Source organism: Streptomyces sp. NPDC017225, from assembly GCF_044331465.1.
Classification (GTDB): domain Bacteria; phylum Actinomycetota; class Actinomycetes; order Streptomycetales; family Streptomycetaceae; genus Streptomyces.
Window position 1 is genome coordinate 1 of the sequence record NZ_JBIRNE010000001.1, and the last position, 230,686, is coordinate 230,686.

163 protein-coding genes, 3 tRNA genes and 3 pseudogenes are annotated in these 230,686 nt (G+C 72.2%); 97 read left to right on the top strand and 72 right to left on the bottom strand.

The features are described 5' to 3' along the window. On the bottom strand, positions 1 to 10,162 hold a 10,162-nt coding region (locus tag ACH4NX_RS00005), incomplete at its 3' end, for a type I polyketide synthase (protein WP_398153344.1). A gap of 242 nt (positions 10,163 to 10,404) precedes the next feature. Further along, complete coding sequence (locus tag ACH4NX_RS00010) at positions 10,405 to 13,257, bottom strand: ATP-binding protein (protein WP_398127180.1); 2,853 nt, start codon at positions 13,255 to 13,257, stop codon at positions 10,405 to 10,407. Positions 13,258 to 14,273: 1,016 nt separating this feature from the next. Here ACH4NX_RS00010 and ACH4NX_RS00015 point away from each other — a divergent pair. Next, positions 14,274 to 14,621, top strand: a complete 348-nt coding sequence (locus ACH4NX_RS00015) for a hypothetical protein (protein ID WP_351398572.1) — start codon at positions 14,274 to 14,276, stop codon at positions 14,619 to 14,621. A 327-nt stretch (positions 14,622 to 14,948) separates the two neighbouring features. On the opposite strand, the gene ACH4NX_RS00020 is transcribed toward ACH4NX_RS00015, so the two are convergent. Next, on the bottom strand, positions 14,949 to 16,046 hold the full coding sequence (locus ACH4NX_RS00020; RefSeq protein WP_351398573.1) for a VWA domain-containing protein: 1,098 nt from the start codon (positions 16,044 to 16,046) through the stop codon (positions 14,949 to 14,951). A 441-nt stretch (positions 16,047 to 16,487) separates the two neighbouring features. Between ACH4NX_RS00020 and ACH4NX_RS00025 the strand changes: the two genes are divergently transcribed. Next, positions 16,488 to 17,696, top strand: a complete 1,209-nt coding sequence (locus ACH4NX_RS00025; RefSeq protein WP_398127181.1) for an oxygenase MpaB family protein — start codon at positions 16,488 to 16,490, stop codon at positions 17,694 to 17,696. Between the two features lie 131 nt (positions 17,697 to 17,827). Here ACH4NX_RS00025 and ACH4NX_RS00030 read toward each other — a convergent pair whose 3' ends face one another. The 4 genes from ACH4NX_RS00030 to ACH4NX_RS00045 form a co-directional block, all read right to left on the bottom strand. Further along, positions 17,828 to 18,991, bottom strand: a complete 1,164-nt coding sequence (locus tag ACH4NX_RS00030; RefSeq protein WP_351398577.1) for a TetR family transcriptional regulator — start codon at positions 18,989 to 18,991, stop codon at positions 17,828 to 17,830. A 275-nt stretch (positions 18,992 to 19,266) separates the two neighbouring features. Further along, the gene (locus ACH4NX_RS00035) at positions 19,267 to 20,358 is read right to left on the bottom strand and encodes an NAD(P)-dependent alcohol dehydrogenase (RefSeq protein WP_398127182.1); all 1,092 of its coding nucleotides are present in this window, start codon (positions 20,356 to 20,358) and stop codon (positions 19,267 to 19,269) included. Next, a complete protein-coding gene (locus ACH4NX_RS00040) occupies positions 20,355 to 20,861 on the bottom strand; it encodes a DUF4334 domain-containing protein (RefSeq protein ID WP_398127183.1) in 507 nt (168 codons plus the stop codon). Before ACH4NX_RS00040 ends, ACH4NX_RS00035 begins: the two co-directional genes overlap by 4 nt. Positions 20,862 to 20,951: 90 nt before the next feature. Then, the gene (locus tag ACH4NX_RS00045; protein WP_398127184.1) at positions 20,952 to 21,686 is read right to left on the bottom strand and encodes a TetR/AcrR family transcriptional regulator; all 735 of its coding nucleotides are present in this window, start codon (positions 21,684 to 21,686) and stop codon (positions 20,952 to 20,954) included. 260 nt (positions 21,687 to 21,946) lie between these two features. Here ACH4NX_RS00045 and ACH4NX_RS00050 point away from each other — a divergent pair, with 260 nt between their 5' ends. From ACH4NX_RS00050 to ACH4NX_RS00075, 6 genes are all read left to right on the top strand, one after another. After that, positions 21,947 to 23,101 carry a CaiB/BaiF CoA transferase family protein gene (locus ACH4NX_RS00050; RefSeq protein ID WP_398127185.1) on the top strand — a complete coding sequence of 385 codons (1,155 nt, stop codon included), beginning with the start codon at positions 21,947 to 21,949 and terminating at the stop codon, positions 23,099 to 23,101. Then, positions 23,101 to 24,126 carry an LLM class F420-dependent oxidoreductase gene (locus ACH4NX_RS00055; RefSeq protein ID WP_398127186.1) on the top strand — a complete coding sequence of 342 codons (1,026 nt, stop codon included), beginning with the start codon at positions 23,101 to 23,103 and terminating at the stop codon, positions 24,124 to 24,126. Before ACH4NX_RS00050 ends, ACH4NX_RS00055 begins: the two co-directional genes overlap by 1 nt. After that, the gene (locus ACH4NX_RS00060) at positions 24,123 to 25,271 is read left to right on the top strand and encodes an acyl-CoA dehydrogenase family protein (protein WP_398127187.1); all 1,149 of its coding nucleotides are present in this window, start codon (positions 24,123 to 24,125) and stop codon (positions 25,269 to 25,271) included. The genes ACH4NX_RS00055 and ACH4NX_RS00060 overlap by 4 nt, the downstream gene beginning before the upstream one ends. 72 nt (positions 25,272 to 25,343) lie before the next feature. After that, the gene (locus ACH4NX_RS00065; RefSeq protein WP_398127188.1) at positions 25,344 to 26,558 is read left to right on the top strand and encodes an acetyl-CoA C-acetyltransferase; all 1,215 of its coding nucleotides are present in this window, start codon (positions 25,344 to 25,346) and stop codon (positions 26,556 to 26,558) included. 49 nt (positions 26,559 to 26,607) lie between these two features. Further along, entirely contained in the window at positions 26,608 to 28,806 is a 2,199-nt protein-coding gene (locus ACH4NX_RS00070) for a 3-hydroxyacyl-CoA dehydrogenase NAD-binding domain-containing protein (protein ID WP_398127189.1), read from the top strand. A 138-nt stretch (positions 28,807 to 28,944) separates the two neighbouring features. Then, on the top strand, positions 28,945 to 30,777 hold the full coding sequence (locus ACH4NX_RS00075; RefSeq protein ID WP_398127190.1) for an AMP-dependent synthetase/ligase: 1,833 nt from the start codon (positions 28,945 to 28,947) through the stop codon (positions 30,775 to 30,777). A gap of 78 nt (positions 30,778 to 30,855) precedes the next feature. Here ACH4NX_RS00075 and ACH4NX_RS00080 read toward each other — a convergent pair whose 3' ends face one another. Beyond that, positions 30,856 to 31,995 carry an acyl-CoA dehydrogenase family protein gene (locus ACH4NX_RS00080; protein ID WP_351398592.1) on the bottom strand — a complete coding sequence of 380 codons (1,140 nt, stop codon included), beginning with the start codon at positions 31,993 to 31,995 and terminating at the stop codon, positions 30,856 to 30,858. A 162-nt stretch (positions 31,996 to 32,157) separates the two neighbouring features. Here ACH4NX_RS00080 and ACH4NX_RS00085 point away from each other — a divergent pair, with 162 nt between their 5' ends. Continuing rightward, on the top strand, positions 32,158 to 32,784 hold the full coding sequence (locus ACH4NX_RS00085) for a TetR/AcrR family transcriptional regulator (protein WP_351398594.1): 627 nt from the start codon (positions 32,158 to 32,160) through the stop codon (positions 32,782 to 32,784). Positions 32,785 to 32,810: 26 nt separating this feature from the next. Here ACH4NX_RS00085 and ACH4NX_RS00090 read toward each other — a convergent pair whose 3' ends face one another. After that, positions 32,811 to 34,316, bottom strand: a complete 1,506-nt coding sequence (locus ACH4NX_RS00090; RefSeq protein WP_351398596.1) for an aldehyde dehydrogenase family protein — start codon at positions 34,314 to 34,316, stop codon at positions 32,811 to 32,813. A 485-nt stretch (positions 34,317 to 34,801) separates the two neighbouring features. On the opposite strand from ACH4NX_RS00090, the gene ACH4NX_RS00095 reads away from it, so the two are divergent. From ACH4NX_RS00095 to mnhG, 18 genes are all read left to right on the top strand, one after another. Next, positions 34,802 to 36,685 (top strand): ATP-binding protein, encoded by a 1,884-nt coding sequence (locus tag ACH4NX_RS00095; RefSeq protein ID WP_398127191.1) that lies wholly within the window; start codon positions 34,802 to 34,804, stop codon positions 36,683 to 36,685. A 95-nt stretch (positions 36,686 to 36,780) separates the two neighbouring features. Next, the gene (locus tag ACH4NX_RS00100; protein WP_398127192.1) at positions 36,781 to 37,215 is read left to right on the top strand and encodes a roadblock/LC7 domain-containing protein; all 435 of its coding nucleotides are present in this window, start codon (positions 36,781 to 36,783) and stop codon (positions 37,213 to 37,215) included. A gap of 2 nt (positions 37,216 to 37,217) precedes the next feature. After that, positions 37,218 to 37,592: a DUF742 domain-containing protein gene (locus tag ACH4NX_RS00105; protein ID WP_351398602.1), complete on the top strand. Its 375-nt coding sequence runs from the start codon at positions 37,218 to 37,220 to the stop codon at positions 37,590 to 37,592. Further along, positions 37,570 to 38,220, top strand: coding sequence for a GTP-binding protein (locus ACH4NX_RS00110; RefSeq protein ID WP_398127193.1), 651 nt, complete (start codon positions 37,570 to 37,572; stop codon positions 38,218 to 38,220). Before ACH4NX_RS00105 ends, ACH4NX_RS00110 begins: the two co-directional genes overlap by 23 nt. Before the next feature lie 80 nt (positions 38,221 to 38,300). Beyond that, a complete protein-coding gene (locus tag ACH4NX_RS00115; protein WP_351398606.1) occupies positions 38,301 to 38,876 on the top strand; it encodes a GAF domain-containing protein in 576 nt (191 codons plus the stop codon). A 184-nt stretch (positions 38,877 to 39,060) separates the two neighbouring features. Next, the gene (gene tdh, locus ACH4NX_RS00120) at positions 39,061 to 40,089 is read left to right on the top strand and encodes an L-threonine 3-dehydrogenase (protein WP_351398608.1); all 1,029 of its coding nucleotides are present in this window, start codon (positions 39,061 to 39,063) and stop codon (positions 40,087 to 40,089) included. 28 nt (positions 40,090 to 40,117) lie between these two features. After that, positions 40,118 to 41,311 (top strand): glycine C-acetyltransferase, encoded by a 1,194-nt coding sequence (locus ACH4NX_RS00125; RefSeq protein ID WP_398127194.1) that lies wholly within the window; start codon positions 40,118 to 40,120, stop codon positions 41,309 to 41,311. An 84-nt stretch (positions 41,312 to 41,395) separates the two neighbouring features. Then, entirely contained in the window at positions 41,396 to 42,298 is a 903-nt protein-coding gene (locus ACH4NX_RS00130) for a LysR substrate-binding domain-containing protein (protein WP_351398612.1), read from the top strand. Positions 42,299 to 42,344: 46 nt separating this feature from the next. After that, positions 42,345 to 42,923 (top strand): helix-turn-helix domain-containing protein, encoded by a 579-nt coding sequence (locus ACH4NX_RS00135; RefSeq protein WP_398127195.1) that lies wholly within the window; start codon positions 42,345 to 42,347, stop codon positions 42,921 to 42,923. Continuing rightward, the gene (locus ACH4NX_RS00140) at positions 42,920 to 43,453 is read left to right on the top strand and encodes a GNAT family N-acetyltransferase (RefSeq protein ID WP_351398616.1); all 534 of its coding nucleotides are present in this window, start codon (positions 42,920 to 42,922) and stop codon (positions 43,451 to 43,453) included. Before ACH4NX_RS00135 ends, ACH4NX_RS00140 begins: the two co-directional genes overlap by 4 nt. 30 nt (positions 43,454 to 43,483) lie before the next feature. After that, positions 43,484 to 43,843, top strand: a complete 360-nt coding sequence (locus ACH4NX_RS00145; protein WP_351398618.1) for an MmcQ/YjbR family DNA-binding protein — start codon at positions 43,484 to 43,486, stop codon at positions 43,841 to 43,843. A gap of 273 nt (positions 43,844 to 44,116) precedes the next feature. After that, positions 44,117 to 44,190 (top strand) — tRNA-Pro (locus ACH4NX_RS00150). Positions 44,191 to 44,397: 207 nt separating this feature from the next. Beyond that, complete coding sequence (locus tag ACH4NX_RS00155) at positions 44,398 to 47,313, top strand: Na+/H+ antiporter subunit A (RefSeq protein ID WP_398127491.1); 2,916 nt, start codon at positions 44,398 to 44,400, stop codon at positions 47,311 to 47,313. Then, complete coding sequence (locus ACH4NX_RS00160) at positions 47,310 to 48,071, top strand: Na(+)/H(+) antiporter subunit C (protein ID WP_351398620.1); 762 nt, start codon at positions 47,310 to 47,312, stop codon at positions 48,069 to 48,071. The genes ACH4NX_RS00155 and ACH4NX_RS00160 overlap by 4 nt, the downstream gene beginning before the upstream one ends. Then, positions 48,068 to 49,711, top strand: a complete 1,644-nt coding sequence (locus ACH4NX_RS00165; RefSeq protein WP_398127196.1) for a Na+/H+ antiporter subunit D — start codon at positions 48,068 to 48,070, stop codon at positions 49,709 to 49,711. Before ACH4NX_RS00160 ends, ACH4NX_RS00165 begins: the two co-directional genes overlap by 4 nt. Further along, positions 49,708 to 50,307 (top strand): Na+/H+ antiporter subunit E, encoded by a 600-nt coding sequence (locus ACH4NX_RS00170; RefSeq protein ID WP_351398624.1) that lies wholly within the window; start codon positions 49,708 to 49,710, stop codon positions 50,305 to 50,307. Before ACH4NX_RS00165 ends, ACH4NX_RS00170 begins: the two co-directional genes overlap by 4 nt. Continuing rightward, the gene (locus tag ACH4NX_RS00175) at positions 50,304 to 50,621 is read left to right on the top strand and encodes a monovalent cation/H+ antiporter complex subunit F (RefSeq protein ID WP_351398626.1); all 318 of its coding nucleotides are present in this window, start codon (positions 50,304 to 50,306) and stop codon (positions 50,619 to 50,621) included. The genes ACH4NX_RS00170 and ACH4NX_RS00175 overlap by 4 nt, the downstream gene beginning before the upstream one ends. After that, entirely contained in the window at positions 50,618 to 50,983 is a 366-nt protein-coding gene (gene mnhG / locus ACH4NX_RS00180; RefSeq protein ID WP_351398628.1) for a monovalent cation/H(+) antiporter subunit G, read from the top strand. The genes ACH4NX_RS00175 and mnhG overlap by 4 nt, the downstream gene beginning before the upstream one ends. Positions 50,984 to 51,005: 22 nt before the next feature. Here the strand turns inward: mnhG and ACH4NX_RS00185 are convergent, their stop codons facing one another. The 6 genes from ACH4NX_RS00185 to ACH4NX_RS00210 form a co-directional block, all read right to left on the bottom strand. Further along, on the bottom strand, positions 51,006 to 51,533 hold the full coding sequence (locus ACH4NX_RS00185) for an NUDIX hydrolase family protein (RefSeq protein ID WP_351398740.1): 528 nt from the start codon (positions 51,531 to 51,533) through the stop codon (positions 51,006 to 51,008). Positions 51,534 to 51,792: 259 nt separating this feature from the next. Next, positions 51,793 to 52,698, bottom strand: a complete 906-nt coding sequence (locus tag ACH4NX_RS00190) for a hypothetical protein (RefSeq protein ID WP_398127197.1) — start codon at positions 52,696 to 52,698, stop codon at positions 51,793 to 51,795. A 109-nt stretch (positions 52,699 to 52,807) separates the two neighbouring features. After that, a complete protein-coding gene (locus tag ACH4NX_RS00195; RefSeq protein WP_398127198.1) occupies positions 52,808 to 53,458 on the bottom strand; it encodes an endonuclease in 651 nt (216 codons plus the stop codon). A gap of 2 nt (positions 53,459 to 53,460) precedes the next feature. After that, positions 53,461 to 53,793 (bottom strand): DUF3140 domain-containing protein, encoded by a 333-nt coding sequence (locus ACH4NX_RS00200; protein WP_398127199.1) that lies wholly within the window; start codon positions 53,791 to 53,793, stop codon positions 53,461 to 53,463. Continuing rightward, positions 53,739 to 54,059, bottom strand: a complete 321-nt coding sequence (locus tag ACH4NX_RS00205; protein WP_351398636.1) for a WhiB family transcriptional regulator — start codon at positions 54,057 to 54,059, stop codon at positions 53,739 to 53,741. The genes ACH4NX_RS00200 and ACH4NX_RS00205 overlap by 55 nt, the downstream gene beginning before the upstream one ends. A gap of 95 nt (positions 54,060 to 54,154) precedes the next feature. Further along, complete coding sequence (locus ACH4NX_RS00210; RefSeq protein ID WP_351398638.1) at positions 54,155 to 54,964, bottom strand: lysophospholipase; 810 nt, start codon at positions 54,962 to 54,964, stop codon at positions 54,155 to 54,157. A 139-nt stretch (positions 54,965 to 55,103) separates the two neighbouring features. On the opposite strand from ACH4NX_RS00210, the gene ACH4NX_RS00215 reads away from it, so the two are divergent. From ACH4NX_RS00215 to ACH4NX_RS00230, 4 genes are all read left to right on the top strand, one after another. Further along, complete coding sequence (locus ACH4NX_RS00215) at positions 55,104 to 56,291, top strand: thiolase family protein (protein WP_398127200.1); 1,188 nt, start codon at positions 55,104 to 55,106, stop codon at positions 56,289 to 56,291. A gap of 58 nt (positions 56,292 to 56,349) precedes the next feature. Then, entirely contained in the window at positions 56,350 to 57,861 is a 1,512-nt protein-coding gene (locus ACH4NX_RS00220; protein ID WP_398127201.1) for a long-chain fatty acid--CoA ligase, read from the top strand. Positions 57,862 to 57,942: 81 nt separating this feature from the next. After that, complete coding sequence (locus ACH4NX_RS00225; protein ID WP_398127202.1) at positions 57,943 to 58,755, top strand: sulfite exporter TauE/SafE family protein; 813 nt, start codon at positions 57,943 to 57,945, stop codon at positions 58,753 to 58,755. Between the two features lie 20 nt (positions 58,756 to 58,775). Next, positions 58,776 to 59,579 (top strand): cobalt-precorrin-6A reductase, encoded by an 804-nt coding sequence (locus tag ACH4NX_RS00230; RefSeq protein ID WP_398127203.1) that lies wholly within the window; start codon positions 58,776 to 58,778, stop codon positions 59,577 to 59,579. Here the strand turns inward: ACH4NX_RS00230 and ACH4NX_RS00235 are convergent. From ACH4NX_RS00235 to ACH4NX_RS00245, 3 genes are all read right to left on the bottom strand, one after another. Then, on the bottom strand, positions 59,566 to 61,638 hold the full coding sequence (locus tag ACH4NX_RS00235; protein WP_398127204.1) for an MDR family MFS transporter: 2,073 nt from the start codon (positions 61,636 to 61,638) through the stop codon (positions 59,566 to 59,568). The genes ACH4NX_RS00230 and ACH4NX_RS00235 overlap by 14 nt on opposite strands. A gap of 74 nt (positions 61,639 to 61,712) precedes the next feature. Then, positions 61,713 to 62,486 carry a precorrin-6A synthase (deacetylating) gene (gene cobF / locus ACH4NX_RS00240; protein WP_351398649.1) on the bottom strand — a complete coding sequence of 258 codons (774 nt, stop codon included), beginning with the start codon at positions 62,484 to 62,486 and terminating at the stop codon, positions 61,713 to 61,715. A gap of 48 nt (positions 62,487 to 62,534) precedes the next feature. Continuing rightward, a complete protein-coding gene (locus ACH4NX_RS00245) occupies positions 62,535 to 63,074 on the bottom strand; it encodes a DUF309 domain-containing protein (RefSeq protein WP_351398651.1) in 540 nt (179 codons plus the stop codon). Between the two features lie 100 nt (positions 63,075 to 63,174). Here ACH4NX_RS00245 and ACH4NX_RS00250 point away from each other — a divergent pair. Together ACH4NX_RS00250 and ACH4NX_RS00255 are read left to right on the top strand one after the other, a co-directional pair. Next, positions 63,175 to 63,248 (top strand) — tRNA-Pro (locus ACH4NX_RS00250). 173 nt (positions 63,249 to 63,421) lie between these two features. Continuing rightward, on the top strand, positions 63,422 to 64,378 hold the full coding sequence (locus ACH4NX_RS00255) for an adenosine kinase (RefSeq protein WP_398127205.1): 957 nt from the start codon (positions 63,422 to 63,424) through the stop codon (positions 64,376 to 64,378). 79 nt (positions 64,379 to 64,457) lie between these two features. Here the strand turns inward: ACH4NX_RS00255 and ACH4NX_RS00260 are convergent. Then, positions 64,458 to 64,884, bottom strand: a pseudogene (locus ACH4NX_RS00260) (ankyrin repeat domain-containing protein). A 339-nt stretch (positions 64,885 to 65,223) separates the two neighbouring features. Here ACH4NX_RS00260 and ACH4NX_RS00265 point away from each other — a divergent pair. Next, on the top strand, positions 65,224 to 65,925 hold the full coding sequence (locus tag ACH4NX_RS00265) for an NUDIX domain-containing protein (protein ID WP_351398655.1): 702 nt from the start codon (positions 65,224 to 65,226) through the stop codon (positions 65,923 to 65,925). Positions 65,926 to 66,030: 105 nt separating this feature from the next. On the opposite strand, the gene ACH4NX_RS00270 is transcribed toward ACH4NX_RS00265, so the two are convergent. From ACH4NX_RS00270 to iolC, 5 genes are all read right to left on the bottom strand, one after another. Continuing rightward, complete coding sequence (locus ACH4NX_RS00270; protein WP_351398656.1) at positions 66,031 to 66,816, bottom strand: GntR family transcriptional regulator; 786 nt, start codon at positions 66,814 to 66,816, stop codon at positions 66,031 to 66,033. A gap of 32 nt (positions 66,817 to 66,848) precedes the next feature. Continuing rightward, a complete protein-coding gene (iolD, locus tag ACH4NX_RS00275; protein WP_351398658.1) occupies positions 66,849 to 68,753 on the bottom strand; it encodes a 3D-(3,5/4)-trihydroxycyclohexane-1,2-dione acylhydrolase (decyclizing) in 1,905 nt (634 codons plus the stop codon). Continuing rightward, positions 68,750 to 69,667, bottom strand: coding sequence for a 5-deoxy-glucuronate isomerase (gene iolB / locus ACH4NX_RS00280; protein WP_398127492.1), 918 nt, complete (start codon positions 69,665 to 69,667; stop codon positions 68,750 to 68,752). The genes iolD and iolB overlap by 4 nt, the downstream gene beginning before the upstream one ends. 71 nt (positions 69,668 to 69,738) lie before the next feature. Then, a complete protein-coding gene (locus ACH4NX_RS00285) occupies positions 69,739 to 70,626 on the bottom strand; it encodes a deoxyribose-phosphate aldolase (protein ID WP_398127206.1) in 888 nt (295 codons plus the stop codon). A gap of 13 nt (positions 70,627 to 70,639) precedes the next feature. Next, complete coding sequence (gene iolC, locus ACH4NX_RS00290; protein ID WP_351398664.1) at positions 70,640 to 71,602, bottom strand: 5-dehydro-2-deoxygluconokinase; 963 nt, start codon at positions 71,600 to 71,602, stop codon at positions 70,640 to 70,642. 235 nt (positions 71,603 to 71,837) lie between these two features. Between iolC and ACH4NX_RS00295 the strand changes: the two genes are divergently transcribed. The 5 genes from ACH4NX_RS00295 to ACH4NX_RS00315 all read left to right on the top strand — a co-directional run bounded on the left by ACH4NX_RS00295 (position 71,838) and on the right by ACH4NX_RS00315 (position 76,408). Then, entirely contained in the window at positions 71,838 to 72,860 is a 1,023-nt protein-coding gene (locus ACH4NX_RS00295; RefSeq protein ID WP_351398666.1) for a sugar ABC transporter substrate-binding protein, read from the top strand. Next, positions 72,860 to 73,936 carry an ABC transporter permease gene (locus ACH4NX_RS00300; protein ID WP_351398668.1) on the top strand — a complete coding sequence of 359 codons (1,077 nt, stop codon included), beginning with the start codon at positions 72,860 to 72,862 and terminating at the stop codon, positions 73,934 to 73,936. The genes ACH4NX_RS00295 and ACH4NX_RS00300 overlap by 1 nt, the downstream gene beginning before the upstream one ends. Before the next feature lie 6 nt (positions 73,937 to 73,942). Continuing rightward, positions 73,943 to 74,977 (top strand): ATP-binding cassette domain-containing protein, encoded by a 1,035-nt coding sequence (locus ACH4NX_RS00305; protein WP_398127207.1) that lies wholly within the window; start codon positions 73,943 to 73,945, stop codon positions 74,975 to 74,977. Position 74,978: 1 nt separating this feature from the next. Beyond that, positions 74,979 to 75,881, top strand: coding sequence for a sugar phosphate isomerase/epimerase (locus tag ACH4NX_RS00310; RefSeq protein WP_351398672.1), 903 nt, complete (start codon positions 74,979 to 74,981; stop codon positions 75,879 to 75,881). Positions 75,882 to 75,994: 113 nt separating this feature from the next. After that, positions 75,995 to 76,408, top strand: a complete 414-nt coding sequence (locus tag ACH4NX_RS00315; RefSeq protein ID WP_351398674.1) for a VOC family protein — start codon at positions 75,995 to 75,997, stop codon at positions 76,406 to 76,408. A 72-nt stretch (positions 76,409 to 76,480) separates the two neighbouring features. Here ACH4NX_RS00315 and ACH4NX_RS00320 read toward each other — a convergent pair whose 3' ends face one another. Further along, positions 76,481 to 77,485 (bottom strand): Gfo/Idh/MocA family oxidoreductase, encoded by a 1,005-nt coding sequence (locus ACH4NX_RS00320; RefSeq protein ID WP_398127208.1) that lies wholly within the window; start codon positions 77,483 to 77,485, stop codon positions 76,481 to 76,483. A 208-nt stretch (positions 77,486 to 77,693) separates the two neighbouring features. Next, entirely contained in the window at positions 77,694 to 78,857 is a 1,164-nt protein-coding gene (locus ACH4NX_RS00325) for a Gfo/Idh/MocA family oxidoreductase (protein ID WP_351398677.1), read from the bottom strand. 227 nt (positions 78,858 to 79,084) lie between these two features. On the opposite strand from ACH4NX_RS00325, the gene ACH4NX_RS00330 reads away from it, so the two are divergent. Beyond that, the gene (locus tag ACH4NX_RS00330; protein ID WP_351398679.1) at positions 79,085 to 79,579 is read left to right on the top strand and encodes a GNAT family N-acetyltransferase; all 495 of its coding nucleotides are present in this window, start codon (positions 79,085 to 79,087) and stop codon (positions 79,577 to 79,579) included. A 25-nt stretch (positions 79,580 to 79,604) separates the two neighbouring features. Here ACH4NX_RS00330 and ACH4NX_RS00335 read toward each other — a convergent pair whose 3' ends face one another. Then, positions 79,605 to 80,582: a bile acid:sodium symporter family protein gene (locus tag ACH4NX_RS00335; protein ID WP_398127209.1), complete on the bottom strand. Its 978-nt coding sequence runs from the start codon at positions 80,580 to 80,582 to the stop codon at positions 79,605 to 79,607. 203 nt (positions 80,583 to 80,785) lie between these two features. Here ACH4NX_RS00335 and ACH4NX_RS00340 point away from each other — a divergent pair. After that, positions 80,786 to 80,859 (top strand) — tRNA-Pro (locus ACH4NX_RS00340). A gap of 370 nt (positions 80,860 to 81,229) precedes the next feature. On the opposite strand, the gene ACH4NX_RS00345 is transcribed toward ACH4NX_RS00340, so the two are convergent. Continuing rightward, positions 81,230 to 82,309, bottom strand: a complete 1,080-nt coding sequence (locus tag ACH4NX_RS00345) for a hypothetical protein (RefSeq protein ID WP_351398683.1) — start codon at positions 82,307 to 82,309, stop codon at positions 81,230 to 81,232. A gap of 71 nt (positions 82,310 to 82,380) precedes the next feature. On the opposite strand from ACH4NX_RS00345, the gene ACH4NX_RS00350 reads away from it, so the two are divergent. Beyond that, positions 82,381 to 84,201, top strand: a complete 1,821-nt coding sequence (locus ACH4NX_RS00350; protein ID WP_398127210.1) for a LuxR C-terminal-related transcriptional regulator — start codon at positions 82,381 to 82,383, stop codon at positions 84,199 to 84,201. A gap of 22 nt (positions 84,202 to 84,223) precedes the next feature. On the opposite strand, the gene ACH4NX_RS00355 is transcribed toward ACH4NX_RS00350, so the two are convergent. After that, positions 84,224 to 87,310, bottom strand: a complete 3,087-nt coding sequence (locus tag ACH4NX_RS00355; protein ID WP_398127493.1) for a CHAT domain-containing protein — start codon at positions 87,308 to 87,310, stop codon at positions 84,224 to 84,226. A 194-nt stretch (positions 87,311 to 87,504) separates the two neighbouring features. On the opposite strand from ACH4NX_RS00355, the gene ACH4NX_RS00360 reads away from it, so the two are divergent. Genes ACH4NX_RS00360 through ACH4NX_RS00370 form a run of 3 tightly spaced genes read left to right on the top strand, consistent with a single transcriptional unit; the run spans position 87,505 to position 90,076 of the window. After that, the gene (locus ACH4NX_RS00360; protein WP_398127211.1) at positions 87,505 to 88,938 is read left to right on the top strand and encodes a S8/S53 family peptidase; all 1,434 of its coding nucleotides are present in this window, start codon (positions 87,505 to 87,507) and stop codon (positions 88,936 to 88,938) included. Between the two features lie 8 nt (positions 88,939 to 88,946). Next, a complete protein-coding gene (locus tag ACH4NX_RS00365) occupies positions 88,947 to 89,585 on the top strand; it encodes a sigma-70 family RNA polymerase sigma factor (protein ID WP_351398692.1) in 639 nt (212 codons plus the stop codon). Beyond that, positions 89,582 to 90,076 carry a hypothetical protein gene (locus tag ACH4NX_RS00370; RefSeq protein ID WP_351398694.1) on the top strand — a complete coding sequence of 165 codons (495 nt, stop codon included), beginning with the start codon at positions 89,582 to 89,584 and terminating at the stop codon, positions 90,074 to 90,076. Before ACH4NX_RS00365 ends, ACH4NX_RS00370 begins: the two co-directional genes overlap by 4 nt. Positions 90,077 to 90,088: 12 nt before the next feature. On the opposite strand, the gene ACH4NX_RS00375 is transcribed toward ACH4NX_RS00370, so the two are convergent. The 5 genes from ACH4NX_RS00375 to ACH4NX_RS00395 form a co-directional block, all read right to left on the bottom strand. Then, a complete protein-coding gene (locus ACH4NX_RS00375; RefSeq protein ID WP_351398695.1) occupies positions 90,089 to 91,327 on the bottom strand; it encodes a cytochrome P450 in 1,239 nt (412 codons plus the stop codon). Between the two features lie 104 nt (positions 91,328 to 91,431). After that, positions 91,432 to 92,229 (bottom strand): N-formylglutamate amidohydrolase, encoded by a 798-nt coding sequence (locus tag ACH4NX_RS00380; protein ID WP_398127212.1) that lies wholly within the window; start codon positions 92,227 to 92,229, stop codon positions 91,432 to 91,434. Positions 92,230 to 92,326: 97 nt separating this feature from the next. Next, positions 92,327 to 94,546: an NADP-dependent isocitrate dehydrogenase gene (locus ACH4NX_RS00385; protein ID WP_398127213.1), complete on the bottom strand. Its 2,220-nt coding sequence runs from the start codon at positions 94,544 to 94,546 to the stop codon at positions 92,327 to 92,329. A gap of 195 nt (positions 94,547 to 94,741) precedes the next feature. Beyond that, positions 94,742 to 95,803, bottom strand: coding sequence for a mechanosensitive ion channel family protein (locus ACH4NX_RS00390; RefSeq protein ID WP_398127494.1), 1,062 nt, complete (start codon positions 95,801 to 95,803; stop codon positions 94,742 to 94,744). Between the two features lie 241 nt (positions 95,804 to 96,044). Further along, positions 96,045 to 96,944 carry a YbhN family protein gene (locus tag ACH4NX_RS00395; RefSeq protein WP_398127495.1) on the bottom strand — a complete coding sequence of 300 codons (900 nt, stop codon included), beginning with the start codon at positions 96,942 to 96,944 and terminating at the stop codon, positions 96,045 to 96,047. Positions 96,945 to 97,175: 231 nt separating this feature from the next. On the opposite strand from ACH4NX_RS00395, the gene ACH4NX_RS00400 reads away from it, so the two are divergent. Continuing rightward, complete coding sequence (locus ACH4NX_RS00400) at positions 97,176 to 99,104, top strand: ABC transporter ATP-binding protein (protein WP_398127496.1); 1,929 nt, start codon at positions 97,176 to 97,178, stop codon at positions 99,102 to 99,104. A 50-nt stretch (positions 99,105 to 99,154) separates the two neighbouring features. Here the strand turns inward: ACH4NX_RS00400 and ACH4NX_RS00405 are convergent, their stop codons facing one another. From ACH4NX_RS00405 to dgoD, 13 genes are all read right to left on the bottom strand, one after another. Continuing rightward, entirely contained in the window at positions 99,155 to 100,942 is a 1,788-nt protein-coding gene (locus ACH4NX_RS00405) for a SpoIIE family protein phosphatase (protein ID WP_398127214.1), read from the bottom strand. A 95-nt stretch (positions 100,943 to 101,037) separates the two neighbouring features. After that, a complete protein-coding gene (locus ACH4NX_RS00410) occupies positions 101,038 to 102,654 on the bottom strand; it encodes a glycoside hydrolase family 13 protein (protein WP_351398706.1) in 1,617 nt (538 codons plus the stop codon). 130 nt (positions 102,655 to 102,784) lie between these two features. Beyond that, entirely contained in the window at positions 102,785 to 103,660 is an 876-nt protein-coding gene (locus ACH4NX_RS00415; RefSeq protein ID WP_398127215.1) for a carbohydrate ABC transporter permease, read from the bottom strand. A 21-nt stretch (positions 103,661 to 103,681) separates the two neighbouring features. Further along, positions 103,682 to 104,641 (bottom strand): sugar ABC transporter permease, encoded by a 960-nt coding sequence (locus ACH4NX_RS00420; protein WP_351398710.1) that lies wholly within the window; start codon positions 104,639 to 104,641, stop codon positions 103,682 to 103,684. Positions 104,642 to 104,707: 66 nt separating this feature from the next. After that, on the bottom strand, positions 104,708 to 106,123 hold the full coding sequence (locus ACH4NX_RS00425) for an extracellular solute-binding protein (protein ID WP_398127216.1): 1,416 nt from the start codon (positions 106,121 to 106,123) through the stop codon (positions 104,708 to 104,710). A 151-nt stretch (positions 106,124 to 106,274) separates the two neighbouring features. Next, positions 106,275 to 107,288: a LacI family DNA-binding transcriptional regulator gene (locus tag ACH4NX_RS00430; RefSeq protein WP_398127217.1), complete on the bottom strand. Its 1,014-nt coding sequence runs from the start codon at positions 107,286 to 107,288 to the stop codon at positions 106,275 to 106,277. Between the two features lie 86 nt (positions 107,289 to 107,374). After that, on the bottom strand, positions 107,375 to 111,664 hold the full coding sequence (locus ACH4NX_RS00435; protein WP_398127218.1) for a discoidin domain-containing protein: 4,290 nt from the start codon (positions 111,662 to 111,664) through the stop codon (positions 107,375 to 107,377). A gap of 332 nt (positions 111,665 to 111,996) precedes the next feature. After that, positions 111,997 to 113,007 carry a LacI family DNA-binding transcriptional regulator gene (locus tag ACH4NX_RS00440; protein ID WP_398127219.1) on the bottom strand — a complete coding sequence of 337 codons (1,011 nt, stop codon included), beginning with the start codon at positions 113,005 to 113,007 and terminating at the stop codon, positions 111,997 to 111,999. A gap of 87 nt (positions 113,008 to 113,094) precedes the next feature. Then, the gene (locus ACH4NX_RS00445; RefSeq protein WP_398127220.1) at positions 113,095 to 114,069 is read right to left on the bottom strand and encodes an endonuclease/exonuclease/phosphatase family protein; all 975 of its coding nucleotides are present in this window, start codon (positions 114,067 to 114,069) and stop codon (positions 113,095 to 113,097) included. A 232-nt stretch (positions 114,070 to 114,301) separates the two neighbouring features. Next, positions 114,302 to 115,021: a FadR/GntR family transcriptional regulator gene (locus ACH4NX_RS00450; RefSeq protein ID WP_398127221.1), complete on the bottom strand. Its 720-nt coding sequence runs from the start codon at positions 115,019 to 115,021 to the stop codon at positions 114,302 to 114,304. Between the two features lie 173 nt (positions 115,022 to 115,194). Further along, complete coding sequence (locus ACH4NX_RS00455) at positions 115,195 to 116,190, bottom strand: sugar kinase (protein WP_398127222.1); 996 nt, start codon at positions 116,188 to 116,190, stop codon at positions 115,195 to 115,197. Next, positions 116,187 to 116,831, bottom strand: a complete 645-nt coding sequence (locus ACH4NX_RS00460) for a bifunctional 4-hydroxy-2-oxoglutarate aldolase/2-dehydro-3-deoxy-phosphogluconate aldolase (protein WP_398127223.1) — start codon at positions 116,829 to 116,831, stop codon at positions 116,187 to 116,189. The genes ACH4NX_RS00455 and ACH4NX_RS00460 overlap by 4 nt, the downstream gene beginning before the upstream one ends. A 101-nt stretch (positions 116,832 to 116,932) precedes the next feature. Beyond that, positions 116,933 to 118,078, bottom strand: coding sequence for a galactonate dehydratase (gene dgoD, locus ACH4NX_RS00465; RefSeq protein ID WP_398127224.1), 1,146 nt, complete (start codon positions 118,076 to 118,078; stop codon positions 116,933 to 116,935). A gap of 561 nt (positions 118,079 to 118,639) precedes the next feature. Between dgoD and ACH4NX_RS00470 the strand changes: the two genes are divergently transcribed. After that, positions 118,640 to 120,361 carry a carbohydrate-binding module family 20 domain-containing protein gene (locus tag ACH4NX_RS00470; protein WP_398127225.1) on the top strand — a complete coding sequence of 574 codons (1,722 nt, stop codon included), beginning with the start codon at positions 118,640 to 118,642 and terminating at the stop codon, positions 120,359 to 120,361. Positions 120,362 to 120,482: 121 nt separating this feature from the next. Here ACH4NX_RS00470 and ACH4NX_RS00475 read toward each other — a convergent pair whose 3' ends face one another. Next, entirely contained in the window at positions 120,483 to 121,826 is a 1,344-nt protein-coding gene (locus ACH4NX_RS00475) for an MFS transporter (protein WP_398127497.1), read from the bottom strand. 411 nt (positions 121,827 to 122,237) lie between these two features. Between ACH4NX_RS00475 and ACH4NX_RS00480 the strand changes: the two genes are divergently transcribed. The 5 genes from ACH4NX_RS00480 to ACH4NX_RS00500 all read left to right on the top strand — a co-directional run bounded on the left by ACH4NX_RS00480 (position 122,238) and on the right by ACH4NX_RS00500 (position 127,112). Then, the gene (locus ACH4NX_RS00480; RefSeq protein ID WP_351398730.1) at positions 122,238 to 123,404 is read left to right on the top strand and encodes an FAD-dependent oxidoreductase; all 1,167 of its coding nucleotides are present in this window, start codon (positions 122,238 to 122,240) and stop codon (positions 123,402 to 123,404) included. Further along, entirely contained in the window at positions 123,401 to 123,664 is a 264-nt protein-coding gene (locus tag ACH4NX_RS00485) for a (2Fe-2S)-binding protein (protein WP_351398732.1), read from the top strand. Before ACH4NX_RS00480 ends, ACH4NX_RS00485 begins: the two co-directional genes overlap by 4 nt. After that, positions 123,648 to 125,111 (top strand): NAD(P)/FAD-dependent oxidoreductase, encoded by a 1,464-nt coding sequence (locus ACH4NX_RS00490; RefSeq protein WP_398127226.1) that lies wholly within the window; start codon positions 123,648 to 123,650, stop codon positions 125,109 to 125,111. Before ACH4NX_RS00485 ends, ACH4NX_RS00490 begins: the two co-directional genes overlap by 17 nt. Positions 125,112 to 125,211: 100 nt before the next feature. Next, on the top strand, positions 125,212 to 126,108 hold the full coding sequence (locus ACH4NX_RS00495; RefSeq protein ID WP_351401083.1) for a dihydrodipicolinate synthase family protein: 897 nt from the start codon (positions 125,212 to 125,214) through the stop codon (positions 126,106 to 126,108). Between the two features lie 2 nt (positions 126,109 to 126,110). Then, on the top strand, positions 126,111 to 127,112 hold the full coding sequence (locus tag ACH4NX_RS00500; protein WP_351401085.1) for a proline racemase family protein: 1,002 nt from the start codon (positions 126,111 to 126,113) through the stop codon (positions 127,110 to 127,112). A gap of 43 nt (positions 127,113 to 127,155) precedes the next feature. Here ACH4NX_RS00500 and ACH4NX_RS00505 read toward each other — a convergent pair whose 3' ends face one another. The 4 genes from ACH4NX_RS00505 to ACH4NX_RS00520 all read right to left on the bottom strand — a co-directional run bounded on the left by ACH4NX_RS00505 (position 127,156) and on the right by ACH4NX_RS00520 (position 133,078). Beyond that, positions 127,156 to 129,747, bottom strand: a complete 2,592-nt coding sequence (locus ACH4NX_RS00505) for a collagenase (protein WP_398127227.1) — start codon at positions 129,745 to 129,747, stop codon at positions 127,156 to 127,158. A gap of 434 nt (positions 129,748 to 130,181) precedes the next feature. Further along, positions 130,182 to 130,925: a GntR family transcriptional regulator gene (locus ACH4NX_RS00510; protein ID WP_398127228.1), complete on the bottom strand. Its 744-nt coding sequence runs from the start codon at positions 130,923 to 130,925 to the stop codon at positions 130,182 to 130,184. A 106-nt stretch (positions 130,926 to 131,031) separates the two neighbouring features. Then, on the bottom strand, positions 131,032 to 132,477 hold the full coding sequence (locus ACH4NX_RS00515) for an aminopeptidase P family protein (protein WP_398127229.1): 1,446 nt from the start codon (positions 132,475 to 132,477) through the stop codon (positions 131,032 to 131,034). A 70-nt stretch (positions 132,478 to 132,547) separates the two neighbouring features. Next, positions 132,548 to 133,078 carry an ATP-binding protein gene (locus ACH4NX_RS00520; protein ID WP_351401094.1) on the bottom strand — a complete coding sequence of 177 codons (531 nt, stop codon included), beginning with the start codon at positions 133,076 to 133,078 and terminating at the stop codon, positions 132,548 to 132,550. Positions 133,079 to 133,413: 335 nt separating this feature from the next. Between ACH4NX_RS00520 and ACH4NX_RS00525 the strand changes: the two genes are divergently transcribed. After that, complete coding sequence (locus ACH4NX_RS00525) at positions 133,414 to 134,427, top strand: LysR family transcriptional regulator (protein ID WP_351401096.1); 1,014 nt, start codon at positions 133,414 to 133,416, stop codon at positions 134,425 to 134,427. A 151-nt stretch (positions 134,428 to 134,578) separates the two neighbouring features. Then, the gene (locus ACH4NX_RS00530; RefSeq protein WP_351401099.1) at positions 134,579 to 136,474 is read left to right on the top strand and encodes an NAD-binding lipoprotein; all 1,896 of its coding nucleotides are present in this window, start codon (positions 134,579 to 134,581) and stop codon (positions 136,472 to 136,474) included. On the opposite strand, the gene ACH4NX_RS00535 is transcribed toward ACH4NX_RS00530, so the two are convergent. Further along, positions 136,458 to 136,697 (bottom strand): hypothetical protein, encoded by a 240-nt coding sequence (locus ACH4NX_RS00535; protein ID WP_398127507.1) that lies wholly within the window; start codon positions 136,695 to 136,697, stop codon positions 136,458 to 136,460. The genes ACH4NX_RS00530 and ACH4NX_RS00535 overlap by 17 nt on opposite strands. Here ACH4NX_RS00535 and ACH4NX_RS00540 point away from each other — a divergent pair. Beyond that, positions 136,614 to 137,063, top strand: a pseudogene (locus ACH4NX_RS00540) (hypothetical protein); the annotation flags it as partial. The gene ACH4NX_RS00535 and the pseudogene ACH4NX_RS00540 overlap by 84 nt on opposite strands. 245 nt (positions 137,064 to 137,308) lie before the next feature. Further along, positions 137,309 to 137,809 carry a hypothetical protein gene (locus ACH4NX_RS00545; RefSeq protein WP_351401101.1) on the top strand — a complete coding sequence of 167 codons (501 nt, stop codon included), beginning with the start codon at positions 137,309 to 137,311 and terminating at the stop codon, positions 137,807 to 137,809. Positions 137,810 to 137,861: 52 nt separating this feature from the next. On the opposite strand, the gene ACH4NX_RS00550 is transcribed toward ACH4NX_RS00545, so the two are convergent. Both ACH4NX_RS00550 and ACH4NX_RS00555 read right to left on the bottom strand, forming a co-directional pair. Beyond that, positions 137,862 to 138,857: a helix-turn-helix domain-containing protein gene (locus tag ACH4NX_RS00550; RefSeq protein ID WP_398127230.1), complete on the bottom strand. Its 996-nt coding sequence runs from the start codon at positions 138,855 to 138,857 to the stop codon at positions 137,862 to 137,864. Positions 138,858 to 139,054: 197 nt separating this feature from the next. Next, on the bottom strand, positions 139,055 to 140,089 hold the full coding sequence (locus ACH4NX_RS00555; RefSeq protein WP_351401105.1) for a ketoacyl-ACP synthase III: 1,035 nt from the start codon (positions 140,087 to 140,089) through the stop codon (positions 139,055 to 139,057). 728 nt (positions 140,090 to 140,817) lie between these two features. On the opposite strand from ACH4NX_RS00555, the gene ACH4NX_RS00560 reads away from it, so the two are divergent. Both ACH4NX_RS00560 and ACH4NX_RS00565 read left to right on the top strand, forming a co-directional pair. Beyond that, a complete protein-coding gene (locus tag ACH4NX_RS00560; RefSeq protein WP_351401119.1) occupies positions 140,818 to 141,990 on the top strand; it encodes a type III PLP-dependent enzyme in 1,173 nt (390 codons plus the stop codon). Further along, a complete protein-coding gene (locus ACH4NX_RS00565) occupies positions 141,987 to 142,544 on the top strand; it encodes a GNAT family N-acetyltransferase (RefSeq protein WP_398127231.1) in 558 nt (185 codons plus the stop codon). The genes ACH4NX_RS00560 and ACH4NX_RS00565 overlap by 4 nt, the downstream gene beginning before the upstream one ends. A gap of 57 nt (positions 142,545 to 142,601) precedes the next feature. Here ACH4NX_RS00565 and ACH4NX_RS00570 read toward each other — a convergent pair whose 3' ends face one another. Continuing rightward, positions 142,602 to 143,957, bottom strand: coding sequence for a glutamine synthetase family protein (locus ACH4NX_RS00570; RefSeq protein ID WP_351401110.1), 1,356 nt, complete (start codon positions 143,955 to 143,957; stop codon positions 142,602 to 142,604). A gap of 405 nt (positions 143,958 to 144,362) precedes the next feature. Between ACH4NX_RS00570 and ACH4NX_RS00575 the strand changes: the two genes are divergently transcribed. From ACH4NX_RS00575 to ACH4NX_RS00605, 7 genes are all read left to right on the top strand, one after another. Next, positions 144,363 to 144,704 carry a DUF5132 domain-containing protein gene (locus tag ACH4NX_RS00575; RefSeq protein WP_351401112.1) on the top strand — a complete coding sequence of 114 codons (342 nt, stop codon included), beginning with the start codon at positions 144,363 to 144,365 and terminating at the stop codon, positions 144,702 to 144,704. A gap of 202 nt (positions 144,705 to 144,906) precedes the next feature. Further along, complete coding sequence (locus ACH4NX_RS00580; protein WP_398127232.1) at positions 144,907 to 147,201, top strand: ATP-binding cassette domain-containing protein; 2,295 nt, start codon at positions 144,907 to 144,909, stop codon at positions 147,199 to 147,201. 98 nt (positions 147,202 to 147,299) lie between these two features. Further along, the gene (locus tag ACH4NX_RS00585) at positions 147,300 to 171,239 is read left to right on the top strand and encodes a non-ribosomal peptide synthase/polyketide synthase (RefSeq protein WP_398127233.1); all 23,940 of its coding nucleotides are present in this window, start codon (positions 147,300 to 147,302) and stop codon (positions 171,237 to 171,239) included. A 3-nt stretch (positions 171,240 to 171,242) separates the two neighbouring features. Then, entirely contained in the window at positions 171,243 to 171,458 is a 216-nt protein-coding gene (locus ACH4NX_RS00590) for an MbtH family protein (protein ID WP_351394539.1), read from the top strand. 11 nt (positions 171,459 to 171,469) lie between these two features. After that, a complete protein-coding gene (locus ACH4NX_RS00595; protein WP_398127234.1) occupies positions 171,470 to 172,729 on the top strand; it encodes a cytochrome P450 in 1,260 nt (419 codons plus the stop codon). A 48-nt stretch (positions 172,730 to 172,777) separates the two neighbouring features. Next, positions 172,778 to 173,521, top strand: a complete 744-nt coding sequence (locus ACH4NX_RS00600) for an SRPBCC family protein (protein WP_351394542.1) — start codon at positions 172,778 to 172,780, stop codon at positions 173,519 to 173,521. 42 nt (positions 173,522 to 173,563) lie between these two features. Beyond that, the gene (locus ACH4NX_RS00605) at positions 173,564 to 173,752 is read left to right on the top strand and encodes a hypothetical protein (RefSeq protein WP_398127235.1); all 189 of its coding nucleotides are present in this window, start codon (positions 173,564 to 173,566) and stop codon (positions 173,750 to 173,752) included. Positions 173,753 to 173,780: 28 nt separating this feature from the next. Here the strand turns inward: ACH4NX_RS00605 and ACH4NX_RS00610 are convergent, their stop codons facing one another. The 4 genes from ACH4NX_RS00610 to ACH4NX_RS00625 all read right to left on the bottom strand — a co-directional run bounded on the left by ACH4NX_RS00610 (position 173,781) and on the right by ACH4NX_RS00625 (position 179,324). Beyond that, on the bottom strand, positions 173,781 to 174,842 hold the full coding sequence (locus tag ACH4NX_RS00610; RefSeq protein WP_398127236.1) for an oligopeptide/dipeptide ABC transporter ATP-binding protein: 1,062 nt from the start codon (positions 174,840 to 174,842) through the stop codon (positions 173,781 to 173,783). After that, positions 174,839 to 176,698 (bottom strand): dipeptide/oligopeptide/nickel ABC transporter permease/ATP-binding protein, encoded by a 1,860-nt coding sequence (locus tag ACH4NX_RS00615; protein ID WP_398127237.1) that lies wholly within the window; start codon positions 176,696 to 176,698, stop codon positions 174,839 to 174,841. Before ACH4NX_RS00615 ends, ACH4NX_RS00610 begins: the two co-directional genes overlap by 4 nt. Before the next feature lie 103 nt (positions 176,699 to 176,801). After that, complete coding sequence (locus tag ACH4NX_RS00620) at positions 176,802 to 177,788, bottom strand: ABC transporter permease (RefSeq protein WP_351394550.1); 987 nt, start codon at positions 177,786 to 177,788, stop codon at positions 176,802 to 176,804. Positions 177,789 to 177,833: 45 nt separating this feature from the next. Next, positions 177,834 to 179,324 carry an ABC transporter substrate-binding protein gene (locus ACH4NX_RS00625; RefSeq protein ID WP_398127238.1) on the bottom strand — a complete coding sequence of 497 codons (1,491 nt, stop codon included), beginning with the start codon at positions 179,322 to 179,324 and terminating at the stop codon, positions 177,834 to 177,836. Between the two features lie 460 nt (positions 179,325 to 179,784). Between ACH4NX_RS00625 and ACH4NX_RS00630 the strand changes: the two genes are divergently transcribed. The 16 genes from ACH4NX_RS00630 to ACH4NX_RS00705 all read left to right on the top strand — a co-directional run bounded on the left by ACH4NX_RS00630 (position 179,785) and on the right by ACH4NX_RS00705 (position 195,461). Then, positions 179,785 to 180,114, top strand: coding sequence for a DUF5132 domain-containing protein (locus tag ACH4NX_RS00630; protein ID WP_351394553.1), 330 nt, complete (start codon positions 179,785 to 179,787; stop codon positions 180,112 to 180,114). Positions 180,115 to 180,372: 258 nt separating this feature from the next. Further along, positions 180,373 to 181,140, top strand: a complete 768-nt coding sequence (locus tag ACH4NX_RS00635; protein ID WP_351394555.1) for an alpha/beta fold hydrolase — start codon at positions 180,373 to 180,375, stop codon at positions 181,138 to 181,140. A gap of 1,177 nt (positions 181,141 to 182,317) precedes the next feature. Then, complete coding sequence (locus ACH4NX_RS00640) at positions 182,318 to 182,680, top strand: hypothetical protein (protein ID WP_398127239.1); 363 nt, start codon at positions 182,318 to 182,320, stop codon at positions 182,678 to 182,680. Continuing rightward, entirely contained in the window at positions 182,677 to 183,336 is a 660-nt protein-coding gene (locus ACH4NX_RS00645) for a nucleotidyl transferase AbiEii/AbiGii toxin family protein (protein WP_398127240.1), read from the top strand. The genes ACH4NX_RS00640 and ACH4NX_RS00645 overlap by 4 nt, the downstream gene beginning before the upstream one ends. 576 nt (positions 183,337 to 183,912) lie before the next feature. After that, a complete protein-coding gene (locus tag ACH4NX_RS00650) occupies positions 183,913 to 184,569 on the top strand; it encodes a Crp/Fnr family transcriptional regulator (protein ID WP_398127241.1) in 657 nt (218 codons plus the stop codon). A gap of 150 nt (positions 184,570 to 184,719) precedes the next feature. Continuing rightward, positions 184,720 to 185,646 (top strand): hypothetical protein, encoded by a 927-nt coding sequence (locus ACH4NX_RS00655; protein WP_398127242.1) that lies wholly within the window; start codon positions 184,720 to 184,722, stop codon positions 185,644 to 185,646. Next, a complete protein-coding gene (locus ACH4NX_RS00660; RefSeq protein WP_398127243.1) occupies positions 185,643 to 187,799 on the top strand; it encodes a hypothetical protein in 2,157 nt (718 codons plus the stop codon). Before ACH4NX_RS00655 ends, ACH4NX_RS00660 begins: the two co-directional genes overlap by 4 nt. A 21-nt stretch (positions 187,800 to 187,820) precedes the next feature. After that, positions 187,821 to 188,705 carry a hypothetical protein gene (locus ACH4NX_RS00665; protein WP_398127244.1) on the top strand — a complete coding sequence of 295 codons (885 nt, stop codon included), beginning with the start codon at positions 187,821 to 187,823 and terminating at the stop codon, positions 188,703 to 188,705. Positions 188,706 to 188,960: 255 nt separating this feature from the next. Continuing rightward, positions 188,961 to 189,206, top strand: coding sequence for an S-type pyocin domain-containing protein (locus ACH4NX_RS00670; RefSeq protein ID WP_398127245.1), 246 nt, complete (start codon positions 188,961 to 188,963; stop codon positions 189,204 to 189,206). Continuing rightward, the gene (locus tag ACH4NX_RS00675) at positions 189,196 to 191,235 is read left to right on the top strand and encodes a hypothetical protein (protein ID WP_398127246.1); all 2,040 of its coding nucleotides are present in this window, start codon (positions 189,196 to 189,198) and stop codon (positions 191,233 to 191,235) included. The genes ACH4NX_RS00670 and ACH4NX_RS00675 overlap by 11 nt, the downstream gene beginning before the upstream one ends. 12 nt (positions 191,236 to 191,247) lie before the next feature. Next, the gene (locus ACH4NX_RS00680) at positions 191,248 to 191,976 is read left to right on the top strand and encodes a hypothetical protein (RefSeq protein WP_398127247.1); all 729 of its coding nucleotides are present in this window, start codon (positions 191,248 to 191,250) and stop codon (positions 191,974 to 191,976) included. Further along, positions 191,973 to 192,245: a DNA-binding protein gene (locus ACH4NX_RS00685; protein ID WP_398127248.1), complete on the top strand. Its 273-nt coding sequence runs from the start codon at positions 191,973 to 191,975 to the stop codon at positions 192,243 to 192,245. Before ACH4NX_RS00680 ends, ACH4NX_RS00685 begins: the two co-directional genes overlap by 4 nt. Positions 192,246 to 192,315: 70 nt before the next feature. Further along, complete coding sequence (locus ACH4NX_RS00690) at positions 192,316 to 193,368, top strand: hypothetical protein (protein ID WP_398127249.1); 1,053 nt, start codon at positions 192,316 to 192,318, stop codon at positions 193,366 to 193,368. A gap of 640 nt (positions 193,369 to 194,008) precedes the next feature. Beyond that, a complete protein-coding gene (gene panD, locus ACH4NX_RS00695) occupies positions 194,009 to 194,428 on the top strand; it encodes an aspartate 1-decarboxylase (protein WP_398127250.1) in 420 nt (139 codons plus the stop codon). A 34-nt stretch (positions 194,429 to 194,462) separates the two neighbouring features. Further along, positions 194,463 to 194,807, top strand: coding sequence for a GNAT family N-acetyltransferase (locus ACH4NX_RS00700; protein ID WP_351394558.1), 345 nt, complete (start codon positions 194,463 to 194,465; stop codon positions 194,805 to 194,807). A gap of 15 nt (positions 194,808 to 194,822) precedes the next feature. Next, positions 194,823 to 195,461 carry an aspartate/glutamate racemase family protein gene (locus tag ACH4NX_RS00705; RefSeq protein WP_398127251.1) on the top strand — a complete coding sequence of 213 codons (639 nt, stop codon included), beginning with the start codon at positions 194,823 to 194,825 and terminating at the stop codon, positions 195,459 to 195,461. Positions 195,462 to 195,939: 478 nt separating this feature from the next. On the opposite strand, the gene gndA is transcribed toward ACH4NX_RS00705, so the two are convergent. Further along, positions 195,940 to 197,379, bottom strand: a complete 1,440-nt coding sequence (gene gndA / locus ACH4NX_RS00710) for an NADP-dependent phosphogluconate dehydrogenase (RefSeq protein WP_351394560.1) — start codon at positions 197,377 to 197,379, stop codon at positions 195,940 to 195,942. A gap of 309 nt (positions 197,380 to 197,688) precedes the next feature. Between gndA and ACH4NX_RS00715 the strand changes: the two genes are divergently transcribed. Continuing rightward, positions 197,689 to 199,035, top strand: a complete 1,347-nt coding sequence (locus tag ACH4NX_RS00715) for a transglycosylase family protein (protein WP_398127252.1) — start codon at positions 197,689 to 197,691, stop codon at positions 199,033 to 199,035. Here the strand turns inward: ACH4NX_RS00715 and ACH4NX_RS00720 are convergent. Further along, a complete protein-coding gene (locus ACH4NX_RS00720) occupies positions 199,025 to 200,287 on the bottom strand; it encodes a DMT family transporter (RefSeq protein ID WP_398127253.1) in 1,263 nt (420 codons plus the stop codon). The two genes, ACH4NX_RS00715 and ACH4NX_RS00720, sit on opposite strands and share 11 nt — an antisense overlap. A gap of 209 nt (positions 200,288 to 200,496) precedes the next feature. On the opposite strand from ACH4NX_RS00720, the gene ACH4NX_RS00725 reads away from it, so the two are divergent. The 6 genes from ACH4NX_RS00725 to ACH4NX_RS00750 all read left to right on the top strand — a co-directional run bounded on the left by ACH4NX_RS00725 (position 200,497) and on the right by ACH4NX_RS00750 (position 210,329). Continuing rightward, a complete protein-coding gene (locus tag ACH4NX_RS00725) occupies positions 200,497 to 201,378 on the top strand; it encodes a (2Fe-2S)-binding protein (RefSeq protein ID WP_398127254.1) in 882 nt (293 codons plus the stop codon). Between the two features lie 180 nt (positions 201,379 to 201,558). Beyond that, on the top strand, positions 201,559 to 202,770 hold the full coding sequence (gene glgA, locus ACH4NX_RS00730) for a glycogen synthase (RefSeq protein WP_351394572.1): 1,212 nt from the start codon (positions 201,559 to 201,561) through the stop codon (positions 202,768 to 202,770). Between the two features lie 51 nt (positions 202,771 to 202,821). Further along, positions 202,822 to 204,042, top strand: a complete 1,221-nt coding sequence (gene glgC / locus ACH4NX_RS00735) for a glucose-1-phosphate adenylyltransferase (protein ID WP_351394575.1) — start codon at positions 202,822 to 202,824, stop codon at positions 204,040 to 204,042. Between the two features lie 278 nt (positions 204,043 to 204,320). Next, positions 204,321 to 206,933, top strand: a complete 2,613-nt coding sequence (locus ACH4NX_RS00740) for a PA14 domain-containing protein (RefSeq protein WP_398127255.1) — start codon at positions 204,321 to 204,323, stop codon at positions 206,931 to 206,933. A 386-nt stretch (positions 206,934 to 207,319) separates the two neighbouring features. Continuing rightward, positions 207,320 to 208,681 carry a wax ester/triacylglycerol synthase family O-acyltransferase gene (locus ACH4NX_RS00745; RefSeq protein ID WP_351394581.1) on the top strand — a complete coding sequence of 454 codons (1,362 nt, stop codon included), beginning with the start codon at positions 207,320 to 207,322 and terminating at the stop codon, positions 208,679 to 208,681. 103 nt (positions 208,682 to 208,784) lie between these two features. Continuing rightward, a complete protein-coding gene (locus ACH4NX_RS00750; protein WP_398127256.1) occupies positions 208,785 to 210,329 on the top strand; it encodes an SDR family NAD(P)-dependent oxidoreductase in 1,545 nt (514 codons plus the stop codon). Between the two features lie 86 nt (positions 210,330 to 210,415). On the opposite strand, the gene ACH4NX_RS00755 is transcribed toward ACH4NX_RS00750, so the two are convergent. Further along, positions 210,416 to 210,859 carry a hypothetical protein gene (locus tag ACH4NX_RS00755; protein WP_398127257.1) on the bottom strand — a complete coding sequence of 148 codons (444 nt, stop codon included), beginning with the start codon at positions 210,857 to 210,859 and terminating at the stop codon, positions 210,416 to 210,418. Positions 210,860 to 211,333: 474 nt separating this feature from the next. Between ACH4NX_RS00755 and ACH4NX_RS00760 the strand changes: the two genes are divergently transcribed. Together ACH4NX_RS00760 and ACH4NX_RS00765 are read left to right on the top strand one after the other, a co-directional pair. Next, positions 211,334 to 211,510, top strand: a complete 177-nt coding sequence (locus tag ACH4NX_RS00760; protein WP_279562029.1) for a hypothetical protein — start codon at positions 211,334 to 211,336, stop codon at positions 211,508 to 211,510. Between the two features lie 56 nt (positions 211,511 to 211,566). Next, the gene (locus tag ACH4NX_RS00765) at positions 211,567 to 212,049 is read left to right on the top strand and encodes a GNAT family N-acetyltransferase (RefSeq protein ID WP_398127258.1); all 483 of its coding nucleotides are present in this window, start codon (positions 211,567 to 211,569) and stop codon (positions 212,047 to 212,049) included. 7 nt (positions 212,050 to 212,056) lie between these two features. Here the strand turns inward: ACH4NX_RS00765 and ACH4NX_RS00770 are convergent, their stop codons facing one another. Next, positions 212,057 to 213,412, bottom strand: a complete 1,356-nt coding sequence (locus ACH4NX_RS00770) for an amidase (protein ID WP_351394593.1) — start codon at positions 213,410 to 213,412, stop codon at positions 212,057 to 212,059. A gap of 367 nt (positions 213,413 to 213,779) precedes the next feature. Here ACH4NX_RS00770 and ACH4NX_RS00775 point away from each other — a divergent pair, with 367 nt between their 5' ends. Further along, complete coding sequence (locus ACH4NX_RS00775) at positions 213,780 to 216,803, top strand: alpha-mannosidase (RefSeq protein WP_398127259.1); 3,024 nt, start codon at positions 213,780 to 213,782, stop codon at positions 216,801 to 216,803. Between the two features lie 51 nt (positions 216,804 to 216,854). On the opposite strand, the gene ACH4NX_RS00780 is transcribed toward ACH4NX_RS00775, so the two are convergent. Further along, the gene (locus tag ACH4NX_RS00780; RefSeq protein WP_351394599.1) at positions 216,855 to 218,276 is read right to left on the bottom strand and encodes a lipase maturation factor family protein; all 1,422 of its coding nucleotides are present in this window, start codon (positions 218,274 to 218,276) and stop codon (positions 216,855 to 216,857) included. Between the two features lie 124 nt (positions 218,277 to 218,400). On the opposite strand from ACH4NX_RS00780, the gene ACH4NX_RS00785 reads away from it, so the two are divergent. Beyond that, positions 218,401 to 220,491 carry a SpoIIE family protein phosphatase gene (locus tag ACH4NX_RS00785; RefSeq protein ID WP_351394601.1) on the top strand — a complete coding sequence of 697 codons (2,091 nt, stop codon included), beginning with the start codon at positions 218,401 to 218,403 and terminating at the stop codon, positions 220,489 to 220,491. Positions 220,492 to 220,550: 59 nt separating this feature from the next. Further along, positions 220,551 to 221,414, top strand: coding sequence for a DNA-formamidopyrimidine glycosylase family protein (locus tag ACH4NX_RS00790; protein ID WP_351394604.1), 864 nt, complete (start codon positions 220,551 to 220,553; stop codon positions 221,412 to 221,414). A gap of 36 nt (positions 221,415 to 221,450) precedes the next feature. On the opposite strand, the gene ACH4NX_RS00795 is transcribed toward ACH4NX_RS00790, so the two are convergent. From ACH4NX_RS00795 to ACH4NX_RS00805, 3 genes are all read right to left on the bottom strand, one after another. Further along, positions 221,451 to 222,101 carry a zf-HC2 domain-containing protein gene (locus ACH4NX_RS00795; protein ID WP_398127260.1) on the bottom strand — a complete coding sequence of 217 codons (651 nt, stop codon included), beginning with the start codon at positions 222,099 to 222,101 and terminating at the stop codon, positions 221,451 to 221,453. A gap of 191 nt (positions 222,102 to 222,292) precedes the next feature. Beyond that, positions 222,293 to 222,808 carry a hypothetical protein gene (locus tag ACH4NX_RS00800; protein ID WP_351394610.1) on the bottom strand — a complete coding sequence of 172 codons (516 nt, stop codon included), beginning with the start codon at positions 222,806 to 222,808 and terminating at the stop codon, positions 222,293 to 222,295. Positions 222,809 to 222,949: 141 nt separating this feature from the next. After that, positions 222,950 to 223,504: a sigma-70 family RNA polymerase sigma factor gene (locus ACH4NX_RS00805; RefSeq protein WP_279562020.1), complete on the bottom strand. Its 555-nt coding sequence runs from the start codon at positions 223,502 to 223,504 to the stop codon at positions 222,950 to 222,952. A 254-nt stretch (positions 223,505 to 223,758) separates the two neighbouring features. On the opposite strand from ACH4NX_RS00805, the gene ACH4NX_RS00810 reads away from it, so the two are divergent. Further along, positions 223,759 to 224,913: a CapA family protein gene (locus tag ACH4NX_RS00810; protein WP_351394613.1), complete on the top strand. Its 1,155-nt coding sequence runs from the start codon at positions 223,759 to 223,761 to the stop codon at positions 224,911 to 224,913. Between the two features lie 123 nt (positions 224,914 to 225,036). On the opposite strand, the gene ACH4NX_RS00815 is transcribed toward ACH4NX_RS00810, so the two are convergent. Beyond that, complete coding sequence (locus ACH4NX_RS00815; protein WP_398127261.1) at positions 225,037 to 225,510, bottom strand: MarR family winged helix-turn-helix transcriptional regulator; 474 nt, start codon at positions 225,508 to 225,510, stop codon at positions 225,037 to 225,039. A gap of 58 nt (positions 225,511 to 225,568) precedes the next feature. On the opposite strand from ACH4NX_RS00815, the gene ACH4NX_RS00820 reads away from it, so the two are divergent. Beyond that, on the top strand, positions 225,569 to 226,387 hold the full coding sequence (locus ACH4NX_RS00820) for an alpha/beta fold hydrolase (protein WP_398127262.1): 819 nt from the start codon (positions 225,569 to 225,571) through the stop codon (positions 226,385 to 226,387). On the opposite strand, the pseudogene ACH4NX_RS00825 reads toward ACH4NX_RS00820, so the two are convergent. Continuing rightward, a pseudogene (locus ACH4NX_RS00825) lies at positions 226,321 to 227,620 on the bottom strand (APC family permease). The gene ACH4NX_RS00820 and the pseudogene ACH4NX_RS00825 overlap by 67 nt on opposite strands. A gap of 101 nt (positions 227,621 to 227,721) precedes the next feature. After that, positions 227,722 to 228,183: a universal stress protein gene (locus tag ACH4NX_RS00830; protein WP_351394622.1), complete on the bottom strand. Its 462-nt coding sequence runs from the start codon at positions 228,181 to 228,183 to the stop codon at positions 227,722 to 227,724. 110 nt (positions 228,184 to 228,293) lie between these two features. Between ACH4NX_RS00830 and ACH4NX_RS00835 the strand changes: the two genes are divergently transcribed. Then, positions 228,294 to 229,130, top strand: coding sequence for a polysaccharide deacetylase family protein (locus tag ACH4NX_RS00835; RefSeq protein WP_351394625.1), 837 nt, complete (start codon positions 228,294 to 228,296; stop codon positions 229,128 to 229,130). A 36-nt stretch (positions 229,131 to 229,166) separates the two neighbouring features. On the opposite strand, the gene ACH4NX_RS00840 is transcribed toward ACH4NX_RS00835, so the two are convergent. Continuing rightward, complete coding sequence (locus ACH4NX_RS00840; protein ID WP_351394628.1) at positions 229,167 to 229,835, bottom strand: class F sortase; 669 nt, start codon at positions 229,833 to 229,835, stop codon at positions 229,167 to 229,169. Between the two features lie 342 nt (positions 229,836 to 230,177). Here ACH4NX_RS00840 and ACH4NX_RS00845 point away from each other — a divergent pair, with 342 nt between their 5' ends. Next, entirely contained in the window at positions 230,178 to 230,672 is a 495-nt protein-coding gene (locus ACH4NX_RS00845; RefSeq protein WP_351394631.1) for a hypothetical protein, read from the top strand. Positions 230,673 to 230,686: the final 14 nt, after the last annotated feature.

A 230,686-nucleotide genomic window follows, 5' to 3' on the forward strand; every position in this document is an offset into this window, starting at 1 on the left:
GGGTGGGGTCGTTGCCGAAGACGACGTCCTTGACGTTGTGTTCGGCGTCGAGGTGGTGGTCCAGGGTGGCGCAGACCTCGTCGAACGCCTCGCGGTAGACGGTGTGGGTGTCGTACAGGCCGCGTCCCATGCCCGCGCGCTGCGAACCCTGACCGGTGAACAGGAACGCCGTCCTGCCGGGAAGGGGCGTACCACGGACCACGGCCGGGGACGGACCGTCGACGACCAGGGCGTCGAGGGCACGAGCGAAGGCCTCATGCTCGTCCGCGATGACCACGGCCCGGTGCGGGAAGAGGGTGCGGGTGGTGGCGAGGGCGTGCGCGACCCGGTCCGGACGCAGCTGGGGGTCGCGCGCGAGAAGGTGGTGCAGCTGCTGTGCCTGGGCGCGCAGGGCCTGTTCGGTTTTGGCGGACAGGATCCAGGGGACGACGGTCCCCTCCGGGAGATCTGGTGCCTGGTCGGTCTGCGCGCTCGCCGGTGCGGGTGGGGCTTCGAGGATGATGTGGGCGTTGGTGCCGCTGATGCCGAAGGAGGAGACGGCGGCGCGGCGGGGGTGGTCGGTCTCGGGCCAGGGCCGGGCTTCGGTGAGCAGTCGTACGTTGCCGGTCTCCCAGTCGATGTGGGGGCTGGGCTCGTCGACGTGGAGCGTCTTGGGCAGAGTGCCGTGGCGCATGGCCTGGATCATCTTGATGACCCCGCCGATGCCGGCTGCGGCCTGGGCGTGACCGATGTTGGACTTGAAGGAACCGAGCCACAGCGGCTGCTCGGGCAGGCGGCCCTGTCCGTAGGTGGCGAGCAGGGCCTGGGCCTCGATGGGGTCGCCCAGGGTGGTGCCGGTGCCGTGGGCCTCGACGGCGTCGACCTGGTCGGGCGTGAGGCGGGCGTTGGCGAGCGCGGTGTTGATGACGCGTTGTTGGGAGGGGCCGTTGGGTGCGGTCAGGCCGTTGCTCGCGCCGTCCTGGTTGACGGCGGAGCCGCGGATGACGGCGAGGACGGTGTGTCCCTTGGCCTGCGCGTCGGAGAGCCGTTCGAGCAGGAGCATGCCGGCGCCCTCTGCCCAGATCGTGCCGTCGGCGCCGGCCGCGAAGGACTTGCACCGCCCGTCCGGGGCCAGGCCGCGCTGCCGGCTGAACTCCATGAACATGCCGGGGTTGGCCATCACGGTGGCACCGCCCGCGAGCGCCATGGCGGACTCGCCGTTGCGCAGCGACTGGCAGGCCAGATGGAGCGCCACGAGCGACGACGAGCAGGCCGTGTCGACCGTGACCGCCGGACCCTCGAAACCGAACGTGTAGGAGAGGCGCCCGGAGGCCACGCTCGCCGTGGTACCCGTCAGCAGGAGGCCGTCGACCGGCTCGCTGCCCCGGTGGACCAGGGAGCCGTACTCCTGGGTGACCACGCCGGCGAAGACGCCGGTCGCGGTGCCGCGCAGGGCTTCGGGCTGGATGCCCGCGTACTCGAACGCCTCCCAGGCCGTCTCCAGGAGGAGCCGCTGCTGGGGGTCGAGCGCGAGGGCCTCGCGGGGGCTGATGCCGAAGAACTCGGCGTCGAAGCGGTCGGCGTCGTACAGGAAGCCGCCCTCACGGGCGTAGGTCTTCCCGCGGACCTCGGGGTCCGGGTCGTAGATGTCGTCGAGGTCCCAGCCGCGGTTCGTGGGGAACGTCCCGATGGCGTCCACTCCCTCGACGACCAACCGCCACAGCTCCTCCGGCGAACCGGCGTCGCCGGGGAAGCGGCAGCCCATGCCCACGACGGCGATCGGCTCGTCGGCGGCGGGAGCGGTGCCCCCGTCCTCGGCGGCCCGGGCGGACTCCGTGGTCCCGGTCTCGGCGCCGGACGTGCCGAGGGCGGTCAGGAGCGCCTCGTCGTCGACCAGTTCGTCCCTGAGGTAGGTGATCAGTGCGGCGGGCGTGGGGTAGTCGAACAGCATGGTGGACGGCAGGTGCAGGCTCAGCGTCTCGCTCAGCGCGAGGAGCAGCTCCATGCCGGCCAGCGAGTCGAAGCCCAGCTCCTTGAAGGGCTGCTCCGGGGCGATCACCGGTGGAGAGCTGTGGCCGAGGACGATGGCGGCGTGCTTGCCGAGCACGTCCAGGAGCAGGTCGCGCTGCTCGGCCTCGGGCAGGCCGGCGAGTCGCCGGCCCAGCGAGGAGTCGTCCTGGACGGTGTCGTTCTCGCGCTCGGCGGGTGGCGCCTGGGCGGGAATCAGGTCCGCCAGCAGCGGGGACAGCCGGACCGAAGCCCGCTGTCCGCGTGCGCCGGCGACGTCGATCCCGGCGGGCACGAGCGCCGCCCGCTTCGTCCCGAGGGCCGCGTCGAAGAGCGCGAGCGCGCGTGCGACGGGCATGGGAGCCAGCCCCCCGCGGCTCATACGGGCCAGGTCCTGCTCGTCCAGGGTGTCGGCCATGCCGCTCTGCCACAGGCCCCAGGCGAGGGACTTGGCGGGCAGCCCCGCCGCGCGCCGCTGCTGGGCGAGTGCGTCGAGGAAGGCGTTGGCGGCGGCGTAGTTGGCCTGGCCGGGAGAGCCGAGGACGCCGACCACCGAAGAGAACAGCACGAACGCGTCCAGGTCCATGTCCCGGGTCAGCCGGTGCAGGTTCCAGGCACCGTCCACCTTCGGACGGAGCACCGTGTCCAGCCGGTCCCGGTCGAGCTCAGTGACCACTCCGTCGTCCAGGACACCCGCGCAGTGCACGACCGCGCCGAGCGGATGCTCCTTCGGCAGGCCCGCGAGCAGGGCCTCCAGCGACCGCCGGTCGGCGACGTCGCAGGCGGCGACGGTGACCTCGGCACCGAGGCCGGTCAGCTCCTCGACGAGTGTGCCCGCCGCGTCGGGACCGCTCCTGCTGGTCAGCAGCAGCCGGCGGACACCGTGCCGGGTGATCAGGTGACGCGCGAGGAGGGCGCCGAGGGCGCCGGTGCCACCGGTGACGAGTACCGTCCGACGCGCGTCGAATGCCGTGACGGGCAGGGGGCCGACGGTGACGGGGGCGAGCCGGGGGACCAGCAACCGGCCCTTGCGAACCGCGAGTTGGGGCACCCCGGTGGCCAGGGCCGCCGCGAGGACCTCGGTGGAGGCCGATGAGCCGTCGAAGTCGACGAGGGCGAACCGGTCCGGGTGCTCGGACTGCGCCGAGCGGATCAGGCCCCACACCGACGCGGTGGCCGGATCGGCGTCAAAACCGTCGCCTCCCGCGTCCGCGTCGGTCGACACCGCGCCTTCGGTGAGGACCACCAGGCGGGAGGTGCTCGCCCCGTCGGCCAGCGTTTCGTGGAGCAGTTCCAGGACGTGGTGCGTCGCGGCGTGGGCCGCCTCGGCCGGGTCGTCGCCGTGCTCGGCGGTGACCCGGGCGACGACCGTCTCAGGCCGGGCGGTACCGGCGCGCAGCGCCGCGCGCAGGGCCGTCACGTCCGGGTACGCCTGTGCCGCGGAGCCGATCGCCGCCAGTGCCGCGGCGACCACCGGGTCCCCGCTGTCCCCGAGCAGGGCCCACTTCTTGCCTTCACCGGGTGTGGCGGCGCCCGACGGGGTGGGCACCGTGTGCCACACGACCTCGTGAAGCGCGCCGTCGCGGTCGGACCGGGCGGCCTCGAACTGCTCGGAGCGGACCGGACGCAGGACGAGGGAGTCGGCGGTCAGGACCGGCGCGCCGGACGGGTCCGTGACCTTCAGCGAGACGGTCTCCGGTGCCGGACGCGCGATGCGGACGCGCAGGGCGTGCGCACCCGTCGCGTGGAGGGTCACGCTGCTCCAGGCGAAGGGCACATGGATCATGCCGTCCGTCTGGTCGGTCGTGACCAGCAGGAACGGGTGCAGCGCGGAGTCGAGCAGCCCGGGGTGGACACCGTAGCGCTCCGGGCCGGTACCCGAGGGCAGGGAGACCTCGGCGTACAGCGTGTCGCCGTCCTGCCAGGCGGCCCGCAGGCCCCGGAAGACCGGGCCGTAGCCGAGCCCGGCGTCGGCGATCCGCCGGTAGAAGCCGTCGATGTCGAGGCGTTCGGCGGAGGCCGGCGGCCAGGGCGCGTCCGCGGCCGGATCGGCCGACGGGGCGGCGGTGGCCGCGGGGGCTTCGGTGAGAGCGCCGGTGGCGTGGCAGGTCCAGTCGGAACCGTACGGGGCGTCCTCGGGCCGGGAATGCACAGTGAAGGCCCGCCGCCCCGCGTCGTCCGTCGGCCGGACGAGGACGCGGAGCTGCAGGGCACCGCGCTCAGGAAGGGCCAGGAAGACGTGGTGGGTGAGCTCCTCGACGCGGTCGCAGCCCGCACGGGCCGCGGCGTGCAGCAACATGTCCACGAACGCCACACCCGGCATGACCGGCGTGCCGAAGACGGCGTGGTCGGCCGCCCAGGCAGGTGCGGAGGCGTTCACGCGGCCGGTCAGGAGCAGTCCGCCCGGGTCGGGCAGCTCGGCCGCGGTGGTCAGCAGCGGGTGTCCCGTGGCGGTCAGTCCCGCGGACGCCACGTCGCCCGTGGCGGTGGCGGTGAACCAGTGACGTTCCCGCTGGAAGGGATAGGTGGGGAGGTCGGGCAGTGTCCGAGGCGCACCGAGATGCGCGGTCAGGTCGGCGGCCGGCGCTCCCGCGGTGTGGACGCGCGCCACGGCCTTCAGCAGGGTGACGGGTTCGGGGTGCCCGTTCCTCAGGACGGCGGTGACGGTGGCGTCACCACTGGTGTTCTCGGACACGAGCGCGGTCAGGACCGGGTCGGGGCCGAGTTCGAGGTAGTGGCGGACGCCGTTGGTGTGGAGGGTGTTGATGCCGTCGGCGAAGCGGACTGTTGCGCGGACGTGCTGGACCCAGTAGGCGGGGGTGGTGATGTGGTCGGGTTCGGCGATGTGGCCGGTGAGGTTGGAGACGATGGGGATGGTGGGGGAGTGGTAGGTGAGTGTTTCGGCGACGTGGCGGAAGTCGTCGAGCATGGGGTCCATGCGGGGTGAGTGGAAGGCGTGGGAGACGGTGAGGCGGCGGGTTTTGACGCCGCGTTCGGCGAGGGTGGCGGCGATGTCGGTGGTGGCCTGTTCGTCTCCGGAGATGACCAGGGAGGTGGGGCCGTTGGCTGCCGCGATGGTGACCTGGTGTTCGTGGCCTTGGAGCAGTGGGCGGATGTCGTCCTCGGTGGCGCGTACGGCGATCATGGTGCCGTCGGTGGGCAGGGCCTGCATGAGGGTGCCGCGGGCGGCGACCAGGCGGCAGGCGTCGTCGAGGGAGAGGATTCCTGCCGCGTGGGCGGCGGTGATCTCGCCGATGGAGTGGCCGGTGAGGTGGTCGGGGGTGATGCCGAAGGAGGTGACGAGGTGGTGGAGGGCTGTTTCGAGGGCGAAGAGTCCTGCCTGGGTGTAGCGGGTCTGGTTGAGGAGGGTGGGGTCGTTGCCGAAGACGACGTCCTTGACGTTGTGTTCGGCGTCGAGGTGGTGGTCCAGGGTGGCGCAGACCTCGTCGAACGCCTCGCGGAAGACGGTGTGGGTGTCGTACAGGCCGCGTCCCATGCCCACGCGCTGCGAACCCTGACCGGTGAACAGGAACGCGGTCGCCCCTTCGCGCGCGACTCCCGTCACCACCGTGCGCGACGTCTTCTGCCTGCTCAGCGCACGAAGGCCGGAGATCAGCTCGTCGCGCCCACTGCCGAGGACCACGGCCCGCTGCCCGAAGCGCGCGCGGGTGGCCACGAGGGCACGGCTGATGTGGGCGGGGTGGAGGTGGAAGTGTTCGGTGACGTGATCCAGGAGCCGTTCCGCCTGCTCACGGAGCGCCTGTTCGGTTTTGGCGGACAGGATCCAGGGGACGACGGTCCCCTCCGGGAGATCTGGTGCCTGGTCGGTCTGCGCGCTCGCCGGTGCGGGTGGGGCTTCGAGGATGATGTGGGCGTTGGTGCCGCTGATGCCGAAGGAGGAGACGGCGGCGCGGCGGGGGTGGTCGGTCTCGGGCCAGGGCCGGGCTTCGGTGAGCAGTCGTACGTTGCCGGTCTCCCAGTCGATGTGGGGGCTGGGCTCGTCGACGTGGAGCGTCTTGGGCAGGGTGCCGTGGCGCATGGCCTGGATCATCTTGATGACCCCGCCGAGGCCGGCGGCGGCCTGGGCGTGACCGATGTTGGACTTGAGCGAGCCCAGCCACAGGGGTTCTTCGCGGTTTTGTCCGTAGGTGGCGAGCAGGGCCTGGGCCTCGATGGGGTCGCCGAGTGAGGTGCCGGTGCCGTGGCCCTCGACGGCGTCGACCTGGTCGGGGGTGAGGCCGGCCCCGGCGAGCGCGGTGTTGATGACGCGTTGTTGGGAGGGGCCGTTGGGTGCGGTCAGGCCGTTGCTCGCGCCGTCCTGGTTGACGGCGGAGCCGCGGATGACGGCCAGGACGGTGTGTCCCTTGGCCTGCGCGTCGGAGAGCCGTTCGAGCAGGACCATGCCGGCGCCCTCCGCCCAGGCGGTGCCGTCGGCGCCCGCCGCGAAGGACTTGCACCGCCCGTCCGGGGCCAGGCCGCGCTGTTGCCCGAACTCCACGAACATGCCCGCGGTCGCCATGACCGTGACGCCGCCCGCCAGGGCCAGCGCGCAGTCCCCGGCCCGCAGGGACTGCACCGCCTGGTGCATCGCGACGAGCGACGAGGAGCATGCCGTGTCGATCGTCACCGCCGGACCCTCGAGACCGAAGGTGTAGGCGAGACGCCCCGAGGTGACACTCGCGGTGTTGCCGGTGAGCAGATAGCCCCCCAGCCCGTCGTCGCCCTCGTGCAGCCGCGGACCGTACTCCTGCGACATGGCGCCCACGAACACGCCGGTGCTGCTGCCGTGCAGCTCACCCGGGTCGATTCCGGCGCGTTCGAACGCCTCCCAGGTGACCTGCAGGAGGACCCGCTGCTGCGGGTCCATCGCGGTGGCCTCGCGCGGACTGATGCCGAAGAACTCCGCGTCGAACTCGGCGGCCTCGTGGAGGAACCCGCCCTGCCGCGTGTAGGTCCTGCCGCGGACACCGGGCTCGGGATCGTACAGGCCGTCCAGGTCCCAGCCCCGGTCGGTGGGGAACCCCGAGATCGCGTCCACACCGTCGTCGACCAGCCGCCACAGGTCCTCGGGTGAGCCGGCACCGCCAGGGAAGCGGCAGGCCATGCCGACGATCACGATCGGGTCGTCGGCGTCCACCGCCGAAGCCACCGCCGGGACCACAGTCGGCGACGTGACGTCGCCCAGAGCCAGTTCGCACAGCCGCCGGGCGAGCCGGGACGGGCTCGGGTGGTCGAAGACGAGGGTCTCCGGCAGCGCCAGCCCGGTGGCCTGCGCGAGACTCTGGCGGAGCTGGACCGCCATCGTGGAGTCCAGGCCCAGCTCACGGAACGCCCGGTCGACGTCGACCGTGTCCGTGCTCAGGTGACCGAGCACGATGGCCGTACGCAGCCGCACCAGCTTCAGCGCCTCACGGTCGCGCTCGTCCTGCGGCAGACCGGCCAGCCGGTCCGACCACGCCGGACCCGCCCCTGCGGCCTCCTCGCTCTCTTCCACCTGGTGGGGGACGGCGGTCCGCGTGGTGGACTCGAAGGCGGCCGAGACCTCCGGCCAGTAGCGCTTGTGCTGGAAGGCGTAGGTGGGCAGCCCGACGCGGCGAGGCGTGCGTCCCGCGAAGACGGCGGACCAGTCCATGGCAAGGCCGCGCACGTGAAGCTCCGCCAGGGAGGTGAGCAGCGGCGGCCAAGGCGCCTCGTTGCGTCGCAGTGACCCCACGACCACCGCGTCCGGCAGCGTCTCCCGCAACCCGAGGGTCAGGACGGGATGCGGGCTCGACTCCACGAAGGTGCCGAAGCCGTCCTCCGCCATGGTCCGGAGCGTCGCCTCGAAGAGGACGGGCTGACGGAGGTTGGTGTACCAGTACCCGGCGTCGAGCCCGGCCGTGTCGATGGCGCTCGCGGTGACCGTCGAGTAGAACTCGAGGTCGCACGAACGCGGTGTCACCTCGGCGAGCTGCTCCAGCAACTGCTCCCGGAGGGCTTCCATGTGCGGCGAGTGCGAGGCGAAGTCCACGGCGGGCACGGCCTTCGCGCGGACTCCGTCCGCCTCGCAACGGGCCAGCAGCCCGGCTACGGCGTCGGGAGCCCCGGCCACGACCGTGGTGCCGGGCCCGTTGACCGCCGCGATGCTCAGCTCGCCGTCGAAGGGGGCGATGTACTCGGTAACGCGCTCGGCCGGCAGCGGTACCGACGCCAGGGCTCCGGTGCCGGCCAGTGTCATGATCGTCCGGCTGCGCAGCGCCACGATCCTGGCGGCGTCCTCCAGGTCGAGGGCGCCCGCGATGTGTGCTGCGGCGACCTCGCCCTGCGAGTGCCCGACCACCGCGTCCGGCCGCACGCCCAGCGACTCCCACACCCGGGCGAGCGAGACCATCACCGCGAAGAGCACGGGCTGGACGACATCCGCGCGGTCCAGGGCGGGCGTCCCGGGCTCGGAGCCGAGCGTGTCCACCAGCGACCAGTCGACGTACGGGGCGAGAGCGTGGTGGCACGCCTCGATCGAGGCGCGGAAGACCGGCGAGGTGCGGAGCAGCTCACGTGCCATGCCCTCCCATTGCGAGCCCTGCCCCGGGAAGACCAGCGCGACCTTGCCGTGGTCGCCGGTGCTGCCGGTGACGAGCCCCGGGATCTCGGCGCCGGTGCGCAACGCCTCCAGCTGTGCGTCGTAGTCGGGGCCGAGGGCGACGGCGCGATGCCCGAAGTGCGTGCGGGTGCCGGCCAGCGACGAGCCGATGTCGAACGCGTCACCGTCCGTCGTCCCCCGCGCCAGCAGCCGGCCCGCCTGGGCGCGCAGGGCCGCTTCCGTACGTCCGGACACCGGCCACGGAGCCAGCGGGACCTCCGGTTCGCCGGACCGCGGTGCGTCCCCCTCGGGCGCGGTCCGCCCGGGCACCTCGCCGAGTACGACGTGGCAGTTCGTCCCGCCCACGCCGAAGGAACTGACTCCGGCCAGCAGCGGCGCGTCCGGCCACGGGCCGCGCGCGGTCTGCACACGCAGGTTCAGCGCCTCGGGGTCGATGTCCGGGTTGGGCGTCTCGTAGTTGAGGCTCGCCGGGATCTCCCGGTGCCGGATGCTCAGCGCCGTCTTGATCAGCCCGACGATTCCCGCCGCGCCCTCCAGGTGCCCGACGTTGGTCTTGGCGGAGCCGACAAGGACGGGTGAGTCCGCGGGACGCGCGCTGCCGTACGCGGCGCCCACGCCGGCCGCCTCCAGCGGGTCGCCCGTCGGGGTGCCCGTCCCGTGCAGTTCCACGTAGCGCACCTGGCCCGGGTCCACGCCCGCGTCCTCGCAGGCCTTCCGCAGCACCGTCGCCTGGGCCTCGGCGCTGGGCACGGTGAGGCCGTCCGTGGCACCGTCGTTGTTGACCGCGCTGCCGAGGATGACCCCGTACACCGTGTCCCCGTCGCGCACCGCGTGCGCCAGCGGCTTCAGCACGACGACTCCGCCGCCCTCCCCGCGCACGTATCCGTTGGCACGGCTGTCGAAGGTGAAGCAGCGTCCGTCCGGGGACAGACCGCCGAACCGTCCGGCGATCTCGGCGCTCTCCGGCGCGAAGTTGAGCGCCACACCGCCGGCCAGCGCCAGGGTGCACTCGCCCCTGCGCAGGCTGTCCACCGCCAGGTGCACCGCGACCAGCGACGACGACTGTGCCGAGTCCACCGTCAGGCTCGGGCCGTTGAGGCCCAGCGCGTAGGACACCCGGTTGGCGATGACACCGCGGTTCAGGCCCGGCAGCGAGTGCTGTGTGATCGCGCCACCGCGCTGTGCCAGCGTCGCGTAGTCACCGGCGATCGCCCCGACGATGACGCCCGTCGCGGTGGAGCGCAGCGTCTCCGGGACGACGCCCGCGTCCTCCAGTGCCTCCCAGGCCAGTTCGGCGAACAGCCGCTGCTGCGGGTCGATCGCCACGGCCTCGCGCGGTGAGATGCCGAAGAACTCGGCGTCGAACCCGTCCACCCGGTCGAGGAACCCGCCCCGGCGCAGTCCGGCACGGTGCCGCTCCGGTGCGTCCGGCAGCACCTCGTCCGGGTCCCAGCGGTCCGGCGGTACCTCGGTGATCGCGCTGCGGCCCGCGCGCAACAGCTCCCAGAAGGCGCCGGCGTCCGGTGCCTGGGGGAGGCGGCACGACAGGCCGGTGATGGCGATGGCATCAGTACCGTGCACAAGATCACTCGTCATGGTGGCGAGCGCCTCCCTCATCATGCGCTCCGAAAACGCCGGGCTGGCGTTCGTCCTGAGAGATCGATGATCGGCCGCGCCGAGCACCCCCAGCTACCCGTAGAGCCCCCTAGGCCCCCTGCACCGGGCCGTGACGTGCCGCACGGTTCCGACTCCGCTCACCGCGCGAACGAGCACGGGCACCGCATGCGAAGTCCGCCTGACCCGTCGGGTACGGGTCAGGCGGACGACGGGCCGGCGGGTCAGGCGGACTTGTAGCTGACGGTGTGGGTCGCCTGCAGGAGCTGCTCGCGGTTCCTGATGCCCATCTTGCGGTAGACGCGGGTCAGGTGCTGTTCCACAGTGCTGACGGTGATGAACAGCTTCTCGGCGATCTCGCGGTTGGCGTAGCCCTGGGTGGCGAGGCCGGCGACGCGCCGCTCGGACTCGCTGAGCCCGTCGAAGCCGGCCTGGCCCGCTTGGCCGCTGCCCCGTGGACCCACGCCTTCTCGTGTGCTGACGCTCTGGGGCGTGGACGTCGGCAGCAGAGACTGGCACAGGGATTCCGCCTGGCAGGCCTTGGCGAGCCGCCAGGCCTGCCGCGCGGTCGGCCGTGTCCGATGGTCACCCAGCCGCTGGTAGACGCGGCTCAGGTCGGCCAGGACCGCGGCGGCCTCGTACCGTGCGCCACACGCCTCCAGCAGCCGGAACGCGTCCCGCAGAACGGGGGGTTGCTTCGCGTTCGCCTGTGTCAGGGCCAGCGCGTGCAGGGCCATCCCGCGGGACCGCGTGAGTCCGGTGTCCGGTCTCGCGAGCTGTTCCTCGACGAGCCGGGCCGCCCGGTCCTTCTCGCCCAGCCGCAGCCATGCGTCGGCCTCACCCAGCCGCCAGGGCACGAGGGCCGGTGTGTCCAGGTTCCAGCGTCGCATCAGCCGGCCGCACTCCTGGAAGTCGGTGAGCGCCAGGTACGGGTTGCCGGTCGCGAGGTGGTGTCTGCCCCGCGCGTACAGGTAGTGCAGTCCCGCGCGGGTGAGGAACAGCGCGGGCGGCGGCTCGGACGTCAGGTACTTGGCCGCGGCTCCATGGTCGCCTTTGGTGGTGTGGGCTTCTATGAGTATGGCCACCGCCAGCGCACTGCTGATGTTCCACTTCGGCCCGGACAACCGGTCGTAGGCCGCCTCCGCCCGGCGCACGGCGTCGGCCAGCCGTCCGCGCCGCAGCGAGATGAGCGCGCCGACGCATTCGCCCTGAGCCCGCCAGCCGGGGGCGTCGGAGTTCCCCGCGTCGGCGGCGACAGCCTCGTACCACTTGTCGGCGGCGTCGATCCGGTCCGCGTAGCACAGGGCCAGCAGCGCTTTCGGCAGGCCGCTCAGCTGCGAGGTCGGCCGGCTCCGGGTGCCTTGGAACACCTGGTCGGCCAGGGCTATGGCGTACTCGTCGGCCCCCCGTTCCAGAACGAGCGCGAGGGAGTGCCTGGCGCGCAGCTCGGAGTGGGACGTCGCCGGGGCGCCGGCGGCCACCAGCGGACGGCTCAACCGTTCGAGTACTCCGGGGACCTCCGAGGCCATCAGCATCCGGGTGCTGTGCAGCGCGGTCGCCGACTGCTCGCCGCTGGCGTTGAGGTGGTCGACGACTTCCACGGCTTCGTCGAAACTGAGATGGAACAGCATGCCCTCGGCGATCCACCAAGCGTCGTCACCCGTCAGTTTCCCTTCGAGTATCGGGTCCTTGAGGCCGAGGAAGTGCAGGGCGGAGTCGGCGGGACTGAGTTGCCACTGGCCGTAGGCGTACTGCGACCTCACCGAGAGGCGCTGTGTCTCGATCGAGGAGCATTCGCGGGCCAGCTCCAGGTACCGGATGGCCTGCGGCAGCGCACCCTCCTCCAGGGCCTGGCCGGCGGCCGCACGCAGGACGGGCAGCACCCACTCCTCGTACAGCGGGCCGACGCCGATCAGGTGTACGGCGACCGCTTGTGGCGGTGCCCCGTTGTCGTACAGCAGGCGGGCGGCGCGATACCGCAGGTGCGTCACCTTGTCGTGGGGCATCTCGCCGAGGATCGCCTGCCGCACGTCCGCCTGCCGTAGCCGGGACCCGCTCAACGCGCCGATGCCGGAGAACAGCTGAGTGTATCGTTTCAGTAACTCTGTGTCGATGCCGCTCAGCTTGCTCAGCAGGACGGGGGTGGCCGCATCGTCCAGCAGCGCGAGGCACTGGGCGAGCCGGACCGCCCGCGGTCCGAGCCGGTGCAGGTAGGCGAGGACCGCCTGGTGGAAGACGGGGCCCAACGGCAGCTCCTCCTCGCGGATCGGCCGGGGGACGGCGCTGTCGCCCTCGCTGGACGTCGGCTCCGCGGCGGAACCGAAGGTGGCGCGCAGCCGGTGTTCCTCGATGAGTGCCTGGGCGAGCAAGGGATTTCCGCCACTCAACTCGTGGATCTCGACGATCGCACGGTCCAGGGGGAGGGAAGGGAGCCGGCTCGCGGCCAGTTCCCGGATGTCCTGGAGCGAGAACGGTTCCAGGTGGAAGTGGCGCGCGTTCGTCCGGTACAGCAGGTCGTGCAGGACGGGAGACGGTTGACTGTCGACGGAGACACCGTGCGTGAACACCAGCGCCAGTGGCAGCTGGCTCAGGCGCTGAGTCAGGTAGCGCAGGCAGGAGAGGGTGGCCGGGTCGGTGTGCTGGATGTCGTCCACTGCGATCAGGACAGGGCGCTGGGACGCGAGTTCGGTGATGATCCGGTGTGTCTGCCGTGCGACGGTGAGGGGGTCGTCCTGGGCCTCGGGCAGGGTGGGAGCGGTGGTTGTGCCTGCGGGCCTGTCGGGACGGGCCGTGCCTGCGTCCCCGGTGTACGGAACCTCGACGGCGGAGGAGTGGGCCTTGATCGAATGCGTGAGCTGGGTGAGCGCGTTGTAGGGGACATGGCGCTCATTGGGCGAACTCACCACGCTGAGCACCATGGTGCCCGCGGAGGCGGCCCGTTCCGTCAGGGCGTCGAGCAGTGTCGTCTTGCCCGTTGCGCTCGAACCGCTGATGGTGGCGATGGCACCGCTGCCGTGCGAGGTCTGGATCAGTAGATCGTCGAGCTGTACGAGTATCTTGATGCGCTCCTGCGTCACTGCTTGGCACACCCCCGTGATCCTGAGTATGGAGCCAGCCCGTCTCCAGCGTTGCCGGAAACGGAAGTGCTGCAAGTTTGAGACATTCATTCGGGTTATGTCTAGCTGCGAAGTATTCGGGCGTGGCGTGAGAGGGGTACGCGGTGTCTCACGCGACCTTTTTACTGGACTGAACCGTGTTTTTGCTGGTGGGCGGTCATAAATGACCCAGAGAGTGGGCCAGGTCACGTTGCCGAATCCCTCCCGGGAAAAGAGACTGCAGGAGGCGTTCCGTTGCCTCCTTGACGCCATGAAGGGGAATGTTACTTTCCGGTTGGCGCGGTCCTTTCCTCGGTCGACCGGACTGTCCGTGCGGTTGCATTAGTGGTCGTTTCCCTCCGTGGGGAAAGCGTGGCCCCTCGGCAGGGTGACGGATGTGTTTGCCGAAGGTTTTACCGCTGTACGAGGTCCGCGCAGATCGCATTTCGCGAGGGTGCTCAAGTGATGCGCTTTGCAGCAGCGTTCACCGCCCGACGCGGCCGAGGCGCCGGCCGTCTCCGTGCGTCGAGGGGAGGGCTGCCGGAGGAAACCAGAACACCGCTCACTGTTCACCAAGAGTTCGCCAAGTGCGTGTACGCTCACCGCACCGTCACGGCGAGCGCCTTCCTCCGAGAAGTGGGCGAAGACCGTGTCCGTGTGAGTCCGGGCGTCGACGTCGTCGGCGACTACGAGGGCGGGGTGGTTGCCGCGAGGCCGAGTACGGGGCTCGGATGCCGGCGCCGGAGAGGCCGAGGCTGAGCTGTCCAGCGGGTTCCCGGACCAGGAGGCCCCGTCGGAGAATGCCCGGCCATCGGCCGACGTACGAGCAGGGCGTGGCGGTGGACCGTCGATGGTGCGGCGGACCGCTGGTTCGGCCGACCGGCGATCCCCCGCCGTGTTGCGCCGCTCCGCAGGGCCGTCGGCGCCCTGCGGCAACAAGGAACCAGGAGACACCTTGTCGGGGTGGGAGTCGTCGCTCGTGCCGCAGTCCAAGCGGCTTGACCGAGCCGAGTCCGCATCGCCGCGGGCTCCGACTGGAGAAGCCGCCGGAGCGGCTCTTCCAGCAGGCGCACTTCCGCGTCCGGCGCAACGCCGGCGCAGGACGCGTCCACCTTGGTTCGGACACCAGGAGAAAGGCCCGGTCACGTCCGATCAGCGATCTCCCGGAGTCGGGTCTTTACCTGCTCGGCGGTGACGCGGTGCGTACTGACGTTTCCATTACCGGGGCCGGCGTCGCCGCCTCGCTGGTGCCCCCTGAACTGCTGCGGGAGATCGGAGCGAGGGTCTTCGTATACACAGTGAATAAGGACGGCGAGCGCTGGCGGATCGCCGTGGCGTATCGCTGAAAGCTCCCGCCGCACCCACGGTGCTACGGGACCTTTCAGCGATACGGTTTCCGTTCGAAGCAGTCTTCCGGGGCGCTCGCGCCCCTATTTCCGTGATGCGGTCATTGCAGGGTGTGACCGTTGTCCTGAACCCGGAAGGCCTGGCGCGCGCCGGGCGGAGAGCCGGGGCGCGAGGGTCTTGGCTGAACGGCGAGCGTGGCGCAGACAAGGACGAGGGTTTTCGCCGGACATCCGAATGAGCCCCGAGGAGGGCGTACGCGCCCGCCTCGACCTCCGGGGGAGGCCGGCCGGGTGGTGCCCTGCGGCGGGCCCGCCGCCAGAACTCGGCTACAGGAGAACGAGCAGCTTGGTGCCGGTGACCAGTTTCCGGTTGACCGAGGTGGACTGGACGAACACGGTGTACGCCGCGTTGCTTCCGGGGGTCACCGTGACCTCCGTCTCCGGCAGGCCCAGGAGCTGCCGGGCGGCGGGGCCGGTGAACACCTTGCCGGTCGTCCGACCGGTGGCGGGGTCCTTCTCCGCGACGGCGATCTTCTTGTTGGCCTGGATCTTCTCGCGCTTGGAGAGCTCGTAGAAGGCGCAGCCGGTCTTGTACGGGTGTCCGGCGCTGGTGACGAAGTCGCGGATCGACGTCTGCTGGTCCACGGGGATCAGCACGTACTTGCCGGCGTCGAGGGCCTGGAGGCTGGACTTCACGTCGGCCGTGCTGAGGTCCTGACCCATCGAGAAGAGGTTCCTGGTTCCGCGCACGCCCTGCTCGCGGTCCCGCAGGAACCTCGTGGCGGCCATCTTGACGGCGCCGATCGCCTCTTCGACGCCCTGGGCCGAGTCGGCGTCCCAGATCGAGATGTTGCCGGTCGGGAAGCCGTACTGCTGAGCGGTGCGCTTGGCCAGGGAGTTGGGCACCATGATGGCCGAGGTCCAGTGCTCCGGCAGGCCGTTCAGCTTGTCCGCGATCCTGCCTCGCCAGGTGTCCAGGACGGCGCGGCCGTCGGGCAGGTGGTCGTGGCGCGAGCCTGTCCGGTCCGCGCCGGAGGCGTTCTCCTCCCCGTCGGTGACGACGACCTGGAGGAAGCTGTGCTCGCCGTACTCCTCCCATATGTGGCCGAGGTCGTCGAGTGCCTTCACCGACGCCTGGATGAGCGCGGTGGCGCCGTTCTCCACGGTGTACAGGCCCCGCATGGACGGCAGGTGCTTCACGTCCATGTCCCACACCAGGTTCTCGACCAGGTGGTCGAAGGCGTAGAGGCTGATCCGGGTCTCATGGCCGAGTCTGTCCGACTCCTCCTCCAGCCCCTTCACGAATTCGTCCACCACCCGGATGAGCTGCTCCGAGTGCCCTCGCATCGAGCCGGACTTGTCGATGACGAGAGCGACGTGGTTCACGAAGTGCTTCTTGAGCCGGTCCTTTACCGTTGTGCTCATCGCGTCAATCCCCTTCTGTTCGTTCCCCGTGGGACCGCGGCGGTGCCCTGCGGAGACCCGGCTTCCTGGTGAAGTCGTGTCGGTTGGCGTCTCAGCCTGTCCAAGTCGTCGAGCGTCGGCGTGGGCCGGTGACGAAGGTCGCCACGAGAGTCACGGAACGCCCTCATCCGGCGGCGGACGTCGCGGTCACGGGTCGCGCAACCCGACGTGGACTCCGGTCCGTTCGGATGATGGTTTCACTCTACGGAGCACCACTGACAACGCGTGCCGACGTCACTCAAGGACCTTCGGTCATGCCCATTGCCGACGCTGACACGGGTCGCTATGTTAACGAGGAATCACATCGCTCTGCATGACTCGAAGCGTGGTGGTCGCTCAACTGGCATGTCGGGAGAATGACGCAGAGCGCCCTCCGGCCTCAGGGAAGAAGCAGGTAAGTCAATGGAGAATCTCAGCAGGCGAGGAGTCCTGTCGCTCGGTGTCGCGCTCGGGCTCGTGAGCGTGGCGGACAGCGCCAAGGCATGGGCGTGGCCGGCGGTGGACTCGGTGGCCGGTACCGGCACGGGTGCCGACCCGGAGTACGTCTGGGACAGCGCGACGGACCCTCTGATGGCCGCGCTGCTCAAGAACGGCCAGGTTCCGTCGATCAACAGCGCGATGGAAGGGTGGGTGAACAACGGCGACCCGCTGCCCAGCGGCTTCCCGGCCGAACTCACCGCGCACCTGCGACAGGTCAACAGGCTGCCCTCCTGGGCCGACCGCGCCAAGCTGACCCGCGCGGCGGACTTCAACCGGCGCAGGGACACCTACCTGTTCATGCTGTACGGCCTCGGCAGCGGAATCATGAGCACCGTGATCCCGCGCGAGGCCAGAAGCGTCTACTGGTCGGCGGGCGGCGCCGACATGCAGGACCGCGCGGCCAAGACGTTCACCTTCGGCTACGACCTGTCCGAGCTGAGGGCCTTCGAGCCGACCGGGCAGTTCATCGTCACCGCCAACAAGACCCGGCTGGTGCATGCCGCGGTGCGCCACCTGCTGCCGCAGTTGCGGGAGTGGAAGTCGGGCGCGGACCAGGACATCCCGATCAGCGCCGCCGACATCCTGGTCACCTTCCACAGCCTGGGAACCTACGTACACAGCAAGCTGATCGAGTGGAAGATCCCGTTCCCGGCCGAGGACCAGGAGGCGTTCCTGCACTCCTGGCAGGTCGCGCTCCACCTGCTCGGTGTGCCGGACGAGTACATCCCCAAGACCTGGGCGGCCGCGCAGGCGCAGTCGAAGCAGGTGCTCACCCCGATCCTCGCCCCCACGACCGAGGGCATCAAGCTGGCCGAGGAACTGCTCAGTCTGACCGCGCAGGTCGATCTCGGCGTCACCCGCGGGTTCCAGAACGAGTTCGTGCGCTACGTCCTCAGCGACGAGGTCGGCGACTGGCTGGGTCTGCGACGCGACTACGCGGCGGCGGCCCTGGTCCGCACCGCGTGGCCGGCGTACATCAAGTTCCGCGAGGGGCTGTCGCCCATCATGCCCGGCACCTTCTACATGGTGGACCAGTTCGTGCGCGCTCTGGCCATGCTGTTCCTCAACAAGGGCTCCTCCGGGACCACCACGCCCATCACGATCCCCACCGGGAACAGGCCGACCGGCTGAGCCACCCGTCCCCTTCCACAGGTGCCCGTCCCGCGGCAGAGGCGTCGGGGGACGGGCACCCTGGTGTCCTCGCCCCCGAGGCGTCGCGCGGTGCGGCGGTGGACCGTCGGGTGCCCGCCTCCCACGCCCGTTCAAAGGCCCAGGGCACCCACCATCAGAGCGGTCACGGCGTCACGGTGGTCGTGGCCGTCCCGCCACCGCACTCCGCGTCCGGCCTCGACCACCACGCCGAATCCCGCGTGCACCAGCACCCGGGCCTGACGCGGGTCCAGCTCCGGGCGTGCCAGCCGCAGCTGCTGCTCCCAGACGGCGATGTGTTCACGCTGGGCGAGGACCAGGGGCCGCCGCAGGTCCGCCGGCAAACCGGCCAACTCGGCCTCGGCAACGCTGTTGAGCGCGGTGTACTCGAAGCTGTAGGCCACGTACGTCGCCGCCAGCGCGACGACGGACTCGCGCGGGCCGGCCGCCTCGTGAAGACTCTGCTCCACCCACTGGCCCAGCAGGCCCGCCGCCTGGAGGCACGCCGCCGCCAGGATGTCGACCTTGCCGGGATAGTGGCGGTAGAGCGCGGACGGGGCCAGTCCCACCGCCCGCGCGATCTGTCCGTTCGTGACATTGGCGAAGCCGTCCCGGGCGAACAGCGGAATGGCGGCCGCGAGGATCTCCGCGCGCCGGGTGCGCGGCACCGGCTGGGCGGGCGGCTCGACCGGTCGTGCGCCGTCGTGGACCGTGCCGGGGTCCGTGGCGGCCACGCGCAGCGCGGCTGCCGACAGCAGGTTCTCGGCCCGGCGCCCGGCGATCGAGGTGTGATGCATCGTGATGGAGCCGATCGCACCGAGGGCCGCCACGGCCCGCAGCCGCTCGTCGGGCAGGGGGTACTCACGCCGCACCGCCTCGTCGACCCGCCCGACGAGGTGCCTGAACTTCGCCCGGAGACGCCGTCGGTCCTCACGATTGAGGAACCGGGCCTCCCACCGGTACACGCCCCCCGACGCGCGGTGCGCGACGGTGACCCGGGTGACGGCCGTGAGCACATCCGTCAGGGGGGCCTCGGGCGGCACCTCGTCGAGCGCGGCGACCAGTCCGTCGGCCATGACGTCGGCGCACTCGGCGAAGAGCGCGTACTTGTTCGGGAAGTGGCGGTACAGGGCGGCCGCGGTGATACCCACACCGGCGGCGATCTCCTCCATGGACGCCCTGTGGTAGCCGCGCTCGCTGAAGACCCGGCCTGCCGCCTCGACGATGAGCTGCCTGCGGTTGCGCGGCCGAGTGGCCGTGGTCGGATCGGCGGTCACGGCCGGAGGGGCGGATGTGGAGGCGGGACCATGCGGATCAGTCAATCACACGCGGCCGACAGGGCTCGGGCTTTCCCGGCGGGGACCGCGCGGGACGTGCATCCCGCATCACTTCCCGCCGCGACGGGTGCGGCTGCCGGCACTGGCGCGACCGCCGGGACCCGTGCGCCACCGCTGGGTACCACCGGCACGCTGCCTGTACCCGGCCCCCCGCGTACACCCGGCTCGACGCGTACGGTCCGGTACGGCCCCGGTCCGGTCCGGTGCGTGCCGGTTCAGGTGAAGGTGAGGACCGGCTTGACCGCGCTCCTGTCCCGCATGGCGGCCACGGCGGCGTCGATCTCCTCGAACGGAAACGTGGTGATCAGCCGGTCCACCGGGAAGAGGCCGCGCCGGTGCAGGTCGATCAGCTCGGGGATGAAGCGGCCGGGGTCGGAGTCGCCCTCCATCACCCCGTGCACGCGGACCCCCTTGGTCATCAGGCGCATCATGTCGAAGGTCACCTCGCCGCCGAGGCCGAGGAAGGCCAGTTCGCCACGCGGGCGCAGCGCCGCGACGGCACGGTGGAGCATCTCCGGCCGGCCCGTGGTGTCCACGACGTGATGAGCCCCGCCACCGGTGAGGTCGCGCAGCGCCTCCACCAGGTCGTCACCCGGCGGCAGGGCCGCCCGGGCCCCGAGTTCGACGGCCAGTGCCCGCCGGGAGGCGACCGGGTCGACGGCCAGGACCGGGTCGCAGCCCACGGCCACCGCCGCCATCAGCGCGCTCAGCCCGACCCCGCCGGCCCCGATGACCACGAGTGAGGTACCCGGCTCGGGGCGCAGCCGGTTGAGTACGGTCCCCGCGCCCGTCTGCCCGCCGCAGCCCAGTGGCGCGGTGACCGTGTCCGGCAGGCCGGCAGGGACCCTGACCACTCCGCGTTCGTGGACGACGGCATGGGTGGCGAAGCTCGACTGACCGAAGAAGCCGCCGTGCAGAGGGGCTCCGTCGAGACGGAGCGTGGTGGTGCCGTCGCCGCGTCCGCCGGAGAGGTTCAGGCCCCGTGCCGAGTCGCAGTACGCCGGATGGCCCGCCACGCACTGAGGGCACGCACCGCAGCTGGCGAAGGTGAGGCAGACGGGGTCTCCCGGCACGAGGCCGGTCACCTCCGTGCCCACCGCCTCGACCCGGCCGGCGCCCTCGTGGCCGAAGACCATCGGGGTGAGCTGCCGGGGCCAGGTGGCCTGGATCCCCAGGTCCGTGTGGCACACCCCGACCGCCGTCATCCTGACCAGCACCTCACGCGGCCGGGGGTCCTCCAGCTCCACGTCCCGCAGGGCGAACGGTGCGCCCGGCTCCCGGGTGACCGCGGCGCGGACGCGCCTCACGCGTCTTCTCCGGCCCGCCGGCCTTCGGGGGCGGCCCCGGCGCGCTCCAGGAAGAAGTAGTAGAAGGGCCCGTCGGCGGGGACGCCCTTGGCGTTCATGATGCCCATGAGGGTGGTGTCGTCCACCCGCTTGAAATGGTCGAGGACGGGCCGGCCGTCGTAGACCATCGTGGCCGTCGGCTCGCCGCGGAACTCGACGGTCCACAGGCTGGCCTCGCCCTTGCCGAGCTCGAGGTCGGAGTACAGCTCGCCCTCCGCGTTCCGGCAGATCAGCGGCTTGGCGTCGTGCACGGAGGTGAACGTCTTGCCGTACCACCCGGCCTTCGCCAGCTCGCCGTTGAGCGGGTGGCCGGTGTCGAACTCGCCGCCCTTCCACTCGCCGAGGATCTCCTCGGGCCGTACGGTGTCCAACTGGGTCCAGACGAGGTCCAGTTCGGTGGCCTCGACCGGGCCTTGCGTCTCACGGAGTGCCTGGAAGCGGGCGCGGGCCTCGAGCGGGTGCATACGGTGTCCTCTCGTCGATGCTGTGAAAGCGGTGGAGGCGGTGGGCGGGCGTGGCGGCCGGAGGGAGCGCGAACCCCTCGCCCGTCCGGGTCACCGGGAGGGGCGCGGGGCCGGGCCCCGGGAGGTGGACCGCGCGGACGACGGGTGCCGCAGGGGGGTCCGTCGCGGGAACGGGAGCGTCGCTTCGCCGGTGACCGCGCCGGGGTGCCCCACGGTGCAAAGGCTCAGCAGGACGTGGCGTTCGGCGACCTCTTCCGCGGTGAGCGGGCCGTCGGGACGGAACCAGTTGGCGACGCCCTGGCACATGATGAGGACCGAGCGGACCGCGTCGGCCGGTATCGGCGTGGTGAACACGCCCTCGGCACGGCCCGCTTCGACCGTGTCCAGCAGCATGTGCTGGAGATAGTCGCGCAGGGCCACGTAACGGACCCGGTTCCCGGGCTCCAGGCTGCGGATCTCGGTGTCCAGGAAGGCCAGGGACCTGCGGTGGGCCATGTAGAGCACGATCGACTCGACCATGCCGCAGAACCTCGCCAGCGGAGCGGGTCCGGCCTCCGCGGCCGCCGCCCGGCAGCGGTCCAGGACGTCCTTGATGGACGTCTCCAGCAGGGTGGCGAGCAGCGCCTGCTTGTTCTCGTAGTGGTAGTACAGCGCGGGCACGGTGACGCCGACCCGGCCGGCGATGTTCCGGACCGAGGTGCCGTGGTAGCCCTGCTCGTTGAAGGCCTCCATGGCGTGCACCAGGATCGGGTGCAGGTCAAGCGGCCCGTAGGCGCGCCAGTGCTGCGCTGGTGCCGTGGTGTCCTGGCTCGGCTCGGTGCTCAACGACTCTCCTCGGAACATGCGTCGACGGGCGACATCGTACGGCCGTGAGTCCGGATCGCTCCCTCTCCGGTGCTTAGCGATCGATCAGTGAATGCGGCGGCCGGGTATCCGGCTCCGTCTCCCTTCCCCGGCAAGTATCGCCAAAACTCTTGGTGTTGAAGCGTTGACCGATCGAGTTCGCGCTTCTACGTTCTTAGCGAACGCTCAGTAAGGTCCCGGTCGCGTGGCGGCGAGCCCGCCGCGCCCCGAGAGAGGAACCCATGAGCCACCACCCCCCTGACCCCCAGGACCGCGGCAGCGCCGGGCCGCTGGACGGCGTACGCGTTCTCGAACTGGCGGGCATCGGCCCCGGCCCGTTCGCCGCGATGCTGCTCGGGGACCTGGGCGCCGACGTGGTGCGCGTGGACCGCCCCGGGCCCGCGCCGCTCGGCGGCGACCCCGCCCACGACGTGACCAACCGCAACAAGCGCTCGGTCCTGGTCGACCTCAAGTCGCCCGAAGGGCCGGGAACCGTCCGGGCCCTGGCGGCGCGCGCCGAGATTCTCGTGGAGGGATACCGGCCGGGCGTCGCCGAGCGGCTCGGGGTCGGCCCCGAGGAGTGCATGGCCGTCAACCCCGCCCTGGTGTACGGCCGGATGACCGGCTGGGGCCAGCAGGGGCCGCTCGCGCCCCTGGCCGGTCATGACATCGGCTACATCGCCACGGCCGGCGCCCTGGCCATGATCGGCGCGCCGGACGGGCCGCCCGCCGTCCCCGCCAACCTGCTCGGCGACTACGCCGGCGGCTCGCTCTACCTGGCCACCGGCGTCCTGGCCGCGCTGCTCACCGCCCGTGCCACCGGCCGCGGCCAGGTGGTGGACGCGGCGATCGTCGACGGCACGGCCCACCTCACCTCGCTCTTCTGGGGCATGCTCGCCCAGGGCACCTGGCGGGACGCCCGCGGACACAACCTGCTCGACGGCGGCTGCCCGTACTACGGCGTCTACGAGACCGCCGACGGCGGCTGGATGGCGGTCGGCGCCCTGGAGCCGCAGTTCTACACGGCCTTCGTCTCCCTGCTGGGTCTGGACGGCGACGACCTGCCGGACCGCGCCGACCCGCGCGGCTGGCCGGAGCTGCGGGCCCGGTTCACCGCCCGGTTCAAGACCGCGACCCGCGAGGAGTGGACGGCCGTCTTCGAGGGCACCGACGCCTGTGTCGCCCCCGTCCTCTCGCTGCGCGAGGCGGCCGGCCACCCGCACCTGACCGGGCGCGGCACCTACACCGAGGCGCACGGCATCACCCAGCCCGCTCCCGCGCCCCGCTTCTCCGCCACTCCCGGCACCCTCCGGCTGCCTCCCGCCCTCCCCGGCGCGCACACCGCCGACGTGGCCCGCGACTGGGACATGCCCGAACTGCTGAAGGACCGCCGCTGATGGAACTCTCCTCCCCTCTGACGTACACGGGCGACCCGCGTGACGCCGCCGACCGGGCCGCCGCCCTGGAGGCCGCGGGACTCGACGCCGTCTGGGTGTCCGAGGCCTACGGCTTCGACTCCCCGACGATCATGGGATACCTGGCCGCGAAGACCGAGCGGATGCGGATCGGCTCGGCCATCCTGAACGTCTACTCGCGCACCCCCGCGCTCATCGCGCAGACCGCGGCCGGACTCGACGCCCTCACCGGCGGACGTGCCCTCCTCGGCGTCGGCGCCTCCGGTCCGCAGGTCGTCGAGGGCTGGCACGGCCGCCGCTACGACCGTCCACTGGGCCGGACCCGCGAGGTGATCGAGCTGTCGCGGCGGATCTGGCGGCGCGAGGTGATCGAGCACCACGGCATCACCAGCCTGCCGCTGCCGCCCGAGAAGGGCGGCACCCTCGGCAAGCCCCTGAAGCTGCTCACCCACCCGGTCCGCGACACCATCCCCGTCTACGTCGCGGCGCTCGGCCCGGCCAACGTCCGGATGACCGCCCAACTGGCCGACGGCTGGCTGCCGTTCCTCTACTCGCCGGAACACGCCGCCAAGGTGTGGGGCCCGTCCCTCGCCGAGGGCGCGGCCGTGCGCGACCCCGCGCTCGGGCCGCTGTCGGTCGTGGCCGGAGGCCTGCTCGCCATCGGCGACGACGCCGAGGCGGCCCGCGACCGGATGCGCCCCACCGTCGCCCTGTACGTCGGCGGCATGGGCGCCCCGGGCCGCAACTTCTACCACGACCTGCTGTGCGCCTACGGCTACGAATCGGCCGCCGCCGCCATCCAGGAGCACTACCTCGCGGGCCGCAGGAAGGACGCGGAGACCGCCGTGCCCGCCGAACTGCTGGAACAGATATGCCTGGCCGGCCCGGAGGGCCACGTCCGCGACCGCGTCGAGGCCTTCCGTGAGGCGGGCGTGACGATGCTCGACGTCACACCCGTGGGCCCCGATCCCGCCCGGCTGATCGAGCGCGTGAGGAGTTGGCTGTGACCTTGGAACGAGACCTGTACGGACCGGACCACGAGGCCTTCCGCGAGACCGTGCGGAGCTTCCTCGCCAAGGAGGTGGCCCCGCACCACGAACGGTGGGAACGCGACGGCGTCGTCGACCGCGAGGTGTGGTGCTCGGCGGGCCGCCAGGGCCTGCTGGGCCTGGCCGTCGGCGAGGAGTACGGCGGCGGTGGGACCGAGGACTTCCGCTACAGCGCCGTGCTGATCGAGGAGTTCGCCCGCGCCGGCGCCTCCGGACTGGCCCTGAGCCTGCACAACGACATCGTCGGCCCCTACCTGACCCGGCTCGCCACCGAGGAACAGAAGCGGCGCTGGCTGCCCGGGTTCGTCTCCGGCGACATCATCACCGCCATCGCCATGACGGAACCCGGCGCCGGCTCCGACCTGCGGGGCATCCGCACCACCGCCACCGACCAGGGCGACCACTACCTGCTCAACGGCTCGAAGACCTTCATCTCCAACGGCATCCTCGCCGACCTCGTCGTCGTGGTGGCCCGCACCACGCCCGAGGGCGGCAGCTCCGGGCAGAGCCTGCTCGTCGTCGAGCGCGGCGCGGACGGCTTCGAACGCGGCCGCAACCTCGACAAGATCGGCCAGAAGGCCCAGGACACCGCCGAGCTGTTCTTCAACGACGTTCGGGTCCCCAAGGAGAACCTGCTGGGGGAGGAGAACCGCGCCTTCACCTACCTGATGGGCAACCTCGCCCAGGAGCGGCTGGCCATCGCGGTCGGCGCCGCCGCCGCGGCCGAGGAGATCCTCGACGTCACCATGCGGTACGTGAAGGAGCGCGAGGCGTTCGGGCGGCCGCTGGCGAGGCTCCAGCACATCCGTTTCGAGATCGCCGAGATGGCCACCGAGGCAGCGGTCACCCGGACCTTCCTGGACCGCTGTGTCACCGAGCACAGTCAGGGCCGGCTCGACGCCGTGCACGCCTCGATGGCCAAGTGGTGGGCCACCGAACTGCAGAAGCGGATCGTCGACCGCTGCCTCCAACTCCACGGCGGCTACGGCTACATGAGCGAGTACCGGGTGGCGCGGGCGTTCCTCGACGGACGTATCCAGACCATCTACGGCGGCACCACCGAGATCATGAAGGACATCATCGGCCGCTCCCTCCTCGGTTGAGCCCGCGCCGACCGCCCACACCGAACCCGTGCCGCGTGAGCGGCTTCTCGTGAACCCACGGAAGGCACCAAGGTGAGCACCGAAGCGTACGTGTACGACGCGATCCGCACCCCGCGCGGACGCGGCAAGGCGAACGGCGCCCTGCACGGCACCAAGCCGATCGACCTGGTCGTCGGTCTGATCCACGAGACCCTCCACCGTTTCCCGGACCTCGACCCGGCGGCGATCGACGACATCGTGCTGGGCGTCGTGGGCCCCCTCGGTGACCAGGGAGCCGACATCGCCCGCACCGCGGCCATCGCCGCCGGGCTGCCGGACACCGTGGCGGGCGTCCAGGAGAACCGCTTCTGCGCCTCGGGGCTGGAAGCCGTCAACATGGCTGCCGTGAAGGTCCGTTCGGGCTGGGAGGACCTGGTGCTGGCGGGCGGCGTGGAGTCCATGTCCCGCGTCCCGATGGGCAGCGACGGCGGAGCCTGGGCCCTGGACCCGCGCACAAACCACGACACCGGCTTCGTCCCGCAGGGCATCGGCGCCGACCTGATCGCCACCCTGGAGGGCTTCACCCGCCACGACGTGGACTCCTACGCCGCCCAGTCCCAGGAACGGGCCGCCGCCGCCTGGAAGGACGGCCGTTTCGACCGGTCCGTCGTCCCCGTCCTGGACCGTAACGGACTGCTCGTCCTCGACCGCGACGAGCACATGCGGCCCGGTACCACGGCCGAGAGCCTGGCCGGTCTCGAGCCCTCCTTCGCGCAGCCCGGCGAGCCGGCCGGCTTCGACGCCGTCGCGCTGCAGAAGTACCACTGGGTGGAGAAGATCGACCACGTCCACCACGCGGGCAACTCCTCCGGCATCGTCGACGGCGCCGCGCTGGTCGCCATAGGCAGCGGGGCGGCCGGCGAGCGGCACGGCCTGACCCCGCGCGCCAGGATCGTCTCCGCCTCCGTGTCCGGCGCGGACCCCACCATCATGCTGACCGGCCCCGCCCCCGCATCCCGCAAGGCGCTCGCCAAGGCCGGGCTGACCGTCGACGACATCGACCTGGTCGAGATCAACGAGGCGTTCGCCGCGGTCGTCCTGCGGTACGTCAAGGACATGGGCCTGTCCCTGGACAAGGTCAACGTCAACGGCGGCGCCATCGCCATGGGCCATCCGCTGGGGGCCACCGGCGCCATGATCCTGGGCACCCTCGTGGACGAGCTGGAGCGCCGTGATCTGCGGTTCGGGCTGGCGACCCTGTGCGTCGGCGGCGGAATGGGCATCGCCACCGTCGTCGAACGCCTCTGATCCCGCCCCCCACCTCAGCAGCCCGCCGCCGACACGGGAGACCTCGGCCATGGACACCACCGCACGCCCCTCGACGATCCGCTGGGAAGAGTCCGAGGACCACGTCGTCACCCTCCTACTGGACGATCCGAGCCAGTCCGCCAACACCATGAACGCCGCGTTCATCGACTCGCTGGACGCCGTCGCGGCGCGGCTCGCGCGACGCCGCGACGACATCCGGGGCGTCATCGTCGCCTCCGCCAAGAAGAGCTTCTTCGCCGGCGGCGACCTGCGCGACCTGATCTCCGTCACCCCCGGGACCGCGCAGGAGTCCTTCGAGGCCGGCATGCGGGTCAAACGCTCGCTGCGCGTCCTGGAGACCCTGGGCAAGCCGGTCGTCGCCGCGATCAACGGCGCGGCCCTGGGCGGCGGTTACGAGATCGCCCTGGCCTGCCACCACCGTGTGGTACTGGACACCCCGGCCGCCCGCGTCGGGCTTCCCGAAGTCACCCTGGGCCTGCTGCCCGGAGGCGGGGGAGTGACCCGCACGGTGCGGATGTTCGGGGTCGCCGACGCCCTGCGGAAGGTCCTCCTGGAAGGCACCCAGTACGGTCCGGCCCGCGCCCTGGAAGCCGGCCTGGTCGACGAGATCGCCGCCGACCGGGCCGAACTGCTCGCCAGAGCACGTGCGTTCGTGGACGCCAACCCGGTGTCGGCCCAGCCCTGGGACAGGCCCGGCTACCGCATCCCCGGCGGCACACCCTCGAACCCGAAGCTCGCCGCCCAGCTCCCGGCCTTCCCCGCGTTGCTGAAGAAGCAGACGGGCGGCGCCCCCTGCCCCGCACCACGCAACATCCTCGCGGCGGCCGTGGAGAGCGTCCAGGTCGACCTGGACACGGCCTTCGTCGTGGAAGCCCGCTACCTGACGGAACTCGTCACCGGGCAGATCACCAAGAACATGATCCAGGCGTTCTTCTTCGACCTCCAGGCGGTCAACTCGGGTGTCAGCCGCCCCGAGGGTGCCGAGCCGCGGACGGTCCGCAAGGTGGCTGTGCTGGGCGCCGGGATGATGGGTGCGGGTATCGCGTACTCGTGTGCTCGTGCGGGCATCGACGTCGTCCTGAAGGATGTCGCGCTGGAGTCGGCCGTCAAGGGCAAGGGCTATTCCGAGAAGCTGTGTGCCAAGGCGGTGGCCAAGGGCGGTACGACGCGGGAGAAGGCGGACGCGTTGCTGGCGCGGATCACGCCGACGGCCGAGGTGGGCGACCTGGCGGGTTGTGACGCGGTCATCGAGGCGGTCTTCGAGGACACCGCGCTCAAGCACAAGGTGTTCCAGGACATCCAGGCCGTCGTCGCCCCCGACGCGCTGCTGTGCTCCAACACCTCCACGCTTCCCATCACCGCGCTGGCCGAGGGCGTCGAGCGGCAGGCGGACTTCATCGGGCTCCACTTCTTCTCGCCCGTCGACAGGATGCCACTGGTCGAGATCATCAAGGGTGAGCGGACGGGCGACGAGGCGCTGGCGCGCGCCTTCGATCTGGTCCGGCAGATCAACAAGACGCCGATCGTCGTCAACGACTCGCGCGGCTTCTTCACCTCCCGGGTCATCGGCCACTTCATCAACGAGGGCGTGGCCATGGTCGGCGAGGGCGTCGAGCCCGCCTCCGTCGAGCAGGCGGCGGCCCAGGCGGGCTACCCGGCCAGGGTCCTCAGCCTGATGGACGAGCTGACGCTCACGCTGCCCCGGAAGATCCGTGAGGAGACCAGGCGGGCGGTGGAGGAGGCGGGCGGTACCTGGACCGCGCATCCGGCGGACGTCGTCGTGGACCGCATGGTCGACGAGTTCGGGCGCCCGGGGCGCAGTGGCGGCGCCGGGTTCTACGAGTACGGGGACGACGGCAGGCGGGCGGGGCTGTGGCCGGGACTGCGCGAGCACTTCACGGACCCCGCGAAGCAGCCGGCCGAGCCGGCCGAGTTGGTGGAGCGGATGCTCTTCGTGGAAGCGCTGGACTCGGTGCGCTGCCTGGAGGAGGGCGTGCTGACGTCCGTCGCCGACGCGAACATCGGCTCGATCCTCGGTATCGGTTTCCCGGGCTGGACCGGCGGCGTCCTGCAGTACATCAACGGCTACGAGGGGGGTCTGCCCGGCTTCGTGGCCCGCGCGCGGGAGCTCGCCGACCGCTACGGCGAGCGCTTCACCCCGCCCGGCCTGCTGGTGGAGAAGGCGGACAAGGGGGAGGTCTTCACCGACGACCGATCCCTCTCCTGATCCCCCGGCGGTCCCTCGCGTCTTTATCGCGCGTTTCCGTCGCGCACTTGCGCCGCGCACCTCCCGGCACGCCTGCCGGGGCGCCCCCACCGCCCCGGTCTCCCCGGACGTTCCCATCCGACCCGCAAGGAGGCCCCGATGACATCAGCGCCCCGTACCACCGGCCAACTGCCCGACGCCCCGGCCGACCGCACGCTGCCGCAGCTGCTGGCCCGCAACGCCCACGAGTATCCCGGGCTCCCCGGCCTCTCCTGGCAGCGGGCGGACGGGGAGGGTGACTGGACGACGCTCACCTGGGCGGAGATCCACGAGCACACCGAGCGCCTGGCCGCCGGGTACGCGGCGCTCGGCGTCGGCCGCGGCGACCACGTGCTGATGATGATGGCCAACCGGCCCGAACACTGGCTGTCCGACCTGGCCCTCGTCCGTCTCGGTGCCGTTCCGGTGAGCGTCTACGGCACCGCGGCGCCCGAGCAGTTCACCCACATCGCCCGCAACTGCCGAGCCCGGGTCGCCGTGGTGGAGGGTGCGGCACAGGTGGAGGTGTGGGAGCCGCTGCTGACCGACGCCGACACCCCGCTGGCCCGGCTGGTGGTGGCCGAGGCAGGCGCCGAGCGCGACCACCGCTCGTACGCCGCCCTGCTCCGGGAGCCGGCACCGGAGGGCTTCGCCAAGGAGCTGGACGCCGCGAGCCCCGAGGACCCGCTGACCGTCGTCTACACCTCCGGCACCACCGGGGAACCCAAGGGCGTCGTTCTCACCCACCGCCAGGTCATGGCCAACGCCCTTGCGCTGGACGCCGTGGTGGAACTGCCGCCGCACGTCGAGCACATCTGCTACCTGCCGTTCGCCCATATCGCCGAACGGATGCTGGGCATCTACCTGCCCTGCCACCGGGCCTCGCACGTCCACCTCTGCGCCGACCCCGCGGGTGTGGGCACGGTCGTGCGCAAGGTGCGCCCCGCGCAGTTCTTCGGCGTGCCGCGGATCTGGGAGAAGCTGTGCGCCGCCGTGCGGGCCGTCCTCTCCCTGATGCCGGCCGAGCAGCGGGAGGTCATCGACGCGGCGTCCGCGGTGGCCCGCGAGCACGTCGGGTACCGCGAGCGGGGGGAGACTCCGCCCGCCGAGCTGGAGGAGCGCTACGCCCGTGCCCGCAAGGAGGTCCTGCTGCCGCTGCTGGCCGCGGGCGGACTGGACCGGGTGACCTGGGCGGCCAGCGCGTCGGCGCCCATGCCGGTCGACGTGGTGGACTTCTGGGCCGGTTTCGGCATCGTGATCATGGATGCCTGGGGGCTGACCGAGACCACCGGCGTGGCCACCACCAACAGCCCGCGGACCGGTTTCCGGATCGGCTCGGTGGGACGCCCCGTGGAGTCCGTGGAGGTCCGGCTCGCCGCGGACGGCGAGATCGAGGTGCGAGGCGAGTCGGTGTTCTCCGGCTACCTCCAGCCGGACGGATCGGTGCGTTCGGCCCTGGACGACGACGGCTGGCTGGCCACCGGCGACATCGGCCGGACGGACGAGGACGGCTATCTCTGGCTCACCGACCGGAAGAAGGAGATGATCATCACTTCGACCGGCAAGAACGTCTCGCCGGCCCTGGTGGAGAACGCGCTCAAGCAGCATCCCCTGATCGGCCAGGCACTGGTGCACGGCGACCGGCGCTCCTACCTCGTCGCCCTGCTGGTGCTCGACGCGGAGGCCGCCCCCGCCTGGGCCGCGGCCCGGGGCGTCGAGGCGGACGGCACGGTCGCCGGGCTGGTGCGGCACCCGGCCGTGCGGGCCGAGGTGGAGCGCGCGGTGGCCGCCGCCAACTCCCGGCTCAACCACACCGAGCAGGTCAAGCGGTACGAACTGCTCTCCGAGGAGTGGGGCCCGGCGACCGGCGAGCTGACACCCTCGCTGAAGATGCGGCGCCGGGTCATCGGGGACAAGTACGCCGACGCGCTGGCCGGGCTCTACCGGGACTGAGACGGGCCCGCGCTTCGCGCGCGGGGAAAGCGGCCGCCCCTCCGACCGGGGAGGGGCGGCCGACTCGCGTGGGCCGCATCAGAGACCGTAGGACTTGCCGATCACGTCCCGCTGGATCTCGCTGGTCCCGCCGTAGACCGTGGAGACGACCGCGGCCCGCAGGTGGCGCTCCATGTCGAACTCGGTGGTGTAGCCGTAGCCGCCCATCATCTGCATGCCCTCCAGGGCGGCCCTCTTGGCGATCTCGGTGGCCTTCAGCTTGGCCATGGACGCCTCCCGCGGGAACAGCTTGTCCGGCTGCGCGTCGCAGTCCAGGGCCACCTCGCGCACCAGCAGCCGGGTGCACTCGATCTCGGTGGCGAGGTCGGCCACCCGGTGCCGCAGTGCCTGGAAGGAGCCGACGGGCCGCCCGAACTGCTCACGTTCGCGGACGTAGGCGAGGGCGTCGTCGAAGATCCGGCGCGCCAGGCCCAGCATGTTCGAGGCCAGGAAGAGCCGCTCGTAGTTCAGTCCGGCCATCAACTGCCGCCAGCCGTCGTTCACCTCGCCCACCACCGCGTCGGCGGGCAGCCGGACGCCGGTGAGGAACACGTCGTTCACCTCCCGGCCGCCCATGGTCTCGATGCCCCGCACCTCCACGCCAGGCGCGTCGGCGGGCAGGTGGAACATGGTCAGCCCGCCGTGCTTGTCCTCACCGGTGCGGGCCACCAGCAGAATGCTCTTCGCGCAGTGCGCGTTGGAGATCCAGGTCTTCTGCCCCTCGATCACCCAACTGCCGTCCGCCGCCCGCGTGGCCCGGCAGCGCAGCGCGCCGACGTCCGAACCGGCCCCCGGCTCCGACATGGCGATGGACAGGACGTCGCCGCCCACGGCGCCCGGCAGCACGTCGTGCCGCTGTTGTTCGGTGCCGAACCGTTCGTATGCCTTCGCGGCGATGACGGTGGTGATGAAACCGCCGGCCGGGACCATCCCGTAGGAGGTCTCCTCCAGGAACAGGCAGGCGTCGGCCAGCCCGCCGCCGGAACCACCGTGCTCCTCGGGCAGGCACACCCCGAGCCAGCCCAGGTCGGCGAGCCTGCCGTACAGCCCCGGATGGTGCGCCTCGCGACCGCCCGCGGTCAGCGCGTCCCGCTGCTCCCGGGTGCCGCACTCGCGCTTGGCGAAATCTCTGACGGCCGCGACGAACGCGGACTGCTCTGCGGTGAGGCGACTGCCCATCAGGTCCTCCAGGGGTCTGGACGCCGGACTCCGGCTCGGCCGGGTACGCCGGCTCCGGTGGGGTCGGGCGAGTAAGCGATGCCACGAAGATCGATGTTACAAAGATATGGTAGTTGTTTCAGAGTCTCTTGGGGAAGTGTGCCAGGTATCGTGAACGACGTCATGAAGACCGACGCGAACGATTCGCTGCCCGCCCGGCCATCCGCCCGGCCGGAGACGGACGACCCGACGGCACGGCGCATCCTCGACGCCGCGCTGGAGCAGTTCACCGTCTTCGGCCTGCGCCGCTCCTCCGTGGACGACGTCGCCAAACGGGCCGGCGTCTCCCGGGTCACCGTCTACCGGCGCTTCCAGAACAAGGACAAGCTGGTCGAGCAGACCCTGCTGCGCGAGAACAGCCGGTTCTTCCAGCGGCTGGACGCGGCGGTGGCCTCGTTGCCGACCATGGAGGAACGGGTCGTCGAGGGGTTCGTGGTCGCCCTGCGCCACACCCGAGCGCATCCGCTCTTCGGGGGCCTGCTGCGCCTGGAGCCCGAGGTGGTGCTGCCCTATCTGACCGTGCACGGCGGCTCCTCGCTCTCCGCCACCGTCGAGTACCTGACGGCTCATCTGCGCCGTGCGCAGCAGGACGAGGGCCGCCGTGACGAGGACCCGCGGCCGGTCGCCGAGCTCATGGTGCGGGTGGCCGTCTCCTTCCTGCTCAACCCGGCCAGCTGCATCGAGATGGAGGACGAGGACCAGGCCCGGGCCTTCGCCCGCCGCTACCTGGCCCCCCTGCTGAACGCCTGACCGGCCGGCGGGGCCCTCGCGCCGGTTCAGTGCCGCAGGTGCAGTGTCCGGGCCAGCCGCACCGCGCGCTCCCGGGCGGCGGCCGGTACCTCGAAGGAGGTCAGCGCGACCGGCGGGGTGAAGCGCTGCACGGTCGTCGACTGTACGGAGGTGAAGGCCCGCAGCCCCTCCTCGCCGTGTATCCGCCCGAAGCCGGAGTCCCGCGAACCGCCGAACGGCAGCGCCGGCACGGCCGCGAAGCCCAGCACCGAGTTCACCGACACCGCCCCCGCGCGCAGTCGCGCCGCGATCGCGGCCCCGGCACGCCGGTCGTGGCAGAACACCGCGGCTCCCAGCGCGTACCGGGAGTCGTTGGCGCGGGCCACCGCCTCGTCCACGTCGGCCACCGCGTTGACGGCGACGACCGGTCCGAACGTCTCCTCCGTCATGGCGGCCGAGTCCTCCGGGACGTCGGCGAGGACGACGGGCGCGACGTACGGCGCCCGGACCGACTCGGGCCCGCCCAGCAGGGCCCGCGCGCCCGACGACACCGCCGCGGTCACATGCCGCTCGACGGTCCCGATCTGGCTCGCCAGGGTCATCGGCCCGTAGGCCGCGTCGCTCCCGGCACCCGGACGCAGTTCACCGGCGCGCTTCACCACCCGTTCGCACAGCGCCGCGTGGACCTCGCGCACGGCGTAGACGCGCTCCACACCCGCGCAGGTCTGTCCGGCGTTGCTCAGCGCGCCCCACACGATCGCGTCGGCGGCGGCGTCCAGGTCCGCGTCCGCGGTGACGATCACGGCGTCCTTCCCGCCGCACTCGGCGAGGAACGGCGTCAGCGTCTCGGCGCACACCGCCATCACCTTGCGCGCCGTCCCGGGCGATCCGGTGAAAGCCAGCTTGTCGACCCCGGAGCGGGCCAGTGCCTCCCCGGTGGCCGCGGCACCGGTGACGGTGGTGAGCAGCCCGGCGTGTGCGGGCACGGCCGCGTCGAACAGCTCGGCGAGCAGGACACCGGTGCCCGGGGTCAGCTCGGACGGCTTGAGGACCACGGCGTTCCCGGCCGCCAGGGCGTATCCGACGGAGCCCATCGGGGTGTAGCAGGGGTAGTTCCACGGGCCGATCACGCCCACCACCCCCAGTGGCCGGTGCACCAGCGAGGCCCGCTGGTGGACGGTGAACAGCCCGGTGCGCACCCGCCGTCGGCGCAGCGCGCGGTCGGCGTGGCGGGCGGCCCAGGCCAGGTGCTCCAGCGTGAGGACGACCTCCAGCGCGGCGTCTTCGGCCGGCTTGCCGGTCTCCTCGGAGACGGTCCGGGCGACGGTGTGCAGATCGGCGGCGAGGGCCCGCTTCCAGCGCAGCAGATGGTCACGGCGCCGGCCCGCGGGCAACGCGGCCCACTCCGCCTGGACCCTGCGGGCACCGGCCACGGCACGGGCGATCTGCTCGGGACCGTCCACCGGGTGCTCGGCGAGCGGCTCGCCGGTCGCCGGGGAACGGGTGGTGAACGTCGCGGTGCGCGGTGCGGCGTCCGGGGCGGTCTCGGTCATCGGGTCCCCTGCGAGTCGAAGATACAAAAACTATTTACTTGTTTCACGACCGCGTCAAGACTCCCGTCGCTCCGGACGGACGGGGAGGGTGCCGCGCGCCGCGGCGGCTCTTTCGCGCCCGCCCGGGGGTGCGGCGCGGGGGACGTCACGCACGGTGACCGATTCTGATCGGATCCGACCGGGCCATGGTTCTTCTGGAACGGAAGTTTCGCCGGGTTATCGGGCTGTCGTACGAAGGCTCATACCAGAGCGGGACGTTGTCCGAGGGACTTTGGCAACTGCCCCTCGCACAGGATGCGTAGACGACTACTGTCAGTGTCCGTTGGGCGACGCGGGACCGGTTCAGAACCGCCGGGCCGTTCGGCCGACACCGCGATGACGCGTGCCCGCGTGGCGTCACGTGTCCGCGTGGCATCCGCCACCACGCGCGAGCACCAGGGCCCGATCCGGGCCCTACGGACCAACGGACCAGTACGAGGACCCCGATGTCTCACCTCCGCGCCCCGGCCGCGCGAGCAGACCGCCGCGAGGGCGGGCGGCACGGCCGGCCGGCCTCCCGGACCGCCCCCGCGCTGCCCGAGACCCACATACGGCCCCAACTCCTGCGTCTCGCCGTGCTGCCGCCCGTCGCGGTCGCCCTCAGCGCCTGCGCGGTCGTCCTGTTCACCATCCGCTCCACCGGCGCGCGGCCCGGCCTCGTGCTGTGGGTCGTGCTCGCCGGCGCGGTCTCGGTCACCCTCGCGGCGGTCGTCATCGCCGCCGTCGCCGCCGACCGCGCCGCGCGCTCCGTACACGACCGCGTCGGCGCACTGCGGCGCAGCACCGCGCGCGGAGAGGGTGATCTGCGCGCCGTGGTCGAGGCGTTGCGCCGCGGCGAGAACCCGGCTCCGCGCAAGCCGCGCGGCGGACCGCCGGACGACGCCGACGACTTCGAACTGCTCGCCGCCGACCTGTCCCGCGCCCACGACGGCGCCGTCACCGCCGTCGTCCGGGCCGCCCAGCTCTCCAGCCAGGCGGGCAGCGAACAGAAACTGGAGGTCTTCGTCAACCTCGCCCGGCGCCTGCAGTCCCTGGTGCACCGGGAGATCTCCATCCTGGACGAGCTGGAGAACGAGATCGAGGACCCCGACCTCCTCAAGGGCCTCTTCCACGTCGACCACCTCGCCACCCGCATCCGCCGGCACGCGGAGAACCTCGCCGTGCTCGGCGGCGCCGTCTCCCGCCGCCAGTGGAGCAACCCCGTCGACATGACGGAGGTGCTCCGCTCGGCCATCGCCGAGGTCGAGCAGTACTCGCGGGTCCGGCTGGTACCGCCGATCGACGGCACCCTGCGCGGCCACGCCGTCGCCGACGTCATCCACCTGCTGGCCGAACTCGTCGAGAACGCCACCCTGTTCTCCGCCCCGCAGACCCAGGTGCTGATGCGCGCCAACCTCGTCACCTCGGGCCTCGCCGTCGAGGTCGAGGACCGCGGACTCGGCATGCCCGTCGGTGAGCAGAGCCGGATGAACGCCCTGCTCGCCGACCCCGACCAGGTCAACGTCGCCCGCCTGCTCGCGGACGGCCGCATCGGGCTGTACGTCGTCTCCCAGCTCGCCAAGCGACACGGCATCACCGTCCGCCTGCAGGGCAACATCTACGGCGGTGTCCAGGCCGTACTGGTCATCCCGCAGGCCCTGTTGGGTGCGGAGCCGGGCGCCCTCCCCGAAGGCGCGGCGGGGGCGGCGGAGGTCACCGCGACCGAGCCGGTGCCCGTACCGCCGTCCGGACAGCAGCCGAGGCCCACGGCCACGGTGGTGCCGGCGGCCCCCGCCGCGCCGGCACCCGCGCCGGTTCCCGTCTCGGCAACTCCCGCCTCCGTCCCTCCGGTCTCCGTCCCTCCCGCCTCCACGACGCCCGCGCCGGTCGTGGTCCGCAGGGCCGACAGCGACGGACCCGCGCCGCTGCCCGTGCGCGGCACCCACCGGGACCGGCCCACCCCGGCCGCCGCCGTGCCCGGTGTCCGGCCCGAGGACCGGGACGCTCTCGCCGAGCACGCGACCGCCCCGCCCGTCCCGCGCCACAGCGCGGTGCGCGGCACCATGGGCAAGCCCCAACTGCCCCGCCGCCGCGCCCAGGAGCACATCGCCCCCCAGCTGCGCGGCGGCCCCGCACCGCGCCAGGAGTCCGAGCAGTACGCCGGCCACGACCCCGGACTGATGGCGGCCTTCCAACGTGGCATCGGCCTCGCGGAGGCCCAGCAGCACAGGGAGTCGACACACATGGAGCCGGCCTACACAGTGCCGACCCAAGGGGCGCCGGCCCATACGGCGCCGGCCCACATGGTGGAACCGCACATGGAGCCGACCCACAGGGATCCGTCCGGATGACCACCCCCGCGACCACTCCCACCCCCACCTCCTCCACCCCCACCACCACGACCAGCGCTCCCGCAGATCTTCGTACCCCAAGGAGTCGATCCACCATGGCGAGCGACGCGCCGACCGGCCATGTATCCGACCTCGACTGGCTGATGAGCGGCCTCGTGCAGCGCGTGCCGCACACGTCCAGCGCGGTGCTCCTGTCCTGCGACGGACTGGTGAAGTCCGTGCACGGGCTCGACGCCGACAGCGCCGACCACATGGCGGCCCTGGCCTCCGGCCTCTACTCCCTCGGTCGCAGCGCCGGCGTCCGCTTCGGCGACGGCGGCGACGTACGGCAGGTCGTCGTCGAGCTCGACTCGACCCTGCTGTTCGTCACCACCGCCGGTTCCGGCACCTGCCTCGCCGTGCTGGCCGGCCGCGAGGCCGACGCGGCCGTACTCGGCTACGAGATGGCGATGCTGGTCAAGAGCGTCCGCCCGTATCTGGTCACCGCACCCCGGCAGTACGCCGTCGAACCCCCGGCGATGAGGCCTTGAGGGTGGCCGCGGCCGGCGACGGGCCCTGGCTCGACGACGCGGCCGGACGGCTGGTGCGCCCTTTCACCGTGAGCAACGGCCGTACCCGGCCCACCGTCGCGCTCGACCTGATGTCCCAGGTGATGGCCACGGGGGCGACCCCCCTCGGCTACCTCGGTCCCGAGCACGCGCAGGCACTCGACCTGTGCCGGGCGCCTCTCCCGGTCGCCGAGCTCGCCGCTCGCCTGAGGCTTCCGGTGGCAGTCACCAAGGTGCTGCTGTCGGACCTCGTGGACTGCGGCGCGCTGACCACCAAACCCCCCGCCTCGTTCCACCACGACCCCACGGACCGGGCCCTTCTGGAGGCAGTGCTCGATGGACTACGACGACAGCTCTGACTACGGCCACGGCCACGGACCCGTCCCGGGCCCCGGCCACGACACCACCGACCCCTTCCCCACCGCGCTCAAGATCCTCGTGGCGGGCGGGTTCGGAGTGGGCAAGACGACCTTCGTCGGCGCGGTCAGCGAGATCGCACCGCTGAGCACGGAGGAACTGCTCACCACCGTCAGTGCCGCGACCGACAACCTCGACGGAATCGAGAACAAACTCGAAACAACCGTGGCCATGGACTTCGGCCGCCTCACCCTCGACCCGCAACACGTGCTGTACCTGTTCGGAACGCCCGGCCAGGAACGCTTCTGGTTCATGTGGGACGAGCTGTGCGAGGGCGCGCTCGGCGCCGTGATCATCGCCGACACCCGCCGCCTCGAGGAGTCCTTCGCCGCCGTCGACTTCTTCGAGGAGCGCGGACTCGGCTTCGTCGTCGCGATCAACGAGTTCGACGGCTCGTACCGCTACGACCCCGAGGAGGTGCGCGCCGCCATGGACCTCCATCCCGAGGTGCCCATCGTGCGCTGCGACGCCCGTATCTCCAGTTCCGGCGTACAGACCCTGCTGACCCTCGTACGCCACCTCATCGCCCACACACCGGCCCCCACGACGGGGTACGGCGCCCACCGGTGATGCCAGCATGCCCAGGTGATCCCCACCCACACCGCCACGGAGCCGCACATGACGTACGCCCACAGCGACGGAGCCCGCCCATGAGCTACGACCCGCCGCGCCCGGTCGGACGTCTGCTGCTCACCCCCGAGGACCGGGAGGCCCCCGCCCGGGTGCGCCGACTGCGCAGGCTCGGTCTGGCGCAACGCCCGGACCCCGCCCTCGACGCCTTCGCGGGCCATCTCGCCCGACTCGCCGAGTCGTCGTACGCGATGGTCAACTTCCTGGTCGAGGGCGGGCAGTTCTTCGCGGGCCTGTGGGTGCCCGAGACCCCGCCCGCGACGCGCGGGGACGGCACCTGCCCGGTGTTCGGCCGCGTCCAGCCCCGGGACCACGGCTTCTGCCCGCACGTGGTGGTCCGGCGCAAGGCGCTGGTCCTGGAGGACGTGCGCGACTACCCGCGCTTCGCCGGCAACCCGGTCGTCGACGAGTTCGGCATCCGCTCCTACCTCGGCGCCCCGCTCATCGACAGCACGGGGACGGTCCTGGGCACGGTGTCCGCGGCCGACGTACGGCCCCGGACGTGGGGGACGGCGGGCCTGGCGACGATCAAGTCGGCCGCCACCGACCTCGTACGGCGCATCGAACGCAGCGCGGAGGACGGGCTGCCCCTGTGAGCCGCGGGCCGGCCGCCGCGTTCCGGGCGGCGTGAAGGAAAGCTGCGGCCGGGCTTAAGAAAGGCTCGATGGACCAGGGGCGGTGTCGTACGGCAGATTGCTGTGCGATTCCCCTGCCCACCCCGGAAGCGGGCTGCTTCGGCATGCCCGGCGCCGGGACCCCTCACCGTCAGGAGCCGTCGCGTTGAAGGCGCTGGTCAAGGAGAAGGCGGAGCCCGGACTGTGGCTCGCCGACGTCCCCGAGCCCGTCATCGGACCCGGTGACGTCCTCATCAAGGTGCTGCGCACCGGCATCTGCGGCACCGACCTGCACATTCGCGCCTGGGACGGCTGGGCCCAGCAGGCCATCCGCACCCCGCTCGTCGTCGGGCACGAGTTCGTCGGCGAGGTCGTCGACACCGGGCGGGACGTCACCGACATCAAGGCCGGCGACCGGGTCAGCGGCGAAGGGCACCTGGTCTGCGGCAAGTGCCGCAACTGCCAGGCCGGACGCCGCCACCTGTGCCGCGCCACGGTCGGCCTCGGCGTCGGCCGGGACGGCGCGTTCGCCGAGTACGTCGCCCTGCCCGCCGCCAACGTCTGGGTGCACCGCGTCCCCGTCGACCTCGACGTCGCCGCGATCTTCGACCCGTTCGGCAACGCCGTGCACACCGCCCTGTCCTTCCCGCTGGTCGGCGAGGACGTCCTCATCACCGGCGCCGGACCGATCGGCCTGATGGCCGCCGCCGTGGCCCGGCACGCCGGTGCGCGCAACGTCGTGATCACCGACGTGAGCGAGGAACGCCTGGACCTTGCCCTCAAGGTCGGCGTGAGCCTCGCCCTCAACGTGTCGAAGGCGACCATCTCCGACGGGCAGCGCGAGCTGGGCCTGCGCGAGGGCTTCGACATCGGGCTGGAGATGTCCGGCCGTCCCGAGGCCATGCGCGACATGATCGCCAACATGACGCACGGCGGCCGGATCGCGATGCTCGGCCTGCCCGCCGAGGAGTTCCCGGTCGACTGGGCCCGGATCGTCACCTCGATGATCACGGTGAAGGGCATCTACGGCCGCGAGATGTTCGAGACCTGGTACGCCATGTCGGTGCTGCTGGAAGGCGGTCTCGACCTCGCCCCCGTGATCACCGGCCGCTACTCCCACCACGACTTCGAAGCCGCCTTCGCCGACGCCGCGAGCGGCAAGGGCGGCAAGGTCATCCTCGACTGGACCGCGTAAGTCATCCGCCTCTTCCAGGAGCTTTGAAATGTTCGACTCCGTGCGCGACGACCTGCGCGCCACCCTCGACGAGATCCGCGCCGCCGGCCTGCACAAGCCCGAGCGAGTGATCGGCACCCCGCAGTCCGCGACCGTGAGCGTCACCGCCGGCGGCCGTCCCGGCGAGGTCCTCAACTTCTGCGCCAACAACTACCTCGGCCTCGCCGACCACCCCGAGGTCGTCGCCGCCGCCCACGAGGCGCTGGACCGCTGGGGCTACGGCATGGCCTCCGTACGCTTCATCTGCGGCACCCAGGAGGTCCACAAGGAACTGGAGGCCCGGCTCTCCGCGTTCCTCGGCCAGGAGGACACGATCCTCTACTCCTCCTGCTTCGACGCCAACGGAGGCGTCTTCGAGACCCTCCTCGGCCCCGAGGACGCGGTGATATCCGACGCCCTCAACCACGCCTCGATCATCGACGGCATCCGGCTCAGCAAGGCCCAGCGCTTCCGCTACGCCAACCGCGACCTGGCCGACCTGGAGGCTCAGCTCAAGGCCGCCGGTGACGCCCGCCGCAAGCTGATCGTCACCGACGGCGTCTTCTCCATGGACGGCTACGTCGCCCCGCTCGCCGAGATCTGCGACCTCGCCGACCGCTACGGTGCCATGGTCATGGTCGACGACTCGCACGCCGTCGGCTTCGTCGGCCCCGGCGGACGCGGCACCCCCGAGCTGCACGGCGTCATGGACCGCGTCGACATCATCACCGGCACCCTCGGCAAGGCGCTGGGCGGCGCGTCCGGCGGCTACGTCGCCGCCCGCGCCGAGATCGTCGCCCTGCTGCGCCAGCGCTCGAGGCCGTACCTCTTCTCCAACACCCTCGCCCCGGTGATCGCCGCCGCCTCCCTCAAGGTCCTCGACCTGCTGGAGTCGGCCGACGACCTGCGCGTACGGCTCGCCGACAACACCGCCCTGTTCCGCCGCCGGATGACCGAGGAGGGCTTCGACATCCTCCCCGGCGACCACGCCATCGCGCCGGTGATGATCGGCGACGCGTCGAGGGCGGGCCGTCTGGCCGAGCTGCTGCTGGAGCGCGGGGTGTACGTGATCGGCTTCTCCTACCCGGTCGTGCCCCAGGGCCAGGCCCGCATCCGCGTCCAGCTGTCCGCCGCGCACTCGACCGAGGACGTGAACCGCGCGGTGGACGCGTTCGTGGCGGCGCGCGCGGAACTGGACGCCTGAGCTGGGCCCGGACGCCCTGACGCGGGTCTGACCCGCGGCCACGCGGCGGGTGTGGCGGGTGCGGCGGGTGAGAGAATCGATCCCGTGATCGAAGCGCGGCGGCTGCACATCCTCCGAGCGGTGGCGGACCACCGCACCGTGACGGCGGCTGCCGCCGCGCTGTACCTCACTCCGTCGGCGGTCTCCCAGCAGCTGGCCGCCCTGGAGCAGGAGACCGGCCACCGCCTGGTCGAGCGCGGCGCCAAGGGCGTACGGCTGACCCCGGCCGGCGAGATCCTGCTCAGCCACACCAACGCCGTCCTCGCCCAGCTGGAACGCGCGGAGGCGGAACTCGCCGCGTACAGCTCGGGCGCGGCCGGCACCGTCACGGTCGCCTCCTTCGCGACCGGTATCGCCCTGGTCGTCGCGCCCGCCCTGGCCCGCCTCGCCGAGTCGGCGCCCGGCATCAGCGTCCGCGTCCAGGACGCCGAGGGCGACGCCAGCCTGCCGATGGTGCTGGACCGGCAGGTCGACGTGGCCGTCGCCGTCGAGTACCGGGGGGCGCCGCCCGCCGACGACCCGCGTCTGACCCACGTCCCGCTGTACGCCGAGCCCTTCGACGCGGTCGTCCCGGTCTCCCATCGCCTCGCCGACGCCGACGAGGTGCCCCTCGCGGAGCTGGCCAAGGACCCGTGGATCGGCCCCTACCCGGGCAACCCGTGCCACGAGGTGGTGGTCCTGGCCTGCGAGCACGCCGGTTTCCAGCCCCGCCTGGAACACTCCTCGGACGACTTCCGCGCGGTGGTGTCCCTCGCCGCGGCGGACGCCGGCGTGGCGCTCGTCCCGCGTTCGGCGCTGCTCGGCACGGACCTCACGGGCGTGGTCGTCCGTCCGGTCGACGGGGTCGCGCCCACCCGCCGCGTCTTCGCGGCCGTACGCCGGGGCACCGAGGAGCACCCGCTGATCCGCCCGGTGCTGGACGCGCTCGACGACGCGGCCCGGACGTGAGACTTCCGTAACCCGGCCGTCTCACATTCGGGCTAACGTCCCGGATATGAGAGAAACGGATGACGCTCCCGATCCCGTGGACGTACGGCTCGCCGCCCGGCTGGCCGAACTGCGGGCGGAACACGGCTGGTCACTGGGGGAGCTGGCGGAACGCACCGGGGTGAGCCGCTCCACGCTGTCCCGCGCCGAACGGGCGGAGACCAGCCCCACCGCCTCCCTCCTGAACCGCCTGTGCGCGGTCTACGGACGGACCATGTCCCGGCTGCTCAGCGAGGTCGAGGCGGAACCGGCGCTGCTGGTACGCGCCGCCGAGCAGCAGCTGTGGGAGGACCGGTCCGCCGGGTTCGTGCGCCGCTCGGTGTCCCCGCCGCACGCCGGCCTGCGCGGCGAACTCGTCGAGGGACGGCTCACCGCCGGCGCCGACATCGCCTACGACCGGCCTCCCGTCCCCGGCCTGGAACAGCACATCTGGGTCCTGGAAGGAGCCCTGGAGGTGACGGCACAGGACGTCGCGCACCGTCTCGGCACCGGGGACTGCCTGCGGATGCGGGTGTGGGGGCCCACGAGGTTCCGCTGCGCCGGGCCCCAGGACGCGCGCTACGCGCTGGCGGTGGTGCTGCCGTGACCGTGAGCCGCGTCGACGAGTGCCGGCTGACCGGACTCCTGGAAGAGCTGGCCGACCTGCTGACCGAGACCGTCGAGGCCGGCGCGTCGGTCGGCTTCCTCGCGCCGCTCGGCCGAGCGGAGGCCGTCGCCTGGTGGCGGGGGCGGGCCGCCGCCGTGGCCGACGGGCGGCTCGCCGTCTGGGTGGCGTGCGAGGGGGAGAGGGTGGCCGGGACCGTGAGCCTCGCCCTGCCGGACAAGCCCAACAGCCGCCACCGCGCCGAGCTGGTCAAACTCATGGTGTCCCGCACGGCCCGCGGCCGGGGCCTGGGCCGCAGGCTCCTGACCACCGCCGAGGAGGCAGCCGTGGCGGCCGGCATCACCCTGCTCCACCTGGACACCGAGACCGGCAGTCCCGCCGAACACCTCTACCGCTCCGCCGGCTGGACCCGGGCCGGGACGATCCCCGACTACGCGGCGGACCCGGGCGGGGAACTGCGGCCGACGACGCTCTACTTCAAGCAGGTCGGCGCCCTGACCGCAGCCGGGTGATTGTCAGTGGCGGCGGTTACGGTGCCTGACATGCCGGACGCAGAAGACGTACGCCGTATCGCCCTGTCCCTGCCGGACACGACGGAGAAGACCGCCTGGAACATGCCCACGTTCAGGGTCGCGGGAAAGATGTTCGCCACGCTGCCCGAGGACGAGACCTCCATCGCGGTGCGCTGCCCCAAGGAGGAGCGCGACGAGCTGGCGCTGGCCGAGCCGGAGAAGTTCTGGATCGCCGGCCACGAGGCCCAGTTCGCGTGGGTGCGGGCCCGCCTGGAGGCCCTCGACGGCGAGGACGAGCTGCGCGACATCCTCGCCGACTCCTGGCGCCAGGCGGCACCCACCCGGCTGCTGGAGGCCCACCCCCGGCTGGGTCTGCCGGCCGGGGGCTGAAAACCCTTCGGGCGTCGTCGGTGCCCCGTGGCCGATCCGGAGTCGTGCGTGGCAGCCGGGGCCGGCATGTCCTTCCGCCTCGGCCGTCGGCGCCGGCCACGTACTGCTCGTCGCCCCGACGACGGCGTCGCGGGCCGGCCCGAGAGGTCCCGCGCGCAGAAGTGCTGACCGGAGGAGCACACCCCCCCGGAAAGCGGTGCGCGACCACGGGCCCGAGTGCGGTATGGTTTTCCTGCGCGTTCGGCCAGGGGAAACCCCAGGTCAGACGGGCAACGGGACGTGGCGCAGCTTGGTAGCGCACTTGACTGGGGGTCAAGGGGTCGCAGGTTCAAATCCTGTCGTCCCGACTGGAGACAGTCGCGGATCGAGGGGCGGTTCCGGAGCAATCCGGGACCGCCCCTCGATCAGTTGGTCGCGGGAGCCGGGTGGACCCGGGGCCGGTCCGGTGGCGTCGCGGACGCTGCGGCGTGCCTGGGCGCTCAGGCGAGATGCCCGATATATCACTGTCGGGTGCCCTGTCCTCCCGCCGCCCCCGTGCCCTCGCGCGGACCCGCATGACCGCCCTCGTCCTCGCTCACTTCGCGCTCGCGCTGTTCGCCGCGCCGTTGGTGAGGTGGTGGGGCACCCGCGCCTTCCTCGTGCTGGCCGTGCCGCCCGCGGCGGCGACCGCCTGGGCGGCCACCCGGTGGAGCACGACGGCCGCGGGCGGCGCCGACACCGTCGAGTGGGCCTGGCTGCCCGCCTACCACGTGGACTGGGCGCTGCGGCTGGACGCCCTCGCCGAACTCATGGTGCTGCTCGCCGCGGGAGTGGGCACCGTCGTCCTGGTCTACTGCGCCTCGTACTTCGACGACCGGTCGCGGCAGCTGGGCAGGTTCGCCGGGAACCTCCTCGCCTTCGCCGGGGCGATGCTCGGTCTGGTCCTCGCCGACGACCTGATCCTGCTCTACATCTTCTGGGAACTGACGACCGTCTTCTCCTACCTGCTGATCGGCCAGACCAGCGACCACAAACGCAACCGGCGCAGCGCCCTGCAGGCCCTGACGGTCACCACGCTCGGCGGACTGACCATGCTCGTCGGCTTCCTGCTCCTGGGTCACCAGGCGGGCACCTACCGGATCTCGGCGATCCTCGCCGACCCGCCGCCCGCGTCGGCGGCGCTGTCCACGGCGATCGTGCTGATCCTCGTCGGCGCCCTCTCCAAGTCCGCGATCTGGCCGTTCAGCCTGTGGCTGCCCAACGCGATGGCCGCCCCCACCCCGGTCAGCGCCTACCTGCACGCCGCCGCGATGGTCAAGGCCGGCGTCTACCTCATCGCCCGGCTCGCCCCCGCCTTCGCGGAGGTCACACCCTGGCGGCCGCTGCTGCTCGTCCTGGGCTCCGCGACGATGCTGCTGGGCGGCTGGCGGGCCCTGCGCCTGCACGACCTCAAACTGGTCCTCGCCCACGGCACCATCAGCCAGCTCGGCTTCCTCACCGTCCTCACCGGCGCGGGCCGCCACGACACCGGCCTCGCCGCCACCGCCATGATCCTCGGCCACGCCCTCTTCAAGGCCCCGCTCTTCCTGGTCACCGGGATCATCGACCACGCCACCGGTACCCGCGACCTGCGCAGACTCTCCGGGCTCGGGCGCCGGCTGCCCGCCGTGTGCGCGGTCGCCGTCATCGCCGGACTGTCCATGGCGGCCGTACCGCCGCTGCTCGGCTTCACCGCCAAGGAGGCCGCCTTCCAGGCCCTCCTGGACGGGGACACCGCCGACCGCTGGGCGCTCGCCGCGACCGTCGTCGGCTCGGCCCTGACCACCGCCTACACGCTGCGCTACCTGTGGGGCGCCTTCGCCCGCAAGCCCGGCGTCCCCGACACCGGCGCGCACGCCGTCCCGCCGGCCTTCCTCGCCCCGCCCGCCGTGCTGGCCCTGGCCTGCCTGGTGCTCGGACCCGGCGTGTCCTGGCTCCAGGGCCTCCTCGGCACCTACGCCGGGCGGTTCCCCGTACCCGGCCACCCGTACCACCTGGCGCTGTGGCACGGGGCGGGCCTCGCCCTCGGACTGTCCTGCGCGGCCTGGGTGGGCGGGGTCCTGCTGTTCCTCGCCGCGGGCCCCGTGTCGCGGACCGGACACGCCCTCGCCTGGCGCTCCGCCGACCGGGTCTTCGGACGGCTCCTGCTCGCCCTGGAGCGCACCGCCCTGCAGTGCACCGGATTCGTGCAGCGCGGCTCGCTGTCGGTGTACCTCGTGACGACCATGAGCGTGGTCCTGGCCGGGCAGATCGCCGTCCTCCTCGCGGACGAACCCTGGACCTCGGTACCCGCCCCGCGGCTGTGGGACCACCCGGCCCAGGCCGGTGTCGCGCTGCTGACCTGTGCCGCCGCCCTGCTGTGCCTGGGGGTGCGGCGCCGGATGAAGGCCGTGGTGCTCGCCGGCCTCACCGGGTACGGCACCGCGCTGCTCTTCGTCGCGCAGGGCGCCCCCGACCTCGCCCTGACCCAGTTCTGCGTGGAGACCGTCTCGATGATCGTCTTCGTGCTCGTGCTGCGCCGGATGCCGGTGTACTTCGAGGAGAACTACAGCCGCCGGCGACGCGTCCTGCGGATGCCGGTGGCGCTCGCGGGCGGGGCCGCCGTCGCCGTCGTCGTCTGGATCATGGCGGGACACCGCCGGGCCGACAGCGCCGGGGCGGCGATGGTGGAGGAGACCGCGCACCACGGCCTGAAGGACGTCGTCGCGACGATCCTCGTCGACCTGCGGGCCTGGGACACGATGGGGGAGTCCGCGGTGCTCGCCGCCGCCGCGATCGGCGTCACCAGCCTCATCTACCTGCACCGCCGCACCGACGCCGCCGAGCAACCCGTACTGCCGCTGCCGGGGGACCACCCGCAGGCCGGCCTGAGCACCGCGTGGCGGGCGAGCCCGTACGAATCGGCGGGCCTGCCCAGCGGCGACGAGGGGGCGCCGGAACGGACCTGGCTCGCGGCCAGTTCCACCCTCGCCCCCGAGCGGCGCTCCCTCGTCCTGGAAGTGGTCGCGAGCCTCATCTTCCACCCCATCCTCGTCCTCTCCGTCTACCTGCTGATGTGCGCGGAGAACCTGCCGGGCGGCGGCTTCGTCGCCGGCCTCACCGCCGGCGTGGCCTTCATCGCCCGCTATCTCGCGGGCGGGCGGCACGAACTCGCCGACGCCGTGCCCGCCAAGCCGGGCCTGTTCACCGGCCTCGGCCTGTTCCTGTCCACCGGGGTCGCGCTGGGCGGCCTCGCCGAGGGCACCGTGCTGCACGGCTGGACCTGGCACGGCCACCTGCCCGTCTGGGGCGACGCCCACCTGTCCACCGCCGTCCTCTTCGACTGCGGCGTCTACCTCCTCGTACTCGGCGTGGTCCTGGACATCGTGCGGGCCCTCGGCGCCCGCATCGACCGGCAGATCGAGCGGGCCGCCGCCCAGGGCGCCGCACGCTCGGAAGCGGGCCCCGCATGACCGTGAGCCTCGCCCTCCTGGTCGCCGCCGCCGTCCTGACCGCCGTCGGCGGCACCCTGTTGCTGACCCGGTCCCTGACCCGGATCCTGCTCGGCGCGGTCGTCCTCGGCAACGGCGTCAACCTGCTGGTCCTCGCCTCGACGGGCAGCGCGGGCGCCGCGCCGCTGCTCTACCCGCACGTCATCCGCAACCGGGTCACCGACCCGCTGCCCCAGGCCATCGCCCTCACCGCGATCGTCATCACCCTCGCCACCACCGCGTTCCTGCTCGCCATGGCCTACCGCAGCCACCAGGTCACCGGCTCCGACGAGATCAGCGACGACACCGAGGACCGGCTGGTCGCCCTGCGCGCCGAGTTCCTCGACCGGCGCGGCGAACTACGGGACCGCTACCGCGAGCTGCGCGCCGAGCAGGGCACCACGTCCGAGCAGCGCGCCCGCTACCGCGCCGCACGCAGAAGGCTGCGCCGGCGGGTCCGCGAGGAACGCGCCTACCAGGCCCGCGCCAACGACGTCTCCGGGAACATCTGGAACGACATCCTCGGCGCCGACCCCGAGGACTACCGGGAGGGACGGGAGCTGGGCTCCACCGACGCGGCCGGCCGGCCCGGACCGGCGCCGGCCCGCGTGGCCGGGCCGTCCAACGACCCCGAGGAGACCGGCCGCGAGCCCGACTCCCACCCCGGCGAGGACTCCGGTCACCCGCCGCCCGACCAGCCCGACGACCCCGAGGGCGCCGGCACGGAAGGAACCAGGTGAACGCGCTCGTCCCCCTCCCCGTCCTGCTGCCCCTGTGCGTCACGGGGCTGAAGCTGGCCATCGGTCCACGGCTCCAGCGGTTCCAGCGTTTCATCAGCCTGGCCGTGCTCGGCGCGGTCCTGGTGCTCTCCGTGCTCCTCATGGTGGCCGCCGACCGCCACGGCCCGCTCAGCGTGCACCTCGGCGACTTCGCGCCGCCGATCGGCATCACCCTCGTCGCCGACCGGCTCGCGGGCCTGATGCTCACCGTGTCCAGCGCCGTCACCCTGCTCGTCCACGTGTACTCGCTGGGCCAGGGCATGGCCGACCGCGACGACCAGGCACCGGTCGGCGTCTTCCACCCCGCCTACCTCATCCTCGTGGCGGGCGTCTCCTGCACCTTCCTGGCCGGAGACCTCGTCAACCTCTACGTCGGCTTCGAGATCATGCTCGTCGCCAGCTTCGTCCTGCTCACCATCGGCGGCACCGCGACCCGCATCCGGGCCGGGTCGACGTACGTGATCATCTCGTTGTTCTCCTCGGTGCTCTTCCTCGTCGCCATCGCCATGACCTACTCGGTCGCGGGGACCGTCAACTTCGCCCAGCTCGCGGTGCGACTGCAGGAGATCCCGCTCGGGGCGCGCACCCTCCTGGAGGCCATGCTGCTGACGGTCTTCGCGATCAAGGCGGCGGTGTTCCCGCTCGCGGCCTGGCTGCCCGACTCCTACCCGACCGCGCCCGCACCGGTCACCGCGGTCTTCGCCGGCCTGCTGACCAAGGTCGGCATCTACTCGATGCTGCGCACCCAGACCCTGCTCTTCCCCGGCCACCGCCTCGGCGACCTGCTGATGCTCGCCGCGCTCGCCTCCATGGTCATCGGCATCCTCGGCGCGGTCGCCCAGACCGACCTCAAGAGGGTGCTCTCCTTCACCCTCATCAGCCACATCGGCTACATGGTCTTCGGTATCGCGCTCGCCGGACGCGGCTCGATCAGCGGGGCGATCGTCTACGTGGCCCATCACATCACCGTGCAGACGACCCTCTTCCTCGTCGCCGGGCTCATCGAGCGGCGCGACGGCACCACGGAACTCACCCGCCTCGGCGGCCTGGCGAAGACCGCGCCACTGCTCGCCGTGCTGTTCTTCGTGCCCGCCATGAACCTCGCCGGCATTCCGCCGCTCTCCGGGTTCATCGGCAAGCTCGGACTGATGCGGGCGGGCGTCGACAACGGCGGCGGCTGGGCCTGGGCGCTGGTCGCCGGGTCCGCCGCCACCAGCCTGCTCACCCTCTACGTCATGGCGAAGGTCTGGAACCTCGCGTTCTGGCGCGACGCCCCTCCCGGGGCCGAGGACGAGGGCAGGGTGCTGGAATCCGCCGAGGACGAGCCGGGCGACGACGAGGGCGACGAGGACGAGAGGGCGACCGGCTCCGGGGGCGGCCTGCCGGTACCCGCGGGGGCCGTGGTCTCCGCCGGCTTCCTGGGGCAGGCCATCACCACCACCAGGCGGCTGCCCTGGCCGATGCTGGTGGCGACCGGCGCCGCCGTCGCCCTCGGCCTGCTCTACACCGTGCTCGGCGGCCCCCTCACCACCTTCACCGAGGCCGCCGCCGTCGAACTCCTCGCCCGTACCCCCTACATCGAGGCGGTGCTCGGCCGATGAGCGACCTCTTCCGCGACCGTTCCCCGTACAGCTGGTCCTTCCGCGTCGGCGGCGGCAGGCGCATCCTCGACCTGCCGCTCATCGCCTGGCTCACGGTCATCTGGATCCTGCTGTGGGGCACCCCGTCCTGGGCCAACCTCGTCAACGGCGTCATCGTCGCGGTCTGCCTGTGCCTCGCCTTCCCGCTGCCCGCCGTCGACCTCGGTCTGCGGCTGCGCCCGCTGGGCATCCTGCGGCTCGCGGCCTACCTGCTGTACGACATGTTCTCCTCCAGCGTCGAGGTCACCCGGCAGATCTTCGCCAAGGGCCCCTACCACGCCGCGGTCGTCGCCGTACCGCTGCGGGTACGCAGCGACCTCATGCTCACGGCCACCGCCGTCGCCGTGTCCAACGTCCCCGGCGGCTCGGTGATCGAGGTACGCCGGTCGACGGCCACCGTGTTCCTGCACGTCCTCGACGCCGGCAACCCCGGCGAGATCGAGAGCGCACAGCGGTCGGTGTGGCGCATGGAGGGACTCGTAGCCCGGGCCTTCGGCACCGCCGAGGACATCGCCCACGCCGCCCGGCCCGTACCGGAAGGGGACCCCTGGCCGTGACCGTCCTGCACGCCGTCGAAGAGGCCATGCTGGTCGCCTCGCTCGTGATGATCCTGGTCGCCGGGGCCCTGCTGCTGTACCGCATCTGGTACGGCCCCTCGATGCTGGACCGCGCCGTCGCCCTGGACGTGGCGGCGGCGCTCATCATCGCCGGCATCGCCGTCAAGGCCGCCCACGACGGCGACTCCTTCTACTTCCCCGTGATGCTGGTGCTCGCCTTCCTCGGCTTCACGGGCTCGGTGGGCATCGCCCGGTTCATCGCCGTACGCGACCGGCCCCCGGTGCGGGCGGACGGCAAGGAGGACCACCGGTGAGCGCCTGGGCCGAGGCCGCCGACCTGGCCGGGGTGGTACTGCTGTTCCTCGGCTGCCTGCAGTGCCTGCTCGGTGTGATCGGGATGCTTCGCTTCCCCGACGTCCTCTCCCGGAGTCACGCCGCCACCAAACCGCAGACCCTTGGGATCCTTCTCGTCCTCGTCGGGGTGGCGCTGCGGCTGCGCCACGGCATCGACCTGGGCACCCTGGCGCTCATCGTCTTCTTCCAGTTCCTCACCAGCCCGGTCGCCTCCCACCTGGTGGCCCGATCCGCCTACCGCACCGGCCAGACGGGGTCCCGGGGCCTGCTCCGGGACGACCTGGACCCGCAGTTGAGCGACGGGGAGCGGCAAGGGGAGTAACTCGAGCAGCCCCGGGCGGTGTTCAGACCACGCAGCCCACGTGCGCCAGTGCCTGCTTCAGCAACACCCCGTGCCCGCCGGGCATCTCGCCGCGGACCGCCTCGGACAGCGCCTCCTGCGGGCTGAACCAGACCAGGTCGAGCGCGTCCTGCCGCGGCCGGCAGTCACCGGCCACCGGGACGACGTAGGCGAGGGAGACCGCGTGCTGACGGGGGTCGTGGTACGGCGTGACGCCGTGCGTCGGGAAGTACTCGGCCACCGTGAACGGCTGGAGCGAGGTCGGCACCCGGGGCAGCGCCACCGGGCCGAGGTCCTTCTCCAGGTGACGCAGCAGGGCGTCCCGGACCCGCTCGTGGTGCAGCACCCGTCCGGAGACCAGCGTCCGGCTGACCGTCCCGTCGGGCCCGATACGCAGGAGCAGGCCGACGCTGGTGACTTCGCCACTGTCGTCGACGCGCACGGGCACGGCCTCGACGTACAGGATCGGCATGCGGGCGCGTGCCATCTCGAGGTCGTCGGTCGACAGCCAGCCGGGCGTGGTTTCGGTCATGTCAGACATCGCTTGATCATACTTTCAGCCGTTCCCGCTCTCCGGGCGGCGCTCCGGGAGTGTGACCGGTCCCACGCCGCTCAGCCTTCGCACCGGTCCGCCGGGCAGCCGGCTGACCGGGCGCTGTCCGTCACGCACCATTGTGCCGTCCGGTGATCACGGTGTCCGGGTTTCGGCCGAGGTGGGCGCACGGCGATGCCCCGCGCCGCGCCGGGGGACGCGTCACGGGGCGTGCTGCCGGGGTCCGCCCGGCGGGAGGTCAGTCCAGGTTGGTGGGCTGCGGAGAAGGGGTCCCGCCGTTCAGGACGGTCTTCAGCCGCTCGGTTCCCTGGCGCGCCCCCTGTTCCACGGACGAGATCTCGTCGCCGTCCAGGCCGCCGCCCGTGACGGTGAGGGCGGAGGTGCCGACGCGTACGGCGGCGATGTCCAGGGTGAGCGTGGCCGGGTTGTCGGCGGCGGTGCCCCGCACGGTCACGTGCAGACCCTCACGGGCGTCGCCCACGTCGGGTACCGAGGACTCGGTCACCTGGACCGTGCGTTTCTCGCCGTTGTCGTCGGTGGCGGTGAACTCGTCGCACTTCCGCGGCAGGGAGTCCAGCCACTTCAGGCGGTCGTCCAGCCCGGCGCGGTCGTAGCCGGCGACCTGCTCCAGCAGGCGGGAGTCCCCCTGCTCGAAACCGGTGAGCGCCGACGGGCCCGACGGCTCGCCCAGCAGGTCGTCGCGGTAGAGCGAGTCGAGCAGTTTCTGGCAGTCGGCGGCGTCGGTTTTCGCGGTGAGGAAGTCGGACACGTCGACCTCGCCGACGAGCAGCCGGTCGCGCCACTTGTCCGCGTCCCGGACCTGGTTCCAGTCGTCCTCCAGGTCGGCCTCGGTGAGCAGGGCGGCCTTCGCGCCGGACTCGGTGAGGGCGGAGGCGGAGGCGCTGGGTGAGCCGGTGGGGGAGCCCGTCGCGGAGCCGGTGGGCGAACCCGTCGGGGAGCCGGTGGCAGAACCCGTGGGCGCCCTCTTCGCCGCCTCCTGCTCGGCGGCCCGGGCCTGTGCGGCGGTGTCCGGGGCCGCCCCCGACCCGCCGCCGTCGTCCGAGCAGGCCGCTGTGGTCAGCAGCGCGCCCGCCGCCAGGGCGGAGGCCAGCAGACGGACGGGGTGGGGCGGACGACGGCTCATCGCTGATGCCTCCTGGGACGTGACACGGTGTCCTCAGCGCATCACCGGCACCGTGGTCCCACCAGCGCTCAGGGCTGTCCGGGTGACCGGCCACCGCGGCCGGGAAGGCTCACCCGGCGCGGTCGAGAGTGTCCCGCGCGACCTCCGTGTCCACCGACGCGCGCACCAGCGCCGCCGCGACAACGGCCGGTTCCGTCGTTCCGGCGAGGTCGAGAAGCCGGTCGGGGTCGCCCGGCAGGCCGAGCCGCTCCGCGCCCTTGAGGGCCTTGCGGTCCAGGTAGGGAGCCGCCTCGGGCCAGACGCGCTGGGCCTCGCGCAGGAAGATGTCCGCGCCGGTCGGACCCACCCCGGGGAACTCCTGGAGCAGCCGCCGGGCTTCGGGCACCTCGCCGTTCGCCTCCTTCCGCAGTCGGCGCAGATCCCCGCCCCATCGCCCCGTCAGCAGTTCGGCGGCGTCGCCGAGCTGGGTGGCGGTGCGCTCGTCGTAGCGCCGGTAGCCGCCCCGGCCGAGCGCGTCCACCCGCTCCTGCCAGTCGGCGGCGGCCATGCGGCGCGGATCGCGCAGCCCGGCCTCGTACAGGGCACGGGCGGTGGCCACGGCGACCGAGCCGCGGATGCGGGCACTGAGCAGATGGGCGAGGACGAGCAGCCGGTACAGCGGCTGCGGGGTGTCCTTCAGCCGGATGCCCGCCTCCTCGGCGTACGTCCGCCCGTGCGCGCCGACGAGTTCTCGTACGACACGCCGCTGGTCACGGCTCACGGCTATGGCTTCAACGGGTCGTGACCGACCGTCATCAGCCGGTGCCTGAGCCGGGTGTCGTCGGACTGGGGCTCGTTCTCCAGGTCGGTCTGCGACGTCACGGTGTCCACGACCTCGCGCATCGCCCGGAGGTCGTCCTCCGTCAGGTCCGTGCGCCGTTTCTGCAGGATCGCCAGGACGTGCTGACCGAGCGGCGACCCGGCGTCGTCGGGCAGTGGTTCGGTGAGTTCGCCGGAGTCGCGTACCCGGAGCCAGTCCGCGAGCTCCGCGGAGGTCATGTTCACGACGCGGTGGAAGTCCTCCCAGAGCGCGTCGAGTTCGAGGGCGTCGGCCATGGGGTGCCCCTCTTTTCGTCGTGCGTGTGTGCGTACTGCGCGGTCGTACGGAGCAGGGCGACGCGCTCCTCCTCGCAGGTGCCCGCCCACACGCCCGACGTCCGCCCCAGGTCGAGGGCGAACGCCAGGCACTGGGCACGCACCGGGCACCGGGCGCAGACGCGTCTGGCGGCCTCGGTGTCCCGCAGGGCCGGTCCGGCCGTGCCCACCGGGAAGAACAGTTCGGGGTCCTCATCCACGCAGGCGGCGCGGCGCAACCACTCCATGGGGCGCGGGTGCCCAAGGGGGCGTCGGGGCAAACGCCCCGCCTCGGGTGCCTCGGCGAACCCCGGCGCGCCTCGGGGTCAGGAGCCCCGGCCGCTCAGCGCGCGAGCACTCCGTCCAGGAAGCGCGTGACGTCGGCGAACACCTCCGCCCGGTTGGTCTCGTTGAAGATCTCGTGCCGGGCGCCCGGGTAGATCCGCTCGGTCAGGTCGCCGCCGCTGAGCCGCTCGACGCCGGGGCGGCTGCCGGGCAGCGGTACCAGCCGGTCGTCGTCGCCGTGCGCCCACAGCAGCGGGAGCCGGCCGACGTCGCCTTCCTCGGCCACGGTGTCCAGCGCCCGTACGAACGCCTGGGCCGTCGGCCGCTTCATCGGGCCGTGCCACACCAGCGGGTCCGTCGCGTACGCCGCGCCGACCGCGGGGTCCCGGGAGAGCGAGGACGGGCTGATCGGGGTGTCGGGGATCTCCTGGAGGGCGAGCAGCGTGCGCGGCAGCTCCCAGTCGCCGATGACCGGCCCGGACAGCACCAGGGCGGTCAGTTCGCCGGGGTGGCGCTGGGCGTAGCGGGAGGCGATCAGGCCGCCCATGGAGTGCCCGATCATGACGACGGGCAGGTCCGGGTGGGCGGCCCGGGCCCGCTCGGCCATGGTGTGCACGTCGGTGACCACGTGCTCGAAGTCCTCGATCAGCACCCGTTCGCCGTCCGACCGCCCGTGCCCGGCGTGGTCGACGCCGTGGACGGCCGCGCCGTGCCCGGTCAGGACGCCGGCCACCTCCTCGTAGCGGCCGATGTGCTCGCCGTAGCCGTGTACCAGCAGTGCCACGTACGCGGGCCGCTCGGCCGGCCACTCGCGGGCGGTGAGCCGTCCCCGCGTTCCGGTCAGGACGTGCTCGCGGGCCTCGGTCATGTCTCCTCCAGCTGCGTCGGCGAAGGTCACCGGAGGATCTTCCCAGGGAGCCGCCCGGAGGTCTATAGTCCAAAACTAGCAGTGCTAATTAAGTGTTCGCTCGCCGCCCGGCGACCGAGTGACGGTCAGGAGTCCCCTCGTGCGTCCCGTCCACTTCGCGGCCGCCCGCCGCACCCCGATCGGCAAGCTGCGCGGCGCCCTGTCCACCGTGCGGCCCGACGACCTCGCCGCCGCCGTGATCCGGGGCCTGGTCGCCGACGTGCCCGCGCTCGACCCGGCCCGCGTCGACGACGTCTACTGGGGCGCCGCCAACCAGGCCGGCGAGGACAACCGCAACGTCGCCCGCATGGCCGCCCTGCTCGCGGGCCTGCCCGAGTCCGTGCCCGGCGCCACGGTGAACCGGCTGTGCGCCTCCGGCCTGGAGGCCGTCACCACCGCCGCCCGCACCATCGCCGCAGGCGAGGCCGACATCGTGCTCGCCGGCGGCTCGGAGTCGATGAGCCGCGCCCCCTTCGTCCTGCCCCGCCCCGACGAGGCGCTGCCGCACCGCATCGAGACCGCGGACACCCGGCTCGGCTGGCGCCTGGTCAACCCGGCGATGAAGGACCTGCACGGCCTGCTCGCCATGGGCGAGACGGCGGAGGAGGTCGCCGCGCGGTACGGCGTCCCGCGCGAACGCCAGGACGAGTTCGCCCTGCGCAGCCACCGCCTGGCCGCCGAGGCCCGGAAGAACGGCCACTTCGACGACGAACTGCTCCCCGTCGCGCGCCCCGACGGCGTGGTCGTCGACACCGACGAGTGCGTCCGCGAGGACACCTCCGTCGAGAAGCTCGCACGCCTGAAGCCGGTCTTCCGCCCCGGCGGCACGGTCACCGCGGGCAACGCCTCCCCGATGAACGACGGCGCCGCCGGCCTCCTCCTGGTCAGCGAGGAGGCCCTGAACGACCTGGGCCTGGAGTCCCTCGGCCGCTACGTCGCCGGCGGCTCGGCCGGCGTCCACCCGGACGTCATGGGCATCGGCCCGGTCCCCGCCACCCGCAAGGTCCTCGCCCGCGCCGGATGGAGCGCCGACGACCTCGCGGAGGCCGAGTTCAACGAGGCGTTCGCGGCCCAGGCCCTCGCCTGCGTGGACCAGCTGGGCATCGACCCCGACCTGGTCAACCCCAGCGGCGGCGCCATCGCGCTGGGCCACCCGCTCGGCTGCTCCGGCGCCCGCATCCTCACCACCCTGCTCCACCGCATGCGCCGCACGGGCGCGGCCCGCGGGCTCGCCACGATGTGCGTCGGCGTGGGGCAGGGCAGCGCGGTGCTCGTCGAACGGCACTGACCGCACGCTCGTCACCCACCCCTCCGCAGAGCCGCAGCAAGGAAACGGAGCAACACCCATGGCAACCCTCTCCGTCGCCGCCATCCTCGCCGAGAACGCCCGGCGCCGCCCGGACAAGGAGGCACTGGTCGAGGGCGACCTGCGGCTGACCTTCGCCGAGGTGTGGCAGCGGGCCAGGGCCCAGGCCGGCGCCCTCACCGGTCTGGGCGTCCGGCCGGGGGACCGGGTCGCGCTGATGGCGCCGAACACGGCCGACTTCCCCGTGGCCTACTACGCGATCGCCGCGACCGGTGGTGTCGTCGTACCGGTCCACCTGCTGCTCTCACCGGCGGAGGTCGAGCACGTCCTGCGCGACAGCGGCGCCACCCTGCTGCTGTGCCACCCGGCCCAGGCGGAGACCGGGGCGGCCGCCGCACGGGAGGCGGGCGTACGGGTGATCGCCCTCGGCGACGAGCTCGACAAGCTGGCCGCCGACGCCGAGCCGCTGCCCTCGTACGTCACCCGCGACGCGGACGACCCGGCCGTCGTCTTCTACACCAGCGGCACCACCGGTGTGCCGAAGGGCGCCCTGCTCAGCCACTTCAACCTGGTGATGAACGCGACCGTCAACGCCTTCGACGCCAACGACATCCGGCCCGACGACGTCGCGCTCGGCGCCCTGCCGCTGTTCCACGCCTTCGGCCAGACCGTCTCCCTGAACTCCACCTGGCGCGCCGGCGCGACCCTGGTCCTGCTGCCGCGCTTCGACGCGGCGCGCGCGATCGAGCTGATGGTGAAGGAGGGGGTCAACACCTTCCACGGGGTGCCCACCATGTTCGTCGCCCTCGCCGCCGCGGCCGCGAGCGCCGGCGCCCTGCCCGGCCTGCGGGTGTGCGTCTCCGGTGGAGCCTCGCTGCCCGTCGCCGTGCTGGAGCGGTTCGAGGAGGCCTTCGGCGCGACGGTCTACGAGGGATACGGGCTCTCCGAGACCTCCCCGGCGGCGGCCGTGAACCAGCCGGTGTTCGGCGCGAAGCCCGGCACGATCGGCCACCCCCTGTGGGGCGTGGACGTGGAGATCGCCCGCGCCGAGGCCGAGGACGGCATCGAACTGCTGCCGCCCGGCGAGCTGGGCGAGGTCGTCGTACGCGGCCACAACGTCTTCTCCGGCTACCTCGGCCGCCCCGAGGCCACCGCCGAGGCGCTCGTCGACGGCTGGTTCCGCACCGGGGACCTCGGCACCAAGGACGACGAGGGGTTCCTCAGGATCGTCGACCGGAAGAAGGACATCATCATCCGGGGCGGCTACAACGTCTATCCGCGGGAGGTCGAGGAGGTGCTGATGCGCCACCCCGGCGTCGCGCAGGTCGCCGTCATCGGCCTCCCGGACGAACTGCACGGCGAGGAGGTGTGCGCCGTCGTCGTCCCCGCTGCGGACGCGACGCCGGACGCCGCCGAGGTCACCGAGTGGTCCAAGCAGCACCTGGGCAAGTACAAGTACCCGCGCCGGGTGGAGTTCGCGGACGCGCTGCCGCTGGGCCCGAGCATGAAGGTGCTGAAGCGGGAGCTGCGGGTGCGGTACGCGGAGGGCTGAGGCGGGCCGGCGGGCTAAGGGGCCATTTGGCGAGACGGTGCTTACGGCGCCGGTCGGGTGCGCATAGCATCGGTGCCCGCAATGGACACCATGACGCTCTGGCACCTCACCGGCTGGGAATTCGCCGCGCTCGCCTTCGCCGCCCTCCTCGTCGGCTTCTCCAAGACCGCCGTGAGCGGGGCCAACACGGTCAGCCTCGCGATCTTCGCGGCGGTCCTGCCCGCCCGCGCCTCCACCGGCATCCTGCTGCCGGTCCTGATCGCCGGTGACATCCTGGCCGTCCTCACCTACCGTCGCCACGCGCACTGGCCCACGCTGTGGCGGCTGTTCCCGGCGGTGGGGGCCGGCGTGGTCGCGGGCACCGTCTTCCTGGTGTGGGCGAACGACGCGGTCGTGCGGACCTCGATCGGCGCGATCCTGCTGCTCATGGCCGGGGTGACGGTGTGGCGCCGGCGGCAGGCCGACGCGGTGGCCGGAGGGCGGGACGAGCGGTCGGCCGAGCGGCGGACCGGGCAGCCGGACGGGATCACCTCGCGGCCCGGCCGCGTGAAGGCCCGCTCGTACGGTGTCCTCGGCGGCTTCACCACGATGGTCGCCAACGCGGGCGGCCCGGTGATGTCGATGTACCTGCTCTCCGCGGGCTTCAGGAAACTCGGTTTCCTGGGCACGTCGGCCTTCTTCTTCCTGATCGTCAACGTCTCCAAGCTGCCCTTCAGCGCCGGCCTCGGCCTGATCGACGGCCGCTCCCTGCTCCTCGACGCCGCACTCGTGCTCTTCGTGGTGCCCGGTGCGTTCATCGGCAAATGGGCTGTGAACCGGATCAACCAACGTCTGTTCGAGCGGCTGGTGATCGCGGCGACGGTGATCGGGGGCCTCCAGCTCCTCCTGTCCTGACGGTGCGTAGCCTCTACGGCATGTCCCGCCCGACCTCGTCCCTTCCGTCCCCGCCGCCTCCGCCCCCGCACGTGCTGATCCTCGGCGGCACCACCGAGGCACGCCGGCTGGCCGCCGATCTGGCGGCGCGCCCCGGCGTCCGCGTCACCACCTCCCTCGCGGGACGCGTCACCCGGCCGGGGTCCCTCGCCGGGGAGGCGCGGACCGGCGGCTTCGGCGGACCGGAAGGGCTGGCCGGCTGGCTGCGCGAGCAGCACGTGGACGCCCTCGTGGACGCGACCCATCCCTTCGCCGCGACGATCACGGCGAACGCGGTCGATGCCGCGGCGGCCACCGGCACCCCGGCGGTGCTCCTGCGCCGCCCCGGCTGGCAGGCCGGCCCCGGCGACCGCTGGTATCCGGCCGACTCCCTCACCGAGGCGGCCGACCGGCTCCCGGGCCTCGGCCGCCGCGTGTTCCTGACCACCGGCCGCCTGGGACTGGCGGCCTTCGCGCACCTGTCCGGCCTCCACTTCGTCGCCCGCTCGGTGGAGCCTCCCGAGCCGCCCCTCCCACCGGACACCCGCGTCCTGCTGGCCCGGGGCCCGTTCACGGTGGCCGACGAGACGGCCCTTTTGCGCGACCACCGCATCGACGTGCTGGTGACCAAGGACAGCGGGGGAGCGGCCACCGCGGCCAAACTGACGGCGGCCCGGGAGCTGACCCTGCCCGTGCTGGTCGTCCGCCGGCCCCCGCTGCCGCGGGGCGCGGACGTGGTGTCCGACGTGCCGGCGGTGCTGGAGCGGCTGGGCCGACTGGAGCGGCTCGGCCTCAGTGGGCCGTGACCGGCTGCCGCACGCGGTTCGGCAGGCCGCTGCTCAGGTCCTCGACCAGCAGACGTTTGGCGATCGAGTCGACCGCGGCGCGCAGGTCCGCGTCCGAGGGGCGGCCGATGTCCTGCTCCACCCGGTCCTCCAGCCACGCGGCCCAGGCCCGGCCGATGATCAGTGCCTCGCGGGCGCCCGCCTCCGTGTGGGAGAGCACGGTGCCGTGCCGGGTCAGGAAACCCTCCTCGACCATGCGGTCGAAGACCGGCAGCAGCACCTCCGGCGGCACCCGGCGGCGGGCGGCGATCAGGCCGAGTCCGGCGTGCCCGACCAGCCGCGTGAACAGCTCGACCTGCATGACGGCCCAGGCACCGGCGACATCGAGGCGGGTGTCGCTGTCCACGATGATCCGGCGCGCGGTGTCCAGCCGCGTACTGCCGATGATCTTCCCCACGGTGGCCTCCAGCGCCCGTCTGCTGTCGGCGTCCTGCGGTGAGGCGAAACCCTCACCCATGTCGGTGGAGCCCGCGCGGGCGCTGTCGCGCAGCTGGACCTGCTTGAGGAACAGGGCGACGAGGAAGCCGAGCGCCGCGACCGGCACCGTCCACAGGAACACGGTCTGGATGGTGTCCGCGTAGGCGCCGACGATCGGCGCCGACGCGTCCGGTGGCAGCCGGTGCACGCCCTCCGGACTGGTCGCCGCCCCGTTGATCACCGCCGGGTCCGCGGCGCCGGTCGCCGCGGCGGCCGAGACGCCGTCCCGCAGGTTCGGGCCGAGCGCGTTGGCGTAGATGGTGCCGAAGACGGCGGTGCCGAAGGAGCTGCCCAGGGTGCGGAAGAAGGTGACGCCGGAGGTCGCGGTGCCGAGGTCGGCGTAGTCGACGGTGTTCTGCACGGCGATGATCAGCACCTGCATGGACAGGCCGATGCCCGTGCCCAGCACGAACATGTACAGCGACTCCAGCCAGGCGCCCGTGGAGGCGTCCATGAGCGACATCAGGTACAGGCCGACGCCCATCACCAGGGTGCCCACGATCGGGAACAGCCGGTACCGCCCCGTCCTGCTGACCACGCTCCCGCTGAAGACCGAGGCGATCAGCAGCCCGGCCACCATCGGCAGCGTCCGGACCCCCGAGACGGTGGCCGAGTCGCCGTCGACGTACTGCAGATAGGTCGGCAGATACGTCAGCGCGCCGAGCATCGCGAAACCGACGATGAAGCTGAGGACCGAGCAGACCGTGAACACCGGGTTGGAGAACAGCCGCATGGGCAGCATCGGTTCGGCCGCCCGGCTCTCCGCCCAGCAGAACAGCCCGAGCGCGATCAGTCCGCCCGCGAACAGGCCGATGATCACGGCCGAGCTCCACGCGTACTGGTTGCCGCCCCAGCTCGTCGCCAGGATCAGCGCGCTCGCGCCGACCGCGACCAGTGCGATGCCCAGGTAGTCGATGACGGGCCGGGCGGCCGACTTCACCACCGGGATGGTGCGGGCGGCGGCGATGACGACGACGATCGCGATGGGCACGTTGACGTAGAAGGCCCAGCGCCAGGACAGGTGGTCGGTGAACAGCCCGCCCAGCAGCGGTCCGACGACCGTCGCCACCCCGAACACCGCGCCGATGGCGCCCTGGTACTTGCCGCGCTCCCGCAGTGGGATGACGTCCGCGATCAGCGCCATCGACGTGACCATCAGACCGCCCGCGCCGATGCCCTGCATCGCCCGCCAGACGATGAGCAGCGGCATGGTCGTGGCGAGCCCGCACAGGAACGAGCCCGTGATGAACACGATCGCCGAGACCTGGAAGACCACCTTGCGGCCGAACATGTCGCCGAACTTGCCGACCAGCACCGTCGCCACGGTCTCCGCGAGCAGGTACGAGGTCACCACCCACGACATGTGCTCGCCGCCACCGAGGTCCGACACGATCGTGGGCAGCGCGGTGCCGACGATCGTCTGGTCCAGGGCCGCCAGCAGCATTCCGAGCATGATCGTGACGAAGACGACGTTGCGGCGGCGCTTGTCCAGCACGGGGGGCTGGTCGGTGGCGGTCCGTGGCGTTTCCTCGGCGACTGTCACACGGTCACGATCACACCGGTGCACCGGCCACGCATGCGGGGACGGTCCGCCCGGGTGGGCAGCGGCCGGGCCGGCTAGCCGTCGCCGGGGTTGCGCCGCAGCAGATACGTGTCCATGATCCAGCCCTTGCGCTCGCGCGCCTCGGCGCGCAGCCGCTCGATGCGGGGCGCGGCCTCGGCGATCGGGCCGGAGGCGAGGATCTCGTCCGGGGTGCCTATGTAGGCGCCCCAGTAGATGTCGATGTCCTGATCCGCGTACTGCCGGAAGACCTGGTGGGCGTCGAGCATCACCACGACGTCGTCCACGCCCTGGGGGAAGCCCTCCGCGAGCCGCCGCCCGGTGGTGATCTGCACCGGCCGCGCCACCCGGTTCAGCCCGGTCCGGTGCCGGGCGACCAGCGAGGAGACGCTGCTGATGCCGGGCACGACGTCGTACTCGAAGGCCACCGCGCCGCGCTCCAGGATCTCCTCCAGGATGCCCAGCGTGCTGTCGTACAGCGCGGGGTCGCCCCACACCAGGAACGCGCCGCTCTCGTCCTCGCCCAGCTCCTCGGCGATCAGCCGCTCGTAGATGCCGGCACGGGCACTGCGCCAGTCCCCGACGGCGGGGGAGTACGCCGTGCCGCCCGCGCTCCGGTCCCGCTCGGGGTCGCGCGCCTCGACGATCCGGTACGTCCCCTCCGGTATGTGCGTCTCCAGCATGTCCCGGCGCAGCCGTACCAGGTCGGCCTTCACCTCGCCCTTGTCCAGGACGAAGAACACGTCCGTGCTCCGCAGCGCCCGCACCGCCTGCAGGGTGAGCTGGTCGGGGTCGCCCGCGCCGATACCGATCACATGAATTGTCCGCACGCCACGAGTCTGCCGTACGCCACTGACAACGCCCCGGCCGGGCCCGGCTCAGCCCCGCAGTTGGGGCGCCCGCACGGCCGCGTCCACGGGTGCGCCGCCCTCCACCTCCCGCGCCAGCTCCCGGGCCCACCCGGCGACGCCGCCCAGGTCCATCCCGTACGGCCGCCCCCGCCCGGACGCGGAAGCGGCCCACTCCGTCACCGCCCGCGCTCCGCGCCGCAGCAGCCTCGCCCCGCCGGTGACGTTGCCGCGGGCCGCGTGCGTGAGCCCCACGGCCAGCTGGGCGAGCCCCCGCCACAGCTCCCGCTCCTCCTCGGGGCCCGACTTCCAGGCGTCCTCGAACACCTCGTGCGCGTGGAACGGCCGCCCCGCGTCCAGTAGCCGCTGGGCCTCGGCGACCGTCTGCCCGGGCGCCCGTACGACGCCCTCCGGCTGACGGGGGACGCCGTCCGCGCCGTACGGCAGCGGGCGGCCGAGCCCGTCCCGCGGCCGGGCGTTACGGGCCCGCCCCTCGTCGTCGCGGTCCCGCGCGTCCACGGGCCGGTTCGAGGCGGTGCTGTCCTTGGGGCTGTCGGCAGGGCTGTCCATGGGACCGATTGTCCCTCCCCCGTACCTGCTTGGGCGCGGCCCGGGGGGTGGGGTAAAGTACTGTTCGCGTGATCGCGCGGTTCGCCGCGCGCCAGTACAACGGGACGTGGCGCAGCTTGGTAGCGCACTTGACTGGGGGTCAAGGGGTCGCAGGTTCAAATCCTGTCGTCCCGACTTGCTGAGTAGCAGGTCGGAGGCTGTATCGAAAAGTCGATACAGCCTCTTTTCCACTTCCGGGGCCGATCCGTGGGCTGCAACGACTTGCGGAAACCTTCGCAAGTCGTTGCGGGCCTTGCGGGCAGCTGCTTGACTCGACCTCTCCGAGCGAGAGGAACGAACCGACCCCCATGACCACCGAGACCGACGTCCTCGTCCTGGGTGGCGCGGGCGTGGACACCATCGTCCACGTCCCCGAGCTGCCGCTCCCCTACGCCGACAGCTACATGATCCAGCCCGGCATCGTGACCCGCGCCGGCCAGAGCGGGGACTTCGTCGCGCTCGGCGTGAGCGCCCTGGGGCTGCGCACCCACCACATCGACGTCCTCGGCGCCGACCCGGAGGGTGACCTGGTGCGCGCGCTGTACCGGGACCGGGGTGTCCCGTTCACCGAGGTGCGCTCCGCGGCGGGCACCAAGCGCGCAGTCAACCTGGTCGGTCCGGACGGGCGGCGGCTGTCCCTGTACGACAACACCCGCAGCCGGGAGACCGACCGGCTGCCCGAGGACACCGTGCGCGCCCTCGCCGCCGCGAGCCGGCACGCCCACGTGGTGATCACCCACCCGTGCGCACGCACCCTGCCGGTGCTGCGCGAGGCGGGGGTCACCGTCTCGACGGACCTGCACGACTGGGACGGTGCCAACCCGCACCACGAGCCGTTCGCGCTCGCCGCGGACCTGGTCTTCCTGTCGACCACCGCCCTGACCGACCCGGAGCACACCATGCGGGACATCGCCGCGCGCGGCCGGGCCCGGATCGTCGTGGCCACCGCCGGGGCCGAGGGCGCGTACCTGCTCGTCGAGGGCGACCTCGGTCACGTACCCGCCGTCGTTCCTCCCGCTCCGGTAGTGGATTCCAACGGCGCGGGTGACGCGTTCGCCGCCGGCTTCCTGTACGGCTGGCTGGAGGGCGCGGACCCGCTGCGCTGCGCGCGGTACGGGGCCATCGCCGGAGCCCATGCCTGCACGGTGCCGTCGACGCGCGCCGACGCCCTCGGGCGTGACGAACTCCTCGCCCGCGCGGCGGAGCTGGACGCGGCCGAGGCGGACGTCGCGGAGCCGGACGCCGTCGAGCCGGACGCCGCGTGACAGCCGCCGTGAAACAGCGCGCCGTACTGCGCGGATGAGCCGCGCCGAGGACACGGGGGCCGCGTCCGCCGCGGAACCCTCAGCCGGGCCCGCGCGCCCCCGAGGCGATCAGTAGGTCGGCGGTCTCGGGGTGCGGCCCGTTCATCGCCCACTTCAGCGGGGGCCGGCCGGTGCCGTGGTCCTCGCGGAGGTTCGGGTCGGCGCCGTGTTCCAGGAGGGCGCGCACCGCCTGGGTGTGGCCCCAGCAGGCCGCCCCGCACAGCGGTGTGCCCTCCGAGCCGATCCCGCTCTCGGTGTCGGGTGAGGCCCCGGCCGTCGGCAGCAGGCGCACGATCTCGGCGTTCCCCTCCCTCCACGGCCGCCCGGTACAGCGGCGTCGTGCCGGCGGCGTCGGCCGTCTCCGCGGGTGCTCCGGCGCGCAGCAGTGCCCGTACCCGGGCGCTGTCGCCGAGGAGAGCGGCGACGACGAGCCGTTCGGACAGTTTCTTGCGCCGACGCCGGTCCAAGGGGCCTCCACGGCCGGCGGCACGCCGCGCGGCCGGGGTCGGGGCGTCGCGCGGCACGGTGGCCGGGGCGGCGCCGACACGGTCGGGCGGCGTGCCGCCCTCCCGTCCTCCACGACGGCGAAGCATGCCCGGGCACGAGGATGTCCCGGGGTTGATCCGCCCCCGAGCATACGCAGGGTCGCACGAGGCGCCGCCCTGTTCTTCCGGCGCGGAAACGCGGACGCGCACGCGGCGAAGGCCCCTTCGACTTCGCCCGAAGCCGGACGGAGTGATAGAAGCGGGCATGACCAACTCGCCCCACCCCGCGCCCCCGAGGGCCCCTCACTCGGACGGCTCCCGATGACCGCCGGCATCGACACCCCGGACCGCCGGGGCCGCACCGGACTCGACCGGACGGGCCGGGACCTGACCGGCAACCCCCGGGTCAAGGTCCGGGACGTACGGCTCCTCTCCAGTCACTGGTACGTCGAACGCACCACGACCTTCGACATCCAGCGCGCCGACGGCACCTGGAGCACCCAGGAGCGCGAGACCCACGACCGAGGCAACGGCGCCACCGTGCTGCTCTACGACGCGGAACGCGAAACCGTGCTGCTCACCCGCCAGTTCCGCCTCCCCGTCTACGTCAACGGACACCCCGACGGCATGCTGGTCGAGACACCCGGGGGGCTGCTCGACGACGAGGACGAGCACCCCGAGGTCGCCGTGCGGCGCGAGGTCGTCGAGGAGACCGGGCACACCGTCGGCGAGGTCCAGCACGTCTTCGACGTGTACATGAGCCCCGGATCGGTCACCGAGCGTGTCAGCTTCTACGCCGCCGCCTACGGCCCCGCCACCCGCACCCACGAGGGCGGGGGCCTGGACGAGGAGGGCGAGGACATCGAGTCCCTCGAACTGCCCTTCCGTCGCGCGCTGGAGATGGTGCGTACCGGCGACATCGCCGACGCGAAGACCATCATGCTGCTCCAGTGGGCGGCGTTGGAAGGCCCGTTCGCACGGCTCCCGAGAGAAGACGTCCGGGAAGGCGCCCAGGACGCCTGACCCGAAGCGCACTCCGGGCCGAGGGCTCCCGTCACCAAGCCCGGCGCCCGCCGGTCCGCCCGTCCGTCCGCCCGCCGGCTCCGGTGCCGGACCCACCGGCCGGCGTCACGACCTGACCAGCAGCTGGAAGTCGAACGCGTACCGGGACGCGCGGTACAGATGAGTCCCGTACTCGACCGGGCGTCCGGTGTCGTCGTACGCCGTGCGCCGCATGGTCAGCAGCGCGGCGCCCTCCTCCTCGTCCAGACGGTCCGCCTCCTCGCGGGTGGCCGTGCGGGCGCCCACCGTCTGGCGGGCGCTGTGCAGGGTGATGCCGGACGCGCGCATCATGCGGTACAGGCCGGTCGACTCCAGCCGGGCGTCGTCGAGGTCCAGCAGGGCCGCCGGCAGGTAGTTGCACAGCAGCGCGACCGGCCGGCCGTGGGTGAGGCGCAGCCGCTCCAGGACGGTGACCTCGCCCCCCTCCGCGACGCCGAGGGCCGCCGCCACGTCGGCGGGGGCGGGGACGCCCTCCTTGCGCACCACCCGCGTGCCGGGTCCCTGTCCGGCCGCCTCCAGGTCGTCGTAGAGGCTGCTCAGCTCCAGGTGGCGCCTGACCTGGCTGTGCACCACCTGCGTGCCGACTCCGCGCCGCCGGACCAGGAGCCCCTTGTCGACCAGGGACTGGATGGCCTGGCGGACGGTCGGGCGGGACAGGCCGAGGCGGACGGAGAGGTCCACCTCGTTGCCCAGCAGGTTTCCCGGGGCGAGGACACCCTGTTCTATCGCCGCCTCCAACTGCCGGGCGAGCTGGTGGTACAGCGGCACCGGGCTGCCCCGGTCCAGGGTGAACTCCAGGGTGCTGAGCGCGGGGACGGTCACCGCACGTGCGGGGTCGCCGGTTCTCGCCATGGACGTGCCTCCCTTGTGTAGGTGACGGCGTGTCAGAGGTGGCGGCGGCGATCGGCGACCGCACGCTCGTACTCCGTGCGGGCGCGGGTGGCGGCCTCGCGGTCGGACACCTCGGCCACCGGCACGTCCCACCAGGCCTCGGCCCCGGGAGCGGTCGACGCCGGGTCGGTCTCCACGTAGACGCATGTCGGACGGTCCGACGAGCGGGCCGCCCGCAGGGCCTCGCGCAGCTCGCGCACCGTCTTGGCGCGCAGTACGTCCATGCCGAGGCTGGCCGCGTTGGCGGCGAGGTCGACGGGGAGCGGGTCGCCCGTGAAGGTGCCGTCGGCGGCCCGGTGGCGGTACGCCGTGCCGAAGCGCTCGGCGCCCACCGACTCGGACAGGCCGCCGATGGAGGCGTAGCCGTGGTTCTGCACCAGGACCAGCTTGACCGGCAGGTTCTCCTGGACGGCGGTGACGATCTCCGTCGGGTTCATCAGGTACGTGCCGTCGCCGACCAGGGCCCACACCGGGGTGCCGGGCGCGGCCTGCTGGACGCCGAGCGCGGCCGGGATCTCGTAGCCCATGCAGGAGTAGCCGTACTCCAGGTGGTACTGGCGCGGGGAGCGGGCGCGCCACAGCTTGTGCAGGTCGCCGGGGAGCGAGCCGGCCGCGTTGATCACCACGTCCTCGTCGCCGACGACCGCGTCCAGCGCGCCCAGCACCTGCGTCTGGGTCGGCACGGCACCGTCGTCGTCGGCGCGGAAGGCAGCCTCCACCGTCGCCTCCCAGCGGGCCCTGCCACTCCGGTACTCGGCCTCGTACGACGCGTCCACCCGGTGGCCGGACAGTGCCTCGGTCAGTGCCGTGAGCCCCGCCCGGGCGTCGCAGACCAGGGTGCGGGCGGCGAGCTTGTGGGCGTCGAAGGCGGTGATGTTGAGGTTGAGGAAGCGCACCTCCGGGCGCTGGAAGAGGGTCCCGGAGGCGGTGGTGAAGTCTGTGTAGCGGGTGCCGACGCCGATCACCAGGTCGGCGGTGCGGGCGAGGTCGTCGCTGACGGTTGTGCCGGTGTGGCCGATGCCGCCGAGGTCGGCCGGGTGGTCGTGGCGCAGGGCGCCCTTGCCGGCCTGGGTGGAGGCGACGGGGATGCCGGTGGCGTCGACGAGCGCCTTCAGAGCGTCCTCGGCCTCGCTGTGGTGGACGCCGCCGCCCGCGACGATCAGGGGGCGCCCGGCGGCGCGGATCGCGCGGACCGCCTCGGCCAGCTCCGCCGGGTCGGGGGCCGGACGGCGTACCCGCCAGACACGGTCGGCGAAGAACTCCCGGGGCCAGTCGTACGCCTCGGCCTGCACGTCCTGGGGGAGCGCGAGGGTGACCGCGCCGGTCTCGGCCGGGTCGGTCAGCACGCGCATCGCCTGGAGCGCGGAGGCGACGAGGGCCTCGGGACGGGTGACGCGGTCGAAGTACCGGGACACGGGGCGCAGGGTGTCGTTGACGGACACGTCGGCCTCGACCGGGTGTTCCAGCTGCTGGAGCAGGGGGTCGGCGGCGTGCGAGGCGAAGTAGTCGCCGGGCAGGAGAAGGACCGGCAGGCGGTTGACGGTGGCCAGGGCGGCGCCGGTGACCAGGTTGGTGGCGCCGGGACCGATGGACGTCGTCACCGCCTGCGCGGACAGGCGGTTCAGCTGGCGGGCGTGGCCGACGGCCGCGTGCACCATGGCCTGTTCGCTGCGGCCCTGGTGGTACGGCATGACGGGGGGAGCGGGAGACGCCCCTCCACCGGGCACGGTGGCGTGCTCGACGAGTGCCTGGCCGAGGCCGGCCACGTTGCCGTGGCCGAAGATGCCCCAGGTGCCGGTGATCAGCCGGCGTCGTACGCCGTCGCGTTCGGTGTACTGGGCGGCCAGGAAGCGCACCAGGGCCTGGGCGGTGGTCAGTCGGCGGGTGACGGCGCTCATGCGGACCTCTCCGGTGCGGTGTAGAGGGGGAGCCGGGGATCGACGGGCCGGTCCGGCCAGGTGTCGCGGATCCAGGCGTGGTCGGGGTGGTCGCGGATCAGCCAGGCGCGTTCGGTCCCCGGGCCGGCCATGACGTTGAGGTAGTACATGTGGTGGCCGGGGGTGGCCATCGACGGCCCGTGCCAGCCGTCGGGGATCAACACGACGTCCCCGTCACGGACTTCGGCCAGTACGTCGGTGCCCCGCCCCTGCCCGGAGGGCGAGACCCGCTGGTAGCCGAGGCCGGGGACGCCTTCGTGTCCGGCGAACTCGAAGTAGTAGATCTCCTCCAGCACCGACTCCTTTCCGGGACGGTGCTCGTCGTGCTTGTGCGGCGGGTAGGAGGACCAGTTCCCGCCCGGGGTGATCACCTCGACCGCGATGAGTTTGTCGCACTCGAAACCCTGTTCACCACCGCCTCCGGCGGGGGCCGCCGCCCCGAAGTTGTTGACCTGCCGTGAGCAGTTCCCGGTGCCCCGCAGCTCCACCGGCACCGAGGACGCCGGGCCGTAGCGGGCGGGCAGGCGGCGGGTGCAGCGGGCGCCGGTGAGGGCGAACCGGCCGCCGCCGGCCGAGGTCACCGTCGTACGGGAGTCGCGCGGTACGTACGCGAAGTCGCTGACGCCACTGAACACGCTGTCGCGGCCGTCGAGTTCGAAGGTGTTCTGGCCGAAGTCGTCCGCCGTGGCGACGGTGCAGCCGCCGCTGAGCGGGAGGACGATCCACTCGCTGTCGCCGCTGTCGAAGGTGTGGCTGCCGCCGGGGGGCAGGCGGAGCACCCGAAGGCTGGAGTGGCCCCAGCCGGCCTTCTCGGGCGTCACGTCGACGGCCAGGTCGCCGTTCTCGGCCTGGCCCGCCGGAAGGTGGTACGTCATCTCCTCGTCCCTCTCCTCGTCCCTGCTCTCGTGAGTTGCCGCGTGCGTCGCCGGGTGGGTCCCCTCGTGGGTCACAGCAGTCCTACCGCCGTGTCCACCGCCTGTTCCACGCTGCCCTCGGCCGGGTAGAGCAGCGAGCGGCCGACGACCATGCCCTGCACGGTGGGCAGTCTGAGCGCCTTGCGCCAGCGCTCGTACGCGGCGGTCTGGTCCGCCGGTGAGCCGCCTATGTCACCGCCGAGCAGGACGGCCGGCAGCGTGGAGGTCTCCAGGACCTCGCCCATGTCGTCCGGATCGTGTGTGACGGGCAGTTTCAGCCAGGTGTAGGCGGAGGTGCCGCCCAGGCCCGAGGCGATGGCGACGGAGCGGGTGACGGCCTCGGCGGACAGGTCGTTGCGGACCCGGCCCCCGACCCGGCGGGAGATGAACGGCTCGACGAACAGCGGCAGTCCGTGTGTGGCCATGGCGTCGACCGCACGGGCGCTCGCCTCCAGCGTGGCCAGCGAGCCGGGGTCGTCGTAGTCGATGCGCAGCAGCAGCTTGCCCGCGTCGAAGCGCAGGCGGGCGATGTCCTCGGCGCGGTGGCCGGTGAAGCGGTCGTCCATCTCGAAGGCGGCGCCCGCGAGGCCGCCGCGGTTCATCGAGCCCATGACGACCTTGTTCTCCAGCACCCCGAGCAGCAGCAGGTCCTCCAGCACGTCGGCGGTGGCGAGTACTCCGTCGACGCCGGGCCGGGAGAGCGCGGTGCACAGGCGTTCCAGCAGGTCGGCCCGGTTGGCCATGGCGAGCCCGCGGTCGCCGACGCCGAGCGCGCCGCGCGCCGGATGGTCGGCGGCCACGATCATCAGGCGGCCGGAGCCGCCGACCAGCGGGCGGCGTACCCGGCGGGCCGCCGCCTCGGCGATGGCCTCCGGATGCCGGACTCTGACCGTGGTGAGGTCGGGGATACTGAGGGACAAGGCGTTGCTCCGTTCAGGGAGTGGCTCGCGCGAGGAGGTCGTCGACCTCGGCCTCGGTGGGCATCGCGGAGGAGCAGGCGAGACGGGAGGCGACCAGGGCGCCGGCCGCGTTGGCGTACCGCATGGTCCGCTCCAGGTCCCGGCCCAGGAGCAGACCGTGGCAGAGCGAGCCGCCGAACGCGTCGCCCGCGCCGAGGCCGTTGACCACCTCGACCGGCACCGGCGGAACCTCGGCGCTCCGGCCGTCGCGGTGCACGGCGAGGACGCCCTTCGGGCCCTGCTTGACGACGGCCAGCTCGACACCGGCCGCCAGCAGTGCCTCGGCGCAGGCACGCGGCTCGCGTACGCCCGTGGCGATCTCGCACTCGTCGAGGTTGCCGACCGCGACGGTCGCGTGCCGGAGCGCCTCGGCGTAGTACGGGCGGGCCTGGTCGGGGTCGGCCCAGAACATCGGGCGCCAGTCCAGGTCGAAGACCGTGGTGCCGGCCTTGGCGCGGTGGGCGAGGGCGGCCAGGGTGGCCGTACGGCTCGGCTCCTCGCTCAGTCCGGTGCCGGTGATCCAGAAGACGGCGGCCGCGCGGATCGCGTCGAGGTCCAGCTCCTCCGGGCGGATCTCCAGGTCGGGGGCCTTGGGGCGGCGGTAGAAGTACAGCGGGAAGTCGTCCGGCGGGAAGATCTCGCAGAACGTCACGGGGGTCGGGTAGGCGGAGACCGGGGTGACCCAGCGGTCGTCGACGCCGAACTCCCGCAGCGCCCGGTGCAGATAGCCGCCGAACGGGTCGTCGCCCGTGCGGGTGATGACGGCCGTGGCGCGGCCGAGACGGGCGGCGGCCACCGCCACGTTGGCGGCCGAACCGCCGAGAAACTTGCCGAAGGTCTCAACCTCCGCCAGGGGTACGCCCGTCTGCAAGGGATAGAGATCGACCCCGATGCGGCCCATCGTGATCAGATCGAAACGCGGGACTGACTCGGCCATGTGCGACGCTCCTCGGGCTGGGCGGGGGGCCTGCCGCCTCCCAGGTGTATGACTCCGAGGCGACCGTGTCAATACTTTGTACTTACATTCGGACCTGCGAGTGAAGTGATGTCTTGACAAAGTATTGACAGCGGACGCCTCAAGGACTTGTATCCGGTCCCAGCGCAACAGCCGTTCTTCTCCGGTCTGGCACACGGCTTCCCGTCGCACAGTCGCACAGTGAGGTGCAGGAAAGATGGACCGCTCTTCGCACGCCCGCTCCCGCGGATTCGCCCCCGCCGTGGCCCTGGCCGCCGCCGCGGCCCTGACCCTCGCCGGCTGCTCGAGCAGCTCGGGCGGGAAGGAGGCCGACGAGAAGGGTGACTCGGGCGCCTCCGCGGGCAAGGCGAACACCCCCCGCATGACCGTCGCCCTGGTCACCCACCAGGCGGCCGGCGACACCTTCTGGGACATCGTCCGCAAGGGAGCGGAGGCCGCCGCGGCCAAGGACAACATCAAGCTGGTCTACTCCGCCGACCCGAGCGCGGGCAACCAGGCCAACCTGGTGCAGAACGCGATCGACCAGAAGGTCGACGGCATCGCCGTCACCCTCGCCAAACCGGACGCGCTCAGAAGCGTCCTCGGCAAGGCCGAGAAGGCCGGCATACCCGTGGTCGGGCTCAACTCCGGCCTCGCGGACTGGAAGAAGCTCGGCCTGCTGGAGTTCTTCGGCCAGGACGAGACCGTGGCCGGCGAGGCGCTCGGCAAGCGGCTGAACGAGGACGGCGCCAAGAACGCCGTCTGCGTGATCCACGAACAGGGCAACGTCGGCCTCACCCAGCGCTGCGACGGCGTGAAGAAGACCTTCGAGGGCTCGATCGAGAACCTCTACGTCAACGGCACCGACATGCCCTCGGTGAAGTCGACCATCACCGCCAAGCTCAAGCAGGACGCCGACATCGACCACCTCGTCACCCTCGGCGCCCCGTTCGCCATGACCGCCGTGCAGTCGGTGGCCGAGGGCGGCAGCAAGGCCAAGATCGCCACCTTCGACCTCAACAAGGAACTGACCGGCGCCATCGAGAAGGGCGACATCGAGTTCGCCGTCGACCAGCAGCCCTACCTCCAGGGCTACCTCGCGGTCGACGGCCTGTGGCTCTACAAGAACAACGGCAACTACAGCGGCGGCGGTGAGCAGCCGGTGCTGACCGGCCCCGCCTTCGTCGACGAGTCCAATGTGAAGGCCGTCGCCGAGTTCGCCTCGAAGGGCACCCGGTGATGAGCACGACCCGACAGGCCGAGCCGGCGGTGACCGCACCGCCGGCCCCCGGCCCGGGGCGGACCGACGGACGGACCCGGCAGCGCTCCATGGCGCTGCGGCTGCTCGCGCGGCCCGAGGTCGGGGTCTTCCTCGGCGCCGTCGCCGTGTTCGTCTTCTTCCTGATCGCCGCCCCCACGGTCCGCGACGGCGGCTCCATGGCGACGGTCCTGTACCAGTCCTCCACCATCGGCATCATGGCGCTGCCGGTGGCCCTGCTGATGATCGGCGGCGAGTTCGACCTGTCGGCCGGTGTCGCCGTGGTCACCTCCGCGCTCACCGCCGCCATGCTCAGCTACCAGCTGACCATGAACGTCTGGATGGGCGTGGTCCTCGCCCTCGTCGTCTCCCTCGCCGTCGGCGCGTTCAACGGCTGGGTGCTGACGAAGACCGGCCTGCCGAGCTTCCTCGTGACGCTCGGCACCTTCCTGATCCTCCAGGGCGTCAACCTCGCCGTCACCAAACTCGTCACCGGCAACGTCGCCACCGACGACATCAGCGACATGGACGGCTTCGAGCAGGCCAAGGCGCTCTTCGCCTCGTCCTTCGACGTCGGCGGCGTCCAGGTCAAGATCACCGTGGTGTGGTGGCTGGTCTTCGCCGCCCTGGCCACCTGGGTGCTGCTGCGCACCAAGTACGGCAACTGGATCTTCGCGGTCGGCGGCAGCCGGGAGTCCGCCCGCGCGGTCGGCGTCCCCGTCACCTTCACCAAGATCACGCTGTTCATGCTCGTCGGCTTCGGTGCCTGGTTCGTCGGCATGCACCAGCTCTTCTCCTTCAACACCGTGCAGTCCGGCGAGGGCGTCGGACAGGAGCTGATCTACATCGCCGCGGCGGTGATCGGCGGCTGTCTGCTGACCGGCGGCTACGGTTCCGCCATCGGCCCGGTCTTCGGCGCCTTCATGTTCGGCATGGTGAACCAGGGCATCGTCTTCGCCGGCTGGAACCCCGACTGGTTCAAGGCCTTCCTCGGCGTGATGCTCCTCGGCGCCGTACTCATCAATCTGTGGGTCCGCCGCGCGGCGACCCGGAGGTGATCGGAAATGACCAGCAAGACCCCCGGCACCCCCGCCACCCACGGGGCCGTCCTCGCGGACACCGCGCCCGAAACCGGCCGGCCGATCGTCGAACTGCGCGGCGCGGGCAAGGCCTACGGCAACATCCGCGCCCTGCACGGCGTCGACCTCGCCGTCCAGCCCGGCAGGGTGACCTGCGTGCTCGGCGACAACGGCGCCGGCAAGTCCACCCTCATCAAGATCATCTCCGGGCTGCACCAGCACACCGAGGGCGACTTCCTCGTCGACGGCGAGGCGGTGCGCTTCACCACCCCGCGCGATGCCCTCGCCCGGGGCATCGCCACCGTCTATCAGGACCTCGCCACGATCCCGCTGATGCCGGTGTGGCGCAACTTCTTCCTCGGCTCCGAGATGACCAAGGGCCCCTGGCCCGTCCGCCGCCTCGACATCGCCCGCATGAAGCGGACCGCCGACGAGGAACTGCGCAACATGGGCATCGTCCTGGACGACCTCGAACAGCCCATCGGCACCCTTTCCGGCGGCCAGCGCCAGTGTGTCGCCATCGCCCGCGCCGTCTACTTCGGCGCCCGCGTCCTCATCCTCGACGAACCCACCGCCGCCCTCGGCGTCAAACAGTCCGGCGTCGTCCTCAAGTACATCGCCGCGGCCCGCGAACGCGGCCTCGGCGTCATCTTCATCACCCACAACCCGCACCACGCCTACCTGGTCGGCGACCACTTCAGCGTGCTGCGCCTGGGCACCCTCGAACTCAGTGCCGCCCGCGCCGGCATCACCCTCGAGGAACTCACCAACCACATGGCGGGCGGCGCCGAACTCGCCGCCCTCAAGCACGAACTGGCGCAGGTCGGCGGGGTCGACGTGGAGGCGCTGCCGGAGCCGGAGCCGGAGACGGGGCCGGACACCACCACGCCCGACGCCGCCGACCCCGACACCACCACGCCGGACACCACCACGCCCGACACGGCCGAGTCCGACACGGCCGCGCCGGACTCCTCCGTGTCCGACACCGCTGCTTCCGGCACCGTCGAAGGGAAGGCCTGACATGCCCTCTGCCCTGGACCGTATCCGCGTCGGCTCGGCCCCCGACTCCTGGGGCGTCTGGTTCCCCGACGACCCCCGGCAGGTGCCCTGGGAACGCTTCCTCGACGAGGTCACCGAGGCCGGGTACGAGTGGATCGAGCTGGGCCCCTACGGCTACCTCCCCACCGACCCGGCCCGGCTCGCGGACGAGGTGACGCGGCGCGGCCTCAAGGTCTCCGCGGGCACCATCTTCTGCGGCCTGCACCGCGGCCCGTCCGAATGGGACGCCACCTGGGAGCAGGTCGGCCGGGTCGCCGCCCTCACCCAGGCGATGGACGCGGAGCACCTCGTCGTCATCCCGTCCTTCTGGCGCGACGACAAGACCGCCGAGATCCTGGAGCCGCCGGAGCTGACCGGCGAGCAGTGGACCCACCTGACCCGGGGCATGGAACGCCTCGGCCACGAGGTGCGGGAGACGTACGGCCTCGACATCGTCGTCCACCCGCACGCCGACACCCACATCGACACCGAGGAGCACGTCGAGCGCTTCCTCGACTCCACCGACTCCGACCTGGTCAGCCTCTGCCTGGACACCGGCCACTACGCCTACTGCGGCGGCGACAGCGTCAAGCTGATCGAGACGTACGGCGAGCGCGTCGGTTACCTGCACCTCAAGCAGGTGGACCCGGAGATCCTCGCCGAGGTACGGGCGGGCGGGGTGCCGTTCGGGCCGGCCGTGCGGCAAGGGGTGATGTGCGAACCGCCCACCGGCGTACCCGAGCTGGGCCCGGTGCTCACGGCGGCCCAGAAGCTGGGCGTGGACCTGTTCGCCATCGTCGAGCAGGACATGTACCCCTGCGAGCCCGACAAGCCTTTGCCCATCGCCGTCCGCACCCGCGGGTTCCTGCGCTCCTGCGGCGCCTGAGGCCGTCCGCGCCGGGGGACGGGTGCCGCCGGCGCGCCGCTCGGCGGGCCGTTGTCAGTGGCGCGCGTTAGCGTGCACAGCACTGGCACTTCGTCCCGTTACGGGAGGCAGTCATGACCTCACGTCTCAATCCCTACCTCAGCTTCGACGGCGATGCCCGGCAGGCCATGGAGTTCTACGAGCAGGTGTTCGGCGGCACCCTGGAGCTGAGCACCTTCGGAGCGTTCGGAGACTCCGACAGCCCTCACGCCGACAAGATCATGCACGGCATGCTGGAGACACCTGACGGCTTCACCCTGATGGGCGCCGACACCCCGCCCGGGATGACGCACAGCCCGGGGAACACCTTCTCGGTGAGCCTCAGCGGCGACGACGAGACCGAGCTGCGCGGCTACTGGGAGAAGCTGTCCGAGGGCGGCTCCGTCGCCGTGCCGCTGGAGAAGCAGATGTGGGGCGACGTCTTCGGCATGTGCACGGACCGGTTCGGCGTCTCCTGGATGGTGGACATCGGAGAGCCGGCGAGCTGACCGTGGCCCCCGCCTCGCACGCTCCGGCCCCCGCCCCGTACGCCCGCCGCCCCGCACGCCCGGCTCATCCGCTCATCCGCGCCGTACCTCCGCGAGCGTGACAGGCCGGTGCTCGCGCAGCGACAGCGTGCACGCCTCGGCGGTCCAGCCCGCCTCCAGCGCGTCCTCGATCGTGCAGGGGGAGGGGCGGGTGCCGGCGACGACCTCGGTGAACGCGGTGAGTTCGGCGCGGTAGGCGGCGGCGAAGCGGTCCATGAAGAAGTCGTGCGGAGTGCCGGCCGGGAAGGTCACGCCGGGCTCGACCGAACGCAGCGGCAGCTTGTCCTCCAGGCCGACGGCGATGGAGTCGGCGAAACCGTGGATCTCCATGCGGACGTCGTGACCGCGCGCGTTGTGCCGGCTGTTGGAGACCATCGCGATCGTGCCGTCGTCCAGCGTGAGGATCGCGCCGGTGGTGTCGGCGTCGCCCGCGTCCTTGATGAAGTCGGCGCCGCGGTTGCCGCCGACGGCGTACACCTCGGTCACCTCGCGGCCGGTCACCCAGCGGATGATGTCGAAGTCGTGCACCGAGCAGTCGCGGAAGATGCCTCCGGATGCGGCGATGTACGCGGCCGGCGGCGGCGCCGGGTCCAGGGTGGTCGACCGCACGGTGTGCAGCTTGCCCAGCTCGCCTCCCTGCACGGCCGTCCGCGCGGCGACGAACCCGGCGTCGAAGCGGCGGTTGTAGCCGATCTGGACCGGCACGTCATGGCCCGCGACCGCCTTGAGCACCTCGACGCCCTCCGCCATGGTGCGCGCGACCGGCTTCTCGCAGAAGACGGGGACCCCGGCCTCGACGGCGGCCAGGATCAACGGCGGGTGGGCATCGGTCGCCGCCGCGACGACCACCCCGTCCACCCCGGCGGCCAGCACTGCCTCGGGCGAGTCCACCACCTCGGCGCCGAACCGCTCGGCGGCGGCCCTCGCGGCGTCCGCGAACGGGTCGGCGACGACGAGCGAGTCGACGGCGTCGAGTCCGGAGAGGGTCTCGGCGTGGAAGGCGCCGATGCGGCCGAGGCCGAGGATTCCGATACGCATGGTTCTCTTCGCTCCTTGTGCGTGGGTGCCGCGCCTGGTGACGGGGGGCGGGGGCTGCGGTGACGGGAGCGCGCCGCGAGCGCGCCGACCGGTGTGGGCGACGGTGCCGGTGGTGCTCCGCCGACGGTGCTGATGGTGCTCCGCGCCGGTGGTACTCCGCCGACCGTGCCGGTGGTGCCCCGCCGGATGCCGCGCCGGCGGTCCGCCCTCACTCCTCGGGGCGGACCTCGACCCACGCGCGGCGCTCGGCCGACCGAGCCATCGCGTCCAGTACGGCCGCGCTGTGCACCGCATCCGGCAGGGTGGCGCCGTACGGCGTGTCCTCCGCGATCGAGCGCAGGAAGCGGTGGGCCTCCACCACCTTGAGATCGTCGTAGCCCATGGCGTTCGCGGCACCGGGCTGGAAGGCGGCGAACTCGCCGTGTCCGGGGCCGACGTAGACGGTGCTGACCGGCTGGTCCTGGTACTCCGTGCCGCGGCTGACGCCCAGTTCGTTCATGCGGCGGAAGTCCCAGAAGACCGCGCCCTTGGTGCCGTGCACCTCGAAGCCGTAGTTGTTCTGTTCACCGACCGAGACCCGGCAGGCCTCCAGGACTCCGCGGGCGCCGGAGGCGAAGCGCAGCAGGCAGTTGACGTAGTCCTCGTTCTCGACGTGGCCCGGCTCGCCGCCCGCGGCCCGGGAGTGGCCGGCCGTGGCGGTGGCCGGGCGGGCCCGCTCGGGCAGGAAGACCGCTGTGTCGGCGGTCAGGGACGCGATGTCGCCGAGCAGGAAGCGGGCCAGGTCGACGCCGTGCGAGGCCAGGTCCCCGAGAACCCCGCTGCCGCCGCGCTCCCGCTCGTAGCGCCAGGTCAGCGCGGACTCGGGATGGGCGGCGTAGTCGCTGAAGAGACGGATACGGACATGTGTGACGCTGCCGATCCCGCCGGACGCGATCAGTTCGCGGGCGGCCTCGACGGCGGGCGCGTTGCGGTAGTTGAAGCCGACCGTGCCCTGGACTCCGGCCTTGGCGACCGCGTCCGCCACCGTCCGGGCGTCCCCGGCGCTCAGGCCGACCGGCTTCTCGATCCAGATGTGCTTGCCGGCCTCGGCCATCGCGACGGCGATCTCGCGGTGCAGGAAGTTGGGAGCGGTGATGCTGACCGCCCCCACCCGAGGGTCGGCGGCCACGTCGCGCCAGTCCCGGGTCGCCGAAGCGAACCCGAACCGGGCGGCGGCCTCCTCGGCCCGCCCCGGCACCTCATCGGCGACCGTCACGAGCTCCGGGCGCAGGGGGAGCCGCGGATAGTGGTGCCGGACACGGGCGTACGCCTGGGTGTGCACCCGGCCCATCCAGCCGAAACCGACGACGGCGACACCCAGCGCATCCACCATGAAAGCCCCTCTTCGGACCGGTCCCTGCTCTGTCCCGCCCACCCTGGGCGGAGCGGCCGCATCATGTCAACCTTTTGACAGGACAAATGCTCGGAGGCCCGGGGTCTCAGGACCATCACCTCCTTCCACACCCACGGCACTCCGCCGGTCGCCCGGCGCGGAGGCGACAGGGGGTCGCACGGGGCCGCCCGAAACCGGGAGGGGCCCGTCGCGGTAGCGTGGCGATCATGGCGGACTGGGGCCTGCGACAGGCGACGGAGTCGGACATCGAGAACGTCGCCGGGTTGCGTGCCGTGGTGTTGCGTGCCGACCTGGAGCGGCTCGGACGGTACGACGAGCAGCGGGTGCGACAGCGGCTGCGGGACGGGTTCGACCGGGCGCACACCTGGGTGATCGAGGTGGAGGGCGCGTTCGCCGGCTGCGTGGCACTGCGACCGGCCGGGGACGCCCGGTGGCTGGAGCACTTCTACCTCGCCCCGGAGCTCCAGGGCAGCGGCATCGGCACGGGCGTACTGCGCGGGCTGCTGGAGCGGTGCGACCGGAGCGGTGACCTCGTCCGGCTGAACGTGCTGCGGGGCAGTCCGGCCCGACGGCTGTACGAGCGGCACGGGTTCACCGTCGAGAGCGAGGATCGCGTGGACGTCTTCATGGTGCGCGAACCGGCGCCGGCCCGGCCCGGGCCCGGCCGGAGCCCCCTGACCGACGACCGGGCCCGGGGGTGACCCCTCGTCCCGCCGGCCGCGGTTCTCAGCGCCGCCGGCGGGACAGCCACGCCGCGGCCACGGCGCCGGAGACGTTGTGCCAGACGGAGAAGACCGCCGCCGGCAGCGCCGCCAGCGGGCTGAAGTGGGCGGTGGCCAGAGAGGCCGCGAGGCCGGAGTTCTGCATGCCGACCTCGAAGGCCATGGCACGGCTCGCCGGTTCACCGAGCCGGCCGAGGCGCCCGGCGCCGTAACCGAGCGCCAGTCCGAGGCCGTTGTGCAGCACCACGGCGACGAACACCAGCCCGGCGGCCGACTTGATCGCGTCGGCGCTGCCCGCCACCACCACCGCCACGATCACCGAGATCGTCAGCGCGGACAGCCAGGGCAGCGCCGGCAGCGCCCGCTCCACGTACCGCCCCGCCAGCAGCCGTACGGCCAGGCCCGCCAGGACCGGCAGCAGCACCGTCTTGAGGATGTCGGTGACCATGGACCCCGCGTCCACCGGCAGGTACTCGCCGGCCAGCAGCAGCGTCAGCGGCGGAGTGACCAGCGGGGCGACGAGCGTCGAGACGGTCGCGACGGAGACCGACAGGGCCACGTCACCCCGGGCCAGGTACGTCACCACGTTGGACGCCGTGCCGCTGGGCGCGCAGCCGACGAGGATCACACCGGCGGCGAGCTGCGGCGGCAGGTCGAGCAGGTGGGCTACGGCCCAGCCGAGCCCGGGCATGATGACGTAGTGCGCGACCAGGCCGAGGGCCACCGCCCAGGGACGCTTGGCGACCCCGCGGAAGTCCTCCGGGGTCATGGTGATGCCCATGCAGAACATCACGACACCCAGGAGGTACGGCACCGACTCGCTCCACCCGGTGAAACTCCCGGGGAGCAGCAGGCCGAGGGCGCCGGCCGCGAGGACGAGGACCGGGAAGACGGTGACGGCACGCCGCGCGGAGCGGTCGCCGGTGGCGTCGTTGACGTCGTTGCCGAGGTGTTCGGGTCGTTCGGGTCGTTCGGTTCGCACCGTGCGAGGAAACGCCTGGTGCGCGGGGCGACGCAAAGCCGTCTCGCGATGTGATCATCGGGACGGCCGGCGCTGTGAAGCATGCCTCCCGTACGTCGCCGGACGCCGCGTGGCGGGACGGGCGGCGGCTCCGCCCCACTCCGCGGATGAGGTAGGGTCGACCTGCGCGATCACACGAGAAGCACAGAACGTGGGACGCGCACCGGGACGTGGCGCAGCTTGGTAGCGCACTTGACTGGGGGTCAAGGGGTCGCAGGTTCAAATCCTGTCGTCCCGACTCGTGAGAGTCGAAGGTCAGGGCCGGTTTCGGAGGTATCCGGAACCGGCCCTTGATCATTTCCGTGGGCCAGGCGTGACCGCCTGCACCTCGCTGCTCACCGCCGAGGCCGAGCGCGGGGGACTGGGTGCGGCACGCGCACGCGCGAAGGCGACCCAGGCGCACGAAGGCGACCCACGCACACGAAGGCGGCTCCGCGAACGGAGCCGCCTTCGCGCCTGCGCCGGTCGGCGGCGGCGCCCGTCGACCCCCGTGCGGCGGGCGCCGCGTGGCCGGAGACGTCACCCTTCCCCCGAAAGGTGGCGTCCCCGGCCGTCCACCCCCGGCGCCGGACTGTGGCCGGTCGTGGCCCGGTGCGTTCAGCCGGCGGTCACCAGCACATGACCGCCGTCTCGCCCGCACCCCAGGAGGAGTACAGACGCACCCGGACGACATAGCGGCGGCCCTTGACGAAACGGGCCCTGATCGTGGCGTTGCGGGGCGTTCCCCCGTCGTCCAGACCGGCGAGGTAGCGGGGCACACCGTCCCGCTCCTCGAAGATCACGACGACGGCGTCGCTGTCACCGAAGGTGCCCACGGAGTACTCCCGGGTCTCCGGCGGGTCCACCCGGAAGTCGGCCTGCTCGCCCGGTCCGAGCCCGAGCGGCACCGAACGGAACGGCACCAGGGGCCCCGGCCGGCCGACGGGCGGGTACCAGCGCAGGGCGAACTCCTTGTCGGCGGCGGAGAGGGTGCCGGGGGGACGCAGGCCCGAGCGGTAGTGCTCGGGCTCCAGTATCAGCCCTGACGGGAAGGCGTACTCCATGATCGACTGCGGGTCCCAGACCGGACCGTTGACCTCGTCGGTGTCGAGCTTGCGCAGGATGTTGTGGAAGGTCCGCTCCCGGCTCCAGTGGTTCGGCGGGCCCGCCAGTTCGGCGTAGACGGCCTCGTCGTCCCAGAGGATGCCCGCGAACGGGCTCTGGTGCTCGTGCAGCATGCCGAGCGCGTGCCCGATCTGGTGCAGAGCCGTCGCGCGCTCCCCGGACGCGGTCAGGTCCCAGCCGAAGTTCATCGTACGGTCGTTCAGACCGACCCGGAGCGCGTCCTTGCCCACCGCCGACCAGGACCCGTCGCCGGGCTGGAAGCCGATGCGCAGCTCCGCCTCCGAGCGGTCGCCGACCTCGGCGAGGACCAGCCCGATCCCGAGGTCCTGCCATTCCCGGAAGCAGTCGCGCACCACGTCCCGCTGCTCGTCGGTGCCCACCCACGACACCCGTCGCGGCCGGCCCGTGCCCGGCATGGGAACGACGGAGGAGTCGGTGTCGCCGCCCAGGAAGCAGTAGTGCAGCACGGTGCCGTTGACCCACATCCGCTGCCCGCCGACGAGCGCGGCGAGGCGCTCGGCGGCCAGCCCCGGCGCGAACGCGGGGGGAGGCTGCTGCGCGAGCGAGCAGTAGCGTGCGGTCATGGCCCCAGACTGCCGTCCGGCCCGGTCCGGGCGCCTGAGTCGGGGGGTACTCAAGTCGCCCTGTATCAGGAATGAGTATGCCGACTCCTGTTCCCGTGACGACTTCTCTGCGGGACGCCAAGACGCTTCGGACACCCTGGCCGTTCACCGGGCGGGGTGACGAACTGGAGCTGGTGCGCCGGTCCGTGACCGCCGGGCGTGGCGGCATCGTGGTGACGGGCCCGGCCGGCTGCGGCAAGACCAGGCTCGTGACGGAGGCCGTCCGCGGCACCGACTGCGCCAGGGCGGCCGGGACGCCCGAGACCCGGCAGATTCCCTTCGCCGCCTTCGCCCACCTGCTGCCCGAGAGCGTCACCCTGCACCGAGCTGTCCACCTCCTGTCCGGTGTACGGCTGCTGCTGGTCGACGACGCGCACCTGCTCGACGACGCCTCCGCCGCCCTCGTGCACCAGCTCGCCGTGCACGGCCGTACCCGGCTCCTGGTCGTCGCCACGGAGGGCGTCCCCGCGCCGGGCGCAGTGTCCCGGCTGTGGTCCGGCGAGCTGTTGCCGCGCCTCGCCCTGGAGCCGCTGCCCCGCGAGGACACCGCCGAACTGCTCGCGGCCGGTGCGGACAGCGCCCTGGAGCCGCTCACCGCCGACCGGCTGCACCGCCTGTGCCAGGGCGATCTGCGGCTGCTGCGCGAGCTGTTGACCGCCGTGAGCGAGCAAGGGCTGCTCACCCCGGTCCCGGACACGGGCCGGCGGGCGTGGCGTGGGCCGGTGCCGGTCACCGCGACCGTACGGGAGCGGACCGCCCATGTCCTGGACCGCGCCCGCGTCGAGGAGCGCGAGACGCTCGAACGCCTCGCCTTCGCCGAGCCGCTCCCCCTCGACCTGGACACCTTCGACGTATGGACCCTGGAGCGGCTGGAGGCCGAGGGCCTGGTCACCGTCGACGACCACGGCGCCACGCGTCTCGCCCACCCGCTGCACGGCCCGGTGCTGCGCGCCGCCGCCGGACGGCTGCGGTCCCGGCGCCTGGCCCGCACCCCGGACCAGTGCGGCCCCGCCCTGGCCGCGGAGGAGGAGGCGCTGGCCCTGTGCGTCGAGCGGGCCGACGTACGGGCGTTGGACACGCCCGTGGGGGAGTGGCTGGCGGCCGAGGGCGCGCCGCTGCCGGCGGGTTACGCGGCGCTGCGCGCCCGGTTCGCACGCCTGCGCGGCCGGCTGTACGAGGCCGCGGCCTGGGCCCGCGAGGGCCTGCGCGCCAGCCCCGACGACGCACTCTGCCATGAGGAACTCGCCCTGGCCGCCGCCCAGTCGGGAGACGCGACGGCGGAGAGCCGCGGGGCGGCCGCGGCCTGGGCGGCCGCCGCCCGCGGCGACCTCGACGAGGCGGTCCGGGCGGCCGCCGGCGCCGGGGACCCGTACGACGCCGTCCGGCTCGGTGCCCCCGAGTGGGCGGCCGGCCGGCTCACCGGTGTCTTCGCCGCGCACGCCGACGCCCTCACGCGGGGCGACGGACCGGCGCTGGACCGGGTGGCCGGGGAACTGGAGCGCCGCGGGTTCCTGCTCTTCGCGGCCGAGGCGCACGCCCAGGCCGTACGCGTCCACCGCGACCCGGGCGCGGCCCGTACCGCCCGCACCCGGGCCGTCGCCCTCGCCCGGCGCTGCCAGGGCGCCCGCACCCCCGCGCTGTCCGGTCCGGCGCTCGGTGAACTCACCGCCCGCCAGCGGCAGATCGTCACGCTGGCCGCCGCCGGCCTGAGCAACCGGCAGATCGCGGAGAGACTCACCCTCTCCGTCCGCACGGTCGGCAACCACCTCTACGGCGCCTACACCCGCCTCGGCGCCGGAGACCGGGGCGCGCTGCCCTGGCTGATGGAGCTGCCCGAGCCGCAACCCGCCTGACGCCGTGGCGGGCGGGTGGTCCTCAGGCCGCCCCGAACGCGGAGAACGCCCATCCCGTGGCCTGGTGCACGGAGTCGTCCGGCAGCGCCGCCCGCGCGTCGCGCAGCGCCTCCGCCAGGGACAGCCCCGCGTCCAGCCCCTTGTGCAGCGCCAGCATCAGCGGCACCACCGCCGCGTCGTTGACCGGCGCGCTGCACGCCACCACCCCGGCCGTGCCCAGCGGCAGCAGCGCGGTGACCAGCCCGAGCAGCTCGTCCGCCCCGACCGACGCGAACCGGGCCGTGTCGCAGCAGGACAGGATGATCCGGTACGGGCTGCGGTCCAGGCGCTCGAAGTCGTGCACGATGAGCGGCCCGTCCGCCATCCGCAGCGACGAGAACAAGGGGCTGTCCGCGCGGAACGTCCCGTGCGCGGCGATGTGCGCCAACGCGGCCCCGTCCAGCTCCCGCAACACCCGCGGCACCCGCGCGGCGTCCCCCTCCAGCACGGTGGCCCCGCCGCGCCGCCCGACGCTCCCCTCCGGGCGGGCGTGCCGCGCCCCGCGTGCCGCGCCCGGCGTCGCCGTGGCGGCATCCCGGTCGCGCGCGGGGTGTTCCCGCGTCCTGTCGGCACCGTCCTCGGCACAGGCCCCGGCACAGGCCCCGGTGCGGGCCGCCGTACAGGACCCGGCACAGGCCTCCGCACAGGCCCCGGTCGAGTCGTCGGGCCGCCGCGGTGCCGGTGCGCGTCCGTCTCCGTCCGACGGGCGGGCCGTTCCGCCGCTGCGTCCGGCGGGTGAAAGGGCCGGCGCCGCGTCGTCCTGCGGAGACCGGCGGCCGGCGGCACGCGGGCCGGGGGTCCCGGCGGCAGCCGACGGCGTGGGACCCGCGTACCGGCCATCGGCCGGGGGCATGCCTGCCCCGGGGCCCTCCGGCGCGGTCGGGTCCCCGTGCCCGTCCCGGGGCGACGGCACCCACGCCTCCTCGACACCGCCCCCCACACCGCCCTCGGTGTCGGACGTCCGCGACGCCGCCCCGTACCGGTCGGCGAGTTCCGGCACCTCGGCCCCGCCGCTCGCCAGCCCCGGCCCGCGTACCAGGACCTGGCGGCCGCCGGGCGGGGGAGTGGTCTCCTTGGCGCGCAGCCAGCTGCTCGCCGACGGCGACACGCTCAGGACCCGTTCGCGCAGGGCGGGCAGCAGGGCCCACGGCACCCGGTGCAGCCGGCCCGGCGGGACCACGACGACCGGGCCGGAGCCCAGGTGCTCCGCGGCGGGACCCAGCAGAAGTTCCTGGAGGCGCGCGCCCGCCGCCTCCACCAGGGGCAGCCGGGCCTCCGCACCCGGGTGCGCCAGCCGCCGCAGCCCGGCCTGCACGTGCTCGGCCTCCCGCTCCGCCTCGGCCAGCAGCCCCGCCTCGAACCGTCGTACCCTGCCCTGCCCGCACAGCAGTACGTGCACCCGTCCGTCCAGCACGGCCAGCTCCACCAGCCGCACGTCGTCGCCCAGCCGCCGCAGCAGGCGTCCCACGTCGAACCGGTCGCCGTCGCCGGGCGCCTCGCCCCGCATGTGCAGGGTGCGGGAGCGGATCTCCCGCTCCAGGCGCCGCTGTTCGCGCTCCAGCGCGGGCACGGGCCGGCCACCGTCCGTCCGGGCCGCCTCCGCGCGCGCGGCGATCTCACGGAACGCCGTCATGCCGCTCAGCAGCGCGGGGTCGGCCGGCGGCCGGGTCGGCGGCGCGGACAGCACCGTCGCCCGCCAGCGCTCGCTCCACACCAGCAGCCGCCGCGGCCCGCCCGAGACCAGACTCGCCCGCTGCGCCAGTGCCGCCAGCTCCGCCCCCTGCGCGGTCGCCCGTGCCCTCAGCTCCGAGGCCCCCAGCGTCATCCGGTGGTCGTCGAGGACGTCCAGACCCCGCCGGCAGGCCTCCAGCACGCCCCGCGCCGAACCGGCCGCCCGCGCGCGCAGCGCCTGCGCCGCCCAGCCCGTCATCCGCGCCAGCGGCGGCCCGCCGTGCCGACTGCGCGCGGCGACCGCCAGGTGCCGTTCCGCGTCCGCCGTCCAGCCGAGACCCAGCGCGATCCGGCCCGCGAGCAGCGACGCCTCCGGCGCGGCCGGCGCACCGAAGGCCGCCAGCCGCTCCGCCACCGCGGCCGCGTCCGCGACCAGCCGTCCCGACCCGCGCCCCGTCGCGACCCGCGCCTCGATCAGCACCAGCCGGGCGTGTGTCTCGTACCAGGTGCGCCGCTGCCCGGCGAACAGCCGTACGGCGACCGCCGCGCGCGCGAGCGCGGTCTGCGGATCGCCCGCCAGCCGCGCCGCCCGCGCCGCGACCAGCAGCAGCTCCGCCTTGCGGGTGGACTGCCCGCCGATCCCGTCCAGCGCGGCGATCGCCCCGTCCGCCTCGGTCAGTGCCTCCGGAGCGAGCCCCGCCGCCATCAGCACCTCGCAGCGCCGGATGGTGAGCATGAACGTCGGCGTGCCCAGCTCGGCGTACCGCTCCTCGGCCTCGTCCAGCAGCCGCAGCGCCGCCGGCACGTCACCGGACCGGAACGCCGCGAGCCCCCGGCTCTCCACCGCGTCGGCCTTGTCGTGCTCCTGTCCCGTGGTGTCCCACAGCGCCTCCGCCGCGGTGAAGTCGGCGTCCGCCCGGTCCACCGCGCCCAGCGCCAGGTGCACGGTGGCCCGCAGGGTCAGCGCCCGTGCCGTCCAGATCACGTCGTCCACCTGCCGCAGCACCTGGATCGCCCGTCGTACGTCCTCCAGCGCCTCGCCGTGCCGGCCCAGCACCCACCACACGTACGCACGCCGGTACAGCACCCGCGCCCGGGTGTGCCCGGTGCCGCGCGCCACCCCCCGCTCGAACGCCGCGAGGCCCTCCCGGGTGCGTCCGGAGTGCACCAGCGCCACCCCGAGCGTGGCCAGTACGTCCGCCTCCCGTTCGGCGGAGTCCGCGCGGGCCGCGAGGTCGCGGGCCCGCCGCAGATGGGCCAGGGCCCGCCGGGTGTCGCCGAAGTCCCGCTGCCAGATGCCGATCACCTGATGGGCGATCGAGGCGTGCAGCGGTGAGGGGTCGGCCCTGAGCAGTTCCTCCGCCCGCGCCAGCGCCTCGCCCGGGGCGGCGAACACCATCGGCAGCAGTTGGAGAACCGAGTCGTTTCCCGCTGTCACCCCACGGATGGTAGTGCTCCGCAACCGCGCCACACAGGTTCGAGTCTGTATCAATCAGCCACCCCCGGACTCTGATTGACGACCGTCGCCGAGACCGTGGCCGAGACTGTCGGCGCGACCGTCGCCACCAGCGCCGCCCCAGTGGAGGAAATGCCATGGCACCACAGAGATTCCGCGAACAGTTCGACCAGATCCAGCGCTCGATGCCGGGCGTCCCTCTGGCGATGGGGCCGGACGACTCGGCCGAGTTCTTCTACGAGAAGGGCGTCGTCCTCGCCCGCGACGGCGAGGAGGCCCGCATCGTCGAGGACACCGTGCGCGACCACTTCACCGCGATGGCCGACCTCACCCCGGACCACGTACGCCGGGCGAGCCCCGAGTCCAACCGCACCGGCATCACCCGCATCCAGGTCGCCGACCCCGGCGAGGGCGGCCGGGGCGGCGACCCCACCGTCGCCCACGCCATGCGCTCCCTCAGGACGATGGAAGGACGCGCCGGCCGCCGCCTGATCAGCCGCAACCACGTGGTCTCCATCGCGGTCAACGCCTGCCCCGGCGACGAACCCGTCCCCGTACCCGTCAGCGAACCGCCGAACCCGGCCGCCGCCGAGACGCCGTACGACGCCCGGACCGCCGTCGGCGTCCTCGTCGTCGACACCGGCCTCATGCACGACTACCGGTCCTGCCCCATGCTGGCCCACACCGACGGCGACGCCCAGATCAGGGAGTGCGACGACGACGGCGTCCTCCAGCAGTACGTCGGCCACGGCACCTTCATCGCCGGACTCGTCGCCGCCGTCGCCCCCAACACCGAGGTCACCGTCCTGGGCACCCTCAACGACGCGGGCGCCATCCTGGAGTCGGAGCTGGGCGAGAAGCTCTTCGAGGCCGTCGACCGGGGCGGCTGGCCCGAGGTCCTCAGCCTCTCCGCCGGCACCTCCAACGGCCGCACCGACGGCCTGCTCGGCGTCCACGCCTTCATGGAGGAACTGCGCGAACAGCGCACCCTGCTGGTCGCGGCCGCCGGCAACAACGCCAGCGCCACGCCCTTCTGGCCCGCCGCCTACGCGGATCTGCCCGGCTGGGAGAACTCCGTCCTGTCTGTCGGCGCGCTGCGCGGCGACGGCGAGTTCGGAGCCTGCTTCAGCAACCACGGCGGCTGGGTCAAGGTTTACGCCCCGGGCGAGCGCCTCACCAGCGCCTTCACCGGCTTCAGAACACCCGTGCCGTACGTCTACCAGCACTCCACCTACGACGCCTGCCGGTACGGCTTCGCCTACGCCTGCACCTGCCAGTACCCCCGGCACCACGGGGTGCTCAGCGAGCCCGGCGAGGCACCCGCCAAGCCGGACCAGGTGATGTTCGAGGGGCACGCGCAGTGGAGCGGCACCTCCTTCGCCACCCCCGTGGTCGCGGGCCTGGTCGCCTCCCACATGACGGAGCACGAGGAGCGGGACCCGCGCGCGGCCCGCGAGCAACTGCTCAGGGCCAACACCGAGTACGCGGAAGTGCGCGGGGCGCACGTGCCCGCGCTGCTGCCGCCCACCTGGAGCCCGGTCACCCTCGACCCGCCGTCCGATGGGGCGTGAGCGGCCCGATGCCGGGCGGAACCACCCACTCCACGGCGTACGATGGCGTGTCGTACACGAGGGGTGGGACCGTGGACCGTGCAGATGTCGGGGTGCTCGTCCAGTTGGCCGCCGACGGGGACGCGGCCGCCTGGAAGTCACTGGTGGACGGGCTGGGCCCGCTGGTGTGGTCCGTCGTACGCGCCCACGGGCTGTCCGACGCCGACGCGCACGAGGTGTACCAGACCGCCTGGTTCAAGTTCGCCCAGCACCTGGGGCGGATCCGCGAACCGGAGAAGACCGGTTCCTGGCTGGCGAGCACGGCACGGCACGAGTGCCTGAAGCTGCTCAAGGCGTCGAGGCGGTGGACACCGACCGACGACCCGCAGCTGCTCGACCGGCCGAGCGAGGAGCGTACGCCCGAGGAGTCGGTGCTCGACTCCGAGGAAGCCGCCGCGCAGACCGAGCGCGTGCGTCGGCTGTGGCAGGAGTTCGAGCAGATGGGCGAGCGGTGCCGCCAGTTGCTGCGGGTACTGATCTCCTCGCCGCCGCCCAGTTACCAGGAGGTGTCCGCCGCGCTGGGAATCGCGGTGGGCAGCATCGGGCCGATGCGCCAGCGCTGTCTGCGCCGGCTGCGCGCCCGTCTAGAGGCACGGGGGACGATATGAGCGACAGGCACGACGACTTCGGGGACGAACGGTCCGATCAGGCCTTCTCGGACGACGAACTCGCCACCGGTCTCCTGGAGGAGGAGCTCCGGCAGGCCGCGGCGATCCTCGACCCGGTCCCGGCCGGACTGCGGCAGGTCGCCGTCGACGCCTTCGCGCTGCACGACCTGGACGCCCGCGTCGCCGAGCTGACCTTCGACTCGCTGGTCGACGGCATCCCGGTCAGAGGTGAGACGGACCCGCCGCGGATGCTGACCTTCCGCGCGGACGAGGTGACCGTCGACGTCGAGGTGACCGCGGACGGCCTGATCGGCCAGGTGCTGCCGCCGGGCCCGGCCCGGATCGAGGTGCTGAGCGGGCCGCTGGCCCATGCCCGGCTGGCGGCGGACGACATGGGCCGGTTCACCGGCGAGGCCCCGCCCACCGGCCCGTTCGCGCTGCGGCTGCTGACCGGCCGGGAGGTGGTCGTGACGGAGTGGCTGCGCGCCTGAGCCCGCCACCTGTCAGTACCTGGCCCCGGACCAGACGCAGGGCAGGGTGCGCGGCCCGCGGATCATGGTCTTGCGGCGCCAGGCCACCTGGTCGGCGGGGACCGCGAGCCGCAGCCCCGGCAGCCGCTCCAGCAGCGTGTCGACGAGCAGCTCGGTCTGCGTCCGGGCGAGGACGGCACCCGTGCAGAAGTGGTGCCCGTTGCCGAAGGCCAGGTGCGGGTTGGGATCGCGGTCGAAGTCGATCCGGTCGGGGTCGGGGAAGACGTCCGGGTCCCGGTTGGCGGCGAGGTAGGACACGTACACGGGATCGCCGGCACCGACGCGCACCCCGTGCACGTCGACGTCCTCCAGGGCGATGCGGGCGAGCCCCACCGAGGTCCGGTGCGAGATCCAGCGCAGCAGCTCGTCCAGGGCCTTGCCCCGCGCCTCGGGACGCTCCCGCATCCGGGCCATCAGCTCGGGGCGGGTCAGCAGCAGGTACAGCATCTGCCCCACGTTGTGGGTGACGGCCTCGCCGCCGATCTGCAGCGGCCCGGCCAGGCCCACCGCCTCCGTCTCGTCGACCTCTCCGCGGCCCACGGCGGCGCCGAGCATCGAGTACACGTCGTCGCCGGTGCCGTCGGCGCGGGCCCGGACGGTCTGCGTGATCCACCCGTACAGGCCCTGCTTCGCCCGCTCGGCGGCCTCGGCGCCGCCCGAGGTGGAGATGATCTGCCGAGTCCACGCGTGCACGCGCTCCCGGTCGGCGGCCGGCACCCCCATCACCTCGCTGACCACGGCGATCGGGAAGGGCTCCAGGACCCGCTCGACCAGGTCCGCCGGCGGCCCGTCCCGGACGACCCCGTCCACCAGGCCGTCGAGGATCTCCTGCGCCCGGGGCCGCAGCTTCTTCGCCGCGCCCACGGTGAAGGCCCCCGCGACCGCGCGTCGCAGCCGGTTGTGGTCGGGCTGGTCGGCGAAGGCGAGCGAGCCGGGGCGTGGCTTGAAGTGCGGGGCGAGCCGCGTGACCTGGCGCTTCGTCACCTCCGCCCGCCCGAACCGCGGATCGTTGGTGATCGCCTTCACGTCGTCGTACCGGGTGGCCAGCCACGCCCAGCCCTCGCCGTGCGGCAGCCGTACGCGGGTCAGCGGCCCCTCGCGCATCAGATCGGCGAGGACCGGGTCGAACCGAGGACCGTCCAGATCGAGGGCGGGCCACTCCCGTACCGGGGGCGGGGACTGGCCGGTCGGCGTGGTGGTCTCCTGCGTCATGCACCCACCCTCACCGTGCCCCGGGGCGGCTGTCGCGCGGGAGTGCTCCAGCCGGTGGGCGGACGGTGGGCGGACGGTGGGCGGACGGTGGCCGGCCCCGGTGGTCAGTCCGACACGGCGTCGACGAGCGCCGCCAGTGACCCGGCGAGGCGCGACAGGCCGGGCCCGGCCGGACCGCCCGGCTCGGTCATGTAGGTGTCCCGGCGGATCTCCACCATCAGGGCGACGACCTCGCGCCGCTTCCCGTAGAAGTCCAACGGCACGTACGCCCCGCTGAACGGGCTGTCCAGTCCCGTCTCCCCGCACGGGGCGAACGCCTCCCGGGCGGCGGCGAGCAGCTCGGACGGCGTGTGGAACTCGTCGGTGCCCAGGCAGACCGGCGGGCGCGGGCCCTCGCCGTGCAGCTCGTAGGGGAGCGGCTCGGTGGGGTAGGAGTGCACGTCGATGATCACGGCCCGTCCGGTGGCCGCGAGCCGGCCGGCGACCGCCTCGGTCATCGCCCGCGCGTACGGCCGGAAGTACCGCTCGATCAGCGGTTCCGGGTCGGTGCCCTCGGGCCGCAGGACCTCACGGTGCGATGTGCGCGTGTACACGGCGCCCATTCCGACGGCCGTCATCTCCTCCCGCTCGTCCGGGAACCGCTCCGGGTCGACGACCAGCCGCGAGGTCCCGTTGACGAAGCGCCAGGGCGTGAGGCGCGCCGTCCCGGCCGCCGTCCCGGCGATCCGGGCGGTGTGCGAGTCGGTGATGTGGTCCAGCTCGCGCTCCAGCGCCGCGTCGTCCAGGACGATGCCGGGGCGGACGTCGGCGGGTATCCGCCGCGAGGAGTGCGGCACGTGGAGGATCACGGGCGACGCGGGGGCGCCGGGGACGATCTCGAAGGACGCGGGGGCGTCGGACATGGGGCTTGCTCCACGAAGACGAGGGGACGAGACGGACGGCACCCCGCCTCCGTGCGAACGGAGACGGGGTGCCGTGGGCCGTCGGGCGGGCCGAGGATCAGGCGAGGGACGCCAGCGCCTCGTTCCACGTGGCCGACGGGCGCATGACCTCGGCGGCCTTGGCCGGGTCGGGCTGGTAGTAGCCGCCGATCTCGGCCGGCTTGCCCTGGACGGCGTTCAGCTCGTCGACGATGCGCTGCTCACTCGCGGCCAGCGACTCGGCGAACGGGGCGAAGGCCTTCGCCAGGTCGGCGTCGTCGGTCTGCTTGGCCAGCTCCTGCGCCCAGTACAGGGACAGGAAGAAGTGGCTGCCGCGGTTGTCGATGCCACCGACGCGACGGGTCGGCGACTTGTCCTCGTTGAGGAAGGTCGCCGTGGCGCGGTCGAGGGCGTCGGCGAGGACCTTGGCGCGGGCGTTGCCCGTGACCTCGGCGTACTGCTCCAGGGACGGCACCAGGGCGAAGAACTCACCGAGGGAGTCCCAGCGCAGGTAGTCCTCCTTGACCAGCTGCTGCACGTGCTTGGGCGCGGAACCGCCGGCGCCGGTCTCGAAGAGGCCGCCGCCCGCCATCAGCGGGACGACCGACAGCATCTTGGCGCTGGTGCCCAGCTCCAGGATCGGGAACAGGTCGGTCAGGTAGTCGCGCAGCACGTTGCCGGTGACGGAGATGGTGTTCTCACCGCGGCGGATGCGCTCCACCGACAGCTTGGTCGCCTCCACGGGGTCGAGGATCCGGATGTCCAGGCCCTCGGTGTCGTGCTCCGGCAGGTACGCCTTGACCTTGGCGATCAGGTTGGCGTCGTGGGCGCGGCCCTCGTCCAGCCAGAAGACGGCCGGGTCGCCGGTGGCGCGGGCGCGGGTGACGGCCAGCTTGACCCAGTCGCGGATCGGGGCGTCCTTGGTCTGGCAGGCGCGGAAGATGTCACCGGCGGAGACCGTCTGCTCCAGGACGGCGGTGCCGTTCTGGTCGACCAGGCGGACCGTGCCCGTGCCCGGGATCTCGAAGGTCTTGTCGTGGCTGCCGTACTCCTCGGCCTTCTGTGCCATGAGGCCGACGTTCGGGACCGAGCCCATGGTGGAGGGGTCGTAGGCGCCGTTGGCGCGGCAGTCCTCGATGACGGCCTGGTACACCCCGGCGTAGGAGGAGTCCGGGATGACGGCGAGGGCGTCCTGCTCCTGGCCGTCCGGGCCCCACATGTGGCCGGAGGTGCGGATCATGGCCGGCATGGAGGCGTCGATGATGACGTCGGAGGGCACGTGCAGGTTGCTGATGCCCTTGTCGGAGTCGACCATCGCCAGCTCCGGGCCCTCGGCGAGCTCGGCGTCGAAGGAGGCCTTGATCTCGGCGCCCTCGGGCAGGGACTCGAGGCCCTTGTAGATGCCGCCCAGGCCGTCGTTCGGGGTGAGGCCGGCCTGGGCGAGCGCCTCGCCGTACTGGGCGAAGGTCTTCGGGAAGAAGGCACGGACCACGTGGCCGAAGATGATCGGGTCGGAGACCTTCATCATCGTGGCCTTCAGGTGCACGGAGTACAGGATGCCCTCGGACTTGGCGCGGGCGATCTGGGCCGTGAGGAACTCGCGCAGCGCGGCGACGCGCAGCACGGAGGCGTCGACGACCTCGTCCTTCTTCACGGGGACGGACTCGCGCAGCACCGTGGTGGTGCCGTCGTCGCCGACCAGCTCGATCCGCAGCGTGCCGTCCTCGGTGATCACCGTGGACTTCTCGGTGGAGCGGAAGTCGTTCTCGCCCATGGTCGCGACGTTCGTCCTGGACTCGGCGGTCCAGGCGCCCATGCGGTGCGGGTGGTTCTTGGCGTAGTTCTTCACCGAGGCCGGGGCGCGGCGGTCGGAGTTGCCCTCGCGCAGGACCGGGTTGACCGCGGAGCCCTTGACCTTGTCGTAGCGGGCGCGGATGTCGCGCTCCTCGTCGGTCTTCGGGTCGTCCGGGTAGGCCGGCAGCGCGTAGCCCTGGCCCTGCAGCTCGGCGATCGCGGCCTTGAGCTGCGGGATGGACGCCGAGATGTTCGGCAGCTTGATGATGTTGGCCGCGGGGGTCTTGGCGAGCTCGCCGAGCTCCGCGAGGGCGTCCGGGATGCGCTGGTCCTCGGTCAGGTACTCCGGGAACAGGGCGATGATGCGGCCGGCCAGCGAGATGTCGCGGGTCTCGACCGCGACACCCGCCTGCGAGGCGTATGCCCGGACCACCGGCAGGAACGAATACGTCGCCAGGGCCGGGGCCTCGTCAGTGTGTGTATAGATGATGGTCGAGTCAGTCACCGGGTGCTCCGCTCCACGTCTGCAACATTGCTCGACATCAAGATATCTCGTGATCGCCCCGGGCTCGACAGGGGCCGTGCGGAGATTCCGGACAACCGGCCGCGCGACCCCTGTCGAACAAATGGACGAATCGGTGAGTGGGTGGGTGACGCGAGAGGCGAAGGGCCCGGTGAACGGGGGGCGTATCAGTGGGGATCAGCCGAGCGGGACGACGTCCTCGCCCGCCCGCTGCTGCGGGAACACCACGGTCCCCTGCTGGAGCGCGACCCTCCGGGCGGGCGCCGGAATACGGATGTCCTCCTCGCGGTAGCGCCGGTGCAGGCGCTTGATGAACTCGTGCTTGATCCGGTACTGGTCGCTGAACTCGCCGACGCCCAGGATCACCGTGAAGCCGATCCGCGAGTCGCCGAACGTGTGGAAGCGCACCGCGGGCTCGTGCTCCGGCACCGCGCCGGTGATCTCGGTCATCACCTCGGCGACCACCTCGGTCGTCACCCGCTCCACGTGCTCCAGATCACTGTCGTAGGAGACGCCGACCTGGACCAGGATGGTCATCTGCTGCTCGGGCCGCATGAAGTTGGTCATGTTCGACTTCGCGAGCTGGCCGTTCGGGATCACGACCAGGTTGTTGGACAGCTCGCGGACGGTGGTCTGCCGCCAGTTGATGTCCTCGACATAGCCCTCCTCGCCGCTGCTGAGCTGGATGTAGTCACCCGGCTGCACGGTCTTCGAGGCCAGGATGTGGACGCCCGCGAAGAGGTTGGCCAGCGTGTCCTGAAGGGCCAGCGCGACGGCCAGACCGCCGACACCCAGGGCGGTGAGCAGCGGCGCTATGGAGATGCCCACCGACTGCAGCATCACCAGGAAGCCGATGGAGAGCACCAGGATGCGGGTGATGTTGACGAAGATGGTGGCCGACCCGGCGACCCCGGAGCGGGACAGCGTCACCGTGCGCACCAGACCGGCGACCACCCGGGCCGCCGACACCGTCACCACGAAGATCAGCAGCATCGTCAGCACCTGGTTGACGCCGTGCTGCACCGCCCGCGTCAGCGGCAGCGCCGCGGCCGCACCCGCCACGCCGCCCGCGACCGCCGCCCACGGCGCCACGGTGCGCAGCGCCGCCACGATGACGTCGTCGCCGCCCCAGCGGGTGCGCCCGGCGTGTCCGGCCAGCCAGCGCAGCAGCACGCGCAGCAGGAACGCGCCCAGGAGGCCCGCCGCCAGCGCGATGCCGGCGGGTACCAGGTGGTCCATGGTCGGGTCGTCCGTCACCGGCCACCTCCAAGGGGCACGGCCGCGGCGAAGTCCCTCGCCGACGGCCGGATGTGAAGTCTCGTCACGTCGTCACCTGCTCGATACCTGCTGGACTGGGAATGCGCGATCGCCCCGGCCCGCAAGGCAGTTCGACCGGCGCGACCGTTCATCCTGCCGTATCCCGAGCAGTGGTCGGTACCGCGCACAGGAGCGCGGAGGAGCATGGCGAGGCGTTTCGGCCTCAGATCACCCTCATCCGTACCAGCGCGGCCAGCGTCAGCGCCCCCGGCAGCAGCGGCAGCCACACGGTCATCAGCCGGAACGCGAGCACCACCGCGGTGGCCACGGCCGCCGGGCCGCCCGCCGCCACCAGCGCCACGACCAGCGCCGCCTCCACCGAACCGATACCGCCCGGCGTGGGCACCAGCGCCACCGCGACCGTCGCCGCCAGATACGCCACCGCCATGTGCGCGGCCGGCACCGGCAGCCCCAGCGACCGCCCCACCAGGACCAGCGCCGCCGCCTGGAGTGCGGGGAAGGTGAACGCGCCGCCCCACAGCGCCAGCGCCCGCGCCGGGCGGGTGTGCACCGAGCGCGCCTCGCCCAGCGCCGTCCGCAGGAAGGAGACCACCGCCGTACGCAGCCGCGGCACCAGCACGAGCACGCCCGCCGCCACCACCGGCACCGCGCCCGCGGCGATCAGCAGCGGCCCCGCGGCCCCCTCGGGCAGCAGCGTGCCGAACCGCAGCGCGCCGGGGAACGCGATCAGCAGGACGCCCAGCAGGGCGACGCGCCCGACGCTCTCCGCCAGCAGATACAGGGCGAGCGCGGCCGAGGAACGGGCGAGCGGCAGCCCGCACACCGCCATGAACCGCAGGTTGACCGCGCTCGCGCCCAGCCCCGTCGGCAGCAGGTGGTTGGCCGCGCCCGCCGCGAACTGTGTGGCGAGCAGCCGCCGCCGGGGCAGTCGCTCCACCACGGCGCCCTGCCGGGTGCAGGCCGCGGCGACCCAGGTCAGACAGGTCGCGCAGGCCGCGGCCAGCAACCAGGGCCACCGGGCCGTGGCGAGATGGCCGAAGCCCTCGGCGAGCACGGACCGGTGCCGCACCGCGACCACCGTGACCAACAGCGGCGGAAGCACGCAGAAGACCCGCCGGACCAGGCGGACACGGCCGTCGCGGCGGACGGGCGGACGGCCGGGGACGCGGCCGGAGACGGCCGGCTCGGGGAGTTGTACCGCTGTCACACCACAAGACATTCCCCCCGCGGCGCCAACTACGGGTGGCCGACGCGCGGACGACGGCTTACGGATGGCGGGCCGTCGGTCCTTGACCTCAAGGTTGATCGAGGTTCTACCGTCACTCGCATGAGCATGGAGACCACAGCCTGGACCCAGCTGCACAGCGTCATGAACGCCGAGCAGGAACGCCGACCCCTCGCCCGCGCCACACTGCGCCGTATCGGCGCCTTCGCCCGCCCGCACCGCCGCAGCATCGCCCGGTTCGTCCTGCTCGGGGTGGCGACGGCACTGCTCGCCGTCGCCACCCCCGTCCTGGCCGGCCGCGTCGTGGACACGATCGTGTCCGGCGACGACGAGGGCACCGTCGTACGCCTCGCCCTCCTCATCGCACTCATCGCGGTCGCCGAGGCGGCGCTCGGCATCCTCTCCCGCAGACTCTCGGCGAGGCTCGGCGAGGGACTCATCCTCGATCTGCGCACGGCTGTGTTCGATCATGTGCAGCGCATGCCGGTCGCGTTCTTCACACGTACTCGTACGGGAGCGCTGGTCTCCCGTCTCAACAACGACGTCATCGGCGCCCAGCGGGCCTTCAGCAACACCCTGTCCGGCGTGGTCAGCAACCTGGTCACGCTGCTGCTCACCCTCGCCGTCATGCTCACCCTCTCCTGGCAGATCACCCTCCTCGCGCTGGCGCTGCTCCCGGTGTTCGTGCTCCCCGCCCGGCGCATGGGCCGTCGCATGGCCCTCATGCAGCGCGAGGCCGCCACCCTCAACGCCGCCATGGGCACCCGTATGACCGAGCGCTTCTCGGCCCCCGGCGCCACGCTGATCAAGCTGTTCGGCCGCCCCGAGGACGAGTCGGCCGAGTTCGCCGACCGCGCCCGCCGCGTCGCGGACATCGGGGTGCGCACCGCCACCGCCCAGGCGGCGTTCATCACCGCCCTCACCCTGGTCTCCGCCCTCGCCCTGGCTCTCGTCTACGGCCTCGGCGGCTGGTTCGCCCTGCGCGGCACCCTGGACCCGGGCGCCGTCGTGGCGCTCGCGCTCCTGCTGACCCGGCTGTACGCGCCGCTCACCGCGCTCGCCGGGGCCCGCGTGGAGGTCATGAGCGCCCTGGTCAGCTTCGAGCGGGTCTTCGAGGTGCTGGACCTGACCCCGCTGATCGACGAGAAGCCCGACGCCCGCCCCGTCCCCGACGGCCCGGTCGCCGTCGAGTTCGACGACGTCCGCTTCGGCTACCCGTCCGCCGACAAGGTCTCCCTGGCTTCCCTCGAGGAGGTCGCCTCCCTGGACACCCGGGGCGGCGACGAGGTCCTGCACGGCCTCTCCTTCCGCGCCGAACCCGGCCAGACCGTCGCGCTCGTCGGCTCCTCCGGCGCCGGCAAGTCGACCATCGCGGGGCTGCTGCCGCGCCTGTACGACGCCGACGGCGGCACCGTGCGCGTCGGCGGCGTCGACGTCCGCGACCTGGGCGCCCGTTCCCTGCGCGACACCGTCGGCATGGTCACGCAGGACGGCCACCTCTTCCACGACACCGTCCGCGCCAACCTGCTGTTGGCCCGCCCCGAAGCCACCGACACCGAACTGTGGGACGCGCTGCGCCGAGCCCGCCTGACCGACCTCGTACGCTCCCTGCCCGACGGCCTCGACACCGTGGTCGGCGAACGCGGCTACCGGCTCTCCGGCGGGGAGCGCCAGCGCATGACCATCGCCCGGCTGCTGCTGGCCCGCCAGCGCGTCGTCATCCTCGACGAGGCCACCGCCCACCTCGACAACACCTCCGAGGCGGCCGTCCAGGAGGCCCTCACCGAGGCCCTGGAGGGCAGGACGGCCGTCGTGATCGCGCACCGGCTGTCCACGATCCGTGCGGCCGACCAGATCCTGGTGGTCGAGTCGGGCCGCATCGTCGAACGCGGCACCCACGACGAACTCCTGACGGCCGGCGGCCGCTACGCCCAACTGCACCGCACCCAGTTCGGGCGGCGGACACCGGAGAAGGCGGAGAAGGCGGGGACGCTGGAGAAGGCGAGGAAGGCGGAGAAGGCGGGAACGGCGGCGTAGGGGCGCAGGGAGCCAGGGAGGGGGCGGTGCGGAAAAGCACGGCGCGGGCGCTACCGCGGGCCGGCCGGCCCGCCCCGCACGGGCAGGTCCTGCTCGGCCCACACGACCTTCCCCTCGGGCGTCCGGCACGAGCCCCAGCTCCGGCACATCATGTTGATCAGCTGGAGACCGCGCCCGCTCTCGTCGCTCACGTCCGCGCGCTGGATCTGCGGCAGGTCCGGCCCGGAGTCGGAGACCTCCACCGACAACCGCCGCTCGTGCCGCAGCAGCCGCAGCTCACCAGGGGCGTTGCCGTACCTCAGGGCATTGCCGACCAGCTCGCTGACCACCAGCTCCGTCGAGTCGACGAGATCCCCCAGGCCCCACCGCACCAGTTGCTCGCGCACCGCCGTACGGGCCTGCCCGGCGGCCGTGCCGTCCGGCGGCAGGGTCCGTACGTACACATCACCCTCCGGAGCGAGCGGACGGGCGGCGGCGATCAGGACGATCGCGTCGTCGGACCGGTCGCCGCCGACCCGCTCGGTGACCGCCCGGCACACCGCGCCGTCCCCGGGCACCCCCGCGCCGACCGCCTCGCGCAGCCGCTCCATCTGGGAGGCGAGCCCGGCGGTGCGCGACCTGATCAGGCCGTCCGTGTACAGCGTCAGCCGCCCCCGCTCGGGCACCGGGCAGTCGATCGGGTCGTACGGGATCACCCCGGTCCCCAGCGGCGCCCCGGCGGGCACGTCCAGGAACGACGTGGTGCCGTCGGACCCGGTCAGCAGCGGCGGCGGATGACCGGCGCTGGCGATGCGGAAGGTGCTGCCGCACGGGTCGTACACCGCGCACAGACAGGTGGCGACCTGGTCCTCCTCCAGGTCGCGGGCGGCCAGGTCCAGCCGGGCCAGCAGCCGCTCGGGCGCGATGTCGAGGGCCATCAGAGTCCGGGCCACCGTGCGCAGCCGGCCCATGGTCGCGGCGGCGGCCAGGCCGCGCCCCATCACGTCGCCCACCATCAGCGCGGTACGGCCGCTGGGCAGCGCGACCACGTCGAACCAGTCGCCGCCCACGGCGGCCGGATCACCGGCCGGGTCGTAGCACGAGGACACCTCCAGCCCCGGTGTGCTCGGGCTGGACCGGGGGAGCAGGGCCCGCTGGAGCGTGACCACGTGCTCGCGCTCCCGCCCGTAGAGCCGGGCGTTGTCGATGTACACGGCGGCCCTGGACGCCAGCTCCATCACCAGGGCCACGTCGGCATGCGTGAACGGTGTCCGGCTGCCGGCCCGGACGAGGTCGGCCAGGCCCAGCAGCACCCCGCGGGCGATCAGCGGTACCGCGAGGTAGGAGTGCACGCCCGCGCGCCGCATGAGGTCGGCCGCCTCGGGAGTGGGCGCGACGGCGTGGAAGTCGGACGGCTCCATACGGGTGACCAGCACCGGCTTGCGGGTGGTCAGGCAGGTGCGCACCAGCCGGTCGGCGGTGTACACCGACACCTCGCCCACCGGGTCCGGTGCCAGGTTCAGCCCCGGGACCTCCGAGACCGCCATGGCCCGGAGCTCGGGGGTGCCCGCCGCCCCCTCGAAGTGATCGCCCTGCTGGAACCGGAGCACCGACTCCAGCAGGTCCACCGCACACCCGTCGGCCAGTTCGGGCACGGTGAAGCCGGCCAGCTCCTCGGCCGTGCGCCGCAGGTCCAGCGTGGTCCCGATGCGCATACCGGCCTCGTTCAGCCAGGCCAGCCGACGCCGGGCGAGCACCGCCTCGGTCACCGGCCGCAGGGCCGCCTTCAGCGCCCGGCGGCCGCCCACGACGGTCTCGGGAGGCCGGCGGAGCCCGCGCGGCCACGGTCGTTCCCGCACGCGTCGCCTCCTCCCACAGCGTCCTGCCCCGATTCTGCCCTGCCTCGGGGCGACCGGCGACGGCGGTGCACCGGCCGGCGCACCGCCCGGGCGCGTCAGGCGCGCAGCCACACCGCCGTGTCCCCCGGGAGCCGGCCGTCGGCGTCGAGCGGCCCGCTGCGGAGCAGGAGCGTGCTGTGCGCGGGCAGCCCGACCGGCCCGGGGGACAGGTTGACGACGCAGATCAGGCCGCCCGCGCGCCGGAACGCGAGGACGCCGTCCGGCGCGGGCAGCCAGCCGAACGGGCCGTCGCCGAAACCGTCCCCGAAACCGTCGGCGGAGCGCCGCAGGCGCAGTGCCCGGCGGTAGAGCGCGAGCATCGACTCCGGGTCGGTGCTCTGGCGGTTTGCCGCGTACGCCGACCAGCCGGCCGGCTGCGGCAGCCAGGGCTCCGCCTCGGAGCCGAAACCGCAGTACGGGGCGTCGGCCGACCACGGCAGCGGGACGCGGCAGCCGTCCCGGCCCGGATCGGTGCCCCCGGAACGGAAGTGCATCGGATCCTGGATCCGGTCGAGCGGTACGTCCGCCTCGGGCAGACCGAGTTCCTCCCCCTGGTACAGGTAGACCGACCCGGGCAGGGCCAGCGTCAGCAGCGCGGCGGCCCGGGCGCGCCGGGTCCCGAGGGCGAGGTCGGCCGGGGTGCCGAAGGCCTTCTTCGCGAAGTCGAAGCCGGTGTCCGCACGGCCGTACCGGGTCACGGTGCGGGTCACGTCGTGGTTGCAGAGCACCCAGGTGGCGGGGGCGCCGACCGGGGCGTGCTCGGCCAGGGTGTCGTCGATGGCGCGGCGCAGCCGGTCCGCGTCCCAGGGGCAGGACAGGAAGTTGAAGTTGAAGGCGGTGTGCAGCTCGTCGGGCCTCAGGTAGCGGGCGAAGCGCTCCGCGTCGGGCAGCCACACCTCACCCACGAAGACGCCCCCGTACTCGTCGGCGACGGCCCGCCAGGAGCGGTAGATGTCGTGCAGTTCGTCCTGGTCGATGTAGGGGTGCGGGTCGACGCCCTCCTCGAAGTCCGCGAGCGCGGGGTCCTTGGCGAGCAGCGCGGCGGAGTCGATGCGTACACCGGCGACACCGCGCTCGAACCAGAAGCGCAGGACGTCCTCGTGTTCCTGGCGCACCTCGGGGTGAGCCCAGTTGAGGTCGGGCTGTTCGGGCGTGAAGAGGTGGAGGTACCACTCGCCGTCCGGGACGCGGGTCCAGGTGCGGCCGGAGAACTGGGAGGGCCAGTTGTTGGGCGGCAGTTCGCCGTGCTCCCCGCGCCCGGGACGGAAGTGGAAGCGCTCCCGCTCCGCGCTGCCCGGGCCGGCGGCCAGCGCCGCCCGGAACCAGGCGTGCTGGTCCGAGACGTGGTTGGGGACGATGTCGACGATGGTGCGGATGCCCAGCTCCCGCGCCTCGGCGATCAGCTTCTCGGCCTCGCCGAGGGTGCCGAAGGCCGGGTCGATCGTGCGGTAGTCGGCCACGTCGTAGCCGCCGTCGACGAGCGGTGAGACGTACCAGGGGGTGAACCAGACGGCGTCGACACCGAGTTCGGCGAGGTACGGCAGTCTCGCCCGGACGCCCGCGAGGTCACCGGTGCCGTCGCCGTCGCCGTCGGCGAAACTGCGGGGGTACACCTGGTAGATGACGGCGTCGCGCCACCAGTTCTCGGTGCGGTGCGAAGTGGGGTCTGCCACGTGACGGTCCTTTCGGGCAGGGTGGATCTTCGCCGCCGGTCCGGATGGGCGGGGCGTCGGACGGGCCGGCGGCGAAGGTTGACGGGGACGAGCCGGTCGGGCGGGCGGGGAGGGAGACGGGCGCAGTGCCTCAGCCCTTGAGTCCGCCGGCGGTGAGTCCGCCCATGATGTTGCGCTGGAAGATCAGGAAGATGATCAGGGTCGGCAGCGAGGCCATGGTGAGCGCGGCGATCAGCACGTTGACGGGCACTCCGTTGGAAAGGGAGTAGATGCCGACGTTCAGCGTCTGCTTGGCCGGGTCGGGCAGTGTCAGCATGGGCCAGAGGAAGTCCTTCCAGACGCCCACGATCGCGAAGATGGACACCACGCCGAGGATCGGCCGCGAGATGGGCAGCACGATCGACCACAGGGTGCGCATGGGCGAGGCGCCGTCCATGGACGCGGCGTCCAGCAGCTCCCTCGGGATCGAGTCGAAGAACCGCTTCAGCAGGAAGATGTTGAAGGCGTTGGTCACCGAGGGCAACCAGATCGCCCACGGTGTGTTGAGCAGGTTGCGTTCGAACAGCGGCACGTCGAGCACCGTCAGGTACTGCGGCACGACCAGCACCGTCGCCGGGATCATCAGCGTCGCCAGCATCATGCCCAGGATGGCCTTGCCGAAGACGGGGCGGAGCTTGGACAGGGAGTACGCCGCGGCCACGTCGAGGACCAGTTGGAAGGCCAGCGCGCCGAACGCGTAGAACAGCGTGTTCCCCAGCAGGCCGGCCAGGTCCATGACATTCCACGCCTGCGCGTAGTTGTCGGGTTCGAACGACTCGGGAACCAGCGTCGGAGGTGTCCGGACGACTTCCTGGGTGTCCTTGAAGCCACTGGAGATCATCCAGTACATCGGGCCGAGGAAGACCACGGTGAAGAGCGTGACGACACCGCCGAACGTCACCCAGTAGAGGATCTTGCCGCGGGGCCTGGCGAGTTGGGCCGGTGAGATGAGCGTGCGTGTGGACATCTGTGGTTTCCCCCGGGCTCTCTACTCGTCCTCGGCGCGGCTGAGCTTCACGTACGCCGCCGAGAAGCCGGCGAGGAGTACGAGGAGCAGCAGGCCGAGGGCCGCCGCGGCGCCGTAGTCGTTGAAGTTGAAGGCGTACTGGTAGATGAGGTAGACGACGGTGGTGGTCGAGCCCTCGGGACCGGCGCCGCCGGTGAGCAGGAAGGGTTCCACGAAGACCTGCATCGTGGCGATGATCTGCATGAGCAGCATCAGGGAGAGGATGAGACGGGTCTGCGGGATCGTCACGTGCCAGATCTTGCGCAGCAGCCCGGCCCCGTCGAGCTCCGCCGCCTCGTACAGCTCACCGGGGATGCCCTGGAGCGCGGCGAGGTAGATCAGCGCCGCGCCGCCCATGTTCATCCAGGTCGACGCGATGACCACGGAGAGCATGGACAGGTCGGGATCCTGCAGCCACTGCTGTTCGGGCAGCCCGAAGAAGCCGGACAACTCGTTGAGCAGGCCGTATCCGGGGTCGTACAGGTACTTGAAGAGCAGCACGGCGGCGACCGGGGGCAGCATCACCGGCAGATAGACCAGCAGTCGCAGATAGCCCTTGCCGTGCCGGAGTTCGTTGATGACGAGGGCGACCGCGAAGGGCACGGCGAAGCCGAAGACGAGGGCCAGCACGGTGAACAGCAGCGTGTTGCGCCACGCCTGCCAGAAGGCGGGGTCGTTGAAGACCGTGCGCAGGTTGTCCAGACCGACCCAGGAGACCTCGCCCTGGTCCGTCTTCTGGAAGGCGAGGAAGAACTCCCGGACCATGGGGTACCAGGAGAAGAACGCGAAGCAGAGGACCGCCCCGATCAGGAAGCCGTGCGCGGTGAGATTGCGTCTGAGGTTCCTGCCGAAGGGCCCGCCGGGCGAGGGCGGGCCGGCCGGCGGCGGCTGGGAGTGGCGGGATCTCGCCGCCTTGCTCGGGGTCAGGCTGGGGGCCGACATCGTCGCTCCTTGGGACTGATCTCATGGGCCCCGGGGAGCGGTACGGCCCGCCCCCCGAGGAGCCGGTCACTGCGTGGCCAGAACCTGGTCGACCTGCTGCTCCGCCGTGGAGAGCAGCTTGTCGACGTCGGCGTCCTCGTTGGTGAGGATGCCGGACATCACGTTGTCCAGGACCTTGTAGACCTCCTGCGCCTTCGGCGGCTCGGCCTTGCCCGGGACCGGGTTGTCCATGAACGTCTTGAAGTTCTCGACCGGCATGGTGGCGTGCTCGATCCGGGCCGCGTCGTCCTTCTTCTTCAACTCGTTGAGCCAGAAGTTGGGCTGCGGGAGGCCGACCGGCAGCTTGTCGGTCTTCTTGCGGGCCCAGTCGAACTGTCCCTGGCCGACGGTGAGGTTCTTGAAGTCCAGCCAGGCGACGGCCGCCTTCACCTTGTCCGGGGAGATGCCCTCCTTGATCATGTAGCCGTTGCCCCCGGCCAGGGTGTTCTTCGCGCCCGGGATCGGGCCCATGCCGAAGTTCTCGTAGTCGGCGCCGAGTTGCTGCACCATGTACGTGATGTCGTCGGGCGCGGCGAGGAACATGCCGAGCTTGTCGGTGGCGATCTGCTTCTGCAGGTCGCCCCACTTGAGCAGCTGGGTCTTGCCCATGCTCTGGTCCTCCCAGCGCATGGCGTGGAGGTTCTCCGCGACCTGCTTGCCCAGCTCGTCGTTGAACGCCGCCTTCTTGCCGCTCGCGTCCACGACCTCGCCGCCCAGGCTGTACATCTGGGCGGTGAAGTGCCAGCCGCCGGTGTTGCCCGCGCTGTACTCGCCGAAGCCGGCGATCCCCTCGCCCAGGTCGGCGATCTTCCTGGCGGCGGTGCGGACCTCGGCCCAGGTGCGCGGCGGGGCGTCCGGGTCGAGTCCGGCCTCCTCGAAGAGCTTGCGGTTGATCAGCAGGCCCATCGTGTAGTTGCTCTCGGGCAGGCCGTAGAGCTTGTTCTCGTGCTTGAGCGAGCCGAGGACGTTCGGATCGATGTCCTTCAGGGCCGGCACGGTCCTGTCGTCGACGTACGCGGTGATGTCCTCGGCGCCGTCGTTGTCCAGCACCTGGGGCAGGTCGGTGAAGTACGTGTAGAAGACGTCGGGCTGCGACTTGGCCTTGAGCATCGCGGTGAACCGCGGCGGCTCCAGGCACTGGCCCGGGGTGGAGCGGCCCTCGATGGTGACGTTGGGGTACGTCTTGTTGAACTCCTTGACGTCCTCCTTCCACTCCTTCAGCTCCGCCGCCTTCGCGGCCGGGGGCATGCAGTCGATGGTGATGGTCACCTTCGTCTTCGGGTCCAGTGGAGCAGCCGGGTCGGAGGACCCGCCGCTGCCTTCGGAACCGCCGCCGTCGTCACTGCTGCTCGTGCCGCAGGCGGCCAGAGCGGTCAGGGTGAGAGCGGAGACGAGCGTGATGGCGCCGGCACGACGGGTACGGCGGAGCCGAGCACTTCTCATGGGTGGTCCCCCTCGGGCATGAACGTGGAAGGCGCCCCACCGCCGATGCGTTGTGGGGCGCCGCTCACTCAACCACCGCGAACAAGAGCGCGCAATATCTCGCGCTGATTTTGTAATTGTTGGACAGTCAGCCGAAGGTGTTGGGGCGCGGTTACTCGACGGATGCCTGTGCCGTGGAGCCGCGGACGACGAGTTCGGGTTCGAAGAGCAGTTCCCGGTGGGGTACTTCGGTGCCCTGGATCTGGGCGCAGAGGAGGTCGACGGCGGCGCGTCCCATGGCTTCGATGGGTTGGCGGACGGTGGTGAGCGGGGGTTCGGTGCAGGTCATGAAGGCGGAGTCGTCGTAGCCGACGACGGAGATGTCGTGGGGGACGTGGAGTCCGCGTCGGCGGGCGGCGCGGATGGCGCCGAGGGCGAGGGGGTCGCTGGCGCAGATGATGCCGGTGACTCCGCGTTCCAGCAGGCGGGCGGTGGCGGCCTGGCCGCCCTCCAGGGAGAACATGGACCGTTCGACGAACTCTTCGGGCAGTTGCGCGTGCATGGCCGTGGCCGCTTCGTGGGCGGCGGCGAGCTTCCGGCGGGAGGGGATGTGGTCGCCGGGGCCGAGCACCAGACCGATCCGCTCGTGGCCGAGGGACGCGAGGTGGCGCCAGGACTGCTCGACGGCCACCGCGTCGTCGCAGGCGATACAGGGAAAGTCGAGGTCCGCGATGGAGGCGTTGATCAGCACCACCGGGATGTTGCGCTCGGCGAGCAGCCGGTAGTGATCGTGCGGGGCGTCCGCCTGAGCGAACAGCCCACCGCCGGCGAACACCACGCCGGATACCTGCTGTTGCAGGAGCAGTTCGACGTAGTCGGCCTCGGAGACACCGCCCTTGGTCTGGGTGCACAGCACCGGCGTCAGCCCCTGCTGGGCCAGGGCGCCACCGATGACCTCGGCGAACGCGGGGAAGATCGGGTTCTGCAACTCGGGCAGCACCAGGCCCACCAGCCGCGCCCGCTCACCCCGCAGCTGCGTCGGCCGCTCGTAGCCGAGAACGTCCAACGCGCTCAGCACGGACTGCCGGGTCGCCTCCGAGACCCCCGGTTTGTCGTTGAGTACCCGGCTGACCGTGGCCTCGCTGACCCCAACCTTTTTCGCTACTTGAGCAAGTCGTCGCGTCACATACGCAAGACTAGCGCAAGCCTCCGCAAGAGGTTTGCGCCAGTCTTTGACCCGTCCGACACGACCGTCGCCGTGCCGGCGCCGGCCTACGGGTTCCTGATGATCTTGAAGGTGGACGTCGTGTTGCGTATGTCCACGGCGTTGTCGCTGAACTTCAGCCCGTTGAAGACGACCTCACCGACCGCCGGGCCCTGATTCGCCTCGGGCATCTCGTTGGCCCAGAGGCCGAAACCGGACTTGGCGTCGAACGCGTCACCGCTCTCGCGCGCGCCCGAGATGGTGACATCGGTGAAGACCGTGTCCTTGATCGGGAACTGCGGCTGCCCTCCCACGTAGTTCGTCTGGAACATGATCCCGCTGTACGTCGGGTCGACGATGTCGACGTCGCTGACCCGGATCCCCTGGAACACCTTGGACGCCGAGAACACCCAGATGCCCGGGAAGGTCTGGTTGCCCCAGAAGTGCCCGCCGGCCCGGACGATCGAGATGTTCTCGAAGTTCGTCGGATCGGTGCCGAAGCCGTTCATCGGGTACCCGAAGTCCAGCGAGCTGATGGTGATGCCCGAGTAGACCAGGGTGTCCGCGATGTGGATGTTGCGGAAGGTGTTGTTGTAGCCGCCGTAGACGGCGAGACCCGCGGCGCGCCAGGTCAGCGTCGACGAGAGGTTCTCGTAGAGGTTGTTCTTCATGTCCGCGCCGCCCGCGTCGATCGCGGAGAACAGCGCGAAGCTGTCGTCCCCGGTCGCCCGGGCGTCGTTGTTGGACACGAGGTTGTCGGTCGAGCCGTTGGTCATGTTGACGCCGTCGGCGAACATGTTGCGGATCCGGGAGTTCTTGATCGTGACCCGGTCCGTGTTGGCGCCCCAGTAGAGACACACCATGTGCTCGTTCCAGATGTTGCCGATCACGATGTCCGACACGTTGGAGAAGTCGAACACCTTGCCCGGCCCGTCGATGCGGGACGTGTAGTTGCCGAAGTAGGCGAAGTCCGAGAAGGACGAGCCCTTCGCCGTGGCGTCGGCGCGGAAGCCGACATCGGTGTTGTCCTGCGTCGTGGGCGCGTGGAACTGGGTGAACCACGGACCGGCGCCCACCACCTTGACCGCCTTGCCGTACACCTGGAACTTGCTGGACGTCTGGTAGTCGCCGGGCGGCAGGTACACACCGACCAGCTTCCCGGAGGCGTCCATGCGCACCCGGTCGAGCGCGTTCTGCACGTCCTGGTGCGTGAATCCGGTGGGCACCGCGTACGCCGCCGGGTCGGGGTTGGCCACCGGGGCGACCTGCTCCAGGCTGACGAAGTCGATCGCGTAGTCGGTGGTGTTCGCTGCGTCCTTCTGAAGCCGGATCCTGCTGCCCGCCGGGACGGTCCCGCCCAGCATGATGTGGGCCTCGTCGTAGATGTGACGTGGCGCGCCCGCGCCGGGGGAGTTGCCGGGCGCCGCCTCGTTGCCGTACAGCCAGGCGTACTTCGAGGTGAGCGGCAGCGCCTTCTTCATGACGCCGTCGACGTACACGTTGATCGTCGAGTCGATGCCGCCGCCGCCCGGCGCGTCCGGGACGGAGAAGCGGGTCACCAGGGTGTTGGTCTCGGCCTTCGTGGTGAACTCGACGTACTCACCGGTGGCGTCGAGGTGCACGGCCTCGCGGCCGGACGCCTCGCCGGCGATGTCGCCGATGGTCCGGTTGGGCCCGACCACCTTGGCGCCGCCGCCGACCGTGCCGTCCTCCGCCTCGTACATGTCGTACGGCATGTCGGCGCCGCGCCCGACGAACAGCGGCTGCGTGGAGGTGTTGTTCTCCCGCTTGACCGGCAGCTCGTTCGCGTCGTCGGCGACCGTGACCTTCAGGGTGTACGAGCCGTTGGCCGCCTTCCAGGTGCCGAGGCTCACGGCCGGGGCCGTGGTGCCGGCGGCGATGATCCCGGAGTGCGCGCCGGTCAGGGTCTCGACCGTGATGCCCTTGGAGTCGACCAGGGCGAGCGTCACCGCGTGGCCGCCGCCCGCCGAGTCCTGGGTGCCCTGGTTCTTCAGGGCGGCCTTGAAGGTCACGTCGTCACCGGCGGCCGGGCTGGAGGGCGAGGTGGTGACCGTCGCGGCGACCAGGTCGGAGCTCTGGACGGGCTTGACCACCAGCGGTTCGGGCCGCGTGTAGGTGTTGTTGGTCTCGTTCCGCTCGGTGATCTCGTTCGCCTCGTCGGCGACCGCGCTCAGTTCGTAGGAACCGGCCTCGCGTGCCCCGATGGACGCGCTGACCGTGCTCTGCGCGCCGGCCTCCAGGGCGCCGACCTCGGCGGTGGCGACCTCGGTGTCGCCCAGCCGCAGGGCGACCGTGCCGGCCGGGGCGTTCGCCGGGCCGCTGTTGCGGACGGTGGCGGACACGGTGATCCCGTCCGACTCGACGGGCGAGGCGGGGGAGTTGGTCAGCTTCGTCACCTCCAGGTCGGGGTTGGGGGCCGGGGCGCCGATGACCTGGAACTCGGCGATCTGCCCGGCCGTCGCCCCGGTGTTGGACGTGAACCTGAGCTGGACGTCGGCGACCCGGTCGTCGACGGGTACGGTCACGCTGTTGCCGCCGCTCGCCGGGTCGAAGACGTAGTCCTTCGCGGTCACCAGAGTGGTGAAGCCGGACGCGTCCTGCTCCCGTCCGAGCACCTGGATGTTCTGGGTGCGCTTGGACCAGCCGGTGTCGGGGTTGAGCTTGAGGACGACACCGTCGACGTCCGCGTCGGCGCCCAGCTCCAGGGTGAGCGTGTTCGGGTAGCTGCCCGCCGCCCCCTCCCAGTAGGTCGACGTGCTGTTGTCGTTGGCGTTCCGGGCGGCGTAGGTGTGGATGAAGGACGAGGCGCTGATCGGCTTGCCGACGGCCAGGTTCGACCCTCCTCCGCTGCCGGTGCGGGTCACCGCGTTGCTGGTGCCCGACTGGTTGCCGGCCGCGTCCTTCGCCCGCACGTGGTAGGTCACGTTCGCGGACGCCGGCTGGGTGTCGGTGTAGGTGGTGACGTCACCGGCGACGCTCTTGCGCAGCTTGTTGTCGGCGTAGATGTCGTAGCCGGTGACGGCCGTGTCGTCCGTCGAGGCGGTCCAGGTCAGCTTGATCCGACCGGCGGCCGGCTCGGTCAGGGCGAGGTTCGCGGGCGCGGTCGGCGCCTGCGTGTCTCCGGTGTCGGCGCGGCGGGTGACCGGGTTGCTGTTGCCCGACTGGTTGCCGGCCGCGTCCTTGGCCCGCACGTGGTAGGTGACCGTCGCGTCGGCCGGCCGGGTGTCGGTGTAGGTGGTGACGTCGCCCGCGACCGTGGTCAGCAGGTCGCCGTTGGCGTAGATGTCGTAGCCCGTGACGGCCGTGTCGTCCGTCGCCTCGTTCCAGGTCAGTCTGACCTGACCGGTCGCCGGCTCGGTGAGGGCGAGGTTCGCGGGCGCGGTCGGGGCCTGCGTGTCGCCGGTCGCCGGGCCGTAGACCTCCAGCTCGGAGACCTGGGCGGCGGGCTGACCGGTGTTGGCCGTCACCAGGACGCGCACGTACCGCGCGGTGGTCGCGTCGAAGGTGATCGTGGCCGACTGGCCGCCCGCCCCGTCGAAGGTGTGCGCCTCGGCGGTGGTCAGGTCGGTGAGGTCCGAGCCGTTGTCGCTGCTCTGGATCTTCAGCGTCTGGCTGCGGGCCGGCCAGCCGTCCGGCAGCCGCAGCACGACGCGGTCGATCCGACGGGACGAGCCGAGGTCGGCTTGGAGCCACTGCGGCAGGTCGTTGTTGGCGCTCTCCCAGTAGGTGGCCTTGTTCCCGTCGTTGCCGTTCGCGGGTGAGTACGCCCCCGCGGAACTGCCGGCGGTCAGCCGGCGGCCGGCGGCGAGGTTCGTGGACGACTCGCCGGCCGCGTGCACCTCCAGCTCGGAGAGCTGGGCCGCCCGCCACCCGGTGTTCGCGGTGACATCGACCCGTACGAACCGCATACGGGCGGCGGGGAAGCTCACGGTGACCGTGTTGCCCGACCCCGGCTCGAAGGCGTAGGTGGCGGAGCTCTTCAGAGTGCTGAAGCTCGTGCCGTCGGCGCTTCCCTGCACGGAGAGCGTCTGGTCGCGGCTCTCCCAGCCGGCGGGCAGTCGCAGGACGACCTCGTCGATCCGCTCGGTGGCTCCGAGGTCGGTCTGGACCCACTGGGGCAGGCTGCCACCATCGCTCTGCCAGTACGAACCCTGGTCGCCGTCGGTGATGTTGGCGGCGCCGTACTCGCCGTGCGAGCTGCTCGCCGCCGTGGGGTCTCCCACGGCGATGTTGGGTCCACCGGCTGCCGAGGCCGACAGCAACGGCCCACCCAGCGCCAGCAGACTGGTCGCGACCACGGTGCACAGAGCACGTGATCTCCGGTTCCGGATTCTCATCTGTTCTGTCCCCGATCTCCGCCTCGCGCCGCACGGCCACGAGACACGGCTCAGTCGGATGCGCTCATCGGGCGGACGCTCGAATTTATCCGCCATTTACGTCGAGCGCTCAGAGAGTTGCAGAGAACTGTCGAGTCGTCCACAGAGAAGGCAGCGCGAAATCAGCACTGGACGGGGTGGTGTGCTCTCAGTGATGTCCGGGCAATCCCCGAGTGCTCCCCGGATCAGCGGCTTTCACGAGCTACGTCGGACAGCCGCAAGCCACTGCCAATTCCCGCAAGAGACTTGCGGGGCCCGGCCTAGGGGAGAGTCCTGCTGTCCTGCCGGCCCGCCTACTTGGCGGATGCCTGTGCCGTGGAGCCGCGGACGACGAGTTCGGGTTCGAAGAGCAGCTCTCCGTGGGGTACTTCGGTGCCCTGGATCTGGGCGCAGAGGAGGTCGACGGCGGCGCGTCCCATGGCTTCGATGGGTTGGCGGACGGTGGTGAGCGGGGGTTCGGTGCAGGTCATGAAGGCGGAGTCGTCGTAGCCGACGACGGAGATGTCGTGGGGGACGTGGAGTCCGCGCCGGCGGGCGGCGCGGATGGCGCCGAGGGCGAGGGGGTCGCTGGCGCAGATGATGCCGGTGACTCCGCGTTCCAGCAGGCGGGCGGTGGCGGCCTGGCCGCCCTCCAGGGAGAACATGGACCGTTCGACGAACTCTTCGGGCAGTTGCGCGTGCATGGCCGTGGCCGCTTCGTGGGCGGCGGCGAGCTTCCGGCGGGAGGGGACGTGGTCGCCGGGACCGAGCACCAGACCGATCCGCTCGTGCCCGAGGGACGCGAGGTGCCGCCAGGACTGCTCCACGGCCACCGCGTCGTCGCAGGCGATGCACGGGAAGTCGAGGTCCGCGATGGAGGCGTTGATCAGCACCACCGGGATGTTGCGCTCCGCGAGCAGCCGGTAGTGATCGTGCGGGGCGTCCGCCTGAGCGAACAAGCCGCCGGCGAACACCACGCCGGATACCTGCTGCTGCAGGAGCAGTTCGACGTAGTCGGCCTCGGAGACACCGCCCTTGGTCTGCGTGCACAGCACCGGCGTCAGCCCCTGCTGGGCCAGGGCGCCACCGATGACCTCGGCCAACGCCGGGAAGATCGGGTTCTGCAACTCGGGCAGCACCAGGCCCACCAGCCGCGCCCGCTCACCCCGCAGCTGCGTCGGCCGCTCGTAGCCGAGAACGTCCAACGCGCTCAGCACGGACTGCCGGGTCGCCTCGGAAACACCGGGCTTGCCATTGAGTACCCGGCTGACCGTGGCCTCGCTGACCCCAACCTTCTTCGCCACCTGAGCAAGTCGTCGCGTCACACACGAAAGGCTAACGCAAGCCCCGCAAGCGGCTTGCTGTCCAGCCCTGTGGAGACCGTTGCGTCCGGCTGTGAGGCATCCGCCCCTTCAGTCCAGAGTGATCCGGGCGGCCACCGGGAGGTGATCGCTGCCGGTGGCGGGCAGGGCGCGGATGTGGCCGACGCGCGCGTCGCGGGCCATGACCTGGTCGATCCGGGCCAGCGGGAAGGCGGCGGGGAAGCTCAGGGCGACGCCCCGTTCGGCCACTTCCAGGCGTTCGGTCAGCGGCTCCAGCGCGCGGTCGTCGACCGTGCCGTTGAGGTCGCCCAGCAGGATCACCGTGTTCAGTTCCTCGGCCGCGACAGCGTCGCCCAGCAGGCCGGCGCTCTCGTCACGCCAGGACGACGCGAGGCCGCTCGCCCGGACACGGACCGAGGGCAGGTGCGCGACGTAGACGGCGGCCGCACCGTGCGGAGTGTGCGCCACGGCCCGCAGCCCGCGGTTCCACTCCTCCTCGATGCCCCGGGGCTTGATGTCCAGTGGCCCGGCATCGGCCAGCGGATGCTTCGACCAGAGTCCGACGGTGCCCTGCACCGTCCGGTACGGGTAGTCCGGGGCGAGAGTCTGCTCGTACACCCCGATCGCCGGGGGCACCAGCTCCTGGAGCGCTATCAGGTCGGGCCCGGCATCCGCCAGGGCACGGGCCGTGCCCGAGGGATCACGGTTCTCGTCGCTGACGTTGTGCTGCACCACGACCAGGTCGTCGGCGCCGGGCTCCGGCGCGGGCAGGAGCAGACCGCCGAAGAGATACGCCCAGGCCGCGACCGGCAGGAGCAGGGCCACCAGCGCGAGGGCCGAACGGCGCACCAGCGCCAGGACGAGCAGCACCACGACCACCACGCCGAGCCACGGCAGGAACGACTCCAGCAGACTGCCCAGCCCGCCCACCCGGTTGGGAACCGCCCCGTGGCATGTCAGCAGGAGCGCGGTCAGGACCGCGAGGACGGCGACGACCCGCCCCCGGGTCCAGGCCGAGGACGGATGCCCGTCCCGAGGAGAGCGGCGTAGATGGCTGATCTTCACCGGCGACACCGTACTACCCACCGACCGACGGGGAGCTTTCCCGCTCATCCTCCAGCCGCACCCCGGCCGGCAGCGGGCCGAGCGGGCCGGGAAGCGCGAGGACCCTGAGCGGGGCGGCGGTGGTGCCCGGTGCGAGGGCGGCGGTGGGGCACCGCGGGGGCGGCGGTGGGGTACCGCGGGGTGGCGCGCGCGGTCGCCGGGCCCGGCACGGGCCCGGCACGCGGCCGGGGCGTCAGGGGCTCGGCACGGTGCCCGAAGTGTGCGTCATGTGGTCGACGTCCGCGGCGGCCTTGGCCAGCAGATCCAGCATGGCCAGCTCGGCGCGGGCCGGGTCCCGGTCCCGGACGGCGTCGAGGACGGCGCGGTGGCTGGGCACGGGATCGTCGGCGTCACCGCTCGAGTGGACCATGCGGTCGCGTTCCCGGAGACCTGGCTCCAGGAGCAGGTCCATCCTGCGGAGCATCTCGTTGCCGGTGGCGGCCAGCAGCGCTCGGTGGAAGGCGGCGTCCGCCTCCGCCGCGGCGGCGGAGTCCGACCGGGCCCGCCCCATGGCGTCGAGCGCGGTCTCGAGGGCGGTCAGATCGGCGTCGGTACGATGCAGGGCGGCCCGCTGCGCCGCGGCGGGCTCGACGATGGAACGCACGTCGGCGAGGTCGCGCAGCAACGGTCCGCCGTCACCCGTCTCCATGCGCCATCGGATCACGTCGGCGTCGAGCAGGTTCCAGTGCGCCCGGTCCCTGACGTAGGTACCGCGCTTCTGCCGCGCGTCGGTCAGCCCCTTGCCGGCGAGGACCTTCAACGCCTCTCGCATGACGGTCAGACTGACGTCCAGTTCGGCCCCGAGCGCGCCGATGTCCAGGATCTCGCCCTGGGCGATCCCGCCTCCCACGATGCGCGCGCCCAGCTTGTGCACGACCTGTCCGTGCACGCCGCGGCCGGAGTAGGACGCCATGCGGTTCTCCTCGATGTGAAAGGGCCGGTGAGCCCTGGCCGGGCCGGCGGCCGATCCGGCGCCGAGCTTCTCGCGGCGGCGTTCGGGAGTCCACCGCTGGAGCGTTGTGCGCGAACACACCTCGACGGCCGCCAGGGCCGCCGCCCTGGCGATGAATCGCGACCGGTCGACGGTCAGCGGACGGCGCTGCCGTGCGGGGCGTCCAGGAGGGCGAGTTCGTCGCGGTGCGGCAGCCCTTCCCAGTCACCGCGGGAGGCTACCGCGAAAGCACCGGTGGCGCCCGCCCGCCGCAGCCGGTCGGCGGGTGCGAGGCCGTCCAGGAGGCCCGAGAGGTATCCGGCGCAGAACGCGTCGCCGGCACCGACCGTGTCGAGGACCGGGACGCGGTGGGCGGGCTGGTGCAGACGCCGGCCGTCAGCGCCGTACAGGTCGGCGCCGTCGCCGCCTCGTTTGACCACCACTTCGCGTGCTCCGGCGGACAGCAGCTCCGACACCCGCGCGGCTTCGTCGGTGCCGTCGAGCCCCGCGATCAGGGGAAGTTCGTCGTCCGAGGCGATCAGGACGTCGACGCTGCCGCGGAGTTCGCGCAGGACGGGTGCCGCCTCCTCCCCGCTCCACAGGCGGGCCCGGTGGTTGACGTCCAGCACCACCGTCCAGCCGTGCTCGCGTGCGTACTGGACCGCACCGGTCACTGTGGAGAGCGGTCCGGGGCCGAGGGCGCAGGTGATGCCGGTGACATGCAGGACGCGGGCGCCGGCGGTCAGCGCGGCGGCGAGGTGCTCGGGCCGCTGCCGGGAGGCGGCCGACCCGGCGCGCCAGTAGTGCACACGCGCGACGTCGGCCACGAGACGTTCACGCATCAGGGCGCCCGTGGGCGCGTCGGGGTCGGCGGTGGCGTGCCGCACGTCCACGCCCTCGCCCCGCAGGGTGCGCAGGATCAGGCGGGCCGGTTCGTCCGCGCCCAGTCGGCCGGCCCAGGACACACGGTGGCCCAGGCGGGCCAGGCCGACGGCGACGTTCGACTCGGCGCCGGCCACCGCGGTGCGGGCCGCGCCCCCGGCGGTCAGCGGGCCCTCGGTCTGCAGGGACAGCATCGTCTCGCCGAAGGTCAGGACATCGGCCGACGTGTGCCGCGGCCCGGGTGCCGGGATGTCCGTCCGGGAGGTCATGCGCCCACTTCCTCTCCCCGGCACACCGCGCGAAAGCGGCGGGCCCGCTCGCGCAGTCCGTCCAGGTCTCCGCCGTGGGCCGCGTCGCCGACGAGCGGTGAGCCGACTCCGACCGCGAGAGCGCCGGCCGCGAAGTAGTCCGGCGCGAGGTCCGCGTCCACTCCGCCGACCGGTACCAGCGGCATGTCGGGGAAGGGGTCCTTGAGCGCCCGGAGGTAGGCGGGCCCGCCCAGAGAGGCGGGGAAGAGCTTCACCGCGGTGGCGCCCGCGGCCATGGCGGCGGCGGCCTCGGTGGGGGTGAGGGCTCCCGCCAGGACGGGCAGTCCCTGCTGGGCGGCGGCGGAGACCACCTCGCCGCCGGCCGGGGTGACCACCCAGGTGGCGCCGGCGTCCTGGGCACGGAGCAGGTCGTCCCGGGCGACGACCGTGCCGACGCCGACGCCGGCGTCCCCGCCCACCGCGCGGGCGGCCCTGGCGATCACGCCGCAGGCGTCGTCCGTGCTGAGGGAGACCTCGACGAGGCCGACACCTTCCTCGACGAGTGTGAGCACGGTGCGCAGGGCGGCGTCCGCCGAGCGTCCCCGCACGATGGCGGCGAGCCGGTCACGGCTCAGGCGGGCGGTGAAATCGGTCAGGTCCACGGGACGGCTCCGGTGCGTGAGAAGACGGTCATGTGCGGGTGTGGGTGTGGGTGCGCATGCGGGTGCGGTGCGGTGCGGCGCGCGTGCGGACACAGGCGTCGTCACCACTCGGCGAACGAGCCGTCCGGGTGCCGCCAGACGGGCCCCCGCCAGTCGGGGGCGCTGTTGTCGGCCGCCCGTACGGCCTTCTCGTCGACCTCGATGCCCAGTCCCGGTGCGGTGGGGCGCGGGAAGCAACCGTCGTGGAAACGGAACACCTCGGGGTCGACGACGTAGTCGAGGACTTCGGCACCCTGGTTGTAGTGGATGCCGATGCTCTGTTCCTGGATGAGGAAGTTGGGCGTGCTGAAGGCGATCTGCAGGCTCGCCGCCAGGGACACCGGGCCGAGCGGGCAGTGCGGCGCGACGGGGACGTCGAAGGTCTCCGCGAGCGCGGCGATGCGGCGCACCTCGGAGATGCCGCCCGCGTGGGAGAGGTCGGGCTGGAGGACGGCGACTCCGGCCTGGAGGGCGGGCAGGGCGTCGGTGCGGGAGTACAGCCGCTCGCCGGTGGCGAGGGGCACCGGCGAACCGGCCACCAGGTCTCCCAGCAGGTGGGTGTACTCGGGCAGCACCGCCTCCTCCGCGAAGAGGGGGTTGAAGGGGGCGAGGTGCGGCAGCACCTTGCGCGCGTTGGCCAGGGTGAAACGCCCGTGGAAGTCGACGGCGAAGTCCCTGTCGGGCCCCAGCACCTCTCGTGCCGCGCTCGCCCGCCCCACCATGTCGTCGATGTCACGCGTCGTGGCCAGGCGGTTCATCCTGCCGCACGCGTTCATCTTGACCGCCGTGAAGCCGGCTTCCACCTGAGCCGCGACGGCGTCCGACACCTCGGCGGGCTCGTCGCCGCCCACCCAGCTGTAGGCCCGCACACGGTCGCGCACCGGGCCCCCGAGCAGCACATGGACCGGGGCGCCGAACCTCTTGCCCGCGATGTCCCACAGCGCCTGGTCCAGTCCCGCGACGGCACTGGAGAGCACCGGACCGCCCCGGTAGAAGGAGCCTTTCGTCATCACCTGCCAGTGGTCCTCGATGCGCGACGGGTCCTGTCCGACGAGGAGTTCGGCCAGTTCACGCACCGCGGTGCGTACGGTGGCGGCCCGTCCCTCGACGACCGGCTCGCCCCAGCCGACGAGGCCCTCGTCGGTCTCGACTCGGCACAGCAGCCAGCGGGGCGGAACGGCGAAGGTCTCGACGCGGGTGATCTTCAAGGGAAACACTCCTGCCCGGGGGTGGGGATGAGACGGCACGTCCGGCACAACGACCAGCTCAGCCGATTAAATATGAATTAATGAGCCGCGCCAAGGGGGTGCCCGTCAGGGGGAGGCGGAGGGGGTGGGGCGGGCGGAGGGGCTCGCCGGTCCGTCGGAGGTGCCGCGTGCGCCACGGCGGCCAGCGGGAGCCGAGTGGGGCAGGTGGCGCGGACGCGGCCGGCTCGATCGCCCAGCGTTGAAAGAATGAACGGCAATTTGCAGAAAGTGATTACGGTGGCGAGAAGCTACCCGTGCGTGCCGCCGCCGTGAAGGGGTCGCGCTGCACACCGCCTCTCCGTCACCCGCGCGACAGCGTCGACGAGCAACGCGCCTGATGCCAAGTCATGTCTTCGACCGGACTCGTCCAAAGGGTTGACGGTAGTTGAACGGCGCCCTTACGGTCACGACCGCAACACCTTGCAGTCATCTTGCAGCAACGTATTGCAAGGGTGTGCCGACTCCCCAGTCAGTCGTCGGTCGGCACCCGACGCGACCCCGCACCCTCACACGGGAGACCTCATGCACGGGAGCACCAGCAGAGCGCGAAGAAGCACCGCGGCAGCGCTCGCCCTCACCGCCGGCGTGGCCGGCAGCCTCCTCGTCACCGCGGCACCGGCACAGGCGTCACCGCCCGGCGACAAGGACGTCACCGCGGTGATGTTCGAGTGGAAGTTCGACTCCGTCGCCAAGGCGTGCACCGACACCCTCGGCCCGGCCGGCTACGGCTTCGTCCAGGTCTCCCCGCCACAGGAACACATCCAGGGCGGACAGTGGTGGACCTCGTACCAGCCGGTCAGCTACAGGATCGCGGGCCGCCTCGGGGACCGCGGGCAGTTCAGGAGCATGGTCGACACGTGCCACGCGGCGGGTGTGAAGGTCATCGCCGACTCGGTCATCAACCACATGTCGGCCGGCAACGGCACCGGGACCGGCGGCTCGGCGTACACGAAGTACAACTATCCGGGCATCTACTCGGCGCCCGACTTCGACAGCTGCACCTCGGAGATCAACGACTACCGCAACCGCTTCAACGTCCAGGACTGCGAGCTGGTCGGGCTCGCGGACCTGGACACCGGTGAGGACTACGTACGGGGCAGGATCGCCGGCTATCTCAACGGCCTGCTGTCCCTGGGCGTCGACGGCTTCCGGATCGACGCGGCCAAGCACATGGCCGCGGGCGACCTGGCCAACATCAAGTCCCGGCTCAGCGACCCGAACGTGTACTGGAAGCACGAGGCCATCCACGGCGCCGGCGAGGCGGTCTCCCCGTCCGAGTACCTCGGCAGCGGCGACGTACAGGAGTTCCGCTACGGACGCGACCTCAAGCGTGTCTTCAACAGCGAGAACCTCGCCCACCTGAAGAACTTCGGCGAGGGCTGGGGCTACATGGCCTCGGACAAGTCCAACGTCTTCGTCGCCAACCACGACACCGAGCGCGGCGGTGACACCCTCAGCTACAAGGACGGTGCCAACTACACGCTCGCCCACGTGTTCATGCTGGCCTGGCCGTACGGCAGCCCCGACGTGCACTCCGGCTACGAGTTCTCCGACCGCGACGCGGGCCCGCCGAGCGGCGGTCAGGTGAACGCCTGCTACAGCGACGGCTGGAAGTGCCAGCACGCCTGGCGCGAGATCTCCTCCATGGTCGGCCTCCGCAACACCGCTCGCGGCCAGTCGGTGACCGACTGGTGGGACAACGGCGGCGACCGGATCGCCTTCGGCCGCGGCAGCAAGGCGTACGTCGCCATCAACCACGAGGGCTCCTCGCTGAGCCGTACGTTCCAGACGTCGCTGCCCGCCGGCGACTACTGCGACGTCCAGTCCGGCAAGGGCGTCACCGTGGACGGATCCGGCAGGTTCACCGCCACCCTCGGCGCCAACACGGCCGTGGCCCTGCATGTCGGTGCCCGCACCTGCGGCGGCGGATCCGACCCCGATCCCGACCCGGCGACCTCCGGCGTGTCCTTCGCCGTCAACGCCACGACCAACCTGGGCCAGAACATCTACGTGACCGGCAACAGGCCCGAACTGGGCAACTGGAACCCGGGCAGCGCCCACAAGCTCGACCCGGCCGCCTACCCGGTGTGGAAACTGGACGTGGAACTCCCCGAAGGCACGTCCTTCGCGTACAAGTACATCCGCAAGGACGAGTCAGGGAACGTGACCTGGGAGAGCGGCGCCAACCGCACCGCGACCACCACGTCCACCAAGATCACTCTGAACGACACCTGGCGCAACTGACCCCGCCTCAGCGTCCGTCCCGTGGCCGTCCCCGCCTCCTTTGGCGGGGTCGGCCCACCTCGCGCCACGGCCTTGCGAGCTCCGACCCGCTCGCAAGGCCGTGGCGCGGACCTGTCCGAGGTCAGCCGAGCGCTTCCTCCGTCGGCGTGGCGGGCATGGAGATCCGCCAGGTGACGAGACCGGCCACGGCGAGCCCGACGACGGACAGGACGCTACTGGCGAGGTAGGGGTCGATGCCTCCCATGGCCGGAGCGAACCCCAGGCCGACGTAGACCGTGACCCCGGTGGCCCCGCCCAGTTGGTCGGCGGCGCGCTGCACGCCGGAGGCGATGCCGGCATCGTCCTCGGTCACTCCGGTCACCGCGACGTACTGAAGCCCGACGATCCCGAACCCCATCCCGGCGGCGATGAACACCATGGCCGGGATCATCGCCGGACCGGTGGCGTCGAAGTGGGAGACCAGGGCGATGGCGGCCATCGCCAGCCCGGTGAAACCGATTCCCCAAAGGACACAGGCCCGGGCGCCCCACCGTCCGAGCAACCGCGGGACCAGCACGGAGGCCCCGATCAGTGACACGGCCAAAGGCAGCATGGTCAGCCCGGCCCGGAGCGGACCGGCACCCAACCGGTCCTGAAGGTAGTAGGTGAACAGCAGGAACGAGGTCGACAGCGCCGCGCTCACCAGAGCGGTGGCCAGGTTGGCCAGGACACGTGGACGGTTGCGGAAGAACCGCGGCGGCACCAGCGGATCGCGTGCACGCCGCTCGACCCCGACGAACAGGGCCCCGGCCACTACCGCGCCCACCAGCGCCACCGGAGGCAACCACGGCATCGTGCCGTCCCCCTCGCCCGCCTCGACGACCCCGAGGGTGAACAGCAGCGGAGCCGCGACCAGCAGGAACGAGCCGGGAAGATCCAACGCCGCCGACCCGGAAGGCCGTTCGCCCGGCACGAGGAAGACCGCCGCCGCGAGCACCACCAGGATGAAGGGCACGGACACCAGGAAGATCCACCGCCAGCCGAGCAGCTCGGTGATGAAACCGGAGACCACGAACCCGAGAACGAGGCCACAGCTCGCGACGGCCGCCCACACGCTCAACGCCCGCGACCTGCTCGGCCCTTCGGGGAACCTGAGCACGATCACCGCCATCGCGGCGGGAAGCGCGATCGCCTCACCGACGCCCTGCAGCAGTCTCGCTGTCACCAGCAGGGCGAAGGAGGGTGCGAGCCCGGCCAGCAGAGAAGCGGCACCGAAGAGAGCCGTGCCGAGCAGGAGGACGCGGCGCCTGCCGAGTACGTCGCCCAGCCGGCCGCCGAGCATCAGCAGCCCGCCACCGGTGATCGTGTACCCGACCACGACCCAGGTCAGCGCGTGACCGTCGACGCCGAAGTCGGCGCCGATCGAGGGCAGGGCGACATTGACCACGGTGACGTCGACCGCGATGAAGAACTGCAGCATGGCCATGCAGCACAGGGCCAGCCACGCACGCACCGGGGACGACGCGTCCCGGCGCGCGAAGAGGATGCCTGAAGACACCGAAAACGCTCCGTTGCTCAGAAGAAGTTCCGAGCAGCACGAAAGTGCCGCTCCGGTTCGACCACGAAGCGACGACACGTTCAACGAGAGTGAGACGAACGCCCCGCCGCTAGCGGAGCGCCCTCGTCACCGCGGCACAAGCCGCGCACGAAGCGGCAGACATGACACCGATGCTACCGGGAACCGCCGGCAGGGTGGTCCTTTCGCGTCCGGCGGCCAGCTCGATCGGGGGCGTCATCTCGATCGAGGGCGTCATTGTGCGCGGCCGAACAGATGTATAACCTGAGCGATGTCATGTGACATTGCACTGAGGCCCAATGCGTCGAGGGGGCGGGATCGATGACTTCGAAGGTCGTCGTCGTGGGCGCGGGCGTCGTCGGCGCCGCGTGTGCCTTCCACGCCGCCTCGGCGGGCCTGGACGTCACGGTCGTCGACCGCGGACCCGTCGGCGCCGGCACGACGAGCCGGGGGGAGGGCAACGTCCTCCTGTCCGACAAGGAACCGGGCCCCGAACTCGAACTGGCCCGCCTGAGCCGCGCGCTGTGGGACGAGGCCGGCCAGGAACTCGGACCGGAGACCTTCGAACTGGAGGCCAAGGGCGGCCTGGTGGTGGCGAGCACCCCGGAAGCCCTCACGGCGCTCGGCGAGTTCGCCGCCCGACAGGCCGCGGCCGGCGTCCGCGTCGAACCGGTCGACCGCGTCCACGACCTCGAGCCCCACCTCGCCCCCGGAATCCCCGGCGGCGTCCACTACCCCCAGGACGCCCAGGTGCAGCCCGTCCTGGCAGCCGCCGCCCTGCTGCGCGCCGCCATGGAGCGCGGGGCCCGCTTCCGCACGGGAGAGGTCGTCGGCGCCGTCACCGGCCGAAACGGCGAGGTCACCGGCGTCCGGACGGCCACCGGTGAGATGCTGAGTGCCGAAGCCGTCGTCAACGCCGCCGGCACCTGGGGCGGCGAGGTCGGCCGCCTGCTGGGCGCACCCGTCGAGGTACTCCCGCGGCGCGGCTTCGTCCTCGTCACCGAACCGCTGCCACCGATGGTCCGGCACAAGGTCTACTCGGCCGACTACGTCGCCAACGTCGCCTCCGGTGACGCCGGACTGGAGACCTCCTGCGTCGTCGAGGGCACCCGCGGCGGCACGATCCTCATCGGCGCCAGCCGGGAACGCGTCGGTTTCGACACCACCGTGAACCCCGCCGTGATCACCCGGCTCGCCGCACAGGCGTGCGCCCTCTTCCCCTTCCTGCGGGACACCCACCTGATCCGCGCCTACCGGGGCTTCCGCCCGTACTGCCCGGACCACCTGCCGGTCGTCGGACCGGACCCGCGGGCCCCGGGAGTCGTCCACGCCTGTGGTCACGAGGGCGCGGGCATCGGCCTCGCCCCCGCCACCGGCGCCCTCGTGACGGCCCACCTGCTCGGCCGCTCCTGGCGCGGAGCCGATCCGGCGGCGCACACCGGACTCCTGCCCGATCGTTTCCTCACCACCGGAGGTGACCTCCAGTGAGCCGGATCACCGTCGACGGCGAACCACTGCCGTTCGTCGAAGGACAGACCGTCGCCGCCGCCCTCGTGGCCGCGGGCCGCGTCGCCTGGCGCACCACTCGCGTCGGCGGCCGCCCACGTGGTGTCTTCTGCGGGATCGGCGTCTGCTTCGACTGCCTCGTGACCATCGACGGGACCGCGGGACAGCGCGCCTGCCTGGTACCGGCACGCACGGACATGACCGTCATGACCCGGGAGGACGACGATGACCGAACCGGATGACGCGGGGAATGGCGAGACGGCGACGAGTGAAGCGGCGGACCTTCTCGTCGTGGGCGCCGGGCCGGCCGGCATGGCCGCGACGGCCACCGCCCTGGCCGGCGGACTGCGCGTCGTGCTCGTCGACTCGGGCACCACCGCCGGCGGCCAGTACTGGCGGCACCCGCCGGAGCACGCCCGGGCGGCCGTCCCCACCGGCGACCTCCATCACGGGCTGCGCACCTACCGCGGCCTGACCGAGGCACTGTCCACGGGCCGGGACCGGGGCCGGCTCGACCTCCGCCCGGCGCACCACGTCTGGTCCGTGACCCGGGACGCCGACGCCTTCACGGTGCACGCCGTCGACCGGCGCCAGGCCCCCGAGGAGTCCGCCGTCACCCTGCGCGCACCCCGGCTGCTCGTGGCGACGGGGGCCTACGACCGTCAACTGCCCTTCCCCGGCTGGGACCTGCCCGGTGTGCTCACCATCGGCGGCCTCCAGGCCCTGCTCAAGGGCGGCGGAGTCACAGCGGGCCGCCGGGTGGCACTCGGCGGCACCGGTCCGTTCCTGCTGCCGGTCGCCGCAGGCCTCGCCGCCCGCGGAGCCGAGGTCGTCGCCGTGTGCGAGGCCGCCCACCCGATGGCGTGGCTGCGGCACCCCGGCCCGCTGCTGCGCAACCCCGACAAGTGGGCCGAAGGAGCGCGCTACGGTGCCGCCCTCGCCCGCCACGGCGTACGGATCCGCCCACGCACGGCCATCGTCGGCGCCGAGGGAACCGACCGGGTGACCTCGGTCCGCATCGCCTCGCTCACCCCCGACGGCGCCCCGCGCCCCGGCACGCAGCGACGCGTCGACGTCGACGCCGTGGGCGTCGGCTGGGGTTTCGCACCCCAACTCGACCTGCTGACCCCCCTCGGCTGCGCCCTCACCGACTCCGCCGACGGCAACGCGGTCGTCACCGTGGACGACGGGCAGCGCACCACCGTCCCCGGCCTCTACGCGGCCGGCGAGGTCTGCGGCGTCGGCGGAGCACCCCTCGCCCTCGCCGAGGGCCGCCTCGCCGCCGCGTCGGTCCTCGCCGATGGCGCGGCACCCGCCGTACCGCGCGGCAGGCGCCTGGCCGCGGTGCGCGCCACGGTGGCCAGGCACCGCGCCTTCGCCCGGGCGATGGCCCTCGCCCACCCCCTTCCCCGCGCATGGCCCGCGTGGCTGACCGACGAGACCGTCGTGTGCCGGTGCGAGGAGGTGACCGCGGGCGCGGTCCGCGCCGCCCGCGCCGAGGGCGGGGCCCACGACCACCGGCAGGTCAAACAGCTGACCCGGGCCGGCATGGGGTGGTGCCAGGGCAGGATCTGCGGGCCCGCCGTGCACTGCCTCGCGGCGGCGGACCGGGTCTACGCACCCGCGGAACGGATCATCGCGACGCCCGTCACCCTCGGCGCGCTGGCGGATCTGGACGCACGCCAGTGAGAACACGCAAGGACCAGTGAGAACACGCACGGACCAGCAAGAACACGCAAGGACCCGCGAGAACACAGTCAGACCAGCGAGAACCCAGAAGGAGCAGCCCATGAGCGGGAACCGCAAGCCCTGGCACGGTGTCGTCGTCGCGACGAGTCTGCCGTTCACCACCGGTCTCCAGGTCGACTACGGCGCCTACGCGGACAGCGTCGCCCACCTCGCCGAGCAGGGGCTGCACGGCGTCGCGCCGAACGGGTCGCTGGGGGAGTACCAGACGCTGACGTACGAGGAGCGCGACCGCGTCGTCGAGACGGCCGTCGCGAGCGCCCCCGAGGGCTTCACCGTCATGCCGGGCGTCGGCGCCTACGGCGGCGTCGAGGCCAGGCGGCACGCCGAGTTCGCCAGGGACGCCGGCTGCCAGGCCGTCATGTGCCTGCCGCCCAACGCCTACCGTGCCGACGACCGCGCCGTCCTGGAGCACTACGAGCTGGTGGCCTCGGCCGGCCTCCCCGTCACCGCGTACAACAACCCCATCGACACCAAGGTCGACCTGCGCCCGGAGCTGCTGGCCAAACTGCACGCCGAAGGGTTCATCGTCGGGGTCAAGGAGTTCTCCGGGGACGTCCGGCGCTGCTACGAGATCGCCGAGCTGGCGCCCGGCCTCGACCTCCTGATCGGCACCGACGACACCGTGCTGGAGGTCGCCGTCGCCGGCGCCAGGGGCTGGGTCGCCGGCTATCCGCAGGTCTTCCCCCGAGCCTGCCTCGCCCTGTACGAGGCGGCGGTCGCCGGCGACCTGGAGACGGCCCTGCCGCTCTACCGCCGGCTCCATCCCATCCTGCGCTGGGACAGCAGGACCGAATTCGTCCAGGCCATCAAGCTCGGCCAGGACATGACCGGCCGGCGCGGCGGCGGCTGCCGCCCGCCCCGGCAGCCGCTCACCCCTCAGACCGAGGCCGTCGTGCGCGCCGACACCCAGGCACTCATCGACGCCGGGACCGACTGACGATGCGCTCGGGCGTCTGCTACCACGCCGTCGACTCCCACACCGAGGGCATGCCCACCCGGGTCATCACCGGCGGCGTCGGTGTCCTTCCCGGCGCGACCATGTTCGAACGGCGGCAGCGCTTCATCGCCGAACGCGACCACCTGCGCACCCTGCTCATGTGCGAACCGCGCGGACACGCGTCGATGTCCGGTGCGATCCTGCAGCCACCGACCCGTCCGGACGCGGACTACGGAGTCCTGTACATCGAGGTGTCCGGCTGCCTGCCGATGTGCGGACACGGCACCATCGGCGTCGCGACGGTCCTCGTCGAGACGGGCATGGTCGAGGCCGTCGAGCCGGAGACCCTGGTCCGTCTCGACACCCCCGCGGGGCTGGTCACGGCCCGGGTCCGGGTGCGCGACGGTCACGCCGAATCGGTGACCCTGGAGAACGTGGCGTCGTACTGCCACGCGCTCGACCAGGTCGTCGACGTCGAGGGCTACGGCCCGGCGCGCTACGACATCGCCTACGGCGGCAACTTCTACGCCTTCGTCCGGCTGGAGGATCTCGGGATCCCCTTCGAACGGGCGCAGAAGCAGCGGATGCTCGACGCCGGCCTGGCCGTCATGGACGCGATCAACGCGCAAAACCCGGTGACCCACCCCGAGAATCCCGCCATCGACGTCTGCCACCACGTCTATCTGGAAGCCCCCGGATCGACCGCGGAGCACTCGCGGCACGCCATGGCGATCCATCCGGGATGGTTCGACCGGTCGCCGTGCGGCACGGGCACCAGCGCCCGGATGGCGCAGCTGCACGCCCGCGGCAGGCTGCCGGTCGGCCGGGACTTCGTCAACGAGTCCTTCATCGGCTCCCGGTTCACCGGCCGCCTACTCGGCGAGACGACGGTCGGGGACCGGCCGGCCGTTCTGCCGTCCGTCACCGGACGCGCCTGGATCACCGGCACCGCGCAGTACCTGCTCGACCCGTCGGACCCGTACCCGGCCGGCTTCACGCTCTGAGTGCTCCCGTGCGCCGTCGCGCGGCGCACGGGAGCGGTTCCGGTCAGTACCGGGTGGTCACGGTGACTCCGGAGAAGTCCCGCACCCCGTGCAAGGTGATGTAGTTGTAGCCGGCCGGTGGGCTGGTGACGGTCAGCGTGTGCGTGTTGCCGCCGCCGGTCGCGCGGGCGGTGTGGCTCGTGTTCGTGGCCCAGCCGGCGCCGTCGTAGTACAGGTCGGCGTCACCGGTGCCGCCGGACGTGGTGATCGTCAACCGGTCCACACCGGACGGCAGATGGAGGTACAGGTAGTCGTTGTCACCCGTGCCGGCGGACCGGTCGCTCCGCCGGCAGTCGCGGCCCAGGACCCTGGCGTCCCGGTCGGCGCACTCGGTCACGGCGCCGCCGTCGGAGCCCACCGTGACGGACTCGGTGACCGCGCCGGTCGCGCCCCTGTCGTCGGTGACGGTGAGCCGGACGCTGTACGTTCCCGCCGTCCCGTACGTCTTGGCGGGGCTGGAGGCGGTCGAGGTGGTGCCGTCGCCGAAGTCCCACGACCGGGAGACGACGGTGCCGTCGGAGTCGGTGGAACGGTCGGCGAACGTGGCCGTCAAGCCCTGCACCGTCGCGTCGAACGCCGCGGTCGGGACCTTGTTGCCGGGCGGGTTGGTGCCCCCGCCGCAGTCACCTGCCGCGCAGTCGGCCAGCCACGCCGACCAGTCGGCGTCGTAGCGGCTTCCGATGGTGCGGGTCAGGTGGGTGCGTGCGGCGTTCCAGTCGCCGGAGCGGTAGTGGCCGAGCACCGTCCGCATGTCGTCGGGGTGCTTCTCCAGCATGTACCGGACGGCGAGGTAGCCCCAGCGGTACACACGGGTCGTGTCGTGACTGTAGGTGGTGTCGAACAGGGTGCTCAGGGCGTACGTGCCGCGGCCCGCCTCGGCCGTCGCCTCGTCGTAGGCGACACCGCGGTAGGAGTAGGAGACGTATTCGGCGAAGCCCTCGATCCACCAGATGGTCGGGGTGCTGACATTGGCGGTGAAGTCGCCGTACATGTCGAACCGGCCGTCGAGGTAGTGGGTGTACTCGTGGTTCAGGTTCCAGATCTGGAAGTCCGGACGCAGCCACTCGGCCTCGTAGGCGATGAAGCGGGGCTGGTTGCCGACTGCCGCCGGGTTGCCTTCGAGGTACATCCCGCCGTTGTTGGTGTCGATTCCGTACAGGGCGCCGGCGTAGGTCTGGTAGTCGGTGCCGGAGTCGAAGACGACGACCTCGAGGGTGTCGTTGCGGTCGTCCGCGACCGGGCCGCTGTCCTGGGCGACGCTGTGGAAGTAGGCGTCCTGCTCGCGCATGCTGCCACAGCTGGACGACAGCTCGGCCGACGTCATCTGCTGCGCCTTGATGGTGATGCCGGAGCCGCAGGCGTACGTCACCGGCAGTACGGCCTCCGCCAGTTGGCCCGGCAGGTCGCAGGTGCCGTAGTAGGCGCAGTGGGCCCGGTCGTAGTAGTCGGTCATCTCGGCGACGCCGACCCAGAGCGGGGCGGTGGTGCCCTTGATCGAGGACGAGTTCAGCAGACCGGCCGCGAGCGGACGGACCTTGGAGAGCAGGGCCGGATGCTGGAGGAACCGGCCGAGTTCACGTCCGGCGTTCGACGTGAGGTAGGACTGGTCGGTCCCGAGCAGCGCGAGGTGGCGGGAGGCGAAGCCGTACAGCGCGTCGACCAGGCCGGGGTCGGACTCCACCGCGGCGACGAACGCGGGCACCTGATGACCGCGGAAGGTGACCGTGTACACGTTGTTGACCGCGTTGAGCATCCACCAGGAGGCGTTCCACGACGAGTCGTAGTCCGCCAGCAGCCGCTTCAGTACGGGGATGTAGCGGGCGTTCTCCTCGGCGCTGTCGATGAGGGTGACGGCCTCGGCGAGGGTCTCGCCGTTGGCGTCCGTGACGTCGTGCGAGTGGGCGCTGGCGAAGAACGCGTCCAGACCCGAGCGGATCGCGGTCCGCAGGGTGTCGCCGTAGGCGCCGACGGCGTCCGGGTCGTAGTACTGGACGTAGTAACCGGCCCGCAGGTACAGCACGAGCTGGGGCATGCCGGTACTGGCGTCACCGGGGTAGGACGCCGAACCGTCGCGCACCGCGCCCGCGACGGAGACCATCTGGGCCTCGCGGAAAGCGCCGTGGGCGTCGGAGCCGGTCAGGCCGAACAGGGTGTTGACGCAGTCGGCCGTGGACGCCTTGATCTGCCGCACCAGTTCGCCGCCGGTACGGCTGGTGAAGTCGGACGCGTCGCAGGCGGCGGACTTCGTCGCGCTCCGGCCGCGGTCGGTGGCGGCGTCCTTCGACGCGGAGGGCCGGGGCGGTGGCGTCGCGGCCCTGCCGTAGGGCTGCTTGAGCACCTCCTTGCTCGCCGCCAACGGGGGTATGTCGGATGCCTTCAGGCGTCCCTCGCCGACGTGTGCGCCGTCAGCGGTGGCGGTCCGCGCCGCGGGCGCGGGACCGGAGTGCCGCTCGCCCAGGGACGAGGCGTACGCGGCAGGCGCGGAGGTGCCGGTCCGGGCGTCGGCCGGGTGGGCGAGCAGACTCGCGCCCAGTGCCCAGGCGAGGGTCAGGGGCAGTACCGCACCCAGACCTCGCCGGACGAGGGTGGTTCTCACTGGTGCCTCCCATGAGGGGATCGGGTCACGCGACGGCGCGACCGATGGGGTGAACTGACGGGTCTCGAAGTCGGGGGAGAGGGCCGCGCCTTCGGCTGAACGGAACGCCGGCAGAGTGCTTGCTTGGCATGCCCACGACTGACCTGTGACATGTACCATTGCACAGGTGACATGGCTCGGGGAAGCCGTCTGACCGAACGAGCGGTTGCCGCCTGGTGGACGGGTGCGGAGCAGGGAACCTGGCGAAGGGCGAGTCGCCCGGTCAGAGCGTGGGACGCGAACCGGCCTGCCCGGGTACGCGGTTGCCGCGAGGTGACTGTGGCCCCGTCGGATACGACGGGACCGTCACCGGCGGCCGGTGACGGTCGGGTTGGCGCCGTGCGACGGGCGCGGACGGGCCGCGCAAGTCCGTCGCCCGGGGATGTGCGCGGGACCTATCGCGTGCCGGCCCTGGGCGACTGCTCGCCGCCCTGGGTGCCGGCCGAACCGTCCACCGGATCCGTGGCCGATCCGTCCGCCGATCCGCCCGCCCACAGGGTGCGGATGTGCGCGAGGTGGCGGCGCATGCACTCCTCGGCCTCCCGCACCCGGCCGGCCACCATCAGGTCGAGCAGCTCGACGTGCTCCTGCGCGGAGGCCACCAGGTGCCCGGACTCGTTGAGGTGGCCGAGCCCGTACAGTCGCGACCGTTTGCGCAGGTCGGCCACCACCTCGACGAGGTGCTGGTTCCCGGCGAGCGACAGCAGTTCGAGATGGAACCGGTGATCGGCTTCCAGGTACTTGAGGATGTCCTGCTTCCGGGCCGCCGTCACGATCTCGCGCGCGAGCGGGCGCAGCGCCTCCAACTGCTCCGCGGACGCCGTCCCGGCGACCCTGCCCACGACGGGAACCTCGATGAGTGTACGGATCTCCGTGAACTCGTCGAGGTCCTGGTCCGTCATCTCGGTGATGCGGAACCCCTTGTTGCGGACCGCCTCGACCAGACCCTCCCGGGCCAGATCGAGCATGGCCTCCCGGACCGGAGTCGCGGAGACACCCAGCTCGGCCGCCAGGGCGGGGGCGGAGTAGACGACACCCGGACGCAGTTCACCGGCGATGAGCGCGGCCCGGAGCGCGTCGGCCACCTGGTCGCGCAGGTGTGTCTGGACCGAGATCGTCCGTGATGTGAGATGAGGCATCCGCGCTCCTCCGAGCCCTCGGTCCGATCACCTCCCACCATACAATGTCACGTTGTCCGGACTCGGCCCCGGGCTCGGACCCGGAAACCTCCACGCGCTCCCGCGCTCAACGGGACGCCGCCACCCACTCCTCCACCTCGTCGGCACCGCGCGGCAGACCCGACGACAGGCACACCACTCCGTCGGCCGTGACGACGAAGTCGTCCTCGATCCGCACGCCGATACCACGCAGTCCCCCGGGCACCGTCAGATCGTCGGGCTGGAAGTACAGGCCCGGTTCGACGGTGAGGACATGACCGGACTCCAGCGTCCCGTCCCGGTAGGTCTCGTCGCGGGCGCCGGTGCAGTCGTGGCAGTCCAGGCCGAGCATGTGGCCCGAGCCGCACACCGTGTACCGGCGGTACCGCTCGGACACGGGGGTCGACGCCGTACCGCCGGGCGGTCGCAGACCCCAGCCGTCGAGCCCTTCGGCGATGACGCGCATCGCGGCCTCGTGGAAGTCTCGGTACCGGGCGCCGGGCCGCAGCGCGGCGATGCCGGCCGACTGGGCCGCGAACACCAGGTCGTACACGCGTCGTTGGGCATCGGTGAAGCGGCCGCCGACCGGCAGTGTCCGGGTGACGTCGCCCGTGTGGAAGGAGTCGGCCTCGACCCCGGCGTCGAGCAGCAGCAGGTCACCGTCCCGCACCGGGCCGTCGTTGCGCATCCAGTGCAGAACGCAGGCGTGCGCCCCGGCCGCCGCGATGGTCTCGAAACCCAGGCCGTGACCGTCCAGCCGGGCGCGCCGGTTGAAGGTGCCCTCGATCCAGCGCTCACCCCGCGCCAGACGGGTGGCGTACGGCAGTTCACCCACGACGTCGTGGAACCCGGCGACCGTACTGCCCACGGCGGCACGGAGCTGCTCGATCTCCCACTCGTCCTTGACCAGCCGCAACTCCGCCAGAAAACCGGCCAGTTCGGCCTCCGCCGGGTCGCTGCGCGGTACCAGTGTGTCGACCAGCGCGTCCTGCCCGCGCACCACCCGGGTCGGGACACGGTGCGCGAGGGCCCGCTCCAGGTCGTCGCGGGCGGCGACCTCGACGCCGAGGGCGTCCGCCGTCCCGGTCAGTGTCCGGCGCCGTCCCACCCAGAACTCGCCGTACCGCCGGTCGCTGTGGAACTCCGCGCCGTGCGGCCCGCCGTGACGTGGCGATCGCGGCCGCGTGAACAGTGTGACCGCGTGCCCGCTGCCGGTCGGTTCGAAGACGAGCACGCTGTCCGGGACCGCCTGCGTGCCCTGCTCACCGGTGAGGTGGATGAACGCCGAGTGGGGGCGAAAGGCGTGGTCGAAGTCGTTGCTGCGGACCTTCAGCCCGCCCGACGGCACGACGATCCGCTCGCCGGGGAACCGCTCGGACACGGCCGAGCGCCGCTTGGCCGCCCACGCCGCCCCCGACAACGGCGGCGGTCTCGTGTCCGTGTCCGCCCATCCGCCGAGGAAGGGATCGTGCGCCGGGGCGTGGGCCCCGCCGCCGCGACCGTCCGGCCCGGGCGGGCCGTTGTGCTGTTCCATCGCTGAATCACCTCGATGTGTGGGTACGTGAATGCCCGACGGCACCGGGGCACCGTCCGGGTGAGGCGCGTCACGGCTCCGGCGCGTACGTCGCCGGAAGCAGCCTCATCAGCAGTTCGGCTCCGCCGGGAGTGATCGACCAGAGCCCGGAGAGCTCCGGATCACCGCCGTCGCGACCGCGCTCGAACACCGCTTCGGGGCTCCGCCCGGCCGGCGCCGGGACCGGTACGACGGCCCAGCAGCGCTTGCCGTCGGCGGTGCGCTCGGCGCCGTGCAGCAGGCAGAGCCCGTCGACGAGGACCAGACCACGGCCCCCTTCACGGTCGCCGTCCGCCTCGCGGCGGCCCGGCAGTACCCTGCTGCCGTCGAGCACCGCGACGACGAGCAGACCCGGCTCCCACGACACCTCGACGGTCAGGGGTCCGCCGGCGTGCCGCAGCCCGTTGGTGAGCAGTTCCGAGGCCACCACTTCCACACGGAAGAGCAGGTCCTCGTCCATGGGCACCCCCAGCGAGACCACGGCCGCCAAGACACGGTGGCGGGCGCCGCGGACCGCGGCCGCGGTTGCCTCGAGGGTGAAGCGGAGCTGGGGGGAGGGCATGGCGCGTCTCCTCGGAAGATGATGTCCCCGAACCGCCGTGGGCGGGCGCGGCGGGCGGTGACCGGTGACCGGTGACGAGGTCCGCGCTCCAGGGGAGTGAGCGCGCAAGGTGGAGATTTCCACGACCGGATCCGCTCGGACAACGGGTCCGGCCATAGGAGAACGGGCGGACGAGGCATAAGGCCGGCCCTCCGACCGGCCCGCCGCACAGCGCCTGGGACACCGGCCCTCAGTGCCCGGACCCGGAGGCGAGGAAGCCGCATCCGTCCGTCCGTCCGTCCGCCCGTCCTTCCGTCGCATAATGGTCCGGCTTCCCGAGCGTCGAGGTGTGTGCTGTGGAACTTGAGCTGCGTCATCTGAGGGTCCTGTGCGCGATCGCGGACTCCGGCAGTGTCGGACGGGCCGCTGCCGTACTCGGCTTCACGCAGCCCGCGCTGAGTACCCAGCTGCGCCGCATCGAGCGACTGCTCGGCGAAGGGCTCTTCGTACGCAGCAACACGGGCGTGGAACTGACCGCGTACGGCGTCGAGGTCGTCAGCCAGGCCCGGGACGTGCTGTCCCGGGCCGAGGCGCTCGGCCGGCGGCACGGCAACGGTTCGCCGGGAGCCGGAGGCCGCACCCTGCGGCTGGGAGTCACCAACACCCCCGTACTGCCCGACCTGCTGGGCAACCTGCGCGAAGGGTGCCCGGACCTCACGGTCTCCGTCTGCGGCGTGTACGCCACCGGCGAGCTCCTCAGGCTCCTGGAGGCCGGTGAACTCGACGCGGCACTCGGCATGGACTATCCCGGCCTGCCCCTACGGCACTCCGACTCCTTGGCGCACCGCGCCATCAACACCGTTCCGGTCTTCGTGGCCGTGCACTCCGGCCACCCCCTGGCACACCGCGTGGAAGTCCCGCTGGAGGACCTGTCCGAGGACACCTGGTTCGTCTCCTCCGACGACGGAGTGGGGTGGCCCGCCGCCTTCTACGACGCGTGCGACGCCGCGGGCTTCGCCCCCGCGAGCACGCACGAGTTCCACATCCTCGAACAACTGCAGGCGATGATCGCCATGGGTCTCGGGGTGGCCGTGGTGCAGCCGACCATCCGCCCCATCGACGGAGTCCTGGTCAAACCGCTGGCCGGGGACCCCCTCTGGCAGCGCCATCTGCTCGTCTGGCGCCAGGAGGCCGTCGAGCCGGCGGTGGCCGAGGCGCTGCACCACCACGCCGTCCGCGTCTACCGGAACCTCCTGGCGCAGGCCCCGCACCTGCAGAGCTGGGTGGCCCGGGCCTACAGCGGCCGTCCGCCGTCCCCGCGCCACGCCGTCGGACAGGAGAGGCACGACTCGGTAGACCCGAAGGGATGAACGCGGAGGGATCTCCGTCTGCCGCTGTGATCGGTCCTCCAGACTGCGACGTGCGTATCCACATCGCACTCCCCGGCGGGCCTGCGCGGCGCATCGCGTACGCGGCGCCGACGCGCCCTCGCGAGAGTGCGAGGCGACGGAGGGGGGAAGGGTGGCGCGGCGGCACACGCTGTTCGGAGACAGAGCCCGTTACTGGTTCGACAGCACGCTGACCCGCGGTGCCGCGGCTCTCGTCGGCTGGATGGCACTGCTGTGCCTGGCCGTCGTCGTACCGGCCAGTGCGGTGATGGTGTGGACCGACCCCGACGCGCCGGCGTCCCCGCGGGACCGGTTGGCGCAGGTATGGCGCCTCACCGGGGAGACGATGCGGCTGGGCGGTGCGACGGGCACGCCACTGCGGGCGATGATGTCGGTGCTGCTCGCACTGGTCACCCTGCTGTACGTCTCGACGCTCGTCGGCCTGATCACGACGGCGCTCACGGAGCGGCTCACCGCGCTGCGGCGGGGCCGTTCCACCGTGCTCGAACAGGGGCACGCCGTGATCCTCGGATGGTCGGAACAGGTCTTCACCGTCGTGAGCGAGCTGGTGGCCGCCAACGCCAACCAGCGGCGTGCGGCGGTGGTGGTGCTGGCCGACCGGGACAAGACCGTCATGGAAGAGGCACTGGGCACGAAGGTGGGCTCTCTCGGCCGTACGCGGCTGATCTGCCGCAGCGGCCCCACCACCGACCCGGCCGTGCTCCCTCTGACCAGCCCTGCCACGGCCGGTGTCGTGCTGATCCTGCCCCACGACGAGCCGGACGCCGACGCCGAGGTGGTCAAGACACTGCTGGCCCTCCGGGCAGCCCTGGCCGGGGAGAAGACCCGCCCGCCCGTCGTCGCCGCCCTCCGCGACGACCGGTACCGCCTGGCCGCGCGGCTCGCCGCCGGACCGGGCGGCGTCGTCCTGGAGAGCGACACCGTCACCGCCCGGCTGATCGTCCAGGCTGCCCGCCGCCCCGGGATCTCCCTCGTCCACCAGGAACTGCTCGACTTCGCCGGCGACGAGTTCTACCTGGTCACCGAGCCCGCCCTGGTCGGCCGCCCGTTCGGCGACACGCTGCTGTCCTACTCGACGTCGAGCGTCGTCGGACTGGTGCGAGGAGGCACCCCCATGCTCAACCCGCCGCCACGGACGCCCATCGCTCCGGACGACCTGCTCGTCGTCATTTCCCACGACGACGACACGGTCCGGCTGGACGGCTGCGAGGAGTTGGCCGAGGAGACGGCGATGGCGTCCGGCCCGGCGACGCCCGCGCGAGCGGAGCGGGTCCTCCTGCTGGGCTGGAACCGCCGAGCGCCACTCATGGTCGACCAACTGCGCCGCCGCGCTCGGCCCGGATCTGTTGTCGACGTGGTGGCGGAACACGGGGAGGCGACGATCCGGCAGGTGAGCGAAACCGACGAGTGCGGCGGGACCGGCCTGAGCCTGACCCTGCGGCACGGGGACATCACCCGTCCCGAGACCCTGCGAGTCCTGGACGTGCACTCCTACGACAGCGTGATCGTGCTCGGCCGTGACCCCGTCCCGGGACAGCCGCCGGACGAACCCGACAACCGCACGCTCGTCACCCTCCTGCTCCTGCGTCAACTGGAGGAGTCCACCGGGCGTGAACTGCCGGTGGTCACCGAACTGATCGACGACCGGAACCGGGCGCTGGCCCCCATCAGCCCCGGAGCCGACGTGATCATCAGCGGCAAGCTCATCGGTCTCCTCATGACACAGATCTCCCAGAACCGGCATCTGGCGGCGGTGTTCGAGGAGCTGTTCTCCGCCGACGGCACCGGGGTCCGCCTGCGGCCGGCCACTGACTACGTGCTGCCAGGCAGCGAGACGTCCTTCGCCACGGTGGTGGCCGCGGCACGTCGCCGGAGCGAATGCGCCATCGGTTACCGGAACCACGACCTTTCGCAGACGAGCTCCGGCGGCGTGCGGATCAATCCGCCCAAGGACGAGCGACGCCGGTGGACGGCCGAGGACGAGGTGATCGTCATCGGCAGGGACTGACGAACGGCGACGGCGGGGCGGGCTCGCTGACCGGGTACGAAAACGGATCGCGTGAGGTGGCCGCCGCCGGCACGCTGCCCTCATGGACCACGCGGACGTACTGCTCGTCGCAGGCCGAGCCGGTGTCGGCAAGACGACGGTGGGCTGCGAGGTTTCGGCGCTGCTGCGCTCCGAGCCGCTCGCTCACGCGATCGTCGACGGCGACTTCATGGGCCAGGTGCATCCGGCTCCGGAGGGAGACCCGCACCGCGCGGAGATCACCGAGAGCAACCTGACCGCCGTGTGGGCGAACTTCGCCGAGCGCGGCTGCCGACGCCTGATCCCTACGAACACCATGAGTGTGCTGCCGGAGGCGACGGGCATGTCCGAACGTGCCCTGGGGGCGGGAGCGCGTATCACAGGAGTCCCGCTCACCGCCTCCGACGCCACCGCCCGCGAGCGGCTGGTGGGACGGGAACTCGGCTCGGAGCTGGAGCGGGAGTGGGAGTGGGAGGGAAGTGTCCGCAAGGCACGGCTCCTTGACCAGAGGGCCCCCGCGGAAACCGTACGGGTCGCGACGGACGGACGGCCCGTCGTCGACATCGCGCGCCTCCCACCCGCGAACGACACGTCCCCGTTGCCCTCCGTTGACGATCAGTGCCAGGAAGCCGGGCTCGCTTTGATCATCCGCGCCAGGCAGTCCGCTCCCGCACCGGGCGGCTCGCCACCGTGCCATCGTCGAGCTGTCGGGGCTCGGCAGACGGTCACGGGCGTGTTCCGCGCACACCACAGATCGTGCCGAGCGCACCGACGTCACCGACACGCCGATGACACCGACACCAGGAGTGCACCAGCATGCGCATTCGAAGCAGGGTCACAGCGCTCACGTCCGGAGCGACACTCGCGGCCGCGACATTGCTCACCAGCGTCGCCGCGACCCCCGCGCAGGCGTACGACCCCGACCCGAGGACCTACGTCACCCGGCAGGCGACGGACAACTGCCCGTGCACGCACGGCGATCTGATCGACGGGACCTACTTCCACAAGGACGCCGGAGGCGTGGGCGTCAAGATACTGGCGACGGTGGGGACTGCCTCCAACATCGTGGGCAAGGTCGAGTTCCACCCCCTGGACGAGAAGCTCTGGATCTACGACACGAAGAACGACGGTGACGCTCTCTACGCCCAGGTGACGTGGTCGGGCGGAAAGTCGTCGGTGTACAAGGCGCCCGGCACCGCGAAGACGATCGATGTCCGCACCGTCGACCTGGACATCCCCGAAGGCACCTACGTCTCCGTCAAGTTGTTCGACGGCAACGGCACGGACGCGATCCAGTCCAGCCAGGGACGGGCCTGACGCCCGACGGCTGACAGCTGAGCTCGCCCGGGCCCCGCCGGCCCGGGCGAGCTCATTCCACCACCTCCAGAGCGCGCCGCCGGTACTCGCCCGGCGGGACGCCGTGGGCGTCGCGGAAGGCCCGGCTGAAGTGGGCCGCTGACGTGAAGCCCCAGCGGACGGCGACGCGGCCGGCGGGGACCGCGCGGTGTGCGGGGTCGCTGAGGTCCCGTCGGGCGGCATCGAGGCGGCCTGCGCGGATCAGCCCCGCCACCGTCTCGTCCTCGGTTTCGAAGAGCCGGTGGAGCTGGCGGGTGGAGAGGTGGTGGGCGGCGGCGACGGTGGCCGGGGAGAGCCCGGGGTCGTGCAGATTCCGCTGGATGTGTTCACGGACGTGGAGCACCAGGGCACGCTCGCGGCTCTCGTCCGCAAGCTCGGCCGACGTTTCGGACTCGTGCGCCAGCATCCCGGTCACCAGGTCGACGAGCAGCGTGGCGAGCCGACGGCTGTCCGACGGGCGGTAGCCGCCCTCCTCGCCGAAGAGCTGGGTCAGCGTCTGCGCGACCAGCAGCCCGAAGCCGCGCCGGCCGGACAGGCGCCGCCCGAGCAGCCGGTCGATGTGGCGGCGGGGGGCGGGGGAGAGGGGCATCAGTGCCTTGGGTATCTCCAGCCCGATGGCCACCAACGGGGAGTCGCCGAACGGCGACCCGACCTCGCACGGGACGGAGGTGTCGATCACGTAGAGATCGTGGGCATGGTGTATGCCGCTGTTGCCGGCCTGCTCGGTGCTGAGGGGCACGCTGCCGGGCAGGACCAGCGTGAGGTGGTACAGCTCCGGGTCCGACCTGCGGATGTCGACGGCTCTTCGCCGGTTGTGGCACGGCCGGAACGTGGTTCGCCACACGACCAGCGGACCGAGCCGCAGCAGGTGCTGGCTGGCCGTGAACTCGGCGGGCCGGTCGCAGACGATCTCCATCGGCGCGATGGTGCGGTCCATGCAGTCCCGCCAGGCATCGAACCGTTCACCGCGCGGCAGGTCCGCGGTGCGGAACACCGTCATGGGCAGCATGGATGTCGACCCTTCCCTCCGACGCACCGTGAAGATCGACCGTACCGGCGCGCGATCGCGCTCCGCCACCGGCATCACCCCACGAACGGCGGCGACTTGCGCACCGGCTCACGCCTTCCGCCGCAATAGCCGCGAATGCCCTCCCGGTGGGGTACCGCTGCTCCCCGGCCCTCCACTTGGCCAGGCTCTGTGGGCCGTCAGACGTGCCGGAGACAGAGTGATCCCCACTGGAAGCCCGCGCCGATCCCGGAGAGCACGTAGATGTCTCCCGGGGCCAGAGCCCCTTCGGTGATGGTGGAGTGAAGCGCGGTGAACAGGCCGGCTGATCCGGTGTTGCCCAGTCGGTCGACTGTGACGGGGGCCCGCTCGTGGGGGATGTCCAGCGCGGCCATGGTTTCGGTGAGGATGTTCAGGTTGGCCTGGTGCAGGAAGAAGTACCGGATCCGGTCGACCGGCATGCCGGCGCGGTGGGCGGCGCTGGTGATGCTCTCGGGCAGGCGTGTGGTAGCGGCGTTCCAGACGGCTCGGCCGTCCATGCGCAGGTAGTGCTCGCCCGCGGTGACGGTGGCCGCGGTGGTCGGCAGTCGGGAGCCTCCGGCGGGGATCTGGACGCCGTAGGACAACTGGGAGCCCAGGTCGTAGGAGAGCAGGCCCGCTCCGGAGGTGTCCCTGCGGGTGAGGACGACGGCTGCCGCGGCGTCACCGAAGAAGACGCCGGTGGTGCGATCGGTGGGGTCGGTGACCCTGGAGGCGCAGTCGGCCGCGAGAAGCAGGATGGTGGTGATGGAGGGGTTCTGCAGAAGGTGCGCGGCGATCAGCATGGCCTGGATGCCGGAGGCGCAGGCGGCTTGGGTGACGTCCAGGGACAGGGCGCGGTGGGCACCGAGGGCGTCCTTGACGATCAGCGCGGTCGACGGGAGCGGCTGGTCCCCGGTGTAGGTGGCAACGATGACCGCGTCCAGTTGGGCGGGCGTGATACCGGCGGAGTCCAGTGCGGGGGCGGCGGCGGCGACGCACATGTCGGAGGTCGCCAAGTGTGGTGCCAGGCGACGGCGTTCACGGATGCCGGTGCGGCTGGTGATCCATTCGTCGCTGGTGTCCAGGGTGCGGGTGAGTTCCTGGTTGGTGACGACCGCCGGTGGCAGGTGCATCCCGGTCCCGGCGATGGCGAACGGCACGGGCAGACCGGCACCGGTCTGGTGGAACAGGGTCCGCTCCTCGGTGACGGTCATGTCGTAGTGCTCCGCTCGGACACGATCGGTTCACCCTGAGGAAATCCCATATCCGTTCCCTTCCTTACCGGACGCGAATGGTTCGGCGTCCCTTGAACTGTCGATCGCCAACCCCGCCGAATCGTCCCACGGGAGCCCGGGATGTGACTGCACGCGTTAATTCGTGAGCGTGAGGAAATGCCCAACTCCTTGACCCGGCATCCTTTGAGGTGCAGCTGTGGCCGGGGAATCGGTACCGATATTCAGACGGCCGATATTCCAGAAGTTGTCCGACAGAGTTCGGTGGCACCCGATCGTCAAGGCGGAGGGGGTCCGCACCGACGCCGTTCGGGTGATTCAGGGGCTGGGAGACGCCGCGGGGCATGTGTGGACACGTCCTCCACGGCGGCGCCGTGCCCCCACCTGGCACGTGGCGCGGGGTGCGCAGCGGGTGCGGGCGAGGGTTCCGGAAATGCCTAGAGTGCGCAGTGGAGGGAGTCCAGGTCGGGCGTCACAGCCGGCCTCTGGGCTCCCTTGCTTGCTCTCCTGCGTGCCAGCAGGCCCTTGGCGCCCCTTTGCCCAGTCGTACCGAAAGTTCACACGTGAGGCCTCAGATCACCGGACCGCACCAGATCGCCGGACCCCGCCGGGCAGCCGATCACGGCAGAACCGGCCACGGCGCCCCGACCGCACCGGCTACCTCGAACGCGTCCGGCGCGCCCCTCTCCGTCCAGCACGACCACCCCGCCCTGCGTGCCGCGCTCGCCGCCGCCACCGAGGACGCCATCATCTACGACCTGGACGGCATCGGTCGCCAGTACGCCGCCCTGTGCGCCGAACTTCCCGGTGTCGCCATCCGTTTCGCGATGAAGTCCTGTCCGGTGGACGAGGTGCTCGGTCACCTCGCCCGGCTCGGTTCCGGCTTCGACACGGCGAGCCCGCAGGAGGTCGCCCAGGCGCTACGCGCCGGGGTGGCCCCCGGGATGATTCACTACGGCAACACCGTCAAGTCCGACCGCAACATCGCCGAGGCCTACCGGCTGGGAGTGCGCGACTTCGCCACCGACTGCCTTGAGGACGTCGTGGCGATCGCCGAACACGCCCCGGGATCACGAGTGTTCTGCCGGATCGCGAGCACCGGCGAGGGTGCGCTGTGGGGTCTCAGCCGCAAATTCGGCTGCTCGCCCGAGGACGCGCCGAGGGTGCTCGACGCCGCCCGCACCGTCGGGCTGGTGCCCTCCGGTCTGTCCGTGCACGTCGGCTCCCAGCAGATGACCGCCGAAGCCTGGGTCGCGGCGATCGACTCGCTGGCCGCTGTCCTGAAGGCGCTCAGCCGGCGCGGCATCACCCCGGAGCGGATCAACCTCGGCGGCGGACTGCCCGCCCTCGGCGTCCTCGACCGGCGCGGCCGGCCGCTGGTACCGCCGCTGGACAAGATGTTCACGGCGATCCGTGAAGGCATGGAACGGCTGCGCGCCGTCAACGCCGCCCCGCTGGACTTCCTGCTGGAACCCGGCCGCCACCTGGTCGCCGACCACGGAGCGATCCGCGCCCACGTGGCGCGGCTCACCTCCCGGCACCGGCTCGACGGCACCCGTGAGGACTGGCTCTATCTGAGCTGCGGCAAGTTCAACGGCCTCTACGAAATGGACCAGTTGAAATACCGCCTGGAGTTCCCCGCCCAGCGCGGCGGGCAGTTCGTCGACGCGGTGGTGGCCGGCCCGACCTGCGACAGCGACGACGCGTACGCCCAGGAGGGCAGTCCGGTACGGGTCCCCCGTGCGATCGCCTCCGGCGACCCGGTGTGGGTCCACTCCTGCGGCGCGTACGCCACCGCCTACGCCACCCGCGGCTTCAACGGCTTCGCGCCGCTGCCGTACACCTGCGTCGGCGGCCGGACTCCGGACGGAGGAGACGCATGACCGCCACCCGGATCCGGCTGCTCCGGGAAGAGGACTGGGACGACGTGGTCGCGCTCGAGGAACGCGCCTACGCCGCTGGCGGCCTGTCCGAGGGGCGGGAGGCGCTGCGCTCCCGGCACCGGGCCTCACCCACGACCTGCTTCGTGCTGGAGCACGCGGGCGGCTTCGGCGGCTACTTGCTCGCACTGCCGTACCCGCTGTTTTGCTGCCCGGACCTGCGTCGGGCCGACGGAGGCCCGGCACAGGAGAGCGGCCGGGGGAGCAACCTGCACCTCCACGACTTGGCGATCGGCGAGCGCGTGCGCGGCCGGGGCATGGCCCGCCGGATGGTGCGGCACCTGGAGGAGACCGGCCGGGCGGCCCACTACCGGTCTGTCGCACTGGTCTCCGTGTGCGGCTCCAAGGCGTTCTGGACCGGGCTGGGTTACCGCACCCGGCCCGAGGTCGCGCCGCCCGCGAGTTATGGCGCCGAGGCGGTGTACATGGCGAAGCCGCTGGGCCCCGCTGCTGACGACCCCGCTCTCGGGCCCTCACCCGGAGCCGACGTGAGCTGAACCACGGGTCTTCGACCGCTCATCGACCGGGAGCCCGAGGAGCGGAACGGCTGCTCGTCAGTAGCGCCAGCGGACGGCCTCGATGAGGTCCGCGTCCGTGTGCCCCGAGAACAGCTTCGCCTCCGCCTGCCGGACGGCCAGTACGGCCTCGTACAACTCGGGACCGAGCGCCTGCCGCAGCAGCGCGGACTTCTCGTACGCGTCGATCGCCTCCAACAGGCTCGCCGGGAGGCGCTCGGCGGGGCCGAGGGAGGCGGGGACGAGGGCGGCGGGATCGCTCGGGGTCTCGGGCGGAAGGGGCAGGCCGGACTCCAGGCCGGCGAGCCCGGCGGCCAGTACGCCGCCGACCACGAGGTACGGGTTGGCGGCGGCGTCGAAGCACTTGAACTCGGCGTTGGCCTGCCCGGCGGCGGAGCCGGTGATCAGGCGCAGCGCCGCCTCACGGTTCTCCAGGCCCCAGCAGCGGTAGGCCCCGGCGAAGCGCGAGGGGACCAGCCGGAGGTAGGACGCGACGCTGGGCGCGCCGAGGGCGAGCAGGGCGGGCAGCTCGGCCAGTACGCCCGCGAGGAACCGCTCGGCGTCGAGGTGCAGCCCGTGCCGGCCGGGGCCGCCGTGCGCGAGGTTGCGGCCCTGTCGCCAGAGGCTGAGGTGCAGGTGGCTGCCGTTGCCGAGGGAGCCTTCGGTGAAGACGGGCGCGTACGAGACCCGCAGGCCGTGCCGGGCGGAGACGGCCCGGACGGTGTGGCGTACCAGCATCGTGGTGTCGGCCGCCTCGACCGGTCCCTCGGCGGCGACCGAGACCTCGAACTGCCCGGCGGCGTACTCGGGGTGGAGCTGAAGCACGGTCAGTCCCTGGTCGGTGAGGGCGCGCAGCACCTCCCGCAGGTAGTCGGAGTGCTCGATGAAGCGGGTCATCCCGTACGCCGGCGCGAGCGTCGCGGGGTCCCCGGCGGCGTCGGCCGCCACCCACTCGACCTCGATGCCGGCCTGCACCGAGAGCCCGCGCCGTTCGGCGGCCTCGGTGACCCGGCGGGCGAAGCCGCGCTGGCAGCCGGGATGCGGGGTGCCGTCCTGGGCGTAGCGGTCGGCCGGAGCCCAGGCCCAGCCGGGCTGGGCGGCGAGCGGGACGAGCCGATCCAGGTCGGGGACGAGCCGCAGGTCGCCCACCGGGCCGGTACTCGAAGGCGCGGCGGTGAAGGAGTCGTCCACCAGGGAGACGTCGAAGCAGGGCGCGGCGCCGACGCCGTACTCGGCGGCGTGTGCGAGCTGGGCGAGCGGGACGGACTTCACCCGGGTGAGCCCGGCGTTGTCGACCCAGCCGAACACCACCCCGTCGATTCCGTCGGCGGCGAGCTGGGCTTCGGCTGCCCGGGCCCGGGCAGCCCGCTCAGCTCGGGGATACGTGATGGCCATGCCGGTCATGCTGATGTTCACGGCAGCCGGTGCGCCAGCGGTCGGCCGGTGGTTCACTCGTCCGTGCAAGAGAGGAATCGGTTCTCCGGGAAAACGCGTCGCTTAGTGAGTGCCTTTTACCGCGTCCGCAGCGCTCCGAGCAGGAATAACACTCGCACGAGTGAAACCGCTGGGACCGTTTGGCCTCGCCGGACATGGCTCGACTACGGTGATCCAGGAGCGGACGGTTCACCGCATCGGCAAGGAATTCCAACCCGGCAGGCCGTCCGGCACGGGACGTGAAAACCCCGGAGGTGGATGATTCCGCCCTCCCCGCTGTGCCTGCTCGGGGTGCACGAAGCCCCGGGCGCCCTGTCGTACATCTGCTCTGAGTGAATCTGCTCTGCGTAAAGAGGTTGGAGCATCATGCCCCCCATCGTTCCGCCGTTCCTCATCGGTCTCATCGCCGCGCCCCTGGCCAAGCGTCTCTTCAAACCACTGGTGCGAGGTGTCGTCACGACATCCGTCGGTGTCGTCATGGAAGTGAAGAAAGCGGCCCACGCGGCCGGAGAGAACATCAACGACCTCGCGGCCGAGGTGGCCGCCGACGTGATGGCGTCGCAGATCGCCTCCGCCGACGTTCACCCGCCCACCGAGGGCGCGGCCTCAAAGGGCGAGAAGGACAAGGCGGGCGACCGGGTCGAGAGCGAGAGCAGGATCCCGAGGACCCGCACGAGCACGAGCACCAGCGCCGGCAAGACGCCCTGACGCGCGGCCCTTTCCGTCGCCTGGGCGCGTCTTGCCGCCGACCGCGGAAGACGGGCCCTCGCGGTGGTCGGCCGTTGGCCTTTCGGCCGTACCTCCACTCCCCTCGGACATTTCGCTCTGTCGCAGTAATCCGCCGTGCGCCGATTTCCGCCGCGCCCGTTGACGGACTATCCGTGACCTCCGTGAACAGGTGATCGTACGCATGTCATCGCTACTGGGCGCCGTAGCAGAAACCCGCTCCGTGGAAGTGGACGCGCGTCCGCGCTCGGTCACACCGGGACGCCAGCGCTGGGACGTCAGGCTGGTGCTCGGACGGCCACGGACGGCCGAGGTCCTCACCGCCGCGCTGCGCCGCGTTCCCGGAATCACCGAGGCTCAGGCCAACCCCGTCACCGGCGGGGTGCTCGTCCGGCACGAAGCGCGGGTGCACGCCACAGACGTCGGCCGAATCGTCCGCAGAGCCGTCACCCTGATCGCGGGCGCCCCGACCGGAACGGGGGCGGCGCCGGCCCGGCCCGCCGCCGCACCGGCCCCCCGGGCGGACCGCGGCCTGGTCGTACGACCGGTGCTCGCGGTCGGCGGAGGGATCGCGGCAGGGATCGCGTTGATCAAGGGATCGACGCTGAGCAGGCAGTTGGTGGCGTTGGGCGGGGTCACCGCGGCGACCGCGGCCGTTCTCAGGAAGGCATGGGACACAACGGCCGACGCGTCCCGGAACGCGGCCGGGTCCGGCGCCGACCGGCACCCCCTGCTGGAGATCGTCGGACCGCACCGCCGCCGCCTCACCCGTGCCGCTGCCCTGTCCGTCGCCTGCCAGGTCTCGGAGATGGCGCTCGGCACCTTCCTCGGCTGGACCGGACTCGTCCTCATCAAGGGCGAGGCAGCTCCGCTGGCACGCCTCGGACTGACCACCGCGTCCGCCCAACTCCTGGGCCTCGCCGGACTGGTGGCCGCCGCGTGCGCCGCCGTGGCGGGCCTCTCCTACGCCTCCAGCCTCCAGTGGCGCCGGCTCGGCCAGGACATCGAGCACGACTGGCGGAGCCGTACGTACCGACATGTCCAGCACCTCGAACTGGGGCACCTGGAGGGCGAGCGGACCACCCGGGTGGCCGGCGCGCTCACCGACGACGTCGGCCAGCTGGGCGCCTTCTTCGCCGGCCCGGCCAACGAAGTGCTGCAACTGGGCACCAGCCTGGCCCTGCTGGTACCGGCGTTCCTGCTGCTGGCCCCCCAGATCGCCTGGATCGCGTTCCTGCCCATCCCGGTCGTCGCCTGGCTGTCGCTGCGCCACCAGGACAAGGCCGCGGCCGACTACGCCGTCACCGGCGAGCGGCGGGCCCGGCTGGGCAGCCAGGTGATCAACTCGCTGGAGGCCGGCGCCACCGTGAAGAGCTTCTGCACCGAGGACCACGAGGCCGAGCGCATCGACGAGTTGAGCGAGGCGGCCCAGGAGAGCAGTCGACGGACCGACCGCAGCACGATCCGGCACGCCGAGACCGTCCGGGCCTGCACCACCGCCTCGATGGCCGGCACGCTGCTGATCGGCGGCCGGTCCGTGCTCAACGGCTCCCTGCGCTTCGAGGTGTTCAGCCCGCTGATCGGGCTGCCCCAGATGCTGCTGATGCGGATGAGCCGGCTCGGCGGCATCGTCGACCAGTACCAGCGCACACTCGCCTCCTACGACCGGGTCCAGCGACTGCGTGCCCTGCCCGTCGAGGCCGACGGCACCGGCGGAACGGTCGACGTCGGCGAGGTGCGCGGCGAGATCGCCCTGGACCACGTGTCCTTCGCCTACCCCGGTCGGACGCCGGCACTGGAAGACCTCTCGATGACCATCCCGGCCGGGCAGGTCACCGCCCTCGTCGGCGCCACCGGCTCGGGCAAGACCACGATCGCCCGACTGCTGATGCGGTTCCAGGACGTGGACCTCGGCAGCGTACTGCTCGACGGCCGGGACGTGCGCGAACTGTCGCGGCACGACCTGCGCCACGCCGTCGGGTTCGTCGCCCAGGACCCGTTCCTCTTCGACGGCACCATCGCCGACAACATCCGCTACGGAAGCTTCGACGCCTCGGACGAGGCAGTGGTCGAGGCGGCCATGAAGGCCGAGGCCCACACCTTCGTCGCGGCGCTGCCGGACGGCTACGAGACGGTGATCGGCGAACGCGGTGCCGCGCTCTCCGGCGGACAGCGACAGCGGATCGCGCTGGCCCGCGCGATCCTCAAGGACGCGCCGGTCGTGATCCTCGACGAAGCGACCTCCGCCGTGGACAACGAGACCGAGGCCGCCATCCAGCGCACACTCCGCGGCTTCGCGGCCGACCGGACCATGCTGATCATCGCCCACCGGCTCTCCACCGTCCGCCACGCCGACCGCATCTACGTCATGGACCAGGGCGGAGTCGTGGCCGAGCAGGGCACCCACGACGAACTCCTCGCACGGCGCGGACTCTACGCGTCCCTATGGCAACTCCAGGCCGGCGAACCCGCCGCCTGACCGCGGACCCCGGCCGGCCGACCGCGTGACGACACCGCGGTCGGCGCGCTCCGGCGTGCCCCGCCACCACGCCTGCCCACACTTTCGGAGGTATCCCCATGTCCCGTCGCGACGGTGACGCCCTTCCCCTGACAGCGGCCCAGCGCGAGATCTGGCTCGCCGAGCAGAGCTCCCGCACGCCGATTCCGGGCTACCGCGTCGGCGAGTGCCTGGAGATCCACGGGCCGGTGGACCGGGACCTGTTCGAGACGGCGCTGCGCCTGGCGGTCGACGAGGTCGACGCCCTGCACGTGACCTTCGTCGACGACGGCGACGGCCCGCGCCAGATCCTCCGGGAGAGCTGGGACTGGGCTCCGGCCCACCTCGACCTCAGTGGGGAGCCCGACCCCCGGACGGCGGCCCTGGAATGGATGGAGCGGGACCTCTCGCGCCCGCTGGACCTCGCCCGGGACCCGTTGTTCGGCCACGCGCTGATCAAGGCGGGGCCGACGGAGTACCTCTGGTACCTGAACTACCACCACGTGGTGCTGGACGCGATCAGCGGCTCCATGCTCCGACAGCGCGTCGGCGAGGTGTACTCGGCACTGGCCGAGGGCGGCGCCGTACCCCCCTGCCCGTTCGGTCCGCTGCGGGACCTGGTCGAAAGCGACGTCTCCTACCGCGCCTCCACCGACTTCGCCGCCGACCGCGCCCACTGGACCGAGCGCTACGCCGACCGGCCCGCCCCGACCCGGCTCACCGACACCTCCACGACCGACCCGCACCGCGCCCTGCGGATGGCCGGGGAGCGGGAACTGCGCCGCCCGGACGCCCTGCGGGCGGCGGCGGCACGTTCCGGCGTCCGGTGGTCCCGGCTGCTGGTCGCGGCGACGGCGCTCTACGCCCACCGGCTGACCGGCGACCAGGACGTGGTGCTCGCCCTGCCCGTCACCGCCCGCCGGGGCGCCGACCGCGACCTGACGGCGGTGCCCGGCACGACGTCCAACGTGGTGCCGCTGCGGCTGACGGTGCGGCCGGACATGCCCTGGCGCGAACTCGTCGCCCAATCGGCGCGGGAGGTCGACACGGCCGTCGCGCACGAGCGTTACCGCAGCGAGGACCTGCTGCGGGACCTCGGAGTCCCCGGCGGTATCGGGACGGCGTTCCCGCTCGTCGTCAACATCATGGCCTTCCACTCCCGGCCGAGCTTCGCCGGGCACCCGGCCTCCGTGCACCACTTCGTGTCCGGGTCGACCACCGACCTCGCCGTCTGGTTCTTCGACTACCGGGACGGCAACCCGCCGCTGCTCCGGCTGCACGGCGCGCCGCAGGCGTACGGACCCGGCGACCTCGCCGACCACCAGCGGCGGCTGCTCGCGCTGCTGGACACCCTCGCGGACTGCGACCAGGACGAGCCGGTGGGCCGGATCGAACTGCTCACCGCCGAGGAGCGCCGCGAACTCGCGGTGCTCGGCGCCGGGCCGGTCGCCCCGGCCCCGGCCACGAACCTGCCGGCGCTGTTCCGGGAGCACGTCCGCGCGACCGGGGACCTGGTCGCGCTGGTGTGCGGCGACGTCTCGACGACGTACGCGGAACTGGACGCGCGGACCAACCGGCTGGCGCACGCCCTGATCGCCCGCGGAGCCGGCCCGGAACGGCTGGTCGCGGTGGCCCTGCCGCGCTCGGCGGACCTGGTCGTGGCGATCCTCGCGGTGCTGAAGACCGGGGCGGCGTACGTACCGGTCGACCCCGAGTACCCGGCCGCCCGGATCGCGTACCTGCTCGACGACGCCCGGCCGGTCCTGCTGGTCACGGACTCCCGCAGCGAGGAGAGGCTGCCGGAGACCGGGCCCGTCGACCGGCTGGTGCTCGACGACCCGGAGACGGCCGCCCTGGTGGCCGGCTGCCCGGCGGCCGACCCGATGGTGGCCATCGACCCGCGGCTCCCGGCGTACGTCATCCACACCTCCGGCAGCACCGGACGGCCCAAGGGCGTGCTGCCGACCCACGGCGGCCTGCTCGACCTGTTCACCGACCTCCGGCAGACACACTTCGCGCCGGTGCTGAGGACGCGACGGCGGCTGCGGGTGGCGCTGACCACCTCGGTCTCCTTCGACGCCTCCTGGAACCAGCTGTTCGCCCTGTTCGAGGGGCACGAGCTGCACGTCCTGGAACACGCGACCTGGACCGACCCCGGCGCCCTCGTCGGCTACACGGCGCGCCACGGACTGGACTACCTCGAAGCCACCCCGTCCTACCTCCAGGAGCTCCTCTCGCACGGGCTGCTGAGCGACCCCCGAAGGCGCCCGGCGGTTGTCGGGGCGGGCGGCGAGGCCGTCCCGGAGCGCCTGTGGGAGCAGCTGCGTGCGGCCCGGGGCGTGACCTGCCTCAACCTCTACGGACCGTCCGAATGCACCGTCAACTCCGCGGTCGCGTCGCTGGAGTCGAGCCCGCGCCCGGTGATCGGCAGGCCGGTCGCCAACGCCCGGCTGTACGTGCTCGACGGCGCCCTGCGGCCACTGCCGGCCGGTACGGCCGGTGAGCTGTACATCGCGGGCGCGGGTCTGGCCCGCGGCTACCTGAACCGGCCGGGGCCGACCGCCGCGCGGTTCGTCGCGGACCCCTTCGGGCCGAGCGGGTCGCGGATGTACCGCACCGGGGACCTGGTGCGCTGGGACGCGGCCGGGAACCTGGAGTTCCTCGGCCGCACCGACGACCAGGTCAAGATCCGCGGCTTCCGGATCGAGCTCGGTGAGATCGAGGCCGTTCTCACCGAGCACCCGCAGGTCGCCCGGGCCGCCGTGCTGGTGCGCACCGAGGCCGGACCCCGGCTGGTCGCCTACGCGGTGCCGGAACCCGGCTCCACCGTGACGGACGCCGCCCTGCGCGACCACCTGCGGGACCGGCTGCCCCGGCAGATGGTGCCGACCGCGTACGTACTGCTGGACGCGCTGCCGCTGACCCCCAACGGCAAGCTCGACCGGCGGGCCCTCCCGGCGCCCGAGCGGGAGCCCGCCGCGCCGGGCCGTGCCCCGCGCACCCCGACCGAGCACCTGCTCGCCGGGCTCTTCGCCGAGGTGCTCGGGGTGGCCGGCCCCGGGACGGACGACAACTTCTTCGACCTCGGCGGGCACTCCCTGCTGGCCACCCGGCTGGTCGCCCGGATCCGCTCGATCCTCGGCGTGGAGCTGCGGCTCGGCGACATGTTCGACGCGCCGACGGTGGCGGAACTGGCGGCGGCCGTGGATGTCGCGGGCCGGGCCCGCCCGGCACTGGCCCCGCGCGAACGGCCCGACGCGGTCCCCCTGTCCTTCGCGCAGCGCCGGTTGTGGTTCCTGCACAGCATGGAGGGCCCGAGCGCCACCTACAACATCCCGCTGGCCCTGCGGCTGTCCGGGAACCTCGACCAGCGGGCCCTGGAAGAAGCCCTGGCGGACGTGGTCGAGCGGCACGAGAGCCTGCGCACCGTCTTCCCCGCGATCGACGGCGTGCCCTGCCAGCGGGTACTCGACGCGGCACAGGCCCGGCCTCGGCTGCGGATGACCGAGACCGGCGAACGCGAGCTGCCGGAGCGGCTCGCGCAGGCGGCCCGGTACGGGTTCGACCTCGCCGAGGAAACGCCGCTGCGCGCCGAACTCCTCCGGCTGACGTCCGAGGAGCACGTGCTGCTGCTGGTGGTCCACCACATCGCCGGCGACGGCTGGTCCATGGGGCCACTCTCACGGGACCTCACGACCGCCTACGCGGCCCGAGCCGAGGGCGCGAAGCCGCAGTGGTCGCCGCTGCCGGTCCAGTACGCCGACTACGCCCTCTGGCAGCGGGACCTGCTCGGCGACGGCTCGGACCGAGGCAGCCTCCTGAACAACCAGCTCGCCTACTGGAGTGAGCGGTTGGCCGGGCTCCCCGAGCAGGTGGAGCTGCCGTTCGACCGGCCCCGGCCGGCCGCGATGTCCTACCGGGGCGCCCACCTGCCGGTGCGGATCGACGCCGAACTGCACCAGGGCCTGCGGACGCTCGCCCGCGAGGGCGGGGCCAGCCTCTACATGGTGCTCCAGGCCGGCCTGGCCGCCCTGCTGGGCAAGCTGGGCGCGGGCACCGACGTACCCGTGGGCACACCGATCGCCGGGCGCACCGACGAAGCCGCGGACGAGCTGATCGGCTTCTTCGTCAACACCCTGGTGCTGCGCACCGACCTCTCCGGCGACCCGTCGTTCACCGAACTGCTGGCCAGGGTGCGCACCGACGCGCTGGCCGCGTACGCGCACCAGGACGTGCCCTTCGAGCACCTGGTGGAGGCGCTGAACCCGTCCCGGTCGCTGGCGCACCACCCGCTGTTCCAGACCATGCTCGCGTTGCAGAACGCGCCCCTCGGCACCTTCGACCTGCCCCGGCTGCGGGTCGCGACCGACCTGGTCCACACCGGGACGGCCAAGTGCGACCTGACCTTCGTCCTGGCCGAACAGCCCGGTGAGGACGGCCTGTCGGGCGTGGTGGAGTACAGCACCGACCTGTTCGACGAGCCCACCGTGACCGGGATCGTCGAGCGGTGGCTGCGGCTGCTGCGCGCCGTCGTCGCCGACCCGGGCCGGAGGATCGGGCAGGTGGACGTGCTGTCCGCCGAAGAGCTCCGCGCGCTGCTCCCGGCGCCCACCGACCGGAGCGGGAGGCCCCCGGCGAGCAGCCTGACCGAGCTGTTCGAGCGGCGGGTACGGGCGAACCCGGCCGCCGTCGCCCTCACGGACGGCGAGGTCACCCTGACGTACGGCGAGCTGAACGCCCGCGCGAACCGGCTCGCGCACGCCCTGATCGACCGGGGGGTGGGCCCGGAGCAGCGGGTGGCGCTGGCCCTGCCGCGCTCGGCGGAGCAGGTCGTGGCGGTGCTCGCCGTGCTGAAGGCGGGCGGCGCCTACCTCCCGGTGGACCCGGAGTACCCGGCCGCCCGGATCAGCTACCTGCTCCGGGACGCCAGGCCCGCGCTCCTGGTGACCACGAGCCGGACCGGCGACCTGCCGGGCGCGGACCCGGTGGACCGGCTGCTGCTGGACACCGCCGACCTGGACGCGCTGCCGGACACGGACCCGGAGCTCTCCCCCGACCCGGACCACGCCGCCTACGTCATCTACACCTCCGGCTCCACCGGCGCCCCCAAGGGCGTGGTGGTCACGCACCGGAACGTGGTGCGGCTGTTCGGCGCCACCGAGAAGCTGTTCGGCTTCTCCGCCGAGGACGTCTGGACGCTCTTCCACTCCTACGCCTTCGACTTCTCGGTGTGGGAGCTGTGGGGGCCGCTGCTGCACGGTGGCCGTCTGGTGGTCGTGGACCACGAGACCAGCCGCTCGCCCGGCCGCTTCCTGGAACTCCTCGCCCGCGAACGGGTGACCGTGCTCAACCAGACGCCGTCCGCGTTCTACCAGCTGATGCAGGCGGACGCGGAGTCCCCGGAGACCGGCCGCGCGCTCGCGCTGCGCACCGTGGTGTTCGGCGGTGAGGCGCTGGAGCACGCCCGGCTGGCGAGCTGGTACGAGCGGCACCCGGACGACGCGCCGCGGCTGGTCAACATGTACGGCATCACCGAGACCACGGTGCACGTCACCCACGCGGCGCTCGACCGGGCCGAGACCACCGCCGGTCGGATCGGCGCGGCCCTTCCGCATCTGCGGACGTACGTGCTGGACGCCCACCTGCGCCCGGTCCCCCCGGGCGTGCCCGGCGAGCTGTACGTCGCGGGCGCCGGCCTGGCGCGCGGCTACCTCCACCGGCCCGGCCTGACCGCCGGGCGGTTCGTGGCCGACCCGTTCGGACCGCCGGGATCGCGGATGTACCGCAGCGGCGACGTGGTGCGCCGCGCGGCGGACGGCGGCCTGCGCTACGCCGGCCGCGCCGACCAGCAGGTGAAGGTGCGCGGCTTCCGGATCGAGCTCGGCGAGATCGAGGCCGCGCTGGCCGCGCACCCCGGCGTCGCCCAGGTCGCCGTCCTGGCCCGGCAGGACCGGGCCGACGACACCCGGCTGGTCACGTACCTGGTGCCGGCCGCGGGTGACGCGCCGAGCCCGGCCGACCTGCGCGCGTATCTGCGCGAGCGGTTGCCGCAGTACATGGTGCCGTCGGCGTTCGTCGCGCTGGACGCGCTGCCGCTGACCGCCAACGGAAAGCTCGACCAGCGGGCCCTGCCCGCCGCCGACCTCGCCCCGGCGACCACCGCACGCGCGCCGCGCACCCCGCAGGAGCAGATCCTGTGCGAGCTGTTCGCCGAGGTACTGGGCGTGGCATCGGCCGGCGTCGAGGACGGCTTCTTCGACCTGGGCGGGCACTCGCTGCTGGCCACCCGCCTGGCCGCCCGGATCCGCGCGACGCTCGGTGTGGAAATGCCACTGCGCGCCCTGTTCGAGGCACCCACCCCGGCCGGCCTGGCCGCCGCCCTGGTGGCGGCCGGACCGGCGCAGGCCGCCCTGGCACGGCGCGAGCGCCCCGAGGCGATCCCGCTCTCGTTCGCGCAGCGACGGCTGTGGTTCCTGCACCAACTCGAGGACGCCGGCGCCAACTACCACATCTCCCTGGCCTGGCGGCTGTCCGGCGATCTGGACCGTCGGGCCCTGGAGGCCGCCGTGGCGGACGTGGTGGCCCGGCACGAGAGCCTGCGCACCGTCTTCCCCGCGGTGGACGGCGTGCCGTACCAGCGGGTGCTGGACCTCGTGGCGGCCCGCCCGCGGCTGCTCGTGAGCCGGACGACCGAGGCCGAGCTGCCGGCCGTCATGGCGGAGGCGAAGGCCCGCCGGTTCGACCTGGCGGTCGATGTGCCACTGCGCGCCGCCCTGTTCGAGCTGGCCGACGACGAGCACGTCTTCCAGGTGGTGCTCCACCACATCGCGGGTGACGGCTGGTCGCTGGGCCCGCTCGCGCACGGACTGACCACCGCCTACGCGGCCCGCCGCCGCGGCGAGGAACCGCGGTGGGCCCAGCTGCCGGTCCAGTACGCCGACTACACCCTGTGGCAGCACGAGCTGCTCGGTGACGCGGCCGACGGGGACAGCCTGTTCGCCCGCCAGGCGGCCTACTGGACCCGGCAGCTGGCCGATCTGCCCGAGCGGCTCCAGCTGCCCGGCGACCGGCCCCGCCCGGCGGTCGCCTCGCACCGGGGCGGGTCCGTCCCGGCCGAGCTGGACGCCGAGCTGCACCGCGGGCTGCGCGAGCTCGCCCGCGCACACGGCACCAGTCTGTTCATGGTGCTCCAGGCAGGACTGGCGGTGCTGCTGAGCAAGCTCGGGGCGGGCGACGACATCCCGGTCGGCAGCCCCGTCGCGGGCCGGACCGACCAGGCGCAGGACGAGCTGGTCGGCTACTTCGTCAACACCCTGGTGTTCCGTACCGACACCTCGGGTGATCCCACGTTCGCCGAACTGCTGGGCCGGGTCCGGGAGACCGCGCTGGCCGGGTACGCGCACCAGGACCTTCCCTTCGAGCACCTGGTCGAGGTCCTCAACCCGGTCCGGTCGCTGGCGCACCATCCGCTGTTCCAGGTCATGCTGGTACTGCAGAACGCGCCCCGGGCCGACTTCGCGCCGCCCGGTCTGCGCGTCGGCGACATGCCGTCGAAGACGACCACCGCCAAGCTCGACCTGATCTTCACCATGTCCGAGCGGTACGCGGAGGACGGCTCCCCGGAGGGCATCGACGGGTCCGTCGAGTACACCGGCGACCTGTACGACCCGGCCACCGTCGAGACGATGTTCGGGCGATGGGTCCGGCTGCTGCGCGCCGTGGTCGCCGACCCGCGGTCGCGGCTCAGCCGAGTCGGTCTGCTCACCGACGAGGAGCGCGGTGAGCTGACGACACTGGGCACCGGCCCGGCGGCCCACACCTTCACCGAGAGCCTGCCCGGACTGTTCCGGGCTCAGGTGCGCGCCACCCCGAAGGCCGTCGCGGTGGTGGGGCCCGAAGCCTCGCTGACCTATGCGGAACTGGACGCGCGGGCGAACCGGCTGGCGCACGCGCTGATCGAGCGGGGCGCGGGGCCGGAACGTCTGGTGGCGGTGGCCCTGCCGAGGTCGGCCGAGCTGGTGGTGGCCATCCTCGCGGTGCTGAAGACCGGCGCCGCCTACCTCCCGGTCGACCCGGAGTACCCGGCCGCGCGGATCGCGTACATGCTCGGCGACGCCCGGCCGGTCCTGGGGGTGACCGACGCCCGCACCCGCGGCCGACTGCCTGAGACCGGTCCCGCCGGGTGGCTGGTGACCGACGAGCCGGACACGGCCGCGCTGGTGGCCGGGTGCCCGTCGACGGACCCCGCGGTGGCCATCGATCCGGGGCACCCCGTCTACGTCATCTACACCTCCGGTTCCACCGGCAGGCCCAAGGGTGTGGTGGCGACGCACGGCGGCCTGTCCAACCTGTTCGCCCACCAGTGCCCGCTGGTGTTCCGGACGGGGGAGCGGATGCGGATCGGGCTGACCACGTCCGTGTCGTTCGACGCCTCCTGCGACCAGCTGTTCGCCCTCTACGCCGGCCACGAGCTGCACGTGCTGGACGAGGCGACCTGGACCGATCCGGACGCCTACCTCCGGTACGCCTCGCGGGTCGGACTGCACTCTGTCGGCGGCACCCCGTCCTACCTGCACGTACTCGTGGAACAAGGCCTGTTGGACCATCCGCGGTGGCGTCCCTCGTTCATCGGCCTGGGCGGGGAGACCGTTCCCGAGCGGCTGTGGGAGCGGCTGCGGGCGGCCGACGGGGTGTTCTCCCTGAACTACTACGGGCCGGCCGAGTGCACCGTCGACTCGGTCTGCGCGCCGCTGGAGTCGAGCCCGCGCCAGGTGATCGGCCGACCGCTCGGCGGGGCCCGGCTGCACGTGCTCGACGCCGCGTTGCAGCCGGTGCCCGCGGGTGTGGCCGGTGAGCTGTACATCGCCGGGGCGGGGCTGGCGCGCGGCTACCTGAACCGGCCGGGCCTGACCGCGGAACGCTTCGTGGCCGACCCGTTCGGGCCGGCCGGTACGAGGATGTACCGCACCGGTGACCTGGTGCGGTGGGGACCGGACGGGAATCTGGAGTTCCTCGGCCGTACCGACGACCAGGTCAAGGTCCGGGGCTTCCGGATCGAGCTCGGCGAGATCGAGGCGGCTCTGGCGGAACACCCGCGAATCGCGCGGGCCGCCGTGATCGTCCGGCAGGACCGGGCGGGGGACGCCCGCCTGGTGGCCTACCCGGTGCCCGCCACCGGGGCGGAACTGCGGCCGGAGGACCTGCGGGCGCACCTGCGGGAGCGGCTGCCCGACTACATGGTGCCCGCCGTGTTCGTCCTCCTCGACACCCTGCCGCTGAACGCCAGCGGCAAGCTGGACCGGCGCGCCCTGCCCGAGCCCGAGGCCACCGCGACGCGGTCCGGCCGGGCCCCGCGCACTCCCCAGGAACAGGTGCTGGCGGAGCTGTTCGCCGAGGTGCTGGACCTGCCCCGGGTCGGGGCCGACGACGACTTCTTCGACCTGGGCGGGCACTCCCTGCTCGCCACCCGGCTGGTGGCCCGGGTCCGTGCGGCCCTGGGCGTGGAACTGGCGCTGCGCACCTTGTTCCAGACCCCGACGGTGAGCGGGCTGGCCGCCGCGCTGGGTGACGCCGACCGGGCCCGGCTCGCCCTGGGGCGGGTGGAGCGGCCCGAGCTGGTGCCGCTGTCGTCCGCCCAGCACAGGCTCTGGTTCCTGCGCCAGATGGAGGACGCCGTCTCGGTCTACAACATGCCGCTCGCCTGGCGGCTGACGGGCCCGCTGGACCGGGCGGCCCTGGAGGCGGCGCTGGGCGATGTCGTGGGCCGGCACGAGACCCTGCGCACTGTCTTCCCGGCCGTGGACGGCGTGCCCCACCAGCGGGTGCTGGACGTCGCACAGGCACGCCCGAGGCCGGCGGTCACCCCGGCCGACGAGAAGGCCCTGCCGGAACTGCTGACGGAGGCCGCGGCGCGGGGATTCGACCTCGCGGACGAACCACCGCTGCGCGTCGAGGTGTTCGAGATCTCGGCGGACGAGCACGTGCTGCTCCTGGTGATGCACCACATCGCCGGTGACGGCTGGTCGCTGGGCCCGCTGGCCGCGGACCTGGCCACCGCGTACGAGGCACGCCGCCAGGGCGAGGAGCCGCGGTGGAACCCGTTGCCCGTGCAGTACGCCGACTACACCCTGTGGCAGCGCGAGCTGCTCGGCGATCCGGCCGACCCGGACAGCCTGTTCGCCCGCCAGCAGGCCTACTGGACCGAGCGGCTGGCGAACCTGCCGGAGCAGATCCGGCTCCCCGCCGACCGCCCGCGACCCGCGGCCCCCTCCTGCTCCGGTGGCCATTTCGCGATCGAACTGGACGCCGAACTGCACGCCGGTCTGGTCCGCCTGGGCCGGGAGCACGGCGCCAGCGTGTACATGGTGCTGCAGGCCGCGTTGACGGCGCTGCTGGACAAGCTCGGCGCGGGAGAGGACATCCCGGTGGGCGGCCTGATCGCCGGCCGGACCGACCAGGCCCTGGACGACCTCGTCGGGTTCTTCGTCAACACCCTGGTGCTCCGGACGGACACCAGTGGTGACCCGACCTTCGCCGAGCTGCTGGGCCGGGTCCGCGAGGGCGCGCTGGCCGCGTACGCGCACCAGGACCTGCCGTTCGAGCACGTGGTCGAGGCACTCAACCCGTCCCGGTCGCTCGCCCGTCAGCCGCTGTTCCAGGTGGCTCTCGCGCTGCAGAACGTGCCCCGCACCGAGTTCGCCCTGAGCGGCCTGGACGCCGAGATCCTCCTCGTGCGGACGCCGACGGCGATGTTCGACCTCGGCTTCCACCTGCTGGAACGCGGCGGCACCGGCGGACCGGCCGAGGGCATCGTCGGACGGGTCGAGTACAGCACCGACCTCTTCGACCCCGCCACGGTGGAGGCACTGGCCGCCCGGTGGCTGCGCCTGCTGGCGTCGGCGGTCGCCGACCCGGACCGGCCGCTGAGCCGGATCGACGTCCTCACCCCCGAGGAGCGCCACGAGCTGCTGGTCGTACGCAACGACACCGCCCGCCCGGCTCACGAGGCCGCCCTGCCCGCTCTCTTCGCGGCGCAGGTACGGTCGACCCCCGAGGCGCCGGCGGTGGTGTTCGAGGACACCGTGCTGACCTACCGGGAGCTGGACCGCAGGGCCAACCGCCTGGCGCACGCGCTGATCGCGCGCGGGGCGGGGCCGGAGCAGGTCGTGGCCCTGCGGCTGCCGCGCTCCGCCGAGCTGGTGATCGCCGTCCTGGCGGTCCTCAAGACGGGCGCGGCGTACCTCCCGGTCGACCCGGAGTACCCGGCCGCCCGTATCGCGTACATGCTGGAGGACGCCCGGCCGGCCGTGGTGCTCGACGACCTCGCGGCCGTCACACCGGACGGGGAACTGCCCGAGCACGATCCGGCCGTCCCCGTGGACGCGCGCCATCCGGCCTACGTCATCTACACCTCGGGTTCCACCGGCAGGCCCAAGGCCGTGGTGATGCCCGCCGCCGGGCTGCTGAACCTGCTGACGTGGCACCACGGGTCCGTCGGTGGCGAACCCGGCACACGTACCGCGCAGTTCACCGCGATCAGCTTCGACGTCTCGGTGCAGGAGACGCTCTCCGCGCTGCTGTACGGCAAGACCCTGGTGGTGCCGACCGAGGAGCAGCGGCGCAGTGCCGAACTGTTCGCCCACTGGCTGGACCGGCACGGGGTCGAGGAGCTGTTCGCCCCCAACCTGGTGGTCGAGGCGCTGGCCGAGGCCGCCGAGGAGGCCGGTCTCGAGCTGCCGGAGCTGCGGCTGATCGCGCAGGCCGGCGAGGCGATGCGCCTCGGCGGTGTCGTACGCCGCTTCCGGAGCAGGCGGCCCGGCCGGGAGCTGCACAACCACTACGGCCCCGCCGAGACCCATGTGATCACCGCCTACCGGCTGCCGGCGGACCCCGCCGACTGCCCGCTGCCGGTACCGATCGGCCGGCCGATCGCCAACTGCCGCGCCTACGTGCTGGATCCGGCCCTGCGGCCGGTCGCCCCCGGCGTCCTGGGTGAGCTGTACCTCGCCGGGGCGGGCCTCGCCCGCGGCTACCTGAACCGGCCCGGGCTCACCGCCACGCGGTTCGTCGCCGACCCCCACGGCCCGGCCGGCACCCTGATGTACCGCACCGGTGACCTGGTCCGCTGGCGCGCGGACGGCGAGCTGGAGTTCGCGGGCCGGGTGGACCACCAGGTGAAGGTCCGCGGCTTCCGGGTCGAGCCGGGCGAGATCGAGGCCGAGCTGGCCGCGCACCCGGGGCTCGCACAGGTCGCGGTGCTCGCCCGTGAGGACCGGATCGTCGCCTACGCGGTCCCCCTGGCCGGGGCCCGGATCACCGTGGCGGAGCTGGCGGCGTACCTGCGTGAGCGGGTGCCGGACCACCTGGTGCCGTCCGCGTTCGTGCTGCTGGACGTGTTGCCGCTGACGCCGAACGGGAAGCTGGACCGGGCGGCGCTGCCCGTGCCCGAGCCGGGTACGGCCACCGGCGGCCGGGCGCCGCGCACGCCGCAGGAGCAGATCCTGTGCGAGCTGTTCGCCGAGGTGCTGGGCGTGGCCCGGGTCGGGGTCGACGACGGCTTCTTCGAGCTGGGCGGGCATTCCCTGCTCGCCACCCGGCTGGTCTCGCGGGTCCGGGCGACCCTCGGCGTCGAGCTGGAACTGCGTTCCCTCTTCCGCACCCCGACACCCGCCCAACTGGCCGCCGGGCTGCACGACGCCGGCACCGCGCGGCAGGCACTGGTACCCAGGCCCCGCACCGAACCGATGCCGCTGTCGTTCGCCCAGCGCCGGCTCTGGTTCCTCCAGCAGTTCGGGGCGCCGAGCGCCACCTACCACATGCCGCTCGCCCTGCGCCTGTCCGGTCACCTCGACCGGGCCGCGCTGAGCACCGCGCTGTCCGACGTGGTGGCCCGGCACGAGACGCTGCGCACGGTCTTCCCGCACACCGCCGGAATCCCGCGCCAGCGGGTGGTGGACGCCACCGAGGGCCCTGTCCCGCTGACCGTACGCGCGGCGGACGAGGCGGAGGTGCCCGCCCTGCTGCGCGAGGCGGCGGTACGGGCGTTCGACCTGACCTCCGAAGTGCCGCTGCGGGCGGAGCTGTTCGCGCTCGCGCCGGACGAGCACGTGCTGCTGCTGGTCATGCACCACATCGTCGGGGACGGCTGGTCCATGGGCCCCCTGGCCCGTGACCTGGCGACCGCCTACACCACCCGGCGGGGCGGCGGGGCGCCGGCCTGGCCGCCGCTGCCGGTGACGTACGGCGACTACACCCTGTGGCAACACGAGATCCTCGGCGACGAGCACGACACGGACAGCCTGTTCGCCCGCCAGGTCGCCTACTGGAAGGAGGCGCTGGCCGGGCTGCCCGAGCAGGTGCGGCTGCCCGCCGACCGGCCGCGTCCGGCCACCATGTCGTACGGCGGGGACCTGCTGGAGGTCCGGATCGACGCCGCACTGCACGCGGCACTGGTGGAGGTGGCGCGCCGCTCGGGAGCGACCCTGTTCATGGTGCTCCAGGCCGCGCTCGCCGCGCTGTACACGCGGCTGGGCGCGGGCACGGACATCCCGATCGGGAGTCCGGTCGCGGGGCGTACCGACGAGGCGCTGGACGAGCTGGTCGGGTTCTTCATCAACACGCTGGTGCTGCGCACCGACACGAGCGGGGACCCGAGCTTCACCGAGTTGCTGGGGCGGGTGCGGGAGACGGCGCTGTCGGCGTACGCGCACCAGGACGTGCCGTTCGAGCACCTGGTGGAGGCGCTGAACCCGTCCCGGTCACTGTCCCACCACCCGCTGTTCCAGACCGGCCTCGTCGTGCAGAACGCGCCGGGCGGCGACTTCGAGCTGCCGGGGCTGACGGTCTCCGGCGTTCCCGTGCTCACCGGGACCGCGCGGCTCGACCTGACCTTCGGGTTCGCGGAGGAGCACGGGCCGGACGGCAGGCCGGCCGGGCTCAGCGGTGCGGTCGAGTACAGCACCGACCTGTTCGACCGCTCGACCGTCGAGGCACTGGTCGCCCGGTGGACAAGGCTGCTGGCCGCTGCCGCCGCCGCGCCCGACCAGCCGATCGGCGGGATCGACCTGCTGTCCGCCGAGGAGCGCCGCGAGTTGCTGCCCGCCCCCGAGGGTGAGACGGCCGGGGCGAGCGTGACGGAGCTGTTCGCGGCGCGGGTGGCGGCGGTACCGGACGCGGTCGCGCTGGTGAGTGGCGACGTCGAGTTGACGTATCGGCGGCTGAACGCCCGCGCGAACCGGTTCGCGCACGCGCTGATCGCCCGGGGCGTCGGCCCGGAGCAGGTCGTGGCGGTGGCGTTGCCGCGTTCGGTGGAGTCGGTGGTGGCGGTCCTGGGGGTGCTGAAGGCCGGGGCCGCGTACCTGCCGGTGGACCCGGCGTACCCGGCGGCACGGATCGCGTTCATGCTGGACGACGCGCGGCCGGCCGTGGTGGTCGACGATCCGGCGCTGGTGGCAGAGGCTTCCGGCCTGCCGGAGACCGATCCCGGTGTCGTGGTGGACGCCCGGCATCCGGCCTACGTGATCTACACCTCGGGGTCGACGGGCCGGCCCAAGGGCGTCGTGGTGAGCCACACCGGCGTGTCGTGCCTGGTGGCGGCGCAGGCCGACCGGCTCGGCGTGGCCCCGGGCAGCCGGGTCCTCCAGTTCGCCTCGCCCAGCTTCGACGCGTCCTTCTGGGACCTGTGCGGTGCCGTGCTCACCGGCGCCGCCCTCGTCCTGGCCCCGTCCGAGACGCCACTGGAGGCCCTGACGGACCGCCGGCTCGACATCACCCACGTGACGCTTCCGCCCTCGGCCCTGGCCGCCGTGGAGAGCGCCGACCTCACGGCCGGCACCCTGGTGGTCGCGGGAGAGGCCTGCGCGCCGGAACTGGTGGCGCGGTGGGCACCGGGCAGGCGGATGATCAACGCGTACGGGCCGACGGAGACGACGGTGTGCGCGACCATGAGCGATCCACTGTCCCCGGGGACCGGTGCACCGCCCATCGGCCGGCCGGTCGCGGGCTTTCGGGTGTACGTCCTCGACGAGCGGCTGCGCATCGTCCCGCCGGGGGTGGCCGGGGAGCTGTACGTCGCCGGCCCGGGCCTGGCGCGCGGGTACCTGAACCGGCCCGCTCTGACGGCCGGGCGGTTCGTCGCCTGCCCGTTCGGCCCGGCGGGTGCGCGGATGTACCGCACCGGAGACGTGGTGCGCCGCCGGACCGACGGCGAGCTGGAGTACGTCGGCCGTAGCGACGACCAGGTGAAGGTGCGCGGCTTCCGCGTCGAACTCGGCGAGGTCGAGGCGGCGCTGGCCGAGCACCCGGGCGTCGCCCGGGCCGCCGTGCTCGCCCGGGACGACCGGCTCATCGGCTACGTCTCGGCCCGTCCCGATGCCGCCGTCCGCCCCGCGGAGCTGGCGGCGTACCTGCGGGACCGGCTGCCCGACTACCTGGTGCCGTCCGCGTTCGTGCTGCTGGACGTGTTGCCGCTGACGCCGAACGGGAAGCTGGACCGGGCGGCGCTGCCCGTGCCCGAGCCGGGTGCGGCCACCGGCGGCCGGGCGCCGCGCACGCCGCAGGAGCAGATCCTGTGCGAGCTGTTCGCCGAGGTGCTGGGCGTGCCCCGGGTCGGGGCCGACGAGGACTTCTTCGAGCTGGGCGGGCATTCCCTGCTCGCCACCCGGCTGGCCGCGCGGGTCCGCTCGGTGCTCGGTGTGGAGCTGGGGCTGCGCGCGCTGTTCCAGGCGCCCACCGTGGAGGGCCTGACCGAGGCGCTGACCGAGGCCGGCCGCGCCCGCCCGGCGCTGACCACGCGCGCGCGGCCTCAGGCGGTGCCGCTGTCCTTCGCCCAGCGCCGCCTGTGGTTCCTGCACCGCATGGACGGTGCCGCCGCGACCTACCACATCCCACTGGCACTCCGGTTGACGGGAAGGCTCGACCGGACGGCACTCGACGAGGCACTGGCCGACGTGGTCACCCGGCACGAGAGCCTGCGGACGGTCTTCCCGGAGGTCGACGGCGTACCCCGGCAGACCGTCCTCGACCCGGCCGAGGCCCGGCCCCGGGCGCGGCTCATCGACGTGTCGGAGGCCGGACTGCCCGAGCGGCTGGCCGAGTCCGCTCGACAGCCGTTCGACCTGGAGGCCGAAGCGCCCCTGCGGGCGGAGCTGTTCGCCCTGGCACCGGACGCGCACGTACTGCTGCTGGTGATGCACCACATCGCCGGTGACGGCTGGTCGACCGGCCCGCTGGCACGCGACCTGGCCGAGGCGTACGCCGCCCGGTGCGAAGGCCGCGCCCCGCACTGGGCGGCCCTGCCGGTGCAGTACGCGGACTACACGCTGTGGCAGCGCGACCTGCTCGGCGACGCCGCCGACCGCGGGAGCCGGTTCGCCGAGCAGCTCGACTACTGGAAGGGGCAGCTGTCCGACCTGCCGGAGCTGCTCCGGCTGCCCACCGACCGGCCGAGGCCGGCCGTGGCCGGATGGCGCGGCGACCACGTCGGCCTGGAGCTGAGCCCCGAACTGCACGCTTCCGTACTGGATTTGGCCCGCAGGTCCGGCACGAGCCTGTTCATGGTGCTCCAGGCGGCGTTGGCGGCGCTGTACACGCGGCTGGGCGCGGGGACGGACATCGCGATCGGGAGTCCGGTCGCGGGGCGTACCGACGAGGCGCTGGACGAGCTGGTCGGGTTCTTCGTGAACACGCTGGTGCTGCGCACCGACACGAGCGGGGACCCGAGCTTCACCGAGTTGCTGGGGCGGGTGCGGGAGACGGCGCTGTCGGCGTACGCGCACCAGGACGTGCCGTTCGAGCACCTGGTGGAGGTCCTGAACCCGTCCCGGTCACTGTCCCACCACCCCCTGTTCCAGACGATCCTGGCCGTGCAGAACGCTCCGATGGGCCGGTTCTCCCTGCCGGGCCTGGACGTCGCCACCTACGCGGTGGACACCAAGTCGGCCAAGTTCGACCTCGGCGTGAGCCTCGTCGAGCAGTTCGGTTCCGACGGCAGCCCGGCGGGGATCGTCGGCGCGGTCGAGTACGCCACCGAACTGTTCGACCGCTCGACGGTCGCGGCGCTCGCCGGGCGCTGGACGCGCCTCCTGGAGGCGGTCACCGCCGACCCGGACCGGGAGATCGGACGGATCGATCTCCTCGACGCCGACGAACGGCACCGTCTGCTGGAGCGGGGCAACGAGACCGCCCGGGAGGTGGCGGCCGTCCCGGTGCCGCAGGCGTTCGCGGCCCAGGTGGCGGCGACACCCGACACGGTCGCACTGGTGCGCGGCGACGACGCGTTGACGTACCGGCAGCTGAACGCCCGCGCGAACCGGTTCGCGCACGCGCTGATCGCCCGGGGCGTCGGCCCGGAGCAGACCGTGGCCGTGGCCCTGCCCCGCTCGGTGGAGTCCGTGGTGGCCGTCCTGGGCGTGCTGAAGGCCGGAGCCGCCTACCTGCCCGTGGATCCGGCGTACCCGCGGGCGCGGATCGACTACATGCTGGCGGACGCCCGGCCGGCACTGATGGTCGACGACCCGGCGCTGGTGACCGAGGTGACCGCATGGCCCGAGACCGACCCCGTGGTCGCCCTCGACGTCCGGCATCCGGCCTACGTGATCTACACCTCGGGCTCGACCGGCCGGCCCAAGGGCGTCGTCGTCGGCCACGGCGGCGTCGCCAGCCTGGTCGCCGCACAGATCGAGCGCTTCGCGATCGAACCCGACAGCCGGGTACTCCAGTTCGCCTCGCCCAGCTTCGACGCCTCGGTGTCGGAGATCTTCACCGCCCTGCTGCGCGGCGCGGCCCTGGTGCTGCCCTCGACGGCCGGCCCCGTCGCCGCGCTGACCGACCGGGACCTCGCGGTCACCCACGTGACCGTGCCGCCGTCCGTCCTCGCCGCCGTGCCGGAGGACTCGGTACAGGTGTCGACGCTGGTGGTGGCGGGTGAGGCGTGCCCGCCGGAGCTGGTGGACCGCTGGGCGTCCGGACGCCGGATGGTCAACGCGTACGGTCCGACCGAGACCACCGTGTGCGCGACGATGAGCGACCCGCTGTCGCCGGGAACGGGCGTGCCGCCGATCGGCCGTCCGATCGCCAACGCCCGGGTGTATGTCCTGGACGAGCGGCTGCGACCGGTGCCACCGGGCGTGGCGGGGGAGCTGTACGTCGCGGGCGCGGGACTGGCACGCGGCTACCTGGACCGGCCGGGCCTGACGGCCGCACGGTTCGTCGCCTGCCCGTTCGGGTCCGGTGAGCGCATGTACCGCACCGGAGACCTGGTGCGCTGGCTGGGAGACGGGCAACTGGAATACGTCGGCCGCGCCGACGACCAGGTGAAGGTGCGCGGCTTCCGGATCGAGCCCGGCGAGGTCGAGGCGGCCCTGGCCGAGCACCCCGCCGTGGCCCGGGCCGCCGTCCTCGCCCAGGACGACCGGCTCGTCGGCTACGTCGTCCCGCAGCAGGACGAGGACCGCGACAGTGGCCTGGAAACGGACCACGTGGGCGAGTGGCGGAACATCTACGACGCCCTGCCCATCACCCCCGAGGGAGCCGGCTTCGGCCAGAACTTCATCGGCTGGAACAGCAGCTACGACGCGAGCCCGATCCCCGTCGAGCAGATGCGGGAATGGCGGGACGCCACCGTGGCCCGCATCCTGGCCCTGCGCCCCCGCCGGGTACTGGAGGTCGGCGTCGGAACCGGACTGCTGCTCTCGCGGATCGCACCGCACTGCGAGACCTACTGGGCGACGGACTTCTCCGCCACGGCGATCGACGCGCTGACCGCACAGGTGGCCCGCCAGGCCGGCCTGGCCGAGCGTGTCCTGCTGCGGACCCGCCCGGCGCACGACACCGACGGCCTGCCGGCCGGGCACTTCGACACGATCGTGATCAACTCGGTGGTGCAGTACTTCCCGTCCGCCGACTACCTCGCGGACGTGATCGAAAAGCTGATGCGGCTGCTCGCGCCCGGCGGCACACTCTTCGTCGGCGACATCCGCAACCTGCGGCTGCTGCGCCCGCTGGCCACCGCGGTCCAGCTGCACCGGACCGGCGCCGACGGCGATCTCGCGGCGGTGCGCCGCGCGGTGGAGCAGGCCGTCAGGGTGGAGAAGGAACTCCTGGTCGACCCGGACTTCTTCACCGTCCTGCGGGAGCGCGGTACGGACATCGGAGCGGTGACCGTGGAGGTCAAGCGCGGCCGCCACCACAACGAACTCACCCGACACCGCTACGACGTGACGCTGCACAAGCGGCCGCTCACTCCGGCGGTTCCCAGCCGGCCCGTCGAGCTGGCGTGGGGGCGGCAGGTCACCGGACTGGACGAACTGCGTGAGCGGCTGGCCCGGCCGCGCGCGGACCTGCTGCGGATCACCGGGGTGCCGAACCGCCGTGTGGTGCGCGAGTCCGCCCTGGCCCGCGCCGTACAGAACGGCGACGACTCGCTCACCGAGCTGCTGGAGCGGCTGCACGGCCCGGAGGAGAGCGAACTTCCCGACCCGGAGGACTTCCAGGCCCTCGGGCTGGAGTTCGACCGCTGGGTCGGCGTCACCTGGTCGGCCACCGCGGACGACGCCGTGGACGTCGTCTTCGCCGACCCGCGGGCGCGTCACGGCTCCCCGGTCGAGCCGTACCGGTCGGCCCTCGCCACCGGCACGCCGCTGTCGGCGCTGACCAACCGCCCGACCGGCAGCCGGGGCACCGGCGCCCTCATCGGCGAACTCCGCGCATGGCTGCGCGGGCGACTGCCCGACTACCTGGTCCCGTCGGCGTTCGTGGCGCTGGAGACGCTGCCGCTGACCACCAGTGGCAAGCTCGACCGCCGCGCACTGCCCGCGCCCGGCCTCGGCCCGGCCGGAGCCGGTCGGGCGCCGCGCACCCCGCAGGAACAGCTCCTCGCCGAACTGTTCGCCGAGGTGCTGGGCCTCGCCCAGGTCGGCGTCGAGGACAGCTTCTTCGATCTGGGCGGACACTCACTCCTGGCCACCCGCCTCGCCTCCCGCGTCCGGGCGGCCCTCGGCGCGGAGCTGGAAGTGCGGACGCTGTTCGAGGCACCGACGGTGGCCGGACTGGCGGCCCGCCTCGACGGTTCCGGCACGGCGCGGCCCGCGCTGACCGCCCGGCCGCGCCCCGAACACGTGGAGCTGTCCTTCGCCCAGCGCCGCCTGTGGTTCCTGCACCGGATGGACGGGCCGAGCGCCACCTACAACATGCCGCTCGCGCTGAGCCTGACCGGCGAACTCGACCGCCCGGCCCTGCACGCCGCGCTCGCGGACGTCATCGCCCGGCACGAGAGCCTGCGGACGGTCTTCCGCGAGACGGACGGCGTCCCGTACCAGGTCGTACTGAGCGCCGAGCAGGCGTATCCGGAACTGCCGGTGATCGAGCTCGACGAGGGCGGACTGGCCGAGCGCCTGGCCCGGACCGCACGGCTGGGCTTCGACCTGGCGGCTCAGCCGCCCGTCCGGGCCGAGCTGTACGCGCTCGCGCCCGACCGGCACGTGCTGCTGGTCGTCGTGCACCACATCGCCGCCGACGGCTGGTCCATGGGACCGCTCTCCGGCGACCTCGCGGCCGCCTACACGGCACGTCGCCGTGGCGAGGGCCCGCAGTGGTCCCCGCTGCCGGTGCAGTACGCCGACTACACGTGCTGGCAACGCGACCTGCTCGGCGACACCACCGACCCGGACAGCCTCTTCGCCCGGCAACTGGCCTACTGGAGGGACGAACTGGCGGGCATCCCGCAGCAGGTACCACTGCCCGCCGACCGGCCCCGGCCGCCGGTCGCCACCCAGCGGGGCAGCCGCGTCGTGGTCGCGCTCGACGCGGAACTGCACCAGGCACTGCGCGACCTGGCCGCCGCTCGCGGCGCCAGCATGTTCATGGTGCTCCAGGCCGGCCTCGCCGCGCTGCTCACCAGGCTCGGCGCCGGCACCGACATCCCGATCGGCAGCCCGATCGCCGGCCGCACCGACCAGGCGCTGGACGAACTCGTCGGCTTCTTCGTCAACACCCTGGTACTGCGCACCGACACGAGCGGCGATCCCGGCTTCGCCGAACTGCTCGACCAGGTGCGGCAGAAGGCGCTCGCCGCGTACGACCACCAGGACGTGCCGTTCGAGTACCTGGTCGAGGTGGTCAACCCGGCCCGTTCACTGTCGCACCACCCGCTGTTCCAGGTCATGCTCGCCCTGCAGAACGCGCCGGTGGGCGAGTTCGCGCTGCCGGGCCTGTCGACCGGCCACCTGGAGGCGTCGACCGGGACCTCGCGGGTCGACCTGACCTTCAGCCTGGCCGAGCGGTTCCGTGCGGACGGCGGCCCCGACGGCCTGGTCGGCGCGGTGGAGTACGCCACCGACCTGTTCGACCCGGACACCGTGGAGCTGCTGTTCGCCCGCTGGGCACGGCTGCTGCACGCGGCGGCCGCCGACCCCGGCCGCCCGATCAGCCACATCGACATCCTGTCGCACGAGGAACGCGGCCGTCTGCTGTCCGCGTCCACCGGCACCGCCGCCGAGCTGCCCGAGGCCGCCCTGCCGGAGCTGTTCACCCGCCAGGTGCGCGCCACCCCGGACGCGGTGGCCGTGGTGGCGGGCGGGGCCGAGCTGACCTACCGGGAACTCGACCAGCGGTCCAACCGTCTCGCGCGGGCACTGATCCGCCAGGGCGTACGAGCGGAGACACCGGTCGCGGTACTGCTGGACCGCTCGGCGGACCTGGTCGTGGCGCTCGTGGCGATCACCAAGGCGGGCGGCGCCTATGTGCCCCTCGACTCGCGCTTCCCGCAGACCCGGATCGACCTGATCCTCCAGGAGGCCGGGGCCGGCCTGGTCCTCACCGAGGACGTACTGACCGCGCTGACCGAGGGGGAAACCGACTCGTCCGGCGTCGAAGCGCATTGCGGTCAGCGGCAGTTGGCGTACGTGATGTACACCTCCGGCTCGACCGGCCGGCCGAAGGGCGTGGCCGTCACCCACCGGGACGTCGTGGGCCTCGCGCTCACCCCCGAATGGCACGGCGGCGGACACGCGCGGGTGCTCATGCACTCCCCGACCGCCTTCGACCTCTCGACCTACGAGCTGTGGGTGCCGCTGCTGAGCGGTGGCACGGTTGTGGTCGCACCACCCGAGCGGCTCGACCTGGATCTGCTGCAGCACACGATCAGCACGCACGGAGTGACCGGACTGTGGCTGACGGCCGGCCTGTTCCGCCTGGTCGCCGAGGAACGGCCGGACCTGCTCGCGGGGGTCCGAGAGGTGTGGACCGGCGGTGACGTGGTCTCCCCGGCCGCCGTCGCCCGCGTACTGGAAGCCTGCCCCGGCATCGAGGTGGTCAACGGCTACGGGCCCACCGAGGCGACGACCCTGGCCACCTGCCACCCGGTGCACGACCTCCCCGAGCACGCCGCGACCGTGCCGATCGGCGGGCCGATGGCGAACATGCGCGCCTACGTGCTCGACGACCACCTGAGGCCGGCGCCCACGGGCCTGGTCGGCGAGCTGTACCTCGCGGGGACGGGCGTGGCCCGGGGCTACCTCGGCCGGCCCGGCCTGACGGCGGAGCGCTTCACCGCCGACCCGTACGGGCCGCCCGGAAGCCGCATGTACCGCACCGGCGACCTGGCACGGTGGGCGGCCGACGGCACACTGGACTTCGCCGGCCGGACCGACCACCAGGTCAAGCTCCGCGGCCTGCGCATCGAGCCCGGAGAGATCGAGGCGATCCTCGCGAGCTCCCCGGGCGTCGCACAGGCGGCCGTCGTCGCACGCGAGGACCGGCCCGGCGACAAGCGCCTCGTCGCCTACCTGGTACCCGCGCCCGAGGGCGTGCCCGAGGCGGGCGAGCTCTCGGGGCGCCTGCGCCGCGAACTGCCCGACTACATGGTGCCGTCGGCCTTCGTCGTCCTGGACACGCTGCCGTTGACCGCCAACGGCAAGCTGGACCGGGCCGCCCTGCCCGCCCCCGAGTACGGGGCGACGGGCGCCGGACGCGGCCCCCGGACGCCGCGGGAGCAACTGCTGTGCGACCTCTTCGCCGAGGTCCTCGGCCGGGAGCAGGTGCGCATCGACGACAACTTCTTCGACCTGGGCGGGCACTCGCTGCTCGCCGCCCGCCTGGCCTCCCGCGTCCGCGAGACGCTCGGCCTGGAGCTGGGCCTGCGCATGCTGTTCGAGGCGCCGACCGTGGCCGGTCTCACCGAGCGCCTGGTCATGGACGACCCCGCCGACGCGCTGGACGTGGTGCTGCCGCTGCGGTCCACCGGCACCGGCACGCCGCTGTTCTGCGTCCACCCCGGCGGCGGCATCAGCTGGTCGTACAGCGGACTGCTGAACCACATCGGCCCCCAGCACCCGGTCTACGCGATCCAGGCGCGCGGCCTCGGCCGCCCCGAACCCCTGCCGACGTCCTTCGAGGAGATGGCGGCGGACTACGCCGACCAGATCCGCGAGATCCAGCCCCAGGGCCCGTACCTGCTGCTCGGCTGGTCAGCCGGCGGGCTGATCGCCCACGCGCTCGCCTGCGAGCTCCAGGCGCGCGGCGAACGGACCGCGCTGCTGGCCATCCTCGACGCCTACCCGGTGAAGGACGTGCGGTTCGAGGAGACGCCCGTGCCCACCGAGCGAGACGTACTCGTCGGTGTGCTCGACGTGGACCCGGACGAACTGGGCGACCGGGAGCTGACCTACGCCGAGGTCGCCGAGGTCCTGAACCGGCGGGGCAGCGCGCTGCAGGGCCTGACGGAGCAGCAGATCGAGGTCATCGTCCACATCATGATCAACAACGCGAAGCTGGCGGTCGACTTCGTCCCCGGCGAGTTCGACGGCGACCTGCTGCTGTTCAACTCGACCATCGACCGCGGCGGGGACGACGCCGGACCCGAGACCTGGCGCCCCTACCTCACGGGCCGCGTCGAGTCGCACGAGATCACCACCCGGCACAACAAGATGACCGAATCCGGCTCGCTGGCCCAGATCGGACCGATCCTGGCCGCCCGCCTGGCCGAGACCACCGGTGACACCACCCTTTCCCTCCAGGAGGACTGACCCATGACCAACCCGTTCGAGGACCAGGACGGCACCTTCCTCGTGCTCGTCAACGACGAGAACCAGCACTCGCTCTGGCCGCGGTTCGCCGACGTCCCCGCCGGCTGGACCGTCGCCCACGGCCCCGACACCCACGCCGCCTGCCTGGAGTACGTCGAGCGGTCCTGGACCGACATGCGGCCCAAGAGCCTCGCCGACGCCATGAACGCCCAGCAGTAGCGCGGTACGCAGTGAACCTGACCGAGACCACCACCGGCGGGGCCCGCGACAGCGCGGGCCCCGCCCGGTCCGACGACCTCGCCGCGGCCCTGCTCACGGACGAGGCCCGCCGTGACCCGTACCCGTTCTACGCCCGCATGCGACGCGAGGACCCGGTCCACCGCAGCGCCCAGGGCATCTGGTACCTCACCCGGTACGCCGACGTCGAGGCGGCACTGGGCGACCTGCGGCTCTCCAACGACCGGGACAGGATGACCCGCGCCTACAGCGCGCTCGGCGGCGACCTCAAGGCCTTCAGCCGGCTCACCGACCGGCTCGGCCGGGTGATGAGCAACACCGACCCGCCGGACCACGCCCGGCTGCGCAAGCTGGCGAACCGGGCCTTCACCGCCCGGCGCGTCGAAGCCCTGCGCGACCGCGTCCAGGGAATCGTCGACCGGCTCGTCGACGAGGCGGTCGACGCCGGGCCGACCATGGACCTGATCGAGGCGGTCGCCTCCCCGCTGCCGCTGTCGGTCGTCTGTGCACTCTTCGGCATCCCGCCCGAGGACCTCCCGCAGGTCAGGACCTGGTTCCAGCGCTTCGGCCGGCTGAGCGAGGACATCGACAAGTCCGAGGCGGCGATCGAACAGTACGAGGAGTACCTCGCCCGGCTCGTCCGCCGCCGCCGGGCCGACCCCGGTGACGACCTCATCAGCGCCCTGGTCGCCACCCAGGCCCAGGACGACCGGCTCACCGACTCCGAACTGCTGTCCACCTGCTTCGTCCTGATCACCGCCGGCGACGAGACCACCACCCACCTGGTCGGCAACGGCATGCTCGCCCTGCTGCGCCACCCCGGCCAACTGGCCCGGCTGCGCGCCGACCCGGCGCTGGTCCGCCCCGCCGTCGAGGAGCTCGCCCGCTACGACACGCCGACCCAGGCCATCGTCCGGGTCGTCGCCGAGGACATCACGATTGGAGGCCGGACGCTGCGCGAGGGGGAGCTGGTCTACCTGTTCCTCGCCGCGACCAACCGGGACCCCGAGCGCTTCCAGGACCCCGACGAGCTCGATCTGACCCGCTCCGGCAGCCGGCCCCTCAGCTTCGGCAACGGCCCCCACTTCTGCCTCGGCGGCCCGCTGGCCAAGCTCCAGGCAGAGGTGGCCGTCGGCACGCTGGTCCGCCGGCTGCCGCACCTGCGGCTGGCCGACGGCACGGTCCTCGACTGGCGGCCCAACCCGTTGCAGCGGCGGCTCACCGCACTCCCGCTCACCTATCGATCCATGTGACCCATCCGACCCATGTGCCCCATGAACGACGACGAAGGAGAAGTGACCATGGCGCGAGAGTTCCAGGTCCGCCGGGAACAGGACCTGCCCGCCACACCCGAACGGGTCTGGGACGCGGTCGCCACCGGCACCGGCAACCTCGGCTGGCTGTACCCCATGGAGGTCGAGCCGGGCGTCGGCGGCAGGGTGACGCGCGGCGACAGCACCGTCGTGGCGTGGGAGCCGCCGAGCCACTTCGCGGTCCGGGCGACGCAGGACGGCGGATTCTCCAACACCCTCACCTACCGCGTCGAGCCCGCCGACGGAGGCGCGAGCCGCCTGCGGATGGGGATCCACTGGGTGCACACGGGGGTCGTCGACGACACCTGGGAGTGGGACACCAAGACGGACGCCGCCGAGAAGTACGTCGACTTCTACCAGCACTCCCTCGCCCAGTACCTGAGCCACTTCGCCGGCCGCCCCGCCGTCTACGCCAGGGCCTCCCGCGCCGAACGCACCGACGACCCCGCCGACTTCACCGCGCTGCGCCGACGCCTCGGCCTCGACGACGACTCGGCCGTCGGCGACCGGGTCACACTCGACCTCCCGGGTACGGACGACGGCCCGACGGAGGTGGTCGTGGACTGGCTGGACCCCGACTTCGTCGGCCTGCGAGGACCGGACGCGCTGTACCGCTTCTTCAACGGCAGCTCCTGGAACTGGCCGATCTGGCTGGGCCACCACCTGTTCGCCGAGGACGCGAACGCCGAACCGGCCTCCCAGGCCTGGAACGCCTGGCTCAACGGAGCCTGACCCCGTCACACGACTCGCACGACACAACCCGAAGGACCTCTGGTGGAAACACTGCTCTACGCCGCCGAACTCGTCCGGGAGGACGGCACCTACAAGCTCGTGGTGAAGGACGTGGTGCGGGACACGGTCCAGGTCACCCCGGTTCCCGAGTCCGCGGTGGCGAAGCTCCCGACCTTCTTGTCGGTGCTGAACTGCAAGCTCGGCTCGGCGTCGGCGCGCGGCCGCCGGTAGACCGCGTCCGGCTTCAGCGGGCCGGCCGTCATCGCGGCCGGTCCTCGGGGGCTCCCGCGGCCCGGTCGCCCTTCACGTGCCGCGGAGCCCGGCGGGCCCTGGGCAGGAGGTCGTCGGCGCTGTACGGGAAGTGGCAGGCGGCGCGATGCGGTTGACCGGCCGCGTCCCGCTGCGGGTCCCGTGAGACGCAGAGGTCCCGTCCGGCACGCCGGTCCGGTCCGACCGGGCAGCGCGGATGGAAGCGGCACCCGGCCGGTGGCGACGCGGGGTCGGGCGCCTCACCGGCGAGAGGGGGTTCCCCGGCCGGGCGTGTGCCGGTGTGCAGACTCGGCACGGCGGACAGCAGCGCTCGGGTGTAGGGATGCCGAGGACCGCTCAACAGGCTGCCGGTGGCGGCGGTCTCGACGATCCGGCCGAGGTACATCACGGCGACGACGTCCGACACATGGCGGACGGCGGCGAGGTCATGGCTGATGAACAGCATGGCGAAGCCCATGCGCCGCTGCAGATCCCGGAGCACCGTGAGCATCGCCGCCCGGACCGACATGTCGAGCGCCGAGGTGACCTCGTCGGCGATGAGCACCGCCGGATCGACGGCGAGCGCGCGGGCGACGGCCACGCGTTGGCGCTGGCCGCCCGAGAGCTGCCGCGGCAGCCGGCCGGCGCAGTCGGCGTCCAGGCCGACCAGTTCCAGCAGTTCGCCGACGCGCTGTTCCCGGCCGCGGCGGTCCAGCCGGACGAACGCCCCGGCCGCTTCGGCGATCGACTGCCGGACCGTCATACGCGGGTCCAACGCCGTGTCCGGGTCCTGGAACACCAGTTGGACCTGCCGTCCCAGCCTGCGCCGGTCGGCCGTCCGGCGCCCACCGTACTCCCGCCCTCCCACGGTGATCCGCCCGGCGTGCGGGGGGCCCAGCCCGACGACCGCTCGTGCCAGCGTGGACTTCCCCGACCCGGACTCGCCCACCAGACCGACCGTCGTGCCTTGGGGAACGTCCAGCGACACGCGGTCCACGGCCGTGATCGGGCCGAGCGGTCCGTGATGGTGAACGGTGACGTCGTACAGCGCCAGCCCCGACTCCGTCCTCACTTCTGTGCCTCCTGGGTCTGATGCCGCTCACCGGACGGTGCCGCGGGCGGCGGTTGCCAGCAGGCGACCTCGTGCCGCGGGCCGAGCGGGGACAACACCGGGCTCTCCACCGCGCACCGGTCCAGCCGATGGGGACAGCGGTCCCGGAACGCGCAGCCCGGGGCCGTACCGGACGGATCGGGCGGCCTTCCCTCGATGGCCCGTAGCGGACGGTCGTTCTCCGCGGCCAGGTCCGGGACCGAGGTGACGAGCATCCGCGTGTACGGATGCCGTGCGCCCGTCGCGAGCTCATGGGCGGGAAGGTTCTCCACGATCGTCCCGCCGTACATGACCAGGACCCGGTCGCAGGAGTCGGCCACCAGGGCGACGTCGTGGCTGATGAACAGGATCGCCGTGGCGTCGTCGTGCCGGACCCGGCGGAGCAGGTCCATGATCTGCCGCTGCACGGTCACGTCCAGGGCCGTCGTCGGTTCGTCCGCGATGATGAGGTCGGGGCGCGTCATCGAAGCCGCGGCGATCGCCACTCGCTGGCGCTGACCGCCGGAGAGCTGGAAGGGACGGGCCCGGAGCAACCGGCGCCCGGCGGGCAGTGCGACCCGGTGAAGCTGGGTCAGCGCCTGATCGACGGCCTCGGCACGAGGGGTACCACGGTGTGTGCGCACGGCCTCCGTCATCTGCGTTCCGACGCGCAGCGACGGGTTGAAGGCCGAGGCAGGGTTCTGGAAGACCAACGCCATCCCGGTCGCCAGCTGCCCGCGCCGTTCCTCGCGGGTCAACGACTCGACGTCCGCGCCGAGGAACCGGTGGGTGCCCCAGGTCGCACGGGCGCCGTCCGGCAGCAGGTCGGCGATGGCGAGCGCCGTCAGCGACTTGCCGGAGCCGGACTCGCCGACCAGCCCGAGCATCTCGCCACGCCGCAGGGTGAGGCTGACACCGCGGACGGGCCGGACCACCCCGTCCGCGGTGGGGAGGGCGACCCGCAGATCGTCCACCTCCAGTACGTGGTCCGGGTCTGCCGGGTGGTCGGTGCGCGCCGGCCGAGCCGCGGGCTCCTCCTCCGGCTGAGGGCGGGTTCGTCGTGCGGCGGCTGTGGCCAGCACCTCGCCGAGCAGCTGGAACGCGACCGCGGCGTAGACGATGGCGATGCCGGGCGCCACGGCGGGCAGCGGTTCGGTGTAGATGCGGTTCAGTCCCTGGTTCAGCAGGAGCCCCCAGTCGTACGAGGGGGGCCGCACTCCCAGCCCGAGGAAGCTCAGTCCCGACAGCGCCACGAGCGCCGAGCCGGCGGCGACCGTGACGTTGAGCAACAGCGGCTCGGCGATGTGGGGCAGGACATGGCGCAGCAGGAGCCGGGGACGGCGCAGACCGAGCACGCGTGCCGCGGCCATGAAGTCGGTCCCGGCCACCTGGGCGGCCAGGGTCTGCGTGACCCGGGCGAAGCCCGGGGCGGAGGCGACGGCGAGGGCGACCACCGCACCGCCCGTGCCCGCCCCGGTCAGGGCCGCGAGGAACATCGCGACGAGGATCGCGGGAAAGGCCAGCAGGAGGTTGATCAGCGCTCCCAGCAGGCGGGCGGCACGCCCGCCCACCACGGCAGTGAGCGCACCGAGCGTGATGCCGGCGGCCGCCCCGAGGAGCGTGGCCGTGACGGCCGGCAGCAGGGAGGGCCAGGTCGCCGAGAGCAGCCGGGCGAGCTGGTCGCGCCCGAGATGGTCCGTGCCGAGCGGATGCTCCGAGGTGGACCCGCGCAGCACCGCCGACGGGTCCGGCCGGTCGGCCTCCTGCCCCCACAGCACCACCCCGGCGACGGCCAGGACGGCGAGCGACCCGAGCATCACCAGGGTGATCACGCCCATGGGGGTGGCCCAGCCCGACCGGAACGCGCGCGACCGGCCGCGGGCGGGGGACGGCGAGGACGGGGGAGAGGAGGCCGCGGAGGGAGAGGGCAGCACCATCGGATCACGTCTTCCGGATGACCGAACGGGGGTCGAGCAGCGCGAGGGCGAGATCGACCAGGAAGTTCACCACGAGGACCGACGAGCCGAGCACCAGGACCGACGCCTCGACGACCGCGTAGTCCTGCGCGGCCACGGACTGTGCCATCACCGAACCGATGCCCGGCCAGGCGAACACCTTCTCGACCAGCACGGTCCCCGCGATCAGTGCCGGCAGCAGATTGCCGGTGAACGTCAGCGACGCGGTCAGCGCGTTCGGCGCCACGTGGCACAGGTGGAGCCGGACGGCGGACAGCCGTTTCGCGCGGGCGGTGCGCACGTAGTCCGCGGCGAGGACCTTGAGCGTCTCCACCCGCACGATCCGCAGCAGGACCGCCGTCGGAGCGAGCGCCAGCGCGAGCACGGGCAGCACGTAGGACCGGGGACCGAGGTCGCCGGCGACGGGAAAGAGGGGCAGGGCGACCGACAGTCCCGCGGTGAGACCGGTGGCGAGGACGAAGTCCGGCACGCCCGCCAGGACCGAGGTGGTCGCGGTGAACGCCAGTTCCGTCCGTGGGCGTCGCCCTCCGCGCGTCCACACAGCGGCGAGCATTCCCCCGGGGAGGGCGACGACGAGGACGCAGGCGAAGGCCAGGACGGCGAGCATCAGGGTGGCCGGCAGGCGTGATCCGACCAGCCCGGCCACCGGCTCGCCGGAGACCAGCGAGACCCCTAGGTCGCCGCGGGCGATCCGCGGGAGGTGCTCCCAGTACTGTCGCGGCAGGCTGCGGTCCAGACCGAGTTCGTGCCGCTTCGCCGCCACCAGGTCCGGCGGGGCGTCCATGCCCAGCGCGGCCCGGACCGGGTCCCCGGGGATCAGCCGGATCATTGCGAAGGAAGCGGTGACGACCACGAAGAGCGAGACGACCAGCCGTGCCGCGCGTCGGCAGCAGAACACCACCCACGGGTGGAGCCGGAGTGGGGCACCGAGCCGTGCGGACACGGTCGTCATGGGCGTCTCCTCGACTGGCGGGTCCGAACGGCGCGTCCGCCACGGTCATCTGTGCAGGCGGATGCTGGTCGGCACGATCCGGCCGCCGGGTGCGACGGTGAAGGTCGTCCGGTGGCCGTACACCGTGCTCGTGCCGTCGGCGACGGGCAGCACGTCGGCCGAGCGGAGAAGCGCCGCGGCGGCCCTGTTCCAGTCCGCGCAGCCGGCCGAGTCGGGGGAGCGCAGCGCTCGGGCGACGAAGCGGTCGTAGGCGGGGTTGGTGACATGCGCGAAGTTCAGTTCTCCCGACGACGGCGGGCCGGAGAAGTACGGGACGAGCTGCGCGGGCAGTTGCGGCCCCGGCGAGCTGCCGACCACGACGTCGAAGTCGCCGCTGGTGTACATGGCGTGGACCACCGCGTTGCCGCTCTCGCCGACGAGGTCGACGTCCACGCCCAGCGCCTGCCACGTCACGGCCATGAGTTCCGCGACCGACGGAAGGGTCGAGCCGAAGTCGGCGCTGCTGAGCACCCGCAGACTCAGCGGTCGGCCCCGCTTGACCAGCCTGCCTCGCGCGTTCTTCGTCCAGCCCGCGGCGCGCAGGGCCCGTACGGCGCTGTGCGAGGGCAGGTTCTCCGCGGCCACGTCCGAGTGGCAGAGCGAGTCCGAGGCGGTGAGATGGCGCGCGGGCGTACCGTCGCCACCGATCGCCACATTGGCGAGGCCCTTGCGGTCCAGGGCCGCCACCAGTGCCCGGCGCAGCGCGGGATCGCTCAAGGGCCGGTCGGAGCGCTCGTTGAAGAACGTCAGCCCCACCACGGTCGGCACCTGGGTGGTGGCCAGGCCGTGGCCGGTCAGCCGCGCGCGGTCCGGGCCGGTCACCATGGCGATGTTCACTCCGCCCGTGAGCAGCAGGTTCGCCACGGTGGACTCCTGCGGAACCACCCTCACCACGATCCGCTCCGGCTGCCCCGGAGCCGCGTTGTCCGCTCCCCCCGGCCCCCAGGCGTAACCCCTGCGCCGTGTGAAGACATACGGGCCCCCCGAGGCGTAGTCGCTCAGCACGTACGGGCCGGTGCCCGCCGACCTCCTGCCCAGTGCGCCGGGGTCCGCCAGCCCGGCCGGGCAGACGACGGGCAGGAGGCCGATCGTCCGCACGATGAAGCTGTACGGCGATGCCGTCCGCACCGACACCGCCCGCGTCGCGTCGTCGGCCGACACCGTGAACGGCACACCGGGCAGGGCGGTCCGGGCGCCGACGAGCCGGTTGCCGGGATCGCCGGCATGGCGCAGCGACCGGGCCACCCCGGACGCCGTCAGGGCCGTACCGTCGGAGCAGGTCACTCCCTTGCGCAGGGTGAAAATCGCCGAAGTGGCCCCGGCCCGCCATCTCTCGGCCAGGGACGACACCACACGCCCGTCCCGCGCCACGTCGACCAACGAGTCGTAGGCATAAGGAGCCAGTGAGAGGCCGAACTGCGAGTACGGGTCGAAGCTCGGGATCTCGGAGGCGGTGGCGATGGTGACGGTGCCGCCCACGACCACGGGAGTGCGCACCGATGACACGTCGCCGCGGCAACCGGCCACAAGGGCTGACACGGCGGCCACGGCCACGACCGCCCGAGCCCTGGGAAACGACACGGTTCGGCGGTGCATGGCGTTCATCGTGCCACCGCGATCGACGGCGGCGTCCGGGCTTTTCGGGGCCGGACACGGACGCGCCGGTCGATTTCCCCCGTCCGAGCGACACCGCCCGACATGCGTTCGAGCCGTCGCTCACACATTGTCCGCAGATGGGTTTGTAGAACTGGTTCCACTCGAACGGGTGAAGGTTATGGGGGATTCGCAGCCGTTTGCTCGGAATCCGATAATCTCTTGCGATGGGAGGGTGTGGGTCCGCTGATGCGGAGTTCGTCCATCTCGTCGAATCTCCGACCGATCGCTTCAGTTTCGTCGTGCCCTTCACCGTTGTGTTGTCAATCATCATCTCCTCGACAGAAGAGAAGGATGTTGTGCCATGCTGCCTGTAGTGCCTCCTTTCCTGATCGGTCTGGTCACCGCGTCTCTGGTGAAGCGGGTGGGCAAGCCCTTGGTGCGAGGGATCGTCAAAGCGTCAGTGGGCCTGGGACTCGAGGTCCAGAAGGCCGTCCACGAAGCCGGCGAGGGAATCCAGGACATCGCTGCCGAGGCGAGCGCCGAGATGCGCGCGGTCCACGCTCCACGAGGAGCCGGGCACGACGCCGGCACCCCGGAGGACGGCACCACGGGCCGGGAACAGACCGGCGGTCGGAGCAAGCCCGCCGGTAAGGCCCGTAGCACCGCGTCGGTCGCCACCAAGACGCGCTGAGCCCCCCCCGACCGCCCCTCGGTCCGACACCGGGCTCGTCCGATGGAGTCTTCGCGGGCACGGGCACGGAGACCGGGCCGGGAAAAGGCACGACGAAGACGAAACCCTGATGGAGACAGGCCAGATGTCAGCGACGGGAACCCCCCTGCATTCCGCGGAACTCATGCGGGAAGACGGTCCCTGGAAACAACCCGACGTGACCGACCGCCCGCGCCGCGCAGCGCAGACCCCGAACGTGTCCCGCCGGTTCCGTCAGCGATGACGGGGACCGACGCGAAGAAGTGGTTCCGTGTCCACCGGCGTGCGGCGGACCCCAAGCTCCGACTGCTGTGTTTTCCGCACGCCGGCGGCACGGCACAGCTGTTCCACGGCTGGCCCGCCCTGCTGCCGTCGGACGTCGAGGTGCTGGCCGTGCGGTACCCCGGCCGTCAGGACCGGATCGCGGAAGCCCGCATCGAGGACATGGCCACCCTGGCCGACACGATCGAGACCGCACTGCGGCCCTGGCTCGACCGACCGCTGGCACTCTTCGGGCACAGCATGGGCGCCTGCGTCGCCTACGAGGTGGCCCTGCGGCTGGAGGGCCGCGGCATCGTCCCCGAGCACCTGCTGGTCTCCGCACACGAAGCCCCTCAGTGGCCCAAACGGTCTGACCTGCACGAGGTCGACGACGACACCCTGATCGCCCATGTCCGGCGCCTCGGAGACATGCACTCGGAAGCCTACGACCTCCCGGAACTGCGGGAGTTGTTGCTTCCCACCCTCCGATCGGACTACCGGCTGATCGAGGGGTACCAGCCCTCGGATCCGACTCCGGTCAAGGCACCGATCACCGCGTACGTCGGCCAGGACGACCCGAGTTGCGCGGTCGGTGGCGTCCTCGCCTGGTCCGGCCTCACTGCCCCGGGCTCCTTCGAGCTCCGCCCGTTCACCGGGGACCACTTCTACCTCGTGGCCCGTGAGGCCGAAGTGGTCGCGGACGTGACGGCGCGTCTCGCGCCCGCGAAGGGCACCGGTCCGGTCTGACAGTACAGTGGTCCGGGGCCGGGCGGCCACACCGGCGGGTACGTCATGTACCGGCTGTACGCGCTGGCGCGGGAACAGACGCGCTCGGTCCTGGTGGACCGTCCGGGGTCCGGCTGGAGAGACCCGGGCCCGTTCCCGCGCGCGACGGCGACAGAGGCCGTCGAACTGCTCACGGCGCTGGAGCGGGCAGGTGAGAAGGGGCCCTACGTCTTCGTGGGGCACTCTCGTTCGGAGGGCTGCTCATGGCCAACGCCGCCAGGCGCCGCGGTGAAGCACGTCCCGCGGGCCTGCGCGCACCCGCCGAAATTCGCGGCCCTACGGGGGCGTTGCCCGTCTCGGCACTCAGCGACTGCTTCACGTAGGAAGTGCCGGTTGGCAATCAGGTACTTGCACCCCTCGGGGTCGGAGCCGCCGGTTGGATCAGTGCGGCCTCCCCTCGATCCCCCCACGACAGTCAGCAACACGTCAGCGTGAGTCCTGAAACACCCGGCGCCGGATGACCGCACCTGCCAATGGTTGTATTCTGCGGACATCGCCCTTGACCCGCAGCAGCAGGCAGGGAGCAGACAAATCGGGAGTTTCTCCGTGTTTCGTACCATGTTCAAGTCCAAGATCTAGCGTTTGGGTGTTTTTGCAGGTCAGAGGCTTGATGGCCCCGCTCAGGTCAGCAAACGGTCAGCATCGGGCGCGGGAGCATCCCAGCTTGCTGACCTGGTGGCTGCCACGGCGGGGGCCTGGACACAGGCGCGTGGCTCCCGCTTGGGACGTTCGGTGCGTTACCCGGCAGCTCGTCTGCGGCATGGTCCGGAGTGAGTGGGCTGCGTCGGGGCCGAAGGGACGTGCCTTGTGGATGCCGTCTGCCCCCTCCGGCCGCTACTGCGACCTCGCCCGCCCCGGTCATCTCCGACACCGAGACCGAAGCCGACTCCACTGTGACGGCCCTCCGCGTGACCTAGTGCGTCATGATCACCCGCGCCCGCGAGCGGGGCTGGTCCTGGGTCTGCAGGGCAGCCGGTTGCCGCGCCACCGGAGGGCCTGCGCGGGTAGGCGATGATGTGCTAAGCGTCCACTGGGTGAGATGTCCGAGGGAAGGGCGGTCGGCCGCCCGACCTGTACGTTCGACAGGGGAGCCCCCGTATCCGCCATGCCGTCGCCTCCCAGCAGCGATACTGGATGCATGGACACGACGATCACCGCACCCCGCGCCGAGGTGCTGCGGGACCGCTACCGCAGCCGACTGCCCGAGCGCTTGCAGGAGCTGGCCGGCCCCGTCGAGGGCAACGTGGACCTGCCGCTCCACATCGTCTGGTCCGGGCGGACGAGCTACAGCCTGGACCGTCCGAAGTCCCGCATGACGCTCTACCGGACCGTCCTCGCCGAAGGACTGAGTGAGGACCTGGTGGCCCTCCTGCACCACCAGCTGCTCACCGAGCAGTGGCCCGTGCTGCGGCGCTTGATCAGTCCCTACATCCGCGAGGTCTGGGAGGACGCCTTCCCTGAGCTGCGCCGCACCGCTCTCGCTGACACGACAGCCGCGTGAAGCTCACTCCGCTCCACGAGCGTCTCCTCGCCGACATCCTAGACCTCGGCTCCCCCTACCCTCTGGTCCTCACCGGCGGATACGCCGTGCAGGCCCACGGCCTGGTCGAACGCTTCAGCCGTGACCTCGACGTCGCCACCGAGAACCCCGCTCCGATGCAGGAGATCGTCGCCTCACTCACAGCCGGCCTCAGCGCGCGCGGATGGCGGACCACGCACGTCCAGACCGATCCGCTCAGCGGCCGGTTCCTCGTCACCGATCCGGACACCGGCGAGGAGTGTGAGGTCGACGTCCTCAAGGAGGCGTTCTGGGCTCCGCCTGCCCAGACCCCCTACGGCCCCGTTCTTTCCCTCGACGACGTGATCGGCACCAAGGTCCGTGCCCTCGCCGACCGCGGCACCGTCCGCGACCTCATCGATGTCCAGGCCGCCTCCCGCCACCGCTCTACCGCCGACCTCGAATCCCTGGGCCGCCGTCGCGCCCACGACGAGTTCAGCTTCGAAGACCTCCGGGATCGGCTGATCGGCGCGGACTGGTACGAGGATGAGGACTACACCGCGTACGGGCTCACCTCCCGGCAGATTGAAGAACTCAAGGCGTGGGCGCTGGAGTGGGCGGAGGATCTGAGTGCGCGGATCCATGACGAGAACGCCTGAGAGGTGGTCATCGCGTCCCCTCTACCGCCGTTGCAACGAGAGGATGCCGTGTAGCCGGCAGGTTCCAGCCCGGAGCCGTCAACGGTGGGTGGCTGCCCTGCACGGCGGAGGTGCGGGGCAGCCGAGCGATTCCCCGCAGTGGACTCACGGCGAAACCGTGCTGCGGTAACGGTCAACCACTGTATCCCGCTCCCACTCCCACGTTCAGTCCGGGTTCGACGCTGGAACTCGGTAACGGCCAGCTCGAAGAATTGCTCGGAAGGCTTCCGGCTGGATCCATTGACCACCAGTGCTGACAGCATCGGCTCGGGACCGGTGCTGTCCCTGCGGCAGACGTCTGTCAGCAGAAGCGACAACTTCCAGCGCTGGCTTCCGGCGACCGCCCAGGTCGGCGCGGAGGCCAAAGTTCGGGCAATTGCCTCCCGCTCTCAACCCTGCATTGCGAGTGAGTAAGGCGTTCAGTAGTCAAGGAGAGTGATTCCGCCACATGGAATAGTTCCGGCCGATCGCATCGCTGCCACCGCGGAATGATGCATTCCGCGGTGGTTCAGTAGCCGACTCTCCTAGCGTGATCGCATGAGCGAAGATCGTGCTTTCTCGGTGCGGACTCTCCAGGACTTAGTGTCGAAGGAGACGTGGACAGGACTGATCCGCTACCCGTGCTGGACCTACGCGCCGGCGGAAATCCTCTTGAGACAGGGGACACGAGGGACTCATGTGCTCGCCCTGATCAGTGGAATGGTGAAAGTGGTCCGCACGGACCGCGACGGGCGGCAGCGACTGCTGGCGTTCCGAGGCCCCGGGGAGATCTTGGGGGAGATGGCGCTCCAGCATGGCGGAGAGAGGCTGGCCGATGTGCGAACGATGAGCGAATGCAAAGCATCTGTGGTCCCCGCCGAAGACTTCCACCGCTTTGTGCGTGAATATCAGCTTGCGTATCCACTCGCGACGCTCGCGTCCAGTCGGCTGCGCGAGCAGACCGAAGTCTACGACGGGGCCGTGCACGAACGTCTTGCCGTGGCGCTGCTCCGTCTGGTCAAGGTTTCCGGCGGTGTGCGTTCCTTCGCCCTGACCAGGGAGGAGTTGGCCCAGCACATCGGAGTGAGCCGCGACACCGTCAGCAAGGCCCTGAGGCATCTGGGTCCGGACCAGGTGCAGTTCGCGAGGAACCGCATCCATGTCACCGGTGTGAAAGCCCTGCGGCGGACCCTCGGTCTGCCATCTGACGAGTGACAGTAGCGTGCCCCACGTCACATGTTGTACGCGTTCCTGGGGCGGAGCCTTCGTGCGTCCGCTGTGAAGCTTCGACTGGCTGGCACGTCGAACGCCCATGCCACCGTCCGGCTCCTGACGGCCGGACGGGACTTCACGGAGGAGTGACACATGCGCGAGTTCTTCAGCGAATCGGCCCAGAGCAGCGCTGGGCCTCACACCCGCAGCCGTGCGCTGCCCGCCTATCGGGGGATCCTGGCCGTGGACGCCAAGGGATTCACGGGGCATCCGGCCATCGAGCACGAGGCCATCAGCCGTGCCATTCCCGAACTCCTCAAGACCGCCTTGACCAGGGCGGGTCTTGAGGAGCTCTGGGACGACCGCAAGTTCCCCGCCTCGACCGGCGACGGCTACGTCTTCGGATTCGACCCCGCCCTGATGCCCTTCGTGATCCACCCCCTACTGCTCACCCTCCAGGACGTCCTCACCGACTACAACGTCCTGTCCTACGGCGCCGTACCCATCAGGCTCCGAGCCAGTCTGCACATCGGCCCCCTGCCGGACACCGGCGACGAGTTCAGCGGGAACGGAACGGCGCGAAATGACACGCACCGGCTCCTCGACTGCCACCCCGTCAAGGCCGTGCTCGCCTCGCACAAGGAGAACATCACCCACCTCGCGGCCATCCTCTCCCAGCGCTGCTACGAGGACGCCGTCGCCAGTGGGTACACCGGGCGTCATCCCGACCACTTCGTGGAGGTGGCCGCGACAGTCGACGGTAAGCCATTCGCCCAACAGGCGTGGATCTACGTACCCCAGCCGTCCGGACCGCTGTACGAGGAGGCGGCCCTGGCCGACCCGGCCGCCGAGAGCCCTCTGTGGGAGGATGCCCGTCCGCGGGAGACCGCCGGCACGCAGGGCCCTCCTGTGAGCAACAGCGCTCCCCACGGCAACATCAACACGGGTACGGTGCAGGGCGGGCAGAGCGTGTCGAACCACAACGTCGCCGGTGATCACGTCGAAGGAAGCAAGGCCCATCGCGTCCGAGGTTTCCAGGGCGACCAGGTCCATGGCGACAAGTACCAGGGACGACCGTGACGTCGGACGAAGGGGCGGCGCGCACCGAACTGCCCGGGGCGCCCGAGGTCCCACCCGAGGGCAAGTCACCGCGTACGGAACCGGAGCACGACGTCTACGAGTTGTTCGACGCCATCGGCGGAGCCACCGGTACCCGAGGTCCGTTCGTGTACGCCCCGAACGCAAACCTCAACGCGGGCTCCGTCCACGGTGGTCAACGTGTGTACAACAAGCGGACGGACGACCGGCGGACAGCTCGGGCGGCGAGGGTGCGCGAGGGGCCGATCCCCGAGACCGAGATGCGAGCCGCCGCATTCGGGTTCGCGGAACCAGAATGGTTCGGGAGCGCCTTGAGCGAGCTGGATAGGGGGCTGCTCTTCCTGGCCGGCCGACCGGGATCCGGCCGCCGCACCGCGGCGCTCAACCTGCTGCGTGCGTGCTGTGGGGAAGGGGCCCCGCTGCGGGCCCTGGACAGCGTCACGGAACTGGACCGTTGGCGTCCCACAGACGCCTCGGCGCGCGGCTACCTCGTGGACGGACTGTTCCCGTCCCGGCCGTTCGGGCCCGGCGTGCTCGGTCATGTGCGTTCCCTGCTGAAGAACGCCGGTGCGCGCATGGTGATCGTCCTTCCTGACGACACGGCCCTGCTGCGCCGCCTCGAACAGGACCTGCACGTCACTCCTATCACCTGCCAACCGCCGCCGGCCAGCTCGGTGTTCGGCAGCCGCTTCGAAGCCGTGGTGCCGGACCAGCGAGAGCGGGAGCGGCTGCTGGCCGCACTGGACCGCCACGAGCTGGGAGAACTCCTGGCTCCCGAGCTGGTGCCGGCCGAGGTAGTCGAGCTGGTCACGGCCATTGTGTCGGCCGACGGTGACGCGACGGCTCTCGGCGACCTCGGGGCGCGGCTCAGCCATCGGGTCGAGCAGGAAGTACCGGAATTAATCCGTGAGCTGCGCGACGACCCGGACGCCCTGTCTCTGCTGCTGGCCATCTGTGTCTACGAAGGACTGGGCCACCGGATCGTCAGGGAGGAAGCCGGCCGACTGATGGCGCTGTCCGAGGGGCGTCTGATGGCCGCGCTGCCGGCCACCGATTCGTCGGGCGCCGAGAATACCGAGCGGCCCAACCCGAACTTCGTCTTCCGGCGTTCTCTGACGGAGCTGCTGCATGCCGTCCGTGCCACCCGGCAGACCCGTGAGATCCGCATGGGGGATGACTACGCGCACAGCGTAGAACCGGTCGTCTTCATCAGACACCGACAGGCCGAGGCCGTGCTCAGACACGTATGGCGTGAGTACGGGACGCTGTCGGACCTGCTCGTCAGATGGCTGAGCGAGGTGCATCGCGACAGCGAACTGACCGAGCCGGTGGGCCGGGTCATGGGGAGGGCAGCCAGCTGGGGAGGCGGACGTCGGGCGCTGCGCCACGTCCAGACCCTCGCCGAGTCCGAGCGCACCACCAGCCGCCTCATCGCGGCACACGCCCTCGGCATCGCGGCCGAGGACCCTGTACTGGTTGCAGAGGTGCGCTATCGACTTCATCGCTGGAGTCTGGCGGTCAGCCCGCAGCTGAGGACCACGGTGGCCTACGCATGCGGTGTGGAGTTCGGGCTGTCACGTCCCGATGCCGCCCTGCGACTGCTCAGCACCCTCCTGCAGGGTGTACGGACGCATGACCGGGAGGACGACGGACAGGCCCGGGTCCGCCTGGCAGTGCGGGTGGCGGTCGCCCGCCTGTTCCAGGCGGGCAACGAGAAGAACGTGTTCGACCGTCTTATGCAATGGCTGGGCGAGGAACAGGCCGACACGGAACAAATTCTCTCTTTGTTCGGCCAGTTGGTGCAGGACCCACAATGGTTCCAGCAGCACCTTGCCGGAGGGACCCGCCAAGGGCGGCTGATCGCGGAAGTGATCGGACGGGCACTGAACACCGACAGCTCCTTCGACCTGACCTGCGCCGCCTTGCTGCGATGGGCCGACGGGGGGCGCTGGGACGAGTCGCTGTTCCGCGCGGTGGAGAATCTGTTCACCACTTTGGCCCGATCCATGCAATACGGCGAATTGCGGCTCTTCGTCGAGATGGACCAAGGAGACACCGTCGGCTGGGCCGGGCGGGATATCGCACGGACCGCGCTCGACAGATGGCGCAGCGGCGAACAAGGGGAGGCGGCATGAGTGACGAAAAGGAGGGACGGCATGAGTGACGAATCGGCCGAGCGCCTCTATCTCCGGACGGTCAGACCGCCCTGGCGGGAAATCCTCAGCCACCGCTGGTCCGCCGCGACGGACTGGTCGCTCGTACTCAGGGACTCCGCCGGTGACCATTACGTCCTCGGCCGCTGTGGAGACCCCGAAACCTCCGGCGCACATGTGCCGACGCCCGACGAGGCCGCGGCGCCCGCTCTGGGCGGCAGCTATACCGATGTCTTCCGCGTGGACGTGACCGAGCACGTGGACACCCAGGCCGTCGGCCTGCCCACGGTGTACGGCACGGAATCGGTGGACCTGTGGGTGTCGTGGTGGGTGCACGATCCGGTGCGCGTCGTACGCACGAAGACCCTGCACGGCTGGCATGTGATCCGCACCCATCTCACGCGGGCCCTGCGCTGGCTGGCCGACACACAGACGTGCGCGGGCAACGGGCTCGGGGCTCCGGAGATCATGCAGCATCTCGGTGTGCCGCAGCGCGTGGAGGAAACGGGCCTGAGCTATCGGGTGTTCGACGTCCGGCTTCGGGAGACCGGTGAGGAACTCCTCCTCGGTCGGCCGGACGACGAGGGAGTCTCCTACTCCTGGACGACCAGCCGGCGTGGCGAGTACGAGTTCTGCCTCCAGGCACTCCACTCCGGCCCGGTCTCGCTGGCAGCGCTCTGGCTGCTCAGGCATCCCGATCAGGTCAGGCAGGTGCTGGACTGGTCGGTCGAGCACCAGGACCTCCTGAGCGCGCCGCGCTCCGACTGGCAGGAGGAACTGGCCTCTTTACTCGGCACGCTCTCCGAGCAGGAAAGGAAGGAGATCTCCTACCTTCTGCGTGACCGCATCTCCGCGCTGGGACGTCAGGTTCCCGGTGTGGCCATCTGATCGAAGAAGCCGCATTCGACGGTCGAATACACAAACGGGCACGCTGCTTTCACGGCAGCGTGCCCTTCCCGTTGTGTCCGTGCTCCACGTCCTGCTGCGCACCACGCTCCGCATGGTCCCGAGCATGTGACCACAGCCACTGCCCGTACGCATTTTGAAAGCAGACGGCCATGCCCGGGTGCGGGAGTCTCAGGGGGGCCAGGAATTGACGCAACGAGAACCCCTCGGGCGTCCCGATCGCTCAGAAAGGACGACATGCGAGCAGAGGAATTCCTGAACGAGAACCGTGTGATCCCGTTTGACCGCCGGCGACCGGTACCCCTGACAGAAGGCGACCGCCACGAGGAGCGGGATGCCGCCGAGCACCCGGAAGCCGCTCCCACCACGGTGTTGAACGCCGAGCGAGGGATCATCAACACCGGCACCGTCCATGGCGGCCAACACGTCACCACCATCAAGTTTTCCGGCCGTGCCCGCAGCGGAGCCGACGGTGACGTCTGAGACTCTTCGGACCGACGAACTCGACTCCCTCGTCGTAGCAGCCCTGGCCGCCAGACGGGACATGGTGGTCGTCGCGCCGAACGGTACCGTCAACACCGGCCTGGTGGCGGGAGATCAGCGGCAGATCGTGTCCGCCTCGTCGGACGGTGGTCCTCTCGCGGGACCGATGCGACAGGGGCCCGTGCGGGCGAAGGGCCTGAGGGCGGCGAGGCGCCGTTTCGTGCCGCCCCCCGGCTTCGAGGACGCCCTCGCGGCACTCGACTCCGGTGTCTCCGTGCTCGTCGGAGCACCGGGGACCGGCCGGGAGACACATGCCCTCAACCTGCTGGCCCACGGCAGGGAGGATGCGGCGCTGGTCCAGGTGGACGGGGCCGTCGATCTTACCCGGTGGATGCCGCGCCCGAGAGGAGTGCACGGCTACCTGGTGATGGAACTCGCGGATCCCTTCGCCCTCCGCCCTTGGGACCTCTCCAGGCTGGAAGCACCATTGGCGGAGGCCGGTGCGCGTCTCCTTATCGTGCTGGCGGACGCCCCCGGTCTGCCCACCGCCCTGGAGGACCACCTGGGCACGCCGGTCCTGCGCCACCTGCCGCCGGATCCCCGGAAGGTCTTCGCGGCCCATCTCACGGACCTCTGCCCCGACGAGGACAGGCGCTCACGCTTGCTGCGATCCCTGGGACCGGACCTCTTCGGCGAGTTGCTGCCAATGGAGCTGCCGCCCCGGCATGCGGCACAGGCCGCGGACGTCGTGGCCCGACTGGGGAGCGGTGGCGCCTCCTGCGCCGAGGTGCTGCAGGCCCTGGCCCGGGTGGAGGCCCCGGAACTGGTGGGCCGGGCGCGGGAAAACCCCGTACTCCTTGCCCACCTGCTCTCCCTCAGCGTCTACGGCGGACTCGACCACGGCGTTGTCATGGAGCGGGCGGAGGACCTGCTGGCGTCGGCGGGCGTCGGACCGGAGAGGGAGCCCGCAGAGCGGAGCCCGTTCTGTCAGCAGGCCGTGACGGCCGGTCGGCGGCCCATGACCGAGACCCTGCGTGCCCTGGCGGCGCGACGTACGCGACAGTCAGGGACTGACGCGACGGACGCCACGGACACCCTGTCATTCTTCTGGCCGGCCGTGGGCGACGCGGTGTGGGAGGCCCTTTGCCGTGAGCACACGGACCTGCTGCCCCTGCTGCACCCGTGGCTCGCAGGCACCGGATACGCACCGGACCAGATCGAACGGGCCGGGCGGGCAGCCGCCGCGATGGCCGTGGCGTCCGGCGGGCGGACCCTGGAGTTCCTGCGATCTCTGGCGCTGGCCCAGTGTCCTCCGGCCGTCGAGGTGGCCGCCCGCTGCCTGGGCACGGCCGTCCGCGACGCGGCAGTGGCGGCGAAGGCGGACGACCTACTCGAACAGTGGAGCGCCGCACCGGAAGCGGCCCTGCGGAAAGTGGTCGCGTATGCCTGCCACCCGGACCGCGGCCGCTTCACGGACGGGCAGGCCCTTCGATTGCTGCACAGGCTCATGGAGACGCTGAGCGACGACGCGGACGACGTTGCCGTTGCCACCGCCGTCGCCGAGGCGCTGGTGCAACGCTTCTCGGTGGGCGACTCCCGGACCAGGAGAACCGTCCTGGACAGGTTTCGGGACTGGGCCGGCTCCGACGGTGTCCCGGCCCGGTTGGTGGCCCTCATTTTCCCCGCCATGGCCGGGAAGGACCTCGCATGGTGCCGCGGCCAGATCCTCGCCGGCGCCGAGACGGCCTCCGGCATGGTCCAACTGATCGGCCACGCCCTCGACGAGTCGACCGCCTACCCGTCCATGCGCGACGTCCTCCTGGCCTGGTGCCGCGAAGCCGATGGTGCGTCGCGGCCCGATCCGGCTCTGGAGGAACTGCTCACGCGCCTGGTGGCAGCCCGGCAGCCCGGCTTCCTCCGATGGCTCCTGGCCGTCGAACGCGGCCCGGACGCCATGCCCGGCAAGGAACTGGCGGTGCGCCTGCTGACCGCGTGGCGCAGTAGGACCCCGGCCACCCCAACGGATTGACCAGGAGGAATCGTGTTGCTTCCCCCTCACCCCGGCGTCTTCACCACTGTCGAATGTCAGTGGGCAGGCCGGTATCCGGTGCCCGAGCTGCGGCTCTTTACGGGATCAGAAGGAGCGGGCGTTCCCATCGCCCTGGAGCAGGCCCGGGAGATGCTGTACGACCGCTGCGTGGAACCCGCTGTGCGTAACGCCCTGTGGCACCAGATCGCGGAACGCCTGCGTATGGATGCCGACCGCTCCGACTGGCCGTCGGCAGTGGTGTGGCTGGGCTTGCCAGGTCTCCGCCGCACCGCGTTCAGGATCACCTGGTACTTCCGCGCGGAACGAGAAGACGTCGAGGCTGAACTCGTCGCGTGCTATCTCGAAGCCCTGACGGAGGTCGGGGCACATACCCCGGACCCCGGAGACCGGGTGTTTCGCTCGGCCTGCTCGCGCGCCTGGACCGTGTTCCGCCGAGCCCGCCCGGAAACGGCTGTGGACGACGTGGAAGGTGTCGGAGGCATTCCCCTCGACACGGACACGGACGATCCCTGGCAGGTGGATTACGACCCACCCGCGGGCCGGACCGCGCTCTCGGCCAGTCGCCGGATCACCGTCCCCGCCCACCGTGTGGAAGGCGTGCGGATCGGCGCACTCGCACAGGCCTGGGGCCTGGCCGGCACGGCTGCGGGCACCGCGCACTCGGGCCGGGGCAGGCAGGTCGCGACGATCTCCCTGCGGCGGAGCGGGAGGAAAGGGTGAACGACCACGTGAAGACACCTCTCACCTTCCGCGAGATCTTCAACCTGCCGGTCAGCGTGGACCTCAGGACAGCGGCCAGGGCGTTCGGCATGTGCCTGAGCACCGCCTACAGGCTCGTCGCCCGCGAAGCCTTCCCCTGTGACACGGTCCGGGTCGGCCGGCGCCACCGGGTGCTCACCGTGGATCTGCTGCGCGCCTTGGGCATTGAGGAACGCCCCGTCTTCGCCGACGAGATCGCCGACGGCATAGCGCTCACCCTCTTCGACTGATCTGCTCTCCCATCCGTCGGCCGCCTGTCACCGACGCATCACCCCAGTGAATCTCTCTGAAGGAGGCGCCATGCCTACCTGCCTCGCCATCGGGGCATCGACCATCCCCGCCGACCCGTCCGGCCGATCCGTACCGGACGGGCGACAACGGGCCACGGTCTTCTACGAAGACGTCGTGCGCCCCACGTGTGAACAGCTCGGTCTCACCCTCCTCCGAGCGGACGCACTCACCGATGCCGGGTTGCCCGCGGACCAGTTGCTGCGCCTGCTCACCGAAGTGGACGTCGTCGTGGTGGACCTCAGCGGACACGACGAGGAACTGTCCTTCGGGCTGGGCATGCGACACGCACTCGGTCGGTGCACCGTCCACGTCACCCAGGGATCCGTCACTCCTTCCAGAGCGGGCGGGACTCCTTCCATCGAGCTTGCGTCCCACCCGGACGGCGCGCTCACAGCCCGGCAGCAGCTCACGATGCTACTGATCGATGCCTTACGCGAGGCGGCTGCCGCGGTTGACCCTTCCCGGCCGATGGCGCCAACTCGCGCGGAACCGGCATGCGGGCACGACGACGGGCCCGGCCTGTTCGACCTGGCCGTCGAAGCCGAGGCCCAACTGGAGGCCATTTCGGCGGACATCGCCGACGTGGAATCCGCCTTGTCGGATCTTGGAGCGATGATGGAGCTGATCGCGGAGGACATGGCCCGCGTCAGCCATCCGGGGGCTTCGATGAGCTCGAAGCTGGCGGTGATCAATCGGCTGGCCAAGGCCATCGACGGGCCGGTCGGCGACCTTGAAGCAGCGGCCGAACGCTTCGCGGAGCGCATGGGTGCCGGCGTCGGGGCGTTCGGCGCGTTCCTGGAGTGGGCGGCTGACACGCCGCGCGGTGAATGGCCGGACGGCACGCTGGAGGTTCTCAACCAGGTGGCGACAGCTTCCCCGAACATGCAGACCGTGACGATCGGCTTCCAGGAGGTGATGGCACTGATCGACCTGTTCGGTGCTTCCAGCCGACACCTGCGTGGACCGGCCCGGCGGATCGGTCGGTCTCTTCAGACCATGTTCCGGAGTGTGACCGTGCTCGAGGAGTGGCAAGGCAGGGCCGAGGCGATTAAGCGGGCTTGACCCCCCTCGTCTTCCGCAGTGCCTGAGGGCCGCCTCGGAATCCTCCGGGGTGGCCCTTCCGGTTAGTCGGCCACGGACTTCAATGAGGAGTCACTCACCGTTCGAGGACATGGCCGGCCCGTCTATAGCCCAGTTCGAGCGCCCTTGCGCGTTGTTAGAAGAAGCCCAACTTCTTCGGCGACCGCCGACGGAGACCGAAGTGGCGTCGGAGTGGACCTGGAAGATGATCCCGACGGCCACGGAGTTGCTGACGAGGGAACGCAGTGGGTCGCGAGCGAGGCGGGCGATGCTCGGTGCAGGTGCGCGGCTGAAGAGCCCTGCGGTTACTGCGACGCGGCGGGCTGTGCTTGTGCCGCCGCGATGCGTGCGGATCCTCTGAGGCCAGGCAGCTTGGCATTCCGGTGCCCAGCCGGTCAAGGCGCTCCTTCAGACGCTCGACATCGACTGGACCGAAGCACGCCGAAATTTCCGTCAATCGTGCCCATCATCCTGGCGCGGCGTCAGGAAAGTCAGCAACGGGTCAGTGTGAGTCCTTCAACATCTGGCGACAGCTGACCAGACACGCCAATCGATGTACCCTCCGGACGACGCCCTTGACCTGCAGAAGCAGGCAGGGAGCAGACGAATCGGGAGTTTCTTCGTGTTTCGTACAGTATTCAAGTCCAAGATCCACCGTGCCACCGTCACCCAGGCCGACCTGCACTACGTCGGCTCGGTGACCATCGACGCCGATCTGCTGGATGCCGCCGATCTGCTGCCCGGCGAGCTTGTGCACATCGTGGACATCACCAACGGTGCCCGGCTGGAGACGTACGTCATCGAGGGCGAGCGCGGTTCCGGCGTGATCGGGATCAACGGGGCCGCGGCGCATCTCGTGCACCCCGGCGACCTGGTGATCCTCATCAGCTACGCCCAGGTCACCGACGCCGAGGCGCGGTCGCTGAAGCCGCGGGTCGTGCATGTGGACGGCGAGAACCGTATCGTCGCCCTGGGTGCCGACGCGTCCGAGCCGGTGCCGGGCTCGGACCAGGAGCGCAGCCCGCAGGCCGTGTCGGCCTGACGTGACCGAACCCGCGCGGACGAGGAGCGTGGCCGTGAGCGACATCGAGATCCGGGACGAGCGGGCGGCGGGCCGTCTGGAGGCGGTCGCAGGCGGCGAGGTCGTCGGCCGCATCGAGTACTTCGTGCTGGACGCCCCCGGGCGCGCCCTCGTCCCCGTGCACACCGTCGTCGAGCCGGCCCGCGAGGGGCAGGGCATCGCGGGTTCGCTGGCGCGTGAGCTGTATTCCGTCGCGCGGCGCGAGGGCGTCGCTGTCGCCCCCCTGTGTTCGTATGTCGTGAGGTGGGCCGAGCGTCATCCGGACGAGGCGCCCGCGGCCGGTCCCGAGCTGCTGCGCGCGGCGCGGGAGTGGCTCGTGGCGCATCCCGCACGCTTCTGACCCGAGGGGGGACACGTGCTGGCGCTGCTGCACACCTCGCCCGTTCATGTTCCGGTCTTCGACGCCCTGCGTGACGAGGCGCATCCAGGGCTGGAACTGCGGCATCACGTCGACGCCGAGCTGCTGGACCGGGCGCGGCGCGAGGGGCCGGAGGCGGTGACGGAGGATGTCCGGGCTCGGTTGCGGCAGGCCGTCGCCGAGGGCGCGCGGGCCGTACTGTGCACCTGTTCGACCATCGGCGCCGTCGCCGAGGCGGCAGCCCACGGGGCAGGGGTGCCGGTGCTGCGGGTCGACCGGCCGATGGCCGCCGCCGCGGTGGCCGCCGGTCCGCGCGTCGTCGTCCTCGCCGCCCTGGAGAGCACGCTCACGCCGACGGTGGCCCTGATCGGGGAGGAGGCTCGGCGGGCCGGCCGCTCCGTCGAGGTCCGTACCCTTCTGGTCGACGGCGCCTGGCCGCGGTTCGAGGCCGGCGACACCGAGGGCTACCTGCGGCTGGTGGCCGAGGCGGCCGACGCCGTCACCCATGCCGACGCGATCGTCCTGGCGCAGGCCTCCATGGCGCCGGCCCGGGAGTCGGCCAGGGCCGCGGTCCCGGTACTGGCCAGCCCCGCGCCGGGACTGGCCGCCGGGGCGGCAGCGGCGCGCCTCGGGTAGTCGCCCGTGCTGCCCGCGCCGCCCGGCACGGTGGGCCACCTGGGCCCGGGCGTTCCCGCGGAGGGGTGAGTGGGGATGCCGCGGTCGGGTAGGCGGGGGACAAGTCCAGAGCCGATGTCGACCGACTGGCCGGAGGACAGCGCCATGACGAACCCGTACCCGGATCCCGTCCCACCGGGACCGACTCCGGGGCCCGCCCCAGGGCCGGACCCGGAACCGCACCCGGTGCCGCCCCCGGGGCCCGCCCCCACACCCTCTCCGCCGCCCGGGCCGGAACCGACGCCTCCGGGCCCCGGGCCCGAACCCACACCTCAGCCTCCGGGACCAGGCCCGCAGCCGACCCCGCCGCCTCCGCACCCGGGTCCCCCCGAGCCCTCCCCGTCGCCGATCCCGCCGGGGCCGGAGCCGGTGCCCGACCCGGAACCGGGGCCGCCGCTCACCTGATCCACCGTCCCTGCCCGGTCACCCGCGTGTACGACTACGCGGTGACCTCGGACCGGTCCCCGCCCCACAGCGTGTGGAACGCACCGTCCCGGTCGGTCCGCCGGTACGTGTGCGCCCCGAAGAAGTCCCGTTGGCCCTGCGTCAGCGCGGCGGGCAGCCGCTCCGCGCGCAGGGCGTCGTAGTAGGCGAGGGCCGCGGCGAAGCCGGGTGTCGGCACGCCCTGACGGGTCGCGGCGACGAGGACCTCGCGCCAGTCGTCCTGGGTGTCGGCGATCTCCCGCGCGAACGTCTCGTCCGACAGCAGGCTCGGCAGGTCCGGCCGGGCGTCGTACGCGGCGCGGATGCGGTCGAGGAAGGCCGCGCGGATGATGCAGCCGCCGCGCCACAGTGCGGAGACCGCGCCCAGGTCGATGTCCCAGTCGTACTCCTCGCTGCCCGCCGCGATCTCGTGGAAGCCCTGCGTGTACGACACGATCTTCGACGCGTACAGCGCCTGCTCCACCCGGTCGGCGAAGGCACCCGCCTCCGCCTCGCCCAGCGGCGACGCCTTCGGACCCGCCAGGCCGCGTGAGGCGTCCCGCAGGGCCGCGTGCCCGGACAGCGAGCGGGCGAAGACCGCCTCCGCGATGCCGGACACCGGGACGCCCAGATCCAGTGCGATCTGCACCGTCCAGCGGCCCGTGCCCTTCTGCTCCGCCTGATCGACCACCACGTCCACGAACGGCTTGCCCGTCGCCCCGTCCACGTGCGACAGGACCTCCGCCGTGATCTCGATCAGGTACGAGTCCAGGCGACCGGTGTTCCAGGTGCGGAAGATGTCCGCGATCTGTGCGGGGGAGTACCCGGCGACATCGCGCAGGAGCTGGTACGCCTCGCCGATCAGCTGCATGTCGGCGTACTCGATGCCGTTGTGCACCATCTTCACGAAGTGCCCGGCGCCGTCGGGGCCGACGTGAGTCACGCAGGGCGCTCCGTCCGCCGCCTTCGCGGAGATCTTCTCCAGCATGGGGCCGAGCGATGCGTACGACTCCTTCGAGCCGCCCGGCATGATGCTCGGGCCGTTGAGCGCGCCCTCCTCGCCGCCCGAGATGCCGGTGCCGACGAAGTGGATGCCCTGCTCGCGCAGCTCGCGTTCCCGGCGCCGGGTGTCCGCGAAGTGGGCGTTGCCGCCGTCGATGATCATGTCACCGGGCTCCAGCAGCGGGGCGAACTCCTGGATCACCGCGTCGGTCGGGTCGCCGGCCTTCACCATGATCACCAGGCGCCGCGGCCGCTCCAGCGCCGCCACGAATTCCTTGGCGGTCTCGGCCGCGACGAAGTCGCCCTCGCTCCCGAACTCCTCCACCAGCGCGTGCGTGCGCGACGCGGTCCGGTTGTGCACCGCGACCGTGTAGCCGTTGCGGGCGAAGTTGCGGGCGAGGTTGCGGCCCATGACCGCGAGACCCGTGACGCCGATCTGCGCTGTAGTGCTCATTGGGTTGGCTCCTAGTGACCTTGGTGTCTGTGGTGCCCTGTGTCTGTGGTGCCGGTCGTGTCCGCCAGTATCGCCGGTTTCGCCGCTCGACCATCCTGACGTGCCGGTACGCCGGTCGCACTTCCTGGCCCGGCGGTCTCCAGTACGCACGGGAGAGGCCCGCCGCCTCAGTGGGTGAACGCCGCATCCGGCCAACGGGTACCTCTTCTTGGCCACTTGGCGTGACCAAGCGGCCGATTGCCGTCTTGTCATGGCCTGTTAGCAGCGCTTACTTTTGCCCCTCCTGACGCAATGTCGAGGGGGATATCCATGGCCGTACGCGGTCGGCACCGCCGGTATCAGCCGAACAGGATCAACCGAGCCTCACTGACCGTCACCGCGGGCGGTGCGGGACTGGCGCTCCCGCTCATCGGTACCGGCACGGTGCACGCGGCCGACGTGGAGACCTGGGACAAGGTCGCGGCCTGCGAGTCCACCAACGACTGGGACATCAACACGGGCAACGGCTACTACGGCGGGCTGCAGTTCACCCAGTCCACCTGGGAGGCGTTCGGTGGCGCCGAGTACGCCCCGCGGGCGGACCTGGCCACCAAGGACCAGCAGATCGCCGTCGCCGAGAAGGTACTCGACGGGCAGGGCCCCGGCGCCTGGCCGGTGTGCTCCGAGCGGGCCGGGCTGACCCGGGGCGGTGGCACGCCCGACATCCGGCCGGCCGGGGACGCCGGCTCCGGGAAGGACGCGCGCGAGACGGCAGAGAAGTCCGCCGAGAAGGCCGTCAAGAAGGGCGTCGAGAAGTCTGCCGAGAAGGCCGACTCGGTGAAGGACGTCCAGCCCCAGACCACGCCGCAGTCCCGGGCCGGCAAGGGCAAGATGTACACGGTGATCACCGGCGACACCCTCTCGGGCATCGCGGACACCCGGCAGGTCCGGGGCGGGTGGCAGGGGCTGTACGAGGCCAACCGCGACGCGATCGGAACGGACCCCGACCTGATCGTGCCGGGCCAGCGCCTGGCGCTGCGCGGCGAGGGGGCCGCCGCGGCGCCCCGCTCCGAGTCGAGGACGGCCGAGAAGCCCAGGACGTCCTCGAAGCCCAAGGCGAAGGCGAAGGAGACCGAGCAGGCGCCCGCCAAGCCGCGGCAGAAGCAGCAGAAGAAGTCGGCGCCCTCCGACAGCGGCGAGGACAGGGCGAAGCAGGCCGAGAAGGCGGAGAAGGCGGAGAAGGCCACCAAGACCGAGAAGGCCGCCAACCGCCAAAGCGTCTTCGCCCCCGTCGACGCGCCCACCGGCACGCCGTACCACCAGGCGGGCTCCTCCTGGTCCAAGGGCTACCACACCGGCGTCGACTTCCCCGTCGCCACCGGCACCTCGGTCAAGTCGGTCGCGGCGGGCCAGGTCGTCAGCGCGGGCTGGGCCGGCTCCTACGGCTATCAGGTGATCGTCCGGCACGGCGACGGCCGCTACTCGCAGTACGCCCATCTCTCGGCGATCTCCGTGAAGGACGGTCAGTCCGTGGGCGCCGGCCAGCGCATCGGCCGCTCGGGCTCCACCGGCAACAGCACGGGCCCGCATCTGCACTTCGAGGTGCGGACGGGGCCCGGCTTCGGTTCCGACGTCGACCCGGTGGCGTATCTGCGGGCCGGCGGAGTCAGGATCTGATCCGCTCCCGGCCGAGGACGGGCGGCGGAACGAACGGACCACCGTAGAAGGGGCCGTAGGAGAGCGGGCCGGCGGAGAGTTGCGTGTCGCTGCTCTCGGTCGGCTCCCGGGTCTCGAACGTCTCCTCGGCGGGGGCCGTGTCCGGCGGGGGCGCGGGGGAGGGCAGGAAGACCTTGTCGGCCGGCGGGGTGACCCGCTGCCCGAGCCCTTCCCGCGCCAGCGCGTCCTCGACCGACTCCGACGCTGACGCCGACCCGGCCGTCCTCGTTCCCGTCGTCGCCGCTCCGGGCGCCGTCGTTCCGACCGCCCTCGCTTCGGGCCGCGCCGCTTCGGGCCCCGCCGCTCCGGTGGTCGTCGCCGCTCCGGCCGTCGGCGCAAGGGCGGCCTCCTGGCCGGTGGGCGCCATGGCCTCCTCGGCTGCCTCCCGCGCGATGCGTTCCGTCGTCAGCAGGATGAGCCCGCCCGCGGCCACCACACCGCAGCTCAGGGCGAGCGCGGTGCCGGTCGTGCCGTAGCGGAAGGTTTCGCCGAACATCGTGATGCCGACCACGGCGGCCACCACCGGGTTCACCACCGTGAGCGTGGCCAGCGGGGCGGCGAGGCCGGCGCCTCGGTAGGAGGCCTGCGACAGCAGCATGCCGGCCGTGGCGAGCACGCCGATCACGGCCAGGGACGGCAGGTCGGCGGTCGACACGCCCCCGGACCAGCCCACCGCGACCGTCTTGGTGAAGACGGAGGACATGCCGAAGGCTATGCCGGAAGCGGTTGCCAGCAGGATGCTGCGCACCGCCGGGTGCCGGTGGACGGCCCGGCCGGCGATCATGAGCACCACGACCGCACCACCGGTGACGACGGCCGCACCCACCCGCTGCCCCGAGTCCAGCGACTGCGCGTCGGACGCGCCGACCAGGGACAGCAGACCCGCGAGACCGACCGTCGCCATGAGCGCGCCCCGCCAGGCCGTCGCGCCGGCCTTGCGGCCCACGAACAGCGCCGCCATGGGCAGCGCGAACACGATGGTGAGCGCGCCCAGCGGCTGCACCAGGCTCAGCGGGCCGAGGGCGAGGGCCACGACGTGCAGCAGGCCACCGAGGCCGTTGAGACCGACCGCCGCCCACCACCCGGGCCGGCGCAGCGGAGCGTACTGAGCACCTGGGGAGGACGCCGCGACCCGCTCCTGCACGATCGCTCCGCCCGCGTACGCCACGGCGGAGACGAGCGACAGCAGCACGGAAAACGCGAGGGCGCTCATCGGCTGCTCCTCTGCGTGAGGCGGGGGCGCTGGGCCCGGCGCGGCGAACGGTCGTCTTCCATGGACAACACGATGCCTTCTCAGCGTCTTCCCGTCGTCGTCCCTGAGCACTCATTGGGTCCTACTGCCGATGGAGTACGAGGGCGGCGCCGTCCTCCCCAGGGTGGGCGTCTTCAGTACCGGACCCCCGACCCGTGCCCCTAAGGGCCTTGATATTACTGCTCTCCGTGGACCTCGACCCCGGCCTTGCCGCGCTCCGCCCGCTGGGCGCCTTCTCCGTCCTGCCCACGTCGCCGCACGCGTCCCCGCCCACGTCGCCGCACGCGTCCCCGCCCACGTCGCCGCACGCGTCCCCGCCCACGTCGCCGCACGCGTCCCCGCACACGTCGCCGCACGCGTCCCCGCACACGTCGCCGTTGCCGCCCCCAGGACTCCCCACCCTCGCACAGGCGTACACCCAGGAATACGGAGACGTGACGCCTGGCGTTCACGTGCAGGTGCGCGCGGACCCGCTCGCCCTCCGCGTCCAGAAGGTCGCCGCCGCCCTGCGCGCCCCCGAGGCCCGCGTCGCCGCCTCCGTGGCCCACCAGGGGCTCGCGGCCCGCCTGTGGTCGGTGACGCTGGGGTGCGCCGCACTCTACGGCGGCGTCCCCGACCTCGCCCCGCCCCTGCTGCGCTGGGACCCCGACGCCACCGCACCCGACGACCTGTGGCTGGCCGAGGTGCGCGCCCTGCCGGGTGACGCCGCCACGATCGCGGAGGTCGTGCTCCAAGGTCACCTGGTCCCCCTGGCGGCGGTACTGCACGCCCGGCACCGTGTGGCGACCGGCCTGTTGTGGGGGAACGCGGCCTCCGCGCTCGCCGGCGCCGGCCGTGAACTGGACGGCTGGGCCCGGCGCCACGGCCGTACGGACATCGCCGACCGTGCCCGCTCCCTGACCGCAGGTCTGCTCGCCCACCCTTTGCTCGCGGGGACCGGCACCCTCACCGGCACGGCCTTCCGCCGCCGCAGCTGCTGCCTGTACTACCGGGTGCCCGCCGGAGGGGTCTGCGGCGACTGCTGCTTCTCCCGGCCGCCGGGGTCTGCCTGACCGCCGGGTCCCGCCCAGCCGTCGCCGGGGTCTGCCCGACCGCGGTGGTTCGCACAGCCCCCGGGCTCCCCCGGCCCCCGGGGGCTCCCGCTCCCCGGTCTCCGCAGCTCCGGCACTCTTCCCCAGGCGCCTCGTCTGAGTGACCATGAGGGGACCAGCCGCCGAGACGGGAGGTTCCGGGTGCGTGTGGGACTGCTGACCCGGGAGTACCCGCCGGACGTGTACGGCGGAGCGGGGGTCCACGTCGAGTTCCTCGCCCGGGAGCTCGCCCGCCTCGTCGACCTCGACGTGCACTGCTGGGGCGAGGGCCGCGCCGACGGCGTGCTGCGGCACCGCTCCTGGTCCGCGCTCGACGGCGCCAACGACGCGCTGCGCACCTTCTCCGTGGACCTCGCCATGACCGCCGCTCTCCAGGGCCGCGAACTGGTCCACTCCCACACCTGGTACGCGAGCCTCGGCGGCCACCTCGCCAAGCTCCTGTACGGGATGCCGCACGTCATGACCGCCCACTCGCTCGAGCCCCTGCGACCCTGGAAGGCCGAACAGCTCGGCGGCGGTTACGCCCTCTCCAGCTGGGCCGAGCGCACCGCGGTCGAGGCCGCCGACGCGGTGATAGCCGTGTCCGGCGCCATGCGCGAGGACATCCTCGGCTGCTACCCGGCGCTGGACGCCTCCCGGGTCCACGTCGTGCACAACGGCATCGACACCGCCCTCTACCGGCCCGACCCCGCCGTGGACGCCCTGGACCGGATCGGCCTGGACCGCTCCCGCCCGTACGTCCTGTTCGTCGGCCGCATCACCCGCCAGAAGGGCGTACCGCACCTGCTGCGCGCGGTGCGGGGCATCGACCCGGCAGCGCAGGTCGTGCTGTGCGCCGGCGCCCCGGACACCCCCGAGATCGATCAGGAGTTCCGCGACCTCTTCGCCGAGCTGAGCCGCGCCCGCGAGGGCGTGCACTGGATCCCGCGCATGCTGCCGCGCCCGGAGGTGATCCAGTTGCTGACCCACGCCGCGGTCTTCGTCTGTCCCTCCGTGTACGAGCCCCTCGGCATCGTCAACCTGGAGGCGATGGCCTGCGGCACGCCCGTGGTCGCCTCCCGGATCGGCGGCATCCCCGAGGTCGTGGCGGACGGCGAGACGGGGGTCCTCGTCCCCAAGGACGACGGTGGCGACGACAAGGGGAAGCGCGACCGGGACGACAACGGGAACCGCGACCGGGACGACGCCTTCGAGGCGGGCCTCGCCCGGGCACTGGACTCCGTCCTCGGCGACCCGGAGGCCGCCCGGCGGATGGGCGAGGCGGGCCGGGAGCGCGCGGTGGGCGAGTTCGGCTGGGACGCGGTCGCCCGCCGCACGGCCCGGCTCTACGAGGAGATCCTCAAGCAGGCTTAGGCCGCCCCGTCCAGGGGCAGCCGGGGGTGAACGAGGGTGAGGGGAGCGGCCATGCGTCGTGGAGGTCCTTCGGTGCTCGGGATCGTGCTGGCGGGCGGGGAGGGCAAGCGACTGATGCCCCTGACCGCGGACCGCGCGAAACCCGCGGTCACCTTCGGCGGCACGTACCGGCTGGTCGACTTCGTGCTGTCCAACCTGGTCAACGGCGACATCCTGCGGATCTGCGTCCTCACCCAGTACAAGTCGCACTCCCTGGACCGGCACATCACCACCACCTGGCGGATGTCCAGCCTGCTGGGCAACTACGTCACCCCCGTCCCCGCCCAGCAGCGTCTGGGTCCGCGCTGGTACCTGGGCAGCGCCGACGCGATCCTGCAGTCCCTGAACCTGGTGCACGACGAACAGCCCGAGTACGTCGCGGTCTTCGGCGCCGACCACGTGTACCGGATGGATCCGCGCCAGATGCTCGCCCAGCACATCGAGTCCGGCGCGGGCGTGACCGTGGCCGGGATACGGGTCCCGCGCGCCCAGTCGCCCTCCTTCGGCGTGATCACCCCGGGGTCCGACGGGCGGACCGTCACCGGCTTCCTGGAGAAGCCCGCCGATCCTCCCGGACTGCCCGACGATCCCGCGTGCGTCCTCGCCTCGATGGGCAACTACGTCTTCACCACCAAGGCCCTCGTCGAAGCCCTGCACCGGGACGCCGAGGACGAGAACTCGGTGCACGACATGGGCGGTTCGATCCTGCCCCGGCTCACCGAGCGGGGAGAGGCGGCGCTGTACGACTTCAGTGACAACCACGTGCCGGGGGAGACCACCGGTGACCAGGGCTACTGGCGGGACGTCGGCACCCTCGACGCCTACTACGACGCCCACATGGACCTGATCGCCGAGCGGCCCGCGTTCAACCTCTACAACCGGGACTGGCCGGTCTACACCCACTCCGGCCAGCTCTCGCCCGCCCGTTTCAACGCCGGCGGCATCGCCGGCGAGTCGATCATCAGCGCGGGCTGCCTGATCCGCGGGCAGGTCACCCGGTCCGTGCTCTCGCCGGGCGTGGTGGTCGACCCGGGAGCGGTCGTACAGGGCTCGGTGCTGCACGACAACGTGCACGTCGGCCGGGGTGCGGTCGTGCGCGGGGCGGTGCTGGACAAGAACGTGGACGTGCCGCCGGGCGCGACGGTCGGCGTCAACCCGGAGCGGGACGCCGAGCTCTACACCGTCTCCAAGGGGGGCGTGATCGCGCTCGGCAAGGGGCAGCGGGTGCTGTGACGAGACGGGTGCCGTGACGAGACGGGTGACCCGGCGCGGCGGGGCGAGAGACGCGGCGCGGCGGGTGGGCGGCCGAGAGGGCGTGCGACACCCGCGATGCCCGTGACAGCCGCGAGGCGTCCGGGGCTGTTGTCATGTCCCTGGACGTCAAGCGGAATCCGTGTTGTCATGCCACTGCACGTCTGCTGTTACATCGATGTATGTCATGCGTGAAAACGCATGACATCGATGTCCGAACCTGAGCCATCAGCCACCACCCGTTCTCGAGGAGAGGGTCAGTGCGCACCAAACGACTCAGAGACCGACTGGCGTTACTGCTCGCCGCCGCCCTCGGCGTCGCCGGCCTCGCCGCCGTGCCGAACGCGAGCGCGGCCGACGACGACGCCGCGGAGATCCACGGCCTGAAGGGCGAGTACTACACCCAGTCCGCCCCCGGAGCCTTCGACTTCCACGAGCTCAAGGCCACCGGCTTCGACCCGCAGCTCGACTTCGACACCCTGGAGCCGCGGCTGAACTTCGCCACCGGGCAGTCGGACGACGTCAGCGTCCGCTGGACCGGCAAGCTGGTGCCGGAGAAGACCGGCGCCCACACCTTCTCGGTCATCGGCGACAACGGCTTCCGCCTCTGGATCGGCGGGCAACTCGCCATCGACCACTGGGTCGACGACTGGGACCGCGAGCAGACCGCCCAGCCCGTCGAGCTGACCGCCGGTCAGTCCTACGACATCAAGCTGGAGTACTTCGAGCACTACGGAGGCTCCAACCTCCACCTGCGCTGGACCGAGCCCGGCGGCAGCAAGGAGCCCGTCCCGCAGTCGGCGTTCCGCCTGCCCGACGGCTTCGACTACGACGGTGCGACGGCGACCACCGTCCAGGCCACCGGCCGCACCCTCGAGCTCGACTTCCCGCGCCCGCTCGCCGCGGCCCCGGCCGGTCTCGCCGACCACCTCGAAGCGGTGATCGGCGGCGCCAAGTGGCCCCTGGGCGAGGCGAAGGTCGACCCGGCCGACCCCACCGCCCTCCTCGTCGCCCTCGACCAGCCGGTCGTCGGCAACAAGGACGGTGACGCCCCGGGCACCGCCGACGTCCGCTACGACGGGGAAGGCGGCCTCACCGACACCGGGGGCAACGTTGTCAAGGCCTTCTGGAGCAGTGGCGGCAACCACTCCACCCACGAACTGCGCACCGACTGGGCCGAGGAGGTGGGCCCGGACAACGCCCTCCCGGAGTACCCGCGTCCGCAGCTGACCCGTGACGCCTGGCGCAACCTCAACGGCCGCTGGCAGTTCGCCGCCGCCGAGGAGGGCGAGCAGCCGCCGGTCGGCAAGAACCTGAAGGAGCGCATCCTCGTCCCGTACCCGGTGGAGTCACAGCTCTCCGGCATCCAGCGGCACGAGGACCGCATGTGGTACCGCCGCACCTTCACGGTCCCGGCGAACTGGCACATCGGCCACGGCCGGCGGCTGAAGCTCAACTTCGGCGCCGTCGACTGGCAGTCCGAGGTGTACGTCAACGGCACCAGGGTCGCCGAGCACAAGGGCGGCTACGACAAGTTCGGCGCCGACGTCACCGACGCGCTGAAGCCGGGCCGCACCCAGGAGCTGATCGTCGGCGTCTACGACCCGACCGACGCGCGGGGCGGCGAGAACCCGCCGGTCGGCAAGCAGAGCCTGGACCCGAGCGGCATCTGGTACACACCCAGCTCCGGCATCTGGCAGACGGTCTGGATGGAGCCGGTCGCCCCGGACCACGTCGACTCCCTGAAGCTGACCCCGAACGTCGACGCGGGCACCCTGACCGTCGAGCCGAAGGGCGTGCGCGACGGCGTACGGGTCAGGGCGACGGCGTACGAGGGGCACCGCAGGGTCGCCACGGTGAGCGGACGCACCGGCGAGCCGCTGACCCTGAAGATCCACGACCCTCGCCTGTGGTCACCCGACGACCCGTTCCTGTACGACCTTGAGGTCACCGTGGGACGCGACCGCGTCGAGAGCTACTTCGGGATGCGCTCCATCGCCGTCGAGAAGGTGAACGGGGTGCCGCGCACGATCCTCAACGGCGAACCGGTCTTCATGATGGCCACCCTCGACCAGGGCTTCTGGCCGGACGGCCTGCACACCGCGCCCACCGACGAGGCCCTCGCGTACGACCTGAAGCTGCACAAGCAGCTCGGCTTCAACTCCGTGCGCAAGCACATCAAGGTCGAGCCGGACCGCTGGTTCTACTGGGCCGACAAGCTGGGCCTGATGGTGTGGCAGGACATGCCCTCCATGACGCCGGGGGTGAACCCGGACGCCGCCTCCCGGGACGGGTTCGAGCGTGAGATGAAGGAGATGATCGACGAACACATCAGCCACCCGTCGATCATCATGTGGGTCACCTTCAACGAGGGCTGGGGGCAGTACGACATCAAGCGCGTCGCCGAGCAGGCCAAGGCCTGGGACCCGACCCGCCTCGTCAACAACCAGTCGGGCCTGAACCTCGGGGCCGACGGAGGCGCCGGCGACCTCATGGACGAGCACGGCTACCCGAGCCCCGCCCTGCCGCCCTCCCCGGACGGCGAACGCGCCCTGGTCACCGGCGAGTACGGCGGCCTCGGTCTCGCGGTGCCCGGACACGCCTGGTCCGTGCAGCAGTCGTACGTCGACGTCGACCCCCAGACGTACACCGACGACTACCTCACCAAGCTCGACGAGGTGCGCGCCCTGGTCTGCCGGGGCAGCAACGGTGCCGTCTACACCCAGATCTCGGACGTCGAGGGCGAGCTGAACGGCCTGACGACCTATGACCGCAAGGTCCTCAAGCCGGACGTCGAGCGGGTGAAGGCCGCCCACGAGGCCCTGATCCACGACGCCTCCCAGCCCACTCCCGCGGGGTGTCCGGCAGTCTGAGCATCCGCGTGCGCGCCCGCGTCCGACACCCGGGCGTCCGCGTCCGACACCCGGGCGTCCGCGCCCGCGCGTGGCCGGGGTGGTGACAGCGGCCGCCGCTGTGCACCGCCCCGGCGGCGGACGTCAGCGAGACACGGTCGGCCCGCAGCCGTCCGGGTGGGGAAACACCGCACGGGCGGCGCCGCCACCGCTGACGTGGGCACAGGCGCCCCATGAGTCCCTGGAGTCCTACCCCTCTCACAGCAGCGGGACTTTAATCTGCTGTTAACTGTGCGTAGCTCGATCGTACTTGACCGTAATCGTCGGAGGGCGATTGACTGCTTGTCCATCCGTCGTCCCTCCGTCGTCCATCCGTCGTCCGTGCGTCGTCCTTGCGAGGCAAGCCCTTGACTCCTGATCCGCTCGCTCCCCTAGACCTGGCGTTCTGGAACATCGAGTCCGCCGAGCACCCCATGCACCTCGGCGCGGTCGGGATCTTCGAGGCCCACTCGCCCACGGCGGGCGCCCACGCGGCGGACCTGCTCGCCGCCCGCGCCCCCGCGGTGCCCGGACTGCGGATGCGGATCCGGGACACGTGGCAGCCGCCGCTCGCCCTGCGACGGCCGTTCGCCTTCGGCGGCGCGACCCGCGAGCCCGACCCCGGCTTCGACCCGCTCGACCACATCCGGCTGCACGCCCCGACGACGGACTTCCACGCCCGGGCGGGCCGCCTCATGGAACGCCCGCTGGAGCGCGGCCGGCCGCCCTGGGAGGCCCATGTGCTGCCGGGCGCGGACGGCGACTCCTTCGCCGTGCTGTTCAAGTTCCATCACGCCCTGGCCGACGGCCTGCGGGCCCTGACCCTCGCCGCGGGGATCCTCGACCCGATGGACCTGCCCGCGCCCAGGCCGCGCCCCGGGGAGCCCCCGCGCGGCCTCCTGCCGGACGTGCGCGGTCTCCTGCCGGACGTGCGCGGACTGCCCCGGCGGGTGCGCGGCGCCCTGTCCGACGCGGGCCGCGCTCTCGACATCGGCGCCGCCGCGGCCCTGTCCACCCTCGACGTGCGCTCCTCGGCCGCGCTCACCGCGGCGTCCTCCGGCACCCGACGCACCGCGGGCGTCGCCGTCGACCTCGACGACGTGCACCGGGTACGCAAGACCGTCGGCGGCACCGTCAACGACGTCCTGATCGCGGTCGTCGCCGGCGCCCTGCGCCGCTGGCTGGACGAGCGCGGCGACGGCAGCGAGGGCGTCGCGCCCCGCGCCCTGATCCCCGTCGCCCAGCGCCGCCCGCGCGCCGCCCACCCGCAGGGCAACCGGCTCTCCGGCTACCTGATACGGCTTCCGGTCGGTGATCCCGACCCCTTGTCCCGTCTCGAAGCGGTCCGCACCGCCATGGACCGCAACAAGGACGCGGGGCCGGGCCGGGGGGCCGGTGCCGTCGCCCTGCTCGCCGACCACGTGCCCGCACTCGGCCACCGGCTCGGCGGGCCGCTGGTCGGGCAGGCGGCCCGGCTCTGGTTCGACATCCTGGTCACCAGCGTGCCCCTGCCCAGCCTCGGCCTGCGGCTCGGGGGCCACCCGCTCACCGAGGTCTACCCGCTGGCGCCGCTGGCCCGCGGCCACTCCCTGGCGGTGGCCGTCTCGACGTACCGCGGACAGGTCCACTACGGCCTGGTCGCCGACGCGAAGGCGGTGCCGGACCTCGACAGGTTCGCCCTGGCCCTGGCCGAGGAGGTGGAGACATTGCTCACCGCCTGCGGTCCCTGAGGGGAACGGGTTTGGCTCCGTGCCCCGGCGCCGAATAAAATCCGCTGTTCGAAAGCGGACGCGTCTCGGAGCGCCGCGACGTGACCAGGGAACGGCAGCGGCGATGACGGTGACACAGGACGGTTCGGCGACCACGGACGAGGTGGTGTACGAGTCCGGTGACGAGGCGGCGGCATACGCGTCCGGTGACGAGGCGGCGTACGGCCCCGGTATCGACCCGGAGCGGCTCGCCGTCTGCCTGAGCGTGCTGGAGGAGCTCGACGGGATCGACCTCGACCACCCGGACGCGATCCGGGTCCGCCGGGCCACCTCGCACATCTACCGGATGGTCAAGCAGCGCCGCCGTCAGGAGCGCCGGGCCGCCAAGACCGCTCACGACAAGGCGGTGACCGAGGCCACCGCCACCGGTTCCGCCGAGCGCATCGACGACGAGACCGAAGGCATCCTGCCCTCCTCCCGCACCGAGGAGGGCACGATCGCGGGGATACTCCAGCGCCCCCGCTCCTGCTACATCTGCAAGCAGCGGTACACCGAGGTCGACTACTTCTACCACCAGCTCTGCCAGAGCTGCGCCGCCGAGAACCGCGCCCGCCGCGACGCCCGCGCCGACCTCACCGGCAAGCGCGCGCTGCTCACCGGCGGCCGGGCCAAGATCGGCATGTACATCGCGCTGAGGCTGCTGCGCGACGGCGCGCACACCACGATCACCACCCGCTTCCCCAAGGACGCCATCCGCCGCTTCAAGGCCATGGACGACTCCGCGCAGTGGATCCACCGCCTGGAGGTCGTCGGCATCGACCTGCGCGACCCGGCCCAGGCCGTGGCCCTGGCCGAGCGGGTCACCGAGCAGGGCCCGCTCGACATCCTGATCAACAACGCCACCCAGACCGTGCGCCGCCTGCCCTCCGCCTACGCCGCGCTCGTCGAGGGCGAGAGCGCCCCGCTGCCGGCCGGTGAACTGCCCGCCCACCAGGTCATCGGCGCCTTCAACTCCGGTGCCGTGGACGGGCTGGCGGCGCTGCCCGTCGGGGCCTCGGGGCTCGACGCGCAGCAGGTGGCCGACCTCGCCCTGGTCGCCGGCAACGCCAGTGTGGTCCGGCACCGCGAGGGCACCGCCATCGACGCGGGCGGCCTGGTCCCCGACGTCGTCGACAGCAACACCTGGGTCCAGACCATCGAGCAGATCTCCCCGGTGGAACTGCTCGAGACCCAGCTGTGCAACTACACGTCGCCGTTCATCCTCATCAGCGCGCTGCGGCCGGCGATGGCCGAGGCCGCGCGCAAGGCGTCCGCGGGGCGCGCCTACGTCGTCAACGTCTCGGCCATGGAGGGCGTGTTCGCCCGCGGCTACAAGGGCGCGGGCCACCCGAACACCAACGCGGCCAAGGCCGCCATGAACATGGTGACGCGGACCAGCGCCCAGGAGATGTTCGACACCGACGCCATCCTCATGACCTCGGTCGACACCGGCTGGATCACCGACGAGCGTCCTCACTACGACAAGCTGCGCCTGGCCGAGGCCGGTTTCCACGCCCCGCTCGACCTGGTCGACGGCGCCGCCCGTGTCTACGACCCGATCGTGCGAGGCGAGGCGGGCGAGGACCTGTACGGCGTCTTCCTCAAGGACTACGCACCCGGCAAGTGGTGACGGGCTTACCGAGGCCTACGGCGGTGGGCCGGGCCTACGGCGGTGGGCCGGGGCGGCGCTGAGGGGGGGGCCGGGCCCGCGATGGCTCACTCGACCGCGCCCAGCCGCGAGTTCCGCGCCGCCGTCAGCTCCAGTACCGCGCGCCAGTCCTCCAGGACCCCGGCGTCGAAGACGGTGGTGCGTGCCTCCTCGTCGGCCTGGCGCAGGCTGACCAGATCGTCGTCGTGGGCCCAGGCGTCCGGGTGGGCGTGCCGGCGCAGCAGGCGGGCGACGCGCGAACCGAGCAGCGGTCGCACCACGTCCGCGGTCCGGCCGGCCGGGTCGCCGGGCCACAGCAGCCGGCCCACGGGCGACACCAAACCGGCCACCTGGAGTTCCTTGTCGGCGGGGCGGCGCCGGCGCAGCAGCGCGGCGGTCCGCAGCGCGTGCCCGTGCGGGTCCGCGGACCCGCTGCCGTGCTCCGCGGCGGACCGTTCGCCCCGGCAGGCGTACAGCAGGTCCATCAGCTCCTCGACGCTGCGCAGTTCCATGCCTCGGTCCTCCCACGAGACAGCCGTTGCCGACCGGCAGCAGACCATGACGAGCTTGCGCCGCAGCCAACGGCGACTTAACTGTGCGCCCTGTCGTCGCCGACATTCGAAGGTGTGATCGGAGATATGGGCCGAACGGGTGAGTCGCACACAGTGCACAAGCGGGCGAAACCGGCTGGAACAGGGTCAACTGCACGCGGAGTGAAAGGCAATGGTTCCCCCATGTTTCGAGCCCCATAGAGCGCGCCCCCGCTCATTTGGTTAGTCTGAAGCGGACGGGCGGCCGCACAGGGCACTACCCACACCCAAGGTCCGTCATGGGACAAGCCGGTTCACAACGGCCTGTTCTCGCACGGGTTACCGGCGCCACCGCGTCCGAACTGCATTCGACCCACACCCGAGCGGGCGCCGGGTGCCGGACAGGAGACTGGCGGGACAGGCCCCGAGGGTGACCCGACACATAAGGAGTGCGCGGTGACACCGGAGACGACGACGAATCCAGAGCAACGCCCCAAGGAACGCACCGAGCGTGCGGGCCGCCGGCCCGGAGAGCTCGGCAGCCTCGACGTGTGGGCCCGGTCCGCCCCGATCCGCCTCGCGGGGTACGAGGAGGACCTCGCCGAGCCCCACATCCTGCCCAGCGTGGACTGACCCGCGGCGCCACCCGCGGGTCCTGCCGGCCGCATGGGCGTGCGAGACTCACGCCCATGCTGATCAGGGAAGCGACGGCCGACGACTGGCCGCACATCTGGCCCTTCTGGCACCGCATCGTGGCGGCCGGCGAGACCTACGCCTGGGACCCGGACACGTCCGAGAAGGACGCCCGGGCCCTGTGGATGAGCCCCGCGAAACGGGTCTACGTCACCGAGGACGACACCGGCACCGTCGTCGCCTCCGCCTATGTCACCCCCAACTACGGCGGCCCCGCCGCCCGCGTGGCCAACGCCGGATTCATGGTCGACCCCGACCGGGCCGGCCGCGGCACCGGCCGCGCCCTCGCCGAGCACGTCCTGGCAGCGGCCAGGACGGACGGATACCGGGCCATGGTCTTCAACGCCGTGGTCGAGACCAACCCGGCCGTGAAGCTCTGGACCTCCCTCGGATTCACGATCCTGGGCACGGTGCCGGACGCCTTCGACCACCCGCGGCACGGGCGGATCGGCCTGCACATCATGCACCGGGCGCTGTAGGGGCCTCTCAGTCCAGCGGTGCCGTCCGCCGCCAGGGACGCAGTTCCTCGATCCGCTCCGCCAGCTCCAGCAGCGCCGCCTCCGCCCCCGGCGGCCCCGCCAGCTGTACGGCGCGGGGGGCGCCCGAGGGCAGGGTGCCGAACGGGACCACCAGCGCGGGCCAGCCGGTCAGGTTCCAGGGTGGGGTGAAGGGCGAGTACGCGGAGTTGGCCGCCATGTTGCGCAGCCAGCCCCGCTCGTGCCAGGGCCCCGCCTTGGGGGAACGGCGGGCCAGCGCCGGGGTGAGCAGGACGTCGTACTCGCGGAAGAACGGCTCCAGGCGCCCGCGGAGCCCCTCCCTGCCCTTGCCGGTGGCCACCGTGCGTACGAAACGCCGCCCGAGGGCCGCGTGCACCCGGGTCCGCCTGGCCAGCAGCCGCCGGTCCAGGTCCCGCGCGTCCACGGACGTACCGGCCGTCCAGTGGGTCAGGGCGGTCAGGCCCAGCGACGCCGGACGGGGCGGGTCGGCCCTGCGCACCTGGTGCCCGGCCTTCATCAGCACCCCGGCCGCCTCGCGGACGGCCTCCGCGTAGGGGCGGGAGACGGTGACACCGGCCAGGGGGCTGCGCGGCGAGGCGGCGACGCGGAGGGTGCCGGAGCCCGCGCGGCGCGGCGGTTCACCGTCCGCGAGGTCGTCCGCGAGGACCGCGAGCATCAGGCGGGCGTCCTCGACCGTCGTGGCCAGCGGCCCGTTCTCGGACATGCCGAACCAGTCGCCGTCGCCCGTCCCGGCCGGCACCACCCCGTGGCCCGGTTTGATGGTGACCAGGCCGCAGTTGGCCGCCGGTATGCGCAGCGAGCCCATGCCGTCGTTGCCGAGCGCGATCGGCACCATCCCGGCGGCGACCGCGGCCGCGCTGCCGCCGGAGGAGCCGCCGGCCGTGCGGGCCGGGTCCCATGGGTTGCGGGCGGTGCCGTGCACGCCGTCAGTGGTGCCGAACACGCACAGCTCGGGCACGTTCGTCAGTCCCACCACCACCGCGCCGGCCGCCCGCAGCCGGGCCACGGTGAGGTGGTCCTCACCGGCGGGCGTGTCCGGTGTCGCGGCCGAGCCGTTGCGCGTGGACTCGCCGCGCACCGCGAGATTGTCCTTCACCGCCACCGGCACGCCGGCCAGCGGCAGTTCGCCCAGTCCGCCCCGGGCGCCCACCTCCTCAGCCTCGGCGAGGGCCGCCTCGGCACGCACCAGGCGGAAGGCACCGACCCGGCCGTCGAGCCGCGCGATACGGGCCAGATGATCTGCCACCACCTCACGGGGCGTGGCCCGCTTCTCCCGTACGGCGGCTGCGATCTCTACGGCGGTGCGGCCGGCCCAGTCGGTCACGGAGGGCTCCTCGGGGTGGCGGGGAACGGGATTACTGGCGAGTACGCAGGAAGCACTCTGCCCGTCCGGGCCCCTCCGCGTCGAGAGCCCGAACCGGCCGACCGGCTCCGGCGGAGGCGACTTCGGCCGGAGTGCGGAACGCGGAACGCGACCTGACATCCGACGCTGCCTTCGGCCCCGAGGCACCGAGGCCCCGAAACCTCGAGGCCCCGAACGCGGCGAGCGCGCCGCACGGTTCGAAGCGCGCACGGTGGGGGAGCTGTACAGCACGTCGGAACCGCCACCGTGACCCACCTCTGGCAACAGCCGCCCCGGTAGCCACCCGCACTTTCGCCGTCACCCGCCCCCTCGACCCCGGAGCACCCGCATGCATGACGACCGCGACCTGGTCGAAGCCCGCCTCAGGCGCGTCCTCGACGAGCGCGTCCGCCCCGCCGTGTACCCCGAGTCCCTGCCGCTGGACGTCGCGGTGTGGAACGCCCCCGGCGAGCCCGTGCCGGTCGCCGAGGGACTCGCGGCCGACCCCGAGCCCATCGAGGTGGGCGCCCGCTGGGGCGCTCCCTGGGGCACCAGCTGGTTCCGCGTCACCGGCACCGTGCCCGAGAAGTGGGCCGGGAGGACCGTGGAGGCGGTCCTCGACCTCGGCTTCGACGAGAACATGCCCGGCTTCCAGTGCGAGGGCCTGGTCTACCGCCCCGACGGCACTCCGGTGAAGGGGCTCAACCCCCGCAACCAGTGGGTGCGGATCGGTGCCCCCGCAGAGGGCGGCGAGGAGGTGCGCCTGCACGTCGAGGCCGCCTCCAACCCCGTCATCTTCGGCGCCCGCCCCTTCGTGCCCACGCCGCTCGGCGACAAGGACACCGCCGGCAGCGAACCGCTGTACACGCTCACCCGCATGGACCTCGCCGTCTTCGACGAGACGGTGTGGAACCTCGTCACCGACCTCGAGGTGCTCGGCGAGCTGATGGCCGAGCTGCCGGTGGACTCGCAGCGCCGCTGGGAGATCCTGCGCGCGGTGGACAAGGCGCTGGACGCGGTCGACCTCCAGGACGTGAACGGCACCGCGGGACAGGCCCGTACCCGCCTCGCCGGCGTCCTCTCCGCCCCCGCCGTCCCCTCGGCGCACCGGATCAGCGCCGTCGGTCACGCGCACATCGACTCGGCGTGGCTGTGGCCGCTGCGCGAGACCGTGCGCAAGGTGGCCCGTACGGCCTCCAACATGACCGCGCTCCTGGAGGACGAGCCGGACTTCGTCTTCGCCATGTCGCAGGCCCAGCAGTGGGCGTGGGTACGCGACCACCGGCCCGAGGTGTGGGCGCGGGTGAAGAAGGCCGTGGCGGACGGCCGGTTCGTGCCCACCGGCGGCATGTGGGTGGAGTCGGACACCAACATGCCCGGCTCGGAGGCGATGGCCCGGCAGTTCGTGCACGGCAAGCGGTTCTTCCTCGACGAGTTCGGTGTCGAGAACGACGAGGCGTGGCTCCCGGACACCTTCGGCTTCGCGGCCGGACTGCCGCAGATCATCAAGGCGGCCGGAGTCAAGTACCTGCTGACGCAGAAGATCTCCTGGTCGCAGACGAACAGGTTCCCGCACCACACCTTCCGCTGGGAGGGCATCGACGGCACCCGGATCTTCACCCACTTCCCACCCGTCGACACCTACAACTGCTCGATGAAGGGCAGCGAGATCGCGCACGCCGCCCGCAACTTCAAGGACAAGGGCGTCGCCCGGCACTCCCTCGCCCCGACCGGCTGGGGCGACGGCGGCGGCGGCACCACCCGCGAGATGATCGCCAAGGCGGCCCGCCTGCGCGACCTGGAGGGCTCGGCGACCGTCACCTGGGAGACCCCGGGGGCCTTCTTCGAGATGGCCGAGGCGGAGAACCCGCGGCCGCCCGTCTGGGTCGGCGAGCTCTACCTCGAACTCCACCGCGCCACCCTCACCAGCCAGGCCAGGACCAAGCAGGGCAACCGCCGCAGCGAACACCTGCTGCGCGAGGCCGAACTGTGGGCGGCCACGGCGGCCGTGCGTGCCGGGTTCCCCTACCCGTACGACGCCCTGGACCGCGTCTGGAAGACGGTGCTGCTGCACCAGTTCCACGACATCCTGCCCGGCTCCTCCATCGCCTGGGTGCACCGCGAGGCACGCGCGACCTACGACCGGGTCGCCGACGAGCTGAACGGGATCATCGACGCCGCGCAGCGCGCCCTGGCCGGCGAGGGTGACACCCCGCTGGTCTTCAACTCCGCCCCGCACGCGCGGGCGGGAGTCCCGGCGGGCGCCGCCGCCGCGCCCGTCGCCGAGGGCCGCACCGGCCTCACCGCCCGCCCCGGCGGCGGCCACGTCCTGGACAACGGACTGCTGCGCGTCGAGGTCGACGGCCGGGGGCTGGTCGTGTCGGCGTACGACATCGCCGCCGACCGTGAGACCATCGCGCCGGGCGGGGCCGGCAACCTGCTCCAGCTCCACCCCGACCTCCCGAACAAGTGGGACGCCTGGGACGTCGACGAGTTCTACCGCAACACGGTCACCGACCTCACCGGCGCCGACGAGGTCGCCCCCGGCGACGACGGCGCCTCGGTGCGGGTCGTCCGCACCTTCGGCTCCTCCCGCGTCACCCAGCTCCTGACGCTGGCGCCCAGGGAGCGCAGGCTGGACGTGGACACCGAGGTCGACTGGCACGAGACGGAGAAGTTCCTCAAGCTCGCCTTCCCGCTCGACGTGCACGCCGAGCGGTACGCGTCCGAGACCCAGTTCGGGCACTTCCACCGGCCCACGCACACCAACACCAGTTGGGAGGCGGCCAAGTTCGAGGCCTGCAACCACCGCTTCCTCCACCTGGAGGAGCCCGGCTGGGGTGTGGCCGTCGTCAACGACTCGACGTACGGCCACGACGTCACCCGCACGGTCCGTACCGACGGCGACGCCGGTACGACCACCACGGTCCGGGTGTCCCTGCTGCGCGCCCCGCGCTTCCCCGACCCCGGGACCGACCAGGGCGTGCACCGGTTCCGGCACGCGCTGGTGCCGGGTGCGGGCATCGGTGACGCCGTGCGCGAGGGCTGGCGGATCAACCTGCCCGAGCGGCGGGTCACGGGCACCGGGGAGGTCGCGCCGCTGGTGTCGTCCGACCGGGACGCGGTCGTCGTCACCGCCGTCAAGCTGGCCGACGACGGCAGCGGCGACGTCGTCGTCCGCTTCCACGAGGCCCACGGCGGCCGGGCGCGGGCCACCCTGACGGCCGGCTTCCGGGTCGCGGGCGTGGCGGTCACCGACCTGCTGGAGCGGCCGCTCGCCGAGGAGGAGACCGCGGTCGAGGCCGACGGCGACCGGATCGCCGTACGACTGCGCCCGTTCCAGCTGATGACCCTGCGGCTGAAGCGCGCGTAGCGCCCGCACGGGCCCGGTCCATCCGTGAACCGGGCCCGTCCGCCCGTGCGGCTACGACTGCTCCGGAACCCCCGCCAGCCGCGTCGGCGGCAGGTACTCCCGCACGTACGTCCGTTCCCAGCACGCGCCCGTCTCCCGCAGCTCGCGCCACGTCGTGTACCGGTAGCGGAACAGCCGGGCGCGGACGAAGCGCGGCGGCGCGTCGGGCGGGAACGGGGAGCGGCGCAGCAGTCTCAGCGTCGCCCGGTCGTTCTCCAGCAGCCGTTCCACGAGGGTGCCGAACCACGACCCGGCGTACGCGGGGGACAGCGCGGCGAACCACATCAGCCAGTCCAGCCGGAGGTGGTACGGCGCGAACTGGCGCGGCCAGCGCCGTGGATCCCCGGGCTTGCCCCTGAACTCGTACTCCCGCCAGTCCCCGTCCTCGCGGGCCACCTCGTCGGCGGTCCCCTCGATCACCACCTCGTGGCGGACCCGGCTGACGCTCCCGAAGGCGCCGTAGGTGTTGACCAGGTGGAGCGAGTCGAAGGAGCGGTTCATCACCTGGCCGCGGGAGATCATGTTGCGGACCGGCCGGTGGCTCAGGAACACCAGCAGCGCCGCCACCGCGAGGACCACCACCTCGTACCAGAGCGGCGCGGTGGCCACGGACGGCGGATCGGCCGGGAACCGGACCGCCGGCAGGGCCAGCACGATGGTGATCCAGTTCAGCCAGGAGAAGTTGCCCGACAGCACCAGCCACAGCTGGGTCACGATCATCAGCGCCGCGGCGGCCGTCGCGACGGGCTGCGGGGTGAAGAGCAGGAAGGGCACCACCAGCTGCGTGACGTGGTTCGCGGCCACCTCGACACGGTGCAGCGGGCGGGGGAGGTGGTGGAAGAACCAGCTCAGCGGGCCAGGCATCGGCTGGGTCTCGTGGTGGTGGTCCAGGCAGGTCAGCTTCCGCCAGCACTCGTCGCCCCGCATCTTGATCAGCCCCGCCCCGAACTCGACCCGGAACAGCAGCCAGCGCAGCAGGAACAGGACGACGACCGGCGGCGCCACCTCGTCGTTGCCGAGGAACACGGCGACGAAGCCGGTCTCCAGCAGCAGCGACTCCCAGCCGAACGAGTACCAGGTCTGCCCGACGTTGACGATCGACAGATACAGCACCCACGGCACCAGCCACAGCAGCATCGCGCCCCACAACGGCAGCAGCGAGTCCAGCCCCGCCACCAGTGCCGCCGACACCGCGCAGCCCGCCCACGCCACGACCGCGAAGAGGCGGTCCGAGTAGCGCAGCTGGAACAGGCTCGGCGCCCGCTTGAACGGCACCCGCTCGACGAACCGGGGCACGGGCGTCAGACCGCGTTCGCCCATCAGCGCACGGAACTGCAGGGCCGCCGTCAGGAACGCGACCAGGTACATGACGGCCAGGGCCCGCTGGAAGACCAGCCGGCTCAGCCAGTAGTCGGGTGCGGTGAACCACTCCACGGCCGCGCTCCTCTCGTACGATTACGCTCGGTGTACCCCGGTCGGCCGGAGGTTCCCCGGAGGCGGCGCCGGGGTGGCGGACCAGGAGTCGAAGAATCAGACAAATCCTGGCAAGGTGGGGCCCATGGCTGATCGGGGAGCGAGTGCCCCGCCACTCCCGGACGACTGGCCCGCCCACCCGGATCCCATCCTGGCGCTCAACCGCATGGGCAGCTTCGACTGGGACCTGGACACGGGACTGTTCCACATGGACGCCCAGGCCTACGAGGTGTTCGACCTGCGCCCCGAGGAGTACGACGGGCGCCCCGAGTCGCTCTCCTCGCGCGTTCCCGCGGCGGAGGGCAGCCGCCTGGACGCCCTGGTCGCCCAGGCCATGAAGGACGGCAGCGAGAACTACGGCACCTACTTCCGGCTGCGCACCCGCGCCGGCACCCTGCGCTGGACCCGTACCCAGGGCTACATCCGCCGCGACGAGACCGGCCGCCCCCGCCGGATCATCGGCATCGTCCGCGACGCGACCCAGGAGGTCGCCGACATCGAGGCCCGCCGCGAGCAGGCCGCGCAGGACGAGGCCCGCCGCAGGCTCACCAACGTCGTCCAGCTCGCCACGGCGGCACTCGCGCACGCCCGTACGGTGGACGACGTCATCGAGGTCCTGCGGGACACCCACGGCCTCACCCGGCTCGGTGCCACCAGCCTCGTGATGGGCCTGGTAGAGGCCGGCCGCATCCGGCTGGTCGCCGACGGCCCCGACGACGGCTTCGTCCCCGGCACCCGCGTCACCCGGATCGACGAGCCGTACCCGATGAGCGAGGCGGTGCGCACGCTCAGTCCCCGCTTCATCGAGTCGCCGGAGGACTTCGCGGAGCGCTATCCCCTGCTGTGGGAGAGCATCACCCACCTGAACATCACCGCGGCCGCCTACCTGCCGCTGATCGCCCAGGCCCGGCCGATCGGCGCGATCGGACTGCTCTACAGCGACCGGCACGGCTTCTCCGCGGAGGACCGCAACGTACTCGTCGCGCTCGGCAGCGGCATCGCGCAGAGCCTCCAGCGGGCCATGCTCTACGAACAGGAGATGGACCTCGCCGAGGGACTGCAGCAGGCCATGCTGCCGCGCACCATCCCCAGCGTGCCCGGCTGCGACGTCGCCGTCCGCTACCGCGCGGCGACCATCGGCGGCGCCCTCGGCCGGGACATCGGCGGCGACTGGTACGACGTGATCCCGCTGCCCGGCGGACGCGTCGGCGCGGTCATCGGCGACGTCCAGGGCCACGACACGCACGCCGCCGCCGTCATGGGCCAGCTCCGCATCGTGCTGCGCGCCTACGCCGCCGAGGGCCACCCCCCGGCCACCGTGATGGCACGGGCCTCCGTCTTCCTCCACGAACTCGACACCGACCGCTTCGCGACCTGCCTGTACGCGGAGGCGGACCTGGCCACCGGAGTGGTCCAGGTGGTCCGCGCCGGCCACATCGACCCACTGCTGCGGTACGGCGACGGCTCCTGCCGCCGGGTCCCCGTCGAGGGCGGGCTGCCGCTCGGCCTGTCCGCCGAGTTCGGGCGCCTCGCCTACCCGGTCGCCACCGTCGAGCTGGACCCGGGCAACACCCTGCTGCTGTGCACCGACGGTCTGGTCGAGCAGCCCGGCGCCGACCTCGACGAGGGAGTACAGGTCCTCACGGCGCTGGTCGCCTCCGGCCCGCGGGACGTACGGGACCTGGCCGACCGGCTCATCGACGTGGCCGACGAGCGCCGTGGCGACGACGACGTGGCCCTGCTCCTGCTGCGCCGCCACGGGACGGGCGCGCCCCGGACCTTCGGCCGGCTCCAGCAGCACGTCTCCCCGGGTGACCCCGAGGCCCTCACCGAAGCCCGGCACATGATCCGCGCGGCGGTCCGGTCCTGGGGTGCCAAGGACCAGAGCGACGAGATCGAACTGATCGCCGACGAACTGGTCACCAACGCCCTCATGCACACCGAGGGCTCCGCCATCGTCACCCTGCGGCTGCTCACCGGCACCGACCGCCGGCTGCGGGTCGAGGTCGAGGACACCTCCAGCGCCCTGCCGCGCCGCCGCGAGGCCGGCGACTCCGGTGTCTCCGGACGGGGGCTGCTCCTGGTCGAGGCGCTCGCCGACGTGTGGGGAGTGGAGGCGCGCGGCGGCGGCAAGTGCGTGTGGTCCGAGTTCGTGGTGTCCCACCCGGCGGGCTGAAGTCCGCCGGCCCGGCCGGTCCCGGTGGCACTGTCGGTCCCCGGTGGCACTCTGGACGTATGCCCGAACTGCCCGAGGTCGAGGCGCTCAGGGACTTCCTGACCGAGCACCTGGCCGGCCGCGAGATCGTCCGTGTGCTGCCCGTGGCGATCAGCGTCCTGAAGACGTACGACCCTCCGCTCACCGCCCTGGAGGGCCACCAGGTGGCCGCCGTGCACCGCCACGGAAAGTTCCTCGACGTGGAGACCGCGGGCGGCCCGCACCTGGTGACCCACCTGGCCCGCGCGGGCTGGCTGCACTGGAAGGACCCCCTCCCCGGCGGCCTCCCCCGCCCCGGCAAGGGCCCCCTGGCCCTGCGCGTCGCCCTGGAGACCGGCGCGGGCTTCGACCTGACGGAGGCGGGCACCCAGAAGCGGCTCGCCGTGTACGTCGTGGCCGACCCGCGGGAGGTGCCGGGCGTGGCCCGGCTCGGCCCCGACCCGCTCGCCGACGACTTCGACGAGGCGCGCTTCGCCGCCCTCCTCGACGGCGAGCGGCGGCAGCTCAAGGGCGCCCTGCGCGACCAGAGCCTCATCGCGGGCGTGGGGAACGCGTACAGCGACGAGATCCTGCACGCCGCGAGGATGTCCCCCTTCAAACTGGCCGCGTCGCTCACCGACGAGGAGACCGCCCGGCTGTACGCGGCCCTGCGCACGACGCTCACCGAGGCGGTCGAGCGTTCCCGGGGCATCGCGGCCGGCCGGCTGAAGGCCGAGAAGAAGAGCGGGCTGCGCGTGCACGGCCGCACCGGCGAGCCCTGCCCGGTGTGCGGCGACACCGTGCGGGAGGTCGCCTTCAGCGACTCCTCGCTCCAGTACTGTCCGACCTGCCAGACGGGCGGCAGACCGCTGGCGGACCGGAGGCTGTCCCGGCTGCTCAAGTGACGGCCGTCGGACCGCCCTCGCGCGGCGACCGAACGGTCATCCGGTCGGAAGGGATGCCAGACGCTCCCCCTGTGAGGTCCTCACCTCGTAACGGGCGATCTGCCCGGGACGCAGGGCGGCCCCGCCGTGCACGGTGCTGGGCCGGGCGTCGTGCCCGGAAACGTTCCAGCTGGTGACCGTCTGCTCCGTGCCGTCACGGCCGACCGCGATCAGCCGGCAGGAGCGCGGGCCCGCCCCGTCCTTGACCTTGAGTTCCACGCCGGTGCCCCAGGCCCGGCCCTCGGTTGTGACCTGCGCCCACACCCCGGAGCGTTCGTCGGTCGTGGTGACCCGTCCGGCCGTGTCCGCCTGGCTCGCGTGGATCACGGCGCCGGGACCGGCCACGGCGCACACGACCGCCGCGGACACGGCGTACAGCACCCGCCTGCGGCCGGCCCGGTGACGCGCCGCCACCTCGGACAGCAGCCGGTCGAGCAGCCGCGGACCGGGCCTGGTCAGGGGGTGGACGAAACGGGGCGTCGCCTGCCGGTACAGCATCAGCTGACGGGCGGCGGGGCCCAATTCGGTCACCCGCGCCGCGCACCGGGGGCATTCCATGAGGTGGTCCTCGAAGCGGAACGCTTCCGCCTCGTCCAGTACGCCGAGCGCGTAGGCGCCGACGTCACGATGCCTCTCCAGGGACCTCATGCCGAATCCTCGTGCCGTTGGGTGCGGGTGGGGTTACTCCTTGCTCCCACCCGTACGCACCGGACAGCCGAATCACTCAAGCCACGGACGGAATCGCGACCGAGGCGTTCGGAGCGGCCGGGCCCGTGGATTGGTCCGTCCTCGAAGAAGTTCGTGAACCGGCCGGTTCCCGGGGAAACCGGCCGGGACGGCTAGAAGAGGTGGATGGCGAGATGGCCGAGCGGCAGCCCCAGCTGCCAGGCCGGCGTCCACACCTTCGGCCCCTCGTCCTCCCCGGTCACCGGTGTCCCGCCGGGCACCGCCTTCAGGTCCGGGGCGAGCAGCTCGGTCTCCTCGAGCCAGCGCCAGGCCGCCCGGGCCAGCTCCAGGTCCGGCGAGTGCCGGCCGGCGGCCACCGCGTCGGCCGTGGCCTCGGCCAGGCGCTCCCGGACCCACTCGTGCCACGGCTGGTCGTAGGCGGTGAGTGACAGCCAGGTCTCCATCCGGGTGATGACCCGGATGCCGCTGAGCTCGTCCTCGGTGTCGGACAGGAAGACGGTCAGCGCCAGGGCGTCGCGCCCGGCGCGGAACTCGAAGGACGTCGGCGGCATCAGGTCGCCGGTCCGCAACAGCTCGTCGGCGATGTACTCGGCGTACAACCACGCCATGGGGACGGTCAGTTCGCCCCCTCCGGCGCCGTCCGTGCTCTCTTGACCTCTGTGCAGCATCCCTTCCTGCCTTCCTCCGGTGCGTGCGCGTCGCCCGACCCGGGTCATGGGCCCCCGTCCGGAACACGGATGAGGACAGCCGATTACCCAACCGGGGTCCAGGGCAAGGCGCTTTACGGAGGCTTGACCATACGGTCGGTTTCACCGCAGGTCGGCGGCGTATCCCGGTAGCACCCTGCGCAGGGCGCGCAGCGCGTAGTACGCGCGGGACTTCACGGTACCGGGCGGGATGCCCAGGGCTGCCGCGGCTTCCGCCACACTCGCCCCCTGGAAGTACACCAGCACCAGGACTTCACGGTGCTCCGGAGTGAGTGTCTTCACAGCCTTGCGCACATCCAGGGCCGCGGCGGCCCGTTCGGCGTGATCGGCACAGACCCGCGCGTTCTCCAGCACGGCGTCGCCGACCTCGGCGGGCCGTGCCTGCCGGGCCCGGCGCGCGTCGATCGCGAGGCGCCGGGCCACGGTGAGCAGCCAGGGCCGCACCGAGTCGAAGTCGTCGGCGCGCAGGGCCTCGGGGTGCTGCCAGGCGCGGACCAGGGTCTCCTGCACGAGGTCCTCGGCGCGTTGCCGGTCGCCGTCGCTGAGCCGCAGCAGCAGCGCGAAGAGCGGCCGGCCGTGCTCGCGCTGCAGTGCGGCGAGCTCGTGCTCGGCGGTCGTCCCGTTCGTCCTGTCCATGAGGGTGATTCCGGCCGTCATGGCCGTATGGCACCGCAGGGCGCCGCCCGGGGACAGGGCGCACGCACGGGTGTGCGACGGACGGTCGATCGCGTCGACGAACGGTTCGACGAACGGTCGGCGCGCCCCGTTCGAACAGCCGGCGCGCCCCGTACGCGCACGCCGGACGGGCTAATGGGCGTGTCGGAGCCGCCCGTGACGAGAGGGACCTTCTTATCTATTTATAAGTAAATGTGACTTTCCATTGGTGTGTGCGACCCCAGCGGAGTGGACGGATGATCACACGCAGTCGGCAGGTGGCCCTGGTCCTGACCGCCCTTCTCACCGCGGGCGCCGCCTGCCAGGCCCGCGACCCCGAACCGCCGAGACGCCCGGCCCCGGCCCCGTCCGCCGCGGACACCGGCGTCTTCACCCTGGTCGCGTCCGGCGACGTACTGCCGCACGACTCGATCATCGAACGGGCCCGCTTCGACGCGGGCGGCACCGGCTACGACTTCCGCCCCATGCTGGCCGGCGCACGCCCCGTCGTCTCGCCCGCCGATCTCGCCCTGTGCCACATGGAGACCGTGTACGGCGCGCACGGCGACTACAGCGGCTACCCCCTCTTCAAGTCCCCGCCCGAGGTGGCCAAGGCGCTGGCCGCCACCGGATACGACGGCTGCTCCACCGCCTCCAACCACAGCGTCGACGACGGCGCCGACGGCATCCGCCGCACCCTGGACGCCCTCGATCGCGCCGGCGTACGGCACGCCGGGACGGCGCGCACCGAGGGCGAGGCGCGCACCGCGACGGTCCTGCGCGCGGGCCGGGCCGAGGTCGCCCACCTCGCCTACACCCTCCACACCAACGGCCACCCGGTTCCCGAGGACCAGCCCTGGGCGGTCGGCATGATCGACGAGGAGCGGATCGTCGCGGACTCCCGGGCCGCCCGGGAGTCCGGCGCGGACATCGTCGTCGTGTCCCTGCACTGGGGTACCGAATGGCAGGACGAGCCCGACCGGGACCAGCTCGACCTGGCCAGGAGCCTGACCGCCGCACGGACCGGTGACCGCCCCGACATCGACCTGATCCTCGGCACCCACGCCCATGTCCCGCAGGCCTACGAGAAGGTCAACGGCACCTGGGTGATCTACGGGATGGGTGACCAGATCGCGGGCGAGATGATCAACGGCGAGGGATCCCGCGACCCGCGCGGCAACCAGTCGACCATCGGCCGCTTCACCTTCGCACCGCCCGCCGGACCCGGTGAACGCTGGCGGGTGACCAAGGCCGAGTTCGTCCCGCAGCTGTTCGACGTCGACGCCGGACGGGTGGTGAACCTGAACCGCGCGCTGGAGGAGGGGGCCGACGTACGGGCCGTGCGCGACCGCATCCGCGCCGTCGTGCTCAGCCGGGGCGCGGCCGAGGACGGGCTGGTGATGGGGGAGTAGGCCGGGCGACGCACACACCGGCCGGGCGGCGTGAGCGCGGGCCGGGTCACGTCCACACGGCCGGATGGTGCCCGCGCAGGCCAGATCGCGCCCGTGTGGGGACGGGCGGCGTCCGCGCGGGTGTCAGGCGTCGTCCACGTGGTCGAGGGCCGTCAGCATGGCCCCCAGCACCCGCAGGCACGTGGCGACGTCGGTGTCCGTGAGGCCTCCGCCGACCTCGCGCAACAGCAGGTGCTCCCGGTCCAGGACGCCGCTGATCGCCGCCCGGCCCCCGTCCGTGAGCCGGATCAGCGACGACCGCCGGTGCGCCGGGTTCGGGAGGCTCTCCACCAGGTTCCGGTCGGCGGCGTCGTTCACCATCCGCTGCACGAACTGACGGCTGATCGACTGCGCCCGGCCCATCTGCGGCACGGTCATCGGCCCGTTGCGGTGCAGCAGCGTCAGTACGGCACGGACGCCGACGGACAGGCCGTCGGTGGTCAGGCCCTGCTCGACGCTGCGCTGCGCGCGCCGGTAGAGGGGGCCGACCAGGTCGTACACCTCGGTGAGACGCCGGGCGAGGGCGTCCGGGGCAAGTGGTGCGTCGATGTCCTTCATCTCGCCATCATGACACCCTGGTTGCCAAATCCCGACCGACTATGACACCTTGGTTGTCATGAATACCGCTTCGGATCTGCGCTTCTTCCACTCCGCCGACGGCGACCTCGCCTACCGCGACACCGGTGCCGGGGACCTGGTCGTCCTTTTGCACTCCGGATTCGCCGACCACCGGGTCTGCGACGCCCAGATCCCGGCCCTCGCCGCCGCCGGGTACCGCGTGATCGCCCCCGACGTCCGCGGCCACGGTGCCTCGGCCAACGCGAGCCGCCCGTTCCGGTGGGCCGACGACCTCGCCGCCCTGCTGCGCCACCTCGACGCCGGCCCCGCGGTGCTCGTCGGTGTGTCGATGGGCGGCGCCATCGCCACCGACACGGTGCTGGAGTACCCGGAGCTGGTTCGCGCCGTGGTGGCCTGCGGGGCCGCCACCAGCGAGTTCCAGCACACCGACCCGTGGGTGCGGCAGGTGCAGGACGAGCAGGCCGCCGCGCTGGGCGCGGGCGACGTCGAAGGCTGGCTCGCGGCGTTCCTGCGCTTCGTGGCCGGGGAGTCCCGCACCCTCGACGACATCGACCCGGACATCCCGCGCCGGCTGCGGGAGATGGCCTTCGGCACCCTCTCCAAGCACACGCCGGACGAGGAGAACCACCACGTGACCCTCACCGACACCTGGGCCCGGGTCCCGAAGATCGACGTTCCGGTCCTCACCGTCAACGGCGACCTCGACGCGCCCGATCTGATCGCCGAGGCGGAACGGCTCGCCCGTACGGTCCCGGACGGCCGTTCCGTCACCGTCGAGGGCACCGCGCACTACCCGAACATGGAGCGGCCCGAGGTCTTCGGCGAGATCGTCGCCGACTTCCTCCGCGGCCTCTGACGGCGCGCCAGCTCCGACTTCCGGTAGGAGTACGCGAAGCAGATCACCAGGCCGACCGCGAACCACACGGCGAACCGCGCCCAGGTCCGCCACTGCAGGAACGTGATCAGCCAGAGCGAGAAGGCGATCCCCACCGCCGGCACGACCGGCATGAACGGCGTACGGAAGGTGCGCGGCAGATCCGGCTGCCGGTGGCGCAGCACGATCACCGCCGCGCACACCACCACGAACGCCAGCAGGATGCCGATGTTGGTCAGCTCGGCCGCCTCGCCGATCGGCAGGAACCCGGCGATCGCGGCCGACGCGGCCCCGACGATCCAGGTGACCCGCATCGGCACGTGCCGTGTCGGGTGGGTCCCGGCGAACCACTTGGGCAGCAGCCCGTCCCGGCTCATGCTGAACCACACCCGGGTGACGCCCAGCACGAACGTGAACATCACCGTGAGGATGCCGATGGTGGCGCCGACCGCGATGACGTCGGCCAGAGAACTCAGCCCCACCGACTTGAACGCCGTCGAGAAGCCGCTCTCCGGGGCGATGGCCCTGTAGTCCTGCATGCAGGTGAGCACCAGACAGGCCGCCACGTACAGCACCATCGAGATCATCAGCGAGTAGATGATCGCCTTCGGCATGTGCCGCTGGGCGTTCTTGGACTCCTCGGCCGCCGTCGACATGGCGTCGTAGCCGAAGACCGCGAAGAACACCGTCGCCGCGCCGGTGAACGCCCCGCCGACCCGGTACGGGAAGAACGGGTCGTAGTTCGAGGTGTCGATGTGGAAGACGCCGACCCCGATCACCAGCAGCACCACCAGCACCTTCAGCACGACCACGACCATCTCGAAGCGGGCCGCGTTTCCGATGCCGAGGGTCAGCAGGTACGCGATCAGCAGGCACAGCACCGCGGCGAAGAGGTCGACCCGGTGGCCGTCGCCGGTGCCGGGCGCGCCCAGCATCCAGTTCGGCAGGTCGGCGCCCGTCTCACCGACCGGGAAGCTGAAGCAGGACGCCCGCGATGAGGAACGAGACGGGGACCGCCGGCCCCGCCGTGCCGCCCGCGGCCGTGCCGGCCAGGGTGAAGATGCCGGCCCCGATGATGCCGCCCACGCCGATCGCGGTGAGCTGCCACAACCCGAGGGACCGCACCGGACCGGTGCCCTCACCGCCCTCGGTGTCCTCGATGTGCTCGATCGGTTTGCGGCGCAGAACGCCCTCGCCCGTACGGAACCCGGCCACACGCCTCACCTCTTCGTGAACGGCGAACGGCAGACGGTGGATCATGACGACTCACGCCCGCCCGCGACGGAAGCCACGACGCACACGCCACCCGAAGGGCGCTACGGCACCACTGTCACGGGCCAGCGTCCCGCCTTCACCAGCCGCACCGCGACGGAACCGACGATCCGGTGGCCGGCCTGCTCGGAGGCGCCCACGATCACGGCGTCCGCCTTCAACTGGTCGGCCGCCCTCACCAGCCCGTTGTAGGGGTCGCCGCGGAAGGTGTGGAACTCCCAGCGCACGTCGAACACCCCCCTGCTCCGCTCGGTGGCCTCCCGGATCTGGGCCACCAGGTCCTCGGCGATCTCGTCCGTCGTCCCCGCCACCGGCGCCCCGAGCGCCGCCCCCGCCGCCAGCACCGGCTGCACGTACACCACGGCGAGCAGCGCGCGCTGCCGCCGGGCCAGGCCGCCGGCGTAGGCGGCCGCCCGGAGCGAGGAGTCGGAGCCGTCGACCCCGGCGACGATGACCTTCGGCCCGTCCGTGCCCCGTTCGAAGCGCTGGGAGTGCTGTTCCGTCACGCGGCGAGGCTATCCGAGTGGCTCGTGATCTTGGGCCGGGCGGGTGGTTTCGTGCCGCCGCACCGGTGTTGCTCAGGTGCGGCGGACCGCGGCCGGGCGACTGATGAGTCATGAAGAAGGATCAGTTGCTCACCCGTCGCCGGGTACTGCTCGCCGGCGCCGCGGCCGTGGGAGCGGCCGGCACCGCCGGCGCGCTCGTGGTGGGCCGGGGAGACGGAGCGGCCCGGCCGGTCGCCCCCGCCCCGGGAGCCCCGGCCCGCCGCCCGCTCAAGCCCTCCGCCTACCGCCTCCAGCCCCTGACCGGATACGGCGCGCCCCGTGCCGCACCCCTGCGGACCCCGGTACGCAGCGAGCCGATCCTGCGCATGCCGGCCCGCGGCCGCACCATGATGCTCACCTTCGACGACGGACCCGACCCCCGCTACACCCCGGACATCCTGGACACGCTGGCGCGCTACGACGTGCGCGCGACGTTCTTCGTGTGCGGCGAGATGGCGGACTACAACAGGGACCTGCTCTCCCGGATGGCCGACGAGGGACATGTCGTCGGCAACCACACCTGGTCCCACCCGCTGCTGACCCGCCTGGGCCGGCGCCGCATCCGTGCCGAGATGGAACGGACCAGCGAGGTCGTCGAGCAGGCCTACGGCGAGCCGCCCCGGTGGTTCCGGGCCCCGTACGGAGCCTGGAACCGCGCCGCCTTCCAGCTCGGCGCCGAACTCGGCATGGAACCGCTCGCCTGGACCGTGGACACCCTCGACTGGACCACCCCCGGCACCGGCGCCATCGTCGACCGGGTCGAGGACGGCGCCGCCCCCGGCGTCGTGGTGCTCTCGCACGACGCCGGGGGCGACCGCTCGCAGAGCGTCCGCGCCCTGCGCTCCTATCTGCCCGGACTCCTGGACTCCGGCTACCACCTCACCGTCCCCCGGCGGCGCTACGTCTGACGCCCGCCAGGCCCGCCCGCCCGGCCGGGGCCACGCTCAGCGGATCCCGGTCATGCGGGCGAAGGCGACGACGTTCCCCTCGTATCCGTTCTGCTTGGAGAAACCGCCGCCGCAGGTGATGACCCGCAGTTCGGGGCCGCCCTTGGACGCGTAGACCCGCTCGCCGGGGAAATCGTCCTTCTCGAACACTTCGATGCCGTAGATCTCGAAAACCGCCGTCTTTCCGTCCTGGCGGTGCACTTCGACCTTGTTTCCCTTTTTCAGGGCCCCGAGCCCGTAGAAGACGGCGGGGCCCTGTTTGTTGTCGACGTGGCCGACGACGACCGCGGTGCCCTTTTCACCGGGGGAGACCGCGCCGGTGAACCAGCCGGCCAGATTCGGGTCCTCGGGGGGCGGGGCGTCGACCCAGCCCTCCGCGTCGAGACCGACCGGCATGACCGGCGCGTCGACCTGGATGGCGGGGACGGAGACCCGGTCGGGTACCGCGTACGCCAGCGGCGCGAGGCCCGTGGCGGTGGCGCCGTCGCCACCGGCGGCGCGGGTGTCCGAGGCGGCCGCCGACGCCGGCTGCGGCGGGCCCACCTCGAACTCCCCCGAACCGTTGCGGATGAGCGCGAGCCCGGTCAGCAGAACAAGCGCTATGACGCCCCAGGGAGCGCGCTTCCTGGACCGCTCCTCCTCTTCGGCCAACTCGGACGCATACATTCGCCATCCCCTCTCGACCCGGCCGTCGCCGCGTCTTCCGCGCATACGAGCACGCTATGCGCCACCCGGCCGACCGGCGACGGGGCGGCGGCGAACGGGTGGCGCGGACGCCTTCCCGTGAGCCATCCGGGATTTCCCCGGCGGGAAACTTCTGACGGTCCGTGACCTGCGGCGATATCCACTCGCGCGGTTCCGGCCCGGTACGCCTCTCACCAGGACGGACCATTCCCGGACCATCCCCGAAATGCGGCCCCGTGCGGGGCAACTGAGGGTCTTTCTGGGAGACGCTTTCTCGCCGATCGACCGGGGACGGGACCCGGGGCGTCTCCCGCGGAGGAACACATGCGCAACACTCGTGCCCTCGCGGCAGCCGGCGCCGCGGTCGCTGTCCTCGGGCTGGCCGCCCCCGCGGCCACCGCCGGCGGCGACCACAACCAGCCGTCCAACATCGTCGCCCTGCCCAGCGTGATCGCCCGCGGCGGCCAGATGACCGTCACGGTCGACGGGTGCCCCCAGGGCGGCACCATGACCTCGGACGCGTTCCGGACGACCCACCTGACCCCGGTCAAGGGTGCCAACGAGACGTCCAAGGGCACCGCCACCATCAAGGAGGACGCCCGGCCCGGCTCGTACGACATCACCGTCAACTGCTCGGGCAGGCGACTGACGCGTCCGGCCGCCTTCACCGTGATCGGTGGCGTCCGCGGCGGCATCGGCGGGAGCAGTTCCAGCGGGGCGACCCCGGCCGACATCGCGATCGGCGGCGGGCTCGTCGTCGCTGCCGTCGCCGGTGGCGGCCTGTTCTGGCTGCGCCGCCGGGCCGAGCGGCGGATCTGACCCGTTCCCGTCCG

Excerpts from the sequence above, each read along its gene's own strand:
- ACH4NX_RS00300 (WP_351398668.1), top strand. The coding sequence starts at position 72,860 with ATGAGCACGACCCGACAGGCCGAGCCGGCGGTGACCGCACCGCCGGCC.
- ACH4NX_RS00845 (WP_351394631.1), top strand. The coding sequence starts at position 230,178 with ATGCGCAACACTCGTGCCCTCGCGGCAGCCGGCGCCGCGGTCGCTGTC.
- ACH4NX_RS00090 (WP_351398596.1), bottom strand. The coding sequence starts at position 34,316 with ATGACCGAGACCGCCCCGGACGCCGCACCGCGCACCGCGACGTTCACC.
- ACH4NX_RS00575 (WP_351401112.1), top strand. The coding sequence starts at position 144,363 with ATGCCCCCCATCGTTCCGCCGTTCCTCATCGGTCTCATCGCCGCGCCC.
- ACH4NX_RS00080 (WP_351398592.1), bottom strand. The coding sequence starts at position 31,995 with ATGGGCAGTCGCCTCACCGCAGAGCAGTCCGCGTTCGTCGCGGCCGTC.
- ACH4NX_RS00360 (WP_398127211.1), top strand. The coding sequence starts at position 87,505 with ATGGCACCACAGAGATTCCGCGAACAGTTCGACCAGATCCAGCGCTCG.
- ACH4NX_RS00400 (WP_398127496.1), top strand. The coding sequence starts at position 97,176 with ATGGAGACCACAGCCTGGACCCAGCTGCACAGCGTCATGAACGCCGAG.
- ACH4NX_RS00185 (WP_351398740.1), bottom strand. The coding sequence starts at position 51,533 with ATGACCGAAACCACGCCCGGCTGGCTGTCGACCGACGACCTCGAGATG.
- ACH4NX_RS00265 (WP_351398655.1), top strand. The coding sequence starts at position 65,224 with ATGACCGCCGGCATCGACACCCCGGACCGCCGGGGCCGCACCGGACTC.
- ACH4NX_RS00320 (WP_398127208.1), bottom strand. The coding sequence starts at position 77,485 with ATGCGTATCGGAATCCTCGGCCTCGGCCGCATCGGCGCCTTCCACGCC.
- ACH4NX_RS00365 (WP_351398692.1), top strand. The coding sequence starts at position 88,947 with ATGCCGGGCGGAACCACCCACTCCACGGCGTACGATGGCGTGTCGTAC.
- ACH4NX_RS00455 (WP_398127222.1), bottom strand. The coding sequence starts at position 116,190 with ATGACCTCCCGGACGGACATCCCGGCACCCGGGCCGCGGCACACGTCG.
- ACH4NX_RS00085 (WP_351398594.1), top strand. The coding sequence starts at position 32,158 with ATGAAGACCGACGCGAACGATTCGCTGCCCGCCCGGCCATCCGCCCGG.
- ACH4NX_RS00755 (WP_398127257.1), bottom strand. The coding sequence starts at position 210,859 with ATGGAACTGCGCAGCGTCGAGGAGCTGATGGACCTGCTGTACGCCTGC.
- ACH4NX_RS00565 (WP_398127231.1), top strand. The coding sequence starts at position 141,987 with ATGACCGCCACCCGGATCCGGCTGCTCCGGGAAGAGGACTGGGACGAC.
- ACH4NX_RS00480 (WP_351398730.1), top strand. The coding sequence starts at position 122,238 with ATGACTTCGAAGGTCGTCGTCGTGGGCGCGGGCGTCGTCGGCGCCGCG.
- ACH4NX_RS00270 (WP_351398656.1), bottom strand. The coding sequence starts at position 66,816 with ATGGCGAGAACCGGCGACCCCGCACGTGCGGTGACCGTCCCCGCGCTC.
- ACH4NX_RS00305 (WP_398127207.1), top strand. The coding sequence starts at position 73,943 with ATGACCAGCAAGACCCCCGGCACCCCCGCCACCCACGGGGCCGTCCTC.
- ACH4NX_RS00170 (WP_351398624.1), top strand. The coding sequence starts at position 49,708 with ATGAGCGACCTCTTCCGCGACCGTTCCCCGTACAGCTGGTCCTTCCGC.
- glgC (WP_351394575.1), top strand. The coding sequence starts at position 202,822 with ATGCGTCGTGGAGGTCCTTCGGTGCTCGGGATCGTGCTGGCGGGCGGG.
- ACH4NX_RS00230 (WP_398127203.1), top strand. The coding sequence starts at position 58,776 with ATGTCCCGCCCGACCTCGTCCCTTCCGTCCCCGCCGCCTCCGCCCCCG.
- ACH4NX_RS00125 (WP_398127194.1), top strand. The coding sequence starts at position 40,118 with ATGTTCGACTCCGTGCGCGACGACCTGCGCGCCACCCTCGACGAGATC.
- ACH4NX_RS00475 (WP_398127497.1), bottom strand. The coding sequence starts at position 121,826 with ATGGCCATGCTGCAGTTCTTCATCGCGGTCGACGTCACCGTGGTCAAT.
- ACH4NX_RS00805 (WP_279562020.1), bottom strand. The coding sequence starts at position 223,504 with ATGACGGCCGGAATCACCCTCATGGACAGGACGAACGGGACGACCGCC.
- ACH4NX_RS00510 (WP_398127228.1), bottom strand. The coding sequence starts at position 130,925 with ATGCCTCATCTCACATCACGGACGATCTCGGTCCAGACACACCTGCGC.
- ACH4NX_RS00800 (WP_351394610.1), bottom strand. The coding sequence starts at position 222,808 with ATGCTGCACAGAGGTCAAGAGAGCACGGACGGCGCCGGAGGGGGCGAA.
- ACH4NX_RS00425 (WP_398127216.1), bottom strand. The coding sequence starts at position 106,123 with ATGAGAAGTGCTCGGCTCCGCCGTACCCGTCGTGCCGGCGCCATCACG.
- ACH4NX_RS00490 (WP_398127226.1), top strand. The coding sequence starts at position 123,648 with ATGACCGAACCGGATGACGCGGGGAATGGCGAGACGGCGACGAGTGAA.
- ACH4NX_RS00470 (WP_398127225.1), top strand. The coding sequence starts at position 118,640 with ATGCACGGGAGCACCAGCAGAGCGCGAAGAAGCACCGCGGCAGCGCTC.
- ACH4NX_RS00590 (WP_351394539.1), top strand. The coding sequence starts at position 171,243 with ATGACCAACCCGTTCGAGGACCAGGACGGCACCTTCCTCGTGCTCGTC.
- ACH4NX_RS00435 (WP_398127218.1), bottom strand. The coding sequence starts at position 111,664 with ATGAGAATCCGGAACCGGAGATCACGTGCTCTGTGCACCGTGGTCGCG.
- ACH4NX_RS00325 (WP_351398677.1), bottom strand. The coding sequence starts at position 78,857 with ATGGTGGATGCGCTGGGTGTCGCCGTCGTCGGTTTCGGCTGGATGGGC.
- ACH4NX_RS00650 (WP_398127241.1), top strand. The coding sequence starts at position 183,913 with ATGAGCGAAGATCGTGCTTTCTCGGTGCGGACTCTCCAGGACTTAGTG.
- ACH4NX_RS00790 (WP_351394604.1), top strand. The coding sequence starts at position 220,551 with ATGCCCGAACTGCCCGAGGTCGAGGCGCTCAGGGACTTCCTGACCGAG.
- ACH4NX_RS00110 (WP_398127193.1), top strand. The coding sequence starts at position 37,570 with ATGGACTACGACGACAGCTCTGACTACGGCCACGGCCACGGACCCGTC.
- ACH4NX_RS00190 (WP_398127197.1), bottom strand. The coding sequence starts at position 52,698 with ATGAGCCGTCGTCCGCCCCACCCCGTCCGTCTGCTGGCCTCCGCCCTG.
- ACH4NX_RS00715 (WP_398127252.1), top strand. The coding sequence starts at position 197,689 with ATGGCCGTACGCGGTCGGCACCGCCGGTATCAGCCGAACAGGATCAAC.
- ACH4NX_RS00255 (WP_398127205.1), top strand. The coding sequence starts at position 63,422 with ATGACCACCGAGACCGACGTCCTCGTCCTGGGTGGCGCGGGCGTGGAC.
- ACH4NX_RS00495 (WP_351401083.1), top strand. The coding sequence starts at position 125,212 with ATGAGCGGGAACCGCAAGCCCTGGCACGGTGTCGTCGTCGCGACGAGT.
- ACH4NX_RS00025 (WP_398127181.1), top strand. The coding sequence starts at position 16,488 with ATGGAGAATCTCAGCAGGCGAGGAGTCCTGTCGCTCGGTGTCGCGCTC.
- ACH4NX_RS00535 (WP_398127507.1), bottom strand. The coding sequence starts at position 136,697 with ATGCACCTGGCCCATGAAGTCGCCGTCGACGATCGCGTGAGCGAGCGG.
- ACH4NX_RS00785 (WP_351394601.1), top strand. The coding sequence starts at position 218,401 with ATGGCTGATCGGGGAGCGAGTGCCCCGCCACTCCCGGACGACTGGCCC.
- ACH4NX_RS00500 (WP_351401085.1), top strand. The coding sequence starts at position 126,111 with ATGCGCTCGGGCGTCTGCTACCACGCCGTCGACTCCCACACCGAGGGC.
- ACH4NX_RS00210 (WP_351398638.1), bottom strand. The coding sequence starts at position 54,964 with ATGACCGAGGCCCGCGAGCACGTCCTGACCGGAACGCGGGGACGGCTC.
- ACH4NX_RS00840 (WP_351394628.1), bottom strand. The coding sequence starts at position 229,835 with ATGTATGCGTCCGAGTTGGCCGAAGAGGAGGAGCGGTCCAGGAAGCGC.
- ACH4NX_RS00750 (WP_398127256.1), top strand. The coding sequence starts at position 208,785 with ATGACGGTGACACAGGACGGTTCGGCGACCACGGACGAGGTGGTGTAC.
- ACH4NX_RS00220 (WP_398127201.1), top strand. The coding sequence starts at position 56,350 with ATGGCAACCCTCTCCGTCGCCGCCATCCTCGCCGAGAACGCCCGGCGC.
- ACH4NX_RS00350 (WP_398127210.1), top strand. The coding sequence starts at position 82,381 with ATGAGTATGCCGACTCCTGTTCCCGTGACGACTTCTCTGCGGGACGCC.
- ACH4NX_RS00380 (WP_398127212.1), bottom strand. The coding sequence starts at position 92,229 with ATGTCCGACGCCCCCGCGTCCTTCGAGATCGTCCCCGGCGCCCCCGCG.
- ACH4NX_RS00545 (WP_351401101.1), top strand. The coding sequence starts at position 137,309 with ATGCGCATTCGAAGCAGGGTCACAGCGCTCACGTCCGGAGCGACACTC.
- ACH4NX_RS00615 (WP_398127237.1), bottom strand. The coding sequence starts at position 176,698 with ATGGGCGTGATCACCCTGGTGATGCTCGGGTCGCTCGCCGTCCTGGCC.
- ACH4NX_RS00670 (WP_398127245.1), top strand. The coding sequence starts at position 188,961 with ATGCGAGCAGAGGAATTCCTGAACGAGAACCGTGTGATCCCGTTTGAC.
- ACH4NX_RS00765 (WP_398127258.1), top strand. The coding sequence starts at position 211,567 with ATGCTGATCAGGGAAGCGACGGCCGACGACTGGCCGCACATCTGGCCC.
- ACH4NX_RS00315 (WP_351398674.1), top strand. The coding sequence starts at position 75,995 with ATGACCTCACGTCTCAATCCCTACCTCAGCTTCGACGGCGATGCCCGG.
- ACH4NX_RS00555 (WP_351401105.1), bottom strand. The coding sequence starts at position 140,089 with ATGACCGTCACCGAGGAGCGGACCCTGTTCCACCAGACCGGTGCCGGT.
- ACH4NX_RS00550 (WP_398127230.1), bottom strand. The coding sequence starts at position 138,857 with ATGCTGCCCATGACGGTGTTCCGCACCGCGGACCTGCCGCGCGGTGAA.
- ACH4NX_RS00390 (WP_398127494.1), bottom strand. The coding sequence starts at position 95,803 with ATGGACCACCTGGTACCCGCCGGCATCGCGCTGGCGGCGGGCCTCCTG.
- ACH4NX_RS00295 (WP_351398666.1), top strand. The coding sequence starts at position 71,838 with ATGGACCGCTCTTCGCACGCCCGCTCCCGCGGATTCGCCCCCGCCGTG.
- ACH4NX_RS00810 (WP_351394613.1), top strand. The coding sequence starts at position 223,759 with ATGATCACACGCAGTCGGCAGGTGGCCCTGGTCCTGACCGCCCTTCTC.
- ACH4NX_RS00070 (WP_398127189.1), top strand. The coding sequence starts at position 26,608 with ATGGACACCACCGCACGCCCCTCGACGATCCGCTGGGAAGAGTCCGAG.
- ACH4NX_RS00135 (WP_398127195.1), top strand. The coding sequence starts at position 42,345 with ATGAGAGAAACGGATGACGCTCCCGATCCCGTGGACGTACGGCTCGCC.
- ACH4NX_RS00585 (WP_398127233.1), top strand. The coding sequence starts at position 147,300 with ATGTCCCGTCGCGACGGTGACGCCCTTCCCCTGACAGCGGCCCAGCGC.
- ACH4NX_RS00205 (WP_351398636.1), bottom strand. The coding sequence starts at position 54,059 with ATGGAGTGGTTGCGCCGCGCCGCCTGCGTGGATGAGGACCCCGAACTG.
- ACH4NX_RS00580 (WP_398127232.1), top strand. The coding sequence starts at position 144,907 with ATGTCATCGCTACTGGGCGCCGTAGCAGAAACCCGCTCCGTGGAAGTG.
- ACH4NX_RS00155 (WP_398127491.1), top strand. The coding sequence starts at position 44,398 with ATGACCGCCCTCGTCCTCGCTCACTTCGCGCTCGCGCTGTTCGCCGCG.
- ACH4NX_RS00665 (WP_398127244.1), top strand. The coding sequence starts at position 187,821 with ATGAGTGACGAATCGGCCGAGCGCCTCTATCTCCGGACGGTCAGACCG.
- ACH4NX_RS00620 (WP_351394550.1), bottom strand. The coding sequence starts at position 177,788 with ATGACGACCGTGTCCGCACGGCTCGGTGCCCCACTCCGGCTCCACCCG.
- ACH4NX_RS00040 (WP_398127183.1), bottom strand. The coding sequence starts at position 20,861 with ATGCACCCGCTCGAGGCCCGCGCCCGCTTCCAGGCACTCCGTGAGACG.
- ACH4NX_RS00720 (WP_398127253.1), bottom strand. The coding sequence starts at position 200,287 with ATGAGCGCCCTCGCGTTTTCCGTGCTGCTGTCGCTCGTCTCCGCCGTG.
- ACH4NX_RS00115 (WP_351398606.1), top strand. The coding sequence starts at position 38,301 with ATGAGCTACGACCCGCCGCGCCCGGTCGGACGTCTGCTGCTCACCCCC.
- ACH4NX_RS00055 (WP_398127186.1), top strand. The coding sequence starts at position 23,101 with ATGGAACTCTCCTCCCCTCTGACGTACACGGGCGACCCGCGTGACGCC.
- ACH4NX_RS00450 (WP_398127221.1), bottom strand. The coding sequence starts at position 115,021 with ATGGCGTCCTACTCCGGCCGCGGCGTGCACGGACAGGTCGTGCACAAG.
- ACH4NX_RS00835 (WP_351394625.1), top strand. The coding sequence starts at position 228,294 with ATGAAGAAGGATCAGTTGCTCACCCGTCGCCGGGTACTGCTCGCCGGC.
- ACH4NX_RS00640 (WP_398127239.1), top strand. The coding sequence starts at position 182,318 with ATGGACACGACGATCACCGCACCCCGCGCCGAGGTGCTGCGGGACCGC.
- ACH4NX_RS00815 (WP_398127261.1), bottom strand. The coding sequence starts at position 225,510 with ATGAAGGACATCGACGCACCACTTGCCCCGGACGCCCTCGCCCGGCGT.
- ACH4NX_RS00020 (WP_351398573.1), bottom strand. The coding sequence starts at position 16,046 with ATGAGCACAACGGTAAAGGACCGGCTCAAGAAGCACTTCGTGAACCAC.
- ACH4NX_RS00075 (WP_398127190.1), top strand. The coding sequence starts at position 28,945 with ATGACATCAGCGCCCCGTACCACCGGCCAACTGCCCGACGCCCCGGCC.
- ACH4NX_RS00420 (WP_351398710.1), bottom strand. The coding sequence starts at position 104,641 with ATGTCGGCCCCCAGCCTGACCCCGAGCAAGGCGGCGAGATCCCGCCAC.
- ACH4NX_RS00775 (WP_398127259.1), top strand. The coding sequence starts at position 213,780 with ATGCATGACGACCGCGACCTGGTCGAAGCCCGCCTCAGGCGCGTCCTC.
- ACH4NX_RS00795 (WP_398127260.1), bottom strand. The coding sequence starts at position 222,101 with ATGAGGTCCCTGGAGAGGCATCGTGACGTCGGCGCCTACGCGCTCGGC.
- ACH4NX_RS00225 (WP_398127202.1), top strand. The coding sequence starts at position 57,943 with ATGGACACCATGACGCTCTGGCACCTCACCGGCTGGGAATTCGCCGCG.
- ACH4NX_RS00655 (WP_398127242.1), top strand. The coding sequence starts at position 184,720 with ATGCGCGAGTTCTTCAGCGAATCGGCCCAGAGCAGCGCTGGGCCTCAC.
- gndA (WP_351394560.1), bottom strand. The coding sequence starts at position 197,379 with ATGAGCACTACAGCGCAGATCGGCGTCACGGGTCTCGCGGTCATGGGC.
- ACH4NX_RS00600 (WP_351394542.1), top strand. The coding sequence starts at position 172,778 with ATGGCGCGAGAGTTCCAGGTCCGCCGGGAACAGGACCTGCCCGCCACA.
- ACH4NX_RS00570 (WP_351401110.1), bottom strand. The coding sequence starts at position 143,957 with ATGGCCATCACGTATCCCCGAGCTGAGCGGGCTGCCCGGGCCCGGGCA.
- ACH4NX_RS00375 (WP_351398695.1), bottom strand. The coding sequence starts at position 91,327 with ATGACGCAGGAGACCACCACGCCGACCGGCCAGTCCCCGCCCCCGGTA.
- ACH4NX_RS00245 (WP_351398651.1), bottom strand. The coding sequence starts at position 63,074 with ATGGACAGCCCTGCCGACAGCCCCAAGGACAGCACCGCCTCGAACCGG.
- ACH4NX_RS00310 (WP_351398672.1), top strand. The coding sequence starts at position 74,979 with ATGCCCTCTGCCCTGGACCGTATCCGCGTCGGCTCGGCCCCCGACTCC.
- ACH4NX_RS00330 (WP_351398679.1), top strand. The coding sequence starts at position 79,085 with ATGGCGGACTGGGGCCTGCGACAGGCGACGGAGTCGGACATCGAGAAC.
- ACH4NX_RS00630 (WP_351394553.1), top strand. The coding sequence starts at position 179,785 with ATGCTGCCTGTAGTGCCTCCTTTCCTGATCGGTCTGGTCACCGCGTCT.
- ACH4NX_RS00345 (WP_351398683.1), bottom strand. The coding sequence starts at position 82,309 with ATGACCGCACGCTACTGCTCGCTCGCGCAGCAGCCTCCCCCCGCGTTC.
- ACH4NX_RS00200 (WP_398127199.1), bottom strand. The coding sequence starts at position 53,793 with ATGGCCGACGCCCTCGAACTCGACGCGCTCTGGGAGGACTTCCACCGC.
- ACH4NX_RS00095 (WP_398127191.1), top strand. The coding sequence starts at position 34,802 with ATGTCTCACCTCCGCGCCCCGGCCGCGCGAGCAGACCGCCGCGAGGGC.
- ACH4NX_RS00370 (WP_351398694.1), top strand. The coding sequence starts at position 89,582 with ATGAGCGACAGGCACGACGACTTCGGGGACGAACGGTCCGATCAGGCC.
- ACH4NX_RS00100 (WP_398127192.1), top strand. The coding sequence starts at position 36,781 with ATGGCGAGCGACGCGCCGACCGGCCATGTATCCGACCTCGACTGGCTG.
- iolC (WP_351398664.1), bottom strand. The coding sequence starts at position 71,602 with ATGGCCGAGTCAGTCCCGCGTTTCGATCTGATCACGATGGGCCGCATC.
- ACH4NX_RS00355 (WP_398127493.1), bottom strand. The coding sequence starts at position 87,310 with ATGGTGTTCGCCGCCCCGGGCGAGGCGCTGGCGCGGGCGGAGGAACTG.
- ACH4NX_RS00820 (WP_398127262.1), top strand. The coding sequence starts at position 225,569 with ATGAATACCGCTTCGGATCTGCGCTTCTTCCACTCCGCCGACGGCGAC.
- ACH4NX_RS00520 (WP_351401094.1), bottom strand. The coding sequence starts at position 133,078 with ATGCCCTCCCCCCAGCTCCGCTTCACCCTCGAGGCAACCGCGGCCGCG.
- ACH4NX_RS00515 (WP_398127229.1), bottom strand. The coding sequence starts at position 132,477 with ATGGAACAGCACAACGGCCCGCCCGGGCCGGACGGTCGCGGCGGCGGG.
- ACH4NX_RS00050 (WP_398127185.1), top strand. The coding sequence starts at position 21,947 with ATGAGCCACCACCCCCCTGACCCCCAGGACCGCGGCAGCGCCGGGCCG.
- ACH4NX_RS00415 (WP_398127215.1), bottom strand. The coding sequence starts at position 103,660 with ATGTCCACACGCACGCTCATCTCACCGGCCCAACTCGCCAGGCCCCGC.
- ACH4NX_RS00690 (WP_398127249.1), top strand. The coding sequence starts at position 192,316 with ATGCCTACCTGCCTCGCCATCGGGGCATCGACCATCCCCGCCGACCCG.
- ACH4NX_RS00160 (WP_351398620.1), top strand. The coding sequence starts at position 47,310 with ATGACCGTGAGCCTCGCCCTCCTGGTCGCCGCCGCCGTCCTGACCGCC.
- ACH4NX_RS00145 (WP_351398618.1), top strand. The coding sequence starts at position 43,484 with ATGCCGGACGCAGAAGACGTACGCCGTATCGCCCTGTCCCTGCCGGAC.
- iolB (WP_398127492.1), bottom strand. The coding sequence starts at position 69,667 with ATGACGTACCACCTTCCGGCGGGCCAGGCCGAGAACGGCGACCTGGCC.
- ACH4NX_RS00635 (WP_351394555.1), top strand. The coding sequence starts at position 180,373 with ATGACGGGGACCGACGCGAAGAAGTGGTTCCGTGTCCACCGGCGTGCG.
- iolD (WP_351398658.1), bottom strand. The coding sequence starts at position 68,753 with ATGAGCGCCGTCACCCGCCGACTGACCACCGCCCAGGCCCTGGTGCGC.